This window comes from Rhodovastum atsumiense (assembly GCF_937425535.1).
GTDB classification, from domain to species: domain Bacteria; phylum Pseudomonadota; class Alphaproteobacteria; order Acetobacterales; family Acetobacteraceae; genus Rhodovastum; species Rhodovastum atsumiense.
This window is the reverse complement of the sequence record NZ_OW485601.1, coordinates 5,270,567-5,500,728: the sequence shown is the minus strand read 5'-3', so window position 1 is coordinate 5,500,728 and position 230,162 is coordinate 5,270,567. Positions and strand designations below refer to the sequence as shown.

General features: G+C 68.7%; 203 protein-coding genes, 1 tRNA gene and 1 riboswitch (2 of these 205 running past the window's edge). Of the genes, 120 read left to right on the top strand and 84 right to left on the bottom strand.

Translation table 11 applies throughout. The features are described 5' to 3' along the window. Together NBY65_RS24770 and NBY65_RS24765 are read right to left on the bottom strand one after the other, a co-directional pair. Positions 1-1,534 carry the 5' portion of an efflux transporter outer membrane subunit gene (locus tag NBY65_RS24770; protein ID WP_150040849.1) on the bottom strand. It extends 8 nt beyond the left edge of the window, so only the first 1,534 of its 1,542 coding nucleotides appear in the window; it begins with the start codon at positions 1,532-1,534; its stop codon lies off the left edge, out of view. Positions 1,535-1,627: 93 nt separating this feature from the next. Beyond that, the gene (locus tag NBY65_RS24765) at positions 1,628-3,205 is read right to left on the bottom strand and encodes an ABC transporter substrate-binding protein (RefSeq protein WP_150040850.1); all 1,578 of its coding nucleotides are present in this window, start codon (positions 3,203-3,205) and stop codon (positions 1,628-1,630) included. Between the two features lie 148 nt (positions 3,206-3,353). Between NBY65_RS24765 and NBY65_RS24760 the strand changes: the two genes are divergently transcribed. Continuing rightward, positions 3,354-4,742: a dipeptidase gene (locus NBY65_RS24760; RefSeq protein WP_150040851.1), complete on the top strand. Its 1,389-nt coding sequence runs from the start codon at positions 3,354-3,356 to the stop codon at positions 4,740-4,742. A 216-nt stretch (positions 4,743-4,958) separates the two neighbouring features. Continuing rightward, positions 4,959-6,455: a glycerol kinase GlpK gene (gene glpK, locus NBY65_RS24755; protein WP_150040852.1), complete on the top strand. Its 1,497-nt coding sequence runs from the start codon at positions 4,959-4,961 to the stop codon at positions 6,453-6,455. A 47-nt stretch (positions 6,456-6,502) separates the two neighbouring features. On the opposite strand, the gene NBY65_RS24750 is transcribed toward glpK, so the two are convergent. The 6 genes from NBY65_RS24750 to NBY65_RS24725 form a co-directional block, all read right to left on the bottom strand. Continuing rightward, complete coding sequence (locus tag NBY65_RS24750; protein WP_150040853.1) at positions 6,503-7,789, bottom strand: cystathionine gamma-synthase family protein; 1,287 nt, start codon at positions 7,787-7,789, stop codon at positions 6,503-6,505. Positions 7,790-7,908: 119 nt separating this feature from the next. Continuing rightward, a complete protein-coding gene (locus NBY65_RS24745; protein WP_150040854.1) occupies positions 7,909-9,168 on the bottom strand; it encodes a Glu/Leu/Phe/Val family dehydrogenase in 1,260 nt (419 codons plus the stop codon). Positions 9,169-9,380: 212 nt separating this feature from the next. Beyond that, on the bottom strand, positions 9,381-11,171 hold the full coding sequence (locus NBY65_RS24740; protein ID WP_150040855.1) for a thiamine pyrophosphate-dependent enzyme: 1,791 nt from the start codon (positions 11,169-11,171) through the stop codon (positions 9,381-9,383). Between the two features lie 114 nt (positions 11,172-11,285). Beyond that, the gene (locus tag NBY65_RS24735) at positions 11,286-11,978 is read right to left on the bottom strand and encodes a GNAT family N-acetyltransferase (protein WP_150040856.1); all 693 of its coding nucleotides are present in this window, start codon (positions 11,976-11,978) and stop codon (positions 11,286-11,288) included. A gap of 80 nt (positions 11,979-12,058) precedes the next feature. Beyond that, positions 12,059-12,418: a hypothetical protein gene (locus tag NBY65_RS24730; RefSeq protein WP_150040857.1), complete on the bottom strand. Its 360-nt coding sequence runs from the start codon at positions 12,416-12,418 to the stop codon at positions 12,059-12,061. A gap of 244 nt (positions 12,419-12,662) precedes the next feature. After that, entirely contained in the window at positions 12,663-14,528 is a 1,866-nt protein-coding gene (locus NBY65_RS24725) for a propionyl-CoA synthetase (RefSeq protein ID WP_203330481.1), read from the bottom strand. A 703-nt stretch (positions 14,529-15,231) separates the two neighbouring features. Between NBY65_RS24725 and NBY65_RS24720 the strand changes: the two genes are divergently transcribed. From NBY65_RS24720 to NBY65_RS24680, 9 genes are all read left to right on the top strand, one after another. Beyond that, complete coding sequence (locus NBY65_RS24720; protein ID WP_150040859.1) at positions 15,232-15,534, top strand: DUF485 domain-containing protein; 303 nt, start codon at positions 15,232-15,234, stop codon at positions 15,532-15,534. Then, a complete protein-coding gene (locus NBY65_RS24715; protein WP_150040860.1) occupies positions 15,531-17,195 on the top strand; it encodes a cation acetate symporter in 1,665 nt (554 codons plus the stop codon). Before NBY65_RS24720 ends, NBY65_RS24715 begins: the two co-directional genes overlap by 4 nt. Before the next feature lie 182 nt (positions 17,196-17,377). Further along, positions 17,378-17,671 carry a hypothetical protein gene (locus tag NBY65_RS24710; protein ID WP_150040861.1) on the top strand — a complete coding sequence of 98 codons (294 nt, stop codon included), beginning with the start codon at positions 17,378-17,380 and terminating at the stop codon, positions 17,669-17,671. A 475-nt stretch (positions 17,672-18,146) separates the two neighbouring features. Beyond that, the gene (locus NBY65_RS24705; protein ID WP_150040862.1) at positions 18,147-21,602 is read left to right on the top strand and encodes an FAD-dependent oxidoreductase; all 3,456 of its coding nucleotides are present in this window, start codon (positions 18,147-18,149) and stop codon (positions 21,600-21,602) included. Between the two features lie 225 nt (positions 21,603-21,827). Next, positions 21,828-22,868 (top strand): [FeFe] hydrogenase H-cluster radical SAM maturase HydE, encoded by a 1,041-nt coding sequence (hydE, locus tag NBY65_RS24700; protein WP_162530545.1) that lies wholly within the window; start codon positions 21,828-21,830, stop codon positions 22,866-22,868. 14 nt (positions 22,869-22,882) lie between these two features. Next, positions 22,883-23,659 (top strand): ABC transporter permease, encoded by a 777-nt coding sequence (locus tag NBY65_RS24695; protein ID WP_150040864.1) that lies wholly within the window; start codon positions 22,883-22,885, stop codon positions 23,657-23,659. Continuing rightward, positions 23,646-24,455 carry an ABC transporter ATP-binding protein gene (locus tag NBY65_RS24690; protein WP_162530546.1) on the top strand — a complete coding sequence of 270 codons (810 nt, stop codon included), beginning with the start codon at positions 23,646-23,648 and terminating at the stop codon, positions 24,453-24,455. The genes NBY65_RS24695 and NBY65_RS24690 overlap by 14 nt, the downstream gene beginning before the upstream one ends. Then, complete coding sequence (locus NBY65_RS24685; RefSeq protein ID WP_150040866.1) at positions 24,452-25,411, top strand: ABC transporter substrate-binding protein; 960 nt, start codon at positions 24,452-24,454, stop codon at positions 25,409-25,411. Before NBY65_RS24690 ends, NBY65_RS24685 begins: the two co-directional genes overlap by 4 nt. 103 nt (positions 25,412-25,514) lie before the next feature. Further along, positions 25,515-27,581 (top strand): catalase, encoded by a 2,067-nt coding sequence (locus NBY65_RS24680; protein WP_150040867.1) that lies wholly within the window; start codon positions 25,515-25,517, stop codon positions 27,579-27,581. Between the two features lie 17 nt (positions 27,582-27,598). On the opposite strand, the gene NBY65_RS24675 is transcribed toward NBY65_RS24680, so the two are convergent. Beyond that, complete coding sequence (locus NBY65_RS24675) at positions 27,599-28,276, bottom strand: GntR family transcriptional regulator (RefSeq protein ID WP_150040868.1); 678 nt, start codon at positions 28,274-28,276, stop codon at positions 27,599-27,601. Between the two features lie 127 nt (positions 28,277-28,403). On the opposite strand from NBY65_RS24675, the gene NBY65_RS24670 reads away from it, so the two are divergent. The 6 genes from NBY65_RS24670 (at position 28,404) to mobA (ending at position 33,607) form a co-directional block, all read left to right on the top strand. Beyond that, a complete protein-coding gene (locus tag NBY65_RS24670) occupies positions 28,404-29,387 on the top strand; it encodes a sugar kinase (RefSeq protein ID WP_150040869.1) in 984 nt (327 codons plus the stop codon). 201 nt (positions 29,388-29,588) lie between these two features. Continuing rightward, positions 29,589-30,596 (top strand): 2-keto-3-deoxygluconate permease, encoded by a 1,008-nt coding sequence (locus tag NBY65_RS24665; RefSeq protein WP_150040870.1) that lies wholly within the window; start codon positions 29,589-29,591, stop codon positions 30,594-30,596. Between the two features lie 82 nt (positions 30,597-30,678). Next, complete coding sequence (gene kduI, locus NBY65_RS24660) at positions 30,679-31,575, top strand: 5-dehydro-4-deoxy-D-glucuronate isomerase (protein ID WP_203330482.1); 897 nt, start codon at positions 30,679-30,681, stop codon at positions 31,573-31,575. A gap of 11 nt (positions 31,576-31,586) precedes the next feature. Further along, the gene (kduD, locus tag NBY65_RS24655) at positions 31,587-32,333 is read left to right on the top strand and encodes a 2-dehydro-3-deoxy-D-gluconate 5-dehydrogenase KduD (protein ID WP_150040871.1); all 747 of its coding nucleotides are present in this window, start codon (positions 31,587-31,589) and stop codon (positions 32,331-32,333) included. 85 nt (positions 32,334-32,418) lie between these two features. Further along, on the top strand, positions 32,419-32,883 hold the full coding sequence (locus NBY65_RS24650) for a nuclear transport factor 2 family protein (protein ID WP_150040872.1): 465 nt from the start codon (positions 32,419-32,421) through the stop codon (positions 32,881-32,883). A gap of 109 nt (positions 32,884-32,992) precedes the next feature. Further along, positions 32,993-33,607: a molybdenum cofactor guanylyltransferase MobA gene (gene mobA / locus NBY65_RS24645; RefSeq protein ID WP_150040873.1), complete on the top strand. Its 615-nt coding sequence runs from the start codon at positions 32,993-32,995 to the stop codon at positions 33,605-33,607. A gap of 141 nt (positions 33,608-33,748) precedes the next feature. On the opposite strand, the gene NBY65_RS24640 is transcribed toward mobA, so the two are convergent. From NBY65_RS24640 to NBY65_RS24630, 3 genes are all read right to left on the bottom strand, one after another. Further along, on the bottom strand, positions 33,749-35,125 hold the full coding sequence (locus NBY65_RS24640; RefSeq protein ID WP_150040874.1) for an FAD-containing oxidoreductase: 1,377 nt from the start codon (positions 35,123-35,125) through the stop codon (positions 33,749-33,751). 121 nt (positions 35,126-35,246) lie between these two features. Further along, a complete protein-coding gene (locus NBY65_RS24635; RefSeq protein WP_150040875.1) occupies positions 35,247-37,028 on the bottom strand; it encodes a monovalent cation:proton antiporter-2 (CPA2) family protein in 1,782 nt (593 codons plus the stop codon). A gap of 69 nt (positions 37,029-37,097) precedes the next feature. Next, complete coding sequence (locus NBY65_RS24630) at positions 37,098-38,423, bottom strand: anaerobic C4-dicarboxylate transporter (RefSeq protein WP_150040876.1); 1,326 nt, start codon at positions 38,421-38,423, stop codon at positions 37,098-37,100. Positions 38,424-38,637: 214 nt separating this feature from the next. Here NBY65_RS24630 and msrB point away from each other — a divergent pair, with 214 nt between their 5' ends. Next, positions 38,638-39,054, top strand: coding sequence for a peptide-methionine (R)-S-oxide reductase MsrB (gene msrB, locus NBY65_RS24625; protein ID WP_150040877.1), 417 nt, complete (start codon positions 38,638-38,640; stop codon positions 39,052-39,054). 2 nt (positions 39,055-39,056) lie between these two features. Here the strand turns inward: msrB and NBY65_RS24620 are convergent, their stop codons facing one another. Beyond that, positions 39,057-39,932 carry an undecaprenyl-diphosphate phosphatase gene (locus NBY65_RS24620; RefSeq protein ID WP_150040878.1) on the bottom strand — a complete coding sequence of 292 codons (876 nt, stop codon included), beginning with the start codon at positions 39,930-39,932 and terminating at the stop codon, positions 39,057-39,059. Between the two features lie 70 nt (positions 39,933-40,002). Next, positions 40,003-40,203: a heavy-metal-associated domain-containing protein gene (locus NBY65_RS24615; protein WP_150040879.1), complete on the bottom strand. Its 201-nt coding sequence runs from the start codon at positions 40,201-40,203 to the stop codon at positions 40,003-40,005. Between the two features lie 647 nt (positions 40,204-40,850). On the opposite strand from NBY65_RS24615, the gene NBY65_RS24610 reads away from it, so the two are divergent. Next, positions 40,851-41,159, top strand: coding sequence for a hypothetical protein (locus NBY65_RS24610; protein ID WP_250265739.1), 309 nt, complete (start codon positions 40,851-40,853; stop codon positions 41,157-41,159). A gap of 60 nt (positions 41,160-41,219) precedes the next feature. Here NBY65_RS24610 and NBY65_RS24605 read toward each other — a convergent pair whose 3' ends face one another. Further along, positions 41,220-42,725 (bottom strand): YifB family Mg chelatase-like AAA ATPase, encoded by a 1,506-nt coding sequence (locus tag NBY65_RS24605; RefSeq protein ID WP_150040881.1) that lies wholly within the window; start codon positions 42,723-42,725, stop codon positions 41,220-41,222. Between the two features lie 495 nt (positions 42,726-43,220). Between NBY65_RS24605 and NBY65_RS24600 the strand changes: the two genes are divergently transcribed. Then, positions 43,221-44,351: an alpha-D-ribose 1-methylphosphonate 5-triphosphate diphosphatase gene (locus tag NBY65_RS24600; protein ID WP_150040882.1), complete on the top strand. Its 1,131-nt coding sequence runs from the start codon at positions 43,221-43,223 to the stop codon at positions 44,349-44,351. Positions 44,352-44,452: 101 nt separating this feature from the next. Then, positions 44,453-45,028: a DUF1045 domain-containing protein gene (locus NBY65_RS24595; protein ID WP_239002784.1), complete on the top strand. Its 576-nt coding sequence runs from the start codon at positions 44,453-44,455 to the stop codon at positions 45,026-45,028. Here NBY65_RS24595 and NBY65_RS24590 read toward each other — a convergent pair. After that, entirely contained in the window at positions 45,012-45,449 is a 438-nt protein-coding gene (locus tag NBY65_RS24590; RefSeq protein ID WP_150040884.1) for a nucleoside/nucleotide kinase family protein, read from the bottom strand. The genes NBY65_RS24595 and NBY65_RS24590 overlap by 17 nt on opposite strands. A gap of 75 nt (positions 45,450-45,524) precedes the next feature. Between NBY65_RS24590 and NBY65_RS24585 the strand changes: the two genes are divergently transcribed. After that, the gene (locus NBY65_RS24585; protein ID WP_150040885.1) at positions 45,525-47,297 is read left to right on the top strand and encodes a gamma-glutamyltransferase family protein; all 1,773 of its coding nucleotides are present in this window, start codon (positions 45,525-45,527) and stop codon (positions 47,295-47,297) included. 12 nt (positions 47,298-47,309) lie between these two features. On the opposite strand, the gene NBY65_RS24580 is transcribed toward NBY65_RS24585, so the two are convergent. Both NBY65_RS24580 and NBY65_RS24575 read right to left on the bottom strand, forming a co-directional pair. Then, positions 47,310-47,585: a hypothetical protein gene (locus NBY65_RS24580; RefSeq protein ID WP_150040886.1), complete on the bottom strand. Its 276-nt coding sequence runs from the start codon at positions 47,583-47,585 to the stop codon at positions 47,310-47,312. Between the two features lie 394 nt (positions 47,586-47,979). After that, positions 47,980-48,306 carry a hypothetical protein gene (locus NBY65_RS24575; protein WP_150040887.1) on the bottom strand — a complete coding sequence of 109 codons (327 nt, stop codon included), beginning with the start codon at positions 48,304-48,306 and terminating at the stop codon, positions 47,980-47,982. Between the two features lie 257 nt (positions 48,307-48,563). Here NBY65_RS24575 and NBY65_RS24570 point away from each other — a divergent pair, with 257 nt between their 5' ends. Together NBY65_RS24570 and NBY65_RS24565 are read left to right on the top strand one after the other, a co-directional pair. Beyond that, on the top strand, positions 48,564-49,574 hold the full coding sequence (locus NBY65_RS24570; RefSeq protein WP_203330483.1) for a LacI family DNA-binding transcriptional regulator: 1,011 nt from the start codon (positions 48,564-48,566) through the stop codon (positions 49,572-49,574). 170 nt (positions 49,575-49,744) lie between these two features. Beyond that, positions 49,745-51,910 carry a malate synthase G gene (locus NBY65_RS24565; protein WP_150040888.1) on the top strand — a complete coding sequence of 722 codons (2,166 nt, stop codon included), beginning with the start codon at positions 49,745-49,747 and terminating at the stop codon, positions 51,908-51,910. Between the two features lie 165 nt (positions 51,911-52,075). Here NBY65_RS24565 and NBY65_RS24560 read toward each other — a convergent pair whose 3' ends face one another. Genes NBY65_RS24560 through NBY65_RS24550 form a run of 3 tightly spaced genes read right to left on the bottom strand, consistent with a single transcriptional unit; the run spans position 52,076 to position 53,639 of the window. Beyond that, positions 52,076-52,606: a GNAT family N-acetyltransferase gene (locus NBY65_RS24560; RefSeq protein ID WP_150040889.1), complete on the bottom strand. Its 531-nt coding sequence runs from the start codon at positions 52,604-52,606 to the stop codon at positions 52,076-52,078. Between the two features lie 24 nt (positions 52,607-52,630). Further along, positions 52,631-53,266, bottom strand: a complete 636-nt coding sequence (locus NBY65_RS24555) for a bifunctional 4-hydroxy-2-oxoglutarate aldolase/2-dehydro-3-deoxy-phosphogluconate aldolase (RefSeq protein WP_150040890.1) — start codon at positions 53,264-53,266, stop codon at positions 52,631-52,633. 49 nt (positions 53,267-53,315) lie between these two features. Next, positions 53,316-53,639, bottom strand: coding sequence for a hypothetical protein (locus NBY65_RS24550; protein ID WP_162530547.1), 324 nt, complete (start codon positions 53,637-53,639; stop codon positions 53,316-53,318). A gap of 190 nt (positions 53,640-53,829) precedes the next feature. On the opposite strand from NBY65_RS24550, the gene NBY65_RS24545 reads away from it, so the two are divergent. Further along, positions 53,830-55,128, top strand: coding sequence for a hemolysin family protein (locus tag NBY65_RS24545; RefSeq protein WP_150040892.1), 1,299 nt, complete (start codon positions 53,830-53,832; stop codon positions 55,126-55,128). A gap of 19 nt (positions 55,129-55,147) precedes the next feature. On the opposite strand, the gene NBY65_RS24540 is transcribed toward NBY65_RS24545, so the two are convergent. Next, entirely contained in the window at positions 55,148-55,897 is a 750-nt protein-coding gene (locus NBY65_RS24540) for a hypothetical protein (protein WP_150040893.1), read from the bottom strand. Between the two features lie 264 nt (positions 55,898-56,161). On the opposite strand from NBY65_RS24540, the gene NBY65_RS24535 reads away from it, so the two are divergent. Next, the gene (locus NBY65_RS24535; RefSeq protein WP_239002785.1) at positions 56,162-56,563 is read left to right on the top strand and encodes a DUF4399 domain-containing protein; all 402 of its coding nucleotides are present in this window, start codon (positions 56,162-56,164) and stop codon (positions 56,561-56,563) included. Further along, positions 56,560-57,105 carry a DUF4399 domain-containing protein gene (locus NBY65_RS24530; RefSeq protein WP_239002786.1) on the top strand — a complete coding sequence of 182 codons (546 nt, stop codon included), beginning with the start codon at positions 56,560-56,562 and terminating at the stop codon, positions 57,103-57,105. The genes NBY65_RS24535 and NBY65_RS24530 overlap by 4 nt, the downstream gene beginning before the upstream one ends. Positions 57,106-57,123: 18 nt before the next feature. Here NBY65_RS24530 and NBY65_RS24525 read toward each other — a convergent pair whose 3' ends face one another. Next, positions 57,124-57,351, bottom strand: a complete 228-nt coding sequence (locus tag NBY65_RS24525; protein WP_150040895.1) for a hypothetical protein — start codon at positions 57,349-57,351, stop codon at positions 57,124-57,126. Between the two features lie 330 nt (positions 57,352-57,681). On the opposite strand from NBY65_RS24525, the gene NBY65_RS24520 reads away from it, so the two are divergent. From NBY65_RS24520 to glf, 4 genes are all read left to right on the top strand, one after another. Beyond that, entirely contained in the window at positions 57,682-58,758 is a 1,077-nt protein-coding gene (locus tag NBY65_RS24520; protein WP_150040896.1) for a UDP-glucuronic acid decarboxylase family protein, read from the top strand. A gap of 121 nt (positions 58,759-58,879) precedes the next feature. Next, positions 58,880-60,070 (top strand): glycosyltransferase family protein, encoded by a 1,191-nt coding sequence (locus tag NBY65_RS24515; protein ID WP_150040897.1) that lies wholly within the window; start codon positions 58,880-58,882, stop codon positions 60,068-60,070. 207 nt (positions 60,071-60,277) lie between these two features. Then, the gene (galE, locus tag NBY65_RS24510; protein ID WP_150040898.1) at positions 60,278-61,297 is read left to right on the top strand and encodes a UDP-glucose 4-epimerase GalE; all 1,020 of its coding nucleotides are present in this window, start codon (positions 60,278-60,280) and stop codon (positions 61,295-61,297) included. Between the two features lie 135 nt (positions 61,298-61,432). Beyond that, positions 61,433-62,584 (top strand): UDP-galactopyranose mutase, encoded by a 1,152-nt coding sequence (glf, locus tag NBY65_RS24505; protein ID WP_150040899.1) that lies wholly within the window; start codon positions 61,433-61,435, stop codon positions 62,582-62,584. Between the two features lie 134 nt (positions 62,585-62,718). On the opposite strand, the gene NBY65_RS24500 is transcribed toward glf, so the two are convergent. Continuing rightward, complete coding sequence (locus tag NBY65_RS24500) at positions 62,719-65,055, bottom strand: SUMF1/EgtB/PvdO family nonheme iron enzyme (protein WP_150040900.1); 2,337 nt, start codon at positions 65,053-65,055, stop codon at positions 62,719-62,721. Between the two features lie 279 nt (positions 65,056-65,334). Here NBY65_RS24500 and NBY65_RS24495 point away from each other — a divergent pair, with 279 nt between their 5' ends. Beyond that, a complete protein-coding gene (locus tag NBY65_RS24495; protein ID WP_162530548.1) occupies positions 65,335-66,036 on the top strand; it encodes a Crp/Fnr family transcriptional regulator in 702 nt (233 codons plus the stop codon). Here NBY65_RS24495 and NBY65_RS24490 read toward each other — a convergent pair. From NBY65_RS24490 to NBY65_RS24440, 11 genes are all read right to left on the bottom strand, one after another. Beyond that, positions 65,984-67,819, bottom strand: coding sequence for an adenylate/guanylate cyclase domain-containing protein (locus tag NBY65_RS24490; protein WP_162530549.1), 1,836 nt, complete (start codon positions 67,817-67,819; stop codon positions 65,984-65,986). The genes NBY65_RS24495 and NBY65_RS24490 overlap by 53 nt on opposite strands. A gap of 81 nt (positions 67,820-67,900) precedes the next feature. Beyond that, positions 67,901-70,570, bottom strand: coding sequence for an ATP-binding protein (locus NBY65_RS24485; RefSeq protein WP_150040903.1), 2,670 nt, complete (start codon positions 70,568-70,570; stop codon positions 67,901-67,903). Continuing rightward, entirely contained in the window at positions 70,567-70,791 is a 225-nt protein-coding gene (locus NBY65_RS24480) for a hypothetical protein (protein ID WP_150040904.1), read from the bottom strand. The genes NBY65_RS24485 and NBY65_RS24480 overlap by 4 nt, the downstream gene beginning before the upstream one ends. Before the next feature lie 123 nt (positions 70,792-70,914). Next, positions 70,915-72,495, bottom strand: a complete 1,581-nt coding sequence (locus tag NBY65_RS24475; RefSeq protein WP_150040905.1) for a rhodanese-like domain-containing protein — start codon at positions 72,493-72,495, stop codon at positions 70,915-70,917. A 164-nt stretch (positions 72,496-72,659) separates the two neighbouring features. Continuing rightward, positions 72,660-72,965 carry a cytosolic protein gene (locus NBY65_RS24470; protein ID WP_150040906.1) on the bottom strand — a complete coding sequence of 102 codons (306 nt, stop codon included), beginning with the start codon at positions 72,963-72,965 and terminating at the stop codon, positions 72,660-72,662. 25 nt (positions 72,966-72,990) lie between these two features. Next, on the bottom strand, positions 72,991-73,716 hold the full coding sequence (locus NBY65_RS24465; RefSeq protein WP_162530550.1) for a PIG-L deacetylase family protein: 726 nt from the start codon (positions 73,714-73,716) through the stop codon (positions 72,991-72,993). 81 nt (positions 73,717-73,797) lie between these two features. Next, on the bottom strand, positions 73,798-74,811 hold the full coding sequence (gap, locus tag NBY65_RS24460; protein ID WP_150040908.1) for a type I glyceraldehyde-3-phosphate dehydrogenase: 1,014 nt from the start codon (positions 74,809-74,811) through the stop codon (positions 73,798-73,800). 87 nt (positions 74,812-74,898) lie between these two features. Then, the gene (locus NBY65_RS24455) at positions 74,899-76,095 is read right to left on the bottom strand and encodes a 6-phosphofructokinase (RefSeq protein WP_456312388.1); all 1,197 of its coding nucleotides are present in this window, start codon (positions 76,093-76,095) and stop codon (positions 74,899-74,901) included. A gap of 104 nt (positions 76,096-76,199) precedes the next feature. Next, positions 76,200-77,120, bottom strand: a complete 921-nt coding sequence (locus tag NBY65_RS24450) for a class I fructose-bisphosphate aldolase (RefSeq protein WP_150040910.1) — start codon at positions 77,118-77,120, stop codon at positions 76,200-76,202. A 383-nt stretch (positions 77,121-77,503) separates the two neighbouring features. After that, a complete protein-coding gene (locus NBY65_RS24445) occupies positions 77,504-77,824 on the bottom strand; it encodes a hypothetical protein (RefSeq protein WP_162530551.1) in 321 nt (106 codons plus the stop codon). A gap of 240 nt (positions 77,825-78,064) precedes the next feature. Further along, complete coding sequence (locus NBY65_RS24440; protein WP_150040912.1) at positions 78,065-78,301, bottom strand: hypothetical protein; 237 nt, start codon at positions 78,299-78,301, stop codon at positions 78,065-78,067. Positions 78,302-78,365: 64 nt separating this feature from the next. On the opposite strand from NBY65_RS24440, the gene NBY65_RS24435 reads away from it, so the two are divergent. Genes NBY65_RS24435 through NBY65_RS24425 form a run of 3 tightly spaced genes read left to right on the top strand, consistent with a single transcriptional unit; the run spans position 78,366 to position 79,618 of the window. Continuing rightward, positions 78,366-79,235 (top strand): methyltransferase domain-containing protein, encoded by an 870-nt coding sequence (locus tag NBY65_RS24435; RefSeq protein ID WP_150040913.1) that lies wholly within the window; start codon positions 78,366-78,368, stop codon positions 79,233-79,235. Positions 79,236-79,286: 51 nt separating this feature from the next. Continuing rightward, positions 79,287-79,451: a hypothetical protein gene (locus NBY65_RS24430; protein WP_162530552.1), complete on the top strand. Its 165-nt coding sequence runs from the start codon at positions 79,287-79,289 to the stop codon at positions 79,449-79,451. A gap of 11 nt (positions 79,452-79,462) precedes the next feature. After that, entirely contained in the window at positions 79,463-79,618 is a 156-nt protein-coding gene (locus NBY65_RS24425; protein ID WP_162530553.1) for a hypothetical protein, read from the top strand. 30 nt (positions 79,619-79,648) lie between these two features. Here the strand turns inward: NBY65_RS24425 and NBY65_RS24420 are convergent, their stop codons facing one another. Then, positions 79,649-81,655 (bottom strand): DUF3857 domain-containing transglutaminase family protein, encoded by a 2,007-nt coding sequence (locus NBY65_RS24420; RefSeq protein WP_250265738.1) that lies wholly within the window; start codon positions 81,653-81,655, stop codon positions 79,649-79,651. A gap of 377 nt (positions 81,656-82,032) precedes the next feature. Here NBY65_RS24420 and NBY65_RS24415 point away from each other — a divergent pair, with 377 nt between their 5' ends. Next, positions 82,033-82,410 (top strand): hypothetical protein, encoded by a 378-nt coding sequence (locus tag NBY65_RS24415; RefSeq protein WP_150040915.1) that lies wholly within the window; start codon positions 82,033-82,035, stop codon positions 82,408-82,410. Positions 82,411-82,477: 67 nt separating this feature from the next. On the opposite strand, the gene moaA is transcribed toward NBY65_RS24415, so the two are convergent. After that, the gene (gene moaA / locus NBY65_RS24410; RefSeq protein WP_150040928.1) at positions 82,478-83,467 is read right to left on the bottom strand and encodes a GTP 3',8-cyclase MoaA; all 990 of its coding nucleotides are present in this window, start codon (positions 83,465-83,467) and stop codon (positions 82,478-82,480) included. A 92-nt stretch (positions 83,468-83,559) separates the two neighbouring features. Beyond that, on the bottom strand, positions 83,560-83,745 hold the full coding sequence (locus NBY65_RS24405; protein ID WP_150040916.1) for a DUF3553 domain-containing protein: 186 nt from the start codon (positions 83,743-83,745) through the stop codon (positions 83,560-83,562). Between the two features lie 148 nt (positions 83,746-83,893). Between NBY65_RS24405 and NBY65_RS24400 the strand changes: the two genes are divergently transcribed. The 17 genes from NBY65_RS24400 (at position 83,894) to NBY65_RS24320 (ending at position 101,700) form a co-directional block, all read left to right on the top strand. Next, positions 83,894-84,547, top strand: a complete 654-nt coding sequence (locus NBY65_RS24400; protein ID WP_162530554.1) for a histidine phosphotransferase family protein — start codon at positions 83,894-83,896, stop codon at positions 84,545-84,547. A gap of 104 nt (positions 84,548-84,651) precedes the next feature. Beyond that, positions 84,652-87,306, top strand: coding sequence for a hybrid sensor histidine kinase/response regulator (locus NBY65_RS24395; RefSeq protein WP_150040918.1), 2,655 nt, complete (start codon positions 84,652-84,654; stop codon positions 87,304-87,306). Positions 87,307-87,328: 22 nt separating this feature from the next. Continuing rightward, positions 87,329-87,808, top strand: coding sequence for a chemotaxis protein CheW (locus NBY65_RS24390; RefSeq protein WP_150040919.1), 480 nt, complete (start codon positions 87,329-87,331; stop codon positions 87,806-87,808). 4 nt (positions 87,809-87,812) lie between these two features. Continuing rightward, positions 87,813-88,184 (top strand): response regulator, encoded by a 372-nt coding sequence (locus tag NBY65_RS24385; protein WP_150040920.1) that lies wholly within the window; start codon positions 87,813-87,815, stop codon positions 88,182-88,184. Then, positions 88,181-89,305 carry a protein-glutamate methylesterase/protein-glutamine glutaminase gene (locus NBY65_RS24380; protein ID WP_239002787.1) on the top strand — a complete coding sequence of 375 codons (1,125 nt, stop codon included), beginning with the start codon at positions 88,181-88,183 and terminating at the stop codon, positions 89,303-89,305. The genes NBY65_RS24385 and NBY65_RS24380 overlap by 4 nt, the downstream gene beginning before the upstream one ends. Next, positions 89,302-90,165 (top strand): CheR family methyltransferase, encoded by an 864-nt coding sequence (locus tag NBY65_RS24375; RefSeq protein WP_150040921.1) that lies wholly within the window; start codon positions 89,302-89,304, stop codon positions 90,163-90,165. Before NBY65_RS24380 ends, NBY65_RS24375 begins: the two co-directional genes overlap by 4 nt. A 203-nt stretch (positions 90,166-90,368) precedes the next feature. Beyond that, positions 90,369-90,578 carry a CbtB domain-containing protein gene (locus tag NBY65_RS24370; protein ID WP_408895153.1) on the top strand — a complete coding sequence of 70 codons (210 nt, stop codon included), beginning with the start codon at positions 90,369-90,371 and terminating at the stop codon, positions 90,576-90,578. A gap of 16 nt (positions 90,579-90,594) precedes the next feature. Continuing rightward, the gene (locus NBY65_RS24365; protein ID WP_150040923.1) at positions 90,595-91,365 is read left to right on the top strand and encodes a CbtA family protein; all 771 of its coding nucleotides are present in this window, start codon (positions 90,595-90,597) and stop codon (positions 91,363-91,365) included. A gap of 70 nt (positions 91,366-91,435) precedes the next feature. After that, on the top strand, positions 91,436-92,065 hold the full coding sequence (locus NBY65_RS24360; RefSeq protein ID WP_150040924.1) for a hypothetical protein: 630 nt from the start codon (positions 91,436-91,438) through the stop codon (positions 92,063-92,065). A gap of 20 nt (positions 92,066-92,085) precedes the next feature. Next, the gene (locus NBY65_RS24355; protein ID WP_250265737.1) at positions 92,086-93,486 is read left to right on the top strand and encodes a carbohydrate porin; all 1,401 of its coding nucleotides are present in this window, start codon (positions 92,086-92,088) and stop codon (positions 93,484-93,486) included. 74 nt (positions 93,487-93,560) lie between these two features. Then, positions 93,561-93,779, top strand: a riboswitch (cobalamin riboswitch). A 204-nt stretch (positions 93,780-93,983) separates the two neighbouring features. Beyond that, positions 93,984-95,597 (top strand): magnesium-protoporphyrin IX monomethyl ester anaerobic oxidative cyclase, encoded by a 1,614-nt coding sequence (bchE, locus tag NBY65_RS24350; RefSeq protein WP_150045836.1) that lies wholly within the window; start codon positions 93,984-93,986, stop codon positions 95,595-95,597. 192 nt (positions 95,598-95,789) lie between these two features. Continuing rightward, complete coding sequence (locus tag NBY65_RS24345) at positions 95,790-95,945, top strand: hypothetical protein (protein ID WP_162530613.1); 156 nt, start codon at positions 95,790-95,792, stop codon at positions 95,943-95,945. Positions 95,946-96,060: 115 nt separating this feature from the next. After that, the gene (locus NBY65_RS24340; protein ID WP_456312611.1) at positions 96,061-97,539 is read left to right on the top strand and encodes a cobyric acid synthase; all 1,479 of its coding nucleotides are present in this window, start codon (positions 96,061-96,063) and stop codon (positions 97,537-97,539) included. Continuing rightward, complete coding sequence (gene cobT, locus NBY65_RS24335) at positions 97,536-98,630, top strand: nicotinate-nucleotide--dimethylbenzimidazole phosphoribosyltransferase (RefSeq protein ID WP_150041643.1); 1,095 nt, start codon at positions 97,536-97,538, stop codon at positions 98,628-98,630. The genes NBY65_RS24340 and cobT overlap by 4 nt, the downstream gene beginning before the upstream one ends. Further along, a complete protein-coding gene (locus NBY65_RS24330) occupies positions 98,618-99,367 on the top strand; it encodes an adenosylcobinamide-GDP ribazoletransferase (protein WP_150041642.1) in 750 nt (249 codons plus the stop codon). Before cobT ends, NBY65_RS24330 begins: the two co-directional genes overlap by 13 nt. A 44-nt stretch (positions 99,368-99,411) precedes the next feature. Then, entirely contained in the window at positions 99,412-99,987 is a 576-nt protein-coding gene (locus tag NBY65_RS24325; RefSeq protein ID WP_150041641.1) for a cob(I)yrinic acid a,c-diamide adenosyltransferase, read from the top strand. Positions 99,988-100,347: 360 nt separating this feature from the next. Next, complete coding sequence (locus NBY65_RS24320; RefSeq protein ID WP_239002846.1) at positions 100,348-101,700, top strand: SEL1-like repeat protein; 1,353 nt, start codon at positions 100,348-100,350, stop codon at positions 101,698-101,700. A 7-nt stretch (positions 101,701-101,707) separates the two neighbouring features. On the opposite strand, the gene NBY65_RS24315 is transcribed toward NBY65_RS24320, so the two are convergent. Continuing rightward, positions 101,708-102,028: a gamma-glutamylcyclotransferase family protein gene (locus NBY65_RS24315; protein WP_250265736.1), complete on the bottom strand. Its 321-nt coding sequence runs from the start codon at positions 102,026-102,028 to the stop codon at positions 101,708-101,710. A 222-nt stretch (positions 102,029-102,250) separates the two neighbouring features. Between NBY65_RS24315 and NBY65_RS24310 the strand changes: the two genes are divergently transcribed. Next, entirely contained in the window at positions 102,251-102,664 is a 414-nt protein-coding gene (locus NBY65_RS24310; protein WP_150041638.1) for a DUF4112 domain-containing protein, read from the top strand. 34 nt (positions 102,665-102,698) lie between these two features. Beyond that, positions 102,699-102,893 carry a hypothetical protein gene (locus NBY65_RS24305; RefSeq protein ID WP_150041637.1) on the top strand — a complete coding sequence of 65 codons (195 nt, stop codon included), beginning with the start codon at positions 102,699-102,701 and terminating at the stop codon, positions 102,891-102,893. A gap of 75 nt (positions 102,894-102,968) precedes the next feature. Here the strand turns inward: NBY65_RS24305 and pgmG are convergent, their stop codons facing one another. From pgmG to NBY65_RS24280, 5 genes are all read right to left on the bottom strand, one after another. Continuing rightward, complete coding sequence (gene pgmG / locus NBY65_RS24300) at positions 102,969-104,378, bottom strand: phosphoglucomutase/phosphomannomutase PgmG (protein WP_150041636.1); 1,410 nt, start codon at positions 104,376-104,378, stop codon at positions 102,969-102,971. 31 nt (positions 104,379-104,409) lie between these two features. Then, positions 104,410-105,291, bottom strand: a complete 882-nt coding sequence (gene galU / locus NBY65_RS24295) for a UTP--glucose-1-phosphate uridylyltransferase GalU (protein ID WP_150041710.1) — start codon at positions 105,289-105,291, stop codon at positions 104,410-104,412. A 232-nt stretch (positions 105,292-105,523) separates the two neighbouring features. Continuing rightward, positions 105,524-105,976 (bottom strand): DnaJ domain-containing protein, encoded by a 453-nt coding sequence (locus tag NBY65_RS24290; RefSeq protein ID WP_150041635.1) that lies wholly within the window; start codon positions 105,974-105,976, stop codon positions 105,524-105,526. Positions 105,977-105,982: 6 nt separating this feature from the next. Continuing rightward, entirely contained in the window at positions 105,983-108,262 is a 2,280-nt protein-coding gene (locus tag NBY65_RS24285) for an NADP-dependent malic enzyme (RefSeq protein WP_150041634.1), read from the bottom strand. A 116-nt stretch (positions 108,263-108,378) separates the two neighbouring features. Next, positions 108,379-108,464, bottom strand: a tRNA-Leu gene (locus NBY65_RS24280). A gap of 28 nt (positions 108,465-108,492) precedes the next feature. Here NBY65_RS24280 and lipB point away from each other — a divergent pair. After that, entirely contained in the window at positions 108,493-109,173 is a 681-nt protein-coding gene (gene lipB, locus NBY65_RS24275; RefSeq protein ID WP_150041633.1) for a lipoyl(octanoyl) transferase LipB, read from the top strand. Positions 109,174-109,277: 104 nt separating this feature from the next. Here lipB and NBY65_RS24270 read toward each other — a convergent pair whose 3' ends face one another. The 7 genes from NBY65_RS24270 to NBY65_RS24230 all read right to left on the bottom strand — a co-directional run bounded on the left by NBY65_RS24270 (position 109,278) and on the right by NBY65_RS24230 (position 119,357). After that, entirely contained in the window at positions 109,278-109,778 is a 501-nt protein-coding gene (locus NBY65_RS24270) for a DedA family protein (RefSeq protein ID WP_150041632.1), read from the bottom strand. Positions 109,779-109,799: 21 nt separating this feature from the next. After that, positions 109,800-110,075: an acylphosphatase gene (locus NBY65_RS24265; RefSeq protein ID WP_150041631.1), complete on the bottom strand. Its 276-nt coding sequence runs from the start codon at positions 110,073-110,075 to the stop codon at positions 109,800-109,802. Continuing rightward, complete coding sequence (locus NBY65_RS24260) at positions 110,075-110,779, bottom strand: ATP12 family chaperone protein (protein WP_150041630.1); 705 nt, start codon at positions 110,777-110,779, stop codon at positions 110,075-110,077. The genes NBY65_RS24265 and NBY65_RS24260 overlap by 1 nt, the downstream gene beginning before the upstream one ends. Continuing rightward, positions 110,776-113,334 carry an AsmA family protein gene (locus NBY65_RS33920; RefSeq protein WP_150041629.1) on the bottom strand — a complete coding sequence of 853 codons (2,559 nt, stop codon included), beginning with the start codon at positions 113,332-113,334 and terminating at the stop codon, positions 110,776-110,778. The genes NBY65_RS24260 and NBY65_RS33920 overlap by 4 nt, the downstream gene beginning before the upstream one ends. Positions 113,335-113,692: 358 nt before the next feature. Further along, complete coding sequence (locus NBY65_RS24240) at positions 113,693-114,709, bottom strand: RluA family pseudouridine synthase (RefSeq protein WP_150041628.1); 1,017 nt, start codon at positions 114,707-114,709, stop codon at positions 113,693-113,695. Continuing rightward, a complete protein-coding gene (locus NBY65_RS24235) occupies positions 114,706-116,064 on the bottom strand; it encodes a replication-associated recombination protein A (protein ID WP_150041627.1) in 1,359 nt (452 codons plus the stop codon). Before NBY65_RS24235 ends, NBY65_RS24240 begins: the two co-directional genes overlap by 4 nt. 77 nt (positions 116,065-116,141) lie before the next feature. Then, positions 116,142-119,357: a PAS domain S-box protein gene (locus NBY65_RS24230; protein ID WP_150041626.1), complete on the bottom strand. Its 3,216-nt coding sequence runs from the start codon at positions 119,355-119,357 to the stop codon at positions 116,142-116,144. 256 nt (positions 119,358-119,613) lie between these two features. On the opposite strand from NBY65_RS24230, the gene NBY65_RS24220 reads away from it, so the two are divergent. From NBY65_RS24220 to NBY65_RS24210, 3 genes are read left to right on the top strand one after another with little or no spacing between them, the layout of a single operon-like run. After that, on the top strand, positions 119,614-121,437 hold the full coding sequence (locus NBY65_RS24220) for an O-acetylhomoserine aminocarboxypropyltransferase (RefSeq protein WP_150041625.1): 1,824 nt from the start codon (positions 119,614-119,616) through the stop codon (positions 121,435-121,437). A 57-nt stretch (positions 121,438-121,494) separates the two neighbouring features. Then, positions 121,495-122,595, top strand: a complete 1,101-nt coding sequence (locus NBY65_RS24215; RefSeq protein ID WP_150041624.1) for a RuBisCO large subunit C-terminal-like domain-containing protein — start codon at positions 121,495-121,497, stop codon at positions 122,593-122,595. Further along, positions 122,592-123,053: a cupin domain-containing protein gene (locus NBY65_RS24210; RefSeq protein WP_150041623.1), complete on the top strand. Its 462-nt coding sequence runs from the start codon at positions 122,592-122,594 to the stop codon at positions 123,051-123,053. The genes NBY65_RS24215 and NBY65_RS24210 overlap by 4 nt, the downstream gene beginning before the upstream one ends. A gap of 159 nt (positions 123,054-123,212) precedes the next feature. On the opposite strand, the gene NBY65_RS24205 is transcribed toward NBY65_RS24210, so the two are convergent. The 4 genes from NBY65_RS24205 to NBY65_RS24190 form a co-directional block, all read right to left on the bottom strand. Next, the gene (locus tag NBY65_RS24205; RefSeq protein WP_150044059.1) at positions 123,213-123,779 is read right to left on the bottom strand and encodes a hypothetical protein; all 567 of its coding nucleotides are present in this window, start codon (positions 123,777-123,779) and stop codon (positions 123,213-123,215) included. A 21-nt stretch (positions 123,780-123,800) separates the two neighbouring features. Beyond that, a complete protein-coding gene (locus NBY65_RS24200) occupies positions 123,801-126,947 on the bottom strand; it encodes an efflux RND transporter permease subunit (protein ID WP_150044061.1) in 3,147 nt (1,048 codons plus the stop codon). 3 nt (positions 126,948-126,950) lie between these two features. Continuing rightward, positions 126,951-128,042, bottom strand: coding sequence for an efflux RND transporter periplasmic adaptor subunit (locus NBY65_RS24195; protein ID WP_150044063.1), 1,092 nt, complete (start codon positions 128,040-128,042; stop codon positions 126,951-126,953). 84 nt (positions 128,043-128,126) lie between these two features. After that, a complete protein-coding gene (locus NBY65_RS24190) occupies positions 128,127-128,657 on the bottom strand; it encodes a hypothetical protein (RefSeq protein WP_150044065.1) in 531 nt (176 codons plus the stop codon). 268 nt (positions 128,658-128,925) lie between these two features. Between NBY65_RS24190 and NBY65_RS24185 the strand changes: the two genes are divergently transcribed. The 11 genes from NBY65_RS24185 to NBY65_RS24135 all read left to right on the top strand — a co-directional run bounded on the left by NBY65_RS24185 (position 128,926) and on the right by NBY65_RS24135 (position 138,319). Further along, positions 128,926-131,133 (top strand): DUF3141 domain-containing protein, encoded by a 2,208-nt coding sequence (locus NBY65_RS24185; RefSeq protein WP_239003062.1) that lies wholly within the window; start codon positions 128,926-128,928, stop codon positions 131,131-131,133. Further along, positions 131,126-132,106 (top strand): phosphate acetyltransferase, encoded by a 981-nt coding sequence (locus NBY65_RS24180; protein ID WP_150044067.1) that lies wholly within the window; start codon positions 131,126-131,128, stop codon positions 132,104-132,106. The genes NBY65_RS24185 and NBY65_RS24180 overlap by 8 nt, the downstream gene beginning before the upstream one ends. A 27-nt stretch (positions 132,107-132,133) precedes the next feature. Further along, entirely contained in the window at positions 132,134-132,913 is a 780-nt protein-coding gene (fabI, locus tag NBY65_RS24175) for an enoyl-ACP reductase FabI (RefSeq protein WP_150044069.1), read from the top strand. Then, a complete protein-coding gene (locus tag NBY65_RS24170) occupies positions 132,913-134,130 on the top strand; it encodes an acetate/propionate family kinase (protein ID WP_338110436.1) in 1,218 nt (405 codons plus the stop codon). Before fabI ends, NBY65_RS24170 begins: the two co-directional genes overlap by 1 nt. Positions 134,131-134,134: 4 nt before the next feature. Continuing rightward, positions 134,135-134,545, top strand: a complete 411-nt coding sequence (locus NBY65_RS24165; protein ID WP_150044071.1) for a Rap1a/Tai family immunity protein — start codon at positions 134,135-134,137, stop codon at positions 134,543-134,545. Beyond that, complete coding sequence (locus NBY65_RS24160) at positions 134,545-134,829, top strand: glycine zipper family protein (protein ID WP_150044072.1); 285 nt, start codon at positions 134,545-134,547, stop codon at positions 134,827-134,829. Before NBY65_RS24165 ends, NBY65_RS24160 begins: the two co-directional genes overlap by 1 nt. Positions 134,830-135,022: 193 nt before the next feature. Beyond that, complete coding sequence (locus tag NBY65_RS24155; RefSeq protein WP_150044074.1) at positions 135,023-135,394, top strand: RT0821/Lpp0805 family surface protein; 372 nt, start codon at positions 135,023-135,025, stop codon at positions 135,392-135,394. 158 nt (positions 135,395-135,552) lie between these two features. Then, positions 135,553-136,149 carry a hypothetical protein gene (locus NBY65_RS24150; protein WP_150044076.1) on the top strand — a complete coding sequence of 199 codons (597 nt, stop codon included), beginning with the start codon at positions 135,553-135,555 and terminating at the stop codon, positions 136,147-136,149. Positions 136,150-136,225: 76 nt separating this feature from the next. Next, on the top strand, positions 136,226-137,065 hold the full coding sequence (locus NBY65_RS24145) for a DUF2092 domain-containing protein (protein ID WP_203330670.1): 840 nt from the start codon (positions 136,226-136,228) through the stop codon (positions 137,063-137,065). A gap of 252 nt (positions 137,066-137,317) precedes the next feature. Beyond that, entirely contained in the window at positions 137,318-137,836 is a 519-nt protein-coding gene (locus tag NBY65_RS24140) for a hypothetical protein (protein ID WP_150044078.1), read from the top strand. A gap of 225 nt (positions 137,837-138,061) precedes the next feature. Beyond that, positions 138,062-138,319 carry a hypothetical protein gene (locus tag NBY65_RS24135; RefSeq protein WP_150044080.1) on the top strand — a complete coding sequence of 86 codons (258 nt, stop codon included), beginning with the start codon at positions 138,062-138,064 and terminating at the stop codon, positions 138,317-138,319. 27 nt (positions 138,320-138,346) lie between these two features. Here the strand turns inward: NBY65_RS24135 and NBY65_RS24130 are convergent, their stop codons facing one another. Next, positions 138,347-138,526, bottom strand: coding sequence for a hypothetical protein (locus NBY65_RS24130; protein WP_150044082.1), 180 nt, complete (start codon positions 138,524-138,526; stop codon positions 138,347-138,349). Between the two features lie 75 nt (positions 138,527-138,601). On the opposite strand from NBY65_RS24130, the gene NBY65_RS24125 reads away from it, so the two are divergent. Further along, positions 138,602-139,450, top strand: a complete 849-nt coding sequence (locus NBY65_RS24125) for a GNAT family N-acetyltransferase (protein WP_203330671.1) — start codon at positions 138,602-138,604, stop codon at positions 139,448-139,450. Here the strand turns inward: NBY65_RS24125 and NBY65_RS24120 are convergent. From NBY65_RS24120 to nifH, 5 genes are all read right to left on the bottom strand, one after another. Beyond that, on the bottom strand, positions 139,428-139,976 hold the full coding sequence (locus NBY65_RS24120) for a hypothetical protein (RefSeq protein ID WP_203330672.1): 549 nt from the start codon (positions 139,974-139,976) through the stop codon (positions 139,428-139,430). The two genes, NBY65_RS24125 and NBY65_RS24120, sit on opposite strands and share 23 nt — an antisense overlap. Then, a complete protein-coding gene (gene anfK / locus NBY65_RS24115; RefSeq protein WP_150044084.1) occupies positions 139,955-141,343 on the bottom strand; it encodes a Fe-only nitrogenase subunit beta in 1,389 nt (462 codons plus the stop codon). The genes NBY65_RS24120 and anfK overlap by 22 nt, the downstream gene beginning before the upstream one ends. A gap of 13 nt (positions 141,344-141,356) precedes the next feature. Then, positions 141,357-141,713 (bottom strand): Fe-only nitrogenase subunit delta, encoded by a 357-nt coding sequence (anfG, locus tag NBY65_RS24110; RefSeq protein ID WP_150044086.1) that lies wholly within the window; start codon positions 141,711-141,713, stop codon positions 141,357-141,359. A gap of 11 nt (positions 141,714-141,724) precedes the next feature. After that, positions 141,725-143,293: a nitrogenase iron-iron protein, alpha chain gene (anfD, locus tag NBY65_RS24105; protein WP_150044088.1), complete on the bottom strand. Its 1,569-nt coding sequence runs from the start codon at positions 143,291-143,293 to the stop codon at positions 141,725-141,727. A 71-nt stretch (positions 143,294-143,364) separates the two neighbouring features. After that, the gene (nifH, locus tag NBY65_RS24100; RefSeq protein ID WP_150044090.1) at positions 143,365-144,192 is read right to left on the bottom strand and encodes a nitrogenase iron protein; all 828 of its coding nucleotides are present in this window, start codon (positions 144,190-144,192) and stop codon (positions 143,365-143,367) included. 512 nt (positions 144,193-144,704) lie between these two features. Between nifH and NBY65_RS24095 the strand changes: the two genes are divergently transcribed. After that, positions 144,705-145,352 (top strand): pyridoxamine 5'-phosphate oxidase family protein, encoded by a 648-nt coding sequence (locus NBY65_RS24095; protein ID WP_150044092.1) that lies wholly within the window; start codon positions 144,705-144,707, stop codon positions 145,350-145,352. 214 nt (positions 145,353-145,566) lie between these two features. On the opposite strand, the gene NBY65_RS24090 is transcribed toward NBY65_RS24095, so the two are convergent. The 5 genes from NBY65_RS24090 to NBY65_RS24070 form a co-directional block, all read right to left on the bottom strand. Next, positions 145,567-146,688: an AI-2E family transporter gene (locus NBY65_RS24090; protein WP_150044094.1), complete on the bottom strand. Its 1,122-nt coding sequence runs from the start codon at positions 146,686-146,688 to the stop codon at positions 145,567-145,569. A gap of 7 nt (positions 146,689-146,695) precedes the next feature. After that, positions 146,696-147,898, bottom strand: a complete 1,203-nt coding sequence (locus NBY65_RS24085; protein ID WP_162530810.1) for a class I SAM-dependent methyltransferase — start codon at positions 147,896-147,898, stop codon at positions 146,696-146,698. A gap of 249 nt (positions 147,899-148,147) precedes the next feature. Further along, the gene (locus tag NBY65_RS24080) at positions 148,148-148,741 is read right to left on the bottom strand and encodes a hypothetical protein (RefSeq protein WP_203330673.1); all 594 of its coding nucleotides are present in this window, start codon (positions 148,739-148,741) and stop codon (positions 148,148-148,150) included. A 445-nt stretch (positions 148,742-149,186) separates the two neighbouring features. Next, on the bottom strand, positions 149,187-149,393 hold the full coding sequence (locus NBY65_RS24075) for a CsbD family protein (RefSeq protein WP_150044098.1): 207 nt from the start codon (positions 149,391-149,393) through the stop codon (positions 149,187-149,189). A gap of 842 nt (positions 149,394-150,235) precedes the next feature. Next, on the bottom strand, positions 150,236-150,958 hold the full coding sequence (locus NBY65_RS24070) for a type 1 glutamine amidotransferase (RefSeq protein ID WP_239003064.1): 723 nt from the start codon (positions 150,956-150,958) through the stop codon (positions 150,236-150,238). A gap of 133 nt (positions 150,959-151,091) precedes the next feature. Between NBY65_RS24070 and pdxR the strand changes: the two genes are divergently transcribed. Then, positions 151,092-152,561 carry a MocR-like pyridoxine biosynthesis transcription factor PdxR gene (gene pdxR, locus NBY65_RS24065; RefSeq protein ID WP_203330675.1) on the top strand — a complete coding sequence of 490 codons (1,470 nt, stop codon included), beginning with the start codon at positions 151,092-151,094 and terminating at the stop codon, positions 152,559-152,561. On the opposite strand, the gene NBY65_RS24060 is transcribed toward pdxR, so the two are convergent. Further along, positions 152,539-153,519, bottom strand: coding sequence for a magnesium transporter CorA family protein (locus NBY65_RS24060; RefSeq protein ID WP_150044101.1), 981 nt, complete (start codon positions 153,517-153,519; stop codon positions 152,539-152,541). The genes pdxR and NBY65_RS24060 overlap by 23 nt on opposite strands. A gap of 153 nt (positions 153,520-153,672) precedes the next feature. Beyond that, positions 153,673-154,134, bottom strand: coding sequence for an Lrp/AsnC family transcriptional regulator (locus NBY65_RS24055; RefSeq protein ID WP_150044103.1), 462 nt, complete (start codon positions 154,132-154,134; stop codon positions 153,673-153,675). Between the two features lie 176 nt (positions 154,135-154,310). Between NBY65_RS24055 and NBY65_RS24050 the strand changes: the two genes are divergently transcribed. Beyond that, the gene (locus NBY65_RS24050) at positions 154,311-155,036 is read left to right on the top strand and encodes an aspartate/glutamate racemase family protein (RefSeq protein WP_150044105.1); all 726 of its coding nucleotides are present in this window, start codon (positions 154,311-154,313) and stop codon (positions 155,034-155,036) included. Between the two features lie 273 nt (positions 155,037-155,309). Here NBY65_RS24050 and NBY65_RS24045 read toward each other — a convergent pair whose 3' ends face one another. From NBY65_RS24045 to NBY65_RS24035, 3 genes are read right to left on the bottom strand one after another with little or no spacing between them, the layout of a single operon-like run. Further along, entirely contained in the window at positions 155,310-155,558 is a 249-nt protein-coding gene (locus NBY65_RS24045) for an aldo/keto reductase (protein ID WP_250265769.1), read from the bottom strand. 23 nt (positions 155,559-155,581) lie between these two features. Beyond that, entirely contained in the window at positions 155,582-157,618 is a 2,037-nt protein-coding gene (locus NBY65_RS24040) for a TonB-dependent receptor plug domain-containing protein (protein WP_150044107.1), read from the bottom strand. Between the two features lie 3 nt (positions 157,619-157,621). After that, positions 157,622-158,164 carry a YfiR family protein gene (locus tag NBY65_RS24035; RefSeq protein ID WP_150044109.1) on the bottom strand — a complete coding sequence of 181 codons (543 nt, stop codon included), beginning with the start codon at positions 158,162-158,164 and terminating at the stop codon, positions 157,622-157,624. 319 nt (positions 158,165-158,483) lie between these two features. On the opposite strand from NBY65_RS24035, the gene NBY65_RS24030 reads away from it, so the two are divergent. The 3 genes from NBY65_RS24030 to NBY65_RS24020 all read left to right on the top strand — a co-directional run bounded on the left by NBY65_RS24030 (position 158,484) and on the right by NBY65_RS24020 (position 161,814). Beyond that, positions 158,484-159,932 carry a tryptophanase gene (locus NBY65_RS24030; protein ID WP_150044111.1) on the top strand — a complete coding sequence of 483 codons (1,449 nt, stop codon included), beginning with the start codon at positions 158,484-158,486 and terminating at the stop codon, positions 159,930-159,932. Between the two features lie 147 nt (positions 159,933-160,079). Continuing rightward, on the top strand, positions 160,080-161,135 hold the full coding sequence (locus tag NBY65_RS24025) for an MBL fold metallo-hydrolase (protein ID WP_150044113.1): 1,056 nt from the start codon (positions 160,080-160,082) through the stop codon (positions 161,133-161,135). Positions 161,136-161,184: 49 nt separating this feature from the next. Beyond that, complete coding sequence (locus NBY65_RS24020; RefSeq protein ID WP_239003066.1) at positions 161,185-161,814, top strand: TetR/AcrR family transcriptional regulator; 630 nt, start codon at positions 161,185-161,187, stop codon at positions 161,812-161,814. On the opposite strand, the gene NBY65_RS24015 is transcribed toward NBY65_RS24020, so the two are convergent. Continuing rightward, entirely contained in the window at positions 161,815-163,359 is a 1,545-nt protein-coding gene (locus tag NBY65_RS24015; RefSeq protein WP_150044115.1) for a class I adenylate-forming enzyme family protein, read from the bottom strand. 116 nt (positions 163,360-163,475) lie between these two features. On the opposite strand from NBY65_RS24015, the gene NBY65_RS24010 reads away from it, so the two are divergent. The 4 genes from NBY65_RS24010 to NBY65_RS23995 all read left to right on the top strand — a co-directional run bounded on the left by NBY65_RS24010 (position 163,476) and on the right by NBY65_RS23995 (position 166,752). Beyond that, on the top strand, positions 163,476-164,240 hold the full coding sequence (locus NBY65_RS24010) for a crotonase/enoyl-CoA hydratase family protein (RefSeq protein WP_150044117.1): 765 nt from the start codon (positions 163,476-163,478) through the stop codon (positions 164,238-164,240). Positions 164,241-164,402: 162 nt separating this feature from the next. Further along, complete coding sequence (locus NBY65_RS24005) at positions 164,403-165,350, top strand: 3-hydroxyacyl-CoA dehydrogenase NAD-binding domain-containing protein (protein ID WP_150040819.1); 948 nt, start codon at positions 164,403-164,405, stop codon at positions 165,348-165,350. Beyond that, positions 165,347-165,835 (top strand): MaoC family dehydratase, encoded by a 489-nt coding sequence (locus NBY65_RS24000; RefSeq protein WP_150040730.1) that lies wholly within the window; start codon positions 165,347-165,349, stop codon positions 165,833-165,835. The genes NBY65_RS24005 and NBY65_RS24000 overlap by 4 nt, the downstream gene beginning before the upstream one ends. Then, positions 165,832-166,752, top strand: coding sequence for a BKACE family enzyme (locus NBY65_RS23995; protein ID WP_150040731.1), 921 nt, complete (start codon positions 165,832-165,834; stop codon positions 166,750-166,752). Before NBY65_RS24000 ends, NBY65_RS23995 begins: the two co-directional genes overlap by 4 nt. A 70-nt stretch (positions 166,753-166,822) precedes the next feature. Here NBY65_RS23995 and NBY65_RS23990 read toward each other — a convergent pair whose 3' ends face one another. Next, a complete protein-coding gene (locus NBY65_RS23990) occupies positions 166,823-168,346 on the bottom strand; it encodes an AMP-binding protein (protein ID WP_150040732.1) in 1,524 nt (507 codons plus the stop codon). A gap of 27 nt (positions 168,347-168,373) precedes the next feature. Continuing rightward, on the bottom strand, positions 168,374-169,198 hold the full coding sequence (locus tag NBY65_RS23985) for a p-hydroxycinnamoyl CoA hydratase/lyase (protein ID WP_150040733.1): 825 nt from the start codon (positions 169,196-169,198) through the stop codon (positions 168,374-168,376). A gap of 109 nt (positions 169,199-169,307) precedes the next feature. Here NBY65_RS23985 and NBY65_RS23980 point away from each other — a divergent pair, with 109 nt between their 5' ends. The 7 genes from NBY65_RS23980 (at position 169,308) to NBY65_RS23950 (ending at position 179,303) form a co-directional block, all read left to right on the top strand. Then, positions 169,308-169,769, top strand: coding sequence for a MarR family winged helix-turn-helix transcriptional regulator (locus tag NBY65_RS23980; RefSeq protein ID WP_150040734.1), 462 nt, complete (start codon positions 169,308-169,310; stop codon positions 169,767-169,769). 55 nt (positions 169,770-169,824) lie between these two features. Beyond that, positions 169,825-171,036 carry an MFS transporter gene (locus tag NBY65_RS23975; RefSeq protein WP_150040735.1) on the top strand — a complete coding sequence of 404 codons (1,212 nt, stop codon included), beginning with the start codon at positions 169,825-169,827 and terminating at the stop codon, positions 171,034-171,036. A gap of 70 nt (positions 171,037-171,106) precedes the next feature. Beyond that, a complete protein-coding gene (locus NBY65_RS23970) occupies positions 171,107-172,693 on the top strand; it encodes an acyl-CoA dehydrogenase family protein (RefSeq protein WP_150040736.1) in 1,587 nt (528 codons plus the stop codon). Positions 172,694-173,000: 307 nt separating this feature from the next. Further along, positions 173,001-175,523: an ATP-binding protein gene (locus NBY65_RS23965; RefSeq protein ID WP_150040737.1), complete on the top strand. Its 2,523-nt coding sequence runs from the start codon at positions 173,001-173,003 to the stop codon at positions 175,521-175,523. Positions 175,524-175,892: 369 nt separating this feature from the next. After that, positions 175,893-176,594 (top strand): response regulator transcription factor, encoded by a 702-nt coding sequence (locus NBY65_RS23960; RefSeq protein WP_162530530.1) that lies wholly within the window; start codon positions 175,893-175,895, stop codon positions 176,592-176,594. Between the two features lie 429 nt (positions 176,595-177,023). After that, on the top strand, positions 177,024-178,274 hold the full coding sequence (locus tag NBY65_RS23955; protein WP_150040739.1) for a hypothetical protein: 1,251 nt from the start codon (positions 177,024-177,026) through the stop codon (positions 178,272-178,274). A gap of 9 nt (positions 178,275-178,283) precedes the next feature. Beyond that, the gene (locus NBY65_RS23950) at positions 178,284-179,303 is read left to right on the top strand and encodes an ADP-ribosylglycohydrolase family protein (protein ID WP_150040740.1); all 1,020 of its coding nucleotides are present in this window, start codon (positions 178,284-178,286) and stop codon (positions 179,301-179,303) included. On the opposite strand, the gene NBY65_RS23945 is transcribed toward NBY65_RS23950, so the two are convergent. From NBY65_RS23945 to NBY65_RS23935, 3 genes are all read right to left on the bottom strand, one after another. After that, positions 179,284-180,318 carry a DUF4424 domain-containing protein gene (locus NBY65_RS23945; RefSeq protein ID WP_150040741.1) on the bottom strand — a complete coding sequence of 345 codons (1,035 nt, stop codon included), beginning with the start codon at positions 180,316-180,318 and terminating at the stop codon, positions 179,284-179,286. The genes NBY65_RS23950 and NBY65_RS23945 overlap by 20 nt on opposite strands. Positions 180,319-180,417: 99 nt before the next feature. Continuing rightward, positions 180,418-181,626 (bottom strand): GTP-binding protein, encoded by a 1,209-nt coding sequence (locus NBY65_RS23940; protein ID WP_150040742.1) that lies wholly within the window; start codon positions 181,624-181,626, stop codon positions 180,418-180,420. A 90-nt stretch (positions 181,627-181,716) separates the two neighbouring features. Beyond that, complete coding sequence (locus tag NBY65_RS23935; RefSeq protein WP_150040743.1) at positions 181,717-182,091, bottom strand: DUF6525 family protein; 375 nt, start codon at positions 182,089-182,091, stop codon at positions 181,717-181,719. Between the two features lie 486 nt (positions 182,092-182,577). Between NBY65_RS23935 and NBY65_RS23930 the strand changes: the two genes are divergently transcribed. From NBY65_RS23930 to NBY65_RS23895, 8 genes are all read left to right on the top strand, one after another. Further along, entirely contained in the window at positions 182,578-182,973 is a 396-nt protein-coding gene (locus tag NBY65_RS23930) for a hypothetical protein (RefSeq protein ID WP_150040744.1), read from the top strand. 294 nt (positions 182,974-183,267) lie between these two features. Then, entirely contained in the window at positions 183,268-184,845 is a 1,578-nt protein-coding gene (locus NBY65_RS23925) for an ABC transporter substrate-binding protein (RefSeq protein WP_150040745.1), read from the top strand. Between the two features lie 6 nt (positions 184,846-184,851). Continuing rightward, entirely contained in the window at positions 184,852-185,811 is a 960-nt protein-coding gene (locus tag NBY65_RS23920) for an ABC transporter permease (RefSeq protein WP_150040746.1), read from the top strand. Further along, positions 185,808-186,662: an ABC transporter permease gene (locus tag NBY65_RS23915; protein WP_150040747.1), complete on the top strand. Its 855-nt coding sequence runs from the start codon at positions 185,808-185,810 to the stop codon at positions 186,660-186,662. The genes NBY65_RS23920 and NBY65_RS23915 overlap by 4 nt, the downstream gene beginning before the upstream one ends. Next, complete coding sequence (locus NBY65_RS23910) at positions 186,659-188,296, top strand: dipeptide ABC transporter ATP-binding protein (RefSeq protein ID WP_150040748.1); 1,638 nt, start codon at positions 186,659-186,661, stop codon at positions 188,294-188,296. The genes NBY65_RS23915 and NBY65_RS23910 overlap by 4 nt, the downstream gene beginning before the upstream one ends. 249 nt (positions 188,297-188,545) lie before the next feature. Then, positions 188,546-190,159 (top strand): efflux RND transporter periplasmic adaptor subunit, encoded by a 1,614-nt coding sequence (locus tag NBY65_RS23905; RefSeq protein WP_150040749.1) that lies wholly within the window; start codon positions 188,546-188,548, stop codon positions 190,157-190,159. A 279-nt stretch (positions 190,160-190,438) separates the two neighbouring features. Continuing rightward, positions 190,439-191,977, top strand: a complete 1,539-nt coding sequence (locus NBY65_RS23900) for a PilZ domain-containing protein (RefSeq protein ID WP_150040750.1) — start codon at positions 190,439-190,441, stop codon at positions 191,975-191,977. Beyond that, entirely contained in the window at positions 191,977-193,578 is a 1,602-nt protein-coding gene (locus NBY65_RS23895; protein ID WP_150040751.1) for a glycosyltransferase, read from the top strand. The genes NBY65_RS23900 and NBY65_RS23895 overlap by 1 nt, the downstream gene beginning before the upstream one ends. Here NBY65_RS23895 and NBY65_RS23890 read toward each other — a convergent pair. Then, on the bottom strand, positions 193,524-194,384 hold the full coding sequence (locus tag NBY65_RS23890; RefSeq protein WP_150040752.1) for a polysaccharide lyase: 861 nt from the start codon (positions 194,382-194,384) through the stop codon (positions 193,524-193,526). The genes NBY65_RS23895 and NBY65_RS23890 overlap by 55 nt on opposite strands. 194 nt (positions 194,385-194,578) lie before the next feature. Here NBY65_RS23890 and NBY65_RS23885 point away from each other — a divergent pair, with 194 nt between their 5' ends. From NBY65_RS23885 to NBY65_RS23850, 8 genes are all read left to right on the top strand, one after another. After that, positions 194,579-196,186 carry an FGGY-family carbohydrate kinase gene (locus tag NBY65_RS23885; protein WP_150040753.1) on the top strand — a complete coding sequence of 536 codons (1,608 nt, stop codon included), beginning with the start codon at positions 194,579-194,581 and terminating at the stop codon, positions 196,184-196,186. Between the two features lie 18 nt (positions 196,187-196,204). Then, positions 196,205-197,854, top strand: a complete 1,650-nt coding sequence (locus NBY65_RS23880) for a signal transduction protein (RefSeq protein WP_150040754.1) — start codon at positions 196,205-196,207, stop codon at positions 197,852-197,854. Between the two features lie 20 nt (positions 197,855-197,874). After that, a complete protein-coding gene (locus tag NBY65_RS23875; RefSeq protein ID WP_150040755.1) occupies positions 197,875-198,810 on the top strand; it encodes a dihydrodipicolinate synthase family protein in 936 nt (311 codons plus the stop codon). Positions 198,811-198,842: 32 nt separating this feature from the next. Then, on the top strand, positions 198,843-199,886 hold the full coding sequence (locus NBY65_RS23870; RefSeq protein ID WP_150040756.1) for a sialidase family protein: 1,044 nt from the start codon (positions 198,843-198,845) through the stop codon (positions 199,884-199,886). Between the two features lie 78 nt (positions 199,887-199,964). Continuing rightward, positions 199,965-201,317 (top strand): MFS transporter, encoded by a 1,353-nt coding sequence (locus NBY65_RS23865; protein WP_150040757.1) that lies wholly within the window; start codon positions 199,965-199,967, stop codon positions 201,315-201,317. 113 nt (positions 201,318-201,430) lie between these two features. Beyond that, a complete protein-coding gene (locus NBY65_RS23860) occupies positions 201,431-202,486 on the top strand; it encodes a substrate-binding domain-containing protein (protein WP_162530531.1) in 1,056 nt (351 codons plus the stop codon). A gap of 212 nt (positions 202,487-202,698) precedes the next feature. Continuing rightward, entirely contained in the window at positions 202,699-205,053 is a 2,355-nt protein-coding gene (locus NBY65_RS23855; protein ID WP_150040759.1) for a helicase-related protein, read from the top strand. Positions 205,054-205,119: 66 nt separating this feature from the next. After that, on the top strand, positions 205,120-206,070 hold the full coding sequence (locus NBY65_RS23850; protein WP_162530532.1) for a S1C family serine protease: 951 nt from the start codon (positions 205,120-205,122) through the stop codon (positions 206,068-206,070). 51 nt (positions 206,071-206,121) lie between these two features. Here NBY65_RS23850 and NBY65_RS23845 read toward each other — a convergent pair whose 3' ends face one another. Further along, entirely contained in the window at positions 206,122-206,940 is an 819-nt protein-coding gene (locus NBY65_RS23845) for a DeoR/GlpR family DNA-binding transcription regulator (protein ID WP_162530533.1), read from the bottom strand. A gap of 236 nt (positions 206,941-207,176) precedes the next feature. Here NBY65_RS23845 and NBY65_RS23840 point away from each other — a divergent pair, with 236 nt between their 5' ends. The 8 genes from NBY65_RS23840 (at position 207,177) to NBY65_RS23800 (ending at position 218,096) form a co-directional block, all read left to right on the top strand. Further along, positions 207,177-208,124 (top strand): carbohydrate kinase family protein, encoded by a 948-nt coding sequence (locus NBY65_RS23840; RefSeq protein WP_162530534.1) that lies wholly within the window; start codon positions 207,177-207,179, stop codon positions 208,122-208,124. A 23-nt stretch (positions 208,125-208,147) separates the two neighbouring features. Further along, positions 208,148-209,029 carry an aldolase gene (locus NBY65_RS23835; protein WP_275266296.1) on the top strand — a complete coding sequence of 294 codons (882 nt, stop codon included), beginning with the start codon at positions 208,148-208,150 and terminating at the stop codon, positions 209,027-209,029. A gap of 74 nt (positions 209,030-209,103) precedes the next feature. Further along, the gene (locus NBY65_RS23830; RefSeq protein ID WP_150040764.1) at positions 209,104-210,108 is read left to right on the top strand and encodes a zinc-dependent alcohol dehydrogenase; all 1,005 of its coding nucleotides are present in this window, start codon (positions 209,104-209,106) and stop codon (positions 210,106-210,108) included. A gap of 34 nt (positions 210,109-210,142) precedes the next feature. After that, a complete protein-coding gene (locus NBY65_RS23825) occupies positions 210,143-211,576 on the top strand; it encodes an MFS transporter (RefSeq protein WP_150040765.1) in 1,434 nt (477 codons plus the stop codon). Beyond that, positions 211,573-212,451, top strand: coding sequence for an NAD(P)-dependent oxidoreductase (locus NBY65_RS23820; protein WP_150040766.1), 879 nt, complete (start codon positions 211,573-211,575; stop codon positions 212,449-212,451). The genes NBY65_RS23825 and NBY65_RS23820 overlap by 4 nt, the downstream gene beginning before the upstream one ends. A gap of 56 nt (positions 212,452-212,507) precedes the next feature. Beyond that, positions 212,508-213,863, top strand: coding sequence for an MFS transporter (locus tag NBY65_RS23815; protein ID WP_203330471.1), 1,356 nt, complete (start codon positions 212,508-212,510; stop codon positions 213,861-213,863). After that, positions 213,860-214,774, top strand: coding sequence for an aldose epimerase family protein (locus NBY65_RS23810; RefSeq protein WP_150040767.1), 915 nt, complete (start codon positions 213,860-213,862; stop codon positions 214,772-214,774). The genes NBY65_RS23815 and NBY65_RS23810 overlap by 4 nt, the downstream gene beginning before the upstream one ends. 946 nt (positions 214,775-215,720) lie before the next feature. Further along, a complete protein-coding gene (locus NBY65_RS23800; RefSeq protein WP_338110410.1) occupies positions 215,721-218,096 on the top strand; it encodes an Orn/Lys/Arg family decarboxylase in 2,376 nt (791 codons plus the stop codon). 291 nt (positions 218,097-218,387) lie between these two features. On the opposite strand, the gene NBY65_RS23795 is transcribed toward NBY65_RS23800, so the two are convergent. From NBY65_RS23795 to NBY65_RS23780, 4 genes are all read right to left on the bottom strand, one after another. Then, positions 218,388-219,455 (bottom strand): IS630 family transposase, encoded by a 1,068-nt coding sequence (locus tag NBY65_RS23795; RefSeq protein ID WP_150040768.1) that lies wholly within the window; start codon positions 219,453-219,455, stop codon positions 218,388-218,390. Positions 219,456-219,750: 295 nt separating this feature from the next. Continuing rightward, positions 219,751-220,536, bottom strand: coding sequence for an SDR family oxidoreductase (locus NBY65_RS23790; RefSeq protein ID WP_150040769.1), 786 nt, complete (start codon positions 220,534-220,536; stop codon positions 219,751-219,753). Positions 220,537-220,552: 16 nt separating this feature from the next. Continuing rightward, positions 220,553-221,479: a dihydrodipicolinate synthase family protein gene (locus tag NBY65_RS23785; protein WP_150040770.1), complete on the bottom strand. Its 927-nt coding sequence runs from the start codon at positions 221,477-221,479 to the stop codon at positions 220,553-220,555. A 22-nt stretch (positions 221,480-221,501) separates the two neighbouring features. After that, on the bottom strand, positions 221,502-222,356 hold the full coding sequence (locus NBY65_RS23780) for a D-amino-acid transaminase (RefSeq protein ID WP_150040771.1): 855 nt from the start codon (positions 222,354-222,356) through the stop codon (positions 221,502-221,504). A gap of 337 nt (positions 222,357-222,693) precedes the next feature. On the opposite strand from NBY65_RS23780, the gene NBY65_RS23775 reads away from it, so the two are divergent. From NBY65_RS23775 to NBY65_RS23740, 8 genes are read left to right on the top strand one after another with little or no spacing between them, the layout of a single operon-like run. Then, complete coding sequence (locus NBY65_RS23775) at positions 222,694-223,554, top strand: transporter substrate-binding domain-containing protein (RefSeq protein ID WP_239002778.1); 861 nt, start codon at positions 222,694-222,696, stop codon at positions 223,552-223,554. 34 nt (positions 223,555-223,588) lie between these two features. Beyond that, positions 223,589-224,332: an amino acid ABC transporter ATP-binding protein gene (locus NBY65_RS23770; protein WP_275266297.1), complete on the top strand. Its 744-nt coding sequence runs from the start codon at positions 223,589-223,591 to the stop codon at positions 224,330-224,332. A 3-nt stretch (positions 224,333-224,335) separates the two neighbouring features. After that, positions 224,336-225,031, top strand: coding sequence for an amino acid ABC transporter permease (locus NBY65_RS23765; protein ID WP_150040773.1), 696 nt, complete (start codon positions 224,336-224,338; stop codon positions 225,029-225,031). Beyond that, on the top strand, positions 225,031-225,696 hold the full coding sequence (locus NBY65_RS23760; protein ID WP_150040774.1) for an amino acid ABC transporter permease: 666 nt from the start codon (positions 225,031-225,033) through the stop codon (positions 225,694-225,696). The genes NBY65_RS23765 and NBY65_RS23760 overlap by 1 nt, the downstream gene beginning before the upstream one ends. A 35-nt stretch (positions 225,697-225,731) precedes the next feature. Further along, complete coding sequence (locus NBY65_RS23755; RefSeq protein WP_150040775.1) at positions 225,732-226,658, top strand: N-carbamoyl-D-amino-acid hydrolase; 927 nt, start codon at positions 225,732-225,734, stop codon at positions 226,656-226,658. A gap of 16 nt (positions 226,659-226,674) precedes the next feature. Next, on the top strand, positions 226,675-228,144 hold the full coding sequence (gene hydA, locus NBY65_RS23750; protein ID WP_150040776.1) for a dihydropyrimidinase: 1,470 nt from the start codon (positions 226,675-226,677) through the stop codon (positions 228,142-228,144). Beyond that, positions 228,141-228,815 (top strand): aspartate/glutamate racemase family protein, encoded by a 675-nt coding sequence (locus NBY65_RS23745; RefSeq protein WP_150040777.1) that lies wholly within the window; start codon positions 228,141-228,143, stop codon positions 228,813-228,815. Before hydA ends, NBY65_RS23745 begins: the two co-directional genes overlap by 4 nt. 10 nt (positions 228,816-228,825) lie before the next feature. After that, positions 228,826-229,725 (top strand): LysR family transcriptional regulator, encoded by a 900-nt coding sequence (locus NBY65_RS23740; RefSeq protein WP_150040778.1) that lies wholly within the window; start codon positions 228,826-228,828, stop codon positions 229,723-229,725. A gap of 48 nt (positions 229,726-229,773) precedes the next feature. Here NBY65_RS23740 and NBY65_RS23735 read toward each other — a convergent pair whose 3' ends face one another. Further along, positions 229,774-230,162: the 3' end of a L,D-transpeptidase gene (locus tag NBY65_RS23735; RefSeq protein ID WP_239002779.1), read on the bottom strand. Its footprint extends 466 nt past the window's final position; only the last 389 of its 855 coding nucleotides appear in the window; its start codon lies off the right edge, out of view; the stop codon is at positions 229,774-229,776.

The window sequence follows — 230,162 nt, the reverse complement described above, 5'->3', positions numbered from 1 at the left end:
CGGCTTGCCTCGCCGCCGGCGGCGTCTCCGGGAAATCGTTCTCCCAGCCGCCGCCGAGCGCCTTGTAGATCTGCACCAGGTTGGTCGAGACCGAGGTGGTGCTGTCGGTGAGCTGCTGCTCGGCGGCGAGCAGGTTGCGCTGGACGTCCAGCACCTGCAGGAAATCAGCAACGCCCTGGGCATAGCGGTCACGCGCCAGCGCCAGCGCCCGCCGGTTCTGCGCCACCGCCCGTTCCAGCTCGGCGCGGCGGCGCTGCTCGGCCGCGTAGGCGCTCAGCGCGTTATCCACCTCGTGCAGCGCATTCAGCACGGTGCGCTGATACAGCACCGCCGCTTCCTGCTGCTGCGCCTGGCGCAGTTCCAGCGTGCGGCGCAGGCGACCGCCCTCGAACACCGGCAGCGTCACCGATGGCCCGAGCGCATAGGTGCCGGCATGGCCCCAATCGGCCAGGTCACGGAACTGCACGCCCTGGACCGCGGCGCTGGCCGAGAGGGTGAGACGCGGATAGAAATCGGCCACCGCCACGCCGACCTCCGCGGTGGCGGCATGCAGTTGCGCCTCGGCACGGCGGATATCGGGGCGACGGCGCGCCAGTTCCGACGGCAGCCCCACCGGCACCCGCGGCGGCACCGGCGGGATCGCCCTGGGCGGGACCAGCTCCCCGGCCAGCGCCGCCGGCGCCTCGCCGAGCAGGAAGCCGATCGCATTGATCAACTGGGCCTGTTGCGCCTCCAGCGGCGGGATCTGGGACGCGGTGCTGGACACCTGCGCCGCGGCATTGGCCACGTCGAGATCGGTGGTGAGTCCCCCGACGGCGCGCTGGCGGGTCAGTACCAGGCTCTGCTGCGCGATGCCCAGGTTCTGCCGGGTGATCTCGATGCGCCGCTGCACGCCGCGCAACTGGACATAGGCGCGGGCGAGCTCGGCCGTGGCGGTGACCAGCGTATCGCGGCGCGCATCCTGGGCAGCGGTGAGCGAGGCATCGGCGGATTCGACGCTGCGGCGCACCCGGCCCCAGAAATCGATTTCCCAGGACGCGTCGAAGCCGTACTGGAACAGGTCGAAGGGGGCGAACAGCCCCGGATTTTGCACGCTGGCGCCGGCGCCGGGCAGCCCGTTCGCCTGGCTCGCCGCATTCGCGCCGGGGGACAGTGACAGCACCCCCTTCTGGCTGAGCTGCTCGCGGGTATAGCTGGCATTGCCGTTCACCGACGGCAGCCCCGCGGCCTGGGCGACGCCCACCGCGGCGCGAGCCTGCATCAGCCGGATGCCGGCGACCCGGACATCGAGATTGGCATCGCCAAGCCGCTGCTCCAGCCGGGTCAGGTCGGGATCGCCGAAGATCCGCCACCAGTGCGGATCGACCGGCTCGGCCACCGCCTCGCTGGCATCGCCGGCGGCCGGAGACGGATCGGAGAACCAGGCGGCGGGGTTCCACCACGGTATCGGACGCTCGAAATCGGGTCCCACGGCACAGGCGGACAACAACAGCAGCGTCGCGATCGCGGCATGGCGCGCGACGGGCCGGGTCATGGGCAAGGCGGGCAACTCCCCCTCAACCGCCAGGAGAGATTCCTGGCCGCATCGGCAGCAACCCCCGGCACCGCCCCCGGGTTCGCCCGCGCCTTATTCCCGGCGGACGCCCCAGAACAGCGGGAACGGCGCCTCGACCACATCCACCAGATCCGACCGCAGCGCCGTCGGCTTGAACCACTGGCCGAGCGGGAGGTAGGGCACTTCCTCCCAGACCTGCATCTGGATCCGCTCGCAGATCTCCAGCCGTGCCATCTGGTGCGGGGCGTCGAACCAGGCATCGCGCAGGGCCTCGATGCGTGGGCTGGTGGGCCAGCCGAACCAGCCATGCCGCCCGGTGCCGCGCAACGGCGCGTGATTGGCCGGGGTGGCGACCGACACCCCGTCATGGGTGGTGCAGAACGCGCTCCAGCCGCCATGGGACGGCGGCTCGCGGCTGGTGCGCCGGGCCACCAGGGCGGCCCAGTCCATGTCGACCTGCTGCACGGTCAGGCCGAGGCGGCGGAACAACGCCGCGGCGGTCTGGCACAGGGCCTGGGTCGCCGGGTAATCGGTCGGCGCGAGCAGCACGACCGGCTCACCCCGATAGCCGCTCTCGGCCACCAGCCGACGGGCAAGCCCCAGGTCGCGCGGGCCGGTCAGTTCCTCAAGCCCGGCTTCATTGGCCATCGGCTGGCCGGGCGTGAACACCCCACAGGGGATGTTGAACAGGTCGGGCTCGCTGCCCAACGCCGCCTGCATGAACTCCGCCTGATCCAGCGCGGGCAGCAGGGCCTGCAGCAACTTCGGATTGTCGAACGGCGGATGCAGGTGGTTGAAAGCCAGCATCGCCTGCACGCCGATGGTGTCGTCCACCTGCAGCCGCACCCCTTCGGCACCACGCAGCACCGGCAGCAGGTCGACCATCGGGCTTTCCCACCAGTCCACCTCGCCCTGCACCAGCGCCGCCGAGGCGATCGCCGGGTCGGGCATCATCAGCCAGACGACCCGGTCGAACTGCGCGACCTTGGCGCCGCTGGTGAAGTTCGGCGCGGTGACGACCGGCACATAGCGGTCCCAGCGCGCATACACCGCCTTGCCGCCGGGCACCCACTCCTCGGGCACGAACCGGTAAGGGCCGCTGCCGATGACCTCGGGGATCTGGCTGAACGGGTCGGTGCGGGCGAGTCGCTCCGGCATGATGAAGCAGGCATCGGTGCCGAGCGCCTCCAGCATCAGCGGAAAGGGCCGCTTCAGCCGGATCTCGAAACGCCGGTCGTCCAGGGCGCGAATCTCGCCGAGCCGGGCCAGCAATGCCTCGCCATAGCCCCGCCGCTTCGCCCAGCGCAGGATCGAGGGCACGCAATCCTGCGCGCGCACCTTCTCCCCGTCATGGAACAGCAGGTTCTCGCGCAGGGTGAAGCGCCAGACCAGGCGGTCGGTCGAGACCTCGTGACCGGCGACCATCTGCGGGCTGGCCCGGCCGCGCATGTCCTGGCCGTACAGCGTGTCCCACACCATGTAGCCATGGGTGCGGGCCACCGTGGTCGGGGTGCAGACCGGGTCCAGCCCCTGAAGGTTCCCCTGCGGCACGAAACGCAGCTCGCGGCCGCGGTCCTGGGCGCGCGCATGGCGGCCGAATGCTCCCGCGGCGGATACGATGCCGCCCGCGAGAAAACTCCTGCGCTGCATTCCCGGACCGTCCCTCTCCGTGCTGATCCGGCCGGACCCTACACCCCTTCCGTGCCGCCGCCGAGTGGGGTGCAATACGGCGCCAGGGAACGGCGGGGGCGACTCCGCGCTTGCCGCAACCAGATGCAACATCCGGAGACGAGACTGAATGAGCACGACCGAAAAGGTCCTCGCGCGCATCGATGCCGACGCCGCGGATTCGCTGGCACGCTGGATGGACTGGCTGCGCATCCCCAGCGTCAGCGCCCAGCCGGCCCATGCGGCGGACTGCCGGCGCGCCGCCGAATTCGTCGCCGGCCAGCTCGCCGAGATCGGCTTCACCGCGGAGGTGCGTGACACCGCCGGTCATCCCTGCGTGCTCGCGCACCATCCCGGCCCCGGCGGCGACGCACCGCATCTGCTGTACTACGGGCATTACGACGTGCAGCCGGCCGAACCCGTCGAACTGTGGACCCACCCGCCCTTCGAGCCGACCGTGGTCGAGGGCCCGCACGGCCCGCGCGTGGTGGCCCGCGGCGCGGTCGACGACAAGGGACAGGTGGCGATGTGGCTGGCCGCCTTCCGCGCCTGGCACGCCGAGACCGGCACCCTGCCCTGCCGCGTCACCGCCCTGATCGAAGGCGAGGAGGAAATCAGCAGCCTCAACTTCAAGCCCTTCGTGGTGGCGCACCGCGAGGAGCTGAAGGCCGACATCGCGGTGATCTCCGATACCGGCATGTGGGACATCGACACCCCGGCTTTGTCCACCAGCCTGCGCGGCATCGTCTACATGCAGGTCGACCTGAAGGCGGCCAACCGCGACCTGCATTCCGGCATCTATGGCGGCTCGGCGCTCAACCCGATCAACGCGCTGGCCACCGCGCTGGGCCGGCTGAAGGACGGGAACGGCCGGGTGCAGCTTCCGGGCTTCTATGACGGCGTGCGCGACCTCTCGCCCGAGCAGGCCGCGTCCTGGACGGCCCTCGGCTTCGACGAGAAACGCGTGCTGGCCGGGCTCGGGCTGTCGGAACCCTATGGGGAGACCGACCGCACGGCGCTGGAACGCGTGTGGTCGCGGCCGACCTGCGACATCAACGGCATCTGGGGCGGCTACCAGGGACCGGGCAGCAAGACCGTGATCGCGTCCGAAGCCGGCGCCAAGGTCAGCTTCCGGCTGGTGCCCGGACAGGACCCCGAGCGCGTCGCCGAAAGCTTCAAGGCGTTCATGCGCGCGAACGTTCCGGCCGACGCGCAGTTGTCGTTCCAGACCTTCGGGTGCGGCGCCGGCATCGAGATCCCGACCGACAACCGCTTCGTCACCGCGGCGGCGGCGGCGCTGCAGGAGGAATATGGCAAGCCGGCCGTCATGATCGGCTGCGGCGGGTCGATCCCGGTGGTCGAGACATTGCAGCAGGAACTGGGACTCGCCACCGTGCTCATGGGGTTCGGCCTGGAAGACGACCAGGTGCACAGCCCCAACGAGAAGTTCGAGGTGAAGTGCTTCCACAAGGGGACCCGTAGCCATGCCCGGCTGCTGGGCAAGCTCGCGGGGCGGTGACGCGTACGGGGCGTTGCCCCGTGCCCCACCAGAGGCTCCGCCTCTGGACTCCGGCAGGGGCCATCGGCCCCTGCACCCAATGAATGGGATCCAAGGGCCTATGGCCCTTGGTGGAGGTCCAGGAGGCAAAGCCTCCTGGCAGGGTGCGGGGCAGCGCCCCGCTTGGCAGAGACCGCACCGAGGGCGATGCTCCGGCCAAGGGGAGGTGAACCCACCATGCCACGCGACCTGATCCTGGCCCTCGACCAGGGCACGACGTCCACCCGCACCATCGCCTTCCGGGCGCCGCAGCTTGCCCCGGTGGCGACCGCCCGGCGTGACCTGCCGCAGCATTTCCCGGCCTCCGGCTGGGTCGAGCACGACCCGGAGGAGTTGTTCACCCATAGCGTCGAAACCCTGCGCGAGGCCATGGCGCAGGCCGGCGCGACGACCGGCGACATCGCCGCCATCGGCATCACCAACCAGCGCGAGACCACGCTGGTCTGGGACCGCGCCACCGGCCGTCCGATCCACAAGGCGATCGTCTGGCAGGATCGCCGCACCGCGCCGCTCTGCGCCGCCCTGCGCGAGGCCGGGCACGAGTCGCTGGTGACGCGCCGTTCCGGCCTGTTGCTCGACCCCTATTTCTCGGCCACCAAACTGAGCTGGCTGCTCGACAATGTCGCCGGCGCGCGGGAGGCGGCGGCCGCCGGCCGGCTCGCCTTCGGCACAGTGGACACCTGGTTGCTGTGGCGGCTGACCGGCGGGCGGGTGCACGCCACCGACGCCACCAACGCGAGTCGCACCCTGCTGATGGACATCACGCGCGGCTGCTGGGATCCCGAGTTGCTCGACCTGTTCCGCATCCCCGCCGCGATGCTGCCGGAGATCCGCGATTCGGCCGGATTGTTCGGCGTGACCGAGGCCGGGTTGCTCGGCGGCGAGGTGCCGGTGATGGGGATCGCCGGCGACCAGCAGGCGGCGACGGTCGGCCAGGCCTGCTTCCGTCCGGGCATGGTGAAATCCACCTATGGCACCGGCTGCTTCCTGCTGCTGCACACCGGCGACGCGCCGGTCGCCTCGCGGGCGCGCATGCTCACCACCATCGCGCTGCAGATGGACGGAAAACGCAGCTACGCGCTGGAAGGTGCCATCTTCGTCGCCGGCGCCGCGGTGCAATGGCTGCGCGACGGGCTGGGCGTGCTGCGCGACGCCGCCGAAAGCGGCAGCCTCGCCGCGAACGCCGATCCGCAGCAGCAGGTGTACATGGTGCCGGCCTTCACCGGCCTCGGCGCGCCGCACTGGGACAGCGAGGCCCGCGGCGCCTTGTTCGGCCTGACCCGGGCCACCGGCCCCGCCGAACTCGCCCGCGCGGCGCTGGAGAGCGTCGCCTTCCAGACCCGCGACCTGATCGAGGCGATGCGCGCGGACTGGACCGGCGACGCCGAGACGGTGCTGCGCGTCGATGGCGGCATGGTGGCGAGCGACTGGACCATGCAGTTCCTGGCCAACATGCTCGGTGCCCCGGTGGACCGGCCGGTGGTGGCGGAGACCACCGCCCTGGGGGCCGCCTATCTCGCCGGCTTCGCCGCCGGGGTCTGCCCGGAGCCGGAGGAGTTCGCCCGCTCCTGGGCGCTGCAACGCCGCTTCGTGCCGCGCATGGACGCGGCCGAGCGCGACCGCCGCTACGACGGCTGGCGCGACGCGGTGCGGCGCACCCTTTCCCGCGCCTGACCGGGCCGGGCCGGGACAGTGCCGTCCCGGCCCGGCGGCAGGCCCCCCTACCCCAGCGTTGCCAGCGCCTGCGCCAGATCGGCTATCAGGTCATCGGCATGCTCGATCCCGATCGACAGGCGGATGGTGCCGTCGGTGATGCCCTCGTGCGCGCGTACCTCGGCCGGGACGCCGGAATGGGTGGTGGTGGCGGGGTGGCAGGTCAGCGACTCGGTGCCGCCCAGGCTCACCGCGAGTCGGAAGATGCGCAGTGCGTTCAGCACGCGGAACGCCTCGGCCTGCCCGCCATCGATCTCGATCGAGAAGGTCGAGCCGGCGCCGCTGCACTGCGCCTCGTAGACCTCACGCGCGGCGCTGCCCTCGGCCAGTGCGCCGAGGCTGTGCACGCGACGGATGCGCGGATGCGCGCCGAGGAACTCCGCGACCAGCGCCGCATTGCGGGCGGCCTCACGCATGCGCAGCGACAGGGTTTCCAGCGAGCGGCCGAGCATCCAGCAGGAATGCGGGTCGAGCTGGGTGCCGATCGCCCCGCGCAGCAGCCGCACCGGCCGGATGCGCTCGCGCGAGCCGATGGCGGCGCCGGCGATCAGGTCCGAATGCCCGCCGACATATTTGGTCAGCGAATAAAGGCTGATGTCGATGCCGTGCGCGAGCGGCTTCTGGAACACCGGCCCGAGCAGGGTGTTGTCGCACAGCACCACCGGACGCGCGCCCTGCTTCTCGGCGATCGCATCGGCGGTGCGGGCGATCAGGGAGAAATCGACCAGCGTGTTCATGGGATTCGACGGCGTCTCGATCAGGATCACCGAGACGCGCCCGCGCGCCATGGCCCGCGCGGCCGCCTCGTCGATGGCCACGGCACTCAGCCCATCGGCAAAGCCTTCGGCGGCGATGCCGAAGCCAGCGAAGGTACGCGAGAGCAGCGTCTCGGTGCCGCCGTAGAGCGGCTGGCTGTGCAGGATGGCATCCCCCGGCCGGGCATAGGCCAGGATGGTGGTGGCGATCGCCGACATGCCCGAGGAAAACACCAGCGCCGATTCCCCGCCCTCGTAGACTGCGAGCCGATCCTCGACGATCTCGCTGTTGGGGTGGTTGAAGCGCGAATAGACCAGCCCCGCCGACCCACGCCCCGGCGGTTCCCGCCGTCCGGAGACGTAGTCGAAGAAATCGCGGCCATCCTCGGCGGACCGGAAGACGAAGGTAGAGGTGAGAAAGACCGGCGGCTTCACCGCCCCTTCCGACAGGGCGGGATCGTAGCCGTAGCCGAGCATCATCGTCTCGGGATGCAGACGGTGGTTGCCGATGGCGTCGCGATGGCTGTGGTTGTCCGTCATGACGGGCCCTCCTTGGAATTCCCCGCCAGTATGCGTCAGATCGCGAAAAATTCCTCGCGGTAACTGTACGACGGCGCCGGCGATACCATCGCCGGCGCCTGCCCGTGCGTGAGCGTGGCTCAGGGAAACAGGCCGCGGATCTTCTTCGCGTCCCGCACCTTCTGCACGCCGATCGCCAGGGCCGCGTCACGATGCGGCACATGGTCGCTGTCCACCCGTGCCATGACCCGGGTGAAGGCGCGGTCCAGCACCTTGGCCAGACGGGACAGCACCTCCTGCTCGTCCCAGAAGAACTGCTGCAGGTCCTGCACCCACTCGAAATAGCTGACCACCACGCCGCCGGCATTGCAGAGAATGTCGGGGATGACGAAGATCTCGTCCCGCCGCCCGGCCAGGACCCGGTCGGCCTGCGGCGTGGTCGGGCCATTGGCGCCCTCGGCCAGGATGCGGCAGCGCAACCGGCCCGCGTTCTCGCCGGTGATCACCTGCTCGACCGCAGCCGGCACCAGCACGTCGCAAGGCTGCACCAGCAGTTCGCCGGGATCGAACAGCGCCTCGGTGGACCAGCCCGCCAGCACCCCGTGCTCGCCCACGTGGCGCTGCAGCGATGCCAGGTCGAGGCCGTTGCGGTCGTAATAGGCGGCCGTGTGGTCGCTGACGCCGAGGATCTTCACGCCCCGCTCGGCCAGCGCCAGCGCCGTCACCGAGCCGACATTGCCGAAGCCCTGGACGATGGCGGTGGCACCGCCCGGATTCATCTGCAGCCGCTCCATCGCGCGGCCCACCAGATGCGCGACGCCGCGGCCGGTGGCCTCGCGCCGGCCTTCGGTGCCACCGGCCGAGACCGGCTTGCCGGTGACGATCTCGGTGACGGTCTTGCCCTGGTACATGGAATAGGTGTCCATGAACCAGGCCATCACCTGTTCGTTGGTGCCCATGTCCGGCGCCATCACGTCGGTGTGCGGGCCGACGAAGGGAATCATCTCCTGCATGTAGCGGCGCGACACCGCTTCCAGCTCGCGCCGTGACAGCTTGTAGGGATCGCAGGTCACGCCGCCCTTGGCACCGCCATAGGGCAGGCCGCACAGGGCGCATTTCCAGCTCATCCACACCGCCAGCGCCGCCACCTCGCCCACGTCGAGCGTCGGCGAGAACCGCGTACCGCCCTTGGTGGGGCCGAGCGTGAGATGATGCTGCACGCGGAAACCCTCGAAGACGCATTCACGGCCATTGTCCATGTGCACGGGAATCGCGACGGCCACCGCCCGCTTTGGCAGCAACAACCGGTCGCGGTCCTCGACCGGGATGCCGATGTAATCGGACACCACGTTGAACTGTTCCCGTGCCATCTCGAACACGGGGCCGGTGTAGATGCTCATGCGTTTCCTCCTCGTCGCGGACCGCTTGTCGGGGCAGCGGCGCGGCCCGCCGGTCGAACCATGCTGGCCCGATCACGAACAGGCACATCACACGACGGAGATGGCACCTTGCATAGATGGAAACTGCAAGTTTCCGCAAGCGAACGAAATCCGGCAAAATGGCCGGAAGTGTTTTGCTGCAATTTTACAACGATATCCGTGTTGATACGATATCAGCGCTTCGGCTTGGGCTTCTTCGGCGCCGCGCGCACGCCCGCCGCCGCACGCTTCGGCGCGGAGGCGCGCTTGACCTTGGGCTTTGCCGGCGGCCGGCTGGCAGCGGTCGCGCCGGCGCGTAGCTGGGCAATGGTGGCGCGGGTGGTGATCTGCTCGGGATTCATCCGCAGCTCGATCAGGGCGGGGCGTCCGCTCAGCACGGCGCGACGGAAGGCGGGGGCGAATTCCGCTGTCGCCGCCACGACTTCGCCATGGCCGCCGAACGCCTCGATCAGCCGCGCGAAATCGGGATTGGTCAGCGCGGTGCCGGAAACGCGGCCGGGATAGGCCCGCTCCTGGTGCATGCGGATCGTGCCGTACATCTGGTTGTTGAACACCAGCACGATCGGCGCGACGCCGTGATGGAAGGCGGTGGCCAGTTCCTGGCCGGTCATCAGGAAACCGCCGTCACCAACGAAGGAAACCACCTGCCGACCAGGAAAGGCGATCTTCGCCCCGATCGCCGCCGGCACGCTGTAGCCCATGGCGCCGTTGGTCGGGCCGATGAAGCGCTGGCCATCCCTGAAATTCATGAAGCGTGGCGGCCAGGTCGCGAAGTTTCCGGCATCGCAGGTGAGGATGGCGTCGTCTTCCAGCAGGTCCTCGAGCTCGCGCAGGACCCGGGCGAGATTGAGCGGCCCCTCGTACTCCGGGACCTCACGGCCGGCCTGGCGCAGCGCGCGCAGGTCGTGCCGCCATTCCGACCAGGCGGGCTGCACCGCGGGCAGGCGCGCCGCCGCGGCGGCGAAGACATTGAGGTCGGTGACGATGCCGAGTGCCGGCCGGAACACCCGGCCGATCTCGCCGGCATCGGGATGGACATGCACCAGCGGCACGCCGCCCACCGGATCGAGCAGCGTGTAGCCCTGCGACACCGCCTCCCCCAGCCGCGTGCCGATGGCCAGGATCAGGTCGGCTTCCCGCGCCCGCGCCACCAGCGCCGGATCGGATCCAACGCCAAGGTCGCCGACATAGTTGTCCAGCGTGTTGTCGTACAGCGCCTGGCGGCGGAAGGAAACGCTGACCGGCAGATCGTTGGTTGTCAGGAAGGCACGGATATCCGCCCGCCCCTGCTCGCTCCAGCCACTGCCGCCGAGGATGGCCAGCGGCTTGCGGGCCCGCGCCAGCAGCGCCAGCATGCGTTCCAGCGCGGCCGGATCCGGATGCGGGCGCGCGACCTGGACCGGGCGCAGATCGGTAACCTCGACGACGCGCTGCTGCATCTCCTCCGAGAGCGCGATCACCACCGGACCGGGGCGACCGGTGGTGGCGACATCGACCGCGTGCGCGACGATCTCGGGAATGCGGGTGGCATCGTCGATCTGCGTCACCCATTTGGCGAGCGGCTGGAACATCCGCCGGTAGTCGACTTCCTGGAAGCTCTCGCGATCGGTTTCGCCGAAGGGAATCTGGCCGACAAACAGCAGCAGCGGGGTCGAATCCTGGAACGCCACATGCACGCCGATGGCGGCGTGGCAGGCACCCGGACCACGGGTGACGAAGGCGGCGGCCGGACGACCGGTCAGCTTGCCGTAGGCCTCGGCCATGTTCGCGGCGCCGGCCTCGAAGCGGCAGGTGGTCAGATGCAGTTTCTGGCGCACGGCATAGAGGCCGTCGAGCACCGGCAGGAAGCTCTCGCCAGGGACGGTGAAGGCATGGGTGATGCCCTGCGCCACCAGGGCGTCCGCAAGGACCCGTCCGCCCTGTCGCGGCGCAATCCGAGCCCCGCGCGCCTTCGCCAGTTCCATGACTGCCGCTCCCAGCCCAATCCGGGGGCGAAGATAGAGCGGTCGCGTCGCGGCGGTAAGGGCCGAAGCCCGACCACTTCGCCGACGATGGTGCCGCCCGGGCGCGGCGAGTCGTTACGCCGGCTGCAGCTCCGCCCGGATCGTGGCGAGCGCGCGCAGCGCGGTGCCGTCGGGGGCGAAATTCGCCGGATCAAGCCAGGCCAGGATCGCGTCGCGACAGCGCGGCCATTCCGCGTCGACGATGCTGTACCAGTCGGTGTCGCGCAGCCGGCCCTTCACCACCAGATGGGCGCGGTGCCGGCCCTCGGGGGTGAAGCCGAGGCGTTCGGCGGCACGGCGGCTGGGTTCATTCAGTGCGTTGCATTTCCACACCAGCCGCCGGTAGCCCAGGTCGTCGGCGGCCAGCCGCAGCAACAGGAACATCGCCTCGGTGGCCGCGCGCGTGCGCTGCATCGCCGGGGCAAACCAGATATGACCGAGTTCGATCGCGGCATGCGCGGGCTGGATGTCCATCAGCGCGATCCAGCCGGACACCATGCCGGTCGCCACCGGCCTGACCGCCCAGACCATGGGATCGTGCGTGCTCGCGAAGGCCGCGACATGGCGTGCCATCGCCTCGGCCGAGGCGAACGGACCAACGCCCAGATAGGTCCAGGATTCGTCCGCGCCCTGGGCGGCGCGCCAGAGATCGGGCGCGTGACGCGGGTGCAATGGCTCAAGCGTCACGGTCCGGCCGGGAATCTTCACGCGCGCGGGCAACGGACGCGGGGTGGCATCGACCTCGGGGCCGATCGGAAGCGGGCTCATGGAAACATCATCGCATCTCTTCCCTCCCGGCGGGAGAGAAGATCGCGACGAGCCTGCCGGATCAGCTTGGCCGCAGCCGGTCAGTCCGAACGCAACGTCCTCGGATAGAGGATCTCCATGGCCTCGTTCACGGCCACGGCCCGCTCGTCGTCCAGCGGACAGATCGCCAGCACGGCTTCCCGCAAATTGCCGAAGCGCCGGATCTGCAACCCTTCCTCGCCCGGCGCCTGCGGCATCACGAAAACGCCTTCCTGGGAACGGGTGATCAGGAACGCCGGCCGTTCGGTACCGGGAGGCACCACCGAAACCAGCCTGGTCTGTTCCGTATCGTCGAGCAGAACGGTCCAGCGCCCCAGCCCCGGTGCCGCCGCCGCCCACTCCAGGGCATAGAGAATATCGGCGCGATGGAAGATTATGTTGCCTGATCCAAAATTCGCCATCGAACCTGCCACCATGAGGAAACGTGCCCGGTTCCCTGCTTCCTAGAGATCGAAGCGGCGAAAAGCAACCGTAACGTGCATTTCCCGCCGCCAAAGTGATCCCGGGGTGCCGCATCGAGATGTTTGTCGCGCGAACACAGGTTTCCCGCAGACGCTCGCCGTCCCGACCATGATGGCGGTCGGGACTCAGGGCCGGCGATCCACGCCGGCCCTGGCCCACGGACAACGCCCCGAGGACGCCGGCTCAGGCGGCCGGGCGACCCAGCACCGCCCCGATCTCGTCGAGCACCGCCGGATCATCAATGGTCGCCGGCGGCGCCGCCGCCTCGCCATCGGCGATACGCCGGATCGATCCGCGCAGGATCTTGCCGCTGCGCGTCTTGGGCAACCGCGCCACCACGCGGGCATCCTTGAAGGCCGCGACCGGCCCGATGCGGTCTCGCACCAACGCCACCAGTTCCCGGACGATGTCCTCCGGTGCGCGGCTGACCCCCGCCTTCAGCACCACCAGCCCGAGCGGAACCTGTCCCTTCAGTTCGTCCTTGGCGCCGACCACGGCGCATTCGGCGACGTCCGGGTGGGAGGCCAGCACCTCTTCCATCGAACCGGTGGACAGGCGGTGCCCGGCCACGTTGATGATGTCGTCGGTGCGTCCCATGATCCACACGTCGCCGTCCGCATCGATGATCCCGGCATCGCCGGTGCGGTACCAGCCGGGGAAGTCGGCGATGTAGGAGTTGCGGAAGCCCTCGTCGTTGTTCCACAGGGTGGGCGCGCAGCCCGGGGGCAGCGGCAGTTTCACCGCGAGGTTGCCGCTCTCGCCCGGCGGCAGCACATGGCCGTCATCATTCAGCACCTGCAGGTCGAAGCCCGGCGAGGCGCGCCCGCCCGAGCCGGGCTTGACGGGGAACAGGCCAAGCCCCTTGAAGCCGGCCGTGATCGCCCAGCCGGTTTCGGTCTGCCACCAGTGATCGACCACCGGGATGCCCAGTTTCTCGGCCGCCCACACCGCGGTCGGCGGATCGCAGCGCTCGCCCGCGAGGAACAGCGTCTCGAGTTTCGAGAGATCGTATTTCGCCAGGTAGGACGCCTCGGGATCCTGCTGCTTGATGGCGCGGAACGCGGTGGGGGCGGTGAACAGCGCGCGGACGCCGTGCTGCGAGCAGACCCGCCAGAAAGCACCGGGATCGGGGGTCCCGACCGGCTTGCCTTCGTACATGATGCTGGTGCAGCCCGCGAGCAACGGCGCGTAGATGATGTAGGAATGTCCGACCACCCAGCCGATGTCGGATGCTGCCCAGAACACATCGCCCGGGTCCACGCCGTACAGGATGCGCATCGTGTTGTGCAGGGCGACCGCGTGGCCGCCATTGTCGCGCACCACGCCCTTGGGCTTTCCGGTCGTGCCCGACGTATAAAGGATGTAAAGCGGATCGGTCGCCAGCACCGGCACCGGATCGTGCGGCGTGGCGGCGGCTTCCGCCTCGGCGAAGTCATGGTCGCGCCCTGGTGTCAGCGGCGCCACCACCTGCTCGCGTTGCAGGATCAGGCAGGATTGCGGCTTGTGGCTCGAAAAGGCGATCGCCGCGTCCAGCAACGGTTTGTAGGGAATGACACGCCCGGGCTCGAGGCCGCAGGAGGCGGAGACGATCACCTTCGGCGTGGCATCGTCGATGCGCTTGGCAAGCTCGGCCGCGGCGAAGCCGCCGAACACGACGGAGTGGATCGCCCCGATGCGGGCGCAGGCGAACATGGCGATGGCGGCTTCTGGCACCATCGGCATGTAGATCACCACACGGTCGCCGCGCCGCACCCCAAGCTGCGCGAGCGCGCCGGCAACCCGCGCGGTGCGGTCACGCATCTCGGTGTAAGTCAGCTTGACGATCCGGCCGGTCATCGGGCTGTCCCAGATCAAGGCCGGCTGGTCGCCCCGCCCGGCCGCCACGTGCCGGTCGATGGCATTGACGCAAGTATTCATCTCGCCGCCCACGAACCAGCGGCCATAGGGGCCAAGCTCCGGCGCGAAAATGCGCTCGGGCGGACGGATCCAGTCGATGCCTTTGGCCGCTTCCGCCCAATAGGCTTCGGGGTCACGGCGCCATGCAAGCATTATTTCTTCGTAACGAGGGTTGTGCGCAATATCATTCATTTTTTTGCTCCCAGTGCGCAATCAGTTTGCCATGGCATGGACGATCGCGGAACGTATGGCATGCGTTCCGGCGGCCGTGACGGGACGTGAGGCTAGGCGACGAGGCGGCGTTGCCGCGCCTGCGACGGGTTGGCGGGGAAGATGTCGCGAAGTCCTGCCGTGATCGCGGGCAAGCGGCGAATCACCCGCACCGCGATTGACAGTCCTGACAGGTCGGTGTGCCACGGGAAGGCCACGAGATATCGTGCGCCGTGGGACCACGAGGCAGCTTCGGCCGATACGTCATGACGGTCTCTTCCTCCCTATGCCCGGACGTTCCGGAGCGATGCCCCGGGGCCAGATCTTGGCCGGGTCTCGATGCCCTGCACGAAGCACGGCAAAGCCGCCGGTTTCGAATAAATTACATCGGAAATCTCGCAAGCGACAACTTTTTCATCCGGTGGACTGAGTATCCCAGTATGCGGGCACCGCGACGGCGGGACCGCCCCGGCAGCGACACACGAAGCTGAGTTGCAGAGGATACATTTCGGTCCTTGCATTCCAGCCATGCTTCATGGATAGAGCGAAAGGGCTGCAGTGTCTTGCGCGCGGCAATACCCGGCGTGGACAGCAGATCGAAGTACAACACCGAGGCCACCAAGCGGCCCGGGAACGGGAGAACGTAATGACCGTCGACGTCGTTAGTCGCGTCAGAGGCAATCCAAAATTCAAAGAACTCGAAGCCAGACGTAATCGCTTCAGCTGGACGCTCGCGGCCCTGATGCTGGTAATCTATTACGGCTTCATTTTCCTGGTCGCATTCAACAAGGAATTCCTCGCGATCAAGCTCGGCGCCACGATCACCCTGGCCTTCCCGATCGGCCTGGGCGTGATTCTCTCGGCCATCATCATCACCGGCATCTACGTGGCGCGTGCCAACACCGCCTACGACCAACTCACGCGCGAGATCGTGGAGGACGCAAGATGAGCCGCCTGCCGCGCATCCTGGCGCTTGCCGCCCTGGCCTCGCTGGCCTCGCTTCCCGCCCTGGCCGCCGGCGCCGATCTCGGTCAGGCGGAGCGGCAGGCGACCAACGTCACCGCCATCACGATGTTCGTCGCCTTCGTCATCGGCACCCTGTTCATCACCTATTGGGCCGCCAAGCGCACCCGCTCGGCCGCTGATTTCTATACGGCCGGCGGCGGCATCACCGGCTTTCAGAACGGGCTGGCGATCGCGGGCGACTACATGTCCGCGGCATCGTTCCTCGGCATCTCAGCGCTGGTCTACACCAGTGGCTATGATGGCCTGATCTATTCGATCGGCTTCCTGGTCGGCTGGCCGATCATCGTCACGCTGATGGCCGAGCGGCTGCGCAACCTTGGCAAATACACCTTTGCCGACGTGGTCAGCTACCGCCTGTCGCAGACGCCGATGCGCAGCCTTGCCGCCTCCGGCACGCTGGTGGTGGTGGCCTTCTACCTGATCGCGCAGATGGTCGGCGCCGGCCAGTTGATCAAGCTGCTGTTCGGTCTCGACTACAACGTGGCCGTCGTGCTGGTCGGCGTGCTGATGGTGCTGTACGTCACCTTCGGCGGCATGCTGGCGACCACCTGGGTGCAGATCATCAAGGCCTGCCTGCTGCTCGGCGGCGCCACCCTGATGGCGATCCTGGTGCTGGTGCAGTTCGGCTTCAACCCGGAGGCGCTGTTCGCCAAGGCGATCGAGGTGCATCCCAAGCACGACGCGATCATGCTGCCGGGCCCCATCGTCGCCAACCCGGTCGAGGCAATCTCGCTCGGCCTGGCGCTGATGTTCGGCACCGCCGGCCTGCCGCACATCCTGATGCGCTTCTTCACCGTCGCCGACGCCAAGGAAGCCCGCAAGTCGGTGTTCTGGGCGACCACCTTCATCGGCTACTTCTACATCCTGACCTTCATCATCGGCTTCGGCGCCATCACCCTGGTCGCCACCAACCCCACCTACCTGGCCGGCACCGCGCTGCGCGGCGGCGGCAACATGGCGGCGGTGTGGCTGGCCCACGCGGTGGGCGGCGACCTGTTGCTCGGCTTCATCTCGGCCGTGGCCTTCGCGACCATCCTCGCGGTGGTGGCCGGGCTCACGCTGGCAGGCGCCTCGGCGGTCAGCCATGACCTCTATGCCAGCGTGTTCCGGCACGGCCGCGCCAACGAACGCGACGAGCTGCGGGTTTCGAAGATCACCACGGTGGTGCTGGGCGTGCTGGCGATCGTGCTGGGCATCGCTTTCGAAAAGCAGAACATCGCCTTCATGGTGGGCCTTGCCTTCGCCATCGCCGCCTCGGCCAACTTCCCGGTGCTGATCCTGTCGATGTACTGGAAGGGGCTAACCACCCGTGGCGCCGTGCTCGGCGGCTGGCTCGGCCTGCTGACCGCGGTGGTGCTGACGGTGCTGAGCCCGTCGATCTGGAAGGTGGTGCTGGGCAACCCCGCCGGCATCTTCCCCTACAACGCGCCGGCGCTGTTCTCCATGCCGGTCGCCTTCATCGGCTGCTGGCTGTTCTCGCTGATCGACCGCAGCGTCGGCGCCCGCAACGAGAAGGAACGGTTCGAGGCGCAATACATCCGCAGCCAGACCGGAATCGGGGCGGAAGGCGCGGCCTCGCACTGAGCCACCGATCAGGCTTCTGACGTTGGGGGTGTCCGGCCGCGGCCGGGCACCCCTTTCTTTTTCATGTCCGCGAATTCATCGCCCGCCCCACCAGCGCCAAACTCCTGCCAAGCGGTCGCCGCGAGCCGGCGGTTTCCTCTGCCTGTCCCGGCGATCATGCCGGACCGAAGGAGACCACCCCGATGAAGAGCTTTTCCCGTCTCGCGCTGGCCACCGTGCTGATGGGTGCCTTCACCCTGCCGGCCCTGGCGGAGACCACCGCGCCGCAAGCCACTCCCGCGCCCCATCCCCATGCCACCCATGCCGCCACCGGCCACGAGACCATCAAGCCGGCCCCGGTGAAGGCCGCCGAAAAGCCGGCGGCGACCTCCGACAAGACGAGCGGCCATGCCCAGACGGCGCCGGAGGCGAAGCCGGGTGCCACCGCCGGGACCACGACACCGGCGCCGCAGCCCGCGCCGACCAAGACCAACTGACCCCGCGGGCCCCTGGGCCGCTTCCTCGCCCGGCCCAGGGCAGCCCCCTCTGGCCATGGCGGCGCCAGGCCGCCCTTCCCTGGCACCGCCACCGCGCACCGATCGTTCCTGGTCGGTGCGTTTTTTTGGCACGAAGCGCCGGGGCCGCCCCGACCGCCCGGCACAGCGACCCTGCCATGCACGCCGTGTCACGGCGCCGAGATCATTTGCAGCGATCTGATCACCGCCCTAAGTAGCCCACCGGAGACGTCACGGGACAGTCACGGTGGCAGCACACGCGAACCTGGCAGCACAGACCCGTGGGGGCGGCACCGCGCCTCGCCCCCTCTGTCGGCATGTGCCATCGCCGCCCTGTCCCGATGCCCCTGCCAGCCCGGCGCCCGCCGCCCGCCTGGACGCCACCGGACGTGGCGCCCTCCTCTCCCTTCCGCGCCGGCTGGCCTGACCGCCGGGCCCGAATACCGAGGATCGATACATGGACGCTTCAACCCTGGGCTTCGGCGCGACCTTCGCCTCGCTCGCCACGCGCGATGGCCTGATCGCGCTCGACAAGCGCTTCCTGCAGGAGGTCGCGGCGCAGGACCCTGCCCTGCATGAGCGCCTGCTGACCGCCCGCGCCGCCCCCGACGCGCTCGACCGCCTCGCTGAGAGCCACCTGATCACCAGCCTCGGGCCGATCCTGGACGGATTCGTCGCCGAGTTGTTCGGCATCGAGGACGCGCTCGACGCGGTGGTGGCGCGCACGAAGCGGCTCGATCCGGTGCATGCCTGCAAGCGGCTTTTCGTACAGCGCCAGGCGGTCAAGAAATACGCCGATCCCGCCGGCTTCGACGGCGCCGCCCTGCGCGCCGAGCTCGAGCAGATGATGGGCGAGGCGCTGACCGAGATCGCCTTCGCCACCCATGTCGAGGCCTGGGAGCGCAACCAGCGCACCGAATGGCTCGACACCGCCCTGCGCTACGCCGCCTGGGCGACGCTGACGTCGGAAGGCCGCGCCTTCCATGCCGGCGGCACCCTGTTCGGCGTGCCGCACAAGGTCGATCCGCAGAACCTGGTACCACTGAAGACCGTGGAGCGCCACGGTGTCACCATGCACTGCCTGCCGCAGCAGGAATGGCGCGCCCGCGACGGCTTCGCGCTGACCGACCACGGCATGACCGGCACGCAGGCGCTGGACCAGATGAACTACTGCATCTGGTGCCACACCCAGGGCAAGGATTCCTGCAGCAAGGGCCTGAAGGACCGCAAGACCGGCGCCTTCCAGAAGTCGGTGTTCGGGGTGACCCTCGCCGGCTGCCCGCTGGAAGAGAAGATCAGCGAGATGCACACCCTGCGCGCGCAGGGCTCGGTGCTCGGCGCCTTCGCCACCATCGCCGTCGACAACCCGATGATGGCGGCCACCGGCCACCGCATCTGCAACGACTGCATGAAGGCCTGCATCTACCAGAAGCAGGACGCGGTCGACATCCCGCAGGCCGAGACCTCCATCCTCAAGGACGTGCTGTCGCTGCCCTGGGGCTTCGAGATCTACGCGCTGCTGACGCGCTGGAACCCGCTGGACATCCGCCGGCCGCTGCCGCTGCCGGATTCGGGGCGCAAGGTGCTGGTGGTCGGGCTCGGCCCGGCCGGGTTCACCCTGGCGCACCACCTGATGAACGACGGCCATACCGTGGTCGCCATCGACGGGCTGAAGCTGGAGCCGCTGGGGATCGACCCGAACGCCCCGGTGCGCGACGCCGCCACGCTGTTCGAGAACCTCGATGACCGCGTGATGGCCGGCTTCGGCGGCGTCGCCGAGTACGGCATCACCGTCCGCTGGAACAAGAACTACCTCAAGCTGATCCGCATCCTGCTGGAGCGCCGCGCCCAGTTCGCCGCCTTCGGCGGCGTGCGCTTCGGCGGCGGCGCCACGCTGTCGATCGACGACGCCTGGACGATGGGTTTCGACCACGTCGCGCTGTGCATGGGCGCCGGCCGGCCGACCGTGATCGACATGCCCAACGGCCTCGCCCGCGGCGTGCGCCAGGCCAGCGACTTCCTGATGGGCCTGCAGCTCACCGGGGCGGCCAAGATGTCGTCGATCGCCAACCTGCAGATCCGCATGCCGGTGGTGGTGATCGGCGGCGGCCTGACCGCGGTCGACACCGCCACCGAGAGCCTGGCCTACTACGTGCGGCAGGTGGAGAAATTCGCCACCCGCTACGGCGTGCTGGTCGCCGAGCGCGGCGAGCAGGCGGTGCGCGCCGCCTGGACCGAGGAAGAAACCGGGGTCGCCGAGGAATTCCTGGCCCACGCCGCGGCACTCCGCGCCGAGCGCGAGGCCGCCGCCGCCGAAGGCCGCGCGCCGCGCTTCGCGCCGCTGCTGGATTCCTGGGGTGGCGCCACCGTCGCCTATCGCCGCAAGCTGACCGACAGCCCGTCCTACACGCTCAACCATGAAGAAGTGGCGCACGCCCTGGCCGAGGGCGTGCACTTCGCCGCCGGGCTTGCCCCGCTCGCCGTCGAGGTCGACCGCTTCGGCCACGCCGCGGCACTGCGCTGCACCAGGGCCGACGGCACCGAGGTGGTGCTGCCCGCCCGCGCCGTGCTGGTCGCCGCCGGCACCCAGCCCAACACCGTGCTCGCGCGCGAGGACGGGCGGATCCGGCTGGACGGCAAGTATTTCCAGGCGGTGGACGAGGCCGGCAACCCGGTGACGCCGGTGCGCTCGCTGGCCAAGCCCGACGACAACCACATCCTGATGCACCGCACCGAGGAAGGCCGCTTCATCAGCTTCTTCGGCGACCTGCACCCGAGCTTCTTCGGCAACGTGGTCAAGGCCATGGGCAGCGCCAAGCGCGGCTATCCGCTGGTCAGCCAGGTGCTGGCCGGGCGCGATCCCGCCTCCTCCCTCTCCGGCGCCGAGCTGATCGCGCAGTGCCGCGACACGCTGCAGGCCAGCGTGCACGCGGTGAACCGGCTGACCCCGAACATCGTGGAAGTGGTGCTGCGCGCACCCGCCGCCTCCCGCTCCTTCCGCCCCGGCCAGTTCTACCGGCTGCAGAACTACGAGATGGCCTCGCAGCGCCTGGAGGAGCCGGGCCTGCCGCCGACCCTGCTGACCATGGAAGGCCTGGCCATGACCGGGGCCTGGACCGACAAGGACCGCGGCCTGATCTCGGTGATCGCGCTGGAGATGGGCGGCAGCTCCGATCTCTGCGCCACGCTGCAGCCCGGCCAGAACGTGGTGCTGATGGGCCCGACCGGCACGCCGACCGAGATCCACGCCAACAGCACCGTCGCCCTGGTCGGCGGCGGCCTGGGCAACGCCGTGCTGTTCTCGATCGGCGCCGCGCTGCGCGCCGCCGGCAGCCGGGTGATCTACTTCGCCGGCTACAAGGCGATGCGCGACCGCTACAAGATCGAGGAAATCGAGCGCGCCGCCGACGTGATCGTCTGGTGCTGCGACGAGGCCCCCGGCTTCACCCCGGCCCGCCCGCAGGACCGCAGCTTCGTTGGCAACATCGTGCAGGCGATGGCGGCCTATGGCGCCGGGCGGCTGGGCGAACAGGCGGTGCCGCTGAACGAGGCCGAGCACCTGATCGTCATCGGCTCCGACCGGATGATGCAGGCGGTCGGCGTCGCCCGGAAAGGCGTGCTGCAACCCTACCTGAAGCCGGGCCACACCGCGATCGGCAGCATCAACTCGCCGATGCAGTGCATGATGAAGGAAGTCTGCGCGCAGTGCCTGCAGCCGCAGATCGACCCCGAGACCGGGGAGCGGACCGTCATCTTCTCCTGCTTCAACCAGGACCAGCCGCTCGACCGGGTGGACTTCCCGGCCCTGAACGAGCGACTGCGGCAGAACAGCCTGCCGGAGAAGCTGACCAAGCTGTGGATCGACCGCGCCCTGCGCAAGCTGAACGCCCGGCCGGCACTGGCGGCGGAGTAAAGAAAGGCCAGGGCTCTGCCCTTGACCCGGCAGGGGCCACAAGGCCCCTGCACCCCAATCGCGCTGCGCGGCAAAAATGGGATCCAAGGGCCTATGGCCCTTGGTGGAGGTCCAGGAGGCAAAGCCTCCTGGTGGGGCGCGGGGCAACGCCCCGCTACCTCGCCCTGCTGGCCTGCCCCCTGCCGCCCCGTTATCCTGCGGCCGGTGGCCAGGCAAGGAGACGGCATGGAACTGCAGGCAGTGGACGAGGTCCTGACGGCGCTGCGGGCCCGTGGTCCGGAGCGCGCCGCGCTGTTCGCCCGCGCCGACGCGCTGCGGCGCGAGCGCATGGGCGAGGCGGTGCACCTGCGCGGCATCGTCGAGTTCTCCAATATCTGCGCCAATGACTGCCTCTATTGCGGTATCCGCGTCTCCAACCGCGCCATCAACCGCTACCGCATGGAGGCGGACGAGGTGATGGAGGTCGCCCGCCGGATGGAAGGCTGGCGCCAGGGCACCATCGTCCTGCAGTCGGGCGAGGCATCATCGCCCGCGGGCGACCGGCGATTGGGCGAGCTGGTCCGGCGCATCAAGGCCGAGACCTCGCTTGCGGTGACGCTGTCGGTCGGCAACCGGCCGCACGAGGTCTATGCGTACTGGCGGGAATGCGGCATGGACCGCTACCTGCTGCGTTTCGAGACCAGCGATCCGGCGCTGTTCGCGCGCATCCACCCCGATTGCTCGCTGGCCGAGCGGCTGGACTGCCTGCACGCGCTGCGTGCGCTCGGGGTGCAGGTCGGCAGCGGCTTCATGATCGGTGTGCCCGGCGAGACGCCCGAGGTGCTGGCGCGCAACATCCTGCTGTGCCGCGAGCTCGATCTGGACATGATCGGCATCGGCCCGTTCATCCCGCACCCGGAAACCCCGCTTGGCGGGGCGTCCAACGCCTATGCCGACGATCCCGACATGCATTTCGTCGCCCTGGCGGCGCTGCGCCTCGCCAATCCGGACGCGCATATCCCGGCGACCACGGCCTTCGATGCGGTGTTCACCAACCCGCCCGGCCGCGACCTCGCGCTGCAGCGCGGGGCCAACGTGTTCATGCCGAACAGCACGCCCGGCAAATACCGCCGCGACTACATGCTCTATCCCGACAAGCCCTGCGTGGACGAGACCGGCGGGCAATGCGCCCTGTGCATCGTCGGGCGGCTGGAGATGCTCGGACGCAGCGTCGATGACGGGCCGGGCCATTCGCGCAAGCGCCCGGTGGAGGCGCTCGCCGGGTGAGGCGCGGGAGCCCCATGCGCCGGGCATCGGGGCACCTGCTGGCCGGGGCCGCGCTGCCGCTGGGCCTGCTGGCCGCCTGGGAAATCGCCGCGCGGCTGGGGGCCGTGAACGCCTTCCTGCTGCCCGCGCCCTCCGCTGTGCTCGCCGCCGGGATCGAGCTGGCGGGCTCGGGTGAGCTTGGGCGGCACGTGCTGGCAAGCGCGCAGCGTGTCGCGGTCGGCTTCGTGCTGGCGGTGGCGCTGGCGGTGCCGCTGGCGGTGGCGTTGCGCCGCTCGGCGCTGCTGGCGCGCTGCCTGCGCTTTCCCCTCGATTTCCTGCGTGCCACCCCGCCGCTGGCGCTGGTGCCGCTGCTGGTGCTGTGGTTCGGGCTGGGGGAAGCGGTGAAGTGGACCGTCATCGTGCTGGCGAGCTTCTTCCCGATCCTGCTCAACACCATGGCGGGGCTCGATTCGGTGCGGCCGCAACTGCTGGAAATGGCGCGCACGCTGCAGCTCACCGGCGCGGAGCGGGTGCGCTTCATCATCCTGCCGGCGGCGCTGCCAACCTTCCTCGCCGGGCTGCGGCTTGCCTTCAGCAATTGCTGGCGGGCGCTGGTCGGGGCTGAGCTGATCGCGACCTCGGTCGGGCTCGGCTATCTGGTGATGGACGCGCAGACGCTGGCCCGCAGCGACATCGTCTATGCGGCGATCCTGGTGATCGGCACGCTCGGCTTCCTGGCCGACTGGCTGTTCGTTTTGCTGGCACGTATAACGGTCGGCAATGCGAACGGACCCGGCCTTGCTGGAAGTTGAGCTGTCGGGCCTGCGCCGCGGCTTCGTCCGGCCGGATGGGGCGCCCGTGCAGGTGCTGGACGGGTTGGATCTGGTCATTGCCCCCGGCGAGTTCCACGCCATCCTCGGCTACAGCGGCTGCGGCAAGACCACGCTGCTGCGGCTGATCGCCGGGCTGGACCGGCCGGATGGCGGGCGCGTGACCTTCCGGCCGGCCCCGCCCGGCGGCGCATGGCCCCGCCTCGGGATGGTGTTCCAGGAGCACCTGCTGCTGCCCTGGGCGAGCGTCGCCGAAAATCTGCGCCTGGCGCTGCGGCGCTTCCGCCTGTCGCGTCCGGAGGAAGACCGGCGCATCGCGGCGGTGCTGGCCCTGGTGGGGCTCGACGATTGCGCGAGGCTGCGGCCGGGGCAGCTTTCGGGCGGCATGGCGCAGCGCGTGGCGCTGGCGCGGGCGCTGATGCGCGAACCCGAGCTGCTGCTGATGGACGAGCCGCTCGGGGCGCTGGATGCGCTGACGCGGCGGCAGATGCAGGACGAGATCGCCCGGCTGCGCGGCCGGGTCGCGCCGACCACGGTGCTGGTGACGCACGACTTCGCCGAGGCGGTGCGGCTCGCCGACCGGGTGTCGGTGCTCGCCGGTGGCCGCATCGCCGCCAGTGTCCTGGTGCGCTCGCCGCCGGGCGGTCCGCCGCTCGGTCCGGACGTCGCCGGCCGGATCGAGGCGCTGGTGCTGGAGAGCCTGGCCCGGGCGACCCGCGGCGCCGCGCCGCCACCGGCCCGAACGCTGTCCGAACAGATCGGAGAACCCGAAAGATGAACGCTTTCCCGCACGTCCTGTCGCGTCGTGGCCTGATGGTCGGACTCGGCGTGGCCAGCCTGTCCGGCCTGCGCCGTCCGGGGCGGGCGGCCCAGGCGTTCAACGTCTCCTATGTGCGCCAGCCCTTCAACGTGCCGCAGATCGTCATGCGCGAGCGCCAGTTGCTGGAGCAGCGGCTGCGACCGCTCGGCTTCGAGGTGGTCTGGCACGACATCACCTCGGGCGTGCTGCAGGCGCAGGCCCTGGCGGCGGGATCGCTCGACATCGGCGCGGTGATGAACCCGGCCTCGGTGATCATGGCGCTGGCCAACGGCAATCCGCTGCGCATCACCGGCGCCGTCGCGCGCAACCGCAAGCTTGCCGCCATCCTGACGCGCGATCCGCGGATCACCCGGGTGGCCGACCTCAAGGGCCGGACCGTCGCCGGGGTCAAGGGCACCGCGCTGCACCAGTACCTGATCGCGGCGTTGCAGGACGCGGGGCTCTCCATCGGCGACGTCGCCTTCCTCGACATGCAGTTGCCGGTCTCGCTCGCGGCGCTGCAATCGGGCCAGGTGGACGCGGCGGTGCTGGCCGCGGACCTGATCCTGGCGGCGCAGCGGCAGGGCGCGCGGGAAGTGCCAACGCGGCCGGGATTGCTGCAGCCGGTGACGATCACCTGCGCACGGGCCGATCTGGTGGCACAGCGGCCGGATCTGGTGCGGCTCTACCAGCAGGCCCAGGCCGAGGCGGTCGCCTTCGTCGCCGCCGATCCCGATGCCGCCATCCGCATCGCCTGCAAGGCCAATGGCTTCAGCCTGGAGGATGGGCGCACGCTCTATTCCTGGGCGGAGTTCCACACGAGGCTGACGCCGGCCGACCTGGAATCGCTGGAACGTGACATGGCCTTCCTGATCGAAAACCGGATGTGCCCGCGTCCGGTTGACCTGCGGGCGGCGCTGTTCGAGGCCACCTGACCGCCGCGGGTCTGCGCGCCGGGGGGCGGATAAGCCGGAACCATCCCCGTTCATTCACCGTTCCCCCGCCTGCAGCATCGGGGCAAGGCGAAGGGGGGAGCACATGGACGAGGCCCGGCAGACGGCCGCACCGGCCGCCAAGGATCAGGATCTTGCGCGCGCGACGCAGGATCCCGGCCCCCACCTGACGACCAACCAGGGACTGCGGCTCGCCGACGACCAGAACACGCTGCGTGCCGGCGCACGCGGGCCGAGCCTGCTCGAGGATTTCCACTTCCGTGAGAAGATCACGCATTTCGACCACGAGCGCATCCCCGAGCGCGTCGTGCATGCCCGCGGTGCCGCCGCCCATGGCTATTTCCAGGTCACCGAGGATCTTTCCGACCTGACCATGGCTTCGCTGTTCCGCGACCCGGCGAAGCGTACGCCGGTCTTCGTGCGCTTCTCGACGGTGGCGGGATCGCGCGGATCGGCCGACACGCCGCGCGATGTGCGCGGCTTCGCGGTGAAGTTCTACACCGACGAAGGCGTCTGGGATCTGGTCGGCAACAACATTCCCGTTTTCTTCATCCAGGATGCCATCAAGTTCCCCGACGTCATCCACGCGGTGAAGCCGGAGCCGCACAACGAGATCCCGCAGGCGGCCTCCGCGCATGACACGTTCTGGGATTTCGTCTCGCTCACGCCGGAGAGCACGCACATGCTGATGTGGGTGATGTCCGACCGGGCGCTGCCGCGCAGCTTCGCCATGATGGAAGGCTTCGGCATCCACAGCTTCCGCCTGGTCAACGCCCAGGGCCAGGCGCATTTCGTCAAGTTCCACTGGAAGCCGCGCAAGGGCGTGCATTCCCTGTTGTGGGACGAGGCGCAGAAGATCGCCGGCAAGGATCCCGACTTCAATCGCCGCGACCTCTGGGAAGCGATCGAGGACGGCGACTTCCCGGAATGGGAACTCGGCCTGCAGGTGGTGGCGGAGGCGGATGCCGGCAAATTCCCCTTCGACCTGCTCGATCCGACCAAGATCATTCCGGAAGAAGATGTGCCGGTGCGGCGCGTCGGGCGGCTGGTGCTGGACCGCAACCCTGACAATTTCTTCGCCGAAACCGAGCAAGTGGCGTTCTGCCCGGCGCATGTCGTGCCCGGCATCGACTTCTCCGACGATCCGCTGCTGCAGGGGCGGCTGTTCTCCTATCTCGACACCCAGATCAGCCGGCTCGGCGTGAACTTCGCCGAGCTGCCGATCAACCGGCCGGTGTCGGCCATGAGCAACAACCAGCGTGACGGCAAGCTGCGACATCGTATCGACCGTGGCCGCGTCTCCTATTTTCCGAACTCTCTTGCCGGCGGCTGTCCCGCGCATTCCCCCGATGCCATGGCGGCGTTCCGGACCTATGCCCAGCCGGTCTCGGGCCAGAAACTACGGGTGCGCAGTGAGAGTTTCGCCGATCATTTCAGCCAGGCGACCCTGTTCTGGAACAGCATGTCGCCCTGGGAGAAGGACCATATCGTCGATGCCTTCAGCTTCGAGCTGAACATGGTCGGCACCGTCGCGGTCAAGCAGCGTGTGCTTGACGAATTGCTGGTGAATGTCGCCGATGATCTCGCTGCCAGGGTGGCGGAGAAGACAGGCCTGACCATCCAGAGCACGCGCCGCAGCCAACCGCATCAACAGGCCTCGCCCGCGCTCAGCATGGACCGGCCTGCCGACAGCATCCGGGGACGCAAGGTCGCGATCCTGGCGGCCGAGGGCGTCGATGCCACCCAGCTAGGCGCGGTACAGACGCGGCTGCACCAGGAAGGGGCGAAGACCGAGGTGATCGCGGCCGTTGCCGGCAGCGTGAAGGCAGCGGATGGCAGCGCTTTGCCGGTGGACCGGCCGGCCCCCAACGCGCCCTCGGTGCTGTACGACGCCGTGGTGATTCCTGGTGGCGCGGCGGCCACGGCGCTCGCCGGCATGGGGCAGGCACTGCATTTCGTGCTGGAGAGCTTCGCCCATGGCAAGCCGGTCGCCGCGCTTGGCGAGGGCGCGGAGATCCTGAAGAAAATGAGCCTTGCCCCGGGCGATGGCGTGGTGACCGGCACCGATGTGGACAAGGTGATGCATGAACTCGTGCTGGCGATGAAGCAGCACCGCCACCATGGCCGTCTCACCGCGGCGGTGCCTGCCTGACCCGCGCCGCCGGTGCCTTATTCGAACATCTCCGGGTAACGCTCTTCCATCTCGGGCAGGGCGTGCAGGAGTTCGGTGAGGTGCTGGCGCATCGCCCTCTCGGCCGCGTCCGGATCGCGCGCGTCGATGGCAGCGACAATGGCGGCGTGCTGGTCCACCAGTGCCTGCAGCGGCTTCGGCCCCGCGAGGCTGAGCCGGCAGGCGCGGTCGAGATGCGCCTTGAGGTCGCTGACGGTCCTCCAGGCCAACGGGCAGCCGGCGCCGTCGGCGATAGCGGCATGGAACAGCTCGTCGTCGCGCCGGAACGCATCGGAGTCGCCACGCTGCGCCGCCTCGCCCTGGCGCGCCAGCAGCGTGGCCAGGCGGGCGCGGTTGTAGGGATCGAAGTTCAGCGCCGCCTGCCGCGCCACCGCCGATTCGATCGATTCCCGCACGAACCGGGCCTGCAGCATCGTCTGGGTGGAGATCTTCACCACCACCGTGCCGCGCTGCGGCAGCGCCGAGACCAGACCGGTGCGGCCGAGCCCGATCAGGGCCTCGCGCACCGGCTGGCGGGAGACGCCGTAGCGCTCGGCGATCTCCTGTTCCGAGAGCCGCGCGCCCGGAACGATTTCGAGATCGATGATGGCGCGCCGCAATTCCCGTTCCAGCTTGCGTGCCGCGGATTCCGCAGTCGGTGCGATGGTCGTTCCCATGCGGCCTCCCTCAAAAAGACTTGCTGGGCGCAACCCATATACACTACCATACACTGGAAGACAAAGGGGAGGTGGTGGCCTGTCGCAGCCTCGGCACGCTACCGGCCTCAAGATGAAAGAGACGGCCATGAGTGTCGGCCAGACCAATCCGGGCCAACCTGTTTCGGGTAAGGTCCGTGTCGCCAGCCTCGGCGAATGCATGATCGAACTGGTGGAACGCCCCGATCGGACATTGACGCGCGGCTTCGGCGGAGACACGCTCAATACCGCCGTGTATCTGGCACGGCTTGGCGTTGAAACCGATTACGTGACTGCCTTGAGCGACGATCCGTTCAGTGCCGAGATGCTGGCAGCCTGGCAGGCCGAGGGGATCGGCACCGGGGCAGTGGCCAGGGTGCCCGGAAAGGTACCCGGGCTGTATCTGATCCAGACCGATGCACGCGGTGAGCGCCGCTTTTCCTATTGGCGTGACAGCGCCCCGGTGCGCCAGTTGTTCAATCTGCCCGACACGGCGGCGACCGAGGCGGCACTGGTCGGCTACGACCTGCTCTATCTTTCCGGCATCACTCTGTCGTTGTTCGACGATGCCGGGCAGGCCCGGTTGTTCGACACGCTGGACCGCCTGCGCGCGCATGGTGGCCGGGTGGTGTTCGACACCAATTTCCGCCCGCGCGGCTGGCCCGACCGGGCGCGGGCGCGCCGGGTCTACGCCGCGATGTTCGCGCGCGCAGACATCGTGCTGGCCAGCACCGAGGACCATGCCCTGCTGTACGAGGATCCGACGCCGGAAGGCCTGTTGGCGCGGCTGCGGGAAGCAGGCGTTGCCGAGCGGGTCGCCAAACTTGCCGAGCCGGCCTGCCATGTTCAGGCCGAAGGAGTGGACGCGGTGATCGCCGCCGAGCCGGTGGCGGAGGTGGTGGACACCACCGCGGCCGGTGACAGTTTCTCCGCCGCCTATGTCGCCGCCCGCCTGGCCGGGGCCGATCCCATCGCCGCCTCGCGCGTCGGCCATGCCCTGGCCGGCACCGTCATCCGCCATCGCGGCGCGGTAATTCCGCGCGAGGCCATGCCGAGGCTTTGTCTGCAACCGTCCGGGTCTGCCACCGACTAGAGAGGGAAGCCTGGACGTGCCTTGCCAAATTCATTTTGAATTCGCACCGAAAAACCGCCAGCTATCTTGCGCCGGCGGGATCGGAGCTCCCCCACTCGCTGGCCGCACGCCGCCGCCGAGTCTGCGCTGCCTTCCCCCGCACGGGGCGTGCCGCGCCGAAGCTTCAACTGCAAAAAACGTCACCGGAAGAGGCCCGTTGCAATGAGAATCAAGGATTTCGTCGACAGGATCCCTGGCGGCCTGATGCTGATGCCGCTGCTGCTCGGCGCGCTGTGCAAGACCTTCGTGCCGGGCGCACCCGCCTACTTCAAAGGCTTCACCATGGGAATCATGACCGGGGTCATTCCGATCCTGGCGGTCTGGTTCTTCTGCATGGGCGCCTCGATCAAACTCAGCGCCACCGGCACCGTGCTGCGCAAGTCGGGCACCATCGTGCTGACCAAGCTGCTCGCGGCCTGGGCCATCGTCATGGTGACCTCGCTGTTCATCCCCGCCGAGGGCATCCAGACCGGCTTCTTCGCCGGGCTGTCGATCCTGGCCATCGTCTGCGCGATGGACATGACCAATGGCGGCCTCTACGCCTCGCTGATGCAGACCTACGGCACCAAGGAGGAAGCCGGCGCCTTCGTGCTGACCTCCATCGAGTCCGGTCCGCTGATGAGCATGGTCATCCTCGGCGCCTCGGGGGTCGCGCATTTCGAGCCGCAGATCTTCATCGGCGCCGTGCTGCCGTTCCTGGCCGGCTTCGCGCTGGGCAACCTCGATCCGAAGCTGCGCGCCTTCTTCACGCCGGGCGGCATCCTGATGATCCCGTTCTTCGCCTTCGCCCTGGGCAACACGATCGACCTCAGCACGCTGCTCTCGCCGCTGGCCGGCCTGGGCGTGGTGCTGGCGCTGTCGGTGATCGTGCTGACCGGCATCCCGCTGATCCTGGCCGACAAGTTCATCGGCCGCGGCACCGGCACGGCCGGCCTCGCCGCCTCCTCCACCGCCGGCGCGGCGGCGGCCAACCCGCTGGCGATCGCCGCGGTGGCGCCGCAGTTCGTGCCCACGGCGCAGAGCGCCACGGTGCTGGTTGCCATTTGCATCATCGTCACCTCCATCGTGGTGCCGATCCTCACCGGCATCTGGTACAAGGCGTTCGGCAAGGGCATGGCCGAGCAGGCACGGGCGGATGACCCGGTGCCGCAGATGGCGCACGCGGACTGATCGCCTCGCGGCTGGCGCCCGGTCATCAACCGGCCGGTACGCCAGCCGCATTTCCCCCTTTGCTTGCCGAGAGGAAACAATCATGGACACACGTCAGGACATCCATGCCGCCGCCCTGGCCGGCTCGCCGGCGGCGACGGTGATCGACACCCGCCAGGCCATCCACAGCGACCATGCCCGCACGCTGGACACCGCCGGGCTGCGGCGCGAGTTCCTCGTCGAGGAAGTCTTCCGCCCCGACGCGCTGACGATGACCTACAGCCATATCGACCGCATCGTCGTCGGCGGCATCATGCCCGTCACTGCCCCGGTGGAGCTGCCCGCCTCGCTCGGCAAGTCCTACGGCGTCGCCTATTTCCTGGAACGGCGCGAGATGGGGCTGATCAATATCGGCGGTCCCGGCTGGGCGGAGCTGGACGGCGCGCGCTATGAAATCGGTTCCGAAGAGGCGTTGTATATCGGCCTCGGCGCGCGCGAGGTGCGTTTCGGCAGCGACGACCCTGCCCGGCCGGCGAAGTTCTATTACAACTCGGCCCCGGCGCACCGGCAGTTCCCCACCCGTCGCGTGACGCTCGCGGAAGCCGCTTCGGTGACGCTCGGCGATGCCCGCACCGCCAACCGCCGCACCATCCACAAGTTCTTCGTCCCCGACGTGCTGCCCACCTGCCAGCTCAGCATGGGCATGACCAAGCTCGCCGAGGGCAGCCTGTGGAACACCATGCCCTGCCACACGCATGAGCGGCGCATGGAGGTCTATCTGTATTTCAACCTGGCCTCGGACGCGGCGGTGTTCCACCTGATGGGCCAGCCGCAGGAGACCCGGCACATCGTCGTGCACAACGAGCAGGCGGTGATCTCGCCGAGCTGGTCGATCCATTCCGGCGTCGGCACCACCAACTACACCTTCATCTGGGGCATGGTGGGCGAGAACCAGACCTTCGACGACATGGACCATGTCGCCGTGGCGGACATGCGTTGAAGGACGGTCCGATGTTCGATCTGACAGGCAAGGTTGCCATCGTCACCGGCTGCGACACCGGCCTCGGCCAGGGCATGGCGCTCGCCCTGGCGCAGGCGGGCTGCGACATCGCCGGCATCAACGTGGTGGCCCCCACCGAGACGGCGCAGTTGATCGCCGGGACCGGCCGGCGCTTCTTCAACATCGAGGCCGATCTGCGCGGGGCCGATCCGGTCGCGCTGGTGGCACAGGTGGTGGCCGAGTACGGCCGCGTCGACATCCTGGTCAACAACGCCGGCATCATCCGTCGCGCCGACGCCATCGAGTTCAGCGAGAAGGACTGGGACGACGTCGTCGACCTGAACCTGAAGGCGGTGTTCTTCATGTCGCAGGCGGTGGCGCGGCAGTTCGTCAAGCAGGGCCAGGGCGGGCGCATCGTCAACATCGCCTCGATGCTGTCCTTCCAGGGCGGCATCCGCGTGCCGTCCTACACCGCCTCGAAAAGCGGCGTGATGGGGCTGACCAAGCTGATGGCGAACGAATGGTCGCAGCACGGCGTCACCGTGAACGCGATCGCGCCCGGCTACATGGCCACCAACAACACCGCGCCGCTGCGCGCCGATCCTGTGCGCAGCAAGGAAATCCTCGACCGCATCCCGGCCGCGCGCTGGGGCCTGCCGGCGGATCTGGCCGGGCCGGTGGTGTTCCTGGCCTCCGAAGCCTCGGCCTACGTCACCGGCCATACCCTCGCCGTCGACGGCGGCTGGCTGGCCCGCTGACGCGCGGCTCCGGCCGGGGCCGGATGGTCCCCGGCCGGATCTGCCGCATTTTACCTGAAAAACACTTCCGAAAAGGAACGACAGGATGTCTTCATTCGAGTCCGGCCGTCGCGTCGCGCTTGGCGCCATCGGTGCTGCGGCCCTGGCGGTTGCCGCCATCGCCACCCCGGCCCGCGCCGCCGAATCCGACACCGTGGCCGCCGCGGTCGAGGCGCTGCGCAGCGCCATGGTCAGCGGCAATGGCCCCGCCCTGGCGGCGCTGGTGGCCGATGACCTGACCTATGGCCATTCCAACGGACGGCTGCAGGACAAGGCGGATTTCCTGAAGGAGCTTGACGGCACCAACGCCTTCAAGTCGATCGATCTCTCGAAGCAGACCGTGTTCGTCGACGGCGACGTCGCCGTGGTGCGCCACGTCTTCGATGCCGTCAACAACCTGCCCGGCGGCAAGACCTCCACCGCGCATATCACGGTGCTGCAGGTCTGGAAGAAGTACGGCGCCAACTGGAAGCTGCTGGCCCGCCAGTCCGGCCCGCTGCCCCCGGTCTGATGCCGGATCCCACCGGCCTGTGCGTCAGGCCGGTGGGCCACGGTTTCACCGGGCTATCCGCCATGGCGGAAATGCCGCACCCTGACAGTCCACCAGAGGGGATGAAGGCATGCACTCTCACACAGGCCCCGCGGCGGTGTTGCTGGCCGGGGGGCTCGGCCGCCGGATGGGCGGCGGCGACAAGCCGTTGCGCCTTCTGGCCGGCCGCGCCCTGCTTGACCATGTGCTGGACGCCATTCGCCCGCAGGTGAGCGCGGTGGCGCTGAACGCCAATGGCGATCCGGCGCGCTTTGCCGCATGGGGCCTGCCGGTCATTGCCGACCCGTTGCCGGACAATCCAGGACCATTGGTAGGCGTGCTGGCAGGCATGCGCTGGGCAGAATCGCAGGGCGCCGCCGATGTGCTCTCGGTGCCCACCGATACCCCGTTCCTGCCGCCCGATCTGGTGCAGCGCCTTATTGCCGCGCGCTGTGCCGTCGACGTGCCGATCGCCTGCGCCGCCACCGGCGGGCGCACCCACCCGGTGATCGCGCTCTGGCCGGTCGTCCTGGCTGACGCGCTGGAGGCCGCCCTGCGCGCCGGCATGCGCAAGATCGACCGCTGGACCGCCGAACAGGGCGTGGCCGTGGTGGATTTCGACGATTACACGACGGACCCGTTCTTCAACGTCAACAGCCCCGAGGACCTTGCCCGCGCCGACGCGGTGCTTGCAGCCGGGCCGTAGGCATCCGGATCAGCTTTTTGATGTAGGGCGGATAAGCGCAGCGCAATCCGCCCACGCAAGCCGGCCAGTCTGTGGAAGCTTGCGATGGCGGATTGCGCTGCGCTTATCCGCCCTACGCTTGCAGTCCCACTTCCCACGAAATCATTCCAGCGTCTGCAGCTCGCCCAGCACCGTCGGCAGCAATTCCGCGACCGTCGGATGGATATGCACCGCGCGCTGCATCACCGTATAGGGCGCGCGCGCGTACATCAGGTCCAGCACGGCATGCACCACCTCGTCCCCGCCGGGACCCAGCACCGTCGCGCCGAGGATCTCCTGCGTGTCCGCATCGACCAGCACCCGCATGAAGCCGGCGGTTTCGCCCTTCTCGATGGCCCGCGCCACCCGTGTCATCGGGCGGTGCCCCACCAGCACGCTGCGTCCGGTCAGGCGGGCCTGCGCCGTCGTCAGGCCGACGCGTCCGAGCGGCGGGTCGACGTACAGCGCATAGGCGGGAATCCGCTCGCTGATCCGGCGCGGCTCGCCGTCCAGCAGGGTCGCGGCCACGATCTCGTAATCGTTGTAGGCGGTGTGGGTGAAGGCGCCGTGGCCGTTGCAGTCTCCCAGGGCCCAGACGCCCGGCACGCTGGTGCGCAACTGGTCGTCCACCACGATATGGCCGCGCTCGTCGATGTGGATGCCGGCCTCGGCCAGGCCGAGATCGTCGGTGTTGGGCCGCCGCCCGGTCGCGACCAGCAGATGCGAACCGGCGAGGTCCGGCGCACCTTCGGCGCAGTCCAGACGCACCGCGATGTCCTCGCCGTCGCGTCGCACGCCGATGCAGTGCGCGCCGGTGCGGATGGCCACGCCTTCGCCCTCCAGGATCGCCTGCACCGCCGCCGACACGTCCTCGTCCTCACGCCCGATCAGGCGCGGCCCCATTTCCACGATGGTGACGGCGCTGTCGAAGCGGCGGAACATCTGCGCGAATTCCAGGCCCACATAGCTGCCGCCGATCACGATCAGATGCCGCGGCAGGGTGGCGAGCGCCAGCAGCGAGGAATTCGTCAGGTACGGCACGTCCCCGAGGCCGGGCAGAGCGGGAATCGCCGCCCGCCCGCCGACATTGATGAAGATGCGCGGCGCGGTCAGGAGTTGCGGGCCCACGGCCAGCTCGTGGCCCGAGCGGAACCGCGCCTGGCCTTCGATCAGCGTGATGTTCTCGCTTCCCAGCAGGCTCGCCCGCAGGCCCTCGCGCGACTGCGCGACGATGTCGTCCTTGCGCGCGATCACCCGCGCCATGTCCACGCCAACCGGGCCCGCCACGGTCACGCCGAAATCGGCGGCCCGGCGCGCGAGATGGGCGGTGCGGGCAGAGGCAACCATGGCCTTGGTCGGCGTGCAGCCGGTGTTGACGCAGGTGCCGCCGATGCGGCCGCGTTCCACCACGGCCACCTTCATGCCGGTGGCCGCCAGTCGCAGGGCGAGCGAAGGTCCGGCCTGGCCGGTGCCGATGACGATGGCGTCATACGAGGGCATGGCAGTCCCCCTGGGTTGCGCGACGAGGTCGCCGGGTGTTGCAACCAGGCAGTCTAGGATCGCCCGCCCGATCCCCCGAAGCCAACTTCCGGTGGTCGCGCGGGACGCGACCTGCGCGGCGTCAATCCCCCTCCTGCTCCTGCCGTTCCGGCCGGTCGGCCTCGAACAGGTCGAGCAGTTCCTGGGCGGCCTGCTGCGTGCTCTGGATCAGCGCCTTCTCGTCGCGATAGATCGCATGGGTCTGCAGCAGCAGGCGCTCGTCATGGGCGCGGAACAGCTTCACCGCCCGCGATGCCCGTGTCGCCGGCACGTCCATCGCCCGCAGCACCAGTTCGGAAAGATGCAGGCTGGAATGGAAGGTGTCGCGCACGATGCCGTCGATGCCGCGATCCATCAGCAGATGCACATGCCGCCGGTTGCGCGCGCGCGACAGGATGGTCAGCTTCGGAAAGGTGCGCCGGGCCATTTCCACCACCCGCAGCGCTTCCTCCATGTCATCCAGCGCCACCACCAGCACGCGCGCGGTCTCGGCGCCGGCGGCGCGCAGCAAATCGGGGCGGGACGGATCGCCGAAATACACCTTCATCCCGAAGCGCCGCACCACCTCCACCTGCCCCGGGTCGCGTTCCAGCGCGGTGAAGCGGATCCCCTGCATGCGCAGCACGCGGCCGACGATCTGCCCGACCCGGCCGAACCCGGCCACGATCACCGGCGCCGAGCCATCGTCGATCGCATCATAGCGTGGCTCCTGCGCGCGGCTCAGGCGGGGGATCAGCACTGCCTCGCTGGCCGCGAACAGCAGCGGGGTCGCCACCATCGACAGCGCCACCACCAGCGTCGCCGCTTCCGCCACGTCGCGGGCGAGCGCGCCCACGCCCACCGCGGCGGTGAACAGCACGAAGGAGAACTCACTGCCCTGCGGCAGCGCCAGGGCGAAGCGCAGCGCGTTGCTGCCATCCAGCCGCGCCAGCCGTCCGAGCACGAACATCACCGCCGTCTTGACCACGAGCAGTCCGGCCACCGCGCCGGCGAAGACCAGCGGCGCCTGCGCCACCAGGCCGAGATTGGTGCCCATGCCGACCGAGATGAAGAAGAAGCCGAGCAACAGCCCTTCGAAGGGTTCGATATCGGCCTGCAACTCGTGGCGGTATTCGCTCTCGGAGAGCAGCACGCCGGCCAGGAAGGCCCCGAGCGACATCGACAACCCGGCGGCACTGGCGATCGTCGCGGCGCCTACCACGGTCAGCAGAGCCAGGGTGGTGAACAACTCGGGCGTGCGGGCACCGCCGATCGCGCGGAAGGCCGGGCGCATCAGGAAGCGCCCCGCGGCCAGGATGACGAGAATGGCTGCGACGCCGCGGGCGACCTCGAACCAGGGCACGCCGTCCGGCACCGCCGTCCCGCCCCCGAGCAGCGGCACCAGCGCGACCAGCGGAATGAATGCCAGGTCCTGGAACAGCAGCACGGCGAAGCCGTATCGGCCGGCCGGCGAGCCCAGCAGCTCGCGCTCGGCGAGCATCGGCAGCACGATGGCGGTGGAGGACAGCGCCAGTCCCGCCCCGAGCACGCTCGCCCCCGCCCAGCCGAAGCCGGCCAGGTGCGCCAGCACCGCGATGGCCAGGCCGGTCAGGACAAGCTGCGCCGTTCCCAGACCGAACACCGAGCGCCGCATCACCCACAGGCGCTGCGGCCGCACTTCGAGGCCGATCAGGAACAGCAGCATCACCACGCCAAGCTCGGCGACGTGGGCAATCTGCTCGACATCGGTCACCAGCCGCAGCCCGGACGGGCCGATGGCGATGCCGGCGAGCAGGTAGCCGAGCACGCTGCCGAAGCCGGCGCGGCGCGAGAGGGGAACGGCGAGGGCGGCGGCGGCCAGCAGGGCAGCGAGGGTTTCCAGCATGTCCCATAAGTAGTGCGAAACCGCCGGGGGATACCCCCGGCGGCTGCGTTTCGACCGACGCCGGAGCGGTCAGAAATAAGCGAGCGAGAGGAAGTAGCCGACGGTGGTGGACACGCCGACGCCGATCAGGCCCGGGACCATGAAGCTGTGGTTCAGCAGGTATTTGCCGATATGGGTGGTGCCGGAGCGGTCCATGTTGATGGCGGCGAGATCGCTCGGATAGAAGGCGAAGAAGAAATAGGCGTAGCTCGACGCCATCACCCCGAGCAGCAGATGCGTCGGCAGGCCGAGCGCGATGCCGAAGGGGATCATGATGGTCAGCGTCGCCGCCTGGCTCTTGACGAAGGCGGAGACCGCGAACATCGCCAGCGCGAAGGTCCAGGGCGCGTACTCGACCATCGCCTTGATCTGCGCGATCAGGAAGGTCTTGTTGCCGTTGACGAAGCAGTCGCTCATCCAGGCGATGCCGAAGATCGACACCACCGCGATCATGCCCGCGGTGAACACGCTCGAGCGCGCGATGTCGGCGGCCTTGATGTTGCCGGCGAACATGATGAAGGCGCCGAAGGAGAGCATGACGATCTGCACGACGGTGGTCATCGGCAGGGTGGCGGTGCCGTAATGCGGCAGGAATTGCGGGAACAGCGCCAGCAGCACCACGAGCAGGATGCCGCTGAAGAACAGGGCCACCGACAGGGCGGCGGTCTTCGGCAGTTGCTTGCCGAGGGTGGTGACGTCCTGTTCCAGGACCGCGCGGAAGGCGGGATCCTTCAGCCGTGCCTGGAACTCCGGGTCACGATCGAGATCGAGGCCGCGGCGCATGCTCCAAAGCGCCGCGGCCAGCACGCCGATCACGCCCGCGGGCAGGGTCACCTTGATGATGTCGAGCAGCCCCACCGGCTGTGACGTCTTCGCCGCCATCGCCAGGAAGGTGGTGACCGCCGCGGCCACCGGGCTCGCGGTGATGCCCATCTGGGATGCCACCGAGGAGATCGCCATCGGCCGTTCCGGGCGGATTTTGGTCTTCAGCGCCACGTCGGCGATCACCGGCAGCAGCGAATAGACGGCATGGCCGGTGCCGACGCAGACGGTCAGGAAGAAGGTGCAGAGCGGGGCCAGGATGGTCACCCGTTGCGGATGCGCGCGCAGCAGGCGCTCGGTGCGCTGCACCAGCCAGTCGAGCCCGCCGGCCACCTGAAGCGTGGCCGAGGCGGTCACCACGGCGAGGATGATCAGCATCACCGTGACCGGCGGTTCCGATGGCGGATTGCCGAAGCCGAAGGTCAGGACGGTGACACCGAGCCCGCCCAGCATGCCCAGAGCCACCCCGCCTCGTCGAATGCCAATGAGGATGGCGCCGAGAACCAGCGCGAACTGCAAGAAGAAGCTGAGCATGACGACCCCCATTCAGGTCTTTCGCCCACGCTAGGCTGCCATGTCCTCTTGTCTGTATGAGATGGATCAATTGGCCGGAGAAATTCGCGCACTGGGTGCAATTGCATCATCACGCCGGGGCTGGTGCTGCGTGACAGGCGCGGGGCCATGTTTCCGGGGGGCGGTTGATCCTTGCCGCCGCCGCGCCACATCAGCGCGGCAACGGAGGAGCCCCATGGACAGCAACGCGACCGCCCGCAGCGATGCCGAGTGGCAGAACACCCTCACCCCCGAGCAGTATCGTGTCCTGCGCCGGCACGGCACCGAACATGCCGGCACCAGCCCGCTGAATTACGAGAAGCGGACCGGCACCTTTGTCTGTGCCGGCTGCGGCCAGAAACTCTTTGCCAGTGATACCAAATACGAAAGCGGCAGCGGCTGGCCGAGCTTCTGGGCCCCACTGGAAGGGGCCGTCGAAACCAGCCAGGACCGGTCCCTGTTCATGGTCCGCACCGAAGTGCATTGCAGCCGCTGCAAGGGCCATCTCGGTCATGTCTTCCCGGATGGCCCGGCACCGACCGGGCAGCGCTACTGCATGAACGGCGTGGCGATGGTCTTCGAGCCGGCCGGCGAGGCCCCCGGCACGTCCTGAGCTCAGCCGAGGCTGGGGAGGCTGGGCAGGAAAGGAAGGAGGGCGTCCCCCCACAGCAGCCAGCCCAGCGAGCCCAGCCCCAGCAGCATGCAGTAATAGCCGAAGGGATTGAGCGCCCAGTTGTCGTGGCCGCGGAAGTAGCGCATCAGGAACCAGGTGGAGAGCCAGGCGGTCACGCCGGCGACCACCGCGGCCACTGCCGACATCTGGAAGATCGCCGGGTCGACATCGGCCCGCAGCAGCTTCGGCACCTCCAGCACGGTAGCGCCGATGATGATGGGGGTGGCGATCAGGAAGGAGAACCGGGCCGCGCCTTCATGGTCGATGCCGCGCAGCAGCCCGCCGACGATGGTGGCACCGGAGCGCGAGATGCCGGGGATCAGGGCCGTGCACTGGCACAGGCCGATCAGCAGGGCGTCGCGCGCCGTCAGTTGCGCCAGGGGACGGTGCCCGTTGCGGCGCAGCCGCTCGGCGAGCAGCAGGACCAGCCCGTTCACCGCCAGGAAGGACGCGGCGACCAGGGGACTTGCGAACAGGCCGCGGACGTATTTTTCCAGCGCGAAGCCGACGATCACGGCGGGAATGGTGGCGATGACGATCAGCACGAACAACAGGCGGGAATCATTGACTTCCTGATTCCGGCCGAAGCCGAACAGCCCGCGCAGGATGCCCCACCAGTCGCGCCAGAAATACAGCAGCAGCGCCGTCGCGGTGCCGGCATGCAGCATCACCAGGAAGGGCAGGAAGGCGGGCGCGCGCTGGTCGAGGTCCCAGCCGAGCAGGGCCGGCAGGACCACCGCATGACCCAGGCTGCTGACGGGGAACAACTCGGTGGCGCCTTGCAGCACGGCGACAGCGATGGCCTGGATGGTATTCATGCGGAGTCCCGCTCCTGCGTCATGGCGACGGCGGGAATGGCGGAACTGCCTGCCGGATGCAACCGCGACGTCAGGCGGCGGGGGTCACCGTGAAGCCGGCCTCGGTGATCGCCGCCTGCAGCGCCGCGGGGGCCGCCTGCGAGTCGATCGTCACCAGGTGCGTGTCCAGGTCGGCTTCCACCCGTGCCGCCGGATCGACACCCTGCACGGCGCCGGTGATGCTGCGCACGCAGCCATTGCAACTCATGTCGGGGACGGAAAAGCGGGGCATGGCAGTCTCCTTCAAGCGTCGGGGGATCGTAGCGCAGCCCGGCGGAACCTGACCATGGCCGAAGGCCCGCCCGCGTCGCGGCGCCGCCCCCGGGCAACCGCATGCGATCGTGCTCGGAATCCTGCCCGGTCCATCGTTCCTGGTTTGAAAGTTCACGCGCACTGCAATCCGTTGAACACCCCCACTACCGACCGAGGCTGTCCGGTCTTGTGCGCATCATCGCGCTGCAGTCTTTCCACCTGCGATCCATGCATATTTCCGCATGCCTGCTGTTGGCATGACCCATCCTTGCAATGAACAAGAAATTTTCTCCCCAGAGCGCCCCGCCCCGTCATGAGTTCTTTTATTGTTAATATATTACAATAGTAATTCTGTAACGATATGCGGCAGGAATAAATTTAATCGGTGCAAATCCGCTTCGATCACGCAGAATCGATGTCCATTGTGGGCATTGTTCGATACACGTAGTTGACGACTGAAATTATGAATACGTAATATTCCTGATGACCATTCACGGGCCAGGCGGTCCGCCGAAGCGGCAAGACATTTCTGCCCCGAGCCTAACCAGATCCTGAGGAACGGAATTCATGAGTGTATCGGACTTTCATTCGTTGCACACGAGTGCGCACAGGAGTGTGCACGCTGCTGTGCATCCCGATGCAGACTTGCTGTTGCTCTGTGCCGATCTGGGGGCCGCCCAGGCAGTGATGGACCAGTGGAGCGCCGACCAGACCGACGACACCGACGGGGAAGCCGCCAGCGAGGAATGGAACAGGCTCGTCACCCGCATCATCGATACGCCCGCCCAGACCCTTGCCGGGGTTCGTGCCAAAGCCGATGTGCTGCGCACGGCGATCTGCGAGTACATCCCCGACAACTCGCTCGAGCGCGAACACCGCCTGGCCTTGTCACTGGTGAAGGATCTCCTCGCCACGACGGCATGCGTTCCCTATTGACATAACCTGGCTGTCCCACGGACCCAGCGTGGCGATGGGAGGACTGCGCAGGCATGCCTTCTATCCCCGTCGCTCCGATATGCGCGGACGGTAGGCCAGTGCCTCGGCAATGTCGGTGCGCCGGATTGCCTCGGCACCAGCCAGATCGGCAATGCTGCGAGCGACCCGCAGTGTACGGATGAAACCACGGTTCGACAGGCCCAGGCGCTCCGCCGCCTGTTCGGCCAGCGTCCGCGCCTCTGGCACCAGGGCGAATTGCGTTGCATCCGCCTCGGCATTGGTGACGGGTCCCGCCGTTCCGGCACGTACCCGCTGACGCTCCCGCGCGGCTGCCACCCGGGTGGCGACGGGGCCACTCGCCTCGCCGGGCGGCGCGCGTGAGAGCGCGGCGGGGGAAGCCGCTTCCACCTCCACCACCAGGTCGATGCGATCAAGCAGCGGCCCGCTGATGCGCATCCGGTACTCCTCGCCGCAGCGTGGAGCACGCCCGCATTCACGCGCGGCATTGCCAAGATAGCCGCAGCGGCACGGGTTCATCGCGGCGATCAGTTGGAAACGGGCGGGATAGGTGACATGGGCGCTGGCGCGCGAGACCGTGGTGCGGCCGGTTTCCATCGGCTGGCGCAGCGCTTCCAGCGTTGCCCGTGGGAATTCCGGCAATTCGTCGAGGAACAGCACGCCCCGGTGGGCAAGGCTGATCTCTCCGGGCCGGGCGCGATGGCCGCCACCGGTCAACGCCGCCTGGGAGGCAGAGTGATGCGGGTCGCGGAAGGGCGGGCGCATGACCAGCCGGCCGCCGTCGAGGATGCCGGCCACCGAATGGATCATCGATACCTCCAGCGCCTCCAGCGGCGAGAGGTCAGGCAACAGGCCAGGCAGGCGGGCGGCCAACATCGACTTGCCGCTGCCCGGCGGACCCACGAACAAAAGGTTATGCGCTCCGGCGGCGGCGATCTCCAGCGCACGCCGCGCCGTCTCCAGCCCGCGCACCTCCGCGAGGTCGGGGGCGGCGGAAGCAGGGGCGCGACCAGCCAGCTCCGGCGGGCTCAGCACCTGCAGACCCTTGAAGTGATTGACGATGCCCAGCAGGTCCGGGGCGGCGAGCACGCGAATGTCGCCAGCCCAGGCCGCCTCGCCGCCCTGCGCGGCCGGGCAGACCAGCCCGAGCCCCAGCGCCGAGGCACCGATCGCCGCGGGCAGCACCCCGGCCACCGGGTTCAGCGATCCATCCAGCGACAGCTCGCCCAGCGCCGCATACTCGCCGACCTCCTCGCGCGGCAGCACCTCCATGGCGGCGAGCACGGCCAGCGCGATCGGCAGGTCGAAATGGCTGCCTTCCTTGAGCAGGTCGGCCGGGGCCAGATTGATCAGCACGCGCTTGGGCGGCAAGGACAGGCCCATGGCGCTGAGCGCGGCCCGCACCCGCTCGCGCGCCTCGGCAACGGCCTTGTCGGCAAGCCCCACCACCAGGAAGGCCGGGAGGCCGCGGGAGATCTGAACCTGCACTTCCACAGGCACCGCCTCGATGCCGGAGAAGGTAAAGCACTGGACGCGCGCGATGGTCATTGCGCGGCCAGCATGGCATATCGATACGATTTTGGAATTAGTTAATCATTGCCGTGCCGTGCGAATGGGCCTGGGCCGCGAAGTGGACCAAGGGGGCCTTGTGGCCATCGCGCGAATGCAGGCCGGCCAACCATGCCGGGGCAAGGACAGGGCCCTTGCCTGACCCTGAATGCCCATGAGGCGAGGCCGGGTGATACGGATACAATCGGCAAAATGAATTGATTTTGCTTATCTTCTCATATACTGACACTGTTTGACCGAGGGAAATGGATTTCGCCCGCAAGGGTTGCCCTGCCCCGCCTGTCGTCGCGGCTGATCTGCTGACGTGTTTGCGTTCAATTTGTTGCAATTTCGCCTTTTATCACTCGTTCGGAATGGACAGCCTGCCGGTGGGCAGCCGATAGGGATTGCCATGGCGAGGCTTCTCCCCGACACCGCGGGACACGATCAGGTCGTCGACCCTTGGCGTGGCGCCCCCTCCATCCGGAACAATGCATGACCATCCTGACCAATGCCCGCATCGTCCTGCCCGATGCGATCATCGCGGGAACCGTGGCGCTCGACGGCGCCCGCATCGTCGCCGTGTCCGAAGGCCGCAGCCGCTCGGCCGCGGCGCGGGACCTGGACGGCGATTTCCTGATCCCGGGCGTGGTCGACGTGCACACCGACAATCTCGAACGCCAGGTGCAGCCGCGCAACAATGCGCGCTGGCCGTCGCGCTCGGCGCTGCTCGCCCATGACGCGCACTGCGCCGCCGCGGGCGTGACCACGGTGCTGGATGCGCTGTGCATCGGCGATCTCGGCTTCGAGCCGGACCGGATCCGCACCTTCCAGGAAGGCGTGGCCGACCTCGACGCGCTGGGCGGGACCGGGCTGCTCCGGAGCGAGCATTTCCTGCACCTGCGCTGCGAGCTGCCGGCGCCCGAGGTGATCACGCTGGCCGAGCCGGTGGTGGAGCATCCGCGCGTGCGCATGATCAGCCTGATGGACCACAGCCCCGGGGTGGGCCAGTACGCCGATCTCGAACGCTACCGGCGGATGCGCCGGCGGGACGGGATGGACGATGCCACCATCGAGCGCCGCATCGCCGAGCTGGCCGAGCAGCGGGCGCGCCACCGCACCCCCAATCGCCGCGCCCTGCTGGCCCGGGTCGCCCATCTGGACGTGCCGCTGGCCAGCCACGACGACCGCACCGAGGCGGAAATCGAGGAAAACCTGGCGGACGGCGTCCTGATCAGCGAGTTCCCGGTGAGCCTGGAGGCCGCCCGCGCGGCGCGGCAGCGCGACATCGCCGTGATCGCCGGCGCCCCCAATGTCGTGCGCGGCGGCAGCCATTCCGGCAACGTGGCGGCGGCGGCGCTGGTGCGTGCGGACGTGGTGGACGCCTATGCCAGCGACTACGTGCCGGCCTCGCTGGTGGAGGCGGCATTCCTGACCTGTTCGGAGATCGGGCTTGGGCTGGCGGAGTCGGTGGCACTGGTGACCGACCGGCCGGCCCGGCTGTGCCGGCTGCCCGATCGCGGCCGGATCGAACCGGGCCTGCGGGCCGATCTGGTGCGGGTGCGCATGCATGACGGGCTGCCGGTGGTGCGACAGGTCTGGCGGGCGGGGGAGCGAGTGGCATAATCTGCGCGCGCTACGCCCTTTATTACGCCCCGGCACCAACGGATCCGCTCTGGGCCCTTGCGGCCGCCTGGCTGGGGCGCGACCCGGAAGCCGATGCGGCGGTGGCGCAGCCCGACCTGCCGGACATCGCCGCCGTCACAGCGGAACCGCGGCTCTACGGCTTCCATGCCACGCTGAAGCCGCCGATGCGGCTGCGCGACGGTGCCGGGCGGGATGATCTGCTGGCCGTGGCACGGGCGATCGCCGCCGCGGCCCCCGCCTTCGACCTGCCGCCGCTTGAAGTAGCCGCGCCGCACGGCTTCCTGGCCCTGCGCGAGAGCCGCCCCTGCCCGCCTTTGCAGGCGCTGGCCGATGCCGCCGTGGCCTGGGCCGATCCCCTGCGCGCGCCCCCGGACGCGGCGGAACTGGCCCGCCGCCGTGGCTCCGGCCTGCCGCCCGCCGCGGAGGCCAACCTGCGGCGCTGGGGCTATCCCTATGTGTTCGCCACCTGGTTCTTCCACCTGACCCTGACCCGGCGCCTGTCTTCGGCCGAGCACGCGCTTTACCGTCCGGCGGCGGAGGCGCATTTCGCCGATGTCCTGGCCCTGCCGCGGCGGGTGAGCGAGATCTGCCTGTTCGCCCAGCCCACACCAGGCGCAGCCTTCATCCTGGACGCGCGGATCAGCCTGGCAGGCTGACCACGGAGTCGAGCTGGCGCGCCAGCAGGCGCAGTTCCGCCACCAGCGTGGCGACGGCGTCCGGCGAGGCCGCCGCGCTCTCCAGCACGGACACGCGGAACCGGCGCGATGCCTCGGCGATGACGGCGTGCGCGGCGGCAATCACCACGATATGGCCGAGATCGAGATCGAGCGCGATCTCGGCGGGAATGCCGTAGCGGATGCCGTCTTCCTGCCAGCTCATGGCATAGGCGCCGACGGCACGGCGCAGCTCGAAGCTTTCGCGATCGACCGGTTCGTGGCTGTCGGGGTTCCCGCTCGCCCGGCGGGTGATCTGCGGGCGCGGAAAGCTGAAGCGATCATCACCGGCCAGTGCCGCCCGCACCCCGGCGAGCAGCGCCGTCCCGCTCTCTCCCGAAGGGCCGATCACCAGGACCAGCATGCGCCGCCCCTTCGTTTTGACACTGTGCCTTCGGCCGCTAGGCTGTGGCGGATACAGAGCGGGAACGCAATACGGATGTTCACGACACGGCCCGAGATCGCCGGCACCTTCGGCGTGGTCACCTCCACGCATTGGATCGCGAGCCAGGTCGGCATGGCGGTGCTCGAACGCGGCGGCAATGCCTTCGATGCCGCGGTCGCCGCCGGTTTCACCCTGCAGGTCGCCGAGCCGCACCTGAACGGACCGGGCGGCGACGCGCCGATCCTGCTGCACGACGCAACCGCCGGCACCCAGCACGTCGTCTGCGGCCAGGGCGTGGCCCCCGACGCGGCGACGCCGGAGCGATTCGCCGCACTCGGGCTCGACCTGGTGCCGGGCACCGGGCTGCTGCCCGCGGTGGTGCCGGGGGCCTTCGATGCCTGGTGCACCCTGCTGCGCGAATGGGGAACCTGGGAATTCGCTGACGTGCTCGCCTATGCGCTGGGCTACGCGGAGAAAGGCGTGCATGTCGTGCCGCGCATCAGCGCCACCATCCTGCATGCGCAGCCGTTGCTGGAAGCCTGGGGCACCAGCGCCGAGGTGTTCCTGCCCGGCGGCGAGGTGCCCGCCCCCGGCAGCCTGCTGCGCCGCCCGGCGCTGGCCGCGACCTGGGAACGGCTGTGCGCCTGCGCCGTCGGCCCCAACCGCGAGGCGCGCATCGATGCCGTGCGCAATGCCTTCTACCGTGGCTTCGTCGCCGAGGCGGTGGACCGCTATTACCGCGACACCGACGTGCTGGACTGCTCGGGCCGGCATCACCGCGGCCTGCTGACCGGCGATGACATGGCACGCTGGGCCGCCCCGGTCGAAGCGCCGGTCGGGTTCGACTATCACGGCCACCGGCTGCTGAAATGCGGTCCCTGGAGCCAGGGCCCCGCCTTTCTGCAGTTCCTCGCCCTGGCCGAGGGATTCGACATCGGCGCCATGGACCCGCTGGGGGCGGAGTTCGTGCATGTCGTGGTGGAATGCCTCAAGCTCGCCTTCGCCGACCGCGAGGCCTATTACGGCGACCCCGATTTCGTGCAGGTGCCGCTCGGGACCCTGCTCTCGCGCGCCTACAACGACGAGCGGCGCAGGCTGGTCGGCGAGCAAGCCTCCCTGGAACTTCGGCCGGGCCATGTGCCGGGCTTCACGCCGCGTGTGGACCACGACGCGGCCGGCCGCGCCGCGCTGCTCGGCAATGCCGGCGCGGGCGAGCCCACCGTCGGGCGACTCGGCGTGGTGGGCGGCGATACCTGCCATCTCGACGTGATCGACCGCTGGGGCAACATGGTCAGCGCCACGCCCTCCGGCGGCTGGCTGCACTCCTCGCCGGTGGTGCCGGGGCTCGGGTTCCCGCTGTCCACGCGCGGGCAGATGTTCTGGACGCAGCCGGGCCACCCGAATTCCGTGCAGCCGCGCAAGCGACCGCGCACCACGCTCTCGCCGAGCCTGGTGCTGCGCGACGGCCGCGCCTGGATGTCGCTCGGCACGCCCGGCGGCGAGCAGCAGGACCAGTGGCAGCCCATCCTGCTGCTGCGCATGCTGCATCACCGGATGGGCATCCAGCAGGCGATCGACGCGCCGTCCTTCCATACCGAGCACTGGCCATCCAGTTTCTGGCCGCGCGTGGCGCGCCCGGGCAAGGTGGTGCTGGAAGGCGGCACCGATGCCAGCGTGCTGGCGGCGCTGCAGGCGCGTGGCCACCTGGCCGAGATCGGCGAACCCTGGAGCGAAGGCCGTTTGTCGGCGGCACGGCTCGAGCCGGACGGGCAGATGTTCGCCGGCGCGAATCCGCGCGGGATGCAGGGCTACGCCGTCGGGCGATAAGGGGGCAGCGGGTCAGATCACCTGCATGCCGAGCCACATCAGCACGAGGCTTGCCGCGATGCCGAGCGTGCCCAGGATGGAACGGGCGGACGATGTCCGCGGCCGGGAGGAAGCCGACGCCTCCTCCTCGCCTGCGGACAGGATCTCTTCCTCCATCGCGAGCATGGCGGCGTCGTCTTCCACGCGCCATCGCGCGGCCTGACGTGCGAGACCGGTCTCGAACGCTGCAATCCGGTCGAGGAGGGTGCAGGCCCGTGGCCCGGAGCATCCGACCATCCAGACGTTCATCGGGAACTTTCCCCCTTTCGTGCGTCCGCCTGATACGAACCCTTTGCTTCGTGAGACCGGATCCCCTGCAATCCAGAAGCGCCGACAGATGGCAGGCGACAGCACTTCACCCCTGCCCGCTGGCAGAGTTTCATGACGGTCCGCAGTATTTGCAGATCCGACAACATCCCACCCCTGGGATGCGTCGTGACATATCTACCCCATCACAGCATTCACGCGCGATCCGGCTGATTTCGTAGCGGCGAATACCGATATCCATTGCTTGCGCGGCCATACCCGATTTTCATGATGAAAATACGGCAGGCGCGTTTGCATCGCCGTGGAAGCCAGCATGGAAACCGGTCGCGCGACAACGGCAGCGCCCTCACACGCCGCCTGCCGCCGGCAAGGATAGCTAGATTTCCGGCCCCTTCACGAAACACATGATCCCGGCGGTGGGAGTCCAGCACACCACTGCCCGTCCGGTCGGGTTGTCCTCGCGGTGCAGCACCCGATCCGGCGGCACGGCGCGCCATGCGCCGGCGATGAAGGCCTCGTAGCGATCCTGCACCACCCGGTAATCAACTGGCCGGCAATCGGCGATCGAACAACAGGAAATGCCGGTGCCCGGCTGGCGCAGGCTGTTGTACCAGGGCGCGAGTTCCGGATCGGGGTTTTCGGGGGGACGCGCCTGGGCCGCCGGCACGGCACACAGGACCAGGACGACGAGCAGGCGAATCATGCGGCTTTCCCGTGTCGTTTCGGCCATTCAGACATTGCCGCCCGGGTAGCGTTTCCCACAGCCAAGGGTTGTGAACTTGCCGTGAGCCCACCGTGCATCGCCGGATACCGGATTCACGTGCATGATCATCGGGAAAGGCGGCGGATGTGCGCCTGGATGGTCGGTTCGGTCGTGCAAGAAGCGGACGTGCCACCTTAACCGCCCCCACCCCGGCGGATTATCCTTCAGATTCAGATCAACAACGAATGAGGATGCACGTGGCGGCACGCCGACGCGGCCCCTTCGCCTCGGTCAAGATCACTGACGTCGCCACCGAAGCGGGCGTGGCGCCGATGACGGTCTCACGCGTGCTGAACACGCCCGAGCGTGTGTCGGAAACCACCGCCGCACGGGTGCGCGAGGCGATCGAGAAACTGGGCTACGTGCCCAACATGATCGCCGGCGGCCTGTCGAGCCGGCGCAGCCGCATGATCGCGGCGATCGTGCCGACCATCGCCAGCCCGATGTTCAGCGAGCCCGTCCAATCCTTCACCGATGCGATGCACCGCGCCGGCTACCACGTGCTGCTCGGCCTGTCCGGCTACACGCCCGGCACCGAGGACGGGCTGATCCGCGCCGTGCTGACGCGCCGGCCGGACGGATTGCTGCTGACCGGGGCGGCGCATTCGCCGGAGGTGAAGCGCCTGCTGCGGGATGCCGGCGTGCCCGTGGTCGAGATCTGGGACGCCAGCGACACGCCGACCGACATGCTGGTGGGCTTCGACCATGCCGAGATCGGCGCCAAGGTCGCTGATTTCTTCCTCGCCCGTGGCCACCGCCGCTTCGCCGTGCTGACCGCGGGCGACCCGCGGGCGCGGCTGCGCCGACGCGGCTTCATCGACCGGATCGAGGCGCGGGGCGGCGTCCTGGTGGCCGAACGCATCCTGCCCGCGCCAAGTGGCATCCGCGACGGCCGCACCGCCCTGCAGGCGATCGCCGACCAGATCCCGCCCCGCACCGCCCTGTTCTGCGGCTCCGACCTGGTGGCCTTCGGCGCCGTCACCCAGGCGCGCGCGCTCGGCATCGCCGTGCCGGAAACGCTGGCGGTGTGCGGATTCGGCGATTTCGAGCTGGCGCAAGCCAGCGAGCCGCCGATCACCAGCGTCGGCGTGGACGGCACCGCGATGGGGCGGCAGGCGGCGGAAAACCTGCTGGCGCGCCTGGCCGGCGGCTCCGCGCCGCGCCGGATCCTGATCCCGGCCGGCATCCGCGAACGGGCCACGACCTGACCCGCGCCTTGCCCCCCGGGAGGGGCTTGTCCGGCCGACGGCGCCGTCGGAAGAATGGCGCGTGCCCCCCCGGATCGCCGGGGCTTGCGGGCAGCGCATTGGTGCGCCCCCTCGACAAACCCGGCCCCGGGCACCAATAAGCGCGCCAGGAGAACGGAGGAACCACTCACATGGGTCATGCGCAGGCAGGCGACCTCAAGGTGTCGCGCCCCCTGAAGGAGTTCATCGAGACCGAGGCCCTGCCGGGCACCGGTCTGGACGCGGCCACATTCTGGGCCGGGCTGTCTCGGCTGGTCGCCACCTTCGGGCCCCGCAACAAGGCCCTGCTGGAGGTTCGTGACGCGCTGCAGGCCAAACTGGACGCTTGGCACGCCGCCAACCCGGCCCGGCCGATCGACCAGGCGGCCTACACGGCGTTCCTGAAGGAAATCGGCTATCTCGTGCCCGAGCCGCCGGCCTTCCAGGTCAGCACCGCCCATGTCGATGCCGAGATCGCCAGCATCGCCGGCCCGCAGCTCGTGGTGCCGGTCAACAATGCCCGCTACGCCCTGAATGCCGGCAATGCCCGCTGGGGCAGCCTGTACGACGCGCTGTACGGCACCGATGCCATCGGCGATGACGACGGCACGGAGCGCGGCCGCGGCTTCAACCCGGTGCGCGGCGCCGCGGTGATCGCCCGGGCGCACGAGGTGCTGGATGCCGCCGTGCCGCTGGTGCACGCGAGCCATGCCGACGTCGCCGGCTACGCCGTCCGCGGCGGACGGCTGGAAGTGACGCTGGAATCGGGCGCGCACACCGTGCTGGTCACGCCCGGCAAGTTCGCCGGCTACCAGGGCGATCCCGCCAACCCGACCGTGGTGCTGCTGAAGAACCACGGCCTGCACATCGAACTGCGGTTCGACCGCACCCACCCGATCGGCAAGACCTCCGCCGCCGGGCTCGCCGACGTCGTGATCGAATCGGCGGTCACCACCATCATGGATTGCGAGGACTCGGTCGCCGCCGTCGACGCCGAGGACAAGGTGGTGGTCTACCGGAACTGGCTCGGCCTGATGAAGGGGACGCTGTCGGCCACCTTCGAGAAAGGCGGCAAGGAGTTCGAGCGCCGGCTCAATCCGGACCGGGTCTACACCGCCCCGGACGGCACCTCCGTCACCCTGCCCGGCCGCAGCCTGATGCTGGTCCGCAACGTCGGCCACCACATGTACACCGACGCGGTGCAGGACGCGACGGGCGCCGACGTGCCCGAAACCATCCTCGATGCCCTGATCACCTCGGCGATCGCGCTGCATGACCTCAAGGGCGGCGGGAAGCTGCGCAACTCGCGCGCCGGCTCGGTCTACATCGTCAAGCCGAAGATGCACGGGCCGGACGAGGTGCAGTTCGCCTCCGACCTGTTCGCCGCCGTCGAGGACGTGCTGGGCCTTGCCCGCAACACGCTCAAGATGGGCATCATGGACGAAGAGCGCCGCACCACCATCAATCTGAAGGCCTGCATCGCCGCGGCGCGCGAGCGGGTGGTGTTCATCAACACCGGCTTCCTCGACCGCACCGGTGACGAGATCCACACCTCGATGGAAGCGGGCGCGGTCGTGCGCAAGAACGACATGCGCGCCGCCGCCTGGATCGGCGCCTACGAAAACAACAACGTCGACGTGGGCCTGGCCTGCGGCCTGCGCGGACGGGCGCAGATCGGCAAGGGCATGTGGGCGGCCCCGGACCGCATGGCCGACATGCTGGCGCAAAAGATCGGCCATCCGCGCGCCGGCGCCAACACCGCCTGGGTCCCCTCGCCCACCGCCGCCACGCTGCACGCGCTGCACTACCACCAGGTGGACGTCGCGGCCCGGCAGGAGGACCTGGCGACACGCGCCCCGGCAAAGCTTTCGGATATCCTGACCATTCCGCTCGCCGACCGGCCGAACTGGTCGCCCGAGGAAATCCAGCAGGAACTGGACAACAACGCCCAGGGCATCCTCGGCTACGTGGTGCGCTGGATCGACCAGGGCGTGGGCTGCTCCAAGGTGCCGGACATCCATGATGTCGGGCTGATGGAGGACCGGGCGACGCTGCGCATCTCCAGCCAGCATATCGCCAACTGGCTGCGCCACGGCGTGACCACCGAGGCCCAGGTGCTGGAGACGCTGAAGCGCATGGCGGTGGTGGTAGACCGGCAGAACGCCGGCGACCCGGCCTACCGGCCGATGGCGCCCGGCTATGACGGGGTGGCGTTCCAGGCCGCCTGCGACCTGATCTTCAAGGGGCGCAGCCAGCCGAACGGGTATACGGAGTTCATCCTGACCGCGCGGCGCCGCGAGGCGAAGGCTCAGGCGTAAGCAGCCGGGGCGCTGCCCCGGACCCTGGCAGGAGGCTTTGCCTCCTGCACCTCCACCAAGGGCCTTTGGCCCTTGGAACCCCTTCTGTGCCGCGCAGCGCGAATGGGATCCAAGGGCCTTGTGGCCCTTGGTGGGTCAAGGGCGAAGCCCTTGCCTTTCCTTTGATCAGGCCCGTGCCAGCCGGTACAACACGTGGCGGCGCAGCACGCCCGGCGCCACGCGCGGATGGTCGAAGCTGCCGACCGGATCGTGACGCATGCCGATCTTTTCCATCACCCGCCGCGACGGTGCGTTCACTGCGGCGGTAAAGGCCAGGATTTCCGGCAGGTGCAGCCGCCCGAACCCGTATTTGGCGACCAGCCGCGCCGCTTCCGGCGCGTAGCCGCGGCCCCAGTAGGCGGCGGCGAGGGTCCAGACCAGTTCGACCCCGGCAGGGACCGGTGTATCGGCCGGAATGGTCGACAGCCCTACGAAGCCGATCAGATCGGCCACGCCAGGTGCCTCGGCGGCCCAGACCCCGAAGCCGTGCCGGTCGATATGGGCCTGGGTGCGGTCCATCCACGCGTCCGACTGCGCACGGTCGCGGATGACGGCAAAGAAGCGCATCACCTGGGGATCGGACGACAGCGCGGCGAGCGGCACACGGTCCGCCTCCCGCCACGGGCGCAGGATCAGCCGTTCGCTCTGCAAAATCATCGGATCAGCCCCGCAGCTTGCCCTTCATGGCAGGATGGCCCGCGCGGCCGCCTGAATCGTCGCCTTGTCGCCGGCCGCGATGCGCGCCTCGTCGACCAGGTTGCCGCCCATGCCGACGAAGGCGGCACCCGCGGCAATATAGGCCGCGACATTGCCCGAATCGACACCGCCGGTCGGGCAGAAAGTAACATGTGGAAACACACTGACCAGCGCCTTGAGATGGCCGGGGCCGCCAGCGGAGGCGGCCGGGAAGATCTTGACCGCATCCGCCCCTGCGGCCAGGGCCGCGCGCACCTCGGTCGGCGTCACCGCGCCGAGCAGCAGGGCGGCCCGCGCCGCCCGGCAGGGGGCGGCCAGGGCGGGATCGACCCAGGGCGCGACAATGAAACGGGCCCCGGCGGCAAGGCAGAGCTCCGCGGTGCGGGCATCCGGCACCGTGCCGGCCCCCACCAGCACTCCCGGCTCCGCGGCCAGCTCGCGGATCAGCGCCGGCGCGTCGGGAATGGTCATGGTGATCTCGAACACCGTGAGCCCGGCCTCGCGCAGCCATTGCACCGCAGTCGCGGCATGGGCGGAATTGCGGGTGCGGACCACCGGGACCACCCGGGCGGCCCGCAAGGACGCGAGCAGACCGGGCACATCGCTGTTTGTTTCGGTCATGAATTCCCCTCCATCCCGTACAGTGGCACGGGAGGTGGGGGTGCGAAAACTAGCGGGACTGGGAGATGACGCCGTCCGCCCAGGCTTCGAGGCGGCGGGCCTGCGTGTTCAGCGCCGTGACCTGCGTGCCGAGCGTGCCGAGCCGCTCCTGGTAGGAATTCAGTGAACTGCCGAGGCCGTGTACACTGCCCTGCAGGTCGCCGAGCGCCTTGCGCCAGCCGGCGATGGCTTCACGCTGCGCCCCGAGCGCGTCCTGCAGCGCCACCAGCGCCGCCTGCAGCCGCTGCTGCGGGTCCGGCGTTGCCGGGGATGGCGCGGCGGCGGGCTCGGCCGGCCGGGGGAAGGGAATGACAACAGCGGATGGCCGATCCATGCGGGGCTCCTGCCGGGTACGGCACCGCCGGGGAACAACCCCCGGTGTTGCCAAAATGGATTAGTTAACCAATCATAAACAGCCCAGAAAATCGAGAGTCATCTTAAAAATTGATCACTCCCCCTGCAGCGCTCGCACCGGCGACCTGGCCCGGTGCCGGGATTCGCCTTGCGTTGTATGGTGGAATGTCATGGAAGCAGTCCTCGACTCGGTCATCATTTTGTTGCTCATCGTGCTGAACGGGCTGTTCGCACTGAGCGAACTCGCCCTGGTCAGCGCCAACCGCGCCCGACTCGCCGTGCTTGAACGCAAGGGTGTCGCCGGCGCTGCACTGGCCCTGGAGCTTTCCGAGGATCCCCAGCGTTTCCTGCCCACGGTGCAGGTTGGCATCACGGTGGTCGCCATCCTCTCCGGCGTGTTCGGCGGCGCCCGCGTCGCCGATTTCGTCCGTCCGGCGCTGGAAGAGGTGACCTGGCTGCGGCCCTTCGCCTCCAGCCTGTCACTCGCGGTGGTTGTGATCGCGATCACTTACCTGACACTGGTGATCGGCGAGCTGGTGCCCAAGCAACTGGCGTTGCGGTCCCCGGAGCGCACCGCCGCGGTGGTTGCCGGCCCGCTCGTCTGGCTCACCCGGGTCTCGCGCCCGTTCGTCTGGGTGCTCGGCAAGTCCTCGGCGCTGGTGCTGCGCATCTTCGGCGCGCACCGGGACCTGCCGCCGCCGGTCACCGAGGAGGAGCTGAAGGCGTTGCTGGTGGAAGGCGAGAAGACCGGTGTGCTGGAAAGCGAGGAACGCGACATGATCGAGCGGGTGCTGCGGCTGGCCGACAAACCGGTGCGCGCGATCATGACGCCGCGCACCGAGATCGCCTGGATCGACCGCACCGACCCGGCGCGCGACATCGCGGCCACGCTGAAATCGGCCCCGCACAGCCGCTTCGTGGTCTGCGACGGCAGCGTCGACAACGTCGTCGGCGTGGTGCAGGCCAAGGACATCCTGGATGGCGTGCTGGACGGCAAGGAAGTGTCGATCGGGGCGGCGCTGCGCCAGCCCATCGTGATGCCCGACACGGTGACGGCGCTGGATGCGCTGGAACGGTTGAAATCCGATCCGCTGGGGCTGGCGCTGGTGCTGGACGAGTACGGCAGCTTCGAAGGCGTGGTGACCGCGGCCGACGTGCTGGAAGCGATCATCGGCGACGCCAACGACGCCGCCCCGGGTGGTGGCGAGGGCATCGAGGCGGTCGAGGGAACGTACCTGCTGGACGGGATGATGCCGGTGGACGAGGCGAAGGAGCGGCTGATGCTGCCGGACCTGCCGGCGGCGGGCAGCTACCACACCATCGCCGGGCTGTTGCTGGCCTTGCTGCGGCGGGTGCCGCGCCAGGGCGACCGCATCGTCTTCGCCGGCTGGCTGTTCGAGGTGACGGAGATGGACGGGCGACGGGTGGCGCGGGTGCGCGCGAGCCGCGAGCCGCTGGCGGAAGGATAGACCGGGCCGTGGTGCCGCCTTATTCCGCCTGCGGCACCGCCTCGCGGGCGAGGCGGCGCAGGGCGGCATCGAATTGCTCGTGGCATCCCGCCAGAACCCCGGCGGCGACCCAGGCGGCAACCGAGCCATGGCGCGGCGGCAGCATGCGGAAGCTGAAGCTGACCCGCACCGCGCCATCGACCAGCAGTTCGAAGCGGTCGCCATCCTCGATCGGCAGGTCGGCCGGCCATTCGATCCGGTCCGCGCCGGCGGGAAAAACCAGCCTCCGCCCCCCCACATGCCGGCGGAGCACATAGCTCGCCCCTTCCGGCACGGGGCGGCGGATCCAGACAGCATCGGAGGGACCCAGGCAATAGACGGCCGGACGCTGCGGATCGACCGCCACGTCCTGCGGCGGCGTCGCCATGTCCACGCCGCCGGTGGCGCGGGTGCCACCGATGACCGAGGCATCCACGCCCCGCAGCCGGAACAGTTGCGCCAGCGCCGGCACCGACGCCTTGCCAACCTGCGGCTGCACCTGCTCCAGCGCCCCTTCGAACGGGCCGCGCAGGCGCAGCATCTGGCCTGACCGGAACAACAGGGTGACGCTCGCGCCCTCGGGCAGCGCCAGCCGGTCGGCGGCGGCGATCGCCATGCCTGGCAGGTAGCCGGGCGCGGTGGAGGCAAGCAGCACCGCATCGGCCGCCAGGGCCGGAGCACTGCCGAGTACCAGGATGGCCAGGATGCACCGGCGCAACAGCCCGGGCAGGCGGGAAAGCAACAGGGGCATGGCACGACACCCTTTTGGCTGATGCGACCCAATCGACGCGCCGCCGTTGCCGCCCACTGTGGGGCGGATCACAAAAAGAGGGATCAATTCGTGGGGATCGCGTCCGCCGGATTCCATGTTTCCGATTGCGGCGGAGGCAAGGCCGCCCTGTGATCCCCGGCAAAAGACGCTCGCGGCACCTTCATCTTTCGAGGGAATCAGATTGGCCGCACTGCTCGTCGCGGGGGAATGAACATGTCCAGGTATTGTTGCGCGGGCGTCGCCATGGCCACGGTCCTGGCCGCATCCCTCGCCGGCGCCGCCGAGACCAGGCCGATGCCGGAGAACGCGCGCGTCTACATCCTCTGGCCAGGCGATGGCCAGGTGATCAGCGGCGGAAAGTTCTGGGTGCGCATGGGACTCAGCGAAGCCGGGATCGCCCCGGCCGGCGTCGACAAACCCTATACCGGCCACCACCACCTGCTGATCGACACCGACCTGCCGCCACTCGGCGAGGAAATCCCCAACGACCGCCACCATTTGCATTTCGGCCTCGGCCAGACCGAGGTGCGCTTGGAACTGCCGCCCGGCCGGCATACGCTGCAATTGCTGCTCGGTGATACCAACCACGTGCCGCACAATCCCCCGCTGTTTTCGAAGAAGATCACCGTGACGGTGGTGCCATGATCCGCGCGCGGACGGCACGGCGCGGGGCCTGGGGCGCCATCCTGGCCCTGGCGGGCGGGCTGGCCGTCGCGGGGGCCGGGGCGCAGACGTCCGCGCCGGAGCACGACCACGCCACCGCGCCAGCCGACATGCGTCCGCGGACCCCGGCGCCGGCAGGGGCCTATGTCTATATCGGCTGGCCGAATGACGGGCAGGTGATCCGCGGCCGCCGATTCAAGGTGTGGTTCGGCACCCGCGACTTCGGCGTGGCCCCCGCCGGCACCGATGTCCCGAATACCGGCCACCACCACCTGCTGATCGACACGCCTTTGCCGTCTTTGGACGAGCCGATCCCGAACGACCGCAACCACCTGCATTTCGGCCTGGGCCAGACCGAGACAATGCTGGAACTGCCGCCGGGCCGGCATACGCTGCAACTGCTCATGGGCGACGGCGACCATGTGCCGCATTCCCCGCCGGTGATGTCGCGGCGGATCACCGTGACCGTGCTTCCCGGCGCCGAGGGGCCGGCCGCCGGCGAGGCTCCGGCTGCGGCGCGCTGAAGCGCGGGTCGGACCCGGTCAGGTTACGGACTCCACGGCCCGCGCCCCGCGCGGCTGACCAGGCCCAGCGATGACGTCGCGCTTCCAGGCTGGCAGGCCGGCGACGTAGATCCCGTGCTGCTGGCACCAGATGCCGCGGATCGTCTCGTCCAGCACCACCGTACGGGCTTCCAGCCGCGCTGCCGGCGTCCAGCCCGCATGCCCCCCTGTTGCCTCATCCCATCCGCGCGCCAACTCCCCTGACACAGGGGGGCCTCCGCTTCCGCCAGCCCCTGGACGGTGGCTACGGCAGGCCATCCACCCACGGCTGCTACACCACGAGCCGGGACACGGCCGCGTCAGCTCCATCTTGACCCGCCCCATCTCGGCGAAGCCGTTCCGTCCAACCGGTCTGCCCTGTCCGTATCTATGGCGCGTGCCCACAGAAGGCATATCAACCGCCAGGCTGCGCGAATGCCGCAGGCCCATGCAGACAAAGCTCAAGTTTTTGTTACCGAGTAACAGCATTATTGCGTCGCCTTTGAGCGACATGTTTATAAAATAATCTATAGACTGTTAATAACATATGGTGATGTGATGATAAATCAAAACTTAATCAATAAGCGAATTATGGTAGTCGGAGGGGCAGGTTTTCTTGGCTCTCATTTGTGCGAAAGCCTTCTTCGTCGTGGAAATGAAGTTTTATGTATTGATAATTATTTTACAGGTCGCCATAAAAATATCGCTCACCTTCAATCGAATGAAAATTTTGAAGTTATGCGCCATGACGTAACATTTCCACTATATGTCGAAATCGACGAAATATTTAATCTAGCATGTCCAGCATCCCCAGTTCACTATCAATTTGATCCCGTGCAAACCATCAAGACCAGTGTGGTGGGGGCCATTAACATGCTCGGCCTAGCCAAACGCACACGCGCCAAAGTACTGCAGGCTTCAACGAGCGAGGTCTACGGCGATCCGTCGGTGCATCCACAGCCGGAAAGTTACCGGGGCAACGTGAATCCCCTTGGCCCGCGCGCCTGTTACGATGAGGGAAAGCGTTGTGCAGAAACGCTGTTTTTCGATTATCATCGCCAGCACAAGACGCGCATCAAAGTCGTGCGGATATTCAACACCTACGGCCCGCGCATGCAGCCTGGTGATGGCCGGGTGATTTCCAACTTCATCATGCAGGCATTGCAGGGAGAGGATATCACCCTCTATGGGGACGGCAGCCAGACCCGCTCCTTCTGCTACGTTGACGATCTGATCTGCGGCATGATGCGCATGATGGAAACTCCAGACGAGGTGATCGGGCCAATAAATATTGGGAACCCCCATGAAGTTACGGTGCGCGACCTCGCTGAGCAGGTGATCGCCCTGACCGGGTCACGGTCTCGCATCGTTACCTGCCCCCTCCCCCAAGACGATCCGTTGCAGCGTTGCCCTGACATTACCCAGGCCCGTCGGGTGCTGAACTGGCAACCCTCAGTGCCGCTGAAAGAGGGGCTAATGCGCACGATTGAATATTTCGACTGCCTGCTCAGCAAAGGTTCAGTCAAGGCCGCACAACCCTCTAAGCGGCGTCAGGTCAATATCATCAGATCTGAAAGAATTTCAACAAAATTTCCATTGCAAGCTCGTCCATCACGCGAAACGGAATTCACATAATCCGATTTTTTGAAATTTTCGCTTTTGCACACAGAAGCACCAAGCCTTAAGTGATACACATAGGCAAAATGCAGCAATTATATTGCTACATTTTGGTATTTTGTAAAGGAAAGTAATTGATATGAAGACTGTTCCATTATTTTACTGGATGCACGGAGAAAATGTTACTCAGAATTTTGCGAAGATGATTGATTGGGCGCTTTCAAGACATGGCTTTAACGTTATCCATATATGCGCGTCTGCGCCGGATTTTCATGAAAATCTCCAGAATCTTTTTCGTTCCCGGCAAATCGCCTTCGGCTTTTCGCTAACCCACGCCGCGCTCAATTTGCATGTCAACAACGCACCGATTTGGGACATCTTGCCAATAAAATACTTTGTTTATTTACTGGACGCCCCAATTTATTATATTAATTCTCCATTAATGCAAAAATTGCTTTTTGAAACGGAAAACAAATTGGTTTTTGGGCTGCCCGACGCGGATTATCAATCTCTGTTGAGTGAAGCGGCACGGCGCCGCGGCAAGCCTGTCAGTACAATGTTCCTTCCGTTCGGCGCGATGCCCCCTCACCTCTGCGATCGCCCCTGGGCCGAGCGTGACCTGGAAATCTCCATTTTCGGCAATGTCGGCAGGGAACTCTCGGCCCAACATATCCGTGAGACCGTGGAAGAGAGCTTCCGCAGCTACGACAGCAGCATGGTTTCTCTGGAAACTCTGATAGCAGTCGTGAATGAGATTCTGAATAATCCGACCAGCGGGAACGTGACTCTGCAACTGATGAAAGAGTTCAATCTGAAGGCAGAGGATGTTTTGTTTGATCTGCGTTGGCAGAAGCTCAGCGTCGACGTAGATTCTTTGATCAAGCGTTACCGGCGCCTGCAGATTGTCCGGAAGCTCTCCGGTCACAAGATCAATGCGTTCGGCGCCGGATGGGATCAGTTGGCCGGTGACATCCCCGGTCTTGTCATTCATGGCTCACGAAAATACGAAGATCAGCATGAGATCTTCCGACGTTCGCGCCTCGGTCTCAACGTGGATCCCAATTGGGATTTCGGCGTGCACGATCGGGTGTTCAATACGGCGGTGGCGGGAGCTGTTTCCTTGACCCAGCACAATCGCTTCGCCACTTCCGCTTTGCCCCATGCGGAAGCCTGCCTGTGCTATGCACAGAATGGCGATGATATTGCCGACGTTGTCGCGGAGCACCACGGAAGACTTGAAGAAATCGCATTGGAAGGACTGAAAAGAACGAATTCCCTGCACGCATGGGACCAGCGCATTCTTCAGGTCACGGAATACCTTTCGTCGTAATTATCGATGCCGGAGGCGGGTCGGAGCAACCAGGCGGCCCGCCCCGAAGTTCACCAGAAGCACTCCGGAATATTCCGGTTCCATCAAAATCTATGATGCTGCACTATTGAATATGATACATCAGATTTTGCTGAATCTCTGATAATTTGTCATTCTGATATTATTTTAAGCAATTCCACCAGAAATATTTCCATCGGAGAAAAATACATGGAACGACGCCACGTCCTGGTAACCGGGGGTGCGGGCTATATTGGCAGTCACGCCTGCAAGGCCCTGGCAAAAGCCAATTATATTCCTGTGGCGTTCGACAATTTGGCGCTCGGCCATGAAAAAGCCGTCAGATGGGGACCTCTCGTCGTCGGTGACATTGGCGACGGCGATTCCCTTGACCGTGCCCTTGCCGTGTACCGGCCGATCGCGGTGATCCATTTCGCTGCTTTCGCCTATGTCGGTGAATCCGTCCGTGACCCAGGGAAATATTACACTAATAACGTTAGTGGCACGCTTTCTTTACTGGAAGCCATGCGGCGGACCGATCTGCGGACCATGGTGTTTTCCAGTACATGCGCCACTTATGGGGAACCGAAGACCAGCCCTATTCGGGAAGCCGAGCCTCAGGCACCCGTCAACCCCTATGGCCGCACAAAGTGGATGATTGAGCAGATCCTTGAGGATTATGCCAGTGCATATGGGTTTCAGTATGCGGCGTTACGCTATTTCAATGCTTGCGGCAGTGATCCGGACGGTGAGATCGGCGAGTGGCATGACCCCGAATTCCACCTGATCCCGCGTGCATTCATGGCGGTAACCGGGCAGATCCCGCATCTTGAGGTGTTCGGTGATGATTACGACACGCCCGATGGCACGTGCATTCGTGACTACATCCATGTCAATGATCTGGCCAGGGCCCACATTCAGGCTGTACAATACTTGCTCAAAGGTGGCAAAAATTGCCGCCTCAATCTAGGCACAGGGCAACCCACGTCGGTGATGGAAATCATCAGGGCGGTAGAGCGAGTGACTGGCCGGCCGCTTCCGCGCAGACTTGCCCCTCGTCGCCCCGGCGATCCGGCGGTTCTGTTCGCCGACCCTGCCCGGGCACGTGAGGTGCTTGGATTTACTGCCGAGATCAAAGACATTACGTACATGGTTCAGACAGCCTGGAACACCTACATCGACGGCCAGGACTTGGCCCAACTGCATATTGGTGAAGTTTTCCAGGACTGACGGCCTTGCTTCGGCGCTGGACGCAGAAGGGCGCCCGTACTGCAGCAGCATGTTGTTGTGTTCACTGGCATCGGCCAGAGAATGTACAGCGCATGATGCATTCCCAATTTTTCTTTGGCAAATCGGAGCATCGCGATGACCGCGAAAAAATATGATTGGCTGGTGGTCGGCGCAGGATTGACCGGGACCGTCATCGCCGAGCGACTGGCTTCGGTACTGGACAAGAAAGTCCTCGTGATCGATCGTCGTTCGCATCCAGCCGGCAATATTTTTGATGGCCGGGATGACGATGGTATTCTGTACCACCATTATGGCCCGCACATATTCCATACAAACTCTGAAATGGTCGTATCGTATCTTTCTCGATTCACAGAATGGTACGATTACGAGCACCGGGTGCGAGGTATGATCAATGGTCGACTGGTTCCCATTCCTTTCAACTTGATATCGCTGCAGATTTGTTTCGATGCCGCTAGAGCGGGGCGGCTGCAGGAGGCACTGATACGGCGTTACGGCTATGGGGCGAAGGTGCCGATCCTGTCCATGATGAAGAACACGGAAGGGGAATTGCGCGATTTAGCGCAATTTGTATTTGATAATGTTTTTTTTGGTTACACCCTGAAGCAATGGGGCATGCCGCCTGAGATGCTGGCTCCCTCGGTAACGGCTCGTGTTCCCGTTCATATCAGTTATGACGATCGTTACTTTAACGATTCTTTCCAGCGCATGCCCGTCGGCGGCTATACCAATATGGTCAAACGAATCTTGAGCCATGAGAACATCGACGTTGAACTGGGCACGGATTGGGCATCGGTTCGGGATAGCTCATTTTACAAAAAAATCGTGTTCACTGGCCCAATTGATGAATTTTTCCGCTGCGAATTCGGAGCCCTTCCCTACCGCAGCCTGGATTTCGTGTTCCAGACTTATGCGCAATCCAGGCATCAGCCTGTGGCTCAGGTCAATTATCCAAATGAACACGCCTTTACCAGAATCACCGAAATGGGCCATATGACCCATGAGTGGGAAGGAAAGACCAAAGTCGCCATTGAATATCCCACTGCCTACACACCAGGCATTAGCCTTCCTTATTATCCGATCCCGCAGGATGATAACCAAAATCTCTATAACCGTTATCGTGATTTCGCAGCCAAGGAAGCACCAGATGTCATTTTTTGCGGACGGCTTGGCAACTATCAATATTACAATATGGATCAGGCCGTAGCAAAGGCGCTGACAATCTTTCAGAAGCAAATATGCGGCGTTGGTGAAAAGATCAGCGTTTGAATTATTGTACCAAGTGATGTCTTATTGAAGTCTGGCGCTATGTGGGCATCTGGGTGATAGTCTTGTGTGGACGGCCCCGTAGCGTATCGCGGTGTGCCGAGAGCCCCGGACGACACCCCACAAAACCAGCCCCCTCATTCGTCGCGGGCCACGCGGAAGCCGTTGGCGATGTAGCGCACCGACGCATCGTAGTTGCCGCGCGCGGTCACGGTGATGTCGTCACGGCCGGAGCGGAAGGAGCCGCCCCGCAGCACCCGCTTGAGGCAACCGGCGACCTCGCGCGCACTGCCGTCCGCCGGCGCGCCCCGGTAGTTCGGGACCCAGCAATCCGCCGTCCACTGCGCCACCCCACCCAGCATTCCGGAGAGCCCGAAGCCGTTCGGCCGGAAGCTCGTGACCGGCAGCGGCGCATGAGTCTCCTGCCGTCCGCCGCAATCGCTGCAATTGGCCAGGGACACGCCGACCTCGTTGCCCCACCAGTAGCGCGTGGTGGTGCCGGCCCGCGCGGCGTATTCCCATTCCGCCTCGCTCGGCAGCCGGTATTTCCGGCCCGTCTTGCGCGACAGCCAGGACAGGTATTGCCAGGTGTCGTCCCAGCTCAGGTTGTGCACCGGCACGTATTCGTCCGCCTCCGCCATGCGCGGCAGGAAGCGGCAGCCCTGATCGGCCTGGCAGCGCTTCCACTCACCGATGGTCACCGGGAACTGGCCAAGCGCGAAGCCGCGCAGTTGCACGCGGTGCGCCGGCGATGCCTCCGGCTCGCGGGCTCCCTGGCCCATGGTAAAGCTGCCCTCCGGAACATGCAGCAGCCACGGGCAATCGGCGCAGTCCTGGAAGGCCGTGGCGGCCGCCGGGCCGGAAGCCGGGGCCGGAGCGGCGCGGTCCGGTGCGGCCGGCGGCGGCTGGGCCAGGGCCAGTTGCCCGGCCGACCGATGCGCCTCGGGGACGGAGGCGACCGGCGCGGCGGGTGGCGGGGCCGGCTGCGTTGTTGCCGGCGTAGCGGGGGCATTCGGCGTGACTTCCGGTGCCTCGGCGACCTCGATGTCGAGGCGGCCTTCGGCGGCCCCACCGCGGCCATCCTCGACGAGATAGCGCAGGCTGCCGGCCTTGCCGGTCAGCCCGGCCTCCGGCATCACGCTCAGCCGCGCCAGATCCTCCGGCCGCAGCCGGTCGCCGGGCTTCAGCACCGTGCCGCCGAGCCGCACCACGCCGCGCGGCAGCGCCTTGATGGTAACGGTCAGCGTGTCGCCGTCGGGATCGTTCGGCACGCCGATGCCGAGCGCGGCGGGGGCAAGCCGCAGCGTGCGCGGGGCCTCCACCGCCGGGGGCCGGTTGGCGGGCCGCACCGCGACCGGCAGGCTGGCGGTGAGATCGCCGCCGCGCCCGTCCTCCACCAGGATGTCAAGCGTGCCGACCGGGCCAAACGCCCGGCCATCCGGCTTGAAGGTCGCCGTCATGAAGCGATCGACCGAGAACACCTCGCCGGAAGCAACGATGCGCCCTTCCACCCGCACCTCGCCGCTGCGCGGCAGGCCGATCACCCGCACGCTCAGCGGGTCCTGGTCGGGATCGACCGGGCGCGGCAGGCCGAGCGGCGTCGGGCCGGCGCTGTCCGGCACCTCCAGCGGGCGGATGGCGCCGATCACGGGCGGACGGTTGGGCGGGCGCGGATAGAAGTAGAACGGCTCGGCCCCGAGCGAGGAAAAGGCATAGGGCTCCTGCCGGTTGGCGGTCGCCTTCAGCACCGCGTCGCGCACGCTGCGGAAGAACAGGCTGAGTTCCAGCCCGGGGATCTGCAAATGCGCGAGCAAGGCCGCGGCGAAGGGGCTGTGGCCGGCGGTGCCGTCCTCGGCGATGGTATCGGCGCGGGTGGCCATCATCACCATGGTGTTGCGCGGCACGTCGTCGACGCGCGCCAGCCCCGTCGGCGTGGCAATGGCACGGCCGGCCAGCGGCATCGAGCGGGCAATGCGCTCGACGAAGGGATTGTTGCGGCAGGCATCGAGCAGCACGATGCCGATCCGGCCGGCCTGCGCCACCTCGCCGAGCATCAGCGACAGCGGCAGCGCCTCGTACAGCAGGTCGCGTTCACGCTCGAGCCGCGCATCGGCGGGAAGCAGGTAGTTCTCGTGGTCCACCTGCACGCCGTGGCCGGCGTAGTACACCACGGCGGCCTCGGCGCGCTGGGCACGGATGCCGAAAGCCCGCAGCCCGCGCGTCAGCGTACGGAAGTCCGGATCGTACAGCTCCTCGACATCGAAGTTCAGCCGGCGCAACGCGTCGCCGATGTCGCGCGCATCGTTGACCGGATTGGTGAGTGGCGGCGCGTTCTGATAGGTGCCGATGCCGATCACCAGGGCGATCCGCCCCTGCTGCTGCGCGGCGGCCGGCCAGGGCGAGGCCAGGACGGCGCAGGCCAGCAGCACGGCCAGGACGAAACCAGACAGGCAGCCCTGAAGGCGTCGGGGCATCGCGTCACCTCCATGGTCGGGCGGGCATGATCGGGCAGGCCCGTCACCTCCGCCCGTAGCATGGAAGAGGAAGGGTTGTGCAAGTGCAAGGCATTGGCAAGACAACAACTATGCCAATCCACGCGCAACTTCTTCAATTCAAAGTGGCATGTGAGGACGGTTGTGCGACACGACGACTGTTCGCCCAAATACGCGCTGTTGTTCGCGCTGATCTTCCAGGAAGATCCCCGGCCAGCGCGATGTCGCCAGCGCCGCGGGCGCGACCCGAGGGGAACACGGATGCAGACCCATGCCGGCCGCGAGGCCGTCCTTGCCGGTCATTTCCTGCTGAAGCACCTGAACGCGGACGAACTGCGGCGGCTGGCCACCGGGGCGGCGGTGATCACCTGTGGCGGCGGCGAGGTCATCTTCCAGAAAGGCGATCCGGGCAACAGCATGATGGCGGTGTTGCGCGGGCGGGTGAAGATCTGCAGCTATTCCACCGAAGGTCGCGAACTGGTGCTGAACATCATCGATCGCGGCGGCGTGTTCGGCGAGATCGCGCTGCTGGACGGGCAGCCCCGCACCGCCGACGCCGTGGCACTGGAACCGACCGAATTGCTGGTGCTGCAGCGCGACCGCTTCATGCCGTTCCTGGCCGGCAATCCGGAGTTGATGGCCCGGCTGTTCGCGGTGCTGTGCCAGCGCCTGCGCCAGACCAGCGAGCACCTGGAAGACACGTTGTTCCGCGAGGCGCCGTCGCGGCTGGCGCGCGGCCTGCTGCGCCTGGCCGACAGCTTCGGCCGCGAGGTCGCGGGCGGGATGCGCATCGAGATCCGGCTGTCGCAGCAACAGATCGGCAGCCTGATCGGCATCTCCCGCGAGAGCATCAACCGGCTGCTGAGCGAGTGGCGGGAGGACGGCACCATCGCCGTCACCTCCGGCATCATCATCCTGCGCGACCGGGAGATGCTGGAGAGCATCGCGGCAGCGGAAGTGTAGCCGCCTCCGCTTCCGCCTGCGCCTGCGCGGCGCGGTCCACCCGCCAGACGGAAATGGCGGCCTGCCGGCCACGCAGCGCGATCTCCCCCACCGGGCGGCCGGCGAAGCCCTTGCCCAGACGCTCCCAGGTCGGCCCGCCCACCAGGATGGTGCAGCCGCATGGCCCGGTCGCCTGCTGCTTGCCCAGTTGCTCCAGCCGCGCCGCCACGTTGGCGGTGTCGCCGAGCAGGCAGAATTCCATGTGCGTGCCGCTGCCGAAGCTGCCGGCCACCAGCGGACCGGTGTGAATGCCCACGCGCAGCCCCGCCGCCGGCAGCCCCGCCTCGCGCCAGGCCGCGTTCAGCCGGTCCATCTCCGCCTCCATGCCCAGCCCGCAGCGCACCGCGTTGCGCGCGTCGGTGGCAATGCCAGGGGCGTCGTGCCGCGGCACCGGGGCCCCAAACACCGCCAGGATGCCGTCGCCCACGAAACGCAACACCACCCCCTCATGCGCGGCAACGACGGCCACCATCGCCTCGATGTAGCGATCGAGCCAGGCGACCAGCGGCGCCGGCGGCAGGCGCTCGCACAACGAGGTGAAGCCGGCCACGTCGCAGAACAGCACCGTGGCGGTCAGTTGCTGCGGCACCGGCCTGCCGCCGGCCAGGAACAGCTCGCGCTGGGCGAGGATCTGCGCCACCACCGGCTCGCTGACGAAGCGGGAGAACAGCACGCGCAGCGTCCGCCGATCGCGCCGCTCGCCATGACCGCGCCAGATGCGCGCGAGCGCCCCGGCGAGCAGGCAGGCCAGCACGGGGGCGGCCACGGAGACGCCGGGCAGCCCGGCGGCGACGGCGGCCAGCGCCGCCGCCGGAATCAACAGTACCGTCAGCGTCAGGGCCGCCGCCGCGGCGGCACCGGCGAGCATGCCCCCCAGCGCCGTGCCCAGCGTCGCGGCGGCGAGCGTGGCGACGCAACCCGGGCAGGGCCCCGGTGGCACCGCACGGCCTTCCAGCATCTGCGCCAGCACCGCGGCATGGATTTCCACCCCGAAGCTCGGCCGGCCGAAGGCGGAGGCCAGGGTGCGGTGCTCGTCGATGCCCGGGATCATGCTGCCCACCAGCACCACCCGCCCGGCGAGCCAGTGCGGCGGCAGCAGCGCCGCGGCCTCGGCCGGATAGACCGGCAGCGTCCCGGCGGGCCGCCAGAGGATCGGGAACGGCGCGGTGGGCACCGTCATCCCCACGACCGCGGCCAGGCTTGCCGGCAGGCTCAGTTGGCCGGTCGCGGGATGGACCGGCACATGGGTGCGCACCATGTCGTCGAAGCGGTCACGGCCGAGATTGGCGAGGGCCGTGCGCCGCATCGCCAGGAACCCCTCCAGGAAGCGCCGCTGCTCCGGCGGTAGGTCGGTCTCCGGCGCGACCGTGATCGCCACCACCGGGATGTCGGGGCGGGCCAGCGCCTGGCGCAGCGCGGCGTCCTTCTCCGGCTCGGTCGGCCGGTCGAACAGCACATCGAGCCCCACGGCAGCGGCGCCGGCGCCGGCCAGCGTGTCGATCAGCCCGGCCAGGAAGCCGCGGTCGATCGGCGCGACATAGGGAAAGGCCGCCAGGGTCTCCGGCGTGATGGCGAGGATGACAACGCGCGGATCGGCCGGCTCCGGAGGGGCAAACAGCCGGAACGCCACGGCGTCGAACAGCCGGTCGGCGGCGGCGAGCGGGGATGGCGGACGCACCAGCAGAAAGGCGAGGATCGTGGCCGAGGCCAGGACCAGCGCCGCCCCGCCCGCCCATCGGCGCATGCGCGCAAGCTGCCATGCCATTGCGCCGCGACTCTCGCGGCAGGCGCGGCGGCGACGCAAGCCCTATTCACGCCGCGTCGTTCATGTGTCCTCCGGCAGCACCGCGCGGAAGATCGCCCCACGACCGGGCTGGCTTTCCACCGCCAGCGTGCCGGCGTGCCGCTGCATGATGGTACGACAGATCGCCAGCCCCAGCCCGGTGCCGGCCGGCTTGCCCGTCAGGGTGTCGCCGCCGGCCTGGCGGAACCGCTCGAAAATCGTTCCCTGGTCCTCCGGCGCGATCCCCGGGCCATTGTCGATCACCTCGATCGCCTGCCCGCCCTCGGCCCGCCGCAGCACCAGCCGCACCCGCCCCGTCCCCGCCGGCGAGAACTTCACCGCATTCGAAAGCAGGTTGATCACGACCTGCGCGATGCGGTCGGCATCGGCCCGCACCGCCGGCAGCCCCGTCGCGATCTCGCAGGACAGCATGATGCTGCGGTCCCGGAAGAGCTGCCCCGTCGCCGCCGCGGCATCGCGCAGGATCGCCGCCAGATCGACCGGCGCGAAATTCCAGTGCAGCTCGCCGGCCTGCATCTTCGCCAGGTCGAGCATGTCGGTGATCAGCCGGGTCAGCCGCTCGCTCTCGCGCAGGATGATGCCCAGGAATTCCTGCCGCCGTGCCGGATCGAGATCGGGCTCTTCCAGCAGGATCTCCGAGAAGGAGCGGATCGAGGTCAGCGGTGTGCGCAGCTCATGGCTGACATTGCTGACGAATTCGTCCTTCAGCCGGTCGAGCTGCTGCAGCGTCGCATTGGCGCGGCGCAGCTCCCCGGTGGTCGCTTCCAGCTCGCGCGACTTCTGCTCCAACTGGCGGCTGTACTCGCGGATCTGCGAGGATTCGTCGACGATCCGGATCACCTCGTCCACGCCCACCGGCCGCTCGCCGGCAACCGAGGCAACCAGGACGCCGGCCGAGGCACCGCCGATCATGCCGGCCAGCAACCGCTCCACCTCCTGCACCACCGCCGCCTCCGCCATCTGCGCGCGCGGGTCGGCGCCGCGCGCGCGCAGCACCGCGGCGAGCCGCTCGCGCGCCCGCTCGGGGCCGATGAACCGGCCGAGCAGTTCGGCGAGATCGGCGATCGGGGCCCCGCCGCGCCAGGGGCCGGGCGTGGCCTGGACGGCGAACACGTCGACATAGGCCCGGGCCTGCGCCCGCTCCAGCGCGGTGGGACGATGCAGCACCGAGACCGCCACCAGCAGGCCCGCATTGGCCAGGATCGACCAGAACAGGCTGTGCGTGATCGGGTCGAGCCCGGCCAGCCCGAACAGTGCCTGTGGCCGCAGCAGGTCGAGCCCGAACAGGCCGCGTTCGAGGAAGTCGCGCGGCAGCACCTCCGACAGCGCCAGGGACGGCAGGAACAGCGTGTACATCCAGACCAGGAACCCCGCGCCGATCCCCAGGATCGCGCCCGGCCGGCTGGCCCGCCGCCAGAACAGCCCGAGCAGGATCGCCGGGGCGAACTGCGCCGCGGCGGCGAAGGACACCAGCCCGATCGAGACCAGCGCATGGGTATTGCCGATGCGCTGCATATAGAGGAAGCCGAGCAGCACCACGCCGAGGATGGCGGCACGACGGATCGCCAGCAACAGCCGGGTCAGGTCGCGCTGGCGCGCCGGCGCGAAGCGCAGCAGCAGCGGCATGACCAGGTCATTGCAGACCATGGTACTGAGGGCGACGCTCTCCACCACCACCATGGCGGTGGCGGCGGACAACCCGCCGATCAGCGCGGCCACCGACAGCGCCTGCGCCCCCGCCGACAGCGGCAGGGTCAGCACCACCATGTCGCGGTCGCTGCCTGCGGGCAGCAGCAGCAGCCCGGCCAGCGCGATCGGCAGCACGAACAGGTTGATCACGAACAGATAGAGCGGGAACCCCCACATCGCCGGCGCGAGATGGCGCTCGTCGCGGTTCTCGACCACCAGCATGTGGAACTGTCGCGGCAGGCAGATCGCGGCAGCCATCGCCACCAGCACCAGCCCGGTCCACTCCGCCGGCGGGGTGGCGAGGCGGGCCAGGGTCGGCCATTGCGGCAAAGTGGCGGCGCGGGCGAAGAGATCCGGAAAGCCCTCGAACAGCACCAGCCCGGTGAACAGGCCGACGGCGACGAGGCAGACCAGCTTCACCACCGATTCCAGCGCGATCGCCGCGACCATGCCACGATGATGCTCGTCGGGATCGATATGGGCGGTGCCGAACAGCACGCCGAACAACGCCAGCAGCAGCGCCGCCCCGAAGGCCAGCGTGCCCTCGGCGATCCCGCCGCTCCACCCTGCCCCGCCGCCCAGCACCACCATCAGGCTGGCGGACACCGCCTTGAGCTGCAGGGCGATGTAGGGCACCGAGCCGATCACCGCGATCAGCGTCACCAGCCCCGCCAGCAGCGCCGAGCGCCCGTAGCGGGTGGCGATGAAGTCGGCCAGCGAGGTGATGCGGTGCGCCTTGCTGATGCGCAGGATCTTCGCCAGCACCGGCCAGCCGAGCACGCAGACCAGGGTCGGTCCCAGATAGATCGGCAGGAAGTCGATCCCCCGCGCCGAGGCGCGGCCGACCGAGCCGTAATAGGTCCAGGAGGTGCAGTAGACACCGAGCGAGAGCACGTAGACGGCGGCGGAGGGGCGCGCACGGCTGCGGTCGGCGATCGCCGCCACCGCGAACAGCAGGGCCCCATAGGCCGCGAGCGGCAGCAGCACGCCGATCCCGCTCATCCGCCCTCCCCGCCGCGCCGCCGCGCCCGCCGGAGAATGGCGCCGAGCAGCAGGATCACCACCGCCCAGCCCGCATAGACGGCGACGAACAGCACCGGGATGCCGAACAGGGTCGCCTCGCCGGGCAGGCCGATGACCGGCGGCAGGAACAGCACCAGGCCGAGCAGGAACAGCCCGCCCAGCCGCGCCCGCGTGTCGGGATCGGGGTTCATCGCCGGCATTGGCGACCTCGCCGGCAGGGCGGCAGCCTGATCATGGCCCGGATCACATCCTCGGTGCCGCGATCAAGCCCCAGCGCAAGGCGGGAGGCAATCGGGGCGGCACCGGATACCGCGCGGCGGCACTCACCCGGGCACGGGAAGCCCGAACGACACCGTCCCGTCCTGTGCCGCCGCCCGCTCCAGGCCACGCTCCTGTTCCAGGAATTCCTGCATCGCCGCCGCCACCCCGGCATTGCGGTCGCAGGGGCTCAGCCAGACATCGATGCAGGCCACGTCGGACGGCGTGCCGTGGTCACGCTCGAGCTTGAGGGCGGCCTTCGACCACGCCGCCGTGCCGCCTTCCAGCACGCGCACCGGCGCACCCGTCAGTCCCTGCGCCTCCGGCACCGCCAGCCGCGCCAGCATCCCATCCGGCGAGGTCAACACCACCAGCCGCGCCATCATCAGCCGGTCCTGCAGCAAATCCAGCCGGGTGCGCAGCCCCCACAGCGCGCCGGGAATATGGCCTTCGCGAAAATCGACGCTGCGCGCCAGATCCACCACCGTGGCATCGCCGCAGGCGGCCAGCGCGTCGGCATCAATGGAATCCACCCGCGCCTGCAGCTCCGGCACGCCGATCGCGCCCGGACCGCGCACCGTGGCCTCGTCCAGCCCGCCCTCCACCACGAACACGTCGCGGTGCCCCATCCGCCGCAGCCAGGCCGCCGCCATGCGGGCGCGCACGCCGTCGTCGTCGATCAGCGCGATGCGGGCGTTGTGCACCGCGATCCAGGCATCGGTGGCCCGCACCAGTTGCCCGCCCGGCGCCGACAGGCTGCCCGGACGATGCCCCGCCGCGAACTCGGCCGGGTCGCGCACGTCCAGCACATAGCAACTGCGGCCGGGATCCTCCTCGAACCGCGCCAGGTCGAGCGGCCCGATCACGCCGACGCCCGATTGCTCGGCAAATGCCTTCGCCCGCGCCAGCGCCAGCGCGGCGGAAGCGGGACGGCCGGGCGGGAAGCGCGCCTCGCTGCCCTGCGCCAGCGCGAAGCCGGCCAGATCCCAGCCCATGAGGCCGTCACGCAGTGCCAGCACACGGTTGGGCACGCCAGCCCGGCGCAGGCTCTCCGCCCCCAGGATTGCCCGTGTGTGCGCCGCGGCAGTGACCACGACCACCGTGTCCGGATCGGGCACCAGGTCGGCGATGCGGTAGACCAGCTCCCCCCCGGGCACGTTCACCGCTGTCGGGATCGCCCTGCGGCGGAATTCCTCGGGACTGCGGCTGTCCAGCACCACGAGGTCGTGGCGCGTTTCCAGCCAGCGCGCGAGGTCCGGCGCCGCGATGACCTCGGTGGCATCATGCCGCGCCACCCAGGCGGCGAAGGCCCGGGACGGCAGGTTGACGCCAGCGAACAGCGGATAACCCGCCGCCTGCCAGGCCGGCGTGCCGCCCGCCAGCACGGACACATCGTCCGCGCCGAGGCTCTCCAGCCATCCGGCGAGGCGCACGGCGAGTTCCCGTCCGTCATCGACGCAGACGATGCGGGTGGCGAGCGAGGGCAGCAGCGCCCGCGCGCGGATCTCCATGCGCGACAACGGGCAAGGCACCGCCCAGAACAGGTGGCCGGTGGCGTATTCGCCTTCCTCCCGTGCGTCCAGGATGGCCAGTTCCCGGCGATCGGTGATCCAGCCCCGCAGGGTGGCGGCGTCGATGGATCTCATGGCCGTGGCGCCGGGAGCATTCTGCCTGGGCTGCGCGCCGCCACGGGAGCAGGAGCATTCATGAAGGCCTCCTCCGTTTTGGGCGAAGACTAGGCAGGCCGGAGTGGCTTGTCACCAAGCCCCCGCGTGGGCGGACCCCTGGGAGGAATCCTGCCCGACCCGCCTCACTCGACCAGTTCACCTTCGTGCAGGATCGGGCCCTTCAGCTCCTCGAAGCGGAACAGCTTGAAGGCGCGCTGCCCGTTGAGATCGAGCATGCGCAGGCCGTTCTGCTCTTCCAGGGTCTGCCTGATGACGGTGAAATGCCCGCCATAGCGCTGCTGTACCAGCTCGACCGGAATCTCGTAGGCGATGAACTTGCCGATTCCCTTGCGGTGCAGCCGCTGGATCAGCGCAGGATCGGTGATGCTCGGATAGGAGGTCAAATAGACCACCGAGCCACTGGCCGTCATCAACAGCATTGCATTCATGAATGATCTCCCGCAACAGACATTGTCATTCAGTCAGGAGGAAAACCTCGAAGGAACGGTCGAAGACCTGCATGACTTCAGCGGACAGCCGGCACCCGTCCGGCTCGGCCGGGGCCGTACACTGAGAGGCATGCGCGGCGATGGCACGACGCTTGCGCGAGAGGTCGGCGGTGATGTCGAGGCGCCACCCGGCGATGTCCTCGACCGCCAGGTCCTGTCGCGTGTGCTGCGTCCAGATCCAGACCGGATAGCTGCGCAGCTTGCCGCCGATGCGGCGTGCGACGGCGGCACCGATCCAGTACGCGGCGGCATGATCGGCATGCGGATCGTGCTGCCACGTGGTGCAGACCGTATCCACCTCGTGCCTGCGCGCCAGGGCGACGAGTTGCTCCACCACCTGGTCGAAGCCGGGCCCGGACTGCGGCAGCCGCGCCTTGGGCAGGCCGAGGAAATGCAACCGCTCCCGCGGCAGGCCGAGCAGTTCGGTGGCCGTGCGGGTCTCGGCTTCGTGCCGTGTCCGCAGCAGCACCGGCGCACCGCCGGCGACGGCGTCCTCCGGCTCGTTCCCATCGGTCAGCACGACGACCACCGGCGGCCGGCCCCGGACGCTGGCGGCAGCGATCAGGCCGCCGCAGCCCAGGCTTTCGTCGTCCGGATGCGGCGCCAGGATCAACGCCGTGCCGGCGGCGATGGTGTCCAGGTCGGCACACGGCAGGTCCCGCAGCCGCCAGAGGATTTCGTCCGTGCGCATCATGCCATCCCCAATTCCATCATGCCCAGCTCCTGCCGCCCCCGCCGCCGCCTGGCGTCGGGGGCTGGCACATCGCCGCCGTTACAGCCGGCCCCAGTACGCGGCTGTGTCCGACATGCGGTTGGAGAAGCCCCATTCGTTGTCGTACCAGCTCATCACCCGCACCAGCGCGCCATCCACGACCGCGGTCTGGGTGGCATCGAAGGTCGAGGAAGCCGGGCTGTGGTTGAAATCGGCGCTGACCAGCTTCTCCGTATTGTAGTCGAGGATCCCCTTCAGCTCGCCTTCGGAGGCCGCCTTCACCGCGGCGTTGACCTCTTCCTTGGTCGCCGGCTTCTTCAGCACCACGTCGAGCGAGACCAGCGACACGTTCGGCGTCGGCACGCGGATGGCGGTGCCGTCCAGCTTGCCCTTCAGGTCCGGCATCACCAGCCCGACCGCGCGGGCGGCACCGGTGGTGGTGGGGATCATCGACAGCGCCGCGGCGCGGGCGCGGTGCAGGTCCTTGTGCAGCGTGTCCAGCGTCGGCTGGTCGCCGGTGTAGGAATGGATCGTCACCATGTAGCCGCGCTCGATGCCGAAGCTGTCATGCAGCACCTTGGCCACCGGGGCGAGGCAGTTGGTGGTGCAGGAGGCGTTCGACACCACGGTCATGTCGCGGGTCAGCGTCTTGTGGTTGACGCCGTAGACGATGGTGGCATCCGCCCCTTCGCCCGGGGCCGAGATCAGCACCTTCTTCGCGCCGGCCTGCAGCAGGGCCGACGCCTTCTCCTTGGAAGTGAAGATGCCGGTGCACTCGAAGGCGATGTCGACGCCCTGGTACGGCACCCTGGTCGGGTCGCGCTCGGCCGAAACCTTGATCGGGCCCCAGACCCGCCCGCCGCGACGGATGGTGATGGTATCGCCCGCGACCTCGACCACGCCCGGGAAGCGTCCATGGACGCTGTCGTAGCGAAGCAGGTGCGCATTCGCGTCGGGGCTGCCGAGATCGTTGATGGCGACCACCTCGATGTCCTCGCGCCCGCTTTCCACCAGCGCCCGCAGCACGAGGCGCCCGATGCGCCCGAACCCGTTGATCGCGACTTTCACCGCCATGACGTTGTCTTCCCTTACGGCCTGATCGTGATTGTTTGCCTTGTTGCGCCGGCGCTTCGCCCCGGGCCGGCGCCGTCCCGGTCTGGTTTACGTCAGGATCTTCGCCACGGTGTTCCGGCGCAGGCGGTACTGGTCGGGCATCGACTTGCCGAGCAGCGGGCGAAGATACAAGCGGTAGGCATCGGTCACGTCGGTGCCGCTCGCAGAGATGAACTCATCCGGCATGGTGCGCGTCTTGCCAGCCACCGCCGCCAGCGGCACCAGCCGATAATCCACCGAGTAATAGCCGGTACGCTCGATGATCACCGAGCCGCTGGTCTCACCCCACATGGCGAACTGCACCGCCTTCTCGGCGACCTCCCGCGCCTCGCGCTGATCGATGTCGGAAACGCAGCCGATGAAGGAACGCTGCAGGTAGCCGAGCGTGTCGCCGCGCACGCGGCTGAGGCCGAGCTTCTCCTTGACCTCGCTGCACAGCAGTTCGGCGAGCGCGCCGCTGCCGGAGAGCTGCACGTTGCCATGCGCATCGCGCTCGACCTGCTTGGCGAGCTGCGTCGCGATCGGCACGCCGGCCTCGTCATGGATGCCTTCCGACACCGCGACCACGCACCGGCCGAACCGGTCATAGGCGCTTTTCACGTCGGCGATGAAATTCTCCAGCCGGAAGGTGCGCTCCGGCAGGTAGATCATGTGCGGCCCGTCATCGGGGAACTTCTTGCCCAGCGCCGCGGCGGCGGTCAGGAACCCGGCATGCCGACCCATGACCACGCCGATATAGACGCCCGGCAGCGAGCGATTGTCGAGGTTGGCGCCGAGAAAGGCCTGGGTGACGAAGCGCGCGGCCGAGGGAAAGCCCGGCGTGTGGTCGTTCAGCACCACGTCGTTGTCGATGGTCTTGGGGATGTGCACGCAGACGAGCGGATGGTCGGCCTTCTGCGCTTCCTCGGCGACGATGCGGGTGGTGTCGGAGGAATCATTGCCGCCGATGTAGAAGAAGTAGCGGATCTCGTGCGCGCGCAGGACCTTGAAGATTTCCTGGCAGTATTTCAGGTCTGGCTTGTCGCGGCAGGAGCCGAGCGCCGAGGAGGGCGTCTCGCCGACCATCTCCAGGTTATGGGTGGTCTCCTGCGTCAGGTCGACGAAGTCCTCGTTGATGATGCCGCGCACGCCGTGCAGCGCGCCATACACCAGGCTGACATTGCGGAACTTCCGCGATTCCAGCACCGTGCCAACCAATGACTGGTTGATCACCGCGGTCGGGCCACCGCCCTGGGCTACCAGCACTTTTCCTTCCAACACAGCCGCATGCTCCGTTGATGAGGATGGGGACAGGCCGCAACGAAACAGACCGGGCGGGGACGGTGACGCCGCCCCGCCCGTCGGTCGGGTCAGTCTTTGCCCTGATAGATCGCGATGATCCGGTCGAGCATGGCCAGGGCTTCTTCCTTGGGCCGCTGGAAGGTGTTGCGGCCGATGATCGAGCCGTTGGCGCCGCCGTCGCGCAGGCCGCGCACTTCTTCGTAGAGTCCTTCGAGGCTTTTCGCCTCGCCGCCCGAGAACACCACGATGCGGCGGCCGGCGAAGGCCGACTGCACCACGTGCCGGACCCGCTTGGCCAGGGTGGAGCGGTCGATATGCTGGCTTTCGTAGGTCTTCTTGGCGGCGTCGAGGCTGACCACGTCGGTGGGCGGCTTCACCTTGATGATGTGCGCGCCGGACAGCGCCGCCATATGCGCGGCATAGGCGCAGATATCGAGCGCGGTCTCGCCGGCCTTGTCGAGCAGCGGGCCGCGCGGATAGCTCCACACCACCACGGCGAGCCCGACCGCCTTCGCTTCCTCCGACAGCTCGCGCAGTTCCTCCATCTGGGCGAAGGCGTATTCGCTGCCTGGATAAATGGTGAAGCCGATCGCCGCACAGCCAAGCCGCAGCGCGTCCCTGACGCTGCCGGTGACCGCCTGGTCCTTGGTGGTGGCGAGGCTGTTGGAGCTGTTCACCTTCAGGATGGTCGGGATGGCGCCGGCGTAGCTCGCCGCGCCGGCCTCGATCATGCCGAGCGGCGCCGCGTACGCGGACAGCCCCGCCTCGACGGCAAGCTCGAAATGATAGCGCGGATCATAGGCCGGTGGGTTGGGGGCGAAGCTGCGGGCGGGGCCATGCTCGAAGCCCTGGTCGACCGGCAGGATCACCAGCTTGCCGGTGCCGCCCAGCCGCCCTTCCATCAGGATGCGGGCCAGGTTGGCCTTGGTGCCGGGATTGTCGCTCTCGTACCAATCGAGGATGTTCCTGATCTCGGGCGTGATGCGCATGGGTCTGAACTCCTGTGGACGGCAGAAGCTGTGTCCCGGGGCCGGCGCCGCGCCCCTGCCGCCTGGCAGAGGCGGAGACGGGCCTGCCGGTGTGACGGGGCATGGCGCGCCGGAGCGGCGCGCCGGTGCGATGAGCGGGAAAAGGGGCTTGCGGAGATCGGCGCGGGCCGGCGCTGTCCGAAGGCATTTCCTGCAGGTTTCCTCGACGCCCGGACGCTGGTCCCGGGTGGCTGTTCTGTTCTCGTTGCTCCCGGACGGCGGCGCTTCATCCCCCGGTGGCGGTCACCACGCCGGGCCACGAGCCGGGCATGAAGGCATGGCGAACCGAACGACGTTTCCTTGTGGCAGGCAAGACCAAGACAAGCGATGGAGCAGCAAATCTGTCAGTGGAAGTCAGAATCGTAAGCAATTTCCTCAAAAATAACATGGTAATTTGAAGTAAATTTGGTAATGAAATTGAATTTAATTTGTGACGTATTTCGTATTTTGTTCCCCACTATGGTCAGTTCGAAGTCATCATGGTAGATATTTGTTTGATCATCTGTCAATACAAAGCCATCAACCGACCATTCACGCGAACATCCACGCGGCAACAGCCCCGTTGATTTCACACATGTTCTGCCATTTGAACTGGCTAACGCCACATGAACTTCCAGGCGCAGACTCTTCCAAGAGCATTGCGCGGCCGCTGGCATGGCAGCCATGGAGTCATACTGGCAGTACATATTTTGCAGTGCGGAATCTCTTATTGTGCAGTGCGGAATCTTTGGCCAGTTCGACATGTCACCATTAACACCATATCACCATTTACCTGGCGTTTGGCGTTGTCAACTGGATCGCTTTTTGCGTTCTCGCCACCTGGTTCCCCGAGGAAGGCCAAAAATCCCACCCAAGTAATGAAAAGTTGCCCGTTCCGGCAGGCTATTCACCAAATCGCATGAAAATCAGGGCATCGATGCGATGTCCGCCATCCCAGTGCACGCCTTGCGCGCCCGCAGCCGGCGACGCGCATGGATTTTCACGATCTCGAGCACGCACAGCAGTTGCAGTCGCCGCCGCCGGCCGGCACCGGCAATGCGCATCCCCGAGACGGGCGGCGGTGATTTCGCAGCGCACCAATCGCGATGACGGCGGCCCCTCTTGGCAGCGACCGCGGGCACGGGCACATGCTGGATCATCATGCCCAATGCCGCACCGGACCCCGCACCCCCGATCCCCGACGCCGCCCCCACCGCAGGCGGGGCCATGACACCGCAGGTCTTCGACCGCATGGCCGTGCGCCGCCACCGTGATCGCGCCGCCGCCACGGTGGACCGGGTCGCCGACATCCTGCGCGACGCCGCCGACCGCCTGCTCGACCGCCTCGATGACACCACGCGCCGCTTCACCCGTGCCCTTGATCTCGGCGGGCGGGGCATCGTCGCCCCGCTGCTGCGCGCCCGCGGCATCGATGTCGTCGCCTGCGACCTCTCCCCCCGCATGGCCGCCCGTGCCGGGGCGCCCTGTGTTGCCGCCGACGCGGAATGGCTGCCCTTCGCCCCCGCCAGCTTCGACCTGGTGGTGGCGAACCTGTCGCTGCACTGGGTCAACGACCTGCCGGGCGCGCTGATCCAGCTCCGCCAGGCGCTGCGGCCGGACGGGCTGCTGCTGGCCAGCCTGCCCGCGCGGGGCACCCTCGCCGAGCTGCGCACCGCCCTGGCCGAAGCCGAGGCGGCGCTCGCCGGCGGCGCCGCACCGCGGGTCGCGCCCTTCCCGGACCTGCGCGACTGCGCCGCCCTGCTGCAGCGCGCCGGCTTCGCCCTGCCGGTTGCCGATGTCGAGGACATCACCCTGCTGTATGCCGACCCGCTGCGGCTGCTGCGCGACCTGCGCGAGGCCGGGGAGGCCAATGCGGTGGCGCTGCGCGACCGGCGCATCCCGCCACGCGCGCTGTTCCCGGCCGCCCTCGCCGCCCTGCCCGGGCAGGAGGGGCGCGCGCGGGCAACCCTGCGGCTGGCCGTGCTGACCGGATGGGCGCCCGCGCCGGGCCAGCCGCAGCCGCTGCCGCGCGGCAGTGGCCAGGTGCCACTCGGCGAGGCGCTGGCCGACCCGGACCGGAGCCGGAACCGTCGCTGAACGGCTGCGTATGGGCGGCGACAGATCCGCTTCGCCCAAAAGGAAATGCCCATGACGACGTTGCTGCGTGCCGCCCTGCTCGGCACCTGCCTGCTGCCGCTGGCCGCCTGCTTCACCTATCGCGAGGTGCCGGTGCAAGAGCCGGCGCCGGTCGTGATCACCCCGCCGCCCGCGGGCAGCGCCCCCATCCTGGTGCGGCCGGGCACCACGCCGTGAGGAAGCCGGTCATGCGAATCCTGGTCCGCGCCGCCCTGCTCGCCGCCCTGACGCTGCCGGCCGCCGCCTGCATCAGCTATCACGAGGAACCGCGCAAGCCCGCCCCGGTGGTGGTCACCCCGCCGCCCGATGCCGGCCCGGTGGTAGTGACGCCGCCCGCGCGCTGACCCGCCACCGGCGTGCCGGCCCGGCGCGGGTCATCCGCCCCCGTCCGGCTCGGTCGGAGCGATCGGGCCGCGTTCCCGCTGAGGGCCGGCCCGCCGGCCGGTGCCGCCGGGCCGGTCCTGGTCGACCGCCACGGTCAGATTGCGTTGCACCGGCGCCCCGGCGCCGGGGGCCGTATCGTCGGCCAGGGCCACCTGGGTCGCCAGCTCGCGGCGGATGGCAAGCAGCGCCGCGGCCGCTTCCCGCCGCGCCGTCCCGCCGCAGACCGGGCCGGGGAAGCGGGAGAGCAGCTCCCGCGTGATGGTCAGCCGGCCATTGGCCAGCCGCCATTGCGCCAGATAGCTCACCGAGTCCGTCTCCAGCCGCAGATCGGCGGGCACACGCTGCAGTTGCCGCCCGGGCGGCAGGTCCAGCACGATCTGCTCGCTCTGCCGTCCGGCATGGCAAGGGGCGGCGGTGGTCTCGCCGATGTCGCGGCGCAGCGGCCCGAGCAACATGTCGCCCGGCCGCACCAGCAGCCGCAGCCCGGGGGTCGGCACGAAGCCGGCGCCCTCCAGCAGGGCCGGATCGGCGATCAGGGCGAAGCGGCCATTGACCTCGTACTCGTTGCCGGGGGTCTCGGGCGGGGCGAAGCTGAAGCTGCCGCCGCCATCCAGGCCAAGGGCGCGCAACTGCGCCGCGGCAGCGCCGTCGCCGATTCCCTCGGCCCATTGCGCGGAATGCCGCAGATCGCCGGCGAAGGGACCGGTGGCCGAGGTGCGGGTGGTGCCACGGATCCGCCCGTCCGCGAGCAGCGTCGCCTGGGTGACCAGGGTGGCGGAGGCCCCCCCGGGCGCCAGCGCCGGGGTCCGCCGCAGCGCGCCGGATGCCACCGCGTGCAGCACCGGCTTACCGGCGGCGGCGAAGGGCAGCACACCGAAGGGCGCGGTGCCGGCGGTGGTGTCGGCATAGAGCCCGAATTCCGGCAACCAGGTGACCAGGTGGTCGAACTGGGCGAAGCCCGGCGGCCCGGCCAGCGAATAGCCGTCGCCGAGATTGACCATCACCATCTCCGCGGCGATACTGCGGGCAGCCAGCAGCGCGTGAAACAGCGCCACGTGGTCCTTGCAGTCGCCCCAGCCACGCGCCAGCACTATCCCCGCATCCGTCGGCAGCAGGGCGCCATCGCCGACATAGAGCGCGACATAGCGGATGCGGGCGCTGACCCAGTCATAGATGCGGCGGGCTTCCTCGCGTCGGTCCGCCGCCCCCGCCACCAGCCGCTCGGCGAGCGCGCGGATCTGCGGGGTGGGCTGCGCCTTCGGCAGTGCCGCTGCCGCCCAGTCGCGCGCCAGCGCATCCCAGTCGCGCCAGGTCGAGACGAACACGCGCGGCAGGCGATCGAAGGCAGCCAGCGCCGAATCCTCGGCGACGGCGGCCGGATCGGCCTGCCAGCGATGCACCACCGCCTCCCCGTCCTCGGTGACGGAGTGGCGGAAGCCATGAACCTCGCTCTGCAGCACCGTGCCGCGTGGGACCCGCACCACCAGGGACAGGTCGCGCCAGGGCAGGTCGACGGGGCGGTAGAGCGCGGTGGCGAAGCCGGGCAGCAGCGGTCGCGCCCGCAGCTTGCGCCAGGCCACCACCACGGTGTCACCGGCCTGCACGTCCGGCAGCAGCACCACCTTCTGGCGGCGGTCGGTGAAACGGTCGAGCTCGGGCGAGCCGCGCGGCAACTGCTCGACCACCGCGTCCGGGCCGGCCGGCAACACCCGCCCGTCGGCCTTGCGCGTCGCCGCCTCGACCAGATCGAGGGTCTCCAGGCCGGGGCTGTAGGTCATGGTCTGCTGCGCCTCGCGCCGGGCGGCAGCGGCATTGGCCACACGGATCTCGACACGCCAGATGCGGGTGACGGCGCCGTCCCGGCCGAGATCGTAACTGTCGGAGGCACGCAGCACGTCCACCGGCGTGGCAGCACGGGCGGCATGCGCAAGGATGGCGAAATAAATCAGCAGCAAGGCTGCCGCCAGACCGAGGACAACGGAGATACGCCGGGCCATGCCGCTCTCCACATCGTGAAGAGTGTATGGAATAATCTGCCATCACGAAAAAGTGAATAAAAAACCAACTTCGTTATAATAACGCTTTCAAAAGAAATGGCCGCCAGTACCATTTTCAGCACCGCCGGCGACCTGCCCAACACCAATATTTCATGTCGATCCTGTCAACAGGATCGAACGGGGCCACATATCCCCGGAATTCAATGAAACTTCGCAAGAATTCAATAAATTATGAATCCCATCACGGAACCATCTTGTCGTTTATTTAAACCATCGCAGTCCCAAATGATTGCATCCGGACAAATGAAACCTGCCCGGATCTGCTCGCGGACAGATGCAGACAGAATCGTCATCCTTCCATCGAGGAGTTATCGTTCATGTCGAGCTCTGAAGGACGTTTCGAGTTTCCAGGCACACAGGGACTGACACTGAACCGGCACGGCGACACCGTGCAAATTCTGCGCCATGGCGCAGAATTCGGCACGATCCGGTTCATCGGCGGCATTCCGTCCAACCTGACGCTGGCGAGCGACCGCCACGGCGGCAGCACGCTGAGCTGGCACGTGACCGGAGCAAGCGGGCATAACATCGCCACCGACATCGTCACGCATTTCACCGGCAACGCGAATGTCCGGGCAAGCTGGCATGCCACCGGCGCCCATGGGGAGGTCTCCGGGGCAAGCTTCGCCAGCGCATGGCAATCGAGCGACGCGCAAAACGCGTCTTTCTCCAGCACCACCATCCTGACCGGGTGACATCGTCCGGACCATCATGCCGCTGCGCCCCTCTCCCCGGCACCGGAGCGGGAGAGGGCCGCGGTGGTCAGCCGCCGGTGACGCTCATGTGCCGCGACAGGGCCGGGGCGTCGCGGCGACGGTCGATGACGAAGTCGTGGCCCTTCGGCTTGCGCGCGATCGCGGCCTCGATCGCCGCCACCAGCCCGGCATCTCTGGCACCGCCGCGCAGCAGCGCACGAAAATCGGCGCTGTCCTCCTGCCCGAGGCACATGTACAGCCTGCCGGTGCAGGTCAGTCGCACCCGGTTGCAGCTTTCGCAGAAATTATGCGTCATCGGCGTGATGAAGCCGATCCGCCGCCCGGTCTCGGCCACGTCGTAGTAGCGCGCCGGGCCGCCGGTGCGGTACCCGGTCTCGGTCAGCGTCCAGCGCCGCCGCAGCCGCGCGCGCACCAGCGACAGCGGCAGGTACTGGTCGGTGCGGTCCCCCGCGACATCGCCGAGCGGCATGGTCTCGATCAGGCAGAGATCGATCCCATGCCGCCCGCACCAGGCCAGCATGTCGTCGAAGGCATCCTCGTTCACCCCGCGCAGCGCCACCGTGTTCAGCTTGACCGCGAGCCCCGCCTGCTGCGCCGCCCGGATGCCCTCCAGCACCGTCTCGATCCGCCCGCGCCGGGTGATCGCGGTGAAGGCCTGCGGATCGAGCGTGTCGAGGCTGACATTCACCCGCCGCACCCCCGCCGCCGCCAGCGCCCCGGCATGCTGCGCCAGCCGGGTGCCGTTGGTGGTCAGCGTCAGCTCCCGCAGCCCCCCCTCCCCCAGCCGCGCGCCGAGCGAGCGGAACAGCGTCAGCACGTCGCGCCGCACCAGCGGCTCGCCCCCGGTGATGCGGATCTTGCCGGTGCCGAGCGCGATGAAGGCGCCGCACAGCCGGTCAAGCTCCTCCAGGGTGAGGATCGAGGCCTTGGGCAGGAAGGTCATGTCCTCGGCCATGCAATAGACACAGCGCAGGTCGCAGCGGTCAGTGACCGAGACCCGCAGGTAGGTGATCGCCCGACCGAACGGATCCGTCATCGTCGCCATGCCTCATCCCCGCATACAGGTATATTATTGGCCACAATATATCGACGGGCCGCGGCGCGCGCGCAAGGGGGCGGGCCTTTCCCTCAGTCCGGCACGGGGTCGAGGGTGATCACCGCGGCGTTGATGACGACCTTGCCGGCTTCCTCGAAATTGACGGTGACCCGCTGGCCGATCACCGATTGCACCTGTCCGCGCCCCCAGTCGGGGCGGTCGGGATGGCGGACCCACATTCCCGGCTCCAGCGACGATCCGGCCGGTGGCATGGCCATGGCATCCATCCTCCGTCTTTTGGTGCGAACTCGAAAAGACTCGACGCCGCCGCGCCGGGATCGTAATGCCGGGTGACCGGGCCTGGTATCGCGGTCGCGACGCAAGCGTCCGCAACGATGCGGCCCGGATCACCGGGGAGGCTGGCGCGTGGACATATCCGGCACCGCGGGGGCGCCATGGCAGGACGGACTCCGGTTCACCGGGTTGCTGGCCGCACGACTATGTCATGAAATCAGCGGCCCACTCGCCACCGTCGCCGCCGCGATCGCGGTGGCGCAGGCGGATCCCGGCGCCACCGAGGCGCTGCCGCTCGGCCGCGAGGCGGCCGATGTGCTGGCCGCGCGGCTGCGGCTGCTGCGCGCGGCCTGGGCGGGGGGCGCGGAGCCGGAGGACGCCGCGGCGCTGCAGGGGATCTGCACCGCGCTGCCGCGGATCGGCCTGCGCCTGGAAAGGCTCGGGCCACGGCGCCGCTTTCCCGCCGGAACCGGCCGGCTGCTGCTCAATGTCGCGTTGCTCGCCGCCGACAGCCTGCCGCGTGGCGGCACGCTGGAGCTGGCCGGCCTGGGCCCGCAGGGTCTGCGCGCCACGCTGCACGGTGCCGGCGCCGCCTGGCCGGACGGTTTGCCCGATTGGCTCGCCGATCCCGGGGCGGCATGGCAGGCGGCCGGCACCGCCACGCCACGGGAGTTGCAGGGGCCGCTGACCGCCCTGCTCGCACATGCGGCCGGGGCGCGGCTGCGCCTCGGCCCGGTGCCGGTGCCCGGGGATGGCGCCGCACCGCTGCTGCTGCATCCGGCCTGAACGCCCCCGGCGCGTCTTTACCGTTTCTTCGCCTTCGCGCGCGCACCCTGGACGCGATCGCCCCGCCACGGGGCACAGGACGCACGGGGCGCACGGAGAGCGTAATGGACGATCTGCTGGCGGATTTCCTGACCGAGACCAACGAGAGCCTGGCCGAGCTCGACGTGGCGCTGGTGCGCCTGGAACGCACGCCGGACGACGAGCAGACGCTCTCGCAGATTTTCCGGCTGATGCACACGATCAAGGGCACCTGCGGCTTCCTGGGGCTGCCCCGGCTCGAACAGGTGGCGCACGCGGCCGAGAACGTGCTGGTGCGGCTGCGCGAGCGCGCCATCGCCGCCACCCCGGACGTGATCAGCACCGTGCTCTTCGCGCTCGACCGCATCAAGGAGATCGTCGGCGGGCTCGCCGCCGCCGGCACCGAGCCCGCCGGCGATGACAGCGCCCTGGTCGCCGTCCTCACCGAGGTGGCCGAGGGCCGCCAGCCCGCCGCCACGCCCGCTGCCCAGGTCTCCGCAGCGCCTGCCGCCATGCCCCCCGCCCCGCCCGGCGCCGCGCCGGACGGACCCGATGCCGCGTCCCTTTCGACAGCCGCGCCGGCCGCGAACGAAGCGCCGCCGGAACCGGCGGAGGCCGTGCGCGAGGCCGAGGCCACCATCGCCGGCCAGACCATCCGCGTCGGCGTCGACGTGCTGGAAAACCTGATGACGCTGGTCAGCGAGCTGGTGCTCACCCGCAACCAGTTGCTGCAGCTTGCGCGCGGTCAGGAGGATTCGGGGCTGCAGGTGCCGCTGCAGCGTCTGTCGCACATCACCTCCGACCTGCAGGAAGGGGTGATGAAGACGCGCATGCAGCCGATCGGCAATGCCTGGAACAAGCTGCCGCGGCTGGTGCGCGACCTCGCCCGCGACCTCGACAAGCGCATCGAACTGGTCATGCACGGCGCCGACACCGAACTCGACCGGCAGGTGCTGGAGCTGATCAAGGATCCGCTGACGCACATGGTGCGCAATTCCGGCGATCACGGGCTGGAATCCCCGGCCGAGCGCCGCGCCGCGGGCAAGCCGGAGACCGGTCGCATCACCCTCAACGCCTTCCACGAGGGCGGCCACATCCTGATCGAGATCGGCGACGATGGCCGCGGCCTCGCCACCGAGAAGATCCGCGCCAAGGTGCTGGCGCGTGGCCTGGCCACCGAAACCGAACTCGCCACCATGACCGAGGCGCAGATCCAGCGCTTCATCTTCCGCCCCGGCTTCTCCACCGCCGAAGCCGTCACCGCCGTCTCCGGCCGCGGCGTCGGCATGGACGTGGTGAAAACCAACATCGAGAAGATCGGCGGCACCATCGAGCTGAAAAGCCAGCCCGGTCACGGCACCACCTTCGTCGTCAAGATCCCGCTCACCCTCGCCATCGTCTCGGCGCTGATCGTGCAGGCCGGGCGGGAACGCTTCGCCATCCCGCAGCTCAGCGTGGTCGAGCTGGTGCGTGCGGGCACCGAGGCGGAGCGCGACGGCACGGCCACGGGCAAGGACGGCAGCGGCGAGCAGCGCACCGAAAGCCGCATCGAGCGCATCGACGGCACCCCGGTGCTGCGCCTGCGCGACCGGCTGCTGCCGCTGGTCGGGCTCGCCGAGCTGATGCGGCTCGAACCCGACCCCACGCAGGAGGCCGGCAACCGCAGCATCGTGGTCACCCAGGTCGGCGCCACGCTGCTGGGCATCATCGTCGACCGCGTCTTCGACACCGAGGAAATCGTGGTCAAGCCGGTGGCGCCGATCCTGCGCCACATCACCATGTTCAGCGGCAACACCATCCTGGGCGACGGGTCGGTGATCATGATCCTCGATCCCAACGGCATCGCCCGCGCCCAGGGCATCGCCGGCAGTGAACTGCGCCCGGAGGCGATGACCGGCACCGTGCTGGCACAGTCCGGGCAGCGCATCGCCGTGCTGCTGTTCCGTGCCGGCGGCCCCGAGCCGAAGGCGGTGCCGCTCAGCCTGGTGTCGCGGCTGGAGGACATCGCCAGCGAGCGCATCGAGATCTCCGCCGGCCAGCCGGTGGTGCAGTACCGCGGCCGGCTGATGCCGCTGGTGCCGCTCGCCGGCGCGCTCGACAGGACGAAGCCGCGCCATGCCGTGCTGGTGTTCAACGATGTCGATCGCGGGCTTGGCCGCGATCGCTGCATGGGGCTGGTGGTCGACGAAATCCTTGATGTGGTCGAGGACCGCATGAGCATCGAGCTGTCGGGAGACCGGCCGGGCCTGCTGGGCACCGCCGTGCTGGCCGGCCGCGCCACCGACGTGATCGACACCGCCTACTGGCTCACCCGCGCCGCCGGCGACTGGTTCCGCAATGACGGCAGCGGTGTCGCGCGCGCCGGCCGCCTGCTCGTGGTCGAGGACAGCGACTTCTTCCGCAACCTGCTGATCCCCGCCCTCTCGGCCGAAGGCTACGAGGTGGTGGGCTGCGATGGCCCCAGCCGCGCGCTGCAACTGCGCGAGGCCGGCGCGATGTTCGACGCCATCATCTCCGATATCGAAATGCCCGACATGCACGGGCTGGACTTCGTGCGCCGCCTCCGCGCCGAGGGCCCCTGGGCCAGCCTGCCGGTGATCGCGCTCAGCGGGCGGGTCTGCGATGCCGAGGTGACGGCCGGGCGCGCCGCCGGCTTCACCGATTATGTCGGCAAGTTCGACCGTCCTGCCCTGATGGCCAGCCTGCGCCAGTGCCTGGGCGAGACAGTGACCTCCGCCTGAGGACAGGAAGAAAAAGAGAACCATGATGGCCACCCCCACCTCGCCGCGCGCCGCCGAGGCGGCCAGCGCGGAGACGCATGTGCTCGTCACCCTCACCGTCGCCGGCCAGCTCTGCGGCGTCCCGGTGGAGGCGGTGCGCGATGTGCTGAGCGAACAGACGATCACGCGCATCCCGCTCGCGCCCTCGGAGATCGCCGGCAGCCTGAACCTGCGCGGGCGCATCGTCACCGCGATCGACCTGCACCGGCGACTCGGCCTGCCGGATGCTGCGCCCGACGCGCCGCGCATGTCGGTGGTCGCCGAGCAGGGCAACGAACTTTATGCGTTGCTGGTCGACCAGGTCAGCGAAGTGCTCAGCCTGCCCGCCGACGGCTTCGAACGCATCCCGCCGACCCTGCCGCAATCCTGGGCGGCGCATGCGCTGGGCATCCACCGGCTGCAGGACCGGCTGATGGTGGTGCTGGATGTCGGCCGCCTGCTGACGCTCGCGCCGGAGGCCTGAGACGATGGCCGGCGGCCGTCTTTGCCTGGTGGTGGATGACAGCGTCGTCGTGCGCCGGCTGGCCCGCCGCATCCTGGAAGCCCAGGGCTTCGCCGTGCACGAGGCCGGGAACGGCGAGGCCGCCCTCGCCGCCTGTCGTGCCACCCTGCCCGACTGCGTGCTGCTGGACTGGAACATGCCGGTGATGAACGGGCTGGATTTCCTCAAGGCGCTGCGGGGCGAATTCGGCGCGCGGCCACCGGTGGTGTTCTGCACCACCGAGACCGAAATGACCTTCGTGAAGCAGGCGATCGCACAGGGGGCACAGGAATTCATCATGAAGCCGTTCGACGAGGCCATCCTGGTGGGCAAGTTCGCACAGGCCGGGCTGTTGTGAGCGAAACTCTCGCGCCGCTGCTTGCCCGGCCTTCGCCCGAGGCCGCACGTGTCCTGCTCTGCGACGATTCGGCGGTGATTCGCGGCGCGATCGCGCGCATGCTGAACGCCGACCCCACCATCCACGTGGCCGCGCGCGTCGCCAACGGCCGCGCCGCGCTGGAGGCGGTCGGGCGCGAACATTTCGACGTCGCCGTGCTCGACATCGAGATGCCGGAGATGGACGGGCTGACGGCGCTGCCGCTGCTGTTGCGCGCCGATCCCCGGCTGCGGGTGATCATGGCCAGCACCCTGACCACACGCGGCGCCGATATCGCGTTGCGGGCGCTGCGGCTGGGGGCGGCCGACTACGTGCCCAAGCCCTCGGTCGCCGCGATCGCCGATGACAGCTTCCGCCGCGAGCTGCTGGCCAAGGTGAAGGGCCTGGCCCGGCTGCGCCGCCATGCCGTCGCGACGGCGACGCCGCCCGGTGCGCCACGGCCGGTGATGGGCACGGCGGCGGCGCCAACGACAGTCCGGCCGGCGGCACGGGAACGGCCGCTGCTGGTCGCGGTCGGCAGTTCCACCGGCGGACCGCAGGCCCTGTTCACTCTGGTCCAGGGGCTTGGAACCGGGCTGAAGGTTCCGGTGGTGATCACCCAGCACATGCCGGCGGCCTTCACCCCGATCCTGGCCGACCACCTGACCCGGCTCGGGGCCACGCCCTGCGCCGAGGCGCGCGACGGCGAGCCGATCGAGGCGGGACGGATCTACCTGGCGCCGGGCGACCGGCATCTGCTGGTGGAAGGCCGGCCCGGCGCGCTGCGGGCGCGCCTGTCCGATGCAGCCCCGGAGAATTTCTGCCGCCCCTCGGTCGATCCGATGCTGCGCAGCGCCACCCTGGCCTGTAGCGGCCGCGTGCTGGTGGTGATGCTGACCGGCATGGGCCATGACGGACGGGAGGGCACCCGCGCCGTGATCGAGGCCGGCGGCACCGCGCTCGCGCAGGACGAGGCCAGCTCCGTGGTCTGGGGCATGCCCGGGGCGGTAGCGCAGGCGGGGCTGTGCCACCGGGTGCTGCCCCTGCCGGCGATCGCGCCGCGGGTGCTGGACCTGCTGCGCGACGCGGGGAAAGGCCCATGACCCCGGCGAGCTTCGAGGTCTTCGCCACGGTGCTGCGCAACGGCTCCGGCCTCGCCATTGGTCCCGATAAGACCTACCTGCTGGAGACGCGGCTGGTGCCCATCCTGCGGCGGGAAGGACTGCCCGGACTGGATGCGCTGGCGGCGCGGCTGCGCCTGCCGGGATGCGGGACGCTGGCGCGCGACGTGGTCGAGGCGATGACCACCAACGAAAGTTTTTTCTTTCGCGACGACCGGCCTTTCGCGCATGTGCGCGACCACGCCTTGCCGCGCCTGCACGCCGCGCGGCCGGCAGGGACGCGGCTGCGCCTGTGGTCGGCCGCCGCGAGCACCGGGCAGGAAGCCTATTCGCTCGCCATGATCATCAGCGAGATCCAGGCGATGCTGACCGGGCGCGGGGTGGAGATCCTCGGCACCGACATCGCCCGCGCCCCGCTCGCCCGCGCCCGCGCCGGGCTCTATACGCAGTTCGAGATCCAGCGCGGCCTGCCGATGCAGATGCTGGTGCGGCATTTCCGCAAGGAAGGCGCGCAGTGGCGCATTGCCCCGGCACTGCGCAACATGACCGTGTTTCGTGAATGGAACCTGCTGGACGATTTGCGGCCGCTGGGCCGGTTCGACATCGTGTTCTGCCGCAACGTGCTGATCTATTTCGATCCGCCCACCAAGACCTGCGTGCTCGAAGCGATCGCGCGACAGATGGCACCGGATGGGCTGCTCTATCTCGGCGGCGCCGAGACGGTGCTCGGCCTGTGCGACCGTTTTGTGCCTTATGGCGAGGAACGCGGGGTCTATACCCTCGCCCCGGCTCAGCCGGCGGTTGCCGACCGACTGGAGCGGACGATCGTCTGCGCCGGCTGAGCCGCCGCCCACGGTCGCACCGGTGATGCATTGACGACCGCCCCCCGGACCCAATAGGGTGCCTCCATCGTCACGCTCCTGGAAGCCGGTGCAAACCCGGCACGGTCGCGCCACTGTAATCGCCGCTCCCTGTCAGGAGCGGTCGAGAGTCAGACCCAGCCGTGACACATCGCTGCATTGGGACGCGCCATCCCGAGGAGCCCATGATGTCCGACACCACCTTCCTCCCTGATTTCGCGCCGGCCCCGATCCCGCTTCGGGACATCCTGCCATGGGCGCTGTTCGGCATCGTGTTGCTGCTCGCGCTGTATTTCATCGGCGCCGAGGAAGGCGCCACCTCGTTGATATCCGGCATGTACGTGCACGAATTCGTGCATGATGGGCGGCACCTGCTCGGCTTCCCCTGCCACTGAGCCGGCTGTCGACATCATGGTCAGGAATTTGCTCGTCCGCGGGATGCTGGTCGGCATCCTCGCGGGATTGCTTGCCTTCGGCTTCCTGAAGGTCTTCGGCGAGCCCCAGGTCGATCGGGCCATCGCCTTCGAGGCCCGCATGGAGCAGGCCAAGGCCGCCACCGAGGCGGCCGGGGGATCACCGGCGGCGGAAGAAGAACCCGAACTGGTCAGCCGGCCGGTCCAGGCCGGCATCGGGCTGTTCACCGGCGTCGTCGTGTTCGGCGCCGCCATTGGCGGCCTGTTCGCGCTGGTCTTCGCCTCGGCTTCCGGGCGACTGGCCGCCACCGGGCCACGCGCCACTGCCGCGATCCTCGCCGCCATCGGCTTTGTCACGGTCTATCTGGCTCCCTTCGTCAAGTACCCAGCCAACCCGCCCGCGGTCGGCGAACCCGAAACCATCCAGATCCGCACCGCGCTCTATTTTGCGATGATCCTGATTTCAGTGGTGGCGATGCTGGGGGCGGTGCTGCTGCGCCGGCGGCTGGTTGGCCGCCATGGCGCCTGGAATGCATCGCTGTTTGCCGGGCTGGCGTATCTGCTCGTCATCGTCGTTGCCAACTTCGCCCTGCCGACCGTGAACGAGGTGCCCGAGCAATTCCCGGCCGACCTGCTGTGGCAATTCCGGATCGCCTCCGTCGGCGCCCAGGTGATCCTGTGGACCACGCTGGGACTGGCCTTCGGTCCCCTGGCGGAGCACGCCATGCGACGGCAAGCGACGGCACGGCACGTGCTGGCGGCCTCGTAACCCGAATACCGTCGTTCCGCCGCATCAGCCCCACCACGATCGCGGCCGTGCAGGGTCTCGGGGGCGCAGGATGGACATGCCGGTCGGACGATCCAGGGAGCTCTGCTGTGTCCTGTCGCTTTGGATCCTGCTGTGCATTGCCGCGGCGTTCCCTGCCCGGGCCCACCGGCAGGGAAGCTCCGCGCCGGCACCGGAGGATGCGATTTCGATCCCCACCGTCACGCATGGCGAAATGCTCGTGCTGGCCGCTTACCGGAGGGCGATCCTGGCCCTGGCGCAACAGCAGTTTCCCACCGACCGGGTGATGCGGCGGCTGCAGGGCTTCATCAACATCCAGTTCAGCGCATGCCTGTGGGGCCTCGCGCCGGGCAGCCTGACCGACGAGGACAGCCCCTTCAACGAATGCGCCCATGCCTATCTGGCCGCGACCCGGGCGTTGCTCCTGCATCTGCTGGACATGCCCGGTGATCGCACGGCCGTGCAGGCCGTCGTCGCGGAAATCGAAGACGCCATGCAGGCCCGGCAGGCCTCGCTGATGCTGTGCCGCTACAGCGGCGAAGCGTTCAACACCTCCGACGTGATTTATCCGGACTGGAGAGGCCTGCTCCCCTGCACGCCCGGCCTGATTGTCCTGGCGGTCCTGGCACTGGCCGTCCTCCGTTCGGCTTCCGCAAGACCATGCCGCTTTGATCGCCAATGAAACTGACCGGAAACTTACGAATGCCTTTTCCTGCTGCTGCCTGCCCCCATGCGCTGCGATCCTGCCTGCCGCGCGGCACCCTCGCCCTGTTACTCGCGAGTGCCGCGACGCTGCCGGCGCAGGCCGCCGACGCGGAGGCCGGCTTCTGGGAACGCGAGCACATGCTCGGTGATCCCGGCGGGCTGCGCTCCCGGCTGGAGGATGCCGGCGTCACCCTGACCCTGCAGGAGACCAGCGAGGTGCTCGGCAATGTCAGCGGCGGCTTCCGCCAGGGCGCGGTCTACGAGGGCGCCACGCTGATGGGGGTGCAGGTCGATACCGGGAAGGCGTTCGGCCTGCCCGGCGGCACCTTCAACGCCAGCGCCTACCAGATCCACGGCCGTGGCCTGAGTTCCAACAACATCGGCAACATCAACACCGTCAGCGGCATCGAGGCCACCCGCGCCACCCGGTTGTTCGAGCTGTGGTACGAGCAGGCGCTGTTCGACGACCGCGTCTCGGTGCGCGTCGGCCAGCAGGCGGCCGACCAGGAATTCCAGGTTTCCCAGTATGGCGGGCTGTTCATCAATGCATCGTTCGGCTGGCCGACCCTGGCGGCGGTAGACCTGCCCTCCGGCGGCCCGGCCTATCCGCTGGCCACCCCCGGCGTGCGGCTGAAGGTGAAGCCGCGCGAGGATCTCGCTGTCCTGCTCGGCGTCTACAGCGGCGACCCCGCCCCGGTCGGGGAGAATCCGGATCCGCAGGTGCGCAACCCCTCCGGCACCTCGTTCACCCTGAACCGCGGCGTCTTCGTCATCGGCGAGGTGCAGTACAGCATCAACGGCGGCGAGGACGCGACCGGGCTTCCCGGCACCTACAAGGTCGGTGGCTGGTACAACTCCAACCAGTTCTCCGACCAGCGCTATGCCAATGACGGCCTGCTGCTCGCCGATCCGTCGAGCAGCGGGGTGGCGCTGGGCCGCACCAACAACTGGAGCCTCTATGCCGTGGCCGACCAGATGGTCTGGCGCAAGCCCGGCACCAAGGACCAGGGCATCGGCGTGTTCGGCCGCATCACCGGCACCACCAATGACCGCAATCCGGTGAACTTCTTCATGAACGTGGGCGTCACCTGGAAGGGGGCGATCCCCGCCCGCGAGAACGACACGATCGGGTTGGGCATCGGCTATGCCCATATCGGTGCCAAGGCCCGCCGCTACGATCGCGACGTGACGTATTTCACCGATGCGTCCTATCCGATCCGCAACAGCGAGACGGTGCTGGAACTGACCTACCAGGCGCAGGTCACGCCATGGCTGATCGTGCAGCCGGACTTCCAGTACGTGTTCCGCCCGGCCGGCGGCGTGCCCGATCCGCTCGATCCCACCAAGCGCATCGGCGACGCCGCCATCTTCGGGCTGCGCAGCACCATCACCTTCTGACGCAGGCACGTAGCACGTAGAGCGGATTTCATCCGCCACACGCTTGCTCACTTGACAAAGTGCCCTGTCGAAAGCTACGGGTTTCGTGTCGTGGTTCTTCTGTTTCCATCTGCCGGAAGCAGAAGCTAAGAGGGAATCCGGTGCGTCTGCCGACCATGCCGGAGCTGCCCCCGCAACTGTGAGCGGCGAGCCATCATCCGATTTGCGTCACTGGTGCCGGAACGGCATCGGGAAGGCCAGGACGGAGGCGACGACCCGCAAGCCAGGAGACCTGCCACGGCCGTCGAACGTCCTCGGGCGGGGTGTCCCGGTGGTGCGACTGCGTTGGAACGGGCCTGACGGTTCCGGTTTTCGCAGACGCTCCCTCTCCACCCCGTCTCCGTGACGATCCGGCGTGACCGACACTGGTTCGGACCGGTGGGAGCCAAAGGCGGCGCCCAACGGCCTGCCCTCCGCCGTGCCGGGTGCGGTGCGGCGCATTGGCGCGGAGGCCATCGATGCGGATCCTGCTGATCCATCCCAATTACCATTCCGGCGGTGCCGAGATCGCCGGCAAGTGGTCGCCCGCCTGGGCCGCCTATCTGGCGGGCTACCTGAAGGCGGCCGGCTACGCCGACATCCGCTTCATCGACGCGATGAACGACGACATCTCCGATGAAGCCCTGCGGGACATGCTCGCCGCCGAGACGCCCGACATCGTCGGCACCGCCGCCATCACCCCGGCGATCTACACCGCCGAACGGGTGCTGAAGATCGCCAAGGAGGTGCATCCGAACGTCATCACGGTGCTCGGTGGCATCCACCCGACCTTCATGTACCAGCCGGTGCTGATGGAAGCGCCCTGGATCGACGCGATCATCCGCGGCGAGGGCGAGGCGGTGCTGCTGAACCTGGTGCGCGCGGTCGACCAGGGACGCTGGCCGACCGAACGCGGCCAGGTCAACGGCATCGCCTACCGCGAGGACGCCCAGGTGATCGCCACCCCGGCCGAACCGCCGATCCGCGATGTCGACACCATCGTCCCGGACTGGAGCATCCTGGACTGGAAGAAATACATCTACATCCCGCTCGGCGTGCCGGTGGCGACGCCGAACCTCGCGCGCGGCTGCCCCTTCACCTGCAGCTTCTGCAGCCAGTGGAAGTTCTGGCGCGACTACCGCGTGCGCGACCCGAAAAAGGTGGTGGACGAGATCGAGACGCTGGTGCGCGACCATGGCGTCGGCTTCTTCATCCTCGCCGACGAAGAGCCCACCATCAACAAGAAGAAGTTCGTCGAGTTCTGCCAGGAACTGATCGACCGCGGCCTGCCCGACAAGATCCAGTGGGGCATCAACACGCGTGTCACCGACGTGCTGCGCGATGAGGCCGACCTGCCATTTTACCGCAAGGCCGGATTGGTGCATATCTCGCTTGGCACCGAGGCGGCGGCACAGCTCAAGCTCGACCTGTTCAACAAGGAAACCACTGTCGCCGACAACAAGAAGGCGATCACGCTGCTGCGCCAGAACGGCATCGTCACCGAGGCGCAGTTCATCGTCGGGCTGGAGAACGAGACGGCGGAAACGCTGGAAGAAACCTACCAGATGGTCATGGACTGGAATCCGGACATGGCCAACTGGTCGATGTTCACCCCCTGGCCGTTCTCCGACCTGTTCCGCGAGCTTGGCGACAAGGTCGAGGTGTTCGACTTCGAGAAATACAACTTTGTCACCCCGATCATGAAGCCGGCGGCGATGGAGCGCGGCGAGCTGCTCGACCGGGTGATGCACAACTACCGCCGCTTCTACATGCACAAGTCGCTGTTCTCCTATCCGTGGCAGCGCGACCCGTACCGGCGGAAATATCTGCTCGGCTGCCTGAAGGCCTATCTGAAGAGCGCGTTCGAACGGAAATTCTACGACCTCGGCCGGTTCGGCTACTGGGGCCCGCAGTCGAAGAAGAAGGTGGACTTCCATTTCGACGATCGCCGCGACGTCGCCGGGGCCACCGTGACCGCATCGGCGGCAGCCTGGAAAAACGCGCCCCGGCGCAAGCAGGAAGCCGCCACCACCGCGGCGGCGGCAGCGCAGATCCGTGCCTGCGGTGGCGGCGACCAGCAAATGGCGGAGTGAGGCGATGGCTGCTTTGGAAACAAGAAAGGCCAGGGCTCTGCCCTGGACCCGGCAGGGGCCACAAGGCCCCTGCACCCCAAAAGCGCTGCGCGGCACAGAAAGATCGGGTTCCAAGGGCGAAGCCCTTGGTGGAGGTCCAGGGGGCAAAGCCCCCTGGTGGGGCCCGGGGCAACGCCCCGCGAAAGGTGCAACATGAACGCGATGCTTCCATGGCCCGAGGATGATTGCCGGCAGCAGCACCGCCCGATCTGGACCTCGTTCCGCTTCCCGTGTCCGGGCAATCCGCCCGATTCCTGGTTCCGCGCCTGGCGTGCGCTGGCACGCGTGATCCTGTACCTGTCGCGCTGATGCCCCCTGCCCCCGATTCCTCGCACCCGCAACCGGATCCTTCATGACCGACCAGCTCGCCCCGATCGTGTTCACCCCGCGCACCGTCTCCCTGCCGCGACGCGCCCGCGCCCTGATGATCCAGGGCACCAGCTCCGATGTCGGCAAGAGCATGCTGGTGGCCGGGCTGTGCCGCGCCTACACGCGGCGCGGCCTGGTGGTGCGTCCGTTCAAAGCGCAGAACATGAGCAACAACGCCGCCGTGGTGCGTGATGCCGACGCCCCGGCCGAGGCGCGCGGCGAGATCGGCCGGGCGCAGGCGCTGCAGGCGCGGGCCTGCCGGGTGCCGGCCTCGATTCACATGAATCCGGTGCTGCTCAAGCCGCAGACCAATATCGGCTCGCAGGTGGTGCTGCGTGGCCGGGTGCTCGGCAACTGCCCGGCCCGCATCTATCACCAGATGCGGCACGGGCTGATGCCGGCGGTGGTGGACAGCTACGAGCGCCTCGCCGCCGAGGCCGACCTGGTACTGGTGGAGGGCGCGGGCAGCGGGGCGGAGCTCTATCTGCGCAATTCCGACATCACCAACATGCACCTGGCCGAGACGCTCGATTTGCCGGTGGTGGTGCTGGGCGACCTCGATCGCGGCGGCACCATGGCGGCGATCGTGGGCACGCATGCCCTGCTCTCCTCCACCGACCGCGCCCGCGTGGCGGGTTATCTGGTCAACAAGTTCCGTGGTGATTTCTCGCTGTTCGAGCCGGCCTGCGAGATCATTTCCGAGCGCACCGGCTGGCCGTTCCTGGGCGTGCTGCGCTGGTTCGAGCAGGCGGACCGACTGCCGGCCGAGGATTCGCTGGCGCTGGAACGCCCGGCCACGGGCGGCGCGGGCGGGCTGAAGGTGGCGGTGCCGCATCTCTCGCGCATCGCCAATTTCGACGATCTCGACCCGCTCGGCGCCGAGCCGGGGGTCTCGGTGCGCTGGGTGCATCCGGGCCATCCGATCCCGCGCGACAGCGACGTGATCGTGCTGCCCGGCTCCAAGGCGACGCGCAGCGACCTCGATGTGCTGCGACGCGAGGGCTGGGACCTGGATATCCTCGCGCATGTACGCGGCGGCGGCCGCGTGGTCGGGCTGTGTGCCGGATTCCAGATGCTCGGCCGCGTGGTGCGCGACCCCACCGGTATCGAGGGCCCGCCCGGCGAGACGCCGGGGCTTGGCCTGCTCGACATCGAGACCGAGATCGGCGGCGAGAAGCGCCTGATCGAGATCGACATGCTCGACCATGCCAGCGGCGAGCGCGTCACCGGCTACGAGATGCACATGGGCCGCACCACCGGCCCCGGTCTCGCACGTCCCTGGCTGCTGCTCGATGACGGCAGCGGCGCGCCGCCGCGTCCGGAAGGGGCGGTGTCGCGCTGTGGCCGCGTCACCGGTGCCTATGTGCACGGGCTGTTCGGCGCCGACGGCTTCCGCGCGCGCTGGCTCGATCGGGTCGGCGCGCAAGCGGCGGCGCTGGATTTCGAGGCGCGCACCGAAGCCGCGATCGAGGCACTGGCCGATCATGTCGAGGCCAATCTCGATCTGGATGCGCTGCTGGCGCTGGCCCGATGAGCGCCGCGGCCCTGGCGGACACTCCCACCGCCTGGACAGTGCCAGAGATCCCGCCGCTGGCGCGGCACCTGGCACCGGCGCTGCAGCAACGCATCGACGACAAGACCAAGCCGCGCGGCGCCTTCGGCCGGCTGGAGGAACTGGCGCTGCGGCTGGGGCTGATGCAGGCCACGCTGCAGCCGCGGCTGGTGGCGCCGACGGTGGTAATCTTCGCCGGCGACCACGGGCTGGCGGCCGAAGGCGTGTCGCCCTTCCCCCAGGAAGTCTCGGCGCAGGTGGCGCGCGCCATCCTGGCCGGCCATGCCGGCAGCGCGGTGATGGCGCGGCAGGCGGGGCTGGCGCTGAAGCTGGTGGATGCGGGGCTGGCGGTGGACCTGCCGCCGCATCCCGACCTGATCGTGATGAAGGTGCGCGCGGGCAGCCGCAATGCACTGCATGAACCGGCCCTGACCCCGGCCGAGGTGACGCTGTGCCTGCAACGCGGCGCCACCGTCGTCGATGCGCTGGCGGCACAGGGCTGCAACGCCCTGCTGCCCGGCGAGAAAGGCATCGGCAATTCCTCGGCCGCGGCGCTGATCTACGCGGCGCTGCTGGAACGCCCGCTGCATGAATGCGTCGGCATCGGCGCCGGCAGCGCGGGATCAGCGCTGGCCCGCAAACAGGACGTGCTGGCGCAGGTCTGGCGGCGCCACCATGCCGCGCGCACGCCGCTGGCGGCGCTCTCGGCCTTCGGCGGCTGCGAGATCGCGATGATGACCGGGGCGATGCTGCAGGCGGCGTCGCGGCGGATGCTGGTAATGGTGGACGGGGTCATCGCCACCGCGGCGATGCTGGCAGCGACGCGGCTGGCGCCGGCCGTACGCGACTACGCCGTGTTCGCGCATCTCTCGGGCGATGGGCCGCACCGGCATGCGGTGGCGGCGCTGGGCGGGCGGCCGTTGCTGGACCTGGGGTTGCGGCTGGGCGAAGCGAGCGGGGCGGCGCTGGCCTGGCCGCTGGTGCGCGCCTCCGTCGCCATGCTGGATGAGATGGCGAGCTTCGACGAAGCCGGCGTGAGCGGGCGCGAGGTGGTGCTGCCATGCAGCGGCTGACCACCGAGGTGCGGGCGGTCCTGGCGGCGGCGGTATTCTTCAGCCGCCTGCCGGTGCCGCGCCGGCCGTTGCTGGACGCCGCCGACCTGCGCCGCGCCGCCTGTTACTGGCCCCTGATCGGGCTGGTGGTCGGCGCGGCGATGGGGACGTGCTGGGCGGCGGCGCGGCCCTGGCTGGCCGCGCCGGTGGCGGCGGGGCTCGCAGTGGCGGTCGGCGTGCTGCTGACCGGCGCGCTGCAGGAAGACGGCTTCGCCGATGTCTGCGACGGCTTCGGCGGCGGCGCCACGCGCGAGCGCGTGTTGGCGATCATGCAGGATTCCTGTGTCGGCAGCTACGGGATGGCAGGGCTGGTGGTGATGGTGGGGTTGCGCTGGCAGGCGATGGCGGCGCTGCCGGGGGCGATCCTGCCAGCCACCGTACTGGCCGCGCAGGCCGCCAGCCGCGCCTGGGCGGTGGCGCTGATGGCGGTGCTGCCCTACGCCCGCGGCGAGGGCAGCCGGGCGCGGCCGGTGGTGGGGCGGAAGAGCGCGCCGCGCCTGGCCCTGGCCGCGGCCACGGGGCTGGCGCCATTCCTGCTTGGCGTGCCGCTGCCGGCACTCGGGGCGGCTGCCCTGGTCTGGCTGGGCTGCGTGCTGTGGTTCGGCGGGCGGATCGGTGGCTACACGGGCGATTGCGTGGGGGCGACGCAGCAGGTGACGGAGCTGGCGATCCTGCTGGCAGTGCTGGCGACCGCCTGAGCGGCCGCCTGTCCCGGTTCACTATAAAAAAGGGGAAATCTCTCATGGCGGAAGAAGCAACGGCGCGGGGGACGCGGGTGGTGACCCGCCGCGGCGATGGTGGGGAAACCTCGGTCGGCGGCGGCGCACGGGTGCCGAAGGACGCCGCCCGCGTCGAAGCCTGCGGCGCGATCGACGAGCTGGGCACGATCCTCGGCATGCTGCGCGCCGGCGCGACGGAGGACGCGGAGGTCGCGGCGATGCTGCGGCGTGTGCAGGTCGACCTGTTCCATGTCTGCGCCGACCTGCACGGCGTGGCCGGGCAGGATGCCGCGCTGGCGGTGACGGAGGCGCCGTTGCTGCGCATCGAGCAGGAGCTGGCGGCGATGGACGCGGCGATGCCGCGACTGGCCAATTTCATCCTGGCGGGCGGCACGCAGGCGGCGGCACTGGCGCATTTCGCCCGCGCCGTGGCAAGGCGGGCGGAACGGCGAGTGGTGTCGCTGGCGCACGCCGAGCCGGTCAATCCCGAAATCCTGCGCTACCTCAACCGGCTGTCCGATTTCCTGTTCGTCCTGGCACGGCGGCTGAACGACAACGGGAACGGCGACGACCTTTGGGCGCCACGCGGCATCCGCTGAATCGGCCTCGGTCCCGCGGCGTTGAGCCCGTCGCGGGACCCGTCGGCAACCGGTCGACCACGACCGAATATTCACCCGAATTCGGGATCATGACAAATCATCGTCGTGATGTTGGTATTCATATATCCGAAAACGCCACCAGTCCGGGATGATATATAAATCGAAATCGTAGAAATATTGCAATATGATTTGGTTTTTATTTTAAACGTGACATCTGACAATCAAGATTTTCGGCTGAACAAAGCCGTGCATTTCTCACCCTGCGCGTGTATTCATCCCCGGCAGTCCCCGCGGGCGGCCCCCCGGAGGCGAGGGAAAAGCCAACTACTGTTTGCACGACCAAGAGAGTTGCTGCCCGTGATGCAAAGCCGTGCCGACGCGCCCCCGCCTTCCCCCCGGCCCCACACGAACGGCGCGGCAGGTTCGCATGGGCCTGGCCTGAACGGACACGCGACCTCGCTTGGCCAGATCGCCGCACGGCGTCTCGCCCTGACCCTGGCCGCCGAAGGCAAGCTGACGGCGGCGGAGCAGGCCGGCGTCATGCTGCGCGACGGGCTGGGCGGACCGCCGGATCCGGAAGGCGCCCTGACGCATTTCGAGATCGCGGCCGCAGGGGGGATCGTCAGTGCGATGCTTGCCGCCGGGGCGATGCTGACCGCCGGCAACCTCGTGCCCGTGGATCACGCCCGGGCAGCGCAGTGGTACCGGACCGCGGCCGAGGCCGGTGACACCGAAGGCATGCTGGCCTGGGCAGAGGCCATGCGGTCGGGCCGGGGTGTCCCCGCCGATCCGAAGCAAAGCGAACACTGGCTGCGGGTCGCCGCCACGGCCGGATCCCCGGAAGCGGCCGAGCGCCTGGGGGTCATGCTGGCGACCAGCGGCGGCCATCGCACCGAGACGCTGGAACTGCTGCGCGCCGCCACCGCCGCCGGACGACCCAAGGCAGCTTTCGAACTGGGCCATCTGCTGTGGGGCGATGGCGACAGCGACGAAATCTTTGCCGCCCTTTCCATCGCCGCCGCCGCGGGGCATCCCGAGGGCACGCTGTGGCTGGGCTTCTGCCACGCCCAGGGCGTCGGCGTGCGGGAACATCCGACGACGGCGTTCCTTTATTTCGAGAAGGCGGCCCTGCTCGGGGTCACCCGGGCGAAGCACCAGACCGGCAAATGCTACGAGGAAGGGCTCGGGGTCGGCCGCAACATCACCAAGGCCAGCGGGTGGTACAACGAGGCCGCCCGGGACGGCAATGCCGCCGCGGCCCGCCGCTATGCCTATCTGCGCGACATCTATCCGGTACTGACCGCCCGCAAGGGCGAGGAACGGGTGGCCCGCCGGGATTACGAGAACGCCCTGCGGATAGGCCCCTCGGCCAAGAACAAGGCGGAAACCGCGCAGTTGATGCTGACCTCGCGCGACGCGGTCATCGTCGCGCGCGGCAAGGAAGTGCTGTCCGAGATCGCCCGCTCCGGCAAGGCGGCGGATCTCCGCCTGGTGGCGAACGTCGCGCTGGCGGCGAAGCTGGCGACCGAGGCGGGAACCTGGATGCGCCGGGCCACCGCCCTCGGGGACGCCGAGGCCGCCCGCGAACTGGCCGCGCATCTCGACGCGGGCAGGATCAAGCCGGCCGACCCGGGCGAAGCCGCCCGCGTACGCCGCACCGCCGAGGAAAGCTGGCGATCCGAACCGGGGCGCGGCGGATCGCGCGGCCGCTGATCCGGGCTCACGGCCAGGGCCGGCGCGTCGTTCCCGGGGCGATCCAGGCATAGGCGGGCAGGCCGCCGCGCGCCGTGCGCACCCAAAGCCGCACGAGGCGATAGGCCGGCCCCTCATAGGCCGTCAGGCGGCGGAGCGTCGCCGCGTCCACCGTCACCACCACCCCTTCCACCTCCCCCGGCCCGCGCCGCAGGCTCGGCCAGCGTCCGCCCGGCAGGGCCACCCGCCGCCAGCCCGGCAACCGCGCAGGCAGGCGCGGCAGAGCCCGTCCGGCGAACCCCGCCAGACGCCGCGGATCAACCAGGGTGCCATAGAGGAACAGGCGCATGCCGCGATCCCAGCCCCGACGTGGCCCCATCGTCAACCGCCCGATTCGCGCCGTGGCACCGCCCCTGGAAAATGTCGCCGTCGTTGAACATCCGCGGCTTGAACCACGCCGGATGCCATCCCAGGTCCTGGGCGGCTCCGGGACCCTCTGGCGGCTTGATGCGACCGCGATGTCGGAGCCCTTCACCTGCGAGGACAGCATCCTCACGTCTGGAGGGTTCACATGACCCAGGCCACCTGGCGCGGCAGCGCGCCGTTCTCCTCCGTGTCGTCCGATCGTGCCACGCTCGAGCGACTCGACCGGTTCGCGACGTTCCTCGACAGCGCGGTGCGCGTGCCGGGCACCGGCATCCGGGTCGGCGCCGATGCGGCGCTCGGCCTGGTGCCGGGCATCGGCAACCTGGCGAGCACCCTGCTTTCGGCCTGGCTGCTGCGCGAGGCCTGGCGGCTGGGCGTGCCCGTGACCTTGCTGCTGCGTATGCTGGGCAACATCGCCTTCGATTCGGTGGTCAGCGCCGTGCCCGTGGCCGGCAATGTCCTGGACGTGTTCTGGCGCGCCAACCGCCGCAACGTGGCGCTGCTGGCTCGCCATCTCGACGGCCGCGCGACGCGCCATCACTGGCGCGGGACGATCTGAAACCCGCCGGCACGAAGCAAAGTTTCAGTGCATCATGCGCACGCTGCTTCTGATTCTGCCGGCTGTCCTGCTGCTGGCCTTCGCCCTCTGGTACATGGTCACCGGATGGAACCTGGCCGGCGAGACGCAGATCGGCACCAACGGCGTCATCGCCATGGTGCTGGGCGTCGTGGTCACGCTCGGCCTCGCGGCCGTGCTGATCACGCTGCTGCTGCGGCGCGACGATTGATCCCGTGCCGCGCAGCGCACCTGGGGTGCAGGGGCCGTGTGGCCCCTGCTGGGTCCAGGGCGAAGCCCTGGCCTTTCAGTGCCCGGCGTTCTCGCCCGAGAAATCCGGTGCCGCCACGCCCGACTGCGTCAGTTGACCCACCAGCGCCGCCTTCAGCCGTTCCAGCCCTTCCGGGCTCGACGCCTCGGCCCGTGCCACCAGCACCGCCTGGGTATTGGAAGCCCGCAGCAGCCACCACCCGTCCGGCGTCTGCACGCGCACGCCGTCAATGTCCGACAGCTTCGCGCCCTCCGCCTTCAGCCGCGCGGCGACCTCGCGGATCACCTCGAACTTGCGGCGATCGTCGCAGTCGAAGCGCAGCTCGGGTGTGTTGATCACCTGCGGCAGGGCGGCACGCACGGATGAGAGGGTGCTCTCGCCGCGGGCGATGATGCCCAGCAGCCGGATCGCCGCGTACAGCGCGTCGTCGAAGCCGTACCAGTGGTCGGCGAAGAAGATGTGCCCGGACATCTCGCCGGCCAGCGGGCAGCCGATCTCGGCCATCTTCGCCTTGATCAGGCTGTGTCCGGTCTTGAACATCAGCGGCTGACCGCCGGCCTTGGCGATCTCGTCGAACAGCACCTGGCTCGCCTTGACGTCGGCGATGACGGTGGCGCCGGGATGCTGCTTCAGCACGTCGCGCGCCAGCACCACCAGCAACTGGTCACCGAACATTACCTCGCCGCTGTCGTCCACCACGCCGATGCGGTCGGCGTCGCCGTCGAAGGCGATGCCGATATCGGCGCCACGCCGGCGCACCTCGGCGATCAGTTGCACGAGGTTCTTCGGCACGGTCGGGTCGGGATGGTGGTTGGGGAAGGTCCCGTCGATCTCGGGGAACAGCACGACATGGCTGCCCGGCAGCGAGCCGACCAGTCGCTGCAGCACCTCGCCGGCGGCGCCGTTGCCGTTGTCCCACACCACGTTCAGCGTGCGGTCGCCGCCGTCCCAGTCGGAGACCAACCGGGCGATATATTGCGGCACGATGTCGACGCTGCGTTCCTTGCCCTCGGCTTCCTCGACCACGTCGCCGGACGCCGCCATGCTGCCGATCGCCGCGATCTGCGCCCCGTAGAACGGCTTGCCGCCCAGCATCATCTTGAAGCCGTTGTAGTCGGGCGGGTTGTGGCTGCCGGTGACCATGATGGCCCCGCCCGTCTCCAGCGTCGCCGCGGCGAAATACAGCATCGGGGTGGGGCCGCGGCCGATGCGGATCACCTCGATCCCGCTCGCCTTCAGCCCCGCCACCAGCTGCGGCTCCAGCAGCGGCGAGGAGACGCGGCCGTCATAGCCGACGGCCACGGTGGTCCCGCCGCTGCGCGCCACCATGGTGCCGAAGCAGCGGCCAATCGCGAAGGCATCGGCCTCATGCAGCGTCCGGCCGACGATGCCGCGGATGTCGTACTCGCGGAGCACGGTCGGGTCGAAGCAATGTATGAAGCTCATGCGGATGCCTCGCTCGCGGGAATGGAAAAGGTCAGGCGATTTCGCTGACGTAGTTCTTCAGGAAGGCGCGCACGGCCGGGCCGAGATCGGGGCGCTTCAGCGCGAAGGCGATCTGGGCTTCCAGGAAACCGGCCTTGTCGCCGCAATCGAAGCGCCGGCCTTCGTAGCGCAGCCCGTGGAAGGGCACGTGGCCGATCAGCTTGGCCATGGCGTCGGTCAGCTGCACCTCGTTGCCGGCGCCGCGCTCCATGCGCGAGAGGTGTTCCAGCACCTGCGGCAGCAGCACGTAGCGGCCGATGATCGACAGGTTGGAAGGCGCCACCTCGGGTTTCGGCTTTTCGACCAGCCCCTTCACCTCGACCAGCCTGCCGTCGTCGGAGGCGACATCGAGGATGCCGTAGCGGTTGGTCTGGTCGTGCGGCACCTCGGTCACCGCCACCACGCAGCCGCCGGTCTGGTAATAGGCGTCGGCGAGCTGCTTGGTGCAGGGCGTCTCGGCCAGCACCAGGTCGTCGGGCAGCAGGATGGCGAAGGGATCGTCGCCGATGAAGGCGCGCGCGCACCAGATGGCGTGGCCGAGCCCGAGCGGCTCCTGCTGACGCACCGTGGCGATCGAGCCCGGCGGGAGCTGCTGTTCCTTCAACGCCTCCAGCTCGGCCGTCTTGCCGCGCTCGCGCAGCGTCGCCTCGAGCTCGTAGGCGATGTCGAAATGCTCGACCAGCGCGGTCTTGCCGCGGCCGGTCACCATGCAGAACTGCTCGATGCCCGCCGCCCGCGCCTCCTCGACCGCGTACTGGATCAGCGGCTTGTCGACGACCGGCAGCATCTCCTTGGCCATCGCCTTGGTGGCGGGCAGGAAGCGCGTACCCAGGCCCGCGACGGGAAGGACGGCCTTGCGCAGGGGTTTCATCAGCGGAGCATCCTCAGACAGGTTTTCCATCTTCGGCGACCCGAGCACGCCGGCAGGGCCGAATTGTGGCATCCCCCGATGCCGCGCGCCAGCCTGGCTCGCAAGCAAGGGCGGTGCGCCATAGCCCGCTTCGTCGCAACGCACAACGTTTCGTCGGCACGGGGGTTTCGGTTGCACGCACGGAACGGACCAGCAACGAAAGAAAGCGGGGGCACTCTTCGCCTCTCGCCCGGCCTTATCCCAGCAGCACGTCCCGGGCCTGGTTGATGCGCGAGGCCAGCCAGTCCGATCCCCCCGAATCGGGATGCGCCGCGCGCATCAACCGCCGGTGCGCGGCCCGGATCTCCGCATCGCTTGCCCCCGGGGCGAGGCCGAGCACGGCATAGGCTTCCTGCCGGCTCATCGCCCCGCCGACGGTCCGCCCGGCCGGGCCGCCCCGAGCGGCGGAGCGCCGCTGGCGCAGCCAGTCCTCCCCCACCCAGCTCCACAGCAGCGGGCCGAGCAGCAGCAGCACGGTGAGCCCGGCCGGCCCGCGGGTGAACAGCAGCAGCACGGACAGCAACAGCCCGCCGATCGCGGCAACCCAGATCAGCAACTGCTTGATGCTGGCCACCTGCGCCCGCGAGAACGCGCCAAGCGCCCCCATGAACACCAGCAACGCGATCAGGCCGAGCAGCAGGAACACCATGGCGGGTCAGGACGCTCCGGCGCGGGCCGCCTGCGATTCCAGGGCCGCCAGCGCGCTGACGTTGAGGATGCCGCGCGCGGTCACGCTCGGCGGCACCACGTGCACCGGCCGTGACATGCCCAGCAGCAACGGCCCGACCGGCAGACCGTCGCCCGCCGCCTTCAGCAGGTTGAAGGCGATGTTGGCGGCATCGACTCCGGGCATCACCAGCAGGTTGGCAGCGCCGCGCAGCCGCGACTCCGGCACCAGCCGCTGGCGAATCGCCTCGGACAGCGCCGCGTCGGCATGCATCTCGCCATCCACCTCCAGCTCGGGTGCCCGTTCGCGCACCAGCGCCAGCGCCTCGCGCATCTTGCGCGCGCCCGGCGCCTTGGAAGCCCCGAAGCTGGAATGCGACAACAGCGCCGCCTTGGGCGAGAGCCCGAAGGCACGCACCGCGTCGGCGGCCATCAACGTCATCTCGGCGACCTGCTCCGCGTTCGGGTCGATGTTCATATGGGTGTCACAGATGAAGATCACACCCGCCGGCAGGATCAGGCAGGACAACGCGTAGATGCGGGTTGCGTCCGGCCGCTTCGGGATCACCTGCATCACGTACTGCATGTGCCGCCACCAGTCGCCGCTGCCGCCGCAGATGGCGGCATCCGCCATGCCGGCATGCAGCAACATGCTGGCCGCCACCGTCGGGCGGGTGCGCAGCCGCCGCCGCGCCGATTCCGGCGGCACCCCGCGGCGCGCCACCAGCCGCTGGTACTCGGCGATCAGCGGCGCGAAGATCGCATCGTCCCCGGCCGGGTCCAGCACCCGCACGCTCTGGTCGAGGTCCATGCGCAACCCCAGCTCACGCACGCGCTGGGCGATCACGCTGCGCCGGCCGATCAGGATCGGTCGGGCCATGTCGTCGTCCACCAGCGTCTGCACCGCCCGCAGCACCCGCTCGTCCTCGCCCTCGGCATAGACCACCCGGGCCGGGCGGGTCTTGGCGCGCTCGAACACCGGGCGCATCAACTGGCCGGAGCGGAACACGAAGCGCTCCAGCTCGCGCTGGTAGGCGGCGAAATCGGCGATCGGCCGGCGCGCCACCCCCGACTCCATCGCCGCCCGCGCCACCGCCGGCGCGATCTGCAGGATCAGCCGTGGATCGAACGGCTTGGGGATGATGTACTCCGGCCCGAACACCGGCGCATCACCATAGGCGGCCGCCACCACTTCCGATGCCTCGACGCGCGCCAGCTCGGCGATCGCCTCGACCGCGGCGAGCTTCATCGCTTCGTTGATGGTGGTCGCCCCCGAATCGAGCGCGCCGCGGAAGATGAAGGGGAAGCAGAGGACGTTGTTGACCTGGTTGGGATAGTCGCTGCGGCCGGTGGCGACGATGGCGTCCGGCCGTGCCGCGCGCACCGCCTCCGGCAGGATCTCCGGCTCCGGATTCGCCAGCGCCAGGATCAGCGGCTTCGGCGCGAACCGGCCAAGCCATTCCGGCTTCAGCACGCGCGGCGCCGAGAGGCCCAGGAACACGTCCGCCCCCTCCAGCACGTCTTCCAGGCTTTGCGCTCCGGTGTCGCGTGCATAGAAGCGCATGCGCGGGGTGAGGTCGTTGCGCCCGGCATGCACCACGCCCTTGATGTCGGTCAGGGTGACGTGCTCCGGACGCAGCCCCATTGCCACCAGCAGGTCGACGCAGGCCATGGCGGCGGCGCCGGCGCCGGAGGTGACCAGTCGCACCTCCTCCAGCCGCTTGCCCTGCAGCACCAGCCCATTGCGCACCGCCGCCGCGACGGTGATGGCCGTGCCGTGCTGGTCGTCGTGGAACACCGGGATCGCCATCCGCGCCCGCAGCTTCGCCTCGATCTCGAAGCACTCGGGGGCCTTGATGTCTTCCAGGTTGATCGCGCCGAAGGTCGGTTCCAGCGCCGCGACCACATCGACGAAGCGATCGGGGTCGGTCTCGGCGACCTCGATGTCGAACACGTCGATGCCGGCGAATTTCTTGAACAGGACCGCCTTGCCCTCCATCACCGGCTTGCCGGCGAGCGGGCCGATATTGCCCAGCCCGAGCACGGCCGTGCCGTTGGAGATCACCGCGACCAGGTTGCCGCGGGCGGTGTAGTCATGGGCCGTGTCGGGATCGGCGGCGATTTCCTGGCAGGCAGCGGCCACGCCGGGCGAATAAGCCAGCGCCAGGTCGCGCTGGCTCGCCATCCGCTTGGTGGGTTCGACCTGCAGCTTTCCCGGCCGCGGAAGCCGGTGATAATCCAGCGCCGCCTTCCGGAAATCCTCGTCCATCGCCATGTCCCCTGGGCCGTTCTCTTACAGGATCGGCGCAACGGAATGGCGAAGCAACCGGGGGGGGTGTTGCGCCCGGAGCGGGCGCGGTTCACACCCTGCCGGGAGCAGGGAGATGGTGCGGTCGAGAAGACTCGAACTTCCACGGGGTTTCCCCCACAAGCACCTCAAGCTTGCGCGTCTACCATTCCGCCACGACCGCACGTGGTAGAGGCGCGGGGATATAGCGGATGAACCAGACGGCATCAATGGACGACGTGACGATTTCTGCGGAATGGCGGGTCAGCGATCAGCTCACCCCTTACCCCCTTGCCTTGGACACGATGCGTACCCGAGTAAACGCGATTCGGGCGGGCACCGCCGGCGAACTGGTCTGGCTGGTCGAACACCCGCCGCTCTATACCGCCGGGACCTCGGCTTCCCGCGCCGACCTGCAGGATCCGGACCGCTTCCCCACCTACGACGCCGGCCGCGGCGGGCAATGGACCTATCACGGGCCCGGCCAGCGGGTGGCCTATGTCATGCTCGACCTCGCCCGCCCCCATGGCAGCGTGCCGGCACGTGATGTACGCGCGTATGTGAATGCCCTGGAAGAATGGCTGATCCGCGCGCTGGATCGGTTCAACGTCCGGGGAGAACGACGCGACGGCCGCGTCGGCATCTGGGTGGCCGACCACAGCGCCGGCACCGAAGCCAAGATCGCTGCCATCGGCGTGCGCGTCACCCGATGGGTGAGCTGGCATGGCATCGCCCTGAACGTCGAACCGGACCTGTCACACTTCGGCGGCATCGTGCCCTGCGGCATCCGCGAACACGGCGTGACCAGCCTGCACGCCCTCGGCATCCCCGCCACCATGGCCGAAGCCGATTCGGCGCTGATCGGAGCATGGAAGGAAGTGTTCGGCAGCTGATCCGGGGCGTTGCCCCGGACCCACCAGGAGGCTTTGCCTCCTGGACCTCCATGTCGTGCGCAGGCACGCTGGCGCGTGACGGGCCACAGGCCCTTGGATCCCTTCTATCTAAGCCAGTCCGCGAGCATCGTGCCGGGACCCAGCATGACCCCGGCCCACAACAACGCCGACACCCAGTTGGCGATCTGGAACGGCCAGAACCGCATCTCGCACATCCCCGCCAGCAACGGCACCGTGGCCCGCATCGGACTGAAAAACCGGCACAACACCACGCTCATCGTGCCCCAGCGCGCGAAGAAGCGCTCGGCCCGCGGCAGCAGCTCCGGCCTGCGGCTGAGCGGCCATATGTCGCGCGCCCGGTCCTTCAGGCGATAGCCGATCACGTAACTCGCCCAGTCGCCGAGCGCCGCGCCGCAACTCACCCCCAACCAGACCGGCACGAACGCGATGTCGGAGGCCCCGACCAGGGCCCCGATCGCCACCAGGATGGTCAGGCCAGGCACCACCAGCGACACGAAGGCCAGCGCCTTGAAGAACCCGATCAGGAACCCGATCGGCGCCGCCCATTCGGCATTCGCCTGCACGAATGCCACCAACGCGTCCATCAGCGCGCCCCAGCCTCCATCTCAGATGGTCGGCAGCGAGCGGAAACCGGGATCGGGACAGGTATCGACCAGTTCCTCGACGATCTCCGTCACCTCGGCCAGCCGCGGACCGAGCCGGCACAGGCGCAGCAATTCCTCGACGCTCGCCGTGTCGCCGTCGACCAGCACCTCGACTCGGCCGTCGCGGCGGTTGCGCACCCAGCCCGAAACCCCGAGCCGGCCCGCCTCACGGGTGATCCAGTGACGGAACCCCACCCCTTGCACACGACCGGAAATGACCAGGCGCTTCGCGGCCATCAGCGCGACAGTTCCAGGAAACGACCCGCCAAGGCGACCTCCTCTCCCACCTGCCGGCGGCGCTGCGCCGCCTCGTTGTCCCGTCCCCACAATTCTTCCTGGAACGTCTCGTCCAGGCCAGCCAGATCATGCGCCGTGGCCGCATCGAGGCGGAAGGCGGCGAGCGCCAGCCCCAGCACCAGGCTGCCCAGCGCCGGCACCGCGATGCCCAGCGCCGCCAGCCCCCAGGGATCATGCGCCGCCACCGCCTGCGCCAGCGCCGCCAGCGCCTGCGGCTCCTGCGCCACGTGCACCACCCCCGCGGTCACCCGCAGCCTCGCGCCATATGTGCGCTCGGTCCAGTCCAACCAGGGCTGCCAGTTTTCCTGCTGGCGCCGCACCAGGCTCTCCGGCCGATCGGCACGATAGCACAGCAGGTCGGTCTCGCCGTAGCGGGCGATTTCCAGCACCACCGGTTCCGGATCGGGCGCGATGCGCTCCTGCGCCGTGCCGGCCAGCCGGGTCAGCGGCACATCGGTCCAGCCCATTTCCCCGCCACGCGCCCCGCCGGCAAGCTGCCATTCCGCCGCCAGCGCCTCGGCCAGCGCCCGCGAGGGCACCAGCAGCGAGGCCCCGCCAGGCAGCCGCACCGGCCGCCCGTCCAGCACCACCCGGAACTGCCCGTCCTCCGCCTCGACCCCGGCCCGGTCCCAGAACCGCTTCATCGGGTCAACTGCCGCAGCAGATCGGCCGGCTTGGGCAGGCGCGGCGCCAGCGGCCCGGCCTGCGGCGGCGCGGTCTTCGGCTCGGCCCCGGCCCGCCCGCCGCGCGCCGCCGCCAGCGCCGGGCCGCAGGCATCGCCGCCCCGCTCGCCCAGCAACGCTCCCAGTTGCGGATTGCGCCCCGCGATCATCCCCGCGGCGAATCCGGCCAGCGCCCCTGCCGTCCCGCCGGGATCAGGCCCGAATTTCGGCTCGAGCAAGGTCCCGCCGACACGCACCGGCACCACCACTGAAGTGCCGGCCCGCAGCATCGGCCGCAGCCGCAGCGCCAGCCCTTCATCCCGCAGATTCACCGTGCCCGCCCCCTGTACCAGCAACCGCCCGGCATCCACCACCAGCGGCCCGACCTGCACCAGCCCCGAATCGGCGTCGGCCCGCACCGCGAGGCAGCGCAGCGTCACCTGTCCCACCCCGCCCGGGGCAAGCACCTCCGCCGGCAGCTTCGCCGCGCGCAATACCTCACCCAGCACCAGGCCGAGCACCTGGTTGTCCAGCCCGGCATCGACCATCGCCACGCCGAGCCGTCCGCTCAGCGTCGCCGCGATCGCCTGCGGCGTCTCGCCCGCCCCGCGCAGATCGGCATCCAGCTCGGCCGTGCCGCCCATATCCTGCGGCAGCCCGAAGGCCGCCAGCAATGGCCCGAGCGACATCCCCGGCGCCCGCAGGGTCAGCGCCACCGGCGGCGGGCTCTGCCGCCCCCCGGCGGTCAGCGCCAGCTCCAGCCGCCCGCCCGGCAGCGTGCCGGTCACCGGATCGACCGCGAGCGTTCCCTCGCGCAGCACCGCATGCCCGGACAGGTCGCGGGTGAGCACGCCGCCGGCCCGCAACTCGGCCACCGCGAAGCGCAGGTCGGCATCCAGCCGGTCCAGCGCCGCGAAAGGCAGCTTCGTCGCCGGGATCAGCCGCGCCGGCCGTGAAGCGGCCGGGGCCGGCGGATCGGCCGGCGGAGTCGCCTGCGGCGCCGCCTCCGCGCCGGCCCCGGCCGGCAACGCCCCCAGGATCGCGTCGGCGTCGATCCGGCGCGAGGTCAGATTCGCCTGCACCGCCGGACGGTCGCCGAAGCTCAGTTCGGCCTCGCCCGACAGGTCGGCCTGCGGCGCGGTCAGGGCGAGGCCCCGCACCGCGATGCCGCGGGCGAGCCCGCCGCTGCCGTCACGCAGCCGCGCATCCATCGTTACCTGCCGCAGCGCCGGCAGCGCCTGCCCGGCCAGCGGCGCCAGCGCGGCGACATCGGGAATGCGGGCGGTCACGCCCAGGTCGAGCCCGGACAAGGCCAGCGGCGCCGCCAGCCCGCCCTTGGCCACCAGCGTGGCCCCCGCCGCCTCGGCCGCCAGCTCGATCGGGAACGGGCCCGCCGCCGCCAGCAGCATCGTCGGGGCGCCCAGCGTGGCCGAGACGCGCAGCCGCGTGCCGCGCAGGCTGCCCTCGACATCGGCCCGCACCGGTTCCTCCAGCCGCGCCGCCGACAGCTCCATGCGCGAGAGCTGCAGGCCGGGGATGAATCCGTCCAGCGCCGATTCGCCGGCGCGGACGGCGATGCCGCTGATGCGCGGGATGTCGGTGCCGGCATCCTCGACCCGGGCCGCCACCGCGACCTGGCGCAGCGGCGGCAGCGGCCGGCCGAGCAGGCCCTCCAGCGCCGACAGGTTCACCGCCGCGCCTTCCACCGTCAGCGCATAGCCGCGCCCCTGCAGCGGCCGCGTCACCGTGCCGGTCACGCCGAGCCGTGCCCCCGGGATCTCCAGCGTCGCCGCCACCGGCCAGGGATCGCTCGCGACGGGATCGAGCAGCCGCGCCAGCGGGCCGGTCTCGGCGGTCAGCACCAGTGGCTGGTCACCCAACCTGCCCTCGGCGCTCGCCGTGACCGGCGCCCCGACGCCGGCGGCACCGGCCTTCAGCAGCTTCACCGCCAGCACGGTGGCGCGGCCGGTCGCGCCGTCCCGCCAGGTGACCTGCCCGTCCTCCAGCCGCAGCGAGCGCACCAGCAGGTCCGGCCCGCTCCCGGGGGAAGCGGCCGGCGCGGCGGCGGGCGGAGCGCCGGCGTCCCCGGCCTTGTCCGCGGCGGACTTCTCCGCGGTGGGGCCGAAGCGCCAGTTCGGGCGCCCGTCGGCGTCGGTTTCCAGCAGGATGTCGGGACGGACCAGTTGCAGCCGCGCCACCTCGATGCGGCCGGTGAGCAGCGGCAGCAGCGCCAGCTTCACCTCCGCCTGCGCCACCGTCAGCATCTCCGGCCGCGAGCCGCCCGGCATGTTGGCCAGCCGGACATCCTCGGCTTCCAGCGTCGGCGACAGCGCCGGCACCAGCCGCAACTGTCCCAGTTGCAGCGCCCGGCCGGTGGCGCGTTGCACCTCGGCCTCGATGCGCGGCCGCCAGGCATTGGGGTCGACGAAAAGCAGCACCCCTGCCCCGGCCAGCACCAGCAGCAAGAGCAGCGCCAGCACGGTCAGGAACAGGATGGGGAAAAGGCGGGAATGCCTGTGACGGCGACGGGGGGGCATTGCGGGAACGGTTCCGAGCGGAAGCAGAGGGACAGTAACGTGCGGGGACGGAGGCGTCACCGCCGGCGGGGATGCCTGGCCTTGACGCCCAGGTGAAGCCGTTGGCCGGTCACGGCGGCATTCGCCGGTCCGGCCGGGACGCGTGGGGAACGGCACGAGGCCGGCTCCGCGCCGCCGGGACGCGCTGGCCCGCCCCGCCCGGCCGGCCCGCCAGCACCACGAACGGCTGGGCGAAACGATCGGGAAGGACAGCGTGGTGCATCGTCTCGGTGGCGTGGAACAGGGCCGCGCGCTCCGGTCACGGCCGGCGGCGCGGTTTCAGGGAGACGCTATACGCCTTTTCCCGGACGCACGCACCTCACCTGCGCCGCGGCGCCTGCGGCGGAGCCGGCGGCGGGGCGGTGAAGCCGAGCGTGCGGAACGTCGCTTGCATGTGCGGCGGCAGCTCGGCCTCCACCACCAGCCGCCCCCCGGCGGGATGCGGCAGCACCAGCCGGCGCGCATGCAGGTGCAGCCGCGCCTCCAGCCCCTCGACCAGCGCGGTGTTCTCCCCCGCCCGGTCCGGATCGGCCGGCCCACGCGGCGGGCCATAGGCGACGTCGCCCAGGATCGGCGCGCCGAGCGCCGTGCAATGCACGCGGAGCTGGTGAGTGCGCCCGGTCAGCGGCCGCAGCTCCAGCCAGGCGAGCTTGCGCCCGGCATGGTCGAGCGTGCGGTAATCGGTGACAGCCCGCGCGGCATCGGGATCGTCCGGTTCCGCCAGGGCGATGCGCCCGGCGCGCAGGTCCTCCGAGCGAGTCAGCGGATGGTCGATTCGCCCCTCCACCGGCACCGGCCGGCCGGCCACCACCGCCCAATAGACCTTTTCCACGTCGCGGCCGCGGAAGGCGGCGGCGAGCTTCGCCGCCACGCCGGCGGTGCGCGCCACCACCAGCACGCCGGAGGTGTCGCGGTCCAGCCTGTGCACCAGCCGGGGCTTGTCGCCGCCGGGCGGGCGCAGCGCTTCCAGCATCTGGTCGAGGTGGCGGGTGATACCCGGGCCGCCCTGGGTGGCGAGGCCGGACGGCTTGTTCAGCACGATGAGCTGCTCGTCCTGCCACAGCACCATCGCCTCCAGCTCGCGCGCGACCTTCGGGTCGGGCGCGGCGGGCGCGGGCTTCGGCGGGGCCGCCACCGGCAGCGGCGGCACCCGCACGGTCTGGCCGGGGGCAAGGCGCGAGGCCGGCTCGGCGCGGCGGCCATCGACGCGCACCTGGCCGGTGCGACAAAGCTTCTGGATCACGCCCTGGGTGGTGCCGGGGTAGTGGCGACGGAACCAGCGGTCGAGGCGGATATCGGCCTCGTCCTCGGTGACGGTGCGGGTGGCGATGGTCATGATCGCCTCTCCTGCCGCAGCCGCGCCCAATAGGCCAGCCGCTTTGCCACCTCGCGCTCGAATCCGCGCTCGCGCGGATGGTAGAATTCCTGCCGCGCCATGCCGTCCGGGAAATAATCCTGGCCGGAGAACGCGTCCTCCTGCTGGTGGTCATAGGCATAGCCGGCGCTGTAGCCGAGGTCCTTCATCAGCCGCGTCGGCGCGTTCAGGATATGCATCGGCGGCATCAGGCTGCCGGTGGCCCGCGCCGCCCGCTGCGCCGCGCCGAACGCCACATAGGCGGCATTCGATTTCGGCGCGGTGCCCAGGTAGAGCACCGCCTGCGCGATCGCCAGTTCCCCCTCCGGGCTGCCGAGCCGCTCATAGGCCTCCCAGGCGGCCAGCGCCTGCGGCAGCGCGGTGGGATCGGCGAGGCCGATATCCTCCACGGCGAAGCGCACCAGCCGACGGGCGATGAAGCGCGGGTCCTCGCCGCCGGCCAGCATGCGCGCATACCAGTACAGAGCTGCGTCCGGATCCGAGCCGCGCAACGATTTATGCAAGGCCGAGATCAGGTTGTAGTGTTCTTCCCGGTCCTTGTCGTACAGCGCGGCCCGGCGCGCCAGCAGCGCCGACAGCCCCGGCGGATCGAGCGGCGGCTGGTCGGGCGGCAGCGCCAGCAATTGCTCGGCCAGGTTCAGCAGGTAGCGGCCGTCGCCATCGGCCATGGCCCGCAGCGCCGCCCGCGCCTCCGGCTGCAACGGCAGGGCGCGGCCAGCCTCCGCCTCGGCGCGGCCGAGCAGCAGTTCCAGCGCGGCGTCATCCAGCCGGCGCAGCACCAGCACCTGGCAGCGCGACAGCAGCGCTCCGTTCAGCGCGAAGGATGGGTTCTCGGTGGTGGCGCCGACCAGCGTGACCACGCCGTTCTCCACCACGGGCAGGAAGCCGTCCTGCTGGGCGCGGTTGAAACGGTGGATCTCGTCGACGAACAGCAGCGTGCCCGCGCCGGCCTCGCGCCGCCGCGTCGCTTCCTCGAAGGCGCGCTTGAGATCCGCCACCCCGGAGAACACCGCCGAGAGCTGCACGAAATGCAGCCCGGCCCGCTCGGCGATCAGGCGGGCGATGGTGGTCTTGCCCACCCCCGGCGGCCCCCACAGGATCAGCGAAGCCAGCGAGCCGCGCGCCAGCATGCGCGTCAGCGTCCCGCCTCCGCCGCCCGCCTCCGCCGGGGCCAGCAGATGGTCCTGGCCGACCACCTCCTCCAGCCGGCGCGGCCGCAACCGCGCGGCGAGCGGCGATGGCGGCTCGCCGCCAGGGGGCGGGCCGTCGGGAAGCAGGCCGCCGGGCGGGGACTGGTGTCGGGCAGGCGGGGACATCCCCTTCTCCAATGCAAGCGGGGCGATGGCCCGCCCAGAGGGCGGCACGGCAGCGGAAAATGCAAGCGATGCCGGGTTCAGGCGGCCATGGCGTCCCGCAGCTTGGCGGCGAGGTCGGCGAGTCGATAGGGCTTGGGCAGGACAGGGTGGCGGTCGGCGAGCCCCTCGGCCAGATGGAGGAAGCCGCTGGTGAACAGCACCTTCAGCCCGGGCTGGATCTCGCGCGCCACGGCGGCGAGGGCACTGCCGCTCATGCCCTCCGGCATCACCTCGTCGGTGAACAGCAGGTCGAAACGCGCCCCGCCGCGCAGCACCGCCAGCGCCGCCATGCCGCTGCCGGCCGGGTGGACCTGGTAGCCGAGCGCCGTCAACTGGCGGGTGAGCACCTGGCGCAGCGCCGCGTTGTCGTCCACCAGCAGGATGTGGCCGCGCCCCGACGGCGGCGGCATGGCCTGCCCCTCCGCCGTCGATGCCAGTGCCGTCACCCCGGCCGCGGCGCGCGGCAGCAACAGCCGCACCGTGGTCCCCTGCCCCGGCGCGCTGGCCAGCTCGAGCTGCCCGCCGGACTGGCGCACGAAGCCGTAGATCATCGACAGGCCAAGCCCGGTTCCCGCTCCGGGCGGCTTGGTGGTGAAGAACGGCTCCATGGCCCGTTCCAGCACCTCCGGCGCCATGCCGCTGCCGGTATCGGCTACCGACAGCGCGACATAGTCCCCCGGCGCCAGCTCGGCCGCGCGCGCCGCCAGCGCATCGAGCCGCGCATTCGTCGCGGCGATGTCCAGCCGCCCGCCCTGCGGCATGGCATCGCGGGCATTGATCGCGAGATTGAGCAACGCGTCCTGCAGTTGCGAGGCGTCCGCCTCGGTCGGCCACAGCCCCGCCGCGACCACGAGCCCGACCTCGATATTGCCCCCGAGCGTGCGCCGCAGCAGTTCCGCCACGTCGGGCAGCAGGGTGACGAGGTCGATCATCTGCGCGCGCAAGGGCTGCTGGCGGGCGAAGGCGAGCAGCCGGCGGGTCAGCTCGGCGCCGCGCTGCGCCGCGTTCAGGATCTCCGACGCCGGCCGCAGCGTCGGTGGATCGCCTTCCGGCAAGCCGCCCAGCGCCTCGGCTTCCAGCATGATGACGTTGAGCAGGTTGTTGAAGTCGTGGGCCACGCCGCCGGTGAGCTGGCTCACTGCCTCCAGCCGCTGCGCCTGGCGCAGGGCCGCCTCCAGCGCCCGCCGCTCGGTCACGTCCTCGACCACCAGCAGCAGCGACGACGACGGCGACGGATCGCCGGGCTCGTCGAAGCGGGCACGGGAGATGCGGATCCAGATGGCGCGCCCGGATTTCGTCACCACGCACCGGTCCACGGCCCCCGGGCCACTGCCTGCGGCGAACGTGTCCGGGGGATGGGCGGCGGAGCCCACAGGATCACCGGCCGGCAGCAACTGGCTGGCCGGCCGCCCGACCATCTCCGCCGCCGCATAGCCGAGCATCGCCCGCATGGCCCGGTTGGCCTGCTCGATCCGCCGCTCCGGCCCGGCCAGGATGGCGATGCCAAGCGGGCTCGCATCGAAGATCTTGCGGAACCGCTGCTCCGAACGGCGCAAGGCCGCCTCGGCCTGCTTGCGGGCGGTCACGTCCTGCGTCACCACCACGAAGTAATCCGGCTCGGCCTCGGCCGCCCGCACCAGCGAGACCGTGACCAGCAGTTCGGAAATACAACCCTCCGGGCCTTCAAGCCGCCGCTCGTAGGTGCAGGATCCGGCGCGGCCCGCCGCCATCAGCGGCAGCAGCGAGGCGGCGGCGGGATCATCCGGCCCGATCATCTCGGCCAGCACCAGGCCCGGCAGGTGCTCGGGCGCCTGCCCCACCGTCTCGGCCATCCGCCGGTTGGCACGCAGGATGCGGCCGTTCAGCCCGACATGGGCGATGCCCACCGCCGCCTGCTCGAAGGTGGCGCGGAACCGGGTCTCGGCAGCCATCAGCGCCCGGCCACGTTCGATCTCGGCGAAGGCCATGCGCAGGCGCTGGCGCTGCCAAAGCACCGCCACCGCACCGAGCGAGGCCGCCAGGATCGCCAGCGCCACCAGGACGATGACGCCGACCAGGCGGCGCAGGTCGGGCAGCGTCTCCGCGTCGTCCTGCTGCGCCACCACCAGCCAGGGCGTGCCCGCCACCGTGGCATCGGCAGCGATCACCGGGACGCCACGGAAATCCGGATGCATCCGCCCGTCCTCCTCGGCCGGGACAGGGCGCCCGCCGCCCCGTCCGTCCGAGGAAGGCGCCCAGCGCAATCCAAACTGGTCAGCCTCGCCGCGGGGCTGGCTCAGCAGCACCCGCGCCCCTCCCTCCGATCGCCACAGCAGGCTCTGGCCGGTCCGGCCAGGCAGGGGCCAAGTCTGCAGGTAGGGGAACAGGAAGCCGGCGGGATCGAGGTCGAGCAACACCACCGCGTCCGCGGACGCCCCGCCATCCTGGCCCGGCCGGATCGGCGCGACATAGCCGAAGTGAAGGGATCCGTCGGCGTCGCGGTGCAGGTCGAGCAGCGTGACCCGCCGCGTGCGCACCGCCGCGCGCACCGCCGCCTGCAGCGCCGGATCGTCCGGCAGGAGGCTGGTGCCGAGCAGGAACCCGCCCGTGGCGGACAGCAGGGCGGCGCCACGCACCCCCTTTACCGCGCCCAGCCCGGCCAGCGCCCGCGCCAGCATGCCGGCCTGCCCGGTATCCATCCGGTCGGGTCCGCGCGCCACGATCGCCGCCAGGAACGGGTCGTCGCCGAGTGCCGCGGCCTCCGCCCGCCGCTCGACCATCCAGTTCTCCACCCCCGTCGCCTTGAGGCGGGCCACCGCCTGCACCTGGCGCACCGCGTTCCGCTGCAGCGAGGTCAGGGCGGCGTGATAGACAAGCAGCGCCATCGCCGAGACGATCAGCGTTACCAGGGCGAAGGCACCCAGCAACGCCCAGGGCCGACGCATCGCCCGCCGGCGCATCGCCTGCCGGTGCGCCGGCGGCGGTTGCGACGGCACCCCGCGCAGCGCCAGCGCCACCAGCACGCTGCTGACCACGACGAAAACCCCATCCTGGGCGGCCGCCAGCCAGGCCACCAGGGCGGGATTCCCGACTTCCATCAGCAGCCGATTGGAAAACAGCAGCCACGCCGCGGCTAACCCGGCATAGGCGAAAGCCACTCCGGCGATATAGCGCGTGCGCCCCCGGCCATCGCCAACCAGATCAGCCGCCCCCCCTCGCGGATCGCGGGGATTATCTTCCGGTCCACGGGTCGGTTCGCCGTCCACGAGGGCCATGCCGTTCTGTCCACGAGGGTCATGGCGTTCTGCCGCCAATGCAGATGAAATCTGCAGCCCGACCAATCTCCGCACAAACCACGGCAAGTCAAGATTATGGATTAAAATATAAATACGCAGTTGATTGCTCTCAAATGCTTTGCATCGCCATCGCTCCCCCGTCCCGCGCGCCCCTGCCCGGCCCTGCCCATGGGTTGCGGCCCGCGGGCCGCGTGCGATATCCGCAGCTTTCTCACCCCGTTCCGGAACCGCCGTCATGAGCAGCAGCCTCGCGCCGATCGCCTATCCCGATGCCAAGCTGCGCGGCATCCTGCAGCGCGTGCGCACGATCGCCCTGGTGGGCGCCTCGGCCAACTGGAACCGGCCGAGCTACTTCGTCATGAAATACCTGCAGGAGAAAGGCTACCGGGTGATCCCGGTCAACCCGGGCCTCGCCGGCCAGCACCTGCAGGGCGAGACGGTGTACGCCTCGCTGCGCGACATCCCCGACAAGGTGGACATGGTCGACGTCTTCCGCGCCGCCGAGGCGGTGCCGGGAATCGTCGAGGATGCCATCGCCATCGGCGCCGGGGTGGTGTGGATGCAGCTCGGCATCCGCCACGACGAAGCCGCTTCCCGCGCCGAGGCGGCCGGGCTGGAGGTGGTGATGAACCGCTGCCCGAAGATCGAATACGGCCGACTCGGGGGCGAACTGTCCTGGTCGGGGGTGAACACCGGCCTGATCCGCAACCGCGCCCCGGAACCGCCGACCGCGCGCGCCGCCAGCAACCGCCCGCATCCGCCGCGCAACCTGGACTACGCCTTCGAGACCCGCGCCATCCACGCCGGCGCCGCCCCCGATCCGACCACCGGCGCGCGCATCACCCCCATCTACCAGACCACCAGCTACGTCTTCGACGACGTCGACCAGGCGGCCTCGCTGTTCAACCTGCACAGCTTCGGCCACTTGTACACCCGTGTGTCGAACCCCACCGTCTCGGTGCTGGAGGAACGGGTGGCGGCACTGGAAGGCGGGCGGGCGGCGGTGGCGGCGGCCTCGGGGCATGCCGCGCAGTTCCTGACCTTCTTCACCTTGCTGGAACCCGGCGACGAGTTCCTCGCCTCGCGCAACCTGTATGGCGGGTCGCTGACCCAGTTCGGCCTGTCCTTCCCGAAGCTGGGCTGGACCTGCCATTTCGTCGATGCGACCGACCCGGAGAATTTCCGCCGGGCGCTGACACCGAAATGCAAGGCGATCTTCGTCGAGAGCCTGGCCAATCCCGGCGGCATCATCGTCGACATCGAAGCGGTGGCGAAGATCGCGCACGAAGCCGGCATCCCGCTGGTGGTGGACAACACCCTGGCCTCGCCCTTCCTGTGCCGCCCGATCGAATGGGGCGCGGACATCGTCTGCCATTCCACCACCAAGTTCCTGGCCGGCCATGGCAACTCGCTCGGCGGCGTGGTGGTGGAATCCGGGCGCTTCGACTGGGGCAATGGCCGCTTCCCCTCGCTCGCCGGACCGGAGCCCGCCTATCACGGGCTGAACTTCTTCGAGAATTTCGGCGACTTCGCCTTCACCACCAAGGCGCGCGCGGTGGCGCTGCGCGATTTCGGCCCGACGCTCGCGCCGATGAACGCCTTCCTCACCCTCACCGGCATCGAGACCCTGCACATCCGCATGGAGCGGCACGTCGCCAATGCCCGCAAGGTGGCCGACTTCCTCGAGGCACATGACCGGGTGGCCTGGGTGTCCTATGCCGGGCTCGCCGACAGCCCCTTCAACGCGCTCGCCCGCAAATACATGCCGAAGGGCGCCGGATCGGTGTTCACCTTCGGCGTCAAGGGCGGCTACGAGGCCGGCATCCGGCTGGTGGAAAGCGTGCGCCTGTTCTCGCACCTGGCCAATGTCGGCGACACCCGCAGCCTGATCCTGCACCCTGCGTCCACCACCCACCGCCAGCTCTCCGACGAGCAGCGCCTCGCCGCCGGGGCGGGGCCGGACGTGATCCGGCTCTCGGTCGGGCTGGAGGCGGTGGACGACCTGATCCGTGACCTCGACATGGCGCTCGCCGGCCTCGGCGACGCCGCGTCCAGCTAGACGTTCCGCGCTGCCCCGCGCCTGAGATCCGATCGCACGGGCGAGGAGGCCCGCCGCATGTCCGCACGTTTCCACACCACCTACCACGTCACCTGCCCCGCCTCCGAGATCGAGGCCCGCGCCCGCGGCATCGCCGTCGAGCAGAGCGTCGAGATGCCGCTGGCCGCGATCGAGGACGAGCGCGTCATGGCCGAGATCGTCGGCCAGGTCGCCGGCATCCGCGAGTTGACGCCCGGCGCTTTCGAGGTGCGCGTGGCCCTCGCCGTCGAGACGGTCGGCGAGGATGCCGGCCAGATGCTGAACATGATCCTCGGCAACAGCTCCATGCATGCCTGCGTGTCGCTGGTCGATGTCGAGATCGCACCGGAGTTCGAAGCGGCCTTCGGCGGCCCGCGCCACGGCATCGAAGGGCTGCGCGCGCGCGTCGGCGCCGGCGCACGGCCGCTGACCTGCACCGCGATCAAGCCGCAGGGCATGCCGGTGGACCGGCTGGCGAAGCTTGCGCACAAGCTGGCGCTGGGCGGGCTGGATTACATCAAGGACGACCACAGCCACGCCGACCAGGCGTTCTCGCCCTTCATGCAGCGCGTGCCGGCGATCGCGGCCGCGGTGCGGCAGGCGGCGGCGGTGACCGGCCATCCCACCCGCTACGTGCCGATGCTGTGCGGCGACTGGGGCCGCATGCAGGCGCAGCTGCGCCTCGCCCGCGAGGAAGGCATCGACACGGTGATGATGGCGCCGATGCTCTCGGGCGTGGCGACGCTGCAGGCGATCGCGCGGGAATGGCCGGACATGGCGATCCTGGCGCATCCCTCGATGACCGGCGGCGGGCAGATCGCGCCGGAGCTGCTGTTCGGCAAGCTGTTCCGGCTGTGGGGGGCGGACGCGCTGATCTTCGCCAATTACGGCGGGCGCTTCGGCTTCAGCCAGGAGACCTGCCGCCGCCTGAGCGAACTGGCACTGGCGCCGAACCCGCGCCAGCGCGCGGCGGTGCCCACCCCCGCCGGCGGCATGGAACTCGCCCGCGTGCCGGAACTGCTGGACTTCTTCGGTCGCGACGTGATGCTGCTGATCGGCGGCAGCCTGCTGCTGGCGCGCGAGCGCATCCCCGAGGAAGGCGCCGTCTTCCACCGCGCGGTCGTGGAGTATTTCGCATGACGGAGACCATCCCCCCTCGCCTGCGCGCCTTCCGGGACGGCTATCGCTGGGACGAGGTGGAGCACCGGCCCTACAAGGAAGACGGCAGCGCCCCGTTCCGCGCCATCTCCCGCCAGATCCTGTTCGACGAGGCCCCGCTCTCCTGCGAGCTGCGCTACTTCGAGATGGACGCGGGCGGGTATTCCACGCTGGAACGCCACGAGCACATGCACGGGGTGATGATCCTGCGCGGCCACGGCACCTGCCTGCTGGGAACCGAGGTGCGCAAGGTGGCGCCGTTCGACCTGGTCACCATTCCGCCCTGGACCTGGCACCAGTTCCGCGCCACCACCGAGGCCCCGATGGGCTTCCTGTGCATGGTCAACCGCGAACGCGACCGGCCGAGCCTGCCGACCGAGGCGGACCTTGCCGGGTTGCGGGCGCATCCGGCGGTGGCAGCGTTCCTGGACGGGAAGTAAGGAAGGCCAGGGCGCTGCCCTGGACCCGGCAGGGGCCACACGGCCCCTGCACCCCAAAAGCGCTGCGCGGCAAGGAATGGGTTCCAAGGGCGAAGCCCTTGGTGGAGGTCCAGGAGGCAAAGCCTCCTGGTGGGGCGCGGGGCAACGCCCCGCCACTCTTCAGGCGTCCGGGCCAGGAAACTTTGCCCCCCGCTCGAACAGCAGCCGGTGCAACGTCTTCGGCCCGATCGCCCGGCTGACCTCGCGGAACCCGAAGAACGGGATCAGCGCGACGAACATGATCAGGGCGCGCGCCACCAGTCCCTTCCAGCCGCCCCGCTCGTAGACCTGGATGCTTTCGGCGACGTGCTGCCCGTGCAGGGCGCCCACGGCCACATGTTCGATCACGTGGAAGATCATCAGTACCAGCGCGAAGGTGAAGGCGCCGTACAGGATCGACCAGATCAGGGCACGGTCCCGGAAGCGGGTGCCGACATTCAGGGCCTCGGCGATGAACATGACCTTGCCGAGCACCAGCGCGTTGATGAAGGCGAAGCCCTGCTCTTGTAGGCTGACATGCGCCTCGTCGAGGATGATCGTCCGGTACAGGTCGAACAGCGCCAGCAGCGCCCAGAGATAGACCACGATAACGGTAATGCTGCGCAGCTCCTTGGCGGCGCGTTGTCGCAAACGATGACTTCCCCCCTGTGCCGGGACGGCATGGAGCGGCGATGGCGCGTCGGACATGGCGGTGCTCCTCCACACTGTTCAGACATGCCGTCCGGCAGGGTCGCCGGCCTCGGCGTGACGTCCCTTCACCCGCTCCCGCACGGACTGGAACACGACGTAGAGTGCCGGGATGACGAAGATGCCCAGGAAGCTCGCGGCGATCATGCCGGCGAACACCGGGGTGCCGACATTCCGCCGGGCCAGCATGCTCGGCCCGACGGCGATGACCAGCGGCAGCAGGCCAAGGATGAAGGCGAAGCTGGTCATCATCACCGGCCGGAAGCGCAGCCGGGCCCCATCGGTCGCCGCCGTCAGCAGCGGCACGCCGCGTTCGCGTTCCGCCTTGGCGAATTCAACGATCAGGATGCCGTTCTTGGCCGCCAGCCCGATCAGCACCACCATACCGATCTGGCCGTAGAGATCCAGCGTGCCCCCGACGAGCACGATGCCGACGAAGGCCCCGAGGATGCCGACGCTGACCGAAAGCAGCACCGGCACGGGAATGGTCCAGCTTTCATACAAGCCGACCAGGAAGAGATAGGCGAACAGCAAAGCGAAGGCCAGGATCAGCCCGGTCTGCCCGCCGGCGCGGCGTTCCTGGAAGGCGGTGTCGGTCCAGGCGCCGCGATAGCCGGGCGGCAGGGTGCGGGCGGCGACCGCCTCCATCGCCAGCAGGCCCTGGCCGGAGGAAACACCTGGTGCCGGCTCGCCCTGCAGCGTGACCGCGCGCAGGTTGTTGTAGCGGATCAGCGCCTGCGGCCCCTGCTCGATGCGCACTTCCAGCAGGCTGCGCAGCGGCACCATGGCCCCGTCATTGCTGCGCACGTTGATACGGTAGATGTCATCGACGGCGGCGCGGTCGGTGGCCTCGGCCTGCACCTGCACCTGCCAGGTACGGCCGAACAGGTTGAGGTCGTTGACATAGGTGCCGCCGAGATTGGCCCCGAGCGCCTGGAACACCGAGGAGAGCGGCACGCCGAGCACCTGCGCCTTCTCGCGATCGATGTCGAGATAGACCAGCGGACTGGTGGCGGAGAAAGTGCTGAACACGCGGGTCAATTGCGGGTCCTGGTTGGCGGCGATGGTCAGGCCGCGCACCACCGCCGCCATGGCCTTGGGATCGCCGCCGCGCACGTCCTGCACCACGTAGGTGAAGCCGCCGCCGTTACCCAGGCCGATGATCGGCGGCGGCGCCAGCGGCACCACCACGCCGTCGCGCACGCCGCGGAATTCGCGTGCGAGGCGGGCGAGCACGGCGGGGGCGCCGGAGGCCGCATCGAGGCGGTGCTCGAATTCCTTCATCGACACCACGATGAAGGCGGCGTTGGACTGGTTGTAGTTGTCGATGAAATTAAGGCCGATGGTGCTGGAAACATCCTCCGTCGTCGGCTCCTTCGCCAGGATGTCTTCCACCGCGCGCACCGTCGTGGCGGTGCGGCTGACGCTGGCGCCGTCGGGCAGCTGGATGACCACGAAATAGGCGCCCTGGTCCTCCTGCGGCAGGAAGCCGGTCGGGGTGAGCTTCGACAGCGCGCCGGTGCCGAGGAAGCACAGCAGCACGATCGGCAGGCTGATGATGGACACCCGCACCAGCCGCGCCACCACCGCGCCGTAGCGGTCGCGCACCCGGTCGATGAAGCGCATCACCGCCCCGATCGGGCCGCGCCGCGGGCCATGGTGGCGCCGCAGCAGCACGGCGCAGAGCGCGGGCGAGAGCGTCAGCGCGTTGATCGCCGAGATGAACATCGACACCGCGACGGTCACGGCAAACTGGCGGAACAACTCGCCGGAGATGCCGGGGATGAAGGCGACCGGGACGAAGACGCTGAGCAGCACCAGGGTGATGGCGATGATCGGCCCGGTGATCTGCGCCATCGCCGCCTTGGTCGCATCGGGAACCGACAGCTCCGGACGCTCCTCCATCACCTGCTCGACATTCTCCACCACCACGATGGCGTCATCGACGACGATGCCGATCGCCAGCACCACCGCGAGCAGGGACACCGAGTTGGCGGAATAGCCGATGGCGTTCAGCACCACGAAGCAGCCGACCAGGCTGACCGGCACGGCGATGGTGGGGATCAGCGTGGCGCGCCAGCTGCCGAGGAACAGGAACACCACGGCGACCACCAGGACGAAGGCCTCGATCAGGGTCTTCTGCACCTCGTGGATGGTGGCGCGGACGAAGGTGGTCGGGTCGTAGGTGACCTTCCAGGCCATGTCGTCGGGGAAGTCGCGCTGCTGGGCCGTCAGCAGCGCCTTCACCGCATCGAGCGTGGTGAGCGCGTTCGCCCCAGGCGCCTGGTAGATGGCGATCAGCGAGGCGGGTTTGCCGTTGAACTGGGTGGCACGGTCGAGGTTCTGTGCGCCAAGCTCGATACGGGCGATGTCGGAAAGCCGTAGCACCGACCCGTCGGGATTGGTGCGGATGATGATGTTCTCGAATTCCTCGACCGAGGCAAGCCGTCCCTTGGTCTGGATGTTCAACTGGAATTGCTGGTCGTCGCTGATCGGCCGCGCGCCGATGCGGCCCACCGCGGCCTGCGCGTTCTGGCTCTGGATCGCCTGGATGACGTCGTTGGTGGTCAGCCCAAGCCCGGTGAGCCGGTCGGTCTGCACCCAGACCCGCATCGCATAGTCCTGCGGTCCGAACATCATCGCATCACCGACACCGGGCGTGCTGCGAATCTGGTCGAGCAGGTTGATGGTGACGTAGTTGCTCAGATAGAGCGGATCGTAGCTGCCCTTGGGCGAATAGACCGCCACGACGCCAAGCAGTGCCGAGGACTTCTTCTTGACCGTCACGCCCTGCTGGCGGACTTCCTGCGGCAGCTTCGCCAGCGCGACCTGCACGCGGTTGTTGGTGTTGACGGTGTTGATGTCGGGATCTGTGCCCAGCTCGAAGGACAGCAGCAACGAATAGCTGCCGTCGTTGCCGCTGACGCTTTTCATGTACATCATCTTGTCCACGCCGACGATCTGGGCCTCGATCGGCTGGGCGACGGTGGACTCGACGACGGCGGCGGAAGCACCGGGAAAGGTGGTACTCACCTGCACCTGGGGCGGCACGATGTCCGGGTACTGCGCCACCGGAATCACCGCGAGTGACAGCAGGCCGGCGATGGTCATGACGATGGAGATGACCGCCGCCAGCCGCGGCCGGTCGACGAAGACGGCGGAGATCATGGCTCAGACCTCCTTGGCCGGGCCGGCCACCACGGCCGCGCCGGGGCGCAGCGTGGTGATACCATCCACCACCACCTGCTCTCCGCCCCGCAGTCCTTCCTCGACGACGATGTTGCGGCCCACCTGCTGCCCGGTCCTCAGGCGCCGCACCACCGCCTTGCCGTCCTCGACGATGAAGACATAGGCCCCCTGCTGGTCGAGCACGATCGCGGATTGCGGAACGACGATCTGCTCCTTCGGCGTCGGCCCTTCGACCCGCACGCGCACGAACTGCCCATCGACCAGTTCGCCTTTCGGATTGGGGACGGTGGCGCGCACCAGGATGGTGTCGGTGCTGCGGTCGACCGTCACGTCCACGAAGTTGAGCCGTCCCGGCTCGGGATAGACCGACCCGTCGGAGAAGCGGATCCGCACCACCGCGGCGCTCCGTGCCTCTTCCACGCCCTCGGTCCTGAGGCGCAGGAACTCACGCTGGCTGACCGGGAAGGTGACGTACATGGGATCCTGGCTGACGATCCGCGCCAGCGGGCCGCTTTGGGGGCTCACCACATTGCCGACCGTCACCGAGGCCCGGCCGATCTTGCCGGTGATCGGTGCGGTAATGCTGGTGTAGCCAAGATTGATCTCGGCGGTCTGCAGGTCGGCCTGGGCCGCCATCACCCCGCCGCCCGCGGTCTTTTCCGCCGCCACCCGTTCATCGCGCACCGCGACCGAGGTGGCGCTGGTCTTGACCAGTTCCTCGGCGCGCTGGCGCTGGATGGTGGCATTGGACAATTGTGCCTGGGCCTGCAGCAGCGCGCCGCGCGCCTGTTGCACCGCCGCCTGGAACGGCGGCTGCTCGATCAGGAACAGCTTCTCGCCGGCACGAACGATATCGCCTTCGGTGAACTCGACCTTTTCGAGATAGCCGGTGACGCGGGCGCGCACTTCCACCCGTCCCGTTGCCTCCACGCGGCCGACGAACTCCATCCCCTGGGTGACCGGTACGCTGGCGGCGGTGACGACGCCGACCGGCACGGTGGGTGCCGCCTGCTGGGCAGCGGTGGGCAGGGCTGGCAACACGAGAAAGGCGGCAAGAAGCGCGTACTTGCGCATGGCATGTTCCGGATATTGCAGGATCAGGCAAGGTATCGTTGCGCCGGCAGCCGCACACAGGGGGCCAGGGCCGGAACGCCGCGATCAATCACCGGGCGCGGCGGAGTCCAATGCACTCTTCGGCCATGAAAAGAACAGCCCGACCTCTCCCGGTACACCGGCTTGATAGCTGACGATGCGCGCGGAAAAGGCGAATCCGCCAGGTTCGAGACTGGCCTTCCAGAAATCATAGACCTGCCGTGCGCCGCCCGGCAGCGTCGCCAGCCAGGCCGGCTCGCGCAAGGCGGCCGCTTCTTCTTCCTTGTCGGGCTTGTTGATCGGCGGCAGGTCGGCGTTGTTCACCGCGCGTCCGCCATCCGAGCAAAAGCTGCTGGGGAATGACACCAACATCAGTTCAGTCTCGCCCCGCTCGAAAGCACGCCGGATGCGGTTCACCACGATCTCGCGATGCGCCTCGGTCATCTGGAACGTATCGAGCCGACGCTTGTAGTCAGCGAGTTCCTCCGCCGCCTGTTGCCTGAGATGTTCCTCGGCCTCCTTCTCCTTGCGCAGCCGGGCCTCGCGCTCGGTGAACAACGTGGTGGTCGACAGGATCGGTTGGGTTGCGCTCGACATTTCCTATCCCCACGATTGCGGCGATGCAGGCGCCGCAGTTGACACGAATGCCGCTCCTTCGACGTTACAACAGCACGTGCGGAGAGAGGCGCCCATGCCACAAATCAACGGCATCCCCTGATTTCATAACACGAAATCTTGAGTAGTTGCCGCCTGAACAGGCTCATTTAAACTGAGCTGGATCAGCACGGGATTTCTCTTGTTTGTGTGATATGAAGTCCCAACAAGAGCGACCTCAGTCCCGCCGTCACCACCCCGGGAGATTACGGTGGCAAACCAATCCCCCTTCGCGATCCCCGCCCTGCCTGACTTGGGCGTGCCGAATCCCGTGCAGGAATACTGGATCGACGCCTGGCAGCGTGGGATCCTGTTCCTCGACGTGCTGCGCCAACGGGGCAACATCGCCCGTGCCCACAATGCCCGCCCGGCCCCGAACGTGCTCAGTTTCGAGCCCGAGCTGCTGCTCGACGGACGCACATTCGATCATCCGGTGAACTATGGCCTGGTGCGAATCGTCCCGCCGCCCGACACCCGCATCGATCCGCAGAAGCGCCCCTTCATCGTGGTCGATCCGCGCGCCGGGCACGGTCCCGGCATCGGCGGCATGAAGCATGACAGCGAGATCGGCGTGGCGCTGCAGGCCGGCCATCCCTGCTATTTCGTCGGCTTCCTGCCCGATCCCGTGCCCGGCCAGACGGTCGGGGATGTCTGCCGTGCCGAGGCGATCTTCGTCGAGGCCGTGGCGGCCCGGCACCCGGACGCCGAAGGCAAGCCGGTGCTGATCGGCAACTGCCAGGCCGGCTGGCAGATCATGATGATGGCGGCGCTGCGGCCGGACCTGCCCGGCCCGATCCTGCTGGCCGGCACACCGCTGTCCTACTGGGCCGGGGTGCGCGGGAAGAACCCGCTGCGCTATCTGGGCGGCGTGCTCGGCGGCACCTGCTGGACCGCGCTGGCCGGCGACATGGGGGGCGGAATCTTCGACGGGGCGCACCTGATCGCCAATTTCGAGTCGATGAACCTGGCCAATACCGTGTGGCAGAAGCCGTACAACCTCTACGCCAAGGTCGACACCGAGGCGCCGCGCTTCCTGGAGTTCGAGACGTGGTGGGGCAGCCCGGTGCTGCTCGAAGCCGGGGAGATGCAGTGGATCGCCGACAATCTCTTCGTCGGCAACCGGCTCGCCACGGGCGAATTGCGCAGCGGCGACGACACGCGCATCGATCTGCGCAACATCCGTTCACCCATCATCGTGTTCTGTTCCTGGGGCGACGACATCACCCCGCCACAGCAGGCGCTCGACTGGATCACCGATCTCTATGCCGAGGACAGCGAGATCGTCGCCGCCGGCCAGACCATCGTCTACACGCTGCACCAGAGCATCGGCCATCTCGGCATCTTCGTCTCCGGCAAGGTCGCAACCAAGGAACACGGCGAGTTCGCGACCTGCATGGACATGATCGACCTGATGCCGCCCGGGCTCTATGAAGCGGTGATCACCGAGGTTGCCCCCGATACCGGCAATCCGGAGTTGATCCAGGGCCGCTACCTGTTCCGCCTGGAGGCGCGTGGTCTCGCCGATATCCGTGCGCTCGGCGGCAATGACGCCGCGGACGACCTGCGCTTCGCCACGGCGGCGCGGGTTTCGGAGATCAATCTGGGCCTTTATCGCACCCTGCTCGCCCCGGCGGTGCGCGCGACGGTGACGCCCGAGGCAGCGGCGGCGCTGCGGCAACTGCATCCCAACCGGCTGCGATTCGCCGCCTTCTCCGACGAGAACCCGCTGATGCCGCCGGTGGCGGCCCTGGCGGAGACGGTGCGGGCCACGCGCCGGCCGGTCGCGCCGGACAATCCGCTGCTGGCACTGGAACAGGCCGCCTCGTCCTGGATTTCCACCTGGCTGCATGCCTGCGGCACCGCGCGCGACATCGTCACCGAGCATGTCTTCCTGACCACCTACGGCTCGCCGCTGCTGCAGGCGCTGGTGGGGTTGGGCACCGGGGAGCAGCCGGAACCGCGCCGCATCGAGCGCGACCTCCTGCGGGAAGCCACCGAGGCGCGGCGCGATGCGGACCTGGCGACCCGCTTCGAGACCGGCGGCCCGCCCGAGGCGGCGATCCGCGCGCTGGTCTATGTCCGGCTGCCCGAGCACAGCGCCGACGAGCGCGGCTTCTCCATGCTGCAGGCGATCCGCAAGGAACAGCCGCTCGACCGGCGGATCAGCCAGGCCCGGCTGAAGGAGATGCTCACCGAGCAGTTCCTGCTGCTGCGCCACGACCAGGAACGCGCGGTGCGGGCGCTGCCGGCGCTGGTGGCGGAGGCGGCGCAGCGGCGCGCCGTGCTGGCGGCGCTGCGCCGCCTGGTGGCGGCGACCGGCACGTTGTCCGAGGAAGGCAAGCGCCGCCTGGCGCGCATCGAGACCCTGCTGGGCACCAGGGAATCCTCGCCGCCGAAGCAGGAGACGGCCAATGCCTGAAGACCGCCCCCAGCAAGGGCAGCACCCGGAGCGGCCGCGCCACGACAAGTACGAGCGCCTGATCGAGGCGGCACGGGAGTTGCAGCCGACCCGCACGGCGATCGCCCATCCCTGCGACGAGGTGTCGCTGCAGAGTGCCGTGGAGGGCAGTCGCCTCGGCCTGATCGCACCGGTCCTGGTCGGACCGGCGGCGCGCATCCAGGATATCGCCGCAAAGGCGGGATTTGACATCAGCGGCCTGCCGATCGTGGACAGCGCACATAGCCACGATTCGGCGGCGAAGGCGGTGCAGCTGGTCACGCTCGGCCGCGCCGAGGCGTTGATGAAGGGCAGCCTGCACACCGACGAGGTGATGGGCGCGGTGGTGGCGCGGGAGGGCGGCATCCGCACCGCGCGGCGCATCAGCCACTGCTTCGTCATGGACGTGCCGGGCCATGCCGATCCGCTGATCATCACCGATGCCGCCGTCAACATCGCGCCGACGCTGGATGAGAAGGTGGACATCGTCCAGAACGCGATCGACCTTGCCCACGCCATGCGCTTCCAGGAAGTGCGGGTGGCGATCCTGAGCGCCATGGAAACCGTCACCGCCAAGGTGCCGTCCACGATCGAGGCCGCCGCCCTGTGCAAGATGGCCGAGCGCGGGCAGATCACCGGGGCGCTGCTGGACGGCCCGCTCGCGCTCGACAATGCCATCAACCCGGAGGCGGCACGGATCAAGGGCATCGTCTCGCCGGTGGCGGGACACGCCAACGTGCTGGTCGTCCCCGACCTGGAGGCGGGCAACATGCTGGCGAAAAGCCTATCCTTCCTCGCCGGCGCCGACGCCGCCGGCATCGTGCTCGGCGCGCGCGTGCCGATCATGCTGACCAGCCGTGCCGATTCGCTGCTGACCCGGCTGGCGTCCTGCGCCGTCGCGGCGCTGGTGGCGGAAGCGCGGCGCGCCAGCATGAGCTCGGCCATTCCTGGCTGAGCTTCGGCCGCAAAGGAATATCACCCCATGTCCGACAACATCCGGCCGGTACTGGCGGGACAAAAAGCCCTGGTGGTGGGCATCGCCAACGACCAGTCGATCGCCTATGGCTGCGCCAGGGCGTTCCGTACCGTCGGCGCCGATCTCGCCATCACCTGGCTCAACGACAAGGCAAGGCCGCATGTCGAGCCGCTGGCGCAGGAGCTGGGGGCGCAGATCACCGCGGCGCTGGACGTCTCGGTGCCCGGCGAGCTGGAGGCCGTGTTCGAGCTGATCCAACGGCTCTGGGGACGGCTCGACATCCTGGTGCATTCCATCGCCTTCGCCCCGAAGCAGGACCTGCAGGGCGGCCTGCTCGACTGCTCGGCCGAGGGTTTCTCCAGGGCGATGGACATCTCCTGCCATTCCTTCCTGCGCATGGCGAAGCTCGCCGCCCCGCTGATGCAGGACGGCGGGACGATGTTCGCCATGAGCTACTACGGCGCCAACCGCGTCGTGCCCAACTACAACGTCATGGGCCCGGTCAAGGCGGCGCTGGAGGCGTCGTGCCGCTACCTGGCCTATGAACTCGGGCCGCGCGGCATCCGCGTGCACGCGATCTCGCCGGGACCGCTGAAGACGCGCGCCGCCTCGGGGCTGAAGGATTTCGGCCTGATCCTGAACGAAGCCGCGCAGAAAGCGCCGCTCGGCGAGCTGGTCGATATCATGGATGTCGGCTTCGCCTGCGCCTACCTGGCGACCCCGCTGGCGCGGCGGATCACCGGCGGCACCGTCTACGTGGACGGGGGGGCGAACATCGTCGCCTGATGACCCCCATGCAAGGATGCATCGCCGTTCTCAACGCCGGCTCCTCCAGCATCAAGTTCGCCATCTACGATGCCGGCGCGGACGCACCGGCACGCTTTCGCGGGCAGATCCAGAGCATCGGGCTGAAGCCGGAGCTGCTGGTCCGTGACCGCGACGGCAACGAGGTGTTGCGCGGGAGCTGGCCGGCCGATGGCTTCGACCACGACGCCGCCACCCAGGAAATCCTGCAGGCCGGCCAGACGCTGCTGCGGCACGAACCGGTTCTCGCCGTCGGCCATCGCGTGGTGCATGGCGGGCTGGACCATGCCGCGCCGGTGCGCGTCGATCCGGCGCTGATCGCGTCTCTGGCGAAGCTGGCACCGCTGGCGCCGCTGCACCAGCCGCACAACCTCGCGCCGATCCGCACCATCGCCGCCCAGGTGCCCGACCTGCCGCAGGTTGCCTGCTTCGATACCGCCTTCCACCGCTGCCAGGCCCCGGTGGTGCAGTCCTTCGGCCTGCCCCGCCGCTTCCATGACGAAGGAGTGCGGCGCTACGGCTTCCACGGCATCTCCTACGAATACATCACATCCCGACTGCCCGATGTCGCGCCGGCGATCGCGCGGGGGCGTCTGGTGATCGGGCATCTCGGCAACGGCGCCAGCCTGTGCGCCGTGCAGGATGGACGCAGCGTCGCCAGCACCATGGGCTTCACCGCGGTGGACGGGCTGCTGATGGGCACGCGCTGCGGCGCGCTCGATCCGGGGGTATTGCTCTACCTGATGGACACGCACGGCATGGATGCGCGCGCCATCGAGGACCTGATCTACCGCCGCTCCGGCCTGCTCGGCGTTTCCGGCATCTCCCCGGACATGCGCAGCCTGCGTGCCTCCGCCGCGCCGGAGGCGGCGGAGGCGATCGCGCTGTTCGTGCATCGCATCGTCCGCGAGATCGGCTCGATGGCCGCCGCGCTGGGTGGCATCGATGCCCTGGTGTTCACCGGCGGCATCGGCGAGAACGACGCCGCCACCCGCGCCGAGGTCGCGCGGGGATGCGCCTGGCTTGGCCTCACGCTGGACCCGGAGCGCAACGCGGCCGGCGGCGGCTGCATCAGCGCCGAGGGCTCGCGGGTCGCGGCCTGGGTCGTCGCCACCGACGAAGAGCGCATGATCGCGCGCCATACCGCCGCCCTGCTGGGACTTGCAGCCGGGACGGAGAGACAGCAACAGGAGGAGTGACGAGATGAGGCGGCTGATCCTATCCGCCGGCGTGCTCGCGGCAGCCCTGACCGGGGCGGCGCAGGCAGCGCTCACACCCGATACCTTCCAGATCCGCACGGCCGGCGATCTGGTCAGCCTGTGCGCGCCGTCCACCTCCGACCCCAACGCGGTCGCGGCCGTGCACATGTGCCAGGGCTTCCTGGTCGGCGCCTACACGGTGCTGAAAACCGACCAGGAGGCGAATCCGCGGCTGCGCCTGTTCTGCACGCCCGAACCGCCCCCCTCACGCAACGATGCCATCGCCGCCTTCATCACCTGGGTGAATGCGGACCCGTCGCGTGCCGCGCTGCCGCCGGTTGACGGCGTGGTGGGCTATCTGCACCAGGCCTATCCGTGCCCGGTCCAGTCCAGCGCCCAGACGCGGAGGAAATGATGCGCGGACTGACGCTCGCGCTTGGCACCGTATTGCTGCTCGCGGGCTGCGCGGACATGTCGCCCACGCAGCAGCGGGCGCTGACCGGCACTACCGGCGGCGCCGCCGCGGGCGCGGTGATCGGCGCCATCGCCGGCAATGCCGGGCTCGGTGCCGCGATCGGCGCCGGCGCGGGCCTCGCCGGCGGGCTGCTGTATAATGCGCACAAGGAGTCGGAGCAGGCCGCCTACCAGGCCGGCGTGCAGGCGGGCCGCAACAACCGCGCCTCAAGCTCGTCGTACTGACCCCGTCCATGCGCGGGGGGCGGGCCGCGATGGTAACGGCATCGCGGCCCATTCCCTGTACCCGCAGGCACATGAAGCAGACGCATCCCTGCACGCCAGGACACGATGCTCCCCCTTTCCAACCGCCCCGGCAGGAGCGATCGTGCAACGACCCTGGCAAGGTACGCCGCTCCCCCGCTGCAGGAGACCCAGAATGCGCATCTCCGTTGTTATCATCGCCCTGCTGCTGCTCGCCGGCACCGCGCAGGCGCAGGTCAATCCCTGGCGCAACAACCGTACGGCACCGCGCCTGACCGAGGCGGACACGGCGCTGATGCACCAGGCGGCGCAGAAGCTGCTCGATGCCCCCAACCCGCCGGTGGGACGCATCGAGCACTGGAGCAACGCCGAGACCGGCGCAGCCGGCACGGTGACCTTCCGCGGCCCTCGCAGCCACACCGCGCAGGGGCAGAATTTCGCCTGCCGGCACCTTGAATATACCACGACGGTGCACGGCCGCAGCGGCGAGCGCAGCGCCGAGGTGGACTGGTGCCGCACCAAGGACGGCAGCTGGAAATTGTTCTGAGTTTCTTTGGCGCGCATGTCCCGGGCGCTTCGATCGGACCGGGTATCAGTTTCTGGTGACACGCGCCCGTACAGGCCGCCCGAGGTTGAAACGGACAGGGCCCGGCGGCATCGTCGCCGCCGCGGCCAGCTCGCCGCGAATCCCGGGAGAAACACGCCATGAAACCTGCGCATTGCGCAGCCGTCGCTGTCTTCGTGCTCGCGTTGACCGCGGCAGGCACGCCCCTGCTCGCCCAGGGTGCCGCCACGGCGACGGACCAGCAGGCCGGACCGGTGGTCACCGAGACGCGCACGACCACGGCGACGGTCGAGACGATCGACCAGGAAAAACGCACCGTCCTGCTCAGGACCGGCGATGGCACCCTGCTGACGGTCCAGGTCGGCCCCGAGGTACGCAACCTCGCCCAGGTCCGGCCGGGTGACCGCGTCACCGCCACCTACCGCGAATCAGTCGCCGCCGCGATCTCCAGGCCCGACAGCCCGCCGCTCACCGCCGGCGCCTCCGTCACCCGGGCCGTGGAAGGGGAACGCCCCGCCGGCGAGACGGCGCAGGAAGTCACCGCGCGCGTCCGTATCCTCGCCGTCGACACTCGCGCCAATACCGTGACCTTCCTTGGCCCGTCCGGCCTGCCGCGCATCATCGCGCTGCGTGACCCGGGCATGCAGCGCTTCGCGGCGACGCTGCAGCCAGGCGACGATGTCGACGTGACCTATACCGAGGCCCTCGCCATCCGCGTCGATCCCGCGCCGCGCTGACCACCCTCACCGCAGCGATGGCCCCGGCCGGAGCCGGCCACGCCCGCTCCGGCCGGGGCCGCGGACAGCGTGAAGCATGATCACCTGGAGGCATCCCGACATGACGCGCCTGCACGGCCATCCCTTCCTGCGCGGCGTTCCACACGCCTTTTCCCCGGCCGCGGTGCTGGCAATGCTGCTGCTGGTGCCGGCCTACGCGCGCGCGCAGGACACGGCCGAGGAGGCGCACCGGATCCTGAAGGCGATGTCCGATTATCTGGCGCAGCAGAAGGTGATCCGGGTGACGCTCGACTCCGACATCGAGGTAATCACGCCGGAGCTGCAGAAAATCCAGTTCACCAGTTCAGGCAGCGCACTGCTGCAGCGACCCGACCACCTGCGGGCACAGCGGGCGGGCGGTTCTTCCAGCGTGGACCTCGCCTTCGATGGCCGGACCGTCACCTTCCATGGCGAAACCACCAGGGCCTATGCCCAGTTCGATGCCCCTGGTTCGGTCGACCAACTGGTCGAGCGGTTGCGCGACCAGTACGGCATCGCCACGCCGGGCGCGGACCTGCTGGGCAGCGATGTCTACACCACCCTGACCGCCGACGTGGTCGAGGCTAGGCATGTCGGCCGTGGCTTCGTCGATGGCATCGCCTGCGAGCATCTTGCCTTCCGCGATGTCGACACCGACTGGCAGATCTGGATCGAGCCAGGCGAGCGACCGATTCCGCGCAAATACGTCATTACCAGCAAGACCCTCGCCGGCGGCCCGCAATATACGATGCGCATCCGGGAATGGCGGACCGACATCGTCCCGACCCCGGACGCGTTCGCCTTCACGCCCCCTGCGGATGCGAAGAAGGTAGCGATCGAGGACCTCGCCGGCATCGACGAGGTTCCCTCGGGCGGGGTGCCGGGCAGCCGGCAATGAACCGCGGGCCGGGCCATTTTCGTTGTCTTTCATCAGCGTTTTCCGGAGCAACCACCGACCTCCTGATTTGGTGGTGTAACGGAAATCCGGCTCCCTGCCTGCGATCTTGCGCTGTCGCGATGGTGCGTCTACGGACAATCCTGCCTCGGAATGCACCAGAGGCCAGGATATGATGCAACGCAGAGGAATCGAAGGCGTTACGTTGGCCATGCACCGTGCAGGTGGGCCAACGCCATACCATGGTGGCAGATCATGACCACCGATCCATCGTACCGGGGGATCTTCGCGGTGGCGCGGCGCGTGCCGGGGCTGGTGGTGCCGCACGACACCCGACTGCAGCATTTCTTCGCCAGCTACACCGAAGCCGGCACGGCGGACCGCGCCTTCCATGTCGAGGCCATGGCCCGGCGGGCCGGCAGGCCGCCGAGGCATGGCTCGCGCGCACCTGGCGCTGAACCTGCGCTACCCCTCGATGAGCGAAGCCTCGATGCCCACCTGATCGCGGTACGCCGGCGTCCCCAGCGCTTCACCGCAGCCGGACGGCGCGGGCGCGAGGTGCTGGAACGGCTGCACAGCCCGGCCGCCTATGCCGCAGGACTGGTCCAGGCCGCGCGCGAGAGCATGGCCGGGCACGCAAGGCGACAGGCGATCGATCTGGCGCGGGTCGCGGTCGGTCACATGATGGACATCCAGGGCGGCCCGCCCTGGCCGGTGCTGCAGGACAGCGTGGCCCGCGCGATCGTCGCCCTCACCGGGTCCACCAGCCGATGAGCCGGCCCCTCCCCGGCTTCTCCGGCGGTGCGGTCGCGCCATGAGGCGGTTTTCAACCATTCTTGATGGACGCAGGTTTGTTCGGCGTGGACGGGCAATGCGGCGCTGGTTTCACCACATGCACGCAGAGTCCCGTTGAATGCACGCAGGGTCCCGTTGATCCCGTATCACCTGCAACCTAGTATCCATAAGGAGCTGGGCGATGATCCGGCCGGGAGGACGTCAATGACACAAGAACAAAAATGGCAGCCCCGCCGGGAAGGCGGCTGGGTGGCCCGGATTGGCGCGCTGAAGCTGTTGGTCCTGCCGGGCGAAACCTGGGTCCGCTACCTGATCCTTCGCCCCGAGGAAAACGACGATCCGCCGTCGGAGGTGCTGCTGCGATCCGGGACCAAGGAGGACATCGGCGCCGCCATGCAGGCCGCCGAAACCGATGCCGGCAAGCTCGAGGCGCATTTCGCCGCCCTGCACCGGGCGGCATGACGCCGCGTATCTCCCGCGTCCCGCCCCCTAGCCTCGCCGGCCGGAACCGATCACCGAACCAGCGCCATTGGACCCTGCACCGGGGGCGTCCCGGCCCGTGAGGTCGGTCGGCGTGGTCACCGGATTTCCCGGGATGCCGGCGCACGCGGCCAAGGTGCAACCGATCCCAGTCAGCAGCATGATCACCAGGATCACTTTGGCGGTCATTGCCCCCCCTTGCGAAACACCGCACCTCGGCACTTTGATGAGTGGGTTCAAGGGATCGTCCGAAAAGAGAAGATCATGGCCACCATCCGCAGCATGTTTCCTGCCGAAGTTGACCTGGCACTCGGCTGGGCCGCCGAGGAAGGCTGGAACCCCGGCCTGGGCGATGCCGCGGCTTTCCGGATTGCCGACCCGCAAGGCTTCCTGGTCGCCGAGCAGGACGACATCCCGCTCGGCTGCATCTCGGCGGTGTGCTACGGGCCGGAGTTTGGCTTCCTCGGCCTCTATATCGTGCGCCCCGGCCATCGCGGCCGTGGCATCGGCATGGCGCTGTGGCGTGCCGCCATGGCGCGGTTCGCCGGGCGCAGCGTCGGGCTCGACGGAGTGATCGCGCAACAGGAGAATTACCGACGCTCCGGCTTCGCGTTCGCGCATCGGAACATCCGTTTCGCCCTGGCCGACACGCCGCGCCCGCCGGCGCCGTCACCCGCCGATTTTGCACTGCAACCGGCCGCCACCCTGCCCTTCGCGGCGATCGCCGGACTGGACCGGCTGTGTTTTCCCGTCCCGCGCGAGGCGTTCCTGCACCACTGGCTGGCGGCCCCCGGCCATGTCGCCCTGGCGGCCATCGCCGATGGAACGGCAAGAGGCTACGGCGTGATCCGCCCCTGCCGGGACGGGGCGAAGATCGGTCCGCTGGTGGCGCAGGACGACGGCGTCGCCGCGGCGCTGTTTGCCGGCCTGCTTGCCGCCGCCCCGCCCGGCCCGGTGTTCCTCGACGTGCCGGAGCCGAACACCGCGGCGCTGGCACTGGCGCAGCAGGCCGGCATGACGCCGGTGTTCGAGACCGCGCGCATGTACACGGGCACCGCGCCCATGCTGGCCCTGGCGCAGGTTTTCGGCATCACGACGTTCGAGCTGGGCTGACCTCCGCACGCAGCTTTTCGATCGCGGCCGGGTCGAACAGCGCGCGCACGCCCTCGCACATGGCCAGCACGCGCCGGGCGTCGTCGGGCTCCGGCTCGCCGTGATGGTAGTCATCGACCGAGCAGATGTTGAAGATCCGGTCGAGTGAACGGATCTCCCCGACCAGCGCCGCCGGCACCGCGACCACGCTCTCCGCCGCCAACGCCAGCGCGGTGTAGTTGTGGTTGAACGGCATCGCCCCGTGCAGGGCGCACAGGGCCACCAGGTAGCGCTCCAGCGCCACCGAGCCAACATTGAACACCAGGCTCGGCCGCTGGCCCTCCGCGGCGAACTGGGCAGCCCGGCGATGATAGCCCTGGGCGTCGCGCCAGCTCCGCTCGAACATCTCCCGGTCCGCCTCGATCATCTCGTAGCCCATGGCCCCGCCTTCCGGTTCCCTGAAACGCCAATGGTCGCTCACCGCCACCGGGACGGAGGCATCCCTCCCCCGCCCCGGAACGCCGATCACCACACGTTCAGGATCCACTCCTTGTTCTTCTTGTGCTCCATGTCGGTGAACAGCGCGTTGGCCATCTGCTCGGCGAGCCAGGTCGCACCGGTGTAACCGACCACCGGGTAGCGATAGAGCCCGGCACGGTCATAGGTCGGGAAGCCCACCCGCACCATCGGGATGTTGTACTCGATCGAGACGAAGCGTCCCTTGGAATGGCCGAGGATCAGGTCCAGTTCGAGCCCACGGTTCTTGATACGATCCTCCAGCTCCCACAAATCGGCGTTGCTGATGATCTCCATGTCGAAGTCGACGCCGTCCTGCAGCGCCTTGATCCGCGGATCATCCCCATAGGCCGCGTTGTCGTCGCCGAGCAGCAGCAGCACCGGCTTCATTTCCAGATCGAGGCAGAACTCGGCGAGCCCGATCACCAGGTCGGGATTGCCGTAGATCGCGACCTTCTTGTCGGCGAGGAACATGTGGGTCAGGTCGGTGATCGCGTCGATGGCCACGCCGCGCGCCTCCACCAGCGAGCGCGGGATCGGCTTGCCGGTCAGACGGCGCAGGGTGTGCAGGAAGGTGTCGGTGTTGCGGATGCCGATCGGGCTCGGGCCGATCACCGCCGGCACGCCGAACTCTTCCTCCAGGTAGGTGGCGGCCTTGGCGCCCTCGTAGCGGTTCAGCGCGACCGTCGCCAGCGCGCTGCCGGTGCTCTGCAGGTCGGCGATGGTGGTGGCGCCGTGGGACACCGCGCTCTTGTCGGGCATCAGCGGCGAGTCGAAGCTCTCGATTTCGAACAGCACCGTGGCGTCGACATCCATCTCGTGCAGCAGCGACTTCAGTTCCTTCACGTCGCCTGGGTTCGCCCAGCCGGTCAGCAGGTTGATCTTGCCGTTGGGCTCGCCCTTCTGCGCGAAGTGGCGGACGAAATCGCGCACGGCGTTGTCGTAGCCGTGCACCATGCTGCCGACGAAGCTGGGCGTATGCACCGGGATCAGGTGGATCTCCCGGTCGGCGAACTTCTCCTTCAGCAGGCCCTCGTTGAGCTTGTTGACGAGCCCGTCGACGTCGTCGCCGATGATCTCGGTGGAACAGGTGGTGATGATCGGCACCACCTTCACATGCGGATAGCGGGTCAGCAGCACGTCCACCGCCGTCTCCACCCGGTCGAGCGCGCCGAACACCGCGCCGTCCTCGTGCACCGAGGAAGACGCGATCTCGAAGCTCTCCTTCAGGTGCTGGGAGATCAGCAGGCGGACAAACATGACGCAGCCCTGGCCGCCATGCACGATGCCGATGCAATCCTTGATGCCGATGCTGGCGTACTGCGCACCGGCTGGCTGACAGGTGAAGATCGGATTGATCGTGCCAAGCCGGTCCTTGGCCTTCAGTTCGCAGGTCATGAGGGGTCCCCCGTCAGTAATGCTGGTCGTTGAGCTCTTCGTTCAGCGAGCCGCCGATGGTGAGATGATCGAGCCGCTCGTGCAGCGTGGCGATCAGCAGCTTGATCTCCTCCTTGTCCATGTCGGCGAGCCAGGGGAACTTTTCCTGGTAGGCTTCGGCGAGGCAGATGGCGTCGGCCATGTAGCAGCGGTCGGCCGGGGTGTCGGTGGCCATCGGCTCGCCGCAGAGGATCTGCCGGGTCTTCAGCAGGATCTCGGCATTCTGCCGCTTGCGGTCCCAGGAGCGCGAGTGGAACTGCCACAGGCAGTTCTTCAGAATATGGTCGACCATCAGTTCGACACGCTCTTTGGGCAGGTCGTAATGCGTCATGGCAACCTCCCTCACTCGGCCGCCGCGGTCGCGGTCTTGCGGGGGAATTCCGGGTAGGTCTTGCTGCGCAGGGGCGTCACGCTGTCGTAGGCGCCGGTATAGCGGCGCAGCGTGGGAGAGTTGCGCAGATCCTCGGGCAGCTTGACGTCCGACATCATCCGTTGCGTGACGAAACCGCGATCGGTCGCGAATTCGTCCTTGCTGATGTCGATTCCGGAAAGCTGATGAATCGGGGAGTAGACGGCATTGTAGATGTCGCGGGCGAAGCGGACCCAGCCCTCGAAGCCCTTCCATGGGCCGTTATGGTAGGCATGGGCGTTGAGGTACGGCACGCGCACCTTCTTGGCTACCTCGCCCGGACGCTTGCCGGTGAAGATGATATCCGGCTTGAGCTGCTCCAGGGCTTCCAGCCCTTCCAGCTCGTTGGGGTCGTCGATCGCCATGGCGCCTTCGCCGCAGCGGGCGATGCCCTTCTCCATGTCACCCTGATGGCCGAACTTGGTGTAGACCGAGACCACCTTCACGCCCATCTCCTCCTCGATGGCGTGGGCCCAGTGCCACAGCTTGGAGCCGCCCGGCCACAGGCACACCTTCTTGCCGCGCAGGCGTTCTTTGTACCAATCGAGCTCCGGCTTCCAGCGTGCGGTTTCTTCCTCGATGATCTTCAGTGCGCGGTCCTCGATGCCGAAGAACAGCCCGACCTTGCGCAGCGAATCCCCAAGCGCCTTGAAGCCAAACCCGTCGATGTCCAGGCGCGGCGTGCCATAGCGGATGCGTAGCTCGTTGCAGATGTATTCGGCCGAGCGGGCGCATTCCAGCACGTTCAGATGCGCGCGGTGCATCGCGCGCAAATCGTCGTAGCGGCCGTTGCCGGTGAAGGTGGAGAGGACCTGGATCCCCATCCGCTTGAAGTAGTCCAGCATGACCTCCTGGTCACCCTGGATGTTGTATTCGCCGACGTAGTTGATGACGTAGTCGCTGGTGATCTCGGGCTCGACGGTGCCGACCTTCTCGTTCACCCAGGCGATGTTGATCTTGTGGTGGCCGCCCGACTGGCTGGGGCCGGCGAAGCCCGGGGAGTTGCAGACGAAGATGTCGACGTCGGGCAGTTCCTCCATCACTTCCTGGGCGATGGCGTTGATGTCGTCGCCGATCAGGGCGGTGGCGCAGGTCTGGTAGATGGTCATCCGCTTGATATGCGGATGCGCCTTGAACGCCTCGATGATGTTCTGCTTGAGCAGCTTCTCGGCGCCGAAGACGATGTGCTTTTCCTTCACGTCGGTCGCGAAGGTGTATTTGAGCTGGAAGTTGCCGTCGTCGCTGATGTAGCGCTTGGTCTGCCAGGTGTCGTAGGTGCAGCCGACCGGGCCGTGGCTGATGTGGATCACATCCTTCATCGGCGTGCCGATCACGTGCTTCGCCCCGCAATAGGCGCAGCCGCGTTCGGAGATCGAGCCGGGAATGGTGTTAAGGTAGCCAAGCGGCAGGGCCGAGGTCAGGTCCTCGCCCTTGCCCTTGATGACGCAGTGCTTCTTCCGCTCGGGAATGGTCTCGCTGCACTTGAACAGATGATGCGGCATGGTGTGGCCTCTCGGTCGGTGCGGGGGATGGCGGTGGTGGCCCGGGCACGCGGCCCGGGCCGGTCATCGGCTCAGTCGCAGATGCCGTACTTCACCACCATCTTCTCCAGATCATCCATTGCCAGCGGGTTGGGGATCACGAACTTCTCGTTCTCGATGATCTTCTGCGCGAGCGTGCGATATTCCTGCGCCTGATTCGATTCGGGATCGAATTCGGTGACGGTCTTCTTGTTGAACTCGGCCTTCTGCACGATGTTGTCGCGCGGCACGAAGTGGATCATCTGGGTGCCGATCGCCGAAGTGAACTCCTCGAGGAATTCACGCTCGCCGTCGACGTTACGGCTGTTGCAGATGATGCCGCCGAGGCGCACGCCGCTCTGCTTGGCGTATTTGCGAAGGCCCTTGCAGATGTTGTTGGCGGCGTAGATCGCCATCATCTCGCCCGAGGCGACGATGTAGACTTCCTGCGCCTTGCCGTCACGGATCGGCATGGCGAAGCCGCCGCACACCACGTCGCCGAGCACGTCGAAGAAGATGAAGTCCAGGTCGTTGGTGTAGGCCTTGTTGGCTTCCATCAGGTCGATCGCGGTGATCACGCCGCGGCCGGCACATCCCACGCCCGGCTCCGGGCCACCCGATTCCACGCAGCGGATCTCGCCGAAACCGGTCTTGACCACTTTTTCGGTAGTGATCTTCTCGGCACCAACGTCGCGCAGCATGTCCATCACCGTCGCCTGCGGCATGCCGCCGAGGATCAGGCGGGTGGAGTCCGCCTTCGGGTCGCAGCCATGGATGAAGACGCGCTTCTCGTGGAAGAACGACAGCGCCGCCGCGGTGTTCTGCGTGGTGGTGGACTTGCCGATGCCACCCTTGCCGTAGATGGCGACCTTGCGTGTCATGTGGTCATATCCTTCGCTATGGCCGGCTGTCTTGCCAGCGGGCCAGGGGGGAAGAGGACAGGTCGCGCAGGTCCATCGCCGGCGATGCGCCGGACGGACCCCTGGATGGCGACCACGATGTCTTGGATGGCAGCACGGCACCGGCCACGCCGATGCCGTGTCCGGTTACGGCGGCGCGCGCACCGGCTGGCGGTGCTGGTCCGGAATTGTGTCTGGATGTGGAACAGGACAGGCGGACATCGGAGCCTCCGTCGCCGCGCGCGGGCACGGACGAGGGATTATGCAATCGGCTCAAGCCGCTGTCAGATGCCGTGGCGGAAATCCCGCGTGGCACCGGGATTGATGGTTACCGTAGCCATGCGGCCGGCACAAGGCGGAAGTGCAGAGCCGCCGCTAAATTTTCGGGAGGCCCCGTACTGGCTCCGTCCGCGCGTTCAGGGCGGACCTGTGCAACCGCCGCAGGTCGCCGCAGGGATGTGACGGTGATCCTGTCAGCGGGAGAGAGGTCGAGGATGAGCGAGGCACCAAGCGAGCGCACGCGGGTCAGGCGTTATCACTGGCTGGCCAAATACGACACGGAGACGATCCACGGCATCATCGACGCGATGCCTTTCGCCCATATCGCCTATGTGCACGAAGGCCGGCCGGTGGTGACACCGATCATGCAATGGCGCGAGGGCGACACGCTCTACTGGCACGGCTCCAACGCCAGCCGCATGATGCGCAGTGTCGATGGCCAGGAAGTCTGCGTCTGCATCTCGATCGTCGACGGCCTGGTGCTGGCCCGCTCGGCCTACAACTACAACATCAACCACCGTTCCGTGATGGTATTCGGCACCGCACGGAAGATCACCGATGACGACGAGAAGCGGCGCCAGTTGGCACGCTTCGTCAATGGCCTCGTCCCCGGGCAATGGGACCGGCTGCGGCCGGTCACTGACCAGGAACTGAAAGCCACCGCGCTGTTGTCACTCCCGCTTGCCGAAGCCTCCGCCAAGGTGCGCACCGGCCAACCGGAAGACGACGATACCGACTACTGTTTTCCTGCCTGGGCCGGCGTTGTACCCGTGGGCGTGCGCGTCGATGCGCCGGTCGCCGATCCACGCAACCTGCCGGACGTGACCATGCCTCCGGAGGTGCTGTCATTCCGTTACGGCTGACAGCGGCAGGGCGTTGCCCATCGGTCCACTTCTGCGTGGGGCACGCGGTTCGCCGCCGCGGCCCTGTGTGGCCGCGCCCGTCGCGTCCCTTTCATCCATTACCCTGACAGCTGTTTCCGTCGCGGAGGTGGAACTTTCCCAGGCGATCCGTGCGAGGCATGGCGTGACACTGCAAGGCGTGATCACGCGCGCAGGTCCAGGCAAGACCTGCAAATTATCCCTCCAGGAAATGCCCGAGGGCGCGCAGTGATGGAATATCATCGCAGATAATCTTGGTAATGGCCAGCATCGGCACTGCCAGCACCGCACCGGCAATGCCCCACATCCAGTACCAGAACACCAGGGCCAGGACGAGTGCCACCGGATTAATGGTGAAGCGCCGTGAGAGCAGCAGCGGCGTCACGACCTCGCCCTCTGCCAGGTGGATGATGAGGTACAGCCCCGCCGGCAGAACCGCCACCCAGTGGACGCCCAACGCCAGCGCACCGGCCAACACGAACAGCACCACGCCCATCAACGGGCCCAGGATCGGCACGAAATTCAGCATGAACGCCGCGGCCCCCCACAGCACGGCATCCGGCATGCCACAAAGCGCCATCACCCCTCCCGTTGCCACACCGACCACTGCGTTGATGGTGGTGACCGTCAGCAGGTAGGATGACAGGTCATGCTCGATGCGCAGCGTGATCTCCACCGCCCGGCGCTTGTCGCCGGGGTGTGGCAGGATCTCGACCATGCGGCGCAGGAACAACTCGCCGAAGATCAGCAGGTAGATCAGCACCAGCAATGTCGTGAACACACCCCCGGCCAGCGCGCGGGTGCCGGAGAACAGCGTATCGAACAGGTTCACGAGCCGCACCGGCTGCCCCTCGGAGGGCGGTCCCGCTCCGATCGTCGTGCCCTGCACCTGCGCAAGCATGCGCTCTCCCATCGCGATCGGATGGTTCAGGAAACGCAACTGCTTCTGCAGGCGTGGCACCGCCTCAGGCAGCCGTTCGGCCCAGGTTGCGGCGGGACCGCTGAGGGCAGTGCCCATCCCGCCAACCACCGACACCAGCAGGACGACCGCCACCACCGCCGCGAGCGCGCGCGGCAACCACAACCGCACGAGCAACCGCACCACCGGCTGCAGCAGCAGGTTCAGCACGAAGGCCAGCATGATCGGCAACACGATCTCGCTGGCCAGATACAGCGCGCCGAGACAGGCCAGCACGAACAACCCACCGAGAAACACCGTGCTGGCGTTCTCGGGCAGCGGCATTGCGAGGCGCTTCGTCGGGTGGGCAGCCTCGGTCGTCGTGTCCACCAGGGCGCTCGGATCGGTTCCGCCGGACATCGCCTGGCTATGCGACCTCAGGGAAGGGTGTCGGCTGCTGAATAACCATGCGATAGCAATCCAGACTGTGGCTCAGGAATTCGTAGGCACCACCCCATAGATAGAGGCGGAACCGGCGATAGTCGTATTCGCCAAAACGCCCAACCAATGCCTCCCTGTTGCGATCCAGGTTGCGTGCCCATTGTCGAAATGTCAGAAAATAACTATAGCTGTCTTTATACAATTCCACCACCCGAAGCGGGGTCCTGGAAATGGCCGCAAGGAAGTCATGCAATACAAGAAATGAGTGGTTTCCGGGATAGATATGCTTGACCATGAAGGATGATAGTTCATATTTCTTCGTGCAGGCGCTCGCATCAAGAAATATTTTCTTGCCAGGCTTCAGCAGGGAGATGAATTTTTGTGCTACGCGATCGTATTGCGGCAGGTGTTCGATCACGCCCATGATGATGATCGCGTCGTATGTCTCATGCGTCCGGTGACCGAGAAGGTCGGTCAGGATGATGTTCCAGTCATATCCGAGCGTCTTCGCCCGCTCGCGCAGGTAATCGGCGGACATTCGTGAATTCGTGATGCCGGTGCACCTGACGCCACGCGCGGATGCATATTCGCACCACGCGCCCCAGCCCGGGCCGATCTCCAGGATGTGGTCACCCGGCTTCAACTCCAGCTTCTCGTAGCAATAAGCGAACTTGCGCAGCGTCGCGGCCTCGAGCGTCTCGGCGGGATCGAGGTAGATCCCCTGCGTGTAACAGGGAGCCTGCGGATCAAGGAACCCCAGGAAGAAGGCCGGATCGACATCGTAGTGGGATCGGATTGCCCGCCGGTTCATGCGGACCTGTCCGACCAGCAACGGCTGGAGGAAACGCCACGCGCTGGCCAGCAGATGGACATCCTTGAGCCGGCGACGCAACTCGAACGGCTGCAGCATGTCGCCTTCGAGATCGATGTCGCCGGCAAGATACGCATCGGCGAACCGTCCCTGGTCCAGGCTGGTCAATGCGCGCAGGGCGCGTCTGTTCCGCAGGATGACACGGAAGGTCGCCGAGCCCTCGCCGAAGGACCACACGGCGTGATCGGGACGCTGGATCTCGAAGGGCACCGGCGTCCTGGAAAGCGCACGGACGAGACGATCGAGCACGACCCCGGTCAATGCTTTTGCCTGCGCTCCAACCGGTTCCTGGTCGTCCACGGGCAGAGGTGCATACATGGGAAGGGGCCTTCCGATCTGTATCCGCACAAGAGCGCGGGTTGTCATACCTTGATCATGTGGCCGTGGAGAGCACGAGCGGCCCCGGCTCCCCGCGATCGCGTGGCCTCAACCTGGTCCGGACAGGGCCGATGCCCGTCCGATGACTGAAGCATTTTCCGTTCGCATCGGCGCGCGGCAAATGCTCCGGTTCCGTGTCGCGGCGGGCATCTTTATCCGACGCGGGGCCCCGCATGGCAGGATGAGGCTCTAGGCGGTGCCATGCCGCCGCTGGTCCAGCCACCAGACCAGGCCGCCAATGGCAATCACCACCAGAGTGGCAGCAACCATCAGCACGGCCGACTGGTCAAGCCACCCCATGCCCGGCACGGCGAGGAAAAGGATGCCGCCGACCGCGCAGATCCGCCAGACCCGTGCCTGCAATCCGGCTACGAAGGTGCCGAGCGCCAGCAGGGTCATCAACGCGAGCGCGGTCGCATTCTCGCTCAGCACGCCCTGCACGCCGGTGTCATTGCGCAGCATATAGACGGCAAGGGCCAAGGCGAGCCAGCTCAGTCCCTGCGTGTAGACCAGTTGCAGGCGGGCATCCTGGGTTTCGAAGTGGCGCCATCCCACGGCGACACAAATACAGCCAAACACCGGGATCATGATCATCCAGTAGCCCATGGGCAGCCGCAGGACGATGCCAATCAGCGTCAGCAGCAGCATGGCGATGTATGGCGAGTCGTCCTGCAGCCAGCTCAGGAACGTGGATTGCCGGGATGTTTGGGCGGAGGACCCGGCATCAAGCTCCCGTTCGTCACGGAGAGCCGCCTCGGTCGCGATGTCGTGCGTACGACTCATGCCGAACATGTTCTTGTCTTTCATTCGTTGCCGCTGATCCCCACCCGTCGGACGCAACCGCGCCTGTAACGCGCGGCGCCGTGACAGACTCCGGCGCCCACGGCACCGACGGATGGCTGGATCAGGATTGTTGCTGAAACATCATGGAAAACGCGGGCGGACCCGCATTTTCGTGATCGTTTCACCCCCAGGAGCGACCCGGACTTACGGTTTGGATCTGGTCCCGAGACCTGGGGCGACCTTGCGCTGGCGGAACTCGCTATATTTCGGAAGCCTGGAGTAGCTTCTATTAAATGGAAAATACTCTAAGCGCCATAGACCGTATATTGCGCCAACGAGAACTATCAACGACAGCATGTTGTTTCCAGTTTTCCAGATTGATAAATTCGCACCGGACGCGCCTGTCACCAGATTTTCCTCTGGCTCCAGGCGCTTCCGTGTAGCATTACTTCTTCTCTTCGTCCTTCGTGGCTTCTTTCGCGATATCTTTTGCGGCATCCTTCGCGCTGCCGGTGGCGCTCTGGATCTTGCCCTCGGCATGCTCGCCCTGGCCTTCGGCTGTCAGCTTGGAGCTGCCGACGACCTTGCCGAGCGATTCCTCAACCGTGCCAAGAACTTCCTTGGCTTTGCCGACGATACGATCTTTATTCATTTCACTCTCCCTTTGTTAATGCCCGTACGAGCGATCAGTGTCAGCAAATCTTGAGTGGGGGTTTTGCCGGCGACGTGACAGGTCGCGCGTATGTCAGGTCGCACGCGCTTCAGGTCGCGCGCATGGCCGTGGTCACCGTCGTTCATCCTGAAGACTGCGGTGATCGGCGTCCGGACGCCTGCAAAAGCTGGCGAGGGAATGTTAGGGTAAGCAACCAACATTCCATGCAAGGAAATATAGGTCTAATTTCTGAAATTCAATATTGATCAAGGTTAAAGTTATTTGTGATATTAATACACTTTTAGGTGATTCAAAATGCAGTTACCCAGATATATAAAATTTACAAATTCTGTATGATATTTGCCATTTATGCGCGTATTATTACGATTGTGCTCGGGCGGAGTTGCTGCCGATTTCGGATCACCGGCATCCGCAGGAAGACACTCATGAATCCCGCTCCCTGGTGCCGGAGTCCCGCAACCTTTCGGGCAGCGTCATCACGGATGACCGCGCCCACCATGTCCGGCAACGCGAATTGCGGCGGGTATTGGAAAAGTCGTGGTCAAAACCATGCAAGTTCCGCAGTGCCTCGCGACTGCCGCGGCGTGAATGCATGGCGGGGCCCGGCGTAGATCCGCTACGTCGCAGGCAGGAACGCGGCGCCAAGGGCTGCCAGGTGCCGTCCGGCGGCCGGCAGCACGAGCGCGTGCCAGACGGGGGGCCAGACGGAGGCATGCAATGGCCGGCGGTCGCGCGCATGGATCAGCGCGCCAATCGAACGGATCACGCCGAGAAGCGCGCGAGGCGGTGGGGAAGGTAAGCCGCGGGCAGATCCCTGCCCTTCAACCGCCCCCAACGATCGCCGTCAGATTGGCATCCAGCCGCCACGCCGCGGCGCCAAAGGCCGGCAGCCGCTCTGCCACGTCTCCTTCCAGCCGCGCCGCGCCGTCCACGCCGAGGGCTGCCTGCAGGCTGGCCGCGTATTCGGGGATCGCCTGCCAGTCCGGCACGGTCCGCGGCGTGATCTCGACATGGTACTGGACGCCGTAGGCATGCCGCCCCCAGCGGATCGCCTGGACCGGGCAGGCGGCATTGCCGGCAAGCACGACCCCGCCCGGCGGCAGGCGGCGGATCTCGGCGCCGTGCCACTGGAAGGTCAGGCAGCGGTCCGGCAGCCCGGCGAACAGCGGATCCGCCCGCCCCTCCGGCGTCAACTCGACCTCCGCCAGCCCGACCTCGGGCCGCGCCATCAGCCCGACCTCGCCCCCGAGCGCCGCCGCCAGCAACTGGTGCCCGAGGCAGACGCCGAGATAGGGCCGGCCGAGATCGCGCACCCAGGTGGCGATCGCCGCCTTCTCGGCCACCAGCCAGGGATGGAGGTCTTCCTGCCAGACGTCCATCGGACCGCCCATGGCCACCAGCAGGTCGAAGCCGTCAAGGTCGGGGACAGGCTCGCCCGCATCCAGCTCCACCGCCCGGTACTGGTCGCCGCGCGCCGCCCACAGGTCACGGAACACCCCCGGATGCTCGACGGCGAGATGCTGGAAGACGAGGATGCGCATCATCAGGACCTTTCCCTGGGCAAAGCCGGCCGCGAGCATTGAACCCGGCGCGGCCAGCGTCTAGCACCACCGGCGACGTTCGAATGGAACCAGTTGGCACGCGCGGATGGCGTTGGGAGCGAAAGGCGGGCGGGGCGTGCTGATCGTCCTCGCGGTAAACCGCGACGGGGCGCAGCCGATCGGCCGGCAACTGGTCGAGGCGGTGCGATGCGCCATCCGCGACGGACGGCTCGCCCCCGGCACGCGCCTGCCGGCCAGCCGCGTGCTCGCGCGCGAGTGGCGGGTCGGGCGCAACACCGTGATGGCAATGACCGAGCAGCTCGTCGCCGAGGGCTTCCTGGCGACGCGCCCCGGCGCCGGCACCTTCGTCGCCGCGGCCCCACCGGCCGAATGCCCCCCGCCTCCCTCCCCGCTTGCGGCCACAGCGCCGGCGACGCTGCCGGCGCTGTCACGCCAGGGGCAGTGGCTGGCGGCGCTGCCGCCCCCCGGCCAGGAAGTGCCGCTGCCTTTCGTGCCCGACCTGCCGGCACTCGATGCCTTCCCCTTTCACGAATGGAACCGGCTGGCGGCGCAGGCCTGGCGCGTGATCACCCCGGCGATGCTGGCGCATCCCGACCCCGCCGGCTGGCAGCCCCTGCGCGCCGCCATCGCCGCGCAGATCAGCGCCGCGCGCGGCTTCGCCTGCACGGAGGAACAGGTGGTCGTCACCTCGGGGGCGTCACAGGCGCTGGACCTGATCGCGCGGCTGCTGCTCGATCCGGGCGCCACGGTGTGGATCGAGGATCCCGGCTATGTCGGTGCCCGCCATATCTTCGCCGCCGGGGGCGCGCGGCTGGTGCCGGTGCCGGTCGATGACGAGGGGCTGGACGTCGCCGCCGGCAGCCGTCTCGCCCCGTCCCCACGGCTGATCTTCGTGACGCCGAGCCGGCAATATCCGCTCGGCGTCACCATGAGCCCGGCGCGCCGGCAGCAGTTGCTGGCGCTGGCCGAGCGCTGCGGCGCCTGGATCGTCGAGGACGACTACGACTGGGAATTCCGCTACGCCGGCACGCCGCTGCCGGCGCTGGCGGCGCTGCAGCCGGACGGGCTGGTGCTGCATCTCGGCACCTACGCCAAGGCGCTGCTGCCGGGCATGCGGCTGGGCTACCTGGTGCTGCCGCGCCGGCTGGGGCGCGTGTTCGCGCGCGCCAAGGGCATGCTGGAACGCCACCCGCCGCTGGTCGAGCAGCTCACGCTGCACGGCTTCATGACCAGCGGCCGCTTCGGCGCGCATCTGCGGCGGATGCGCCGGCTCTATGCCACGCGCCAGGAGGCGACGCTGGCGGCGCTGCGGGCGGCACTCGGCCCGCGCGCCGGCATCGCCCCGGCCGAGACCGGGATGCACCTGCTGCTGCGGCTCGGCGAGGCGCTGCCCGACCGGACGGTGGCCGCGGAAGCCGGACGGCGCGGCGTGGTGGTGCGGCCGCTGTCGCCCTACTACCTTGGCGAGCAACCGAGCCAGGGCCTGCTCGCGGGGTTCGCCGCCTCGCCGCCGGAGCGGGTGGAGCTGGCCGCCCGGCGGCTGGCCACCGCCATCGACGCCGTCACAACCAGCCCCGGTGCTTGAACCAGAGATACGGCAGCACGGCGGAGACGATCATCAGCCCGATCGCCAGGGGATAGCCCAGCATCCACTTCAGCTCCGGCATGAACTCGAAGTTCATGCCGTAGATGCTGGCCACCAGCGTCGGCGGCAGGAACACCACGGCGGCCACCGAGAAGATCTTGATGATGGCGTTCTGCTCGATGTTGATCATGCCCATGTTGGTCTCGAGCAGGAAGTTGATGTTGCCCGCAACGAAGCCGGTATGGTCGGTCAGCGACATCACGTCGCGGCTGAGGCTCTTGGCGCGCATGCGCAGGTCCTTGGCCTGCTTCGCCTCGCCGGGCAGGGCAAGGAAGCTCAGCAGGCGGCCGAGGCTGACCAGGCTGTCGCGAGCCTTGGCGGTGAGGTCCTGGTTATGGGCGATCCGGCGCAGCACCGCCTCGAACTCGACCTCGGAGCGGCGGCGGGTGCCCCGTTTCGAATCGCGCCGGAACACATGCCGCGACAGCCCATCGACGTCGGCCCCGACCTTCTCCAGGATATCGGCGATGCGATCGACGATGGCGTCGAGCAGGTTGATCAGCGCCACCGGCCCGGAGACACACAGCCCGGGCTGGCGGGTGATGTGGGCGGCGAAGGTGACGAAGGGCCGCGGCTCGGCGTAGCGGATCGTGATCAGGCGCTGTCCGGAGAGGATGAAGGTGACGGCGGTGCTGCCGGGCTCGTCCGTATCGGCGTTCACGAGGATGTTGGCGGTCAGGTACATCGCGCCGTTCTCGATGTAGAGGCGGCTCGACGGCTCGATCTCCTGCATTTCCTCGCGGGTCGGGATCTCGATGCCGAGGCTGCGCGCGATGAATTTTTCTTCGTCCTGGGTCGGCCGCAACAGGTCGATCCACGCGACGCCCTCCGGCAGGATGGCGGCCTCGCTGGCCTGCAGGGGAATCAGGCGGGTCTCGGTGCTGAAGACGTTCAGCATCGTCGGTGTTCCTTCGCGCGTGGGAGTAGACCCGAACGAGGTCACATCCCGGAGGTCTGCCGCACGGGCATACCGCCTCGCGCCGACGAAATCCAAGGGCAGGCCGTGGAGGTCCTGCGCCCGGTCAGGATCAGGGGGGCGGGTGGGACCATTCTAGCCATAGGTGACCGGCAATGGCGTGTCGTGTTTCATGGTCTCCATCGAAATATAGGCGGACACCTCGAACAGCGGCAGGCGCTGGATCAGTTTCTTGTAAATGGCGTCATAATGCTCCACGTTGGGGAGCACGATCTTCAGGATATAGTCGAAATTCCCGGTCAGCCGGTGCGCCTCGATGATTTCGGGGACGTCGGCAAGTGCCGCACGGAACTGCTCCAGCCATTCGGCCGAATGCTGCGCGGTCTTCACCACGACAAAAACGGTGGTGGGCAGGCCCATGCGCCGGCGGTCCAGCCGGGCCACCAGCCGGGTGAGATAGCCCTCGGCGCGCAGCCGGGCGATGCGCCGGGCACAGGCCGAGGGCGAGAGATTCACCTGTTCCGCCAGTTCGGCGACCGCCACGTCGGCGTCGCGCTGCAGGCGGGACAGCAGGGCACGGTCACGATCGTCCAGCATGTTGGCCTGCATGCGTCGATTCAGCACAGCATGCAAGAATTTCGCGCGGAATGGGTAAAGCCGCGCGGTTTCAACGCGTCCTCACAGCAAAACCATGCCGTTTTCGCGTCCCGGATGCACGCCGGCCAGGGCAGGATCGGCATCGAACCGGTTAAGCGACGGAGCAGAACCCTGTCATGAAACGAATCGGCCTGATCGGCGGGATGAGCTGGGAAAGCACCGCCGTCTATTATCGCCTGTTGAACGAAGCCGTGCGGGAACGACTTGGCGGCCTGCATTCGGCCGAGATCGTGCTGCATTCCGTGGATTTCGCCCGCATCGTCGGATTGCAGCAGGCCGGGCGCTGGGACGAGGCGGCGCGGGTCCTGGGCAATGCGGCGCAGGGCCTGGAGCGGGCCGGGGCGCAGTGCGTGCTGATCTGCACCAACACGATGCACCTGGTGGCCGACCAGGTCGCGGCCTGGCTCTCGGTGCCGCTGCTGCACATCGTCGACGTCACCGGGCAGGCGGTACGCGCGGCAGGATGCCGCCGGCCGCTGCTGCTCGCCACCCGCTACACCGCCGAGCAGGGCTTCTATACGACCCGCCTGCGCCGCGCGGCGGAGCTTGACCCGCTGGTGCCGGACGAGGCCGGTCGCGCCGACGTGCACGCGATCATCTTCGAGGAACTGTGCCGCGGCGTGGTCCGCCCGGAATCGCATGCGCGGCTGATGCAGATCCTGCAGCAGGGCATCGCCGAGGGCGCGGATTCGGTGATCCTGGGCTGCACGGAGATCTGCCTGATCCTCGATCCGGACAAGCTGCCCTGCCCCGGCTTCGATTCCACCCGGCTGCACGCCCAGGCCGCGCTTGACTTCGCGCTCGGCGCATCGCCGGACTCCTCGCTGCGTCCGGCGGCCTGAGCGGACGGCACACACGACGGGCCGGCGTCGGGTCGACCGCGCCGGCCCGACGCCTTATTTTCTCCCGACTGCGGCCGGACCGCGCTCGTTGAGCATCGGGATCCTGCCGGTCAGTTTGCCCCAGCCGAGCGGGCTCCAGACCATGGCGCCCCCCCTGGTCGCGGTCGAGCGGCATCAGTTCCCATTCGTCGTCGCGATGCGGCAGCAAATAATAGGCCTGGTGCGCGACATAGCGCGGATAGCCGTAGCGATCGGCAACGGCCAGCGATTTCATCAGGTGCCAGCCGGCGAAGTTCGAACAGCCGATGTAGCGCACCTTGCCCAGATCAGCAGGCGGTTGCGCCGCCCCCTGATCGCTTCCCCCAGGATCCGTTCCGCCAGCCCCATGGAATAGGAATCCGCGGTGTCGAACAGCGAGACGCCGTGATCGCGGCAGATATCGACCAGCCGCGTCGCCGCCGCATCGGTCGCGCCCCACGCCTTGTAGAAATCGGTGCCGCCGCCGAAGGTGGCGGTGCCGATGTCATCCCCTGCCGCGGCGCGGATCAGAAATCTGCGCGCAACGACAGGTAGATCCGGCGTTCGACCAGGCTGCCGATGCTCTGCGCCTGGTACGCCTGCAGCACATCCTCCCCTTCCAGGGCCATGGTCAGCTTCGGCGTGACCCGCCATGCCAGGCGCGCCGAAGCGGTGACGTAATCCTTCACCAGCACCAGCCCGGACCCGGTGCCGGAGAAGCGGTATCCGGCGGCCGAACTGGCATAGCGGGTGAACAGGTCGGCCTCCCACCGGCCATGCGTCCAGCCGACATGCGCGATGGCGATGTGGCGAGGCGAGGCACGCTGATACTCGATATAGGCCGGCATGAGCCGGCCGCCGGTGAAGGCACCGCGGTATTTCAGGCCGACCTCCAGTTCCGGGCCAAGCCGCGTGGTCGTGCCGATTTCCAGGCCCGTGACGTGGGAGGTGCCGAGGCTGACGGGCACGATGGTCGGCGCGGCCACGGCGGGGGGCCACAGGGTCGGGTACGCGCCCAGGGTGCTGGTCATGGCCCGGTTGGCCTGGGTGAAGGCCGTCAGCTCGATATCGGTCGCGAGCGGTTCCAGGCGGCGGCGATAGCCGATCTCGTAGTCGTCGACCACCGTGATCGGCGCGAAGGGCGACCCCGCCAGCACCACGGCCCGCGAGCCGATCCGTGCCCCCAGGTCCAGCAAGGTAGGGGGCTGGATGCCCCGGGCCACCGACAGGCGCACGGTATCCGCGGGACTTGCCTTCCAGACCAGGCCGGCATTCCACGCCAGCGTGCCGAAGCCGCGCCGGTCGTACTCGGCGTCGGAGAAGGGCTGGCCCGGTCCATCATAGCCCGCGCCATGCAGCCAGAGCTGGTCGTACCGCACCGCCGCCGTCCATTCCAGGCCGTCGGCAATCGCCCAGTTCCACATGCCTCCGGCAGACGCGACCCGATAGCCGACCCGCGCTGATTGGCCGGTGACCAGGTTGCCGGAAAGCCTCCAGTCATCGCTTTGCTGCAGGGCGTTCTGCCGGTACTGCAGGAACGGTCGCAGCGTATGCGCCGGCCCCGGCTTGATCGTGTCACTCAGCTCGATCGTGGTGACACCCTGCTGGGTGGCGGGCGTGCCACCGACGCGCAGGCCAAGGCCGTTGTGATAGACGGACGCAGCGAGCACGCCCAGCCCGGTCTCGGCAGAGACGCGCCCGCGCAGGCTCCAGACCTCCAGCTCCTGCCGGGTGCTGAAGGCGAAATCCCGCTGTCCGGTGGTGGCGGCGGCGTAGCTGGCGTCGAGCCCCACCCGGACATCCGGACCGAGACCGAACCGGGCCGTGCCGGCCAGTTGCGCGTTGCGCGGGCTGACGCGCTGGTCGACATCCGTGAGGCCGCGCCAGAACGGATCCTGCCGGCGCAGGCCGGTGGAGATGCGCAGGCCGCCATCGCCGGGCAGCGGCGTCGTGGCCACGCCCGACACTTCGCCATAGGCCCCGGTGCCGCCGCGCAGCACCAGGTTGCTGACCCGGTCATGGGCAGGGTTGTAGGTGAGGATATTGATCACGCCGGCGGCGGCGTTGAAGCCGAACAGGGCGCTGTTGGGGCCACGCACCACCTCGATCTGGCGGATCTCCGACAACTGCACCGGGATCGCCGACCAGATCGTGCGGCCGTAGTCGTCGAGATAGACCTGCCGCCCGTCGACCAGCACCAGCAGCCGCGGCACGTTCGGCGTGGCATAGCCGCGCACCCCGACCGCATAGTCGTCCGGGGTAAAACGGATCACGTCGAGGGTGGTGTAGCGGGCCAGCACACCGGGAATGTCGTGCGCGCCAGAGCGGCGGATCTGCTCGGCGGTGATGATGTCCATGGCGACCGGTGCGTCGCCCGCGCGCTGCGGCTTGCCGGTGGCGCTGGTGGTCACCGGCTCCTTGACGAGGCGCTCCAGTGCCGAGGGATTGAGATCATCGGCCGCGGCCAGGACAGGAAGGGCAGCCGCCAGCGCGGCGAGGATCAACAGGCGGCCCAGGAGCAAGGTCGGCAAGGTCGCACGAGGCTGCCGGCGGAGGGGACGCATCGGTCAGCGCTCCTGAACAAACATGCGAAAGGCGGTCGAAAACTGCAGGCCGGCCATCCTGGCGGCGGCATGGCTGACGAAGATCTCGATGCGGGGATGGGCGCGCACGGCGAGCACCACCTGCTGGCGCTCGACGCTGCCGGGATCGGTGCTGGCGGTGAGCACCCGCTTGCCGGCGAGCGAGGCGGCAAGGATCCCGGCCTGCGGCAAGGCGGCCTGCGTGAGCAGCAGTACGGGTGGGGCCACCCGGCCGGCCTCCTCGACCGTCAGCGGGCGAGGACGCAACGTGAGGTCATCGACGACGAAGCGAGGACCAAGGGTGGCGGCGATCCGCTCGGCCGTGGTGCGGCCGGCCTCGGATCCCGTGGGATAGACCAGGCCGATATCGATCGTTCCGCCCGGCGCGGCGATGAGGAAACCCAGGGTCCGGGCAATGACCTCGACCTCATCGGGGCCGGGCTCGACCGCTGCCGCGATTGTCGCCAGGCTGAGCCAGGCCACGCCAAGGCGCAACACCCGGCGCCGCCCGGCATGTCGATCAGGCAAGGTTCCCACGCGGCCCCCAGCGACGTTCGCGAGCCTCGCGGACAGCGGTCGCATCCTGACAGCTCAGCGTTTCGCATATTGTCAGAACACGGGAATACAATCGATGTTATTCAACTTCAGCGTGTTTTGGCCGCGATGATGTGGCTTCCCCGCCACAGATTCGGGGGATGCGCTGGCAATTCCGTCAATTTCGCAGAGCCTGCGGCGGTCTGGCAGCGGGCATGGTCCGCGGGGGTGGGGCTCACCGCATCCGGCGCGGCTGCTATAGTCGCTGCCGCCCCGTCCCGCCGCGCCGTCACACACAGGGCCAAAATTCGAAATGTCCACCGTGAAGTTCTACTCCGGCGAAACCATTCCGCTGGAAATGCACAAAGTTCGCATCGTGCAGAAGCTGAACCTGGTCCCGATCGAGCGCCGCCTCGGCGCCATCGCCGAGGCCGGGAACAACACCTTCCTGCTGCGCAACCGCGACATCTACCTCGACATGCTGACCGACAGCGGCGTCAACGCCATGAGCGACCGGCAGCTCGCGGCGATGATGGAAGCTGATGATAGCTATGCCGGCTCGGAAACCTTCACCCGGCTGGAGACCCGGATCCAGGACCTGTTCGGCATGGAGTATTTCCTGCCGGTGCACCAGGGCCGGGCGGCGGAGAACATCATTGCGCGGGTGTTCGTCCGCCCCGGCACGATCGTGCCGATGAACTATCATTTCACCACCACCAAGGCGCATATCGTCCTCAACGGCGGCAGCGTCGAGGAGATCATCGTCGACGAAGGGCTGCAGGTCAGCAGCGACGTCCCGTTCAAGGGCAACATGGATGTCGGCAAGCTGCAGCAACTGATCGACACCCACGGCGCCGAACGGATCGCCTTCGTGCGCATCGAGACCGGCACCAACCTGATCGGCGGCCAGCCGCACTCGCTGCAGAACCTGCGCGAGGTGCGCGAGGTTTGCGACCGGCACGGGCTAATGCTGGTGTTCGACGCCAGCCTGCTCGCGGACAATCTCTGGTTCATCAAGACGCGCGAGCCGGCCTGCCGGGACATGTCGATCCGCGAGATCACCCGCGCCATCGCCGATCTGGCGGACATCATCTATTTCTCGGCCCGCAAGCTGGGATGCGCGCGCGGCGGCGGCATCTGCACCCGCAGCCAGGACGCCTTCCTGAAGATGCGCGAGCTGATCACGCTGTACGAGGGCTTCCTGACCTATGGCGGCATGTCGATCCGCGAGATCGAGGCGCTGGCGGTCGGGCTCGAGGAGACCATGGACGAGACGATGATCTCGCAGGGCCCGCAATTCATCGCCTACATGGTCGAAGACCTGGCGCGGCGCAGCGTGCCGGTAATCACCCCACCCGGCGGGCTCGGCTGCCATCTCGACGCGATGCGCTTCCTGCCGCATCTGCCGCAGGCCGAATACCCGGCCGGCGCGCTGGCCTCGGCGCTGTATCTGGTCAGCGGCGTGCGCGGGATGGAACGCGGCTCGCTGTCGGAGCAACGCGGGCCGGACGGCAGCGAGACCTTCTCGAACATGGAACTGCTGCGGCTGGCGATGCCGCGGCGGGTGTTCACGCTCTCGCAGGTGAAATACGCGATCGACCGCATCGACTGGCTGTATCGCAACCGTGATCTCGTCGGGGGGCTGCGCTTCGTCGAGGAACCCAAGGTGCTGCGGTTCTTCTTCGGCCGGCTGCAGCCAACCAGCGACTGGCAGGAAAGGCTGCTCGCCCGCTTCCGGGCGGATTTCGGCGACAGCCTGTAGCCCGCGTCCGGGGGACCGTCCGCATCCGGGCAATCCCCCGGACCAATTCGCTCCTTCTGCGTCCCTTGACCGGCATGCTGCCCGACCACAGGTTGGGTCTGCTTTGACCTGTGCGGTGCGCGCCCGCACGACACCGAAAGACACAAGGTGAACGACACCAGGAGCATCTCCCCGTCGGACCTGCCCTCGATCGGAAGGGGCAAGGACGGCGTGGCGGCCGCCGACACCGGGCCAGCCAGCGATCATTTCGATGGTGCGCGGTTCTTCAACCCGGGCGGAAGCGGGCCGCGCGGCATCCTCGATCTTCTGCGCTGGCAACTGACCGAGCGCGGCGAAAGCTGGCCGGATGCCTGTCCAAGCCCGTTCGCCACCGACCGGCCGCCCCGCCGCGTCGCGGGCAACACACTGCGGGTGAGCTTCGCCGGGCACGCGACCTTCCTGATCCAAGGGGTCGGCCTCAACATCCTGACCGATCCGGTCTGGTCGGAGCGCGCGAGCCCGTTCTCCTTCATGGGGCCACGACGGGTCAACGCACCGGGCATCGCCTTCGACGATCTGCCGCCGATCGACGTGGTGCTGGTCTCGCACGGCCATTACGACCACCTCGACGCCGCCACGCTGGCGCGGCTGTGGCAGCGCGACCGACCCCACATCGTCGCCCCGCTCGGCAACGATGCCGCCATCCGCAGCCACGATCCGGACATCGCCGTCACCACCGCCGACTGGGATGACACGGTACCGCTGGGCAACGGCGTGGACGCCGTGCTGGAACCGGTCCACCACTGGTCGGCGCGCGGGCTCATGGACCGGAACCGCGCGCTCTGGTGCGGCTTCGTGCTGCGCGGTCTGGGCGATGGCATCTTCTTCACGGGCGACACGGGATTCGATGACGGGCGCCCGTTCCGCCGGATCGCCGGGCGACACGGTGCGCCCGGCCTCGCGCTGCTGCCGATCGGTGCCTACGAGCCCCGGTGGTTCATGGTGGACCAGCACATGAATCCGGCTGACGCGGTGCTGGCCTTCGGGTTGCTCGGGGCGCGCCAGGCACTCGGCTATCATTGGGGCACCTTCCGGCTGACCAACGAGGGCGCCGGGCGCCCGGCCGCCGACCTCGCCGCGGCGCTCGCCGCCGAAGGCATCGACCCCGCACGGTTCCTGGCCGCCCGGCCGGGGCAGGTCTGGACCAGTGGCGCGACGGCCTGAGCCGCGATGCGCCCTGGCGGATCCGCCGGAGCCGGTCTAGGGCTTGTGCATGCTGGACGCGAACAAGCCACATGGCGGGCGTCGGCGCCGGCGCGCCGATGCCCCCCTGACCCCGGAAGCCTGGATCGAGGCGGGCACCACCATCCTGGCCGAGGAAAACGTCCGCGGCGTGCAGATCCCGGCGCTGTGCGAGCGGCTGGGCGTGACCAAGGGCAGTTTCTACTGGCATTTCGGCGCGCTGGGCGACCTGTTGCGGCGGCTGCTTGAGCACTGGCGGCGGCGGGCGACGCTGGACCTCATCGGCCGGCTGAGCGGCACGGCGATGGGGGGCGCCTCGATTCTGCGCGCCCTGCTGGTGCTGCCGCGCCGCTCCCGCTCCCGCCAGGCCGCCGCGCTGGAAGCGAGCATCCGCGACTGGGCGCGGCGCGACGCGGAAGCCGCCAGGGCGGTGCGCGAAGTCGACGCGGTGCGGCTGAAATTCTTCGAGCAGATGTTCCGCGCCCGGGGCTTCGACCGCACGGAGGCCACCGCGCGCGCCTATCTCGCCTATTGCGTCATGATGGGCGACAGCGTCCTGCACCCGACCCTGGCGGAAGCGGTCCCGGACCAGATCTATCTGGAAACCGCGGTCCGGGTGCTCGGCCTCGCCGCCGAGCCCGGCCCGGCGGCGCGCCCCTGATCAGGCCGGCTCCAGCGCCAACCGGCGCAGCCGCATCCGGTCCAGCTTGGCGGCGGGCGTCATCGGCAATTCCTCCATCAGCCGGAACTCGGCCGGCACCATGTAGGCGGCGACGCGCGCGGCCACGTAGTCGCGCAGCTCCGCCTCGGTCAGCTCGGGATCGGCGGCGACGAAGGCGACGAGACGCTCGCCGGAGCGGTCGTCCTTCACCCCGACCATGCCAGCCTGGTGCACCAGCGGATGGGTAAGCACAACCTCCTCGACCACGCGCGGGAAAACGTTGAAGCCCTTCACCACCACCATGTCCTTCTTGCGGTCGGTGACGAAGAGGAACCCGTCCGCATCGAGATGGCCGATATCGCCGGTGTGGATCCAGCCATCGCGCAGCGTCCGTGCGGTCTCGTCGGGACGGTCGAGATAGCCCGTCATCGCATAGGGACCGGCGATCCGGATCTCGCCCGCCTCGCCCGGAGGCAGCACCCGCGTGCCGGTCTCGGCATCGACGATTTCCACCCGGTTGCACGGCAGCGGCCGGCCGACAGAACCGGGCTTCAGCCCGATCCATTCGTTCGATCCGGCGATCGGCGCCATCTCGGTCATGCCGTAGCCTTCGTGGATGGTTAGCCCGGTCGCCCGCCGCCAGCGCTCGATCAGCTCCACCGGCGTCGGCGCGCCACCGGAGGGACAGACGGCCAAGGCGGACAGATCCGTGGTGGCGAAATTGGTCGCCGCCAGCAGGGCGGCGTAGATCGGCGCCGGCCCGCCGCCGAACACCGTCACGCGATGCCGGCCGAACATGTCCACGATCAGGTCGGGCTGGAAACGCGGTGGCACGACGATGCGCCCGGCACCGTAGACCGGGTTCAGCACGCCCATCAGGAAGCCGTAGATATGCGACATCGGCGCTACCGGCAGCCACACCTCGCCCGTGGCCCGGGTGGACCAGATATACTCCATGGCGCGCACGGCATTCGCCATGGCGGCATGGGAATGCACGATGCCCTTGGAAATGCCGGTGGTGCCACCGCTGAACAGCAGCACGCCGGGATTGTCCAGGCAGGGCAGCGGCAACTCTTCGGAGGAGTGTGGTGCCGCCACCAGGGCGGCACGGTCAAAGGCAACCAGCTCCGCATCGGGCAGCGCCGCGACCGCGTCCCGCAAGGCGGGATCGACCGGCGCGGGCGCGAGCACCACGCGCGCCCTGGCAATGCCCAACAGCGCCGCCACCTGCGGCGCCGGATAGACCGGGTTGATCGGCGCCGGGATCGCGCCGGCCCGTAACGCGCCCAGATAGGCCAGGTGGAAATCGGCGCCGTTGGGCAGCAGGATCGCCACCCCCCGTCCGGCACAGCCCCGGCGGCGCAGATCCACCGCCAGGGCCTGCGCCAAGGACCATACCTCATGGTATGTCAGCACCCCGGTGGCATCCTCGATGGCGACCTGGCCGGGCACCGCGGCGACCGCGTTCGCCCATAGATCGACCAAGGTGCGGAACGGCGTATGCGGCTCGCCACGGCCGTGGGCCGGGAGCTGAATGGCTGGCACGGTTTCCTCCTTCTGGGCGCCTTGTCGGTCGTTGCCCAAGTGATATTCCCCGGCGTTGACATTCGTCAATACCGGTCGGTATGTTCGCCACAGGCTTCGGCCCAGGGAGGAAACCAATGTCCGGCGAAAGCACCGTCAGGTACGAGCTGCGTGGCCCCGTCGCCTGGATCGGCCTCGATCGGCCGGCCAAGCGCAATGCCATCAACGAGGCCCTGCTCACCGCGCTTGACGATGCGCTCCGCCGCGCGCAGGCCGAGGCACGGGCCATGGTGCTGTTCGGCCATGGCAGTTGCTTCAGCGCCGGGCTCGACCTCGCGGAGCACCGGGCGCGCGCCGCCGAGGAAACCTTCCTGATCTCCCGCGCCTGGCACACGGTGTTCGCCCGGATCCGCCGCGGCCGGGTGCCCGCCATCGCGGCCCTGCACGGGGCAACCGTCGGCGGCGGGCTGGAACTCGCCGCCACCTGCCATATCCGCGTCGCCGACAGCTCGGCCTTCTTCGCCTTGCCGGAAGGCCAGCGCGGCATCTATGTCGGCGGCGGTGCGTCGGTACACGTGGCAAGGCTGCTCGGCCTCGCGCGCATCACCGACATGATGCTGACCGGCCGGGTGCTGGATGCCGCCGCCGCCGAACGCATGGGGCTGGTGCAGTATCTTGTCCCGGAAGGGACCGCGCTGGCCCAGGCCGAGGAACTCGCGCTGAAGATCGCCGGCATGGCACCGCTGACCGTGCTTGGCATCCTGCAGGCCCTGCCGCGCATCCAGGACATGAGCGAGGAAGACGGTCTGTTCGTCGAAAGCATGATGGCGGCGCTGGCACAGACCGGACCGGAAGCCGCGCAGCGACTGGCGGCGTTTATCGAGCGGCGCGACAGCAAGTAAGGCCAGGGCTCTGCCCTGGACCCGGCAGGGGCCACAAGGCCCCTGCACCCCGGGTGCGCTGCGCGGCGGGATCCAAGGGCGAAGCCCTTGGTGGAGGTCCAGGAGGCGAAGCCTCCTGGTGGGGCGCGGGGCAACGCCCCGCCAACAGGGAGGACATCCGCCATGAGCGGAGCAGACATCAGGCAGGCAGCGGTGATCGGCACCGGCGTCATCGGCGCGAGCTGGGCGGCGCTGTTCCTGGCGCGTGGCCTGGAAGTCACCGCCTGGGACCCCGCGCCGGACGCCGAGGCAACGCTGCGCCACCGCGTCGCCGCGTGCTGGCCGGTGCTTGAGGCGGTCGGCCTAGCCCCTGGCGCCACGCCGGAGCGGCTGCGCGTCCACGCCTCGCCCGAAGCAGCCGTCGCGGAAGCGGGTTTTGTGCAGGAGAACGGCCCGGAGCGGCTGGATCTGAAGCGGGATCTGTTTGCTCGCCTCGACCACGCGGCGCCACCGGAGACAGTGCTCGCCTCCAGTTCCTCGACGCTGGCGGCAAGCGATTTCCAGGAGGGCTGCGCCACGCCCGGCCGGGTGCTGCTGGGTCATCCCTTCAACCCGCCGCATCTCGTGCCGCTGGTGGAGGTGGTGGGCGGTCGCCGCACCGAGCCCTGGGCGGTGGATCGCGCGATGGCGTTCTATGCCGCCCTGGGCAAGCATCCGATCCGTCTGCGCCGCGAAGCGCCCGGCCATGTCGCCAACCGCCTGCAGGCGGCGCTGTGGCAGGAGGCGTTCCACCTGGTGCGCAGCGGCGTCGCCGATGTCGCCGATATAGACGCGGCGATCGCGCATGGCCCCGGGCTGCGCTGGGCGCTGCTGGGGCCGTTCCTCAACCTGCATCTCTCCGGCGGCGAGGGCGGCATCGGCGCGCTGCTCGGCAAGCCGATCTGGCAGGCGACCGAGGCGGTGTGGCGCGACCTGGGCACCGTCGCGGTGGATGACGGGCTCGGGCAGCAGGTCGCGGCGGGGGTCGCGGCGGAGCTGGCCGGGCGCGACGAGGCCGCGCTGGTGGCGGCGCGCGACGCGGCGCTGCTGGGCCTGTTGCGACTGAAGGCCGCGGCGGAGCAACTGCCGTGACCCGCCTGCATCATTTCGAGGATTTCCCGCCCGGCGCCGTGTTCCGGGCCGGCCCCATCCTGGTGGATGCCGCCCGCATCAAGAGCTTCGGCGTCGAGTTCGACCCGCAGCCGCAGCACATCGACGAGGAAGCCGCGGCGGCCAGCCAGTTCGGCGAGCTGGTAGCGAGTGGCTGGCACACCGCCGCCATTTCCATGCGCCTGTTCATCGAGGCGCTGCCGCCGATCCCGGGCGGCGGCATGGGCACCGGCGTCGAGCGGCTGAGCTGGCCACGCCCGGTGCGTCCCGGCGATGCGCTGCGGGTGACGGTGGAGGTGACCGCGGCGCGGCTCTCCCGCAGCCGGCCGGAAAAAGGGTTGGTGACGTTCCAGATTACCACCTTCAACCAACGCGACGAGGTCGTGCAGTCCTTCGCGACGGCGGTGATGGTGCCGCGCCGGGCGCCGTCCGCGCCGCATGACAACATCCAGGGAGAAAACGCATGAGCACCCGCAAGGTCATCGTCACCATCGCCCCGACCGGCGGCATGGCGACCCGCGAGCAGAGCCCGTACCTGCCGCAGCAGCCGGAGGAAATCGCCCGCGACGTCTATGATTGCTACAATGCCGGCGCCAGCGTGGTGGCGGTGCATGCCCGCCGTCCCGATGGCGGCGCCACCTGCGACCCGGCGATCTATCGCGACATCAACGAACGCATCCGCGCCCGCTGCGACATCGTCATCAACAACTCGACCGGCGGCGGGGTGCATGGCGACATGGTGGCGCAGGCGCCCAACGGCTATTGGGAGATCCTGTGGGAAGAGCGGCTGAAGGGCATGGAGGCGGGCGCCGAGATGTGCACGCTCGACGCCACCACCGTCGTCGCCAGCTTCGGCGGGCGGGAAGTGCTGATGAACACGGCGCCCTCGCGCTGCCGGGAACTGGCCGCCGGCATGCGCGCACGCGGCATCAAGCCGGAATGGGAAGTGTTCAGCCCGACCCATATCGTGCAGGACATGACCACGCTGATCGAGGAAGGGTTCGACGAGCCGCCCTACTTCGTCAACCTGGTGCTCGGCACGCATCGGGGCTTTCAGAACGCGATGCCGTATTCGCCGCGGGTGCTGCAGATGATGGTGGACACGTTGCCGCCCGGCTGCATCTTCTGCGTCAGCGGCATCGGCCCGGCGCAACTGCCGGCGGCGATGAACGCGCTGCTGCTGGGCGGGCATGTGCGGGTGGGGCTGGAGGACAACCTCTATTACCGGCAGGGCGAACTGGCGACCAACGTGCAACTGACCGAGCGCGTGGTGCGGCTGGTGCGCGAGATGGGATTCGAGCCGGCCACTCCGGCGGAAGCGCGCCGGATCATGGGGCTGCCGCTGCAGCGCGCCACGACGCGGCCGCATTTCGCCCTGGGCTGAGGCGCCAATTCCGCCGGCCCGGACGCGCTGGCGACAGCACGTCCGGGCCGGCGGGTCTACAGGCTTCGGTTCAGATGATGCCCCCTGCCCCGGCCGCTTCCGCCCGCGCCTCGTCCCGCAGGCGCTGCTTGACGATCTTGCCGGTGGCGGTGCGTGGCAGCGCCGCGACGATGCGGAATTCCTTCGGGATCTTGTAGCGGGCGAGCCGCGCGGCGCAGTGGTCGTGCAGTTCCGCCGGATCGGCCTCCTGATCTGGCCGCAACACGACATAGGCGCGCCCGACTTCGCCCCAGCGCAGGTCCGCGATACCGATGACCGCCACGTCCTCGACCGCCGGATGCTCGGCCAGCACCGCTTCCACCTCGACCGGATAGACGTTCTCGCCGCCCGAGATGAACATGTCCTTGCGCCGGCCGACCACGAAGACGAAACCATCGACGTCGCGGCAGCCCAGGTCGCCGGTGCGCAGCCAGCCATCGGCGGTGAAGGCGACCGCCTGTTCCTCCGGCCGCCCCCAGTAGCCCGGGCTGACATTCGGCCCGGCAACCAGGATTTCGCCCACCGCGCCGTCGGCGACATCCTCGCCGCCCGGATCGACGATGCGCACCCGGGTCGCCGGCGCGACCAGCCCGACCGAGCCGGCCTTGGCGTCGATCAGCGCCGTGTCGATCGGCATGCCGATGGTGGTGCCGGTCTCGGTCATGCCGAAGCCGTCCACCATGCGGATGCCGCGTTTCAGCCAGCCGCGGATATTGGCCGGCGGATTGGGGGCGCCGCCGGTGAACAGCGCCTTCAGCCGCCACGCCTCCGGCCGGAAATTCGGCGCCTGGCGCAACGCCTCGGCCATCTGCGGCACGCAGAAGTAATGAGTTACCCCAAGTGCCGGATCGGCGAGGCCGTCATTGGTGACCTGCGGATCGAAGCCCGGCGCCACCAGCACGGTGGCGCCGCGCAACAGCGGCGACTGCACGCTGGTGACCATGCCGATGACGTGGAACATCGGTGCGTCGCAGAGGAAGACGCTGGCCTCCGACACCTGCCCGACCACGCCGAAATTCACCGCGGTGAAGAACAGGTTGGCACCGGTCAGCATCACCCCCTTGGGCACGCCCGAGGTCCCGGAGGTGTAGAGGATCAGGCAGGGCAGGTCGGCCGGCACCGGTGGCAACGGCCCGGCCGGGGCCGCCGCGGCAATCGCCGCGGCGAGCGCCGCCACCGTCTCCACCCGGCAGTCCGCGACCCCGTCCGGCGCCACGGCGGGATCGACCACCAGCAGCGTCGGCGCGCAATCCTGCAGGATGCGCCGGCACTCGGGCGCGGCGAGTCGCCAGTTCAGCGGCACGAAGATCGCGCCCATCCGCAGCGTCGCCTGCTGCAGCAGCAACAGTTCGACACTGTTGCGGGCCAGCGCCGCCACACGCTGACCACGCGCCACGCCATGGGTCCCGGCCAGCACCGTCACCGTGCGCCGGATCGCCGCGTCGAGTTCGGCATAGCTCCACGCCCGGCCGGTGGCGAGGTCGCGGCAGGCGAGATGCCCCGGCCGCGCGTTGCGGTGCAGCGCCACCGGGTCGTAGCTCATTCCCTCGCGCATGGGTCACGCCTTTCCGGGATCAGTGCCTCACGCGCCTTCACGCGTGCGGTCATAGGCGGCAAGCCCGGGCTTGTAGGTCTTGTCGTCGATGAACTGGCGCAGCCCCTCGTCGCGGCCGTGCCGGCCGTAGGAATTCGCCGCCTCCTGCGCGCGCACCAGATAGTCCTCGGCATTGTCGTAGGTCATTTCCTTGACCCGGCGGATCGCGTCCTTGGTCGCCTTCAGCGCCACCGGGTTCTTCTGCAGCAGCACTTCGGCCACTTCCCGCACCCGCGCTTCCAGTTGCGCCAGCGGCACGCTCTCGTTGACCAGCTTCCACTCCGCGGCCTTGCGGCCATCGATCGCCTCGCCGGTCAGGGCGTGGTACATCGCGTCGCGCAGGCTCAGCAGCTCCACCGCCACCTTGCTCGCCCCGCCGCCGGGCAGGATGCCCCAATTGATCTCGGACAGGCCGAACTTTGCCTCGTCGGCGGCGAAGGCGAGATCGCAGGCGAAGAGCGGGCCATAGCCGCCGCCGAAGCACCAGCCATTCACCATGGCAATGGTCGGCTTCTGGTACCAGCGCAGCCGCCGCCACCAGCCATAGGCCTCGGCCTGGGAGCGGCGGATCGCGCCGAGCCCCTGCGCCTCGGTCTCGCGGAAATACTCCTTGAGGTCCATGCCCGCCGACCAGGCGCTGCCCTCACCCGAGAGCACCAGCACGCCCACGTCCTCGCGGAATTCGATCTGGTCGAGCACCTCCAGCATGCGGCGGTTCAGCGCCGGGCTCATGCAGTTGCGCTTTTCCGGGCGGTTGAAGCGCACCCAGGCGATGCGGTCGGCGATCACGTAGCTGACAGGGTCGGTTTCCATCGGCGTCCTCCTCCTCAAACTTGCTATGTGACATAGCATTTGACCGCTATTAAGCATAGCGATATTGTGTCGTGCAAGCGATGATCGCGGCACGCGGGAGTACCAGGCGATGAAGGCACGGACGGAGATCGGGCTGATCGAGGACGCGCCGCGGCTCGATGACCTGATCGGCTATCACCTGCGCCGTGCCTCGATGTTTGACATGCAGGATTTCGCCACGCATTTCGCCGACACGAAGCTGCTGCGGCCGGTACCCTTCAGCGTGCTGTGCCGGATCGACGAGGAGCCCGGCATCACCGCCGCCGGGCTGTGCCGCATGCTGAGCCTGCAGCGCTCCAACATCGTGCCGATCCTGGCCGAGCTGGACGAGGCGGGGCTGCTGGAACGCCGCAGCGACAGCCTCGACCAGCGCCTGCTGCGCCTGTTCCTGACCCGGACCGGCAAGCGGACGCTGGCCAGCTGGCGGCAGCGGGTGAAGCAGCGCGAGGACGAACTGTTCGCCCACCTGACCACAACCGAGCGCGCGACGCTGCTGCGGCTGCTGGCCAAGGCCTGGACCGGCGGAAGCTGAAACGAAGCGCCCTACCCGTCAACGGGCGGGGCGGCAACACGGGAGGAAACGAACAATGATCACGACGGCTCAGGCCGCCGGGGGGACGCGTGCGCTCACGCTCGCGTTCCTGGCGGCGATGATCGAGGGGTTCGACCTGCAGGCGGCGGGCGTCGCCGCGCCCCGGCTGGCGCCGGTCTTCGGCCTCGGCCCGGGGCAGATGGGGCTGTTCTTCTCGGCGGCGACCATCGGCCTGATCTTCGGCGCACTCGGCGGCGGCCACATCGCCGACCGCTTCGGCCGTCGCACCGGGCTGGCGATCTCGCTGGCCACCTTCGGGCTGCTCTCGCTCGCCACCCCGCTGGTGAACTCGGTTGAGGCACTGATCGTGGTGCGCTTCCTGACCGGCGTCGGCCTGGGCGGCGCCCTGCCCAACCTCGTCAGCATCGCCGCCGAGGCGGTCGCGCCGGAAAAGCGGGGCCGCGCGGTCGCGGTGATGTATGCGGGCGTGCCGCTGGGCGGGGCGCTGGTGAGCCTGCTCGCCCGCCTGCTGCCGACCGGGGACTGGCAGACGCTGTTCATCGTCGGCGGCGTGCTGCCGCTGCTGCTGGTGGTGCCGATCCTGGCGGCGCTGCCGCCGCTGCTGGTGCCGCCGCACGCCCACGCCACCGCCCCGGGGCGCTGGCGGCGGCTGTTCGAGCAGAGCCCGGTGCTGGTGACGCTGCTGCTCTGGTGCGCCTCGTTCTTCGGCCTGCTGGTGGTCTACCTGCTGCTGAACTGGCTGCCGGCGCTGCTGGTCACGCGTGGCTTCAGCCAAAGCGAGGCAGCGCTGGTGCAGATCGGCTTCAACCTGGGCGGCGCCGCTGGCAGCCTGGTCGGCGGCCAGTTGCTCGACAGCGCGCGCCGGGTCGGCGGCGTCGGGGCCTGCTTCGCCTTCATCGTCGCCGCGCTGCTGTCGCTGGCGATGCTGCCGGCCGATCTCGGCCTGACCATCGCCGCTGGGGCGCTGCTCGGCGGCGGCGTGCTGGCGGCGCAGGCGATCCTGTATGGCATCGCGCCGCAATGCTACCCGGCCGCGGTGCGCGGCACCGGCGTCGGCCTCGCCGTGGCGGTCGGGCGCTTCGGCTCGGTGGCCGGCCCGCTGGTGGCGGGGATGCTGATGGCCGCCGGTTTCCGGCCCAGCGATGTGCTGATCGCGATCGTGCCGACCACCTGCCTCAGCGGCATCGTCACCGTCATGCTGCTGCTGCGCCGCCGCCCCGCGGCGGTGGCCGCCCCGGCCGGCTGACCCCTCCGCGCTCCCTCCCGGCCCGCCGGGAGGGAGCCCTCCCTTCCCCGCAGCTTCAGGACCCTCGCGCATGATCCCCTTTCGCGCCCCCGTGGACGACATCCTGTTCTCGCTCGAACACGTCGCCAGAGCCGACCGCCTGCCGGACTGGGACGCTGCCCTGGTGCGGGAGGTCATCGGGCAGTTCGGCCGCTTCGCCGAAACCGCGATCGCCCCGCTCGATGCGGTGGGCGATGCCCAGGGCTGCCGGCTGGACCAGGGGCGCGTGCGCCTGCCCGACGGCTTCGCCGAGACCTATCGCGCCTATACCGAACAGGGCTGGCCGGGGCTGGCGCTGCCCGAGGCGCATGGCGGCCAGGGCATGTCCGAACCGGTGCTCGCCGCGGTCAGCGAGATCTTCTCCGGCGCCTGCCATGCCCTGCAGATGGTGGCGGCGCTGGTGCCGGGGGCGGCGCGCACGCTGCTGGGCTTCGGCACGCCGCAACAGCAGGCGCTCTGGCTGCCCCGCCTCGCCTCCGGCACGTGGCTCGCCACCATGGCGCTGACCGAGCCCGGCGCCGGCTCCGACCTCGGCGCCATCCGCACCCGTGCTGTGCCCGACGGCGATGGCTGGCGGATCAGCGGCGAGAAGATCTTCATCTCCGGCGGCGACCAGGACCTGAGCGAGGGCATCCTGCATCTGGTGCTGGCGCGCACCGGCGTGCCGGGCGAGGGCACCAGGGGACTGAGCCTGTTCCTGGTGCCCTCGCAGGATGAAAGCGGCCAGCGTGCGCCGGTGACGGTGGCGCGGCTGGAAGAGAAGATGGGCCTGCACGCCTCGCCCACCTGCCAGTTGGTGTTCGAAGGCGCCCCGGCTGAGCTGGTCGGCGCGCCGGGCGAGGGCCTGCGGGCGATGTTTACCATGATGAACCATGCCCGGCTCGACGTGGCGCTGCAGGGCGTGGCGCATGCCGCCCGTGCCGGCGCCATCGCCACCGCTTATGCCGCCGAGCGTCGCCAGGGGCGCGATGCGCAGAGTGGCGCGCCCCTGGCGATCGCCGCGCATGAAGATGTGCGGCGCATGCTGGAAACCGCGGAGGCGCTGGCGCTGGGCGGGCGGGCGCTGTGCCACCTCGCCGCGGTGGCGCTGGCACGGGGCGACGCACCGGATCTGGTCGGCTTCCTGACGCCGGTGTGCAAGGTGTTCTGCACCGAGGCCGGGGTGACAGCGGCCGATCTCGGCATCCAGGTGCTCGGCGGCTACGGCTACCTGTCCGAATACCGGGTGGAGCAGACCCTGCGCGACGCGCGGGTGACGATGATCTACGAAGGCACCAACGGCATCCATGCGCTGGCGCTGGTCACGCGGCAGTTGCGCGGCGGCGGGCCGGAAGCGTTCGAAGCCTTCGTGGCGGCCAGCGGCGGCGGCGAGGACCTGGCGGAGGGGCTGGCGCTGTGGCGGGCGGCGCGGGCGCGCGTGCTGGCGAGTTCCTGCCCGGCCGCGCTGGCGCATCCCTTCATGCAACTGACCGCCGGGCTCGCTTATCTGGCGGCGTGGCAACGGATCATCGCCGTGGCGGACCGGTCGTCCGACCCCACCCGCCTGGAACGTGCAGCCGCGCGGGTGCGGGGCAGCGTCCCGGTGGCGCTGCGTGGCTGGGCGGCGCTGGTCACCTAGGCCGGCGACCGTGTCGCCACCGGCCAGGCACCCGCGCATCCAATATTATTGCCAATTTATTGTGGATTTGACCAGCATAACTCACCTGCGTAATGGAATTTCTCACCACAGGAATTAATATTTAATTTAGCATCAGACAAATTCTCATTAAGATATGCGCGTCCTTGTTCGTACAAGGATTGGCATTGAAAAATTGTCTCGCAGGAGCATGATTGTGCCGACTTACCAAAAATACCTTCTCATTCATGGTTTTTATCAGAACGGCCCCGAAATCCTGCAAAAGCGCCGCTGACAATCACCCCCTTTGGTGATCCCCCTTCCTGCCGTGCAGAATCCCGCGGGAAGCCTGGGCCTGCTGTTGCCCCGGGCCGCCGCCGCCATGGCCGGAACCATCGCGCTCGCCGTGCTGGTCGGATGGATGCTCGACATCCGGCCGTTGAAATCGGTGCTGCCCGGCCTGGCCGCCATGCAGCCCTGGAGCGCCACCGGCATGTTGCTTGGCGCCTTCGCGCTTCGATTCGCCACGTGCGGCACCCGGGTGGCGAAGGCGGTCTCGGTCCTGGCGGCGCTCGCGCTCGCCGTGGTGGCATGCCTGCCGCTGATCGAGGATGCGACCGGCCTGGCCCCCGGCACCGACCTCGCCCTCTTCACCACGGCCGTTCTCACCGAACAGCCATCCGCCTATTCCCATCCCGGACGCATGGCCCTGCTCACCGCGCTCGGCTACGAGACGATCGCGGCAGCATTGCTGTTCGCCCATGCACGCAGCCAGGCCGGACGCGCGGTCTTTTCCGCGCTGGCGACCATCGCCCTGATCCCCCCGGCCATGGGGCTGCTGAACTACGCCTTCGGCATCGAGCAGCTCGCCGCCGTGCTCCAGCGCTCGCCGATTGCCATCCACACCGCCTTCGGCATCGCCCTTCTCGCCGGCGGGACGCTGGCGCTGCGCCGCGATGCCGGATGGATGCGGGTCGCCGCGGAGCAGGGCCGCATCGGATGGTTCACCGCCGCGCTGTTCGGCACCAGCGGCCTGTTCCTGGTCTTCGGCATCTACGCCGCGCTGCAGGGCGGGACGGCGGCGCGCGTCGGCGAGGAAGCGGCGCTGCACCTGGAACGGCTGATGTTCGCGCTCACCAATGCCGTCACGCACCAACGGGGATACCTGCTGACCGGAGAGGACCGATATCTCGCGCCGTACGAAGCCGCGCGCCGGCAGGTGGGGGACCGCCTCGACGACGCCATGGACATGCTGGGCGAGCGCCACGGGATCATGCTGCCGGCGCCGCAGCTCGAACGGCTGCTGCGGCTCGCGGGGAACATGATGGCGATGCTGACCGAAGCGGTCACATTGCAGCGCGCCGGTGATGTGGCAGGGGCCCTCGCCCTGGTCCGGTCGGGCCAGATCCAGACAGTGATGGAAGCGACCCATGCCGAGATCGAGGCGATTTCGACCGCGGTCGCCAGCGACGTCCGGTTCGCCGAAAGCCGGGCCCTGACGGGGGCGTCGCTGGCCTGCATCGGCAGCCTCTCGCTGCTGATGCTCGCCCTGGCGGCGCTGGCCACGTCCGCGCGGTCACGCCGGGCCACGCGGGACGACATCGCCGCCAGCGAAGCGCGCCTGCGCAACCTGGTGGAAACGCTCGACCTCGGGACATTCATCACCCAGGGACCGGACGGCGTGATCCGCTTCTGGTCGAAGGGCTGCGAACGCCTCTATGGCCTGGCCACCCGGGACGTGGTCGGCAGGCCGGGCAGTAGCCTGTTCCCGAGCCCCTGGCCGGTACAGATCGCGCAGATCCGAATGGCGCTGGAACAGGATGGCGAGTGGATCGGCGATGTCAGGCATGTCACCCATGACGGACGGGCACTCGCGGTGGCGATGCACGCGGTGCTCCGGCGCGACGCGGACGGGAAGCCGCACGAGATCCTGACGGCGATCACCGACGTCACCGCGCAGCGACTGGCCGAGGCAACGGTGAAGGCGCAGGAAGACGCGCTGCGGACGGTCAACCAGCGCGCCCGCGAACTGGAAAGCGGGCTCCTGCACGCCGCCCGGGTCAGCGCGGTGGGCGAGGCCGCCGCGGTCATGGCGCACGAGATCGCCCATCCCCTGTCCGGAGCCGCCACCTTCCTCCATGGCTGCGAGACGCTGCTCGGCTCCGGGCAGCACGCCAGCCAGGAGATGCTGAAGGACGGGTTGCATCGCGCCCAGGACGCGATCGGCCGGGCCCGCTCGGTCGTTCAGCAGCTACGCCGCTTCCTGCGCAAGGACACCGGGCAGCTTCTGCCCATGGAGGTCAACAGCGCCGTCCACGAGGCCGTCGAGCTTGCGGCGCTGGACTTCGAACGCCACGGCGGGCGCATCCTGTGGGATCTCCCCCCGGCCCTGCCCGAGATCATCGGGGACCGCACACAAATCCAGCAGGTCGTGGTGAACCTCGTGCGCAACGCGATCGAGGCAATGGAGGACGCGGGGAGCGCGGTCCGCGAACTCTATGTCGCCACCGCCCGGACGGAGAGCGGCATCGAGATCACGGTCGCCGATACCGGGCCGGGCCTGCCGGCCAGCTTCACCACCCGGCCCTTCTCGGCCTTTGCCAGCAACAAGCCGACCGGCCTTGGCCTGGGGCTTTCCATATCCCGCTCCATCATCGACGCCCATGGCGGCAAGCTGAGCTTCGAGACCGGCCCGCAGGGAACCATGTTCCGCATCGCCCTGCCCGCCGCCGATGCGGCCGGCGACGATGCGGCCGGCGACGATGCGGCCGACAACGATGCGGCGTGCGCTTGCGGGGCGTTCCCCGCGCCCCCGGCGCAAGGCCGGGCGTGAAGCAGGGGGGCAGTGGTCACTGCTTCCCCTGCGGCAGGCGGGACCGGGTCACCGGTGCGCCACTGCGTCCCTCGACGCTGGCATGTCCCGTTCTAAGACCTCACCGGTTCCTGTCCCCGGCCCAAGGGCTACATAATTCACCCCCCTCCGCATTGGGAGTCAGGAATTCCCTGATAGTACAAGCGTAATAAATGCCGATTAATTTGCGATATTTTCTAAATATCAAAACATAATATCTTCGGGCAAATGCTGCAATTACAAACAGGAATTTTGATTCGAATTCGATTTATTATATAAGATCTATTGTTCTGGAAATTCATGCCTGCTTCCCCCATCGTCGATTCCATCCAACTACCCCGGTTCACACCGATGCCGCCGAGCTCCCCTCCGCCCATCCCCACGGTCTTCGTGGTCGACGACGACAAGGGAGTCCGCGACGGCCTCGCCTTCCAGCTTCGCTCCGCCGGCCTGACCGTCCAGACCTACGAAGCAGCCGAGGCATTCCTCGCCGACCGGCCTCCCGCGAGCCTTGCCGGCCTGCTCACCCCCGCCTGCCTGCTGACCGATGTCTGCCTGCCGGGCATGGACGGCGTGGAACTCGTCGAAAGGCTGGCGCGCGGGGGATGCACCCCATTGCCGATCGTGGTCATCAGCGGCCATGCCCAGACCCCCCTCGTGGTGCGCGCCATGCGGGCCGGAGCGGCCGACTTCCTGGAAAAGCCGCTGGACCCGGAGGCGGTCATGCGCGCCGTGCGAACGGCGCTCGGCGGGGCCGCCACCCCGGCCAATCTCCGCAAGGAAGCCGCCGCCGCCGCGCTGCGCGTGGCCGTCCTGTCCCCCCGTGAACGCGAAGTGCTCAACGGCTTCGCCCAAGGGGCCGCAACGAAACAGATCGCCGGCGATCTTGGCGTCAGCGCCAAGACGGTCGAGACCTACCGGACGCGACTGCAGGAAAAGCTCGGCGTGGACACGACCTATGGGCTGGCGCGCGTCGGCGTGCTGGCCGCGCTGTTCAGCCCCATCCATGCGGGCCCGGCGGACATCGGCCACCCCCCGGCGACAGGCGGTTAAAGTTCTGTCCCATTCCGGCCCCGGCGACCGGTCGATCCATGTTTCGTGCCCAGCAACCTTCAACAATCCCGAATATAAAATGTGAAAATACCGTGCAGATAAATGCTTATTCCTGATAAATAATTCGGTAAATTCTGATTGCCATTCATTAATGGCTTTACGTGTCGGGAAAATCCTGACAGGAAATTCCTGAATTGATGAGAAAGTTATTATTACGTCTAATTATTCTGCAATTAATTCCCGGAGCGCAGAATGCTCGAAGCGAATCACCCTGGCCACTGGACGGCTTCACCGTACCTTCCGTCCGCCCGGCCACCTGGCTGAATGCCGGAACCATCCGACCGCCATCTTCCTCTCCGCCGCAGAGACCGGGCCGGACGCGCCAGGGCAAGCACTCTGCCACACACACTCCGTTGCCGAGCCACCGTCATGACGACGCTTTTCTACATCCAGGTCGATACCGGGACTTCAACGCCATTGCCGAAACCGAACATGCCGGACCGCCTCATCGCGGCACTGGTCCCGATTGCGATTTCCGGACATGGCGCGATCAATGGCCTGCATTTCGACGTGGCCCTGCTTCCAGGTGGATGGCGCCTCGAGGTCCGCAGCGCTTGCGCCAGGGCCACGCGACTGGCGACATGCCACATCGGCACCCCCGGCGCGGACAGCGCGGTCTGGGACGACCTGGTGCGCCACCGGCGGTCCCTGGGGCGCCGCACGCCGGCATTGTCGGTCGCGGGGCCGCTACCCTGGCTGGCGGTCAGCCTGGAGCAGGCGGTCCTGGCCATGCCCGCCGTGGGCCAGGCGCTGGGGCTCGACTCCGCCCTGTGCTGCATGGCCTGGACACTGCTGGAGCATGTGCCCCCCGGCCCGGCGGCCGCCAATGACACGCATCCGGTGCGCCAGATCCCCGGCAGCCTCGCCGCCGCCGTGGCCGCCCTCGCCGCGGCACTGCCCCAGGACGCAAACCTGCAATCCTTCGCGGCCCGGATCGACGGGGCCGGCCGCTGGAGCCTGCATGACGAGATCGTGGCACAGGCGCACGGCATCCGTGGCGATGACGATCGCTTTCATCTCATCCAGGCCTCGGTGAAGCTGCCGTTCGACCCGTTATGGCTCGAATTCGCCCCCGGCGCCTTTCCCACACGCGAACTGGGGACCAGCGTGGAACGGGTCGGGCTGCTGCTCACACGGCCGCTTCCCGGCCATCTGCGCGTCCGGGTGGCCTTCGTGCGATCCGGCGCACTGGGCACCATCAACGATCCCATCGAAATCCCGCCCTATCGCTACGAGCGGTTCGATCCGACCGACCGACCCGAAGCCTTCCTGGCCGAACAGGCCTCCTTCGCGATCCGCCTGCTGCTCGTGCTGACCGCCAAGCGCGCGCCGATCGTCATCAGCGCGGCGGACCACCCCGGCTCCCCGGCCGGGACAAGGGCCGGGACCTGCCGGCCACGGCTGTCGGCGGCGCAACTGGTCCGCTGGGACCTCACCCCGGTCCTCTACGCCGACCACCCGGAGCAGGGCCATCGCGGCCCCTGCCGGCTGCACTGGCAAAGAGGGCATGTGAAGCTGCGCAAGAACGGCGCGTTCTACTGGGGGCCGCACCTGCGTGGACGGCGCGGCGGCGAGGTGCCGGTCGGGCGCGAGGATATCATCACCGCCTCGGCACGGTAACGGACGGCAATGGCCGCCTCCATCGCCATCTGCGCCCGCCGGCCATTGCCCGCCCGGCCGGCCGGGGATGCCCCCGCCTGCACGACGATGCCTGATCACGGCGCGCATGACCGCATCCTCGGCGCGATCATCGGCCTTGTCGTCGGCGATGCCGTGGGCACGAGCCTCGAGCGGCACCCCCGCCCGGCCGCGCCGGTCCTGTCCGACATGATCGGCGGCGGCCCGTTCGGCCTGCCGCCCGGCGGCTGGACCGACGATACCTCCATGGCGCTGGGGCTGCTCGACTCCATCGCCCTGCATGGGCGGCTGCACGATGGCGACATCGTCGGGCGCTGGCTCGCCTGGGCCGACACCGGCGCCTATTCGCACACCCACACCTGCTTCGCCATCGGCACGCAGACCCGGCGCGCCCTGACCTACTGGCGCGGCTATCTGCAGCGGCGGCGCCGGCCGGCGGAAAAACTCCCGACCCGGGCCCCCGAACTTCGCCACGCCCAGGCAAGCGGCAATGGCGGCATCATGCGCCTCGCCCCGGTGCTGTGCCTTGCCGGCAGCGAGGACGAGGCGATCGCGCTGGGGCTGCGGCAGTGCAGGCTGACACATGGCGACAGGCATGCCCTCGCCGCCGCCCGCCTGCTGAGCCGCCACCTGTTCCGGGAAAGCCGCGGTCACGCCAGGACATACAACAGCCCGAGACCAGCCCCCCGCGAGCAGGGCGCGCTGGATACCCTGCTGGCCGCCTGCTGGGCCGTCGATGCGACATCGCATTTCCGCGACGCCGTCCTGGCCGCGGCCAATCTCGGCGAGCAGGCCGGCACGCTCGCCGCCGTCACCGGGCAGATCGCCGGGGCCCGCTACGGGCTTTCGGGAATACCCGGGGAGTGGCGGGCCCGGATCTGCTGGTCCGACCGGATCCACCGGCTCGCGGTCCGGGCCGTCATGGCGACGTGCCGGCCCGGCGCCTGTCCGTCCTTCGTGGTGCCATCGCCGGTCCCCGGACCACGCCGGATCATCGCAGCACCTCGATGATCAGGATGTCGAGATCCCGTGCCGGCCTGAAGGTCTTCTTCCTGACCTCGAAGGTGGTCGGGCCGGTCTTCACCACGCCGGTCTCGCAGAAGCTGATCAGCGCCCCGGGGTCGCCCTTGTCGACGACGAGCCGGAAATCGCCGATCGGCCCCGCCCAGTTGGCGCCCGTGCTGAGCACATAGGACAGGCGGACTTCCGATGGCGGAACATTGCCATTCCGCTTCGTCGCGGCGCGGACGCCGGCGATGAACGGCCCATCCGGGCAGAAGCGCGCGTAGTCCTGCCGCCGTTCGGGCGAGGTGGCGCGATCGGGAATGACCGCGGTCTGCACCGAGGCCCCGACACTCGGCCGGTAGGCGTGCTCGATGACGAGTTCCCGGCCGGCGGGGAAGGTTTGCCGCCAGTGATAGGTCGTCTTCACGCTCCATTGCGGTCCGATATGGTGCTCCATCCCCTTGCCGATGTCGTAATCGTCGGGGCGCACCAGGTCATCACGGAGCAGCCGCTGCTGGACAGGTTCCGGCAGCGCGTCGAGCGCGGCCTGGGCCTTGCGCGATGTCGGCAGCAGCGGCACGCCGAGCTCCTTGAGCCGGTCGGTGACGTCCAGGGCCCCGAGCCGCGCCTTCTGCTCGATCGCCGCGACCACCTCCCGCCCGTCGACGCGGGTGCGGAACCCCAGGAAGTTGTCGGACTCGGCGTCCGGCACGGCGACGTTGCTCGATTCCAGCGCATCGACCTCGGGCAGCGGAAAGGCGACGGTGACGGTGCGGTCGGACGCGGCGCGATTGAAGAAGCGGTAGCGCACGGCGATGCGCTGGCGGGAGATCCACAGCTCCTCGGATCGCATTTCGATGTCGTCGCTCGCGGTGAACACCAGCCCGCCGGTGGTGAGGGCGGCCGTCGTGTCGTTGGCGAGCGCCGGCGGCACGGCCGCGACGCCGGCCAGCAGAACGGCAAGCCCCCACCGTTTGCCGGCGCCCTGGAAAAACCGGCCCGGCCGGATTGCACACCCCATCGTCTGCCTCCTTCCTGCAGGAGCTGCCGTCAACGATCTTCGAGGGCAGGTCGCCGGAAGACAAGCAGGCTTTGGCAGCCGGCCGGCTGCCCGAGAGGCTCAGCCGGCCGGCTGCCCCCAGCGGGGAAAGAGATCCGGCAGGTCCGCCCAGGCCGCGGGCTCGAAGTGCGCCTCCGCGACCAGGCAACGTTCCAGCATGGCGGAGATCCGCGCGCGGTTCATCGTGCCGAGCGTGCCGATGAACACCAGTTCCTGACGCCGGTCGCCGAAGACCGGGTCCATCCTCGCCTGCATCTCCGCCTGCGTGGCGGCGTCTTCCGGCCAGTGCGCGCGCGGCACGGCCGCCCACCACAGCCCCAGGCCCCGCGTTGTCGCCAGCGCGCCGGCGAGGCTGAACTCGCCTGCCCAGTCCGGCCGTGTCGCCAGCCAGAAATGCCCCTTGGCCCGGATCACCCCCGGCAGGGGCGTCTCCAGGAATTCAGCGAAACGCTCCGGGATCAGGGGCCGCTGCGCCCGCCAGACGAAGCTGGTGATGCCGTACTCGACATCTTCCGGCACATGCCCGGCATGGCCATACAGTTCCTTGAACCACAGCGGGTGCTGGTGAGCACGGGCGAAGTCGAACAGCCCGGTGTCCAGGATGGCGGCGGGAGCAACACGGCCGTGGTCGGTCTCGACCAGGCGCGCATCGGGGTTCAGGGCATGGATGATGGCCCGGGCGGCGTCGCGCTGCGCGGGGGTGGCATCGGAAACCTTGTTCAGCACCACCACGTCGGCGAACTCGATCTGCTCGACAAGCAGATTGACCAGCGCGCGGTCATCGCCCTCGCCCGCGGTCTCGCCACGGTCGGCCAGGAAGTCGGTCGAGGCATAGTCCTGCAGCAGGTGGATCGCATCGACCACGGTCACCATCGTGTCGAGCCGGGCGACATCGGCGAGGCTCGCCCCCTGCTCGTCCCGGAACTCGAAGGTGGCGGCGACCGGCAGCGGCTCGGAGACACCGGTGCTCTCGATCAGCAGGTAGTCGAAACGCTGCTCGGCGGCGAGGCGGCGCACCTCCGCCAGCAGGTCGTCGCGCAGCGTGCAGCAGATGCAGCCATTGGTCAGCTCGACCAGCTTTTCCTCGGCCCGGCTCAGCTCCGTCCCCTCGCGGACCAGGTCGGCATCGATGTTCACCTCCGACATGTCGTTGACGATGAGCGCCACCCGGCGCCCCTCGCGATTGTTGAGGACATGGTTCAGCAGCGTGGTCTTTCCGGCCCCCAGAAAGCCGGAGAGCACCGTGACGGGCAGGCGCGTGTCGGTCATTGGCATATGCGTTATGTTATAACATAACATGGATAGCCCCCGCTGCCGGCCCCGGCAAGCGGCAAAGGTGCCGGCGCGCCCGGGCAGCGTTCAGGTCGCGGTCCGGTGTGACGCCCCCTGGCCGGCATCCCGCAGCACGGTCGCGCCCGCCGCATCGTGCGGCAGCCTCAGGCCGAAGTCGCGCGCATAGGCCGCGGCGAAGGCAGCCCGTTCCAGCCGCTCGCAATGGTCGAAATAACGGATCAGCGCCTGCTCGGCCCGTTCGGCCGTGGGGTGCAGGCGGCGGTAACGACGCCACAGCATCCAGGCATTCACCGCCCACGGATCATAGGCGTGCTGCTGCAGGCGGCGGCGCAACCGCGCCGGCAGGGCATCATAGGCGGCCCAATCGTCACCATTGAAGCGGCGCCACAGCTCCGCGCGCAGCGTGCCGTCATTTTCCGCCCCGGCCGGAGCCGCCGGCATGCCGGATGGGACGGTCCCGCCCGCCGGGCGACACGCAGGAGATGACGAACGGGAGGAAGACGGGAATGACATAATGTTATGTTATAACGTATCCATCCTGGCGCAAGCTTGCCTGGACGGCGCCATCGCCCCGAGGGAGAGCAAAAGGGCGAGGATGACCCGCCACGGCCCACCGCTGCCCGCCGGCGGGCCAGCAGTCTTCGATTGCAGGTGACGGGAAGACAAGCAGCCTTTCCGGCGCGGCCGGGTCCAATGGCAACGAAGCGGCCGGCATCAAGAAGACGGACGAGGCTCGTCCGTCATGGCTGCCCCCGAACCCTGGCACACGAACACAGGATGAACATTACTTGATAGAAACCGGTTCGATGCTACATACTTTGCCACCTCCGCCGAGGGCTGGCAGCGCTCGACGGGACCAACCAGGCCCCAGGTGAAGCACGGACGATTACCGCCTCCGTTGCCGCCGTGCGGTCTTGAGGAGCGCGTATGTCTTCGAATGCAAGCAGCTACGGCGAGGCGCTGCGCCTGGCGAGCGCCGCTGGCGTGCAGGCGGCGAACCGGTCCATGGAGCGCGGCGAGCGCTCGGAATGGAACGAGCAGGACTGGGATGCGGCACAGCGGATGACCGCCCAGGTGCTGCGGGAACTGGGCTACGGGCCGCTCGACATGGCGCCTTCCCCCGACCGGGACCTGATCCAGGCGACCGATGCGGCGCTGCTGCGCGACGGCTTCCCCTTCGAGATCGGCGGCGACGTCACCATGATCCCGGAAGAAAACGCCGTGGTGGTGCCGCGGGCCTGTTACCGGGCGATCCTGAAGATATGGCCGCACGGCCGCGGCGTGCTGGCCGGCGGCACCGAGGTCGAGATCAGGTCCAGGTAGCGCGGGCCGGCTTCCGCGCCGCCCCGCTGCGCAACGCCCCCGCCCGCGCAACGGCGGGCGCATCAGACCCATAAAATACAATCTATAAACGTGTAATTCGACAACGCCGGCGCTCCTGGGTTAACCCCTCGCTGGAAGGCCGGAATCCGGCCGGAATACGAGGCAGGCACAGATTTAACAATACCATCAAGTTGTTTCATTATCACCCTTGACGCCATCGGGGATTGGGCCGCAGCCTGCGCCCCTGCCGGGCACCTCTCCCGGCAGGTTCGCACTGCGTATGGAATCCGCCCGATGCGCCGCTTGCCGTTCCTCCGCCATTCCTGCCCGCTGTTCGCCCTTGCTTTCGCCGCCGCCCTGCCCGCCATCGCCGCCGCGGCGGAGCAGCCACGCGCGGGCGGCGTGCTGCGCGTGGCCATCGATACCGATCCGCAGTGCCTCGACCCGCAGCAGGCGGGCAACAACAACTCCCTCAACATCGGCCGGCAGATCGTCGATTCACTGACCGACCAGCATCCCGACACCGGCGAGATCGTGCCCTGGCTCGCCACCGCCTGGACGCTCAGCCCCGACAGCCGCAGCTTCACCTTCACCCTGCGCCCCGGCGTCACCTTCAGCGACGGCACGCCGGTCGATGCCGCCGCGGTGCGCGCCAATTTCGAGGGAATCGTGGCGCTCGGCGCCCGGTCCACGCTGGGGGCGGGCTACCTCGCCGGGCTGCAGGCGATCGAAACCCCCGACCCGCGCACCGTGGTGATCCGCTTCGCCCAGCCGAACGTGCAGTTCCTGCAGGCAACCTCGACGATGAGCCTCGGCCTGCTGGCGCCGGCCACGCTGGCGAAATCGCCGGAGGATCGCTGCCAGGGGCAGTTGATCGGCTCCGGCCCGTTCGTGGTCGCTTCCTTCGTCCACAACCAGCAGGCCCGCATCACCCGGCGCGACGGCTATGCCTGGCCTTCCGCGCTCGCCGCCCATGCCGGGCCGGCCTATCTCGATGCCATCGAGTACCGCGTGGTGCCGGAAGCGGGGGTGCGCAGCGGCAGCCTGCTCTCCGGGCAGATCGACGTGAACACCGGCGTGCCGCCCCAGGACGAGGCGGTGCTGCTCGGGCGCAACATCCCGTTGCTGGCGCGCGGCAATCCCGGCGTCGTCTACACGCTCTATCCGAATGAATCGGTGGCACCGCTGTCCGAGCCGGCGGTGCGCCGCGCCATCAACAAGGCGATCGACCGGCCGGCACTGCGGCCGATCCTCTCGCGCTTCCAGGCGGTGGCAACCGCGCCGCTGGCGCGCACCACGCCGCTTTATTCGGATCTTTCCCCATTGCTGGCCCATGACCCGGACGGGGCCCGGGCGCTGCTCGACGGCGCCGGCTGGCGGGTGGGCCCGGACGGCGTGCGCGTGCGCGACGGCCAGCGCCTGTCGTTCCGGCTGGATTACTGGCAGTTCGCACCGTTCCTGGAACTGGTGCAGCAGCAATTGCGCGACGTCGGCATCGAGCTGCGGCTGAACCGCACCACCATCGCCCAGGTGACGGCGATCCAGACCGGCGGCAGCTTCCCCGTGCGCTTCGCCAACCTCACCCGCGCCGATCCCGACATCCTGCGCGCGGTGTTCGGCGTGGGCGAGCGCAACATGGCGCTGCGCCAGGCGGATGCGACCGACGACCTGCTGACACGCTCGAGCGGCACGCCCGACCGCGCGGCGCGGGCGGAGCTGATCCGTGCCGCCAGCATCCGGCTGATCGAGGACGGCCATTCCATCCCGATCGTGGAACTGGCCACCATCATCGGCACCGGGCGGCAGGTCCGCGGCCTGCATTTCGAGGCGTCGTCGCGCCTGCAGTTCTACGACACCTGGCTGGCGCGCTGAGCCCCCATGCCCCCGCCTCCGCTCGCCCGCGCCGGGCTTCGCCTTGCTCATTCCGCCGTGGTGCTGTGGGCGGCGTTCACGCTGTCCTTCCTGATCCTGTACGTGCTGCCGAGCGATCCGGTCAGCATCATGCTGAATCAGGCCGAGCAGAGCATGGCCGCCGCCGCGCAGGTGGCGGCGCTGCGCGCCGAGTACCATCTCGACCAGCCCCTGGTGGTGCAGTACGGGCTGGCGCTGTGGCGGGCGCTGCACCTGGATTTCGGCCGCTCGATCCAGAGCGGCCAGCCGGTGGCGGCGCTGCTGGCACAGGCGATGCCGGCCACCGCCGCGCTCGCCGGGGCGGCGCTGTCGCTGGCGCTGCTGACGGGCACCGCGATTGCCCTGCTGGCCAGCCTCGCCGGGGGACCGGCCCGGCGGTTGCTGCACGCCTTGCCGGCAGTCGGCATCTCCATGCCCACCTTCTGGGTCGGGCTGGTGCTGCTGGAATGGCTGTCGTTCCGCCTGACCTTGTTCCCGGCGATGGATGACGGCGGTGCGCGCGCGCTGGTGCTGCCGGCGGTGACGCTGGCGGTGCCCACCGCGGCGGTGATCGCGCAGGTGCTCGGCCGCTCGCTGGCCGGGGTCTGGCGGCAGCCCTTCATCGAGGCGATCCGCGCCAAGGGGCTGACCCGGCTGCGCATGCTGTTCGTGCACGTGCTGCCCAACGCCGCCGTGCCGCTGCTGACCATGGCCGGGGTGATCGCCGGCCACCTGCTGGCCGGGGCGGTGGTCACCGAAACGGTGTTCTCGCGCGAAGGGATCGGCCGGCTGGCGCAGGGCGCCGTCGCCGCCAAGGACATCCCGATGGTGCAGGGCGTGGTGGTGCTGGCGGCGGTGGTGTTCGTCGGCGTCAACCTGATGGTGGACCTGCTCTATCCGCTGCTCGACCCGCGCATCGGCCTGGCGCGCCGGACGGGACGGCCATGAGCGGCATCGCGATCGGCCTGGGCGGGTGGCGGCGCCTGAAGGCGACCGGATGGCCGCGCCCCAGCGTGGTGCTCGCGCTGCTGGTGGTGGGGCTGGCCGGCGCCTGGGCGCTCGCGCCCGGCCTGTTCACCGCCCAGGACCCGTTGCGCGGCCAGCCACTGGCGGCACTGCAGCCGCCCTCGGCGGCGCACTGGTTCGGCACCGACCATCTCGGCCGCGACCTCTATGCCCGGACCGTGCATGCCGCCGCGGTGTCGCTGCGCGCGACCGCGCTGGCCGTGGCGGTGGCGCTGCTCGGCGGCGGTGCCGTCGGCCTCGCCGCGGGCGTGCTCGGCCGGGGGAGCGACGCGGCGCTGATGCGGCTGGTCGACGTGCTGATGGCCATCCCGTCGCTGCTGCTGGCGATGGCGATCGTCACCGTGCTGGGATTCGGCACCACCAACGTCGCTATCGCCGTCGGCGTCTCCGCCGCCGCCACCTTCGCGCGGCTGACACGCGGGGAAGTGCTGCGCTGCCGCTCCGCCGCCTTCGTCGAGGCGGCCACCGCCGCCGGGGTGAGCGGCCTGGGCGTGGTGCTGCGCCATATCCTGCCACACGCCGCCGGGCCGGTGCTGGCGCTGGCGACGCTGGAATTCGGCTCGGCGGTGCTGGCGGTGGCAGCGCTGAGCTTCCTGGGCTTCGGCACATCGCCTCCCAATCCGGAATGGGGGCTGCTGATCGCCGAGGGACGCAATTTCCTCGGCACCGCGTGGTGGTACTCGACCCTGCCGGGGCTGGTGGTGATGGCGGTGGTGCTCGCGGCCAACCACCTTGCCGGCTGGATGCAGGACCGGGACGAGGCCGGCCCATGAGCCCGGCCCTGGACGTGGCGGGGCTGCGCGTCGCCTACCGCAAGCGGGCGGGCGGGGTGCCGGTGGCGGCGGTGCGCGGCGTCGACCTCGCGGTGCGGCCGGGCGAGGTGGTGGCGCTGGTCGGCGAATCAGGCTCGGGCAAGTCCACCGTGGCGGCAGTGGCGGCGGGCCTGCTGGCGGCCAATGGTCGCATCGAGGCCGGTCGCCTGCGCCTGGACGGGCAGGAGGTGACGGACGCGGGCGAACGGCTCTGGACCCGCCTGCGCGGGCGGGCGCTGGGCTTCATCCCGCAGGATCCGGGCATGGCGCTGGACCCGATCCGCCGCATCGGCCCGCAGGTGGCGGAGGCGCTGACCGTGCACGGCACGCCCCCGGCGGCGGCGCGGGCACGGGTGCCGGGGCTGCTTGCCGAGGCGGGGCTCGCCGATCCGGCGCGGGTGGCGGCGAGCTTCCCGCACGAGCTTTCCGGCGGCATGCGCCAGCGCGTGCTGATCGCTATCGCCCTGGCCAATGACCCGCCGCTGCTGATCGCCGACGAGCCCACCAGCGCACTGGATGTCACGGTGCAGCGGCAGGTGCTGGACCACCTGGAAGGGGTGATCCGCCGGCGCGGTACCGCCGTGCTGCTGATCACCCATGATCTGGGGGTCGCGCATGACCGGGCAGACCGGCTGGTGGTGATGCGGGCGGGCGAAGTGGTGGAACAGGGGCCGGCGCGCATGGTGTTCGCGGCCCCCCGGCACGACTATACCCACCGCCTGCTGGGTGCGGCCACCGCCTTGCGGGCCGCCCCCGCGCCCCGGCCGCCGCGCCCGGTGCCGGAACCGCCGCCGATCCTGGTGGTGGAGCGGCTGGTCAAACGCTTCGGCCCGGGCCGGCCGGCGGTCGCGGAGGTCTCCTTCACCGTGCCCCGCCACGGCACCACCAGCCTGGTCGGTGAATCCGGCTCCGGCAAGACCACCACCGCCCGCATGGTGCTGGGGCTGGAACAGCCGGACGGCGGAGCGGTGCGCTTCGACGGGCAGGAGATCGGGCACCTGTCACGCGCCGGGCTGCGTGGCTTCCGCCGGCGGGTGCAATGGGTCGGGCAGAACCCCTATGCCTCGCTCGACCCGCGCTTCAGCATCGCCGGGATCATCGCCGAGCCGCTGCGGGCCTTCGGCCTCGGCGACCGGGCCGGCCGGCTGGCACGGGTGCGCGAGCTGCTGGCCCAGGTGGAACTGCCGGAGCAGTTGCTGACCAGCCGGCCGGCGGAACTGTCCGGCGGGCAGCGCCAGCGCGTCGCCATCGCCCGCGCCCTGGCAATCCGGCCCGAGCTGGTGGTGCTGGACGAGCCGGTCTCGGCACTGGACGTGCCGGTGCAGGCGCAGATCATCGCCTTGCTGCTGCGGCTGCAACGTGATCTCGGCGTCAGCTACCTGTTCGTTTCCCATGACCTCGCGGTGGTGCGGCAGGTGTCGGACCATGTGGTGGTGCTGCACGGCGGGCAGGTGGTGGAACAAGGGCCGGCCGAGGCGGTGTTCGCCCGCCCTGTCGATCCCTATACGCTGTCGCTGCTGAACGATACGCCGGGACGGCGATACGCCGTTCAGGCCGGCCCCGACAGTCCGCGCACCTACGCCGCGGCCGGATAAGCAAGGCCAGGGCTCGGCCCTTGCCCCGGTGTCGTGCGCAGGCACGCATTCGCGTGACGGCCAGGAGCCCTCTGCCCCCCAGGTGTGCTGCGCGGCACGGAATGGGTTCCAAGGGTGAAGCCCTTGGTGGAGGTCCAGGAGGCGAAGCCTCCTGGTCGGGTGCGGGGTGAAACCCCGCCAATGCAACCTATCCGAGTCCTGTGGTAGAAGTGATGCGCCAGGCGTTCGTGCGAGGCTGCATCCGGGTCGATGAAAGATAACGACGCAACGCTTTCTCCCGACCCTCGCAAGGAGCTGATGCGTTTCTTCGCCTTGTTGCGCAGCGCATCCGAACGCAGGGCAACCCTCGACAGCTTCGGAAACACGCCGCGTGATCCGGAAGCCGGCATCGACCGCGCGGGCTTTCACCGCGTGACCGCTCCGGTGCCCTGGCCGATACCACCGGTGCCGTCTCCGGCGGAGAGCCACGTCAGGGCTTCGCCCGAAGCCGGATCGGGGCCACGCCAGGAGCTGATGCGTGTTTTTGTTGTGATATGTGAATATTCTGAATCCCGATCAAACACCTTGCCGTCCTGGCAAACTGCCGGCTCTGATCCGACGCCATGGTGGCTGCCCCCGGAGGGGCCGGCGCAGGTCCGGGATGGGATTTCGCACGTGCCCGCCTCCCGGCCGGGCGAGGAGTTGACGCGGGTATTCGCCATTTTACGCGCAGACGCCGAAGACAAGGCGCCTTGCACCGGCTTCGGCGGCACGCCGCCTTCCCCGGAGGACGGCGTCGCGCAGGCGCAATGGCAGGACTGGGTTGCCCGTCTGTCCCGGCAAGAAGCCCCTCCCGAATCAGCCACGGCGGCACCGACCGGGCAGCGCAAGCCGCCAGCGGCTCCATTGCCGTCCCCTCCGTCCCCACTGCCGATCCGGGCGGATACTCCGCCGCCGCCCCCGACCACGGTCTTATCAATGGACAGCCACACCCCGGCACCGGCAGGCGAAGACCGGAATCCACCGACCGAGGCCTCGCCCGTTGCCACGCCACCGGCATTGGATGCCCCCGCGGTCATGCCCGCGCCGGGGGAAGGCGAACCCAATGTTCGGTCCCTGCCGCTTCATGCAACGCCGCCCCGGGCTGAATCGGTTGCATTGCCAAAGAAAACTATTAACTTATTACAACAACCCGGCCAGAAGCCGGCGCGACCGGTCCGGACACGCGCGTTCGCTTATGCCGTAACCTTCCTGCTTGTGCTGGGCGGCGCGGCCGAAATGCTGATGCAAAACTCCGCTCTCGCCCCACCTCTCCTCATCGCGGTGATCGACGCCCCGCTGCTCACATTGCGGGCGCCGCATGCCGGATACCTGCAATCCGTCAGTGCCACCGAAGGTGAAGTGGTGCAGGCCGGAACCGTGTTGTTCACCCTGCGTCGATCGGCATCCCCCGATCCAGCGGCCGCCGGGATGCAATCCCAGCCGATGGATGCGCCCCTCCTGGACGAGGGCGTGATATCCCTGAAAACCGAAAGAACCGCCCTGGTCTGGTCGTTGCCGGTCCGGCCCGGAAGCGAGGTTGCCGCCGGGAACGGCCTGGGACAAGTCGTGGACTGCACGCGGCTGTTCCTGGTTGCCGCCACGCCGGCGGGCGCCACGGCCAGCTTCACGCAGGGCCAGCAGGTCGGCATCCTGTTCGCCGGCAGCACCGGGCCCGTGTCCGGCACCGTAGGCGCGCGAAGCACCGCCGGCAATGACGTGCTCGGCCGCAACAGCGACCTGATCATCACCGCGGACACGCAAGCGATCGTGGCGGCGAGCCATTCGGCATGCCCAATTGGACGAACGGCGCGCATCACCCGCCCCCCTGCCCGCTCGCCATAGGCGGCATCCGGCACGCCGGCGACCCCATGTGCCATCCTGAGCCCGCAAAGGTGCACGCAGTCAGCGAATCGACGTATTTGCAATGAAATCAAATCACGCAAGATCGTCTTTTGTTATGAAGAATTGCTGTACTGGGCCGGCTGCCTTATATGCTGTGAACGTTTCCAGAAAGGATGAAACCGCAATGGAATCGAAACGTTAGTGGACGGGCCGGTGCCACCGGACAGGTTTTCCATCGACCAGCGGAGCGCCTCCTTGCACAGCCCCAGCGGGAAGCGGATGCATCCGCGCATCCCGCTACCGATCGACGTGGAAGTCGATGGCATCCGCTGTCGTGCGTCCGACTGGGGGCCCGGCGGCCTGTGTCTCACGAGCGACACCCTGGCCCTCATGCCCGGCGAAGTCCGGCAGGCCAGACTGACCTTCGACATGTCCGGCTTCAATGTCACGGTCGAGGTGGCCTTCAGGACGGTGTGGAGCCATGATGACCAGAGCTACGGCGTCCGCTTCGTCGACCTCACGCCCGATCAGGCGCGCCTGCTCGACTCCCTGGTCGCGGGCTACCTGCGCGGCGAGGCATTGCCCCTGCAAAGGTTGTTCCAGCCCATTGCCGCCGAGGAACGACCCCGGTCTGCCGCCCCGCTGCCCGGGCGCCTGCTGAGCCTCCTCGCCCGGCTTCGGCTCGTCCTTGTCCTTCTCGGGGGAGGCGCTCTCGTCATCGGCCTTGCCCTCTATGTGATTTCCAGCCGGATGGTTGTGTACTCGGATTACGGCGCGATCGCCGGGGAGCTGTATCTCCTGCGTGCACCGGAGGCCGGACTCCTTCACCTGGCCGGCCTCCGCCCCGGGCAGCCGGTGCACCAGGGCCAGGTGCTGGGGGAAATCGAACCCTCGGTGCCGGCGCAGGCGCAGGCTGACGCGAGAGGCAAGGTCATCGTCCTGCAGGCACAGATCGACCAGCGTTCCGAAATGCTCGCGTCCGCGCAGGCGGGATTCAGGAATCTCCTGCGTACGGCCGAAGCACAGGTAAAGGCGGCAGCCGACGAACGCGAGGCGATCGAACGGCAGGTAGCCGCACAGGAGCGCACCTTCCAGCGGGTGTTGCAGATGGCAAAGGCCGGCTGGCTTTCCTATCTGCGCGCGGACCAGGAAGAGGTTGCGCTGCAGCAGCACCTGCGGGCACGCGCCGCCGCGCGGGCAAACGAGGAAGCCGCGCGCGCCCGGCTGGAAGATGCGAAGCAGGGGCGCTTCGTCAGCGACGGCCGCTCGACGCAGGCGTCCCCGGAAGACATCGCCCGGGAGCTGCAGGAATTACGGACCCAGCGCGACCAACTGGAGGTCGTCGCCAAGGCCCAGGTGGCGCGGCGGCCCGTGCCGTCGCCCTGCGACTGCACCGTGACCGGGGTGCAGGCCGCGGATGGCACCTTCGTCAGCGCGGGCATTCAGATCGCCACCCTGGGGCGGGAAATGGCGGCAGGGAGGCAGGTCGATACGCTGATCGTAACCAGCCGCATGAAGTTCATTCGCGTTGGCCAGCGCGTGAAGGTGTTCCTGCCGGACCGGGATAACCCGGTGGGCGGCAACGTCATCGTCGTGACCTACAATGCGGGCAATACCGGGCGCATCGGACTGCCGGACACGCTGCGTACCCTCAACGACTACGGACTGGTGACCGTGGCGCTGGACCAGGATGCCCAAGCGGCGGCAACGGGCCAGCCCGCCCTGCTGATGGCGCCGGTCGGGTTCGACATGGTGCTGCGGAGCATTCCCGGATTCGGCTGGCTGCTGAAAACCGTGGCTCACCCAGGGCAGGATTGATGCCGCGCCGCGATCTGCCGGCCGGGTATCACGAATATTCGCCACCCGGCACCGCGGTTCTCGGCGCGCTGGTGCATGCGGCCATGCTGCTGCTGCTCATGGCGTTGCTGCCCCGTGAATTGCCGGATCATGCCACATGGGGTCTCGTGCTCGGCGTCGGCATCATCGGGCTCTGGCGCTGGAGCTGGGGCGGGCTGCATCTCCTGCGGGCGCTGATCTACCGCTGGCTGGTGTTCCCCCGCATTCGCCGCGCCGCCGAGCTCCAGCCGCCGCCCCGCAGCCTGTTTGTCCTGGTGACCAGCTACCGGATGAAGACGGCCACCAACGTGCTGGTCTATGGAAAGCTGTTCGACGAAATCCAGCGCATCGGCGTGCCGGCCTTCATTGTCGCCTGCATCACCGACCCCGCCGACGCGCAGATCATCGGCCAGATGTTCCGAAACTGCGATGCGCTTCCCGAAGGCACCACGCTGCGCATCATCGCGCAGACGGGCACCGGCAAACGGAGTGCCATGGCGGAAGCGCTGGAGGCAATCGCCGCGCAACATCCCCTGCCGGGTGCCCAGGTCGTACTGATGGACGGCGATACACTGCTCAGCTCCGGCACGCTCTCGCGCACCTGCTCGGTGCTGGCGGCGATGCCGCGCGTGGGCGCCGTAACCACGGACAACATCCCGCTGGTCGCAGGCCATGCCCTGATCCGCGAATGGTACCGCGTGCGACTGACCCAGCGCACCTGCCTCATGAATTCACTCAGTCTCTCGCGCAGGCTGCTGGTGCTCACCGGGCGGTTCTCCGTCTTCCGGGCCGAGATCGCCACGTCCCCCGATTTCATCCTCGCGATCGCGCATGACGAGATCGACCATTGGCGGCTTGGCCGCATCACCATGGTGACGGGTGATGACAAGAGCACCTGGTTCACCGTGCTGCGCCATGGCTGGGAGATGCTCTATGTGCCCGATGTCGCCGTCTACAACATCGAGGAACCACCGACCGGAAAATTCGTGCCGGACAGCATCACCCTGATGCTGCGCTGGTACGGAAACATGGCCCGCAACAACGGCCGCGCCCTCGGCCTCGGCCCCCGGCGCTGCGGCTGGTTCATCTGGCTGTGTCTTCTCGATCAGCGCCTGTCGCCCTGGACGAGCTTCGTCGGGCTCACGACGATGCTGCTCGGCGCGCTGCTGCGCGATCCGTATTGCCTGGTCTATTATCCTCTCTGGGTCCTGGTGACCCGCACGGCGGTCTGCGGCGTCTATTTTACGATTGCGGGTCGCTTCCATCCCATGTTCCCGCTGATCCTGTACTACCACCAGATCGTCGGCGCCGCGGTCAAGATCCACGCCTTCCATCATCCGGACCGGCAGAAATGGACCCGCCAGAAGGTTGGCGCCGGACCGACGCGGCAGGGGGATCCCGCGCGTCTTGCCTCGGATCTGATGATGGCGGTTCAGGTCGGACTGTTCCTGCTCGGCATGGCCATGCTGGCGGGGGTGACGGAGACCGGTCCCAAGCCGGTTCCGCCGGCCGGCATCATGGATCTGCTTCAGGGCAATGTACGGCCAGTCCACAGCGTGAAATCACCGAACTCCGCATACTGATCGCGGGGGGAAGCCCAGCCCGGATCGCTGCCGCCGAAGAACGTGGAAAAGAGCAGCCCGTCCACCCCGATCCCGGAGCTGTCGCGGAGCACCAGCCCGATCTGCTCGACAACACGCTTGCCATCGATCCAGACACGGATCACGCCATCGCTCCGCCCGGGCGCGTTGGCAATCACCTCCTCGGTCACTCCGATCCAGGTCCCTGGCGTGAAGCGCCATGCCCCCCGGGCAATGCTCTCGCCACACCGGGTGGTCCGCCCGGGCGCATAGAGGTAAAGTTCACCCATCCCACCGGCGCGCCACATCAGTCTCGCCGAGAAACCCGATGCCGGGCCCGGCGCGACGCAGCCACGCTGGTCCACCCCGCCATACAATCCGGGCAACTTGCCGCCCTTGGCGAAGTCGAAGCCTGGAGCAAAGCGAACCCGGTAGCTCAGGCAGCCGGCATCGGCGTGGTCCGGTAGCTGGAGCTGAAACCCCGCCCCGCCCACTGGCGCCATGGCATTGCCGGGATTGATCGACCCTATGGGATAGGTGACCCGAAGTACTGGACCGCCGGACGACGATGATCCAGTGACCGTGGCATTCGCTTCCCCCCAACGATGGCTGACGCGCGAATCGGCACCTGACATCGCTGCGGCCAGATCGAGTTTCGTTTTGAACCGATACAGCGAAGCACAGACCGATTCCACCGTTGCCGTCGTGCCCGCCTGCGCCCACGCGCTGCGGGGGTAGAACGGTATCGTAGCCAGGACGCCCAGCGTGATCGCACGGAAGGCCCGGCCGAGGTTGAAGGGAGAGTTCACGTGCTGCGTCCGCATTCTTCTGGTTGCCTTCGTTATCGTCCCTCCGGGGCGGCCGGCAAGCGACTTCCCGGACAACGCCGAATCCCGTTCCGACATCGCGTCATTCAACTGTCCTTCACGAAACCACTTGCCAGCCCAAAATCGGTCGCGTAGCTTGCTAACTCGAATTAGCACTTCATAAAGCGGCGGCTCGCATGGGCACGAACGCGTTCATCGGTATAGATGTCGGATCAGGGAGCGTGCGCGCCGGCGTGTTCGGGCAGGATGGTGCCCGACTGGCCTTCGCGACCCGCCCGATCCGGCAATTCCACCCTGCCCCCAATGTCGTCGAGCAGTCCTCGGCCGATATCTGGGCCCAGCTCTGCGCCGCGGTGCGCGAGGCGGTAGCGGGTGCCGGCATCGATCCCGCCACGGTCGGCGGCATCGGCATCGACGCGACCTGCTCGCTGGTGGCGGTCGGCGCGGGCGGTGCGCCCGTCTCGGTCGCCACCGACGGCGATCCCGCCCGCGACATCGTCATGTGGATGGATCACCGCGCCGGCGCCGAAGCGGCCGAGATCAACGCCACGCGCGATCCGGCGCTCGCCTATGTCGGCGGCGAGGTCAGCCTGGAAATGGAGCTGCCGAAGATCCTGTGGCTGCAGCGCCATCTTCCCGATCAGGTACGGCAGGTACGGCGCTTCTTCGACCTCGCCGACTATCTGGTGTGGCGCGCGACCGGCGCCGACGTGGCCAGCGTCTGCACGCTGACCTGCAAATGGAACTATCTCGCGCATGAGGGCCGGTTCAGCGACACGCTGCTGCGCGCGGTGGGCCTGGACTGGCTGCCCGCCCACGTGCCGCCGCAGATCCGCCCCCTCGGCGTCCCCGCCGGCGGTCTCGGCGTCGAAGCCGCCACCGCCTTCGGCCTGCCCGCCGGCGTGCCGGTCGCGACGGGGATCATCGATGCCCATGCCGGCGCGCTCGCGCTGATCGGTGCGGCGCCGGAAGGCGCGCTGGCCATCATCGCCGGCACCTCGGCCTGCCACATGATCGTGAGCCCCGCCCCGATCATGGTGCCCGGCGTCTGGGGCCCATACTGGGGCGCGCTGCTGCCCGGGCTCTGGCTGAACGAAGGCGGCCAGAGCGCCGCCGGCGCGCTGCTCGACTGGACGTTGCGCGGCAGCGCGCTGTGGCCGGAACTGGAAGCCGCCGCGCGCGCGCGTACCGCAACCCCGTATGACGTGCTCAACGAGTGGGTCGCGGCGCTGGAACAACGCGAGCCCTGGCCGACCCGCCATCTGCACGTGCTCGGCGACCATCACGGCAACCGCTCGCCGCGGGCCGACGCCGAGGCCCGCGGCGTGGTCGTCGGCCTGACGCTGGAAAGCGGACAGGACACGCTGGCACGGCTGTACCTGGCAACGCTGCAGGGCCTCGCCTATGGCACCCGCCATGTCATCGAGGCGATGCGCGCCGCCGGACACCGCGTGGAACGCCTGGTCATCTGCGGCGGCGGCACGCGCAATCCGCTGTGGCTGCGCGAGCATGCCGATGCCACCGGCTGCGACCTGCAGCTCGCCACCGACGAGGATGCGGTGACGCTCGGCGCGGCGCTGCTCGGCGCGGCGGCCTCGGGCGCCTTCCCCGACCTGCCCGCCGCGGCCGCGGCGATGACCCGGCCCGGCCCGGTGGTCGCGGCCCGGCCGCAGGCGCGTGCCTTCCACGACGCCAAATACGCCGTCTATCTCGCCCTGTACGACGAGGCGCGCCGCCACCGCGAGGCGATGACGCGCGCGGGCGAAAACCTTTCCCACTCCTGATCCCTTCCGGGTGCCCCCATGCTGACGCTCCGCCTGCCTGCCTCCCCCGTTCCGACACCGGTCCGGCCGGATGAGGTCCTGCTGGTCACCAATGCCGACCTGCGGGAACCGGCCAACCGAACCTGCTGGCCGGTGCAGGAAAAATACGAAGCCCGCCTGACCGCGGCGCTGCAACAGCGCTTCGGCCGGCAGGTCCGCCGCGCCCACCCGGTCAAGACCGAGGCCGGGCACGGCTTCATCGCCAGCCAGCGCGAGGGCAGCGACGTCTTCGCCGGCATTGATCCCGAGGCACCGGTGATCGTGCTGCTGACGGCGTGGCAGTATTCGCACCACCTGGCCCCCAGCCTCGCGCATCACCGTGGCCCGATCCTGCTGCTCGCCAATTTCGACGGCACCTGGCCGGGCCTCGTCGGCATGCTGTGCATGGCCGGCACGCTGACCAGCCTCGGGAAGCCCTGCTCGCGCCTGTGGTCGGTCGAGTTCGACGACGACGCCTTCCTGGCCGGGCTCGACACCTGGCTGGCCACCGGCCGGCTCGAGCACGACCTGTCCTATCTCACGCCGATCGACGCCACGCATCCCCTGCTGGCAACCGAGGCGGGACAGGCCGGCAAGCAGGTCGGCGAATGGATCCTTCGCCACAAGGAGATCATCGGCCTGTTCGACACCTTCTGCATGGGCATGATCAACGGCGTGTTCCCGCAGAAGGCCCTGGTCGATATCGGCATCCCGATGGAGGGCCTGTCGCAGTCGGCGCTGCTGGTGGAAATGGCGAAGGTGCCGGCGGAGCTGCGCGAAGCCTGCCTCGCCTGGTACGAAGCGCGCGGCATGCGCTTCACCTTCGGTACCGATTCTGCGACCGAGCTGACGCGCGAGCAGGTGCTGGAGCAATGCGCGATGCTGATCGCCATGGCGCGGACGGCGGAGCGCTTCGGCCTCTCGGCCATCGGCGTACAGTACCAGCAGGGACTGGCGCAATCCTGCGCCGCCTCCGACTTCGCGGAAGGCGCCATCGGCTCGAGCGAACGCTTCCCGATCCCCGGTGAAAATGGCGGTGTCATCCGGCCGGGGGCGCCGATCCCCTGCATCAATGAAGTCGACATGGGCCACGCCATCCCCGCGGTAATGATGTGGCGCCTGCTCACCTCGCTTGGCCTGCCGGCGGAGACCACGCTGCACGACATTCGCTGGGGCAGCGAGTACGAAGGCGAATTCGTCTGGGATTTCGAGATCTCCGGCGCCGTGCCCTTCGAGCATCTCAAGGGTGGCATCGCTGGCGCCACCGGCTATCGCCAGCCGCCGATGTATTTCCCCAAGGGCGGCGCGACCATCGCCGGCCAGGGCAAGGCCGGCCGCCTGCTGTGGGCGCGCGCGCATTACCAGGGCACCGGGGTGGTGATGCATGTCGGCACCGGCCACGCCATCGAACTGCCCGAAGCGGAGTTCGAGCGGCGCCGCGCCGCCACCACCGCCGAATGGCCGCTGCTGAATGCCGTGCTCGACGGCGTCGGCCGCGATCAGTTGATGGCAGGCCACGAGAGCAACCACATCACCATCGCCTATGTGCCGGAAGCGCAGTTGCACGACGTCACCCGCGCCTTCATCGCGCAGGCGCTGACCCAGGGCATCACCGTGTTCGCCGCGGGCGAAGTGGCCGGGTGGCTGTGAGCGGGGAAAGGTCGGACGCCATGACGCGCCCCAACGACAAATACCACGGCGTCTGGCCGGTGATGCTGACGCCGTTCGACGACGACGGTGAAATCGATTACGGCTCGCTCGCGAAACTGATCGACTGGTACATCGCCGCCGGCGTGCACGGCCTGTTCGCCGCCTGCCAGTCGAGCGAGATCTTCTTCCTCAGCGACGCCGAGACCCAGCGCCTCGTCCGCTTCGTCGTCGACCACGTGGCCGGGCGCGTCCCCGTGGTCGCCTCCGGCCACACCGCCGCGGCGGCCAGCCAGCAGATCGACCAGATCAACGCCATCGCCGCCTGCGGCGTGGACGGCGTCATCCTGATCAGCAACCGCCTCGCCATGCCGGCCGAAGGGGACGACCGGGTGCTGCGCAGCCTGGAGCGCATCACCGCCGCCACCGATGCCTCGCTCGATCTCGGCATCTACGAATGCCCCTACCCGAGCAAGCGGCTGCTCTCGGACGAGGTGATCCGCTGGTGCGCCGCCAGCAACCGCTTCACCTTCATCAAGGACACCTGCTGCAGCCTGCCACGCATCCGCCAGCGCCTCGCGCTGGTGCAAGGCTCGCGGCTGCGCATCGCCAACGCCAACAGCCAGACCCTGCTCGGCTCGCTGCAGGCGGGGGCGCACGGCTATTCCGGGGTCATGGCGAATTTCCATCCCGACCTCTACGTCTGGCTCTACGAGCACTGGCGCGACTCCCCGGAAACCGCCGAGCGCTTGCAGAACTACCTCTCGGTGGCGGCGCTGGCGGAAACGCTGAGCTACCCGGTCTCGGCGAAGGACTACCACACCAGCATCGGCACCTTCGCCAGCACGCGCTGCCGTGCGCGGGAAGCCAATGGCTACTTCACCACCCACGAAGCCAGCACCATGCGCCAGATGCTGGCGCTGGGCGAGGACGTGAAGCAGGCACTGCACCTTCCCTGAACGAAAGCTGCACGACAGGTGGAGGCACGGCGATGCGGCTCATTCTGAAGAACCAGGCGTTGCTGCTGCCGCCCGCACACGGGCTGTTCCGCAACTGCCATGCCTCGACCCTGGTGCGCCGTCCCGACGGTACCATCCATGTCGCCTTCTTCGCCGGCACCACCGAGGGGGCCGGCGACACCGCGATCTGGACAATGACGTGCCAGGACGGGCAGTGGGGGACGCCGCGGCGCATCCTGGCCGAACCGGGGCTCGCGCACTGGAACCCGGTGCTGCACGACAGCGGCGAGGCGCTGCTGCTGTTCTACAAGGTCGGGCCGGACGTGCATCACTGGATCACGCGCCTCGCCCTCTCCCGCGACGGTGGCGAGACCTGGTCCGCCCCCGCCGCCCTCGTGCCCGGCGACGCGCGCCCGCGCGGTCCGGTCCGCAACAAGCTGCTGCGGCTTGCCAATGGCGACTGGCTCGCCCCCGGCTCCATCGAGACGCCGACCACCTGGGATGCCTTCGTGGATCGTTCGCCCGATCGCGGGGGAAGCTGGGCGTTTCATCCGGTGCCGCTGCGCCACGTGCCCCCCGGCAGCCGTCCGGCCGAAGCCTGGAGCGGACTGGCCGAGGCGGCGCTGTGGGAGACCGACCCGGCGCGCGTCTTCGCCTGGGACGGCGTGATCCAGCCGACGCTCTGGGAATTTCCGGCAGGGCATGTGCACATGCTCCTGCGCAGCACGCGTGGCGTGATCTACCGCAGCGACTCCCGCGATGGCGGGCGCAGCTGGTGCGAGGCCTATCCGACATCCCTGCCGAATAACAACAGCGGCATCGACCTGGCCCATCCCGGCGGCGGCCGGCTGGTGCTGGCCTGCAACCCGGTCACGGGCAACTGGGCCAGCCGCACGCCGCTGTCGCTGCTCTGCTCCGAGGATAACGGGGCGAGCTGGTCCGAACCGCTGCATCTCGAAACCCGCGAGGGCGAGTTCTCCTATCCCGCCATCATCGCCGACGGCAACCGGCTGCATGTCACCTACACGGTGCGGCGCGAAAACATCGCCTGCGCCGTGGTGGACATCACGACATGAGCCGCGCCGGCGACCAGTGGCGTGGCGACTGCTTCCATTGACAACATCAAGACGGCCGCAAAGGCTGAAGGTGGAGAAATGTCAAGTACGACCGCGACCGCCATCCCGGCGGAGCTGACCCAGGCTCCCGCGGCCGCGCCCCCGGCGCTCAGCCGCAAGGCCGTCACCCGCGTGGTGGTGTCCAGTTGGATCGGCAACACGATCGAGTTTTATGATTTCCTGGTCTACGGCCTGGCCGCGGCCCTGGTCTTCGGCAAGCTGTTCTTCCCGACGGTGAGCCCGCTGGCCGGCACCCTCGCCGCCTTCGCCACCTTCGGCGTCGGCTTCGTGGCCCGGCCGCTCGGCGGCCTGATCTTCGGCCATCTCGGCGACACCATCGGCCGCAAGCGCACGCTGGTGATCACGCTCTGCGGCATGGGCATGGCCACCTTCCTGGTGGGCGCGCTGCCGACCTATGCGCAGATCGGTATCTGGGCACCGATCCTGCTGGTGGTGCTGCGCTTCCTGCAAGGCCTGGTGGTCGGTGGCGAGTGGGGCGGCGCCATGCTGGTGGTGATCGAAAGCGCACCACCTGGGCGCCGTGGCATGCTGGGCTCGATCCCGCAAACCGGCGGCTTCTCCGGTCAGTTGCTCGCCACCGGCCTGTTCGCCCTGGTCGCGCTGCTGCCCGAGGACCAGATGCTGAGCTGGGGCTGGCGCGTGCCCTTCCTGATCAGCGCGGTGCTGGTCGCCGTCGGCCTCTATATCCGCTCGCAAATCGAGGAGACGCCGATCTTCCAGGCCACCCAGGCCCAGGTCGCCAAGCGCACGGAATCCCCGGTCACCGAGGTGTTCCGTGACTCCTGGCGCAAGCTGGTGCTGATCATGGTGCTGCGCTTCGCCGAGAGCGTGCCCTTCTTCCTGGCCACCGTCTTCGCCGTTTCCTACGCGACCACGCAGCTCGGCGTGTCGAAGCAGACCATGCTCGGCGTGGTGATGGCGACCTGCGTGCTGGCCTTCCCGATGCATGCGCTGTTCGGCGCCATCTCCGACAAGGTCGGGCGGCGGCCGGTCTACATCTTCGGCGCGCTGGTGGCGGTGCTGGGGGCCTTCCCGTTCTTCTACATGCTGGAGACGAACAACTTCGCGCTGATGTTCCTGGGCTACGTGCTGCTGATCAATATCGGCCACAATGCCATCAACGCGGTCGAGCCGGCCTTCTTCACCGAACTGTTCGGCCCGCGCACGCGCTACAGCGGCGCCGCGATCGGGGCGCAGCTCGGCGCGATCGTCGCCGGCGGCTTCACCCCCTTCATCGCCAAGGCACTCAGCGCTGCCGACAACAACGGCTGGACCTGGGTCGCCAGCTACGTCGTGATCACTGCCCTGATCTCCGTGGTCGCCGGCTTCCTGGCGCCGGAAACCTCGCGGCGCGATCTCAGCGCCGAGTAAGTGCCGCGATGCGGCGGCACGGCCCGTGCCGCCGCATCCGGCCAAACTTGCCCTCGCCCCGGGTCTCGCGCATAAGCGCAGTGTTTCCCCCGACTGGACATGAGGGGCCGGCCATGCCGAAGACGATCGACGACATCGCCCGGGCCACCGGGTTCTCCGTGACGACCGTGCGGCTTGTCACCAATGGCCAGGCCGGCAAGTACCGCATCAGCGCCGCCACGCAGAAAGCCATCCTCGATTACGTGGGCAAGCACGGCTACGTGCTCAACCACGCCGCCCGCAGCCTGAAGGTAAAGCGCAGCGACGCGATCGGGCTGGTGATCCCCGAAATCAACAATGTTTTCTTCGCCCGCCTGATGGCCGGGCTGGAACGGCTCTGCGCCGCGCACCAGCTGGTGCTGCTCACCGCCTCAACCCGCGAAGACGCCGAGGCGGAGACCCGCGCGATCGAGACGCTGATCGGCCGCGGCGTGGACGGGCTGATCGTCGCCCCCGCCGCGCGCCCCACCTACGAGCGCGCCTTCGGCAAGCGCCTGCCGCCACTCGTCATCATCGACCGTGCCTATCCGAAACTGCCCTGGCCGGCCGTGGCGAGCGACAATTTCGGCGGCGCGGTGCAGGTGACGCGCGGCATGCTGGCGCGCGCGACAGAGCCGGTGATCTTCCTGTGCGCCAATCCCGACCTGCCCAGCATTGCCGCGCGGCGGCTCGGGTTCCTGGCTGCCTGCCATGATGCCGGGCTGGGCGACGGCGCCGGCCTGATCCATCAGGTCCGCACCGACCTGACCGAAGGGGGACGCGACCTGGCCGCCCGCGCCATCACCACCCTGGGACGGGTGCCTTCGGCTTTCCTGTGTTCGTCCCTGCTGATTCTCGAAGGCATGCTCGCCTGCCTGAAGCAGCGGACAGGCGCGATCCCCGCCGACCTGCTCATCGGCACATTCGACGACCACCCGATGCTGGACTTCCTGCCGAACCGGGTGCTGTCCATCCGGCAGGACGAAGCGGCACTGGCCGAACACGCCTTCCACCTGCTGCAACGGCGCATCGCCGGCGAGGCCATGGACGCCCAGCCGGAGATCCTGCCGGTGTCGCTGATGATCCGGAACGACCCACAGGCCGCCGTGGCACTGCCTCGGCCAACGCTGGTGGTCCCGGACGCAGGATAAAGGCAAGGGCTCCGCCCTTGACCCGGCAAGGGTCAGGGGACCCCTGCACCCCAATTCGCGCTGCGCGGCGGGTTCCAAGGGCGAAGCCCTTGGTGGAGGTCCAGGAGGCAAAGCCTCCTGGCGGGGGCGGGGCAGCGCCCCGCGATCGCGGCCCGGCTTTGACCCGCGCCGCTGAACGCGAGATTGTCCGGCCGCCCCAACAGGAGACCATCATGGGCCAACGCCCTTCATCCGCCACCCTGGACGTCGCCGGACTCGACGCGCGTCGCCGTACCTGGCGCGGTCGCCTGCCGGATCTGGCGAAGCAGGCCAGGGCCTTGCCCGCGCGCCGGGACGACCTGGATGCCGCGGTCGAGCGCCTGCACGACCCGGCCTCCGGCGATGCCGAGCTCATGGAGGCGTTGCGTGCGGCGGTGAAGGCCCGGCTCGTCACCTATGGCAGCCCGGAAACGGCGCTGGCCGCCGCGCTGGAAGACCTGCCGCGGACCACGTCCGGCGCCCCCGGCCTGGAAGCGGTGGAGCTGTGTGCCCTGCTGGTGGCCGAGGCCTTCGCCCTGGCCGACCGGGACGCCGATGCCTTCGCCGGGCGCGCGGTGGACGCCGAGCGGACCCGCCGCAACGAACGCCGCGCCGCGGCGCGGGCGGCGCGCGAGACCCGGGCGGAGGAAGAGCGCCGGCTGAAGGCCTGGGAGTCCTCCCTGGTCGGCGCCGAGTCGGTGCCGGGCCTGCTCGGCTGCAGCCGGGACGAGGCGGCACGCTGGATCCGGGTCGGCCGCATCCCCATTGCCCGCGAGGTGGAAGTCCGCCGCGGCCCGCGCCGGGTGCGCGAGCCGGAATTCGATCCCGCCGCCCTGGAGGCGCTGCGGCCGGCCGTGCCAGCCTGGCGCGAGGCCGACGCGCCGACGCCGGCACAGGAAGAGCCCCGGCCCGGCACGCGGCGGGTCAGCAACGCCGCGGTCGCGCGGGTGGCGGGGCTCGATCGCTATGCCGCCCATTTCGCCACCGCCCGCGCCCTGGAGCGGCGGATCATCGCCTGCCTGGGGCCGACCAATTCGGGCAAGACGCATTTCGGCCTGACCCGGCTGGCCGAGGCGGAGAGCGGCATCGCGCTCGGGCCGCTGCGGCTGCTGGCGCATGAATACCGCGAGGCGCTGGAAGGGCGCGGCGTGCCCACCTCTCTGCTGACCGGCGAGGAGCGCATCCGCGTCCCCGGCAGCCGCCACACCGCCGCGACGGTGGAGATGTGCCCGTTCCGCACCCCGGTCGACGTGGCGGTGATCGACGAGGTGCAGATGCTGGGCGACACCGAGCGCGGCCCGGCCTGGACCGCCGCCCTGATGGGCGTGCCGGCGCGCACGGTGATCGTGCTGGGCGCCCCGGACGCGGCGCCGATGGTCCGGCGCATCGCCCGGCTGTGCGGCGATCCGCTGGAAGAGATGCGGCTGGAGCGCATGGGCCCGCTGGCGGCGGCGCCGGAGCCGGTGCCGCTGGCCGATATCGGCCGTGGCGACGCGGTGATAGCCTTTTCCCGCCGCGAGGTCTTCGCCCTGCGCGCCGAGCTGCTCCGGCGCGGCCGCAGCGTGGCGGTGGTGTACGGGGCGCTCGGGCCGACGGTGCGGCGCGCCGAGGCCAGGCGCTTCCGCGAGGGCGAGGCCGAGGTGCTGGTGGCGACCGATGCCATCGGCATGGGGCTCAATATCGGCCCGCTGCGCCGGGTGGTGTTCTCCGCGCTGACGAAATGGGACGGCCAGCAGGACCGGCCGTTGTCGGTGCAGGAGATCAAGCAGATCGGCGGCCGTGCCGGGCGCTTCGGCGGCGAGCACGCAGAGGGAATCGTCGCGGTGCTGCGCGGCGGCGGTGATCCGGCGGAGATCGCCCATGCCCTGGCCGCCGGGCCGCAGGCGCCGGAGGACCTGCGCCCGCCGGTCGCGCCCGATACCGAAATCATCGCCGCGGTGGCCGCCGAGATCGGCACCGACAGCCTGTTCGGCACGCTGCGCCGGATCGAGCGGTCGGTGCTGCGGCGCGACGACCCGAATTATCGGCTGGGCGATCTGTCGACGCAGGTCGCCATCGCCGAGGCGGTGGATGGGGTGCGGACCTTGCCGCTGCTGGACCGCTGGACCTACGCCATGTGCCCGGTGGACGAGCGTGACGAAGGCATCGAGCGGCTGGCGGGCTGGGCGGTCGAGCACAGCCTGGGCCGGGCGGTGGTGCCGCCGCTGGCGGGGTATCTTCCCGCCCCGGACCGCGCCAGCCAGGACGCGTTGCAGATGGCCGAGCGGGTGCACCGCCGCCTGGTCGCCTGGCGCTGGATGGCGCTGCGGTTTCCCGACATCTACCGTGACATCGACGGCGCCCTGGCCGAAAGCCACCGCCTGAACGAGTGGATCGAGGCGGTGCTGGCCGCGCGGCCCTCCGGCCGGGTACGGGCGGTATCGGGCGGGGCCGATGCCCCCGGCGGCAAGCGGGGCCGGGGCGGAGGCCAGCGTGGCAAGGCGGGCGGAGGCAAGCCCGGCGGGGGCAAGCCCCTCGGGCAGCAGCGTCCGGGACGACGCCGGCGCTGATGAGCCGGGCCGGCGCACTGCGCACGCCCCGCCCCTCCCCCATTTGGCCGGCCTGATCCGGGAACGTTGCCGCGCCATCTCCCCGCGGTCATGCCCCTCGATACCCTGGAACCTTTCTCCCAAACCATCGCCGACGCCGTGGAACGCACCGCGCCGGCGGTGCTCCATGTCACCACGCATCGCAACGGCCGCCCCGCCGGAAGCGGGTCCGGCGTGGTCTTCACCCCTGACGGCTACGCGCTGACCAACAGCCATGTCGTTGGCAACGCCACCGCTCTCACCGCCACCTTGCCGGACGGACGCAGCGTCGTCGCCCGCCTGGTCGGGGACGATCCCGCCACCGACCTCGCCGTGCTGCGCCTGGAAGGCGAGCGCTTCGAGCATGCCAGGCTGGGCCGCAGTGCCGGGCTGCGGGTCGGCCAGCTCGTCATGGCCATCGGCAACCCGTTCGGGTTCCAGGCAACCGTCACCGCCGGCATCGTCTCCGGCCTCGGCCGGACCCTACGGGCGCGGGATGGCAGGCCGATCCCATCGGTGATCCAGACCGATGCCGCGCTCAACCCGGGCAACTCCGGCGGTCCCCTGGTGGACTCCACCGGCGCGGTCGTCGGCATCGCCACCGCCATGATCGGTGGCGCCCAAGGCATTTGCTTCGCCGTCGGCATCGACACCGCCGTGCTGGTCGCGACCGCGCTGATGCGCGACGGCCGGATCCGGCGCGCGAGGCTCGGCCTGTCGGTGCAGACCGTCCCGCTGTTGCAGCGCCTACGCCGCCATCACGGGATCGAGCAGGGATCCGGCGTCCTGGTCACCGGCACGACCGAAAAGGGGCCGGCCGCGCGCGCCGGGCTGCAGGCCGGCGACGTGCTGCTGGCCCTCGACGGCATCCCGCTGCCCGGCACCGATGCGCTCTATGCCGTGCTGTCGCCGGAGCGGGCGGGCGTGCCCTTGCCGCTTGATCTGCTGCGGCGGGCCGAGCGGATGCGCCTGACCATCACGCCGGACGCCGAGGACTGACGCATCGTCGCGGTCGCGCCGGAATGGTGCGCGACGCCGGCACCGGGCGTGTCAGGACGCCGCGGCCACGCCAGCGGGGGATACCAGCAGGCGGATCTGCCTCTGCTGCAGCAAGCCGGCGATCGGCGGCGGCGGCGGTTGATCGGACACCACCATTTCCAGCGCATCCCAGCTACACAGTCGCACCGGCGCGGTGGCCTCGAACTTCAGGTGATCGAGCACCAGCACCACCCGATCGGCGATGCTCATCAAGGTCTGCTTGACCAGCGATTCGACATCCGCCGCGGCATAGATGCCGCTCAGGTCCGCCGCCGCGGCCCCGAGATAGAAGGTGCGAACCTTCAACCGACGCACCGCCTCGACGGTCGCGGAGCCGACCAGCGCGCGGCTGGGGCGATAGAGATCGCCCCCGAGGGCGATGGCGGTCGCGGCGGGGCGTTCGAGCAGGAGATTGAGCACCGGCACGGAATGGGTGACCACCGTGCCGGCGAAATCCGCCGGCAGCGCGGCCGCCACCTGGCAGGCGGTGGTGCCGGCGTCGATCGCCACCACATCGCCGGACCGGATCTCCGCCGCCGCCGCCTTGCCGATCGCCGCCTTGGCGGCGTTGGCGACGCGTTCACGCCGCCGGTATTCGTCGTCGGTCTCCTCCTCCGCGCCCGGCGCGGCGGGCAGGCGCAAGGCCCCGCGCAGTGAAATCGCCTCGCCTTCCTCGTGCAGCCGCCGTGCGTCGCGCCGGACCGTCATTTCCGAGACGCCGAGCCGCTCCGCCACCTCGCTGACCGTCACGAAGCCGGTGACCCGCAGGTGGTCCAGGATGGCGGCGCGACGCTGCGGGGCGTCGCGGTAGCGCAGCTTGTCCGTCAGCATGGGAGATCGCTCCTTACTTTCCCGGGCCTGCCCGGCAAGGGCGGGTCTGATTTTGTACCTCATCGCACAAGCCTGGCCAACATCGCTGTCTCTGATCAGGGTTGCGGGGCCTTTTTCCGGCAAATTTGTGCGCAAACTAACATTTAAGCCCAAATCATGTTTGTATATGGACATCAATTTTCGGTTTCTGTACCGTCCTGATCATAACGATGCTCCTTAAGAGCAAGAAGGAAACGATGCACGGTCCTGTGCGTGTCGTGTGCGTGGGCGTGGTGACGCTCGACGCCCTCGCCCTGGTCCCTCGCTACCCCGAGGCCGACGAACGCATCGTCGGCGAAGAGGTGCGAATCGCCGGTGGCGGCCCCGCCGCCAATGCCGCCGTGGTGCTGGCCCGCCAGGGCATCCAGGTCGCCTTCATCGGCCGCGTCGGCCGGGATTCCGCGGGCGAAACGGCCTTGCGCCTGCTCGCCGCCGAGGGCGTGGATGTCTCGGCGGTGCTGGAAGATCCGGCGACGCCGACCCAGGCTTCCTGCGTGGTGATTTCCCAGGAGCGGCAGACCCGCGCCATCTCCACCCTCGCGGTGCCGCCCTTGCCGCCGATCGAGACGTTCGGTCCGCGCGCCATCGAAATGATCGCAGCGGCCGAGTGGGTACATGCCGACCATCTCGGCTTCGCGCCTGCCCGCGCCTGCCTCGATCGCCTCGCCGCCCGGCCACGACTTTGCGTCGATGCCGGCAATCCGGTGGCCGGGCTGACGCTGGCGGGGCTCGACCTCTACGCCCCCACCACCGAGGCGCTGACGCGCCGCTACGCATTGCCGCACACCGCCGCCGGCATCGAAACGGCGGCCGCACGCGCGCTGACCGAAGGTGCCGCCGCCGTGGTGGCCACCAACGGCGCACAGGGATCGATCGCCTGGTGGAGCGAGCGCTTCGATCCCGCCCGGCCGGCCGGCCGCGTCGCCGTGCCGGCGCATCGCGGCGTCGAGGTCAGGTCCACCCTCGGGGCCGGCGACGTGTTCCACGGCGCCCTGCTTTCCGCCCTTTGCCGCGGCCGCGACTGGCCGGCGGCGCTGGCGGAGGCCAATGCCACCGCCGCCCTGTCCTGCCGGGGCCTGGATGGCCGCTCGGCCGTGCCCGGCCTTGAGGAACTGGCCCGCGCGCTGGAGGCGCAGGCCCGATGAACGCGATTGCCAAGGAGCCCCCCGTGACCGCCCCTGCCGCCCGTCTCTCCGATCTCGCGCGCCCCTCCGGGGGGTTCGCGATGCTTGCCATCGACCAGCGCGAGGCGCTGCGTCTGATGTTCGCCGCCGCCGGCACCCCGGCGCCCGTGTCCGACGCCGTGCTGACCGACTTCAAGCTGCAGGCCGCGAAGCTGCTCTCGCCCCATGCCTCGGCGACGCTGGTCGATCGCCAGTTCTGCCTTGATCGCATCCTGGCCGAGAGGGTGATCGCGCCGGGATGCGGCCTGATCGTCGCCGCCGACGAATTCCTGCCGGGCAACGGCATTCCGGTCGATGACGTGCGCATCGACATGGCGGTCGATCCGGCGGCGATGCGCGCCGCCGGGGCGGTGGCGCTGAAGCTGCTGGTGCTGTGGCGCGCCGACGAACCGGCCGAGGCACGCCAGGAAATGGTGGCGGCCTTCGTCGCCCGTTGCCACGCCGCCGGGCTGGTCTCGATCATCGAGCCGGTGGTGCGCCCGCCGCGCCGCGGCGCCGGCTTCGACCGCGAGGCAGCAATCCTTGCGGCGGCGCGGGAACTCGGTCACAGCGGCGCCGACCTCTACAAGGTCGAGATGCCGCTGGCCGGCAAAGGGCCGATGCCGGTGCTGCGCGATGCCTGCGCCCGGCTCGGCGAACGGATCGCCATGCCCTGGGTGATCCTGTCCTCGGGCGTGCCGGCCGACATCTTCGGCCGCGCCGTGCGCGCGGCGATGGCGGCGGGCGCCTCGGGCTTCCTCGCCGGCCGCGCGGTCTGGGCCTCGGTGGTGGGCGCCGAGGACATGCCGACGATGCTGCAGGACGTGTCGATGCCGCGGCTGCGGCGGCTCGGCGAGATCGTCGACGAGGCGATGGCGCGCCGCTGAAGCAGCGCCGGACCACACACCACACCACCACATAAGACACCGGGGCCCGCCCCGGGGACGTGCTGGAGGACCCAATGATCACGGTTTCGCAGGTCGAGTTCACCGGACTCGGCGTTGTCGCCTGCCGCAAGGTCGAGATGGAGCCGCCACCGCTGCGACCAGACGAGGTACGCCTCGCGCTGTCGCATCTGGGCATCTGCGGTTCGGAACTGCATGTGCTCGACGGCCATCATCCCTTTGCCAAGCCGCCGATGGTGACCGGCCACGAGATCTCGGCGCGGGTGGTCGAACTGGGCGCGGCAGTTACTTCGGTCGCGGTCGGCGACCATGTGGTGGCCGACCCGATCATGCCCTGCCTGCAGTGCCGCGCCTGCCGCGCCGGCCGCTTCAACCTCTGCGAACCGCCGCAGGTGGCGGGGTTCCGCGCCCCGGGCTTTGGCCGCTCCTCGCTGGTGGTGCCGGCGCGCAACCTGCATGTCGCCGCACGCAACCTGAGCCTGTCCGTGCTTGCCTTCGCCGAGCCGGCCGCCTGCGCGCATCACTGCATCAGCCGCCTGCCGGTGCCCTGCCGCGAGGACGTGCTGGTGATCGGCGCCGGCACCATCGGACTGTCCATCGTACAGGCGCTGCGCATCATGGGGGCCGGCCGCATCACCGTGATCGAGCCCGAACCACGCAAGCGCGACCTCGCCTGCACGCTCGGCGCCCATCGCGCCGTCGCCCCGGGCGGGCTGGATGCCGCCGAGAAGTTCACCGGCGTGATCGACGTGGTGGCGGCCCAGGCCACGCTGACCGAAGCCTGCACCCGCGTGGTGGCGGGCGGCACGGTGATCTGCATGGGCGTGCCGACCGGCCCGCGTGAAATCCCCCTGCCGATGATGCAGCGTTTCGAGCGCGACCTGCTCAGCTCCGGCATGTACGTGCCCGGTGATTTCGACGCGGCGATCGGCTGGCTGGAATCGGGGGCGTTCGACACCTCCGCCCTGATCACCGATGTCTTCCCGGTCGAGCAGGCGGAAGCCGCCTATGCGCGCGCCCGCGAGCCCTCCTCCATCAAGGTCATGATCGCCTTCGACTGAGGCAACGCGCGGCGACCGCGCACAGGAAACGCAGATGAGCACGACAACCGTCGGAACGCCCAGCCTCATCCGGTGCCCGCAGGACGTGGTGGACCTGGTCAACACCCATCCTGCCCGGCACTCCGGCCTGCTGGTCACGCTGATCGCCCTGGGCGGCATCCTGATCGATGCCTACCAGGCCGCCACCATCGGCTTCGGCAACAAATACATCGCCGCCGAGTTCGGCATCTCGCCGGGCTTCGCCGCCACCATCAACGCCTCGGTGCTGGTGGCCGCCCTGATCGGCGGGCTGCTCGCCAACCGGGTCATCAACGCCTTCGGGCAACGCCGCGCCTTCGTCATCGGCATGGGCCTGTGCACCCTAGGCGCGGGGGCGGTGGCCTTCGCCTCCGACCTGTGGATGCTGCTGGCCTGCCGCATCATCATGGGGCTCGGGCTCGGCATCGACTTCCCGCTCGCGACCAGCGCCGTCGCGGAACTGCGCGGCGCGTCGTCGAAGCATTCCGGCACCTCGGTCAATCTCTGGCAGATGGGCTGGTATCTCTCCACCACGGTGGTGTTCCTGGTGCTGCTGCCGCTGCACACCGCCGAGGTGCCCGACCCGCAGCTCTGGCGAATGACCATCCTGATCGGCGCGGGCTTCGGCGCGCTGGTGATGCTGCTGCGCTGGGTGTTCATCGGCGAATCCGCCATGTGGGCGGCTCGCACCAACCGCTTCGACGAATCCTGCCGCATCCTGCGCGACCGCTACGGCGTGGCGGCCGAGCTGGCCCCCGACATCCAGGCCGCCCGCCCCGACACGGTGCGCATCCGCGGCGCCTATGGGGTGCTGTTCCAGCCGCCCTATCGCCGGCGCACCATGCTCGGCTGCGTCGTCGCCACCATGCAGGCCTGGCAGTACAACGCGGTCGGCGTCTACCTGCCGCTGACCCTGGCCGGCATCCTGGCAGGCGGGCTCAGCAACGCCTTGTGGGGCTCGGCGGCGGTGAACGCGCTGTGCGGCATCACCGGGGGCGCCATCGGTTCGCTGGTGGTGCGCCGCTTCGGCGCGCGCCGGCAGTCGATGGTCGGCTTCGGGCTGGTGGTGCTGGCGCTGCTGACCCTGGGCTGGATCGGCAAGTCGAACCCGTGGTTCGCGCTGTCACTGCTCGGCGCCATCATCTTCTTCCATTCCTCGGGGCCGGGCGGGCTCGGCATGACCATCGCCACCCTCTCCTACCCGCCCTCGATCCGCCCGGCCGGCGTCGGCTTCGCCCGCGCCATCATGCGCTCGGGCGCCATCGCCGGGCTGATCTTCTGGCCGATCGTCTGGCAGGCCCTGGGCACCGACGCCTTCTACTGGCTGGCACTGGTGCCGGCGGTGGGCTTCCTGACCTGCGCCCTGATCGACTGGGAGCCGATCGGCGCACCGGTCGATGCCGAGGACGCGGCGGTGCTGGCCCGCGTGCGGCAGGAGAACGTGGCATGACTCCCTCTCTGACTCTCGGCTTCATCGGCCTGGGCGCGATGGGCGGCGCGGTGGCGCGTCGCCTCGCCGCCGGCCCCTGGCGCGTGCTGGTGCACGACCTGGCCGAAGCGGCGGTGGCCCGCGCGGTGGCACAGGGCGCGGTCGCCGCCGGCGATGCCGGCGCGGCCATCGCCGGCGCCGACATCGCCTTCACCTGCCTGCCCACGCCGGAACTGGCCGAGGCGTTCTGGCAGGACCACGCCGCGCGACTGCGCGAGGGCGCGATCGCGGTCGATCTGTCCACCGTCGATCCGGCGACCTCGCGGCGCATCGCCACCCTGGTCGCGGCCGGCGGACGCGCGCGCTTCGCCGCCTGCACCCTCGGTAAGACGCCGGCCATGGCCGAGCGGGGCGAGATCCCGGTGTTCTTTGGTGCCGACGATCCATCGTTGCTGGAGACGCTGCGGCCGGTGCTGGCGCAGATGGCCAGCACCGTCTTCGACATGGGATCGCCCGAAGGCGCGACCATGTTCAAGCTGATCTCGAACCTGGTCGGCATGACCAACCTCGTCGTGCTGGCCGAGGGATTGCAGCTCGCGCGTGCCACCGGCATCGCCGACGACACCTTCACCGCCGCGCTGAAGACCACCGGCGGCTGGTCGGTGCAGGCCGATATCCGGCTTGGCTGGATGGCGGCGGCGGATTTCGCGCCGCGCTTCGCCGTGGATCTCGCCACCAAGGACGTGCGGCTTTCTGTCGATACCGCCGCGCGCCGGGGCGTGCCGACGCCGGTGGCGGCGGCCGCGCTGTCGGTCTTCTCCCTCGCCCGTGCCGCCGGGCTCGGCGCGCAGGACGCCGCGGCGGTGGCGGTGCCGCTCGGGCCGCGTCCGGCCTGAAACGACAATGACGGGGGCCGGCATCGACCGGCCCCCGCACCACAGGAGGATTCCCGGTGTCCACGAGCCACATCGACGGCACGGCACCCGAGCTCACGACGCGGCAATTGCGGCGCGTGGTCGCCGCGAGCTTCGCCGGGGCACTGCTCGAATGGTATGACTTCTTCATCTTCGGCACCGCCGCGGGGCTGGTGTTCGGCCGTCTGTTCTTCCCTGCCTCCGACCCCGGCACCGCCACCATCGCCGCCTTCGCCACCTTCGGCGTGGGATTCTTCGCCCGCCCGATCGGTGGCCTGGTGTTCGGCCATTACGGCGACCTGGTCGGGCGCAAGGCGACCCTGATCGCCACCCTGCTGATCACCGGTGGCTCCACTTTCCTGATCGGGGTGCTGCCCACCTATCACGACGTCGGCCTGCTGGCCCCGGCACTGCTGGTGATGCTGCGGCTGATCCAGGGCTTCGGCCTGGGCGGCGAGTATGGCGGCGCGGCGCTGATGACGATCGAATCGGCCCCCGCGCACCGGCGTGGCTTCCTCGGTTCGCTGCCACAGACCGCGGCCTCGGCCGGCATCATGCTGGCCACCGGCGTATTCGCGCTCTGCGCCGGCACGATGAGCGAGGCGACCTTCCTGTCCTGGGGTTGGCGAGTGCCGTTCCTGCTGTCGGCGGTGATGCTGGTGGTGGGCATGCTGATCCGGCTGCACGTCGAGGAAACACCCGATTTCCGTGCCGCGCGGGCGCGCGAGGCGGTGGCGCCGGCAACCCGGGCAACGCTGCCGATCGTGCTGCTGCTGCGGCACCATCCACGCAACATCGTGCTCGCCCTCGGCGCCCGCCTGGCCGAGACCGTGTCGTCGAACACCGTCAACGCCTTTGGCATTGCCTATGTGGCGACGCAGCTCGGGCGCGGCCGGGACCTGCCGCTCACCGGCATGCTGATCGCCTCGGCAATCGGCATCGTCACCTGCCCGCTGTTCGGACTGCTGTCCGACCGGGTCGGCCAGCGGAAGATCTACCTGGCCGGAGCGATGGCGACGCTGCTGCTGATCTTCCCCTTCTTCGCCCTGCTCGGCCGCGAGGAAGCGGCCCTGGTCTGCCTCGCCTTCATCCTGGTCTACAACCTTGGGCCGACGGCGATGTTCGCGGTGCAGCCGACCCTGTTCGCGCAGATGTTCGGCACGCGGGTGCGCTATACCGGGCTGTCCTTCGCCTACCAGATGTCGGCGATCCTGGGCGGGCTGACGCCGCTGATCGCGGCCTGGTTGCTGGGGCTCGGCGAGGGCCTGCCCTGGCTCGTCGCCGGCTATGTTGCGCTGGTCGCGCTGCTGTCCTTCATCTGCGTGCTGCTGATCCGGGAAACCCCGGCCGCGCAGCCCGCCACGGGCCTCGCCAATGCGGGGATCATGCCATGACCGCCCTGCCCGCCAATCCGTACCTCGCCGTGCGCCAGGCCTTCGACGCCCCCTGGCCAGGGCCGCGCGGAGAGATGCTGCGCCTCGCCGCCGGGTCGCTCTCGGCCACGCTCTGCCCGGCTGATGGCGGGCGGCTGGTCTCGCTCGCCGCCGGCGGGGTGGAGTTGCTGCGCCCCTGGACACCGGAGCGCCGCGCCTTCCAGTACGGGTGCTTCCCGATGATCCCCTGGGTCGGGCGGCTGCGTGAAGGCAGGCTGGGCCATGCCGGGCAGACCCATGTGCTGCCGGTAAACAAGCCGCCGCACGCCCTGCACGGCATGGCCTGCTTCGCCCCCTGGGAGGTGGTGGACGCCGACGGGCAGTCGGCGCTGCTGCGTTTCGGGCTGACCAAACCATGGCCCTGGCCGGGCGAGGTGACGCAGCGGGTCACGCTGCGACCGGAAGCGCTGGAGATGACGCTGACGGTGGCGGCCCGGGATGTCGCCTTTCCCGCCGCGGCGGGCTGGCATCCCTGGTTCCGCAAATGGCTCGGCGCCGCCGGGGAAAGCGGCCCCGTGCCGCCGGGAGAGGAAGCGACGCGGCTGCGGGTCGATTTCGCCGCCGACTGGCAGGAGGAGCCGGGCACGGACGAGTTGCCGACCGGCCGGCGTATCCCGCCGCGCCCCGGTCCCTGGGATGATTGCTTCGGTTTCGCCAACCGGATGCAGGCGCGCCTGCTCTGGCCGGATCGGCTGGTGCTGGACATGGGCGCCGATGTCGCGTCGATGGTGGTGTTTGACAAGCAGCCCGATGCCACCTGCGTCGAACCGCTTTCGGGACCACCGGACGGCGTGAACACCGCGCCCCGGCTGGTACTGCCTGGGGCGCCCCTGATGGTGAGGACTCAGTGGGTGATCAAGGGCACGGCGTGACCTGAGTCGAGTCTGGCTGGCCTGTTCGATTGCCGGCGCCGGATGCCGCCATGTCCGACGCCGGCAACGATTTGCATTGCCATGACCAGGCATGACTTCCGGAAAACCTGTATCTCCATCATCACTTCTTTTCACGATGTCGGGATCGGACAGCATCGCGCTGTCCGACGCCGATGAATCGCACCGGCATCGCGTGGCTCGGCACAGTCCGAAGGCCCGCCAGATGCGGTGGATGGTCGACGGCGCGTAGCCCACCGCTTTGCCCTCGAGCGCAGCGACCAGTGCGTGGCATCGGACGGCGTCGCTTCCAGGGGCAGCCGAATGGTCTCGGCAATCGCGTCATCACCGATCTTGCGCGGCGTCCCGGGGCGATCGCCTTGTTTTCCCGCCCCGCTGTGCCATCGCCTGTCCGGCCTTGTGCGTCCGCGCCTGCGATTCCAACTTCCGCCGCTCCACCGCCGTCAACTCGATCGCTACCGCAACCTTGCCCATCACCAGAATCGCAGGAAATTCACAATCATGACACTAGATGCCGATAGTTTGACAATGCCCGTCTGTGCTCCGACCGTCGCCATCAGCTCCCGCGTCCACACAACGGCGAGATCCAGGCCACCCGCAAAGAGAGAATAACAACCAAAATGATCGCCTGTGCGTCCCGCCTCCCAAACGAGAGGCATTTCCCATGGCGGCGGCTGCAGCCGGACCAGAAGCCGGTCCCAGCGCACGAGTATTTTATGCCCACTCCATTTCTATCTGGTCTCAGGGCGACCTCGTGGCTTGCATCGCTTGACGCACAGCGGGAACGGCAAAACCGGGTTACCCAGGAATGACGACGCCCCCTGCGGTGACGCCGGCAACCCACGGAAGCAGCGAGAAATGACGATCGGGCCACAGCAGTCGGTTCGACAATAGTTGCGACAGCCGCTATGCAGACCTATTCTCATCATTGGCGTTCCATAGGAGATTTCCCCTGGACTACCACCGTCGCTTCAAGTTTCTGGTCTGTGCTCCAGCATTCGATGGTGGGAAGCTAGAGGGCCAGCGGCTGCATGAGATCATCTCGAATATCGAGCGTCTTGGTTTTCAAGTCGTGCGTGCTCACCGGCCGGACGATGCGGAACTGGCGATCCGCACCGATGCAGCCATTGGCTGCATCGTTGTGGATTGGGGAAAGGGAGGTGCGCTTGGCCGCGCTGCCGCCCTGATCGCTCTGGTACGCAAACGCGGCCTGGACGTCCCCATTCTCATTCTGGTGCGCCGCAAGCGCCTGGAGGATATCCCGGTCGAAGTCCTGAACGACGTGGACGGCTATGTTTTTCTTGCAGAAGAAACGCCTGAGTTCATCGCCAAGAACTTAGTTGGACGGTTACGTAACTACGCCGAGACGCTGAAGACTCCATTCTTCGGCGCTTTGGTGGACTATGCCGAGGAAGGGAACCAGTTGTGGACCTGCCCGGGCCATAATGGCGGCATATTCTATGGCCGCAGTCCGATCGGACGGATCTTCGTCGAGCATCTCGGCGAGGCAGTGTTCCGCGACGACCTCGATAACTCGGTGCTCGATCTTGGTGACCTATTGACGCACGAAGGACCAGCCCTCGCCGCGCAACGGGAAGCCGCGCGGATCTTCGGTGCCGAACGGACCTATTTCGTGCTCAACGGTACCTCCACCTCGAATAAGATCGCATTGCAGGCGCTGGTGGCCGAAGGTGACCTGGTGCTGTTTGACCGTAACAATCACAAGGCCGCTCACCACGGTGCGCTGTTTCTGGGCGGCGGCATTCCAGTCTACCTGGAGACCGACCGTAACGCCTATGGCCTGATCGGACCGATCGATGCCGAGGCACTGGACGAGACGCGCATCCGCGAATGTATTCGTTGCCACCCTCTGGTCACCGACCCCGACGCGTGGCAGCGCCCGCGACCCTTTCGGGTGGCAGTGATCGAGCAGTGTACCTACGATGGCACCATCATCAGCGCCGAACTGATCCTTCAGAAGCTGGGCCCACTCTGCGACTATATCGTCTTCGATGAGGCATGGGCGGGCTTTATGAAGTTCCACCCGCTCTATCGGGGCCGCTACGCCATGGGCCTGCGCGGCCTGAATGAAACGCAGCCTGGTATTATCGCCACCCAGTCTGCGCACAAGCAACTTGCCGGCCTGTCGCAGACCTCACAGATCCACGTTCGCGATCGTCACATCGCGGACCAACCGCGTCGGCTGGGGCACCGGCGCTTTAACGAAATGTTTCTGCTGCATGCCAGCACCTCGCCATTCTACCCGCTGTTTGCCTCGCTGGATGTCGGCGCCCACATGATGAAGGGACGGCAGGGCGAGGTGCTATGGGACGATACCATCCGGTTGGGCATCGAGCTGCGCAAGAAAATGCGGGCGATCCGGCGCGAATTCGCGGAAAAAGAGACCGATGCGGCGCGACGTTGGTTTTTTGAGCCGTTCGTGCCCGAGGTGGTCATGTGGCGCGGCGACGGGGAAGTCGCGGTGCCCACACCCTGGGAACAGGTGCCGACTGACGACCTCGCCACGGATCCGCAATATTGGCTGCTCAACCCTGGAGACGCGTGGCACGGCTTCGCGCACGTGGCGCCAGGCTATGCCATGACCGACCCTAACAAGCTGACGCTGCTGACCCCCGGCATCGACCGGCAGACCAGCGAGTATCAAGCGCATGGCGTGCCGGCCCCGGTGCTGGCGGAATACCTGCGCGAGAATCGCATTGTCGCGGAAAAGAACGACCTGCACAGCATCCTGTTCTTGCTCACCCCCGGCGTTGAGTCGAGCAAGGCCGGCACGCTGTTGAGCTGGCTGGTCACCTTCAAAAAGCTGCACGACGACAACGCGCCGCTGCTGGAGGTTATGCCTGAGCTGGTACGCCGCCGCAGCCCGCGCTATGATGGGGTCGGTCTGCGTGACCTGTGCGCGGAAATGCATGGCTTCTACCGCGACCGCCAGCTCGGCCGGTTGCAGCGGCTGCAGTTCCGCAAGCGCCACTTCCCCACGATCGCGATGAAGCCGGACGAGGCAGTGCGCCAGCTGGTGCGCAACAACGTCGATTACCTGCCTATCGACTGCATCTCCGGGCGAATCGCCGCGACGTTGATGTTGGTCTATCCTCCCGGCATCGCCACCATTGTCCCGGGCGAGCGCCTGGACGAGCGCGCCCAGCCGATGATCGAGTATCTGCGCGTGTTCGAGTGTGCCGCCAACCTGTTCCCCGGCTTCGAGACGGAAATTCAGGGTGTGTACCGGGAGCACGAGGCAAACGGCTCGATGCGATTTTATACTTACGTGGTGCGCGAATAGTGTTGAGATTATATCGATCCACATCTGCGTGCCGACGCCTCCCGGCATAATCTTCCGGCAACCATCATCTTCCTCGGCAATGTCGTGAACCGCGGCCTGTAAACCTTCTCAGGTGCCCGATTGCCTGCTCGGCGGGCCATCCCGCGTTGGCTCAGGAAGGGCTGCAGCGAGTTGTTGATCTTCTACGGCGTGGGCTGCCGAAGCAGTGGCCGGAGCTGAATGCGATAGATCAGTTGTGGAAAAGTCTGAAACGCGATGTGGCTGCGAACCGGCATGCCGCCTGATAAACCCCTACGCGGATGAAATCTGTGTTTGTTGCGCGTCGATGAAGTGGAAGCGATCGGTGATGAGCGACAGGAGGTCGTTCTTCCAGCGGCCGATGTCGCTGAAGAAGTCAATGATCCCGGCTTTGAAGTCGGCAAACGTGGGATAATAGACGTTCCATAGCGCGTGCTTCTTGAAAAACCACCAGAAGCGCTCGATCAGGTTGAGGTTCGGCGCATAGGGCGGCAGGTAGACCAGCTTGATCCGATGCCCATCTTCGGTCGCCAGCCAGTCGCGTACCACCCTCGCCCGGTTATAGGTGGCATTGTCGAGCACCAGGGTGATGGCCGTTGCCGTCGGATGGCGGGCCGCGAGTTCGGCGAAGAACGCCACCATCTCCGGGCCGGTCATCTTCTTGGCCTCGCGGGTTACCACCTCACGGCCAGGCCAGCTCAGCGCACCCGCCAGCGTCACGTTCACCCGCCCGTGGTTGCTCTTGAGCATCCGCGTCTCGCCACGCCGGATCCAGCCGCAGGCGGGATGGGCGTCGTAAGCCGGGTGTGTCGCATCGACGAAATAGAGCGGCTGTGCCGGGTTCGCCTCGGCGATGGCCATCAGCGGCGCCAGCGTCTGCGCCAGGAAAGCCCGTTGTGCCTCGGCATCCGCCTTGGCAGGCACGCATTTCGGCCGCTTCCAGACAAAGCCCATGCGCACCAGCAGTTTCGCCATCGCATGCGGCGTGTAGGTGATACCGAAACGCGCCGCCACGAAGCCGCAGACCGCTTTCGCCGTCAGATACAGCCGGGCCGACAGTTCCGTCGCCAACTCGGCCATCTGCGCCTCGGTCAGGGCCGGGGCGTGCCCTTCATAGGCTAGCCGCTCGATGCCTGTCCGGCCCTCCAGCGCGTAGCGCCGCCGATGCTCCCGTACCGTCTCCGCGTCAATGAACAGCGCCTCCGCCACCCGCTCGGCAGTCCAGCCATCGTCGAGCAGCAGCAGCGCGTTCATCCGTCGGTGCACCGCGCTGTTCGTCTGCCGACGCATCATCGCCAGGAAATGCGCCCGGTCCGCAGGGGGCAGGATGTCACCCGTCATGGAAGGAGCGAATCAAGCTCGCTCCCCCAAGGCAAGCAGATTCTCACGGAGTTGGGGTTTACCAATGCTCGTTGACCAGAACCGATCGATACCTTGGGATGCGCTGCTCTCAATGGCCGCACTCCGGGGCATCGGTTCCGATCTCTGAGCATTGGCCCAGGATCAAGCGACCAGAGGGGGCATGGGCCGGGCGTATCGCCTGCGGGCCCATGCGATGGTTCTGGAAGGTGCTGCGCAGGCCGAGGCAGCGGCCGCCGGCGGGATGGACCGGCAGACGCTGCGGGATTGGGGACGCTCAGACCGCGCGGATCATGCCACCATCGACGCGGATCATGCTGCCGGTGACGTAGCCGGCCTGCTCGCTCGCCAGGAACACGGCCACGGCGGCGAATTCCTCCGGACGGCCATAGCGACCGGCGGGGATCTCCGCCATCGACTGGCGCCGCACTTCCTCCACGTCCAGGCCGGCACGGGCCGCGCGGGTAGCGTCCAGGCTGGCCACGCGCGGGGTGGCGATACGACCCGGCAGCAGCATGTTCACCGTGACGCCGCGCCCGGCCACTTCGGTGGCAAGCGACTTCGACCAGCCCGCGACACTGGCACGGATGGTGTTGGAAACCGCGAGCGTCGGAATCGGCTGCTCGACGCCCGAACTGCCGACGGTGATGATCCGGCCCCAGCCGCGTTGCAGCATCGGCTCGATCAGCCGCGCCGTCAGCACGAACAGCGATTCCGCCATGGCCGCGAAGGCGGAGGCCCAGACCTGCGGCCCCTGCGCCAGCACCCCGCCCGGGGCGGGGCCGCCGCCGTTGTTGATCAGCACATCGACGCCACCTTCGGCCAGCACCGTATCGGCAAGGGCGGCGACGCTGGCCGGATCGGCGAGATCCACCGCGATCACGCGGCACCGCGCCGCCTGCTCCTGCGGCAACACCGCGCGCCAGGCCTCGATCTTCTCCACCGAACGCGCGGCCGCGATCACCGGCGCCCCTTCGGCGAGAAACCCCTTGGCGATCGCCTCGCCCAGCCCCTGGCTCGCGCCGAGAACCAGAACCCGCTTGCCGCTCAGTCCGAGATCCATGGAAACCTCCTGTGGCTTAAAGGGACGCGACGCGGGCGGCGGTGCGCGCCATCAGCCGTTCCAGTTCGGCCAGATCGGTGGGCGACAGCAGCGGGCCGGGGGCGCGCACCGCCGGGCAGGGAATGGCGCCGCGCCGGTGCAGGATCATCTTGCGCAGCGCCAGCCCGATGCCCGGTTGCTGTTCATGGCGCAGGATCGGCAGATAGGCGTCGAACACGTCCTCGGCCCGGTCGACCGCGCCGGACTGGTGCAGACGCACCACATCGACCAGCGCTTCCGGATAGGCGAAGCCGGTCATGGCGCCGTCCACGCCGCGCTGCAACTCCTGCGGCAGATGCAGCCCGCCATTGCCGACCAGGATCGACAGCCGCTCGCGTCCGCCTTTGGCCTCGGCGGCGCGGATGGCGGTGATCTTGGCGAGGCCGGGGCTGTCCTCGTGCTTCAGCATCACGATCTGGGGGTTGGCGTCGGCGATTTCCAGGATCGTGCGCACCGAGACCGGCACGCCGGTGGTCTGCGGGTAGTCCTGGTAGACCACCGGCACATCCGGCCCGAGCGCCCGGCAGACCTCGGCGAAATAGCCGATGACCCGGTCCTCGCGCGGCACGCCGCGATTGGGCGCGACCATGACGCCGGCCGCGCCGCGGTCCATGGCGTATTTACCGAAATCCGCCAGATTGGCCATGCCGGAATCAGAGATGCCGACGATCACCGGCATCGCGCCGGCCCGCGCGAGGAAGCGGTCGAGCACGGCGCGCCGTTCCTCCGCGGTCAGCTTGTCCGCCTCGCCCATGATGCCGAGCACGGTCATACCGGTGACGCCCCTGGCGGCGTAGAAATCGACCAGGGAATCGATGCCGGCGACATCGACCGCGCCGGTTTCGGTGAAGGGGGTGGCGGCGATGATGTAGACGCCGCTGGTGTTGCGGTGGATCAGGGCCATGGTGGATCTCCCGGGAAGGCGCTCAGATGGCGGCGGCGAGGCGGTCTTCAAGGTAAAGCGCGCGCAGGCGCCGTGTCAGCGGGCCGGGCGCGCCGTCGCTGATCGGCTGCCCGTCGATCTCGACCACGGGCATGACGAAACTGGTGGCCGAGGACAGGAAGCATTCCGCCGCCGCCTGCGCCTCCGCCACCGAGAAGCCGCGTTCCTCGACGGGGATGCCGCCGGCGCGGGCGATCTCCAGCACCGAGGCGCGGGTGATGCCGGGCAGGATAGCCTGGCTCAGCGCGCGGGTGATCAAGGTGCCGCTGCGGTCGATGATATGGACGTTGGCGCCGCTCGCTTCGGTGATCAGCCCGTCCTCGACCAGGAACACGTCGTCCGCGCCCTGCCCGTGCGCCGCGGTCTTGACCAGCGACGGATACAGCAATTGCGTGGTCTTGATGTCGCGCCGGCTCCAGCGGCGATCGGGGGCGGTGACCACCTTGAGGCCGCGCTCGATGCGCGGATTGCCCAGCACGTTGCGCGCCTGGGTGAACATCACGAAGGTCGGCGCCAGCCCGTCGTGATAGATGAAGTCCCGGTCCTCCGCGCCGCGCGAGATCTGCAGGTAGATCAGCCCCTCTTTCAGATCGTTCCGCACCACGATCTCGCGGTGCAGCGCCAGCATCTGTTCCTCGGCGCAAGGCAGGCCGAGGCCGATCTCGTGCAGCGAGCGCTTCAGCCGGGCGGCATGGGCGGCGTAATCGACCAGCTTCCCGCCGATCACCGCGGTCACTTCGTAGATGGCATCGGCGAACAGGAAGCCGCGGTCGAAGATGGAGATGCGGGCTTCGGTCTCGGGCAGCCATTGTCCATTGAGATGGACGATACGCGTCATGGTCACGCTCCAAAGCGGTACGGCGCGGACCCTGGACCGCGTCGGCAAGGCCGGCAGGTTCGGGCGCGCGGCGGTTTTGGGCAAGGGGGCACTGTCGTTCCGTATAAGGATTAAATACGGGCGGGGGTACGACGGAAATCCAGTGCCCAGGCCGGCTTTTCAGGTTTCGCCAGGAGAAATTGTATCATTTGGAATAACCAATCCGTATAATTCTAATTTTCTTATTTATCCGAATTATATTGCGACGCTCCGGGAATCCCGGAAAGATCACAACGCCGGCACAACGCTGCCGCAACCCATCACCGCGACGCTGTGGTTCCCGTCAAAGGAGACTGGTGTGATCCCCACTTTCCGGCGCCTTTCGACCGCCTTGCTGCTCTCCGCCCTCGCCCTTCCCCCGATCGCGGCGCGCGCGGCCGGGCCAGATCTGAAGACGGCGCTGGATGGCACCTTCGCCCCGCACGCCATGCCCACGCTCAGCGGCGGCATTGAGGGCTTCAACGTGGACCTCGCGAACCTGATCGCCGAGCGGCTCGGCCGCAAGATCACCATCACCGCCGCGGAATTCTCCGGGCTGATCCCGGCCCTGCAGGCCGGCACCTATGACTTCCTCGCCGCCCCGGTCACGGTGAACCCGGAACGTGCCGCCAACCTGCTGTTCAGCGAAGGTTTCATGGATGCGGATTTCCGCTTCCTCGCCCGCAAGAGCGCGCCCGACTACAAAACCTTCGCCGATCTCAAGGGCAAGGTGATCGCGGTCAACAAGGGCTCGAACTACGACGCCTTCGCCCGTGAGCACGCCGCCGAATATGGCTGGACGGTGGAAAGCTACGGCACCAATTCCGACGCCGTGGCCGCCGTGCTCGCCGGCCGGGCCGACGTGAATTTCGCCGGCGTCACCGTGGTCGCCTGGGCGGTGAAGAAGAACCCGGCGCTGAAGCTGTCCTTCGCGGTGCCGAGCGGTCAGGTCTGGAGCCTGGCGTTCCGCAAGGACGACACCACCACTCGCAACCTGGTGGACCGCGCCATCGAGTGCCTGAAGATCGATGGCTCGATGGCGAAACTGTCGCAGAAATGGTTCGGCATCACCCCCGAGCCGGGCCAGACCATCGTCACCCCGGTGAAGGGCTACGGCGTGCCCGGCTTCGCCGGCTATGTCGCGGATGAGCACAAGCCTTCCTGCACCGACCTGCACTGACCATGACGCGGTCCCGCGCCGGGAGAAGCCGACGATGATCCGCCGGCCCATGCTGGAAATCGTCGGCCTGGAAAAGCGCTTCGGCGAACGCCAGGTCCTGCGCGGGATCGACCTGCGCGTCGAAACCGGGGAGCTGGTGTTCGTCATCGGCCCCTCGGGTTCGGGCAAGAGCACCATGCTGCGCTGCTGCAACCGGCTGGAAGAACCCAGCGCCGGCGACATCCTGGTGGACAACCGCAACATCATGCACGGCAGCACGCGGGATCTGAACCGCATGCGTCTGCAAGTAGGCATGGTGTTCCAGGGGTTCCATCTGTATCCGCACCTATCGGTGATGGGCAACGTCACGCTGGCGCAACGCAAGGCGCTGGGGCGCGGCCGGGCGGAAGCCGAGGCCAAGGCGATGGAGATGCTGGATCAGGTAGGACTGGCGCACCGCGCCACCGCCATGCCGGCCGAGCTGTCCGGCGGCCAGCAGCAGCGCGTGGCGATCGCGCGCGCCCTGGCGCTCGATCCCAAGGTGGTGCTGTTCGACGAACCGACCTCGGCGCTCGATCCCGAACTGGTGGGATCGGTCCTGAAGGTGATGAAGCAGTTGAAGGAAAAGGGGCTGACCATGCTGGTGGTCAGCCACGAGATGGGCTTCGCCCGCGAGGCCGCCGACCGCGTGGTGTTCATGGACCAGGGCGTGGTGGTGGAGGAAGGCCCGCCGGAACAGATCTTCGGCGCGCCGCAGGCCGAGCGCACCCGCGCCTTCCTCGCGCGCGTGGCGAGGTAGGCCATGGGCGGGCTCGACCACTTCCTGGGCACGTTCTTCGATGCTGCGGTGATGGCGAAATACCTGCCTGCCATCCTGCAGGGCACGCTGGTCACGATCGAGGTGGGACTCGGCGTGATCGTCACCGGCATCCTGTCCGGTCTGGTGCTGGCCTGCCTGCGCGCGCTGCGGCTGCGGGTGCTGTCCTGGGCGATCATCGGCTTCGCCGACATCTTCCGTGCCCTGCCGCCGCTGATCCTGATGCTGCTGCTGTATTTCGGCCTGCCGGCGGTCGAGATCCGGCTGTCCGCCCTGGCGGTGCTGTTCCTGGTGCTGTCGCTGGTGCTGGCCGCCGTGGCCGAGGAAGTGTTCTGGGCAGCGCTGACCGCGATCGACAAGGGCCAGTGGGAAGCGGGGCTGGCCACTGGACTGGGCTTCGGCGGCACGCTGGCCTATGTCGCGATCCCGCAGGCGCTGCGCCTGGCCACCCCGCCGCTGGTCAACCGCATGCTGACCATCACCAAGATGACCGCGCTGGGCTCGGTGATCGGCGTGTCGGAAACCCTCAGCGCCGCCACCACGGCGCAGAGCTTCTCCGGCAGCGCCACGCCGCTGACCCTCGCCGCCATCGCCTATCTGGTGGTGTTCCTGCCCTTCGTCGCGCTGGTGCGCGCGGTGGAACGGCGGCTCGCCCCCGGCGCCGGCCGGAAGGAGGCGTGATGGACCTCGTGCTCGACCAGTTCCTCAATTGGGAGATCATGCAGCAGGCGCTGCCGCTGCTGCTGCGGGGCCTGCTGGTCACGGGCGAGATCAGCCTTGTCGTGGTGACGCTGGGTCTGCTCGGCGGGCCGTTGGTGGCGCTGGCCTCGCTCAGCCCGCGCCCCTGGCTGCGCCGGCCGATCGGGCTGTACGTGGACATCTTCCGTGCCTTGCCGCCGCTGGTGCTGCTGATCTTCGTCTATTCCGGCCTGCCCTTCGCCGGCATCAGGCTCGATCCGTTCGCCGCCGTGGTGGTGGCCTTCTTCCTCAACAACAGCGCCTATTACGGCGAGATCTACCGCGCCGGCATCCAGTCCGTGCCGAAGGGCCAGTGGGAGGCGGCGCGCGCCACCGGCCTCGGCCAGACCCAGACCCTGCTGTACGTCGTGCTGCCGCAGGCGGTGCGCAACGTGCTGCCCGACCTGCTGTCCAACACCGTCGAGGTGGTCAAGGCTACTTCGCTGGCCTCCGTGGTGTCGCTGCACGAGCTGGCCTATTCGGCCAACATGGTGCGGTCCGTCACCTACAACGCCTCCTCGCTCGTGCTCGCGGCGCTGATCTACCTGGCCATCCTGTGGCCGATGGTCCGCCTCGTCTCCCGCTTCCAGCGCCGGCTCGCCATCTGAGCCCTGCGCCCATTGCGACGAAAAGGAAACCGCTGATGACCAAACTCGTGGTTGGCGGCGCCCAGATGGGCCCGATCCAGAAGGCCGACAGCCGTGAGCTGGTGGTGGCGCGCATGATCGCCCTGCTGGAACAGGCGGCGGCGCAGGGCGTGCAGATGCTGGTCTATCCGGAACTGGCGCTGACCACCTTCTTTCCGCGCTGGTACATGACCGACCAGGCCGAGGTGGATGCCTGGTTCGAGCGCGAGATGCCGAACCCGGCCACCCTGCCGCTGTTCCGCCGCGCCGGCGAACTGGGTGTGGCCATCAGCTTCGGCTATGCCGAGCTGACGCCGGAGGGGCGCCATTTCAACAGCTCGATCCTGACCAACCGGGCCGGCGAGATCATCGGCAAGTACCGCAAGGTGCATCTGCCCGGCCATGTCGAATACCAGCCCACCCGCGGCCAGCAGCACCTGGAGAAGCGCTATTTCGAGCCGGGCGACCTGGGCTTCAATGTCTGGCGCAACGAGGGTGTGGTGATGGGCATGGCGATCTGCAACGACCGCCGCTGGCCGGAGACCTATCGCTGCCTGGGGCTGCAGGGCGTGGAACTGGTCACGATCGGCTACAACACCCCCTCGGTGAACGGCCACATGAAATCCGAGGGCCGCGAGGAACGGCTGTATCATTCGGAATTAGTCATGACATCCGGCGCCTACCAGAACGCCACCTATGTGGTGGGCGTGGCCAAGGCCGGGGTGGAAGACGGGTATCCGCTGATGGGTGGCTCGATCATCGTCGATCCGAACGGGTTCGTGCTGGCCCGCGCCGCCGGCGAGGGCGACGAGATCATCCTGGCCGAATGCGATTTCGCCAAATGCGCCTTCGGCAAGACCACCATCTTCAACTTCGCCGAGCATCGGCGTATCGAGCATTACGGCCGGATCACGGCGCAGACCGGTGCGGTGGTGGACGTCTGACAGAGGGGGACTGGCGATGAGCGGCAAGGGGTTCGAAACGGTCATCCACGGCGGCACCGTGGTGACGGCAAGCGAGGTGTTCCGTGCCGATATCGGCATCGCCGATGGCCGGATCGCCGCCGTGGCCGAAACCATCGCGGGCGGCGAAACCCGCATCGACGCCAGCGGCAAGCTGGTGATGCCGGGCGGCATCGAGGCGCATTGCCACATCGCCCAGGAAAGCTCCAGCAAGATCATGACCGCCGACGATTACCGCTCGGGCTCGATCTCGGCGGCCTTCGGCGGGCATAGCTGCTTCGTTCCCTTCGCCGCCCAGCATCGCGGCCAGTCGATCGACGACGTGATCGCCACCTATGACAGCCGCGCCGAAGGCAACGCGGTGATCGACTATTCCTACCACCTGATCATCTCCGATCCCTCGCCCGAGGTGCTGGAGGTGGGGCTGCCCCGCGCCTTCGCCCGCGGCATCACCTCGTTCAAGGTGTTCATGACCTACGATCTCATGAACATCGGCGACGGCGGCATGCTCGACATCATGACGGTGGCCAAGCAGAACGGCGCCATCACCATGGTGCATGCCGAGAACAACGACATGGTGAAATGGATGAACCGCCGGCTGGCCGCCGCCGGACTCACCCAGCCGCGCTACCATGCGATCAGCCGCCCGGCGCTGGCGGAAGAAGAAGCGATCGGCCGCGCCGTCGCCCTGGCCAAGCTGGTGGATGCGCCGCTGTTCGTGGTGCATTGCTCCACTGCCGAGGGCGCGACGCTGATCCAGCGCGAGCGGCTGCGCGGGGTGAAGCTGTTCAGCGAAACCTGCCCACAGTACCTGGCCTTGACCCGCGAGGCGCTCGACCGGCCGGGCATGGAGGGGGCGAAGTTCATGTGCTCGCCGCCGGTGCGCGACAGCGCCACGCAGGAAGCGCTGTGGCGGCACGTCGCCAGCGGCACATTCGCCTCCGTGTCCTCCGACCACGCGCCCTATCGCTTCGACGCCACCGGCAAGTTCGCCAACGGCACCGAGGCCCCCTATCCGAAGATCGCCAACGGCATGCCCGGCATCGGCATGCGCCTGCCCTGGCTGTTCAGCGAGGGCGTGAGCAAGGGCCGCATCACCCTGCCGCAATTCGTCCAGCTTTCCTCCAGCAACGCCGCGCGCATCTTCGGTCTCGACCGCAAGGGCGCGATCGCGCCCGGCTTCGACGCCGATATCGCCATCTGGAACCCGCGCGAGACCCGCAAGGCCACGCTTGCCGACCAGCACGACAACATGGACTACACGCCCTTCGAGGGCATGGAGATCACCGGCTGGCCGGAGACGGTGCTGAGCCGCGGTGCCGTCGTGGTCCACCAGGGCGCATTGCGGGCCGAGCCGGGCCGGGGCCGTTTCGTCGCGCGCCGCCGCGTGGACCTGACCGGCATGCCGGGTTACCGTGCCCCGGAACTGGACCCTGCGCGCAACTTCGGCGCGGAGATCGCCCCATGAGCCAGGGCGTGAGCCGGCCCGGGCCGATCCTGGTGATCAATCCCAACAGTTCCGAAATCGTCACGCAAGGATTGTCGGACGCGCTGGCGGGGTTCCGCTTCCCCGCCGGCCCGGCGATCGAATGCGTCACCATCACCGAAGGCCCGACCGGCGTGGTGACGCAGCGCGAGGTCGATGAATCCGCCTTGCGCGTGGGCGACCTGATCGCGGCGCGGCCCGATTGCGGCGCCTATGTCATCGCCTGCTATTCCCAGCCCGGCCTCGATCTCGGCCGCAGCCTGACGAAGCAGCCGGTGCTGGGCATCCAGGATGCCGGGGTGCTGGCGGCGCTGTCGCTCGCTGACAGTTTCGGCGTGATCGCGGTCTCGCCGCTGTCCATCCCGCGCCATCTGCGCACGCTGCGCCGGCTGGGCGTGGAGCAGCGCCTGGCCGCCGAGGTGGCGCTGGAAGGGATCTCCGTCGCCGACAGCGGCCATGGCGAGGAAAGCTTCGGCCAGTTGCTGCGGGCGGGCGAAAGGCTGCTGGCGGCCGGCGCCGGCGCGGTGGTGCTGGGCTGTGCCGGCATGTCCGGCCATCGCGCCCGGCTGGAACAGGCGCTGGGCGTGCCGGTGATCGACCCGACCCAGGCCGCGGTTGCCACCGCGCTCGGGCTGCTGCTGACAGCCGGATGATGGCGGTTGGATGATGGCCGACGAACAAGGCGAGGTCCCGTTCCGTCTGCTGGAGATGTTCGGCGCGATGATGCGCTACGGCAGCACGGTCGAGGCGGCGGAATCGCTGGGCTTGTCCCAGCCCGCCGTTTCGATCGGCATCCGGCAGTTGGAAAAGCAGATCGGGGTCACGCTGTTCGAACGCCTGCACCGGCGCCTGCACCCGACCGAGGAAGCGCTGCAACTCTACGAGGAGGTGCGGCCGATGTTCAACCTGATGCGCGACTTCTCGCTGCGCGCCCAGGCGATCCGCCAGGGCGTGTCAGGCCGGTTGCGTATCCTCAGTACGCCGCCGCTTGGTCACACCATCGCCCCGGTGGCGCTGCGGGAATTGCTGCGTCATCGCCCTGATGTCTCGGTTTCCTACGACGTGCGCCGGTTGGGCGAGGTGATCGAGGCGGTGCAGAACGGCAGCGCCGATATCGGCCTTGCCCTGGCGCTGGAACAGCATCCGGCGGTCAATGTCGAGGTGCTGTCACGCACCCACATGGTTTGCCTGGTACCGACGGGCAGTGCCCTGGCGGAAAAGGCCGAGATCAGCGCACAGGATCTGGCTGCGACCGGCTTCATCGGGCTGGAGGCGGATTCGCGGATCGGCCAGATCATCCGCACCGCCTTCGAACGCGACCTCGCCAGCTACAACCCCCGCGTGGAGGTCCGCTACTGCTCCACCGCCGCGGTGCTGGCCAATGCCGACGTGGCGCCGGCGATCGTCGATCCCTACAGTGCGCGCTTCCATGCCTCCGCATCGGTGATCGAACGCCCTTTCCTGCCGCCGTCGGAGATCACGGCGGTGATGCTCACCCGCCGCGGCGTGCCGCGGTCGCGCCTGCTGCACAGCTTCATCGCCGCCCTGCGGGCCGCCTGCTGACTGAGGTGGCCCATTGGACTGCCGGAGCTTCCCACAACTCCGGCGGGCTCATCGTTGCGTCATCGCGGCGAGACCAGATTGCCGTGCCAGCGAGGAATCCACCACCACCACGGTATTGCCGGCGATTGGCGTGGGGATGCGGCCGGGCAGCAGCAAAGCGGCGAAGCGAGGATCGGATTGCGCGGCTGTCTCGATCTCGGCGTCGATCACGCCATGCCGATCCAGGAACCGGTTCAGGACAGCCGGTATGCGGATGCACCCCTGGCTGTCGGGACGCCCGATGCGCGGCTCCAGTGCGTCGGGGTCGGTGGCATGCATCGCCATACGGATGTTGATTTTGGTCCCCGGCCAGCGCCAGTTATCCGTTTCCTGCCAGCCGAAGTCCCACACCCGCATTCCCCGCACGCCCAGGCCGCGGATGCCGTACTCGTTCCGGG

Bases quoted from the DNA above. Each gene is read 5' to 3' on its own strand.
- NBY65_RS24765 (WP_150040850.1), bottom strand. From the start codon at position 3,205: ATGCAGCGCAGGAGTTTTCTCGCGGGCGGCATCGTATCCGCCGCGGGA.
- NBY65_RS24760 (WP_150040851.1), top strand. From the start codon at position 3,354: ATGAGCACGACCGAAAAGGTCCTCGCGCGCATCGATGCCGACGCCGCG.
- glpK (WP_150040852.1), top strand. From the start codon at position 4,959: ATGCCACGCGACCTGATCCTGGCCCTCGACCAGGGCACGACGTCCACC.
- NBY65_RS24750 (WP_150040853.1), bottom strand. From the start codon at position 7,789: ATGACGGACAACCACAGCCATCGCGACGCCATCGGCAACCACCGTCTG.
- NBY65_RS24745 (WP_150040854.1), bottom strand. From the start codon at position 9,168: ATGAGCATCTACACCGGCCCCGTGTTCGAGATGGCACGGGAACAGTTC.
- NBY65_RS24740 (WP_150040855.1), bottom strand. From the start codon at position 11,171: ATGGAACTGGCGAAGGCGCGCGGGGCTCGGATTGCGCCGCGACAGGGC.
- NBY65_RS24735 (WP_150040856.1), bottom strand. From the start codon at position 11,978: ATGAGCCCGCTTCCGATCGGCCCCGAGGTCGATGCCACCCCGCGTCCG.
- NBY65_RS24730 (WP_150040857.1), bottom strand. From the start codon at position 12,418: ATGGCGAATTTTGGATCAGGCAACATAATCTTCCATCGCGCCGATATT.
- NBY65_RS24725 (WP_203330481.1), bottom strand. From the start codon at position 14,528: ATGCTTGCATGGCGCCGTGACCCCGAAGCCTATTGGGCGGAAGCGGCC.
- NBY65_RS24720 (WP_150040859.1), top strand. From the start codon at position 15,232: ATGACCGTCGACGTCGTTAGTCGCGTCAGAGGCAATCCAAAATTCAAA.
- NBY65_RS24715 (WP_150040860.1), top strand. From the start codon at position 15,531: ATGAGCCGCCTGCCGCGCATCCTGGCGCTTGCCGCCCTGGCCTCGCTG.
- NBY65_RS24710 (WP_150040861.1), top strand. From the start codon at position 17,378: ATGAAGAGCTTTTCCCGTCTCGCGCTGGCCACCGTGCTGATGGGTGCC.
- NBY65_RS24705 (WP_150040862.1), top strand. From the start codon at position 18,147: ATGGACGCTTCAACCCTGGGCTTCGGCGCGACCTTCGCCTCGCTCGCC.
- hydE (WP_162530545.1), top strand. From the start codon at position 21,828: ATGGAACTGCAGGCAGTGGACGAGGTCCTGACGGCGCTGCGGGCCCGT.
- NBY65_RS24695 (WP_150040864.1), top strand. From the start codon at position 22,883: ATGCGCCGGGCATCGGGGCACCTGCTGGCCGGGGCCGCGCTGCCGCTG.
- NBY65_RS24685 (WP_150040866.1), top strand. From the start codon at position 24,452: ATGAACGCTTTCCCGCACGTCCTGTCGCGTCGTGGCCTGATGGTCGGA.
- NBY65_RS24680 (WP_150040867.1), top strand. From the start codon at position 25,515: ATGGACGAGGCCCGGCAGACGGCCGCACCGGCCGCCAAGGATCAGGAT.
- NBY65_RS24675 (WP_150040868.1), bottom strand. From the start codon at position 28,276: ATGGGAACGACCATCGCACCGACTGCGGAATCCGCGGCACGCAAGCTG.
- NBY65_RS24670 (WP_150040869.1), top strand. From the start codon at position 28,404: ATGAGTGTCGGCCAGACCAATCCGGGCCAACCTGTTTCGGGTAAGGTC.
- NBY65_RS24665 (WP_150040870.1), top strand. From the start codon at position 29,589: ATGAGAATCAAGGATTTCGTCGACAGGATCCCTGGCGGCCTGATGCTG.
- kduI (WP_203330482.1), top strand. From the start codon at position 30,679: ATGGACACACGTCAGGACATCCATGCCGCCGCCCTGGCCGGCTCGCCG.
- kduD (WP_150040871.1), top strand. From the start codon at position 31,587: ATGTTCGATCTGACAGGCAAGGTTGCCATCGTCACCGGCTGCGACACC.
- NBY65_RS24650 (WP_150040872.1), top strand. From the start codon at position 32,419: ATGTCTTCATTCGAGTCCGGCCGTCGCGTCGCGCTTGGCGCCATCGGT.
- mobA (WP_150040873.1), top strand. From the start codon at position 32,993: ATGCACTCTCACACAGGCCCCGCGGCGGTGTTGCTGGCCGGGGGGCTC.
- NBY65_RS24640 (WP_150040874.1), bottom strand. From the start codon at position 35,125: ATGCCCTCGTATGACGCCATCGTCATCGGCACCGGCCAGGCCGGACCT.
- NBY65_RS24635 (WP_150040875.1), bottom strand. From the start codon at position 37,028: ATGCTGGAAACCCTCGCTGCCCTGCTGGCCGCCGCCGCCCTCGCCGTT.
- NBY65_RS24630 (WP_150040876.1), bottom strand. From the start codon at position 38,423: ATGCTCAGCTTCTTCTTGCAGTTCGCGCTGGTTCTCGGCGCCATCCTC.
- msrB (WP_150040877.1), top strand. From the start codon at position 38,638: ATGGACAGCAACGCGACCGCCCGCAGCGATGCCGAGTGGCAGAACACC.
- NBY65_RS24620 (WP_150040878.1), bottom strand. From the start codon at position 39,932: ATGAATACCATCCAGGCCATCGCTGTCGCCGTGCTGCAAGGCGCCACC.
- NBY65_RS24615 (WP_150040879.1), bottom strand. From the start codon at position 40,203: ATGCCCCGCTTTTCCGTCCCCGACATGAGTTGCAATGGCTGCGTGCGC.
- NBY65_RS24605 (WP_150040881.1), bottom strand. From the start codon at position 42,725: ATGACCATCGCGCGCGTCCAGTGCTTTACCTTCTCCGGCATCGAGGCG.
- NBY65_RS24600 (WP_150040882.1), top strand. From the start codon at position 43,221: ATGACCATCCTGACCAATGCCCGCATCGTCCTGCCCGATGCGATCATC.
- NBY65_RS24590 (WP_150040884.1), bottom strand. From the start codon at position 45,449: ATGCTGGTCCTGGTGATCGGCCCTTCGGGAGAGAGCGGGACGGCGCTG.
- NBY65_RS24585 (WP_150040885.1), top strand. From the start codon at position 45,525: ATGTTCACGACACGGCCCGAGATCGCCGGCACCTTCGGCGTGGTCACC.
- NBY65_RS24580 (WP_150040886.1), bottom strand. From the start codon at position 47,585: ATGAACGTCTGGATGGTCGGATGCTCCGGGCCACGGGCCTGCACCCTC.
- NBY65_RS24575 (WP_150040887.1), bottom strand. From the start codon at position 48,306: ATGATTCGCCTGCTCGTCGTCCTGGTCCTGTGTGCCGTGCCGGCGGCC.
- NBY65_RS24565 (WP_150040888.1), top strand. From the start codon at position 49,745: ATGGGTCATGCGCAGGCAGGCGACCTCAAGGTGTCGCGCCCCCTGAAG.
- NBY65_RS24560 (WP_150040889.1), bottom strand. From the start codon at position 52,606: ATGATTTTGCAGAGCGAACGGCTGATCCTGCGCCCGTGGCGGGAGGCG.
- NBY65_RS24555 (WP_150040890.1), bottom strand. From the start codon at position 53,266: ATGACCGAAACAAACAGCGATGTGCCCGGTCTGCTCGCGTCCTTGCGG.
- NBY65_RS24550 (WP_162530547.1), bottom strand. From the start codon at position 53,639: ATGGATCGGCCATCCGCTGTTGTCATTCCCTTCCCCCGGCCGGCCGAG.
- NBY65_RS24545 (WP_150040892.1), top strand. From the start codon at position 53,830: ATGGAAGCAGTCCTCGACTCGGTCATCATTTTGTTGCTCATCGTGCTG.
- NBY65_RS24540 (WP_150040893.1), bottom strand. From the start codon at position 55,897: ATGCCCCTGTTGCTTTCCCGCCTGCCCGGGCTGTTGCGCCGGTGCATC.
- NBY65_RS24535 (WP_239002785.1), top strand. From the start codon at position 56,162: ATGGCCACGGTCCTGGCCGCATCCCTCGCCGGCGCCGCCGAGACCAGG.
- NBY65_RS24530 (WP_239002786.1), top strand. From the start codon at position 56,560: ATGATCCGCGCGCGGACGGCACGGCGCGGGGCCTGGGGCGCCATCCTG.
- NBY65_RS24520 (WP_150040896.1), top strand. From the start codon at position 57,682: ATGATAAATCAAAACTTAATCAATAAGCGAATTATGGTAGTCGGAGGG.
- NBY65_RS24515 (WP_150040897.1), top strand. From the start codon at position 58,880: ATGAAGACTGTTCCATTATTTTACTGGATGCACGGAGAAAATGTTACT.
- galE (WP_150040898.1), top strand. From the start codon at position 60,278: ATGGAACGACGCCACGTCCTGGTAACCGGGGGTGCGGGCTATATTGGC.
- glf (WP_150040899.1), top strand. From the start codon at position 61,433: ATGACCGCGAAAAAATATGATTGGCTGGTGGTCGGCGCAGGATTGACC.
- NBY65_RS24500 (WP_150040900.1), bottom strand. From the start codon at position 65,055: ATGCCCCGACGCCTTCAGGGCTGCCTGTCTGGTTTCGTCCTGGCCGTG.
- NBY65_RS24495 (WP_162530548.1), top strand. From the start codon at position 65,335: ATGCAGACCCATGCCGGCCGCGAGGCCGTCCTTGCCGGTCATTTCCTG.
- NBY65_RS24490 (WP_162530549.1), bottom strand. From the start codon at position 67,819: ATGCGCCGATGGGCGGGCGGGGCGGCGCTGGTCCTGGCCTCGGCCACG.
- NBY65_RS24485 (WP_150040903.1), bottom strand. From the start codon at position 70,570: ATGAGCGGGATCGGCGTGCTGCTGCCGCTCGCGGCCTATGGGGCCCTG.
- NBY65_RS24480 (WP_150040904.1), bottom strand. From the start codon at position 70,791: ATGCCGGCGATGAACCCCGATCCCGACACGCGGGCGCGGCTGGGCGGG.
- NBY65_RS24475 (WP_150040905.1), bottom strand. From the start codon at position 72,495: ATGAGATCCATCGACGCCGCCACCCTGCGGGGCTGGATCACCGATCGC.
- NBY65_RS24470 (WP_150040906.1), bottom strand. From the start codon at position 72,965: ATGAATGCAATGCTGTTGATGACGGCCAGTGGCTCGGTGGTCTATTTG.
- NBY65_RS24465 (WP_162530550.1), bottom strand. From the start codon at position 73,716: ATGCGCACGGACGAAATCCTCTGGCGGCTGCGGGACCTGCCGTGTGCC.
- gap (WP_150040908.1), bottom strand. From the start codon at position 74,811: ATGGCGGTGAAAGTCGCGATCAACGGGTTCGGGCGCATCGGGCGCCTC.
- NBY65_RS24450 (WP_150040910.1), bottom strand. From the start codon at position 77,120: ATGCGCATCACGCCCGAGATCAGGAACATCCTCGATTGGTACGAGAGC.
- NBY65_RS24445 (WP_162530551.1), bottom strand. From the start codon at position 77,824: ATGGCTGCCATGCCAGCGGCCGCGCAATGCTCTTGGAAGAGTCTGCGC.
- NBY65_RS24440 (WP_150040912.1), bottom strand. From the start codon at position 78,301: ATGATGATCCAGCATGTGCCCGTGCCCGCGGTCGCTGCCAAGAGGGGC.
- NBY65_RS24435 (WP_150040913.1), top strand. From the start codon at position 78,366: ATGACACCGCAGGTCTTCGACCGCATGGCCGTGCGCCGCCACCGTGAT.
- NBY65_RS24430 (WP_162530552.1), top strand. From the start codon at position 79,287: ATGACGACGTTGCTGCGTGCCGCCCTGCTCGGCACCTGCCTGCTGCCG.
- NBY65_RS24425 (WP_162530553.1), top strand. From the start codon at position 79,463: ATGCGAATCCTGGTCCGCGCCGCCCTGCTCGCCGCCCTGACGCTGCCG.
- NBY65_RS24420 (WP_250265738.1), bottom strand. From the start codon at position 81,655: ATGGCCCGGCGTATCTCCGTTGTCCTCGGTCTGGCGGCAGCCTTGCTG.
- NBY65_RS24415 (WP_150040915.1), top strand. From the start codon at position 82,033: ATGTCGAGCTCTGAAGGACGTTTCGAGTTTCCAGGCACACAGGGACTG.
- moaA (WP_150040928.1), bottom strand. From the start codon at position 83,467: ATGACGGATCCGTTCGGTCGGGCGATCACCTACCTGCGGGTCTCGGTC.
- NBY65_RS24405 (WP_150040916.1), bottom strand. From the start codon at position 83,745: ATGGCCATGCCACCGGCCGGATCGTCGCTGGAGCCGGGAATGTGGGTC.
- NBY65_RS24395 (WP_150040918.1), top strand. From the start codon at position 84,652: ATGGACGATCTGCTGGCGGATTTCCTGACCGAGACCAACGAGAGCCTG.
- NBY65_RS24390 (WP_150040919.1), top strand. From the start codon at position 87,329: ATGATGGCCACCCCCACCTCGCCGCGCGCCGCCGAGGCGGCCAGCGCG.
- NBY65_RS24385 (WP_150040920.1), top strand. From the start codon at position 87,813: ATGGCCGGCGGCCGTCTTTGCCTGGTGGTGGATGACAGCGTCGTCGTG.
- NBY65_RS24375 (WP_150040921.1), top strand. From the start codon at position 89,302: ATGACCCCGGCGAGCTTCGAGGTCTTCGCCACGGTGCTGCGCAACGGC.
- NBY65_RS24370 (WP_408895153.1), top strand. From the start codon at position 90,369: ATGATGTCCGACACCACCTTCCTCCCTGATTTCGCGCCGGCCCCGATC.
- NBY65_RS24365 (WP_150040923.1), top strand. From the start codon at position 90,595: ATGGTCAGGAATTTGCTCGTCCGCGGGATGCTGGTCGGCATCCTCGCG.
- NBY65_RS24360 (WP_150040924.1), top strand. From the start codon at position 91,436: ATGGACATGCCGGTCGGACGATCCAGGGAGCTCTGCTGTGTCCTGTCG.
- NBY65_RS24355 (WP_250265737.1), top strand. From the start codon at position 92,086: ATGCCTTTTCCTGCTGCTGCCTGCCCCCATGCGCTGCGATCCTGCCTG.
- bchE (WP_150045836.1), top strand. From the start codon at position 93,984: ATGCGGATCCTGCTGATCCATCCCAATTACCATTCCGGCGGTGCCGAG.
- NBY65_RS24345 (WP_162530613.1), top strand. From the start codon at position 95,790: ATGAACGCGATGCTTCCATGGCCCGAGGATGATTGCCGGCAGCAGCAC.
- NBY65_RS24340 (WP_456312611.1), top strand. From the start codon at position 96,061: ATGATCCAGGGCACCAGCTCCGATGTCGGCAAGAGCATGCTGGTGGCC.
- cobT (WP_150041643.1), top strand. From the start codon at position 97,536: ATGAGCGCCGCGGCCCTGGCGGACACTCCCACCGCCTGGACAGTGCCA.
- NBY65_RS24330 (WP_150041642.1), top strand. From the start codon at position 98,618: ATGCAGCGGCTGACCACCGAGGTGCGGGCGGTCCTGGCGGCGGCGGTA.
- NBY65_RS24325 (WP_150041641.1), top strand. From the start codon at position 99,412: ATGGCGGAAGAAGCAACGGCGCGGGGGACGCGGGTGGTGACCCGCCGC.
- NBY65_RS24320 (WP_239002846.1), top strand. From the start codon at position 100,348: ATGCAAAGCCGTGCCGACGCGCCCCCGCCTTCCCCCCGGCCCCACACG.
- NBY65_RS24315 (WP_250265736.1), bottom strand. From the start codon at position 102,028: ATGCGCCTGTTCCTCTATGGCACCCTGGTTGATCCGCGGCGTCTGGCG.
- NBY65_RS24310 (WP_150041638.1), top strand. From the start codon at position 102,251: ATGACCCAGGCCACCTGGCGCGGCAGCGCGCCGTTCTCCTCCGTGTCG.
- NBY65_RS24305 (WP_150041637.1), top strand. From the start codon at position 102,699: ATGCGCACGCTGCTTCTGATTCTGCCGGCTGTCCTGCTGCTGGCCTTC.
- pgmG (WP_150041636.1), bottom strand. From the start codon at position 104,378: ATGAGCTTCATACATTGCTTCGACCCGACCGTGCTCCGCGAGTACGAC.
- NBY65_RS24290 (WP_150041635.1), bottom strand. From the start codon at position 105,976: ATGGTGTTCCTGCTGCTCGGCCTGATCGCGTTGCTGGTGTTCATGGGG.
- NBY65_RS24285 (WP_150041634.1), bottom strand. From the start codon at position 108,262: ATGGACGAGGATTTCCGGAAGGCGGCGCTGGATTATCACCGGCTTCCG.
- lipB (WP_150041633.1), top strand. From the start codon at position 108,493: ATGAACCAGACGGCATCAATGGACGACGTGACGATTTCTGCGGAATGG.
- NBY65_RS24270 (WP_150041632.1), bottom strand. From the start codon at position 109,778: ATGGACGCGTTGGTGGCATTCGTGCAGGCGAATGCCGAATGGGCGGCG.
- NBY65_RS24265 (WP_150041631.1), bottom strand. From the start codon at position 110,075: ATGGCCGCGAAGCGCCTGGTCATTTCCGGTCGTGTGCAAGGGGTGGGG.
- NBY65_RS24260 (WP_150041630.1), bottom strand. From the start codon at position 110,779: ATGAAGCGGTTCTGGGACCGGGCCGGGGTCGAGGCGGAGGACGGGCAG.
- NBY65_RS33920 (WP_150041629.1), bottom strand. From the start codon at position 113,334: ATGCCCCCCCGTCGCCGTCACAGGCATTCCCGCCTTTTCCCCATCCTG.
- NBY65_RS24240 (WP_150041628.1), bottom strand. From the start codon at position 114,709: ATGACCATCGCCACCCGCACCGTCACCGAGGACGAGGCCGATATCCGC.
- NBY65_RS24235 (WP_150041627.1), bottom strand. From the start codon at position 116,064: ATGTCCCCGCCTGCCCGACACCAGTCCCCGCCCGGCGGCCTGCTTCCC.
- NBY65_RS24230 (WP_150041626.1), bottom strand. From the start codon at position 119,357: ATGGCCCTCGTGGACGGCGAACCGACCCGTGGACCGGAAGATAATCCC.
- NBY65_RS24220 (WP_150041625.1), top strand. From the start codon at position 119,614: ATGAGCAGCAGCCTCGCGCCGATCGCCTATCCCGATGCCAAGCTGCGC.
- NBY65_RS24215 (WP_150041624.1), top strand. From the start codon at position 121,495: ATGTCCGCACGTTTCCACACCACCTACCACGTCACCTGCCCCGCCTCC.
- NBY65_RS24210 (WP_150041623.1), top strand. From the start codon at position 122,592: ATGACGGAGACCATCCCCCCTCGCCTGCGCGCCTTCCGGGACGGCTAT.
- NBY65_RS24205 (WP_150044059.1), bottom strand. From the start codon at position 123,779: ATGTCCGACGCGCCATCGCCGCTCCATGCCGTCCCGGCACAGGGGGGA.
- NBY65_RS24200 (WP_150044061.1), bottom strand. From the start codon at position 126,947: ATGATCTCCGCCGTCTTCGTCGACCGGCCGCGGCTGGCGGCGGTCATC.
- NBY65_RS24195 (WP_150044063.1), bottom strand. From the start codon at position 128,042: ATGCGCAAGTACGCGCTTCTTGCCGCCTTTCTCGTGTTGCCAGCCCTG.
- NBY65_RS24190 (WP_150044065.1), bottom strand. From the start codon at position 128,657: ATGTCGAGCGCAACCCAACCGATCCTGTCGACCACCACGTTGTTCACC.
- NBY65_RS24180 (WP_150044067.1), top strand. From the start codon at position 131,126: ATGCCTGAAGACCGCCCCCAGCAAGGGCAGCACCCGGAGCGGCCGCGC.
- fabI (WP_150044069.1), top strand. From the start codon at position 132,134: ATGTCCGACAACATCCGGCCGGTACTGGCGGGACAAAAAGCCCTGGTG.
- NBY65_RS24170 (WP_338110436.1), top strand. From the start codon at position 132,913: ATGACCCCCATGCAAGGATGCATCGCCGTTCTCAACGCCGGCTCCTCC.
- NBY65_RS24165 (WP_150044071.1), top strand. From the start codon at position 134,135: ATGAGGCGGCTGATCCTATCCGCCGGCGTGCTCGCGGCAGCCCTGACC.
- NBY65_RS24160 (WP_150044072.1), top strand. From the start codon at position 134,545: ATGCGCGGACTGACGCTCGCGCTTGGCACCGTATTGCTGCTCGCGGGC.
- NBY65_RS24155 (WP_150044074.1), top strand. From the start codon at position 135,023: ATGCGCATCTCCGTTGTTATCATCGCCCTGCTGCTGCTCGCCGGCACC.
- NBY65_RS24150 (WP_150044076.1), top strand. From the start codon at position 135,553: ATGAAACCTGCGCATTGCGCAGCCGTCGCTGTCTTCGTGCTCGCGTTG.
- NBY65_RS24145 (WP_203330670.1), top strand. From the start codon at position 136,226: ATGATCACCTGGAGGCATCCCGACATGACGCGCCTGCACGGCCATCCC.
- NBY65_RS24140 (WP_150044078.1), top strand. From the start codon at position 137,318: ATGACCACCGATCCATCGTACCGGGGGATCTTCGCGGTGGCGCGGCGC.
- NBY65_RS24135 (WP_150044080.1), top strand. From the start codon at position 138,062: ATGACACAAGAACAAAAATGGCAGCCCCGCCGGGAAGGCGGCTGGGTG.
- NBY65_RS24130 (WP_150044082.1), bottom strand. From the start codon at position 138,526: ATGACCGCCAAAGTGATCCTGGTGATCATGCTGCTGACTGGGATCGGT.
- NBY65_RS24125 (WP_203330671.1), top strand. From the start codon at position 138,602: ATGGCCACCATCCGCAGCATGTTTCCTGCCGAAGTTGACCTGGCACTC.
- anfK (WP_150044084.1), bottom strand. From the start codon at position 141,343: ATGACCTGCGAACTGAAGGCCAAGGACCGGCTTGGCACGATCAATCCG.
- anfG (WP_150044086.1), bottom strand. From the start codon at position 141,713: ATGACGCATTACGACCTGCCCAAAGAGCGTGTCGAACTGATGGTCGAC.
- anfD (WP_150044088.1), bottom strand. From the start codon at position 143,293: ATGCCGCATCATCTGTTCAAGTGCAGCGAGACCATTCCCGAGCGGAAG.
- nifH (WP_150044090.1), bottom strand. From the start codon at position 144,192: ATGACACGCAAGGTCGCCATCTACGGCAAGGGTGGCATCGGCAAGTCC.
- NBY65_RS24095 (WP_150044092.1), top strand. From the start codon at position 144,705: ATGAGCGAGGCACCAAGCGAGCGCACGCGGGTCAGGCGTTATCACTGG.
- NBY65_RS24090 (WP_150044094.1), bottom strand. From the start codon at position 146,688: ATGTCCGGCGGAACCGATCCGAGCGCCCTGGTGGACACGACGACCGAG.
- NBY65_RS24085 (WP_162530810.1), bottom strand. From the start codon at position 147,898: ATGTATGCACCTCTGCCCGTGGACGACCAGGAACCGGTTGGAGCGCAG.
- NBY65_RS24080 (WP_203330673.1), bottom strand. From the start codon at position 148,741: ATGAGTCGTACGCACGACATCGCGACCGAGGCGGCTCTCCGTGACGAA.
- NBY65_RS24075 (WP_150044098.1), bottom strand. From the start codon at position 149,393: ATGAATAAAGATCGTATCGTCGGCAAAGCCAAGGAAGTTCTTGGCACG.
- NBY65_RS24070 (WP_239003064.1), bottom strand. From the start codon at position 150,958: ATGATGCGCATCCTCGTCTTCCAGCATCTCGCCGTCGAGCATCCGGGG.
- NBY65_RS24060 (WP_150044101.1), bottom strand. From the start codon at position 153,519: ATGCTGAACGTCTTCAGCACCGAGACCCGCCTGATTCCCCTGCAGGCC.
- NBY65_RS24055 (WP_150044103.1), bottom strand. From the start codon at position 154,134: ATGCTGGACGATCGTGACCGTGCCCTGCTGTCCCGCCTGCAGCGCGAC.
- NBY65_RS24050 (WP_150044105.1), top strand. From the start codon at position 154,311: ATGAAACGAATCGGCCTGATCGGCGGGATGAGCTGGGAAAGCACCGCC.
- NBY65_RS24040 (WP_150044107.1), bottom strand. From the start codon at position 157,618: ATGCGTCCCCTCCGCCGGCAGCCTCGTGCGACCTTGCCGACCTTGCTC.
- NBY65_RS24030 (WP_150044111.1), top strand. From the start codon at position 158,484: ATGTCCACCGTGAAGTTCTACTCCGGCGAAACCATTCCGCTGGAAATG.
- NBY65_RS24020 (WP_239003066.1), top strand. From the start codon at position 161,185: ATGCTGGACGCGAACAAGCCACATGGCGGGCGTCGGCGCCGGCGCGCC.
- NBY65_RS24010 (WP_150044117.1), top strand. From the start codon at position 163,476: ATGTCCGGCGAAAGCACCGTCAGGTACGAGCTGCGTGGCCCCGTCGCC.
- NBY65_RS24005 (WP_150040819.1), top strand. From the start codon at position 164,403: ATGAGCGGAGCAGACATCAGGCAGGCAGCGGTGATCGGCACCGGCGTC.
- NBY65_RS23995 (WP_150040731.1), top strand. From the start codon at position 165,832: ATGAGCACCCGCAAGGTCATCGTCACCATCGCCCCGACCGGCGGCATG.
- NBY65_RS23990 (WP_150040732.1), bottom strand. From the start codon at position 168,346: ATGCGCGAGGGAATGAGCTACGACCCGGTGGCGCTGCACCGCAACGCG.
- NBY65_RS23985 (WP_150040733.1), bottom strand. From the start codon at position 169,198: ATGGAAACCGACCCTGTCAGCTACGTGATCGCCGACCGCATCGCCTGG.
- NBY65_RS23980 (WP_150040734.1), top strand. From the start codon at position 169,308: ATGAAGGCACGGACGGAGATCGGGCTGATCGAGGACGCGCCGCGGCTC.
- NBY65_RS23975 (WP_150040735.1), top strand. From the start codon at position 169,825: ATGATCACGACGGCTCAGGCCGCCGGGGGGACGCGTGCGCTCACGCTC.
- NBY65_RS23970 (WP_150040736.1), top strand. From the start codon at position 171,107: ATGATCCCCTTTCGCGCCCCCGTGGACGACATCCTGTTCTCGCTCGAA.
- NBY65_RS23960 (WP_162530530.1), top strand. From the start codon at position 175,893: ATGCCGCCGAGCTCCCCTCCGCCCATCCCCACGGTCTTCGTGGTCGAC.
- NBY65_RS23955 (WP_150040739.1), top strand. From the start codon at position 177,024: ATGACGACGCTTTTCTACATCCAGGTCGATACCGGGACTTCAACGCCA.
- NBY65_RS23950 (WP_150040740.1), top strand. From the start codon at position 178,284: ATGGCCGCCTCCATCGCCATCTGCGCCCGCCGGCCATTGCCCGCCCGG.
- NBY65_RS23945 (WP_150040741.1), bottom strand. From the start codon at position 180,318: ATGGGGTGTGCAATCCGGCCGGGCCGGTTTTTCCAGGGCGCCGGCAAA.
- NBY65_RS23940 (WP_150040742.1), bottom strand. From the start codon at position 181,626: ATGACCGACACGCGCCTGCCCGTCACGGTGCTCTCCGGCTTTCTGGGG.
- NBY65_RS23935 (WP_150040743.1), bottom strand. From the start codon at position 182,091: ATGCCGGCGGCTCCGGCCGGGGCGGAAAATGACGGCACGCTGCGCGCG.
- NBY65_RS23930 (WP_150040744.1), top strand. From the start codon at position 182,578: ATGTCTTCGAATGCAAGCAGCTACGGCGAGGCGCTGCGCCTGGCGAGC.
- NBY65_RS23925 (WP_150040745.1), top strand. From the start codon at position 183,268: ATGCGCCGCTTGCCGTTCCTCCGCCATTCCTGCCCGCTGTTCGCCCTT.
- NBY65_RS23920 (WP_150040746.1), top strand. From the start codon at position 184,852: ATGCCCCCGCCTCCGCTCGCCCGCGCCGGGCTTCGCCTTGCTCATTCC.
- NBY65_RS23915 (WP_150040747.1), top strand. From the start codon at position 185,808: ATGAGCGGCATCGCGATCGGCCTGGGCGGGTGGCGGCGCCTGAAGGCG.
- NBY65_RS23910 (WP_150040748.1), top strand. From the start codon at position 186,659: ATGAGCCCGGCCCTGGACGTGGCGGGGCTGCGCGTCGCCTACCGCAAG.
- NBY65_RS23905 (WP_150040749.1), top strand. From the start codon at position 188,546: ATGAAAGATAACGACGCAACGCTTTCTCCCGACCCTCGCAAGGAGCTG.
- NBY65_RS23900 (WP_150040750.1), top strand. From the start codon at position 190,439: ATGCATCCGCGCATCCCGCTACCGATCGACGTGGAAGTCGATGGCATC.
- NBY65_RS23895 (WP_150040751.1), top strand. From the start codon at position 191,977: ATGCCGCGCCGCGATCTGCCGGCCGGGTATCACGAATATTCGCCACCC.
- NBY65_RS23885 (WP_150040753.1), top strand. From the start codon at position 194,579: ATGGGCACGAACGCGTTCATCGGTATAGATGTCGGATCAGGGAGCGTG.
- NBY65_RS23880 (WP_150040754.1), top strand. From the start codon at position 196,205: ATGCTGACGCTCCGCCTGCCTGCCTCCCCCGTTCCGACACCGGTCCGG.
- NBY65_RS23875 (WP_150040755.1), top strand. From the start codon at position 197,875: ATGACGCGCCCCAACGACAAATACCACGGCGTCTGGCCGGTGATGCTG.
- NBY65_RS23870 (WP_150040756.1), top strand. From the start codon at position 198,843: ATGCGGCTCATTCTGAAGAACCAGGCGTTGCTGCTGCCGCCCGCACAC.
- NBY65_RS23865 (WP_150040757.1), top strand. From the start codon at position 199,965: ATGTCAAGTACGACCGCGACCGCCATCCCGGCGGAGCTGACCCAGGCT.
- NBY65_RS23860 (WP_162530531.1), top strand. From the start codon at position 201,431: ATGCCGAAGACGATCGACGACATCGCCCGGGCCACCGGGTTCTCCGTG.
- NBY65_RS23855 (WP_150040759.1), top strand. From the start codon at position 202,699: ATGGGCCAACGCCCTTCATCCGCCACCCTGGACGTCGCCGGACTCGAC.
- NBY65_RS23845 (WP_162530533.1), bottom strand. From the start codon at position 206,940: ATGCTGACGGACAAGCTGCGCTACCGCGACGCCCCGCAGCGTCGCGCC.
- NBY65_RS23840 (WP_162530534.1), top strand. From the start codon at position 207,177: ATGCACGGTCCTGTGCGTGTCGTGTGCGTGGGCGTGGTGACGCTCGAC.
- NBY65_RS23830 (WP_150040764.1), top strand. From the start codon at position 209,104: ATGATCACGGTTTCGCAGGTCGAGTTCACCGGACTCGGCGTTGTCGCC.
- NBY65_RS23825 (WP_150040765.1), top strand. From the start codon at position 210,143: ATGAGCACGACAACCGTCGGAACGCCCAGCCTCATCCGGTGCCCGCAG.
- NBY65_RS23820 (WP_150040766.1), top strand. From the start codon at position 211,573: ATGACTCCCTCTCTGACTCTCGGCTTCATCGGCCTGGGCGCGATGGGC.
- NBY65_RS23810 (WP_150040767.1), top strand. From the start codon at position 213,860: ATGACCGCCCTGCCCGCCAATCCGTACCTCGCCGTGCGCCAGGCCTTC.
- NBY65_RS23795 (WP_150040768.1), bottom strand. From the start codon at position 219,455: ATGACGGGTGACATCCTGCCCCCTGCGGACCGGGCGCATTTCCTGGCG.
- NBY65_RS23790 (WP_150040769.1), bottom strand. From the start codon at position 220,536: ATGGATCTCGGACTGAGCGGCAAGCGGGTTCTGGTTCTCGGCGCGAGC.
- NBY65_RS23785 (WP_150040770.1), bottom strand. From the start codon at position 221,479: ATGGCCCTGATCCACCGCAACACCAGCGGCGTCTACATCATCGCCGCC.
- NBY65_RS23780 (WP_150040771.1), bottom strand. From the start codon at position 222,356: ATGACGCGTATCGTCCATCTCAATGGACAATGGCTGCCCGAGACCGAA.
- NBY65_RS23770 (WP_275266297.1), top strand. From the start codon at position 223,589: ATGATCCGCCGGCCCATGCTGGAAATCGTCGGCCTGGAAAAGCGCTTC.
- NBY65_RS23765 (WP_150040773.1), top strand. From the start codon at position 224,336: ATGGGCGGGCTCGACCACTTCCTGGGCACGTTCTTCGATGCTGCGGTG.
- NBY65_RS23760 (WP_150040774.1), top strand. From the start codon at position 225,031: ATGGACCTCGTGCTCGACCAGTTCCTCAATTGGGAGATCATGCAGCAG.
- NBY65_RS23755 (WP_150040775.1), top strand. From the start codon at position 225,732: ATGACCAAACTCGTGGTTGGCGGCGCCCAGATGGGCCCGATCCAGAAG.
- hydA (WP_150040776.1), top strand. From the start codon at position 226,675: ATGAGCGGCAAGGGGTTCGAAACGGTCATCCACGGCGGCACCGTGGTG.
- NBY65_RS23745 (WP_150040777.1), top strand. From the start codon at position 228,141: ATGAGCCAGGGCGTGAGCCGGCCCGGGCCGATCCTGGTGATCAATCCC.
- NBY65_RS23740 (WP_150040778.1), top strand. From the start codon at position 228,826: ATGATGGCCGACGAACAAGGCGAGGTCCCGTTCCGTCTGCTGGAGATG.